Here is a 228,395-nt window from a genome sequence, read left to right on the forward strand (position 1 = left end):
GTGTCAGTGGAACTTTGGCAGCAGTGCGTGGAGCTTTTGCGCGATGAGCTGCCTGCCCAGCAATTCAACACCTGGATCCGTCCGCTACAGGTCGAAGCCGAAGGCGACGAGTTGCGTGTCTACGCACCCAATCGTTTTGTTCTCGACTGGGTCAACGAGAAATACCTGAGCCGCGTTCTCGAATTGCTCGATGAACATGGCAACGGGCTTGCTCCGGTGCTCTCCTTATTAATAGGCAGCAAACGTAGCTCGGCACCTCGTGCTGCGCCGAATGCACCGTTGGCAGCCAGTGCCTCCCAGGCTCAGGCCGCTGCGGCACCTGTTAATAACTCGCCAGCCCCGGTCGCCCAGACGCCTTCGAAATCCTCGTCGCAGAAAAACGCGCCTATAAATGAAGAGCCGTCCCGCGACAGCTTTGACCCAATGGCCGGCGCCAGCTCACAACAGGCCCCGGTTCGTGCCGAACAGCGCACCGTCCAGGTAGAGGGTGCGCTCAAGCACACCAGCTATCTGAACCGCACGTTCACCTTTGAGAACTTTGTCGAAGGTAAATCCAACCAGCTGGCCCGCGCGGCTGCCTGGCAGGTCGCCGACAATCCCAAGCACGGTTACAACCCGCTCTTCCTTTATGGTGGCGTTGGCTTGGGTAAAACTCACTTGATGCACGCCGTGGGTAACCACCTATTAAAGAAGAACCCGAATGCCAAGGTCGTGTACCTGCACTCGGAGCGCTTCGTGGCCGATATGGTCAAGGCGTTGCAGCTCAACGCCATCAACGAGTTCAAGCGGTTCTACCGTTCCGTTGATGCCTTGCTGATCGATGACATTCAATTCTTCGCCCGCAAGGAACGTTCCCAGGAAGAGTTTTTCCACACGTTCAACGCGTTGCTCGAAGGTGGCCAGCAGGTCATCCTGACCAGTGACCGTTATCCGAAGGAAATCGAAGGCCTGGAAGAGCGCCTGAAGTCGCGCTTCGGCTGGGGCCTGACCGTAGCGGTAGAACCGCCGGAGCTTGAAACCCGCGTCGCGATCCTGATGAAAAAGGCCGACCAGGCCAAAGTCGACCTGCCGCACGACGCCGCGTTCTTTATCGCCCAGCGCATTCGCTCCAACGTGCGTGAACTGGAAGGCGCACTCAAGCGGGTCATCGCTCACTCGCACTTCATGGGTCGTGACATCACCATCGAGCTGATTCGCGAATCCCTGAAAGACCTGCTGGCGTTGCAAGACAAGCTGGTGAGTGTGGATAACATCCAGCGCACCGTGGCCGAGTATTACAAGATCAAGATTTCCGACCTGCTGTCCAAGCGCCGTTCGCGCTCGGTAGCACGTCCCCGCCAGGTAGCGATGGCGCTCTCCAAAGAGCTGACCAACCACAGCCTGCCGGAAATTGGTGATGTGTTTGGCGGTCGCGACCACACCACGGTCTTGCACGCGTGCCGCAAGATCAACGAACTTAAGGAATCCGACGCGGATATTCGCGAGGACTACAAGAACCTGCTGCGTACACTGACTACTTGATGAACACCAGCGCAGCTTATTAAGGCAAGGGACTAGACCATGCATTTCACCATTCAACGCGAAGCCCTGTTGAAACCCCTGCAACTGGTCGCAGGCGTCGTCGAGCGCCGACAGACCTTGCCGGTGCTTTCCAACGTATTGCTGGTTGTCGAAGGCCAGCAATTGTCCTTGACCGGTACCGACCTGGAAGTCGAGCTGGTCGGTCGCGTCCAGCTCGAAGAGCCCGCCGAACCCGGCGAGATCACCGTGCCGGCGCGCAAGCTGATGGACATCTGCAAGAGCCTGCCCAACGACGCGCTGATCGACATCAAGGTTGATGAGCAAAAGCTGGTGGTCAAGGCCGGTCGCAGCCGTTTCACCCTGTCGACCTTGCCGGCCAACGACTTCCCGACCGTGGAAGAAGGCCCAGGCTCGCTGACCTGCAGCCTGGAACAAAGCCGACTGCGCCGCTTGATCGAGCGCACCAGTTTCGCCATGGCCCAGCAGGACGTGCGTTATTACCTTAACGGCATGCTGCTGGAAGTCTCCGAAGGCATCATCCGCGCCGTAGCCACCGACGGTCACCGACTGGCCATGTGCTCGATGAAGGCCGATATCGGTCAGCCGGATCGCCACCAGGTGATCGTGCCGCGTAAAGGTATTCTGGAACTCGCGCGCCTGCTGACCGAGCCGGATGGCAATGTCAGTATCGTGCTGGGCCAGCACCACATCCGCGCGACCACTGGCGAGTTCACCTTCACTTCCAAGCTGGTTGACGGCAAGTTCCCGGATTACGAGCGCGTTCTGCCAAAAGGCGGCGACAAGCTGGTGATCGGTGATCGTCAGGCCCTGCGTGAAGCGTTCAGCCGTACCGCTATTCTTTCCAACGAGAAATACCGTGGTATCCGCCTGCAATTGGCCAACGGCCAACTGAAAATCCAGGCGAATAACCCTGAGCAGGAAGAAGCGGAAGAAGAAGTGGGCGTCGACTACAACGGCGGCAACCTGGAAATCGGCTTCAACGTCAGCTACCTGTTGGACGTGCTGGGCGTGATGACCACTGAACAGGTTCGCCTGATTCTGTCTGACTCCAACAGCAGCGCCCTGGTACAAGAATCCGACAACGATGACTCGGCTTACGTTGTCATGCCGATGCGCCTGTAATCATGTTCAGCAGAAGCTAGATGTCCCTCAGTCGCGTCTCGGTCACCGCGGTGCGCAATTTGCACCCGGTGACCTTCTCCCCCTCCCCCCGCATCAATATCCTCCACGGCGCCAACGGCAGTGGCAAAACCAGCGTGCTGGAAGCCATTCACCTGCTGGGGCTCGCTCGTTCCTTTCGCAGTGCCCGCTTGTTGCCGGTGATTCAGTACGAGCAACTGGCGTGCACAGTATTTGGCCAAGTCGAATTGGCCGAAGGCGGTCATAGCAGCCTGGGGATTTCTCGTGATCGTCAGGGGGAGTTTCAAATCCGCATCGATGGGCAGAATGCTCGTAGTGCTGCGCAGCTGGCAGAAATCCTGCCGCTGCAACTGATCAACCCGGACAGCTTCCGCTTGCTGGAAGGCGCGCCAAAAATCCGCAGGCAATTCCTCGATTGGGGAGTGTTCCACGTGGAACCGCGTTTCATGGCCACTTGGCAGCGCCTGCAGAAGGCCCTGCGGCAGCGGAACTCATGGCTGCGGCATGGTACACTTGACGCCGCTTCGCAAGCTGCTTGGGACCGGGAACTGTGCCTGGCCAGCGCTGAAATAGATGAATACCGCCGCGCCTATATCAAAGCCTTGAAACCAGTCTTTGAGCAGACCTTGAGCGAGTTACTTGAACTCGAGGGGCTGACGTTGAGCTACTACCGTGGTTGGGACAAAGACCGGGAACTGAGTGCAGTGCTCGCGACGTCCTTGCAACGGGATCAGCAAATTGGTCACACCCAGGCCGGACCACAACGGGCTGATTTGCGCCTTAGATTGGGCGCACATAATGCTGCGGATATCTTGTCCCGCGGTCAGCAGAAGTTGGTGGTCTGCGCTTTGCGTATCGCCCAGGGGCATCTGGTTAGCCAGGCCCGGCGCGGGCAATGTATTTATCTGGTGGATGACTTGCCGTCCGAACTGGACGAGCAGCACCGCCGCGCGTTATGCCGCTTGTTGGAAGACTTACGCTGCCAGGTGTTTATCACCTGTGTAGACCACGAATTATTGAGGGAAGGCTGGCAGACGGAAACGCCAGTCGCTTTGTTCCACGTGGAACAAGGCCGTATCACCCAGACCCACGACCATCGGGAGTGAAGGCATGAGCGAAGAAAATACGAATACGTACGACTCGACCAGCATTAAAGTGCTTAAAGGTTTGGATGCCGTACGCAAACGTCCCGGTATGTACATCGGTGATACCGATGATGGCAGCGGTCTGCACCACATGGTGTTCGAGGTGGTCGATAACTCGATCGACGAAGCTTTGGCCGGTCACTGCGACGACATCAGCATCATCATCCACCCGGACGAATCCATCACCGTACGCGACAACGGTCGCGGCATTCCGGTAGATGTGCATAAAGAAGAAGGCGTTTCGGCGGCAGAGGTCATCATGACCGTGCTCCACGCCGGCGGTAAGTTCGACGATAACTCCTATAAAGTATCCGGCGGTTTGCACGGTGTAGGTGTTTCGGTAGTAAACGCCCTTTCCGAAGAGCTGATCCTGACTGTACGTCGTAGCGGCAAGATCTGGGAACAGACTTACGTTCATGGTGTTCCACAGGAACCGATGAAAATCGTCGGTGACAGCGAAAGCACTGGTACGCAGATTCACTTCAAGCCTTCGGCTGAAACCTTCAAGAACATCCACTTCAGCTGGGACATTCTGGCAAAGCGGATTCGTGAACTGTCTTTCCTGAACTCCGGTGTGGGTATCGTCCTCAAGGACGAACGCAGCGGCAAGGAAGAGCTGTTCAAGTACGAAGGCGGCCTGCGTGCGTTCGTTGAATACCTGAACACCAACAAGACCGCGGTCAATCAGGTGTTCCACTTCAACATCCAGCGTGAAGACGGCATCGGCGTAGAAATCGCCCTGCAGTGGAACGACAGCTTCAACGAGAACCTGTTGTGCTTCACCAACAACATTCCTCAGCGCGATGGCGGTACTCACCTGGTGGGTTTCCGTTCTGCACTGACGCGTAACCTGAACACCTACATCGAAGCGGAAGGCCTGGCGAAGAAACACAAAGTCGCCACCACCGGTGACGATGCCCGCGAAGGCCTGACCGCCATTATCTCGGTCAAGGTTCCGGATCCGAAGTTCAGCTCCCAGACCAAAGACAAGCTGGTGTCCTCCGAAGTGAAGACAGCGGTCGAACAGGAAATGGGCAAGTACTTCTCCGACTTCCTGCTGGAAAACCCGAACGAAGCCAAGCTGGTTGTCGGCAAGATGATCGACGCAGCACGGGCTCGTGAAGCGGCGCGTAAAGCCCGTGAGATGACCCGTCGTAAAGGTGCGCTGGATATCGCCGGCCTGCCGGGCAAACTGGCTGACTGCCAGGAGAAAGACCCTGCCCTCTCCGAACTGTACCTGGTGGAAGGTGACTCTGCTGGCGGTTCCGCCAAGCAGGGTCGCAACCGTCGCACCCAGGCCATCCTGCCGTTGAAGGGTAAGATCCTCAACGTCGAGAAGGCGCGTTTCGACAAGATGATTTCCTCGCAGGAAGTCGGCACCTTGATCACCGCCCTGGGCTGTGGCATCGGCCGCGATGAGTACAACATCGACAAGCTGCGCTATCACAACATCATCATCATGACCGATGCTGACGTTGACGGTTCGCACATCCGCACCCTGCTGCTGACGTTCTTCTTCCGTCAGTTGCCGGAGTTGATCGAGCGTGGCTACATCTACATCGCCCAGCCACCGTTGTACAAAGTGAAAAAAGGCAAGCAAGAGCAATACATCAAAGACGACGACGCCATGGAAGAGTACATGACGCAGTCGGCCCTGGAAGATGCGAGCCTGCACTTGAACGACGAAGCCCCGGGCATCTCCGGTGAAGCGTTGGAGCGCCTGGTAAACGACTTCCGCATGGTGATGAAGACCCTCAAGCGTTTGTCGCGCCTGTACCCTCAGGAGCTGACCGAGCACTTCATCTACCTGCCATCCGTCAGCCTGGAACAGTTGGGTGATCATGCTCACATGCAGGCTTGGTTGGCCCAGTACGAAGTCCGCCTGCGTACCGTTGAAAAATCCGGCCTGGTCTACAAAGCCAGCCTGCGTGAAGACCGTGAACGTAACGTCTGGCTGCCAGAGGTCGAACTGATTTCCCACGGCCTGTCGAACTACGTCACCTTCAACCGCGACTTCTTCGGCAGCAACGACTACAAGACGGTTGTTACCCTCGGCGCGCAACTGAGCACCCTGCTGGACGACGGTGCTTACATTCAGCGTGGCGAGCGCAAGAAAGCGGTCAAAGAGTTCAAGGAAGCCCTGGACTGGTTGATGGCGGAAAGCACCAAGCGCCATACCATTCAGCGATACAAAGGTCTGGGCGAAATGAACCCGGATCAGCTGTGGGAAACCACCATGGACCCAGCCCAGCGTCGCATGCTGCGCGTGACCATCGAAGACGCCATTGGCGCGGACCAGATCTTTAACACCCTGATGGGTGATGCGGTCGAGCCTCGTCGTGACTTCATCGAGAGCAATGCCCTGGCGGTTTCCAACCTGGACTTCTGATCAGGTTGCAGCGCAAAAACAAAAAAGGCCAACGCTTAGCGTTGGCCTTTTTTATGGGCTGGATATGAGCATTTTATAAATGCTCCACGTGGAACATCTCAGTCCTCGGAAGCCGCCGTCACACTCTCCAACCGATATCCGTACCCATAGATCGTCAGCAACTGCCAACCCCGATCCGCCGTCAGCCCGAGCTTATTCCGCAGCCGATAAATATGCGTATCCAGCGGCCGCGACGACACCATCTCCTCATGGGTCCAGAACCGTTCATACAGGTACTCTCGAGACAGCGGCCGCGCCAGGTTCTCAAACAGGCACCGCGCCAGGCGGTATTCGCGCTCCGTCAGGCTGATGGGTTTTCCCGCCCTGCTCACCGTGAGTTCAGCATCATCAAAGGTCAGGTCATTGAAGGTATGCACCTCACTGGCTGCAGACTTCTGCAACCCGTGGCGACGCAGAACGGCATTCACCCGAGCCTTAAGCTCATTGGGACGAAACGGCTTGCTGACGTAATCATCTGCACCACTGTTCAGCGCCTGGACGATATCGCTCTCGGCATCGCGGCTGGTAAGCATGATGGCGGCTGGCGGCGCTTCCATGTGCTCGCGGGTCCAGCGCAGCAATGCCAGGCCACTGAGGTCGGGCAGTTGCCAGTCAAGGATCAGCAAGTCGAAGGTCTCGCGGCGCAGTTGTCGCAGCAGGTCTTCTCCACGCTCGAAGCAGTGCAGGGTCCATGGCTGATCCGCAGCGCTGGGGATTTGTCGCAGTGTCTGTTCCACCCGCCGCAGTTCAGCAGGTTCGTCATCCAATATTGCGACACGCATGGCAGGGTCCTTTCTTATTGAAGAATGCGGGCATCGAATCTGAACAATTATGGCCAGATTCTCAGGCCCTCTGAATCTCTCGGTACGCTGATATCAAATGGCCGCAAGCCATTGGAAATCGTCAACACCCAAGCTGGGAAGATACCGGCTCGAGACCTTCAGGAAAAGGATCAATGGCAATCTGGTTTTATGCTGTTTCGAGACGTATGGCCGTTCTGGGGAAGGTTGATGTATGGGGAAGACTGGTATTGGTGGTGATGGTTGCTACGCTGGGCACGGAAACGGTCGGGGCCAATAAGCCGGCGATACCTATGCCGTTCGAGGAACGGCAGACTTTGAGTGAGCCCGGCAATGGCATGGGCTTCGCCCGTTCACCGTTTCAGCAACTCAGCGAACAGCAGCAGACCCAACGTTGGGTATTTTAAGTACCCGCAAATCTGAACAAATGTTGCGAATCGGTCCGATGCACCTATGTTGTAGGTAAATTCGCTCTCGCTGGATGACACACGGATTGGAGCGACGGAAGTGCTCCGACACAGGGACGTGTCATCTTCTGCAATGGATCTCACGCTCCCAGATATTTCGGCTATCGACTGGATACCTCATCGAGTATCGTAGACGGTACTCAAGGTCTTCCCGCTGCAAGACGCTGCCTGAAAGTGCTTTCTGATGACCCATTAGAACTAGAATCTTGATGAGCGCCATGACCTTTTTCCCTTGCCGATTCCGCTCTGCCGCTTCTACGCTGTTGAGTTCGGGCCTGATCGTTACGCTTGGCGTAGTGAGTCTTCCGGCCTTGGCACGCCCTGCCCCTCCCCGTGCACCCTATATCGACGACAACCGGATGTGCCGCGCGCAACCGCTTCCGGCAGTGGTGCAGCACCTCACGGGCGAAGCCTGGAAACTGGATGCCAAGGGTGTGTCCACGGCTCTGGAAGAAGGCATGTTCATCGATGAACAAGAAAGCGTGAAAACCTCATCGGGCGCATTTGTCAGCCTGTTGCTGGGGGACGGCTCGCGGATTGTCTTGCCCTCCAGCTCCCAGGTCCGATTGCATCTGGTCGAGGAGCAATCCATTCCCCAGGTGATTCTTGAAGAAGGTCAGGTCGAGGCTTACGTGATCAAGCGTGCCAGCGACTATGACCGTTTCCAGATCATGACCCCGGTGGGCGTTCTGGGGGTACGCGGCACGCATTTCCGTGTACGTAACGATGGCGAACAATCGCTGGTGGAAGTACTCAACGGGCAAGTGGCGGTCAATCGTGATGACGCTCCACCGAGCCCGCGCCCTATCAAGAAGAAGCCCATTACCGGTCCAGTCTCTGGTGAAGTAAAGGTTGGTGCGCGGCAGGGCCTGGCCTTCAAGAAACAAGGCGAACTCAAACCCGTGGAACTGCTTGATGCGCCACGGTTGGTCGGCCAGGACGGCCAAAAGGGCGATGCGCCTGTCTGGACCCTGTTCCTGCGGCCATTGGCCGGGGCCCAACGCTACCGGGCCCAGGTCGCGACCGATAAGGAGTTTCTGAACATCAAGCAGGAAAACTTCTCCGACAAGCCGCAAATGCGCTTCACTGGGCTGAAAGCATCGTTCTATCACGTTCGCTTGTCGGCATATGATGAACACGGGCTTGAGGGAGAAACCGGGGTTTATGACATTTTCTATTACCCACCCGCGAACCGCGTGCAGTAGTGCCCTGGACGCGAGCCGGTGAGGCTGTGGCACAGGGCTGAAAAGCGCCAACCGACTCAGGCTCAGCGGCTGTTCAATGGCCTGGTGCGCGAATGGCTGTGGGTCAGCCTGTTGCTATTACCCATCACGGCCTTCCTGTCCCTGAGCCCTGGCCTGGCCCTCAATAACCTGCTGTATGACAGCCTCCGCCGGCTGGCGCCTTTATCGGTGGATCCACGCATCCTGCTGGTAACGATCGACGACCGAAGTCTGAAGGAACTTGGCCAATGGCCGTGGTCCCGACGTGTGCATGCCGACCTGCTTGATCGGCTGAGCGCCGCCAAGCCTGCCGGCATCCTGTTTGATGTGATCTTCAGCGAGCCCGCCCGGGAGCCAGCCAATGACCTGCGCTTGGCCGAGGCTATGTGCAACGCTGGCAACGTCCTGTTGCCTTTGATTCGTGAAGGCTCGCCACGCTACGGCCAGCCTGTGGCGCAAATCCTGCCCGTGTTGCCCTTGCGTGATTGTGCCCGTAGCGTCGGCCATATCAACGTGGAAGCGGACAGCGACGGCATCGTTCGAAGCCTGTATTTGCGTGAAGGTCCACCCGGTAATTTGACACCGCAGTTAGCTTGGCTGGCGTTTGAACTGAGCGGCCAGCCATCCGGAATGCCAGGCGCACCTGGTCCGTCGGAAAGCTCCAGCTGGCAGCGGGAAAATGCCATTCGAATTCCTTTTATTGCCAGTCATGCTGGCTTTCCCAGCGTGCCGTATATCAGTGTCTTGCGCGGGGAGGTGCCATCCGAGTTGCTGCGCGACCGCTTGATCCTGATTGGCGCTACGGCACCGGGCATGGGCGACCGTTATGTCACGCCGCTTTCGGCCAGTGTCGGCACCACCCCGGGCGTGGAGATCCAGGCAAATATTCTCAATGGCTTGCTGCAAGGGCGCAGTATTGTCGATCTGCCCGTGTGGATGGCGACGCTACTGGCCACCGCGATGGTCGCGGTGCTGTTGGGCCTTCTGCTATTTCGCCCGCGTTATGCACTGTGGCTGACCCTCGGTTGCATGGGGGCTGCGCTTCTGGGTTCATGGGGCCTGTTGCGCCTGGGCCATTGGTGGTCGCCGGCAGCAAGTCTGATTGGCATGCTGCTCAGCTACCTGATCTGGAACTGGCGGCGCCTGAGCGTGATCCTGGCCTACTTTGGCTGGGAACTGGCACGCCTGGACAACGAACCCAAAGTGCTCCCGGAGCGCCGTCGAGCGCCCGCCAGCCAGGGTGATGTATTGCAGGGACGAATCTTCGCCCTCGAACAAGCGGTCAGCCGTACCCGGGACACTCGTCGCTTCATGGCCGATGGGCTGGAATGTTTGCCTGTAGCAACCTTGATTACCGATCCCAAGGGCAACGTCCTGCTGGCCAATCGAATTGCCCGCGATGTGTTCGGCAATGAATTGGTGGCCGAAAACCTCTTGGATCAGCTCGCCACATTAGGTTATCCACCGCTGCAGGACGGTGTTCGCCCTGCCCTGTCGACGCTGGAGATTGTCGAGTTCCGCGACACCCTTGACCGCAGCCTGCGCCTCGACCTGGCGCCGCTGCTGCCCGCAGACGGTGACGTGGCCCTGGGCTGGCTGCTGAGCCTCACAGACCTGAGCATTGAGCGTGATGCCCAGCAGCAACGGGAGACCCTGCTGCGCTTTCTGTCCCATGACTTGCGTGCGCCGCATTCGGCGATCCTGGCCCTGTTGGATGTTCAGGACACCGCCGCGCCGATATTTGCGCAGATCGAACAACAAGTCCGCCGTGCCCTGAACCTGACCGAATCATTCGTGCAGCTGGCGAAAGCCGAATCCGATGGCTACCAATTCCAGCCCAGCCTGTTCGCCATGTTGGTGCTCGACGCATTTGATCAAGTCGCAGTGCACGCCCAGTTGAAAGGCATTCGCCTGGTCCATCACCTGGATGAAGACGGCGAAGAAACGGTGTGGGCAGACCAATCGCTGCTGACCCGAGCCTTGTTCAACCTGTTGGAAAATGCGGTGAAATACAGCCCATCGGGCACCACCGTTACGTTAAGCCTGACCAGCCATGAAGACGCTTTGCAGTGCCGTATCAGCGACCAGGGGCGAGGAATCTCCCCGCAGGATTTGCCCGAACTCTTCGCTCAATACCGGCGCTTCGCCTCGGCTCAGGGCAGTGAAGGATTGGGGTTGGGGCTGACCATGGTCAAGGCCGTCGTGGATCGTCACGGTGGGAGAATTCGCTGCGAGAGCGAGGTGGATAAAGGTACGACCTTCATCCTTCAACTGCCATTGTGGCGAGACTGAATCGCGGCTTTTCACCTGTGCATAAAAAACCGGTCTCAAGGACCGGTTTTTTAATGCGGAAAAAACTTATGCACCTTTTCCGCCGTTTTATGAGCTTGGGAAATATGTAAGTAAATCAGCAGCCTATAAGCTAAAAAGCGCAATTCGCCAACAAACCGTACACAGGTTATCCACAGAAACTCAAATCACCGGCGTGTCGACCACAACCGGCTCCGGCGGCAACGAACCCATGGCTCTTTGTTGCGCTTCATTCCATGCCTGGGCACGGTCGTTCAGCGCTGCAATGGCACGTGGGCCTTCGCCCTCGGCATACATGGGCTCGCCAATGATTACAGTGATGGTGCCTTCACGCTTGGCCCAGCCGGTCTTTGGCCAGAACTTGCCGGCATTGTGGGCAACTGGCAGCACCGGCAGCCCGGCGTTCACCGCCAGGGCCGTACCGCCACGTGAGAACTTGCCCACAGTGCCGTAGGGCACGCGTGTGCCTTCAGGGAAGATCAGCACCCAAACCCCATCCTTCAACAGCTCATCGCCCTTCTTGGCCACATGCTTGAGTGCGGCCTTGGGGTTGTCGCGGTCGATGGCGATCGGTCGCAGCATGGCCATGGCCCAGCCGAAGAATGGTACGTACAGCAGCTCACGCTTGAGCACCTGGCTCAGGGGCGAGAAATACGCAGACAGGAAAAAGGTTTCCCAGGTGCTCTGGTGGTTCGACAGAATCACACAAGGCTGGTCCGGGACGTTTTCGGCGCCCCTGATCTCGAAACGAATGTTCAGGAACACCTTGGTCAACCACAGCGCGCAGTTGCACCAAAAGACGTTGATGAAACGATAGCGCGCCTTGAACGGCAGGAAAGGCGCGATAAAAAAGCTCAGGGTGCACCAGAGAAAAGAGCTGGTGCCCAACAGCAGGTAAAAGAAGAAGGTTCTGATGGCCTGCAAAATCGACATGGCGGCATTTACCGTTGCGGGACAACGCCCGCCTGTTAAAAGCGCGCTCCCGAACAGTCCTTGGTCAGGAAGTCAGAAGGGCTGCTAGTTGTTGATAAGTTCTGCGGCAACCGCCGCCAGATCGTCAAAAATCAAAGTACCTACCGGCAGGGTTTTAGCCTGGGTCTTTTCGCCTTTCCCGGTTTTTACCAAAACTGGCTGAGAGTCGACGGCTTTGGCGGCTTCCAGGTCACCGAGGCTGTCCCCGACAAACCATAGCCCAGCCAACGGCACGTTGTAATGTTCAGCAATAGTTTTAAGCATACCCGGTTTGGGCTTGCGGCAATCGCAGCCTTCATCCGGGCCGTGCGGGCAATACACCACCAGCCCTACTTCACCGCCCTGCTCGGCCACCAGCGTGCGCAGGCGCGCGTGCATGGCGTCGAGGGTGGCGATGTCGTAGTAGCCGCGGGCGATGCCGGACTGGTTGGTGGCGATGGCCACCGTCCAGCCCGCTTTGCTCAACTGCGCGATGGCCTCGATCGAGCCGGGCAGTGGAATCCATTCCGCCACCGATTTGATGTAAGCGTCGGAGTCGTAATTGATCACTCCGTCCCGATCGAGAATCAGCAGTTTCAACATGGTCAGCTCAGTACGGAAATGTCAGCGATATTGATGAACAGGCCGCGCAGGCGCGCCAGCATGGCGTAGCGGTTTTTCCGCACGCCCGCGTCTTCGGCATTGATCATCACCGCTTCGAAGAACGCATCCACCGGCTCACGCAATGTGGCCAGGCGCGCCAAGGCTTCGGCGTAGTTGCGTTCGGCGATCAGCGGCTTCACTGCATTTTCTGCCTTGGCGATGGCCGAGTTCAGCGAGAACTCCTTGGCATCGGCAAACAGGCCCGGGTCGACTTCGGCATTGCCGAGGTTGTCGGCCTTGCTCAGCAGGTTCGACACACGCTTGTTCACGGCGGCCAGGGCACCGGCTTCCGGCAGCTTGCGGAAGGCCTGTACGGCCTGCACACGCTGGTCGAAGTCCAGCGCCGAACCTGGTTGCAGGGCACGTACCGACAGGTACACCGAAACGTCCACGCCTTCGTCTTCGTAACGCGCACGCAGACGGTCGAACACGAATTCCAGCACTTGCTCGGCCAGGCCGGCTTGCTTGACCTTGGCACCGAACTGGCCAACCGCAAACACCACGGCCTGGGTCAGGTCGAGGTCGAGCTTCTTGTCGATCAGGATCCGCAGCACGCCCAGGGCCGCACGGCGCAGCGCATACGGGTCTTTGCTGCCGGTAGGCAACATGCCGATACCGAAGATACCGACGAGGGTATCCAGCTTGTCAGCGATGGCCACGGCCGCACCGGTGAGGGTGGTCGGCAGCTCGGCGCCGGCACCGCGCGGCATGTACTGCTCGTTCAGCGCGAGGGCGACGTCTTGCGGCTCGCCATCATTCAGGGCGTAGTAGTAACCGGCAACACCTTGCATCTCCGGGAACTCGCCGACCATCTCGGTGGCCAGGTCGCACTTGGACAGCAGGCCGGCACGCGCAGCCCAGGCAGCATCGCCACCAATGCGTGGCGCGATGTAGGCCGCCAGCTTGGAAACCCGCACGGCCTTGTCGTAGACGCTGCCGAGTTTTTCCTGGAACACCACGTTCTGCAGGCGCAGGTTGAAGTCTTCGAGCTTCTGCTTCTTGTCTTGCTTGAAGAAGAACTCGGCGTCAGTCAGGCGCGGGCGAACGACTTTTTCGTTACCGGCGATGATCTGCTGGGGGTCCTTGCTTTCGATGTTGGCCACGGTGATGAAGCGCGGCAGCAGCTTGCCGTCGACGTCCAGCAGGCAGAAATACTTCTGGTTGTCCTGCATGGTGGTGATCAGCGCTTCCTGCGGCACGTCGAGGAAACGCTCCTCGAACGAGCACACCAGCGGCACTGGCCATTCAACCAAAGCGGTCACTTCGTCCAGCAGGCTTGGCGGCACGATGGCGGTGCCTTCCTGCAGGCGGGCCAGCTCTTCGGTACGCTTGCTGATCAGCTCGCGGCGCTCATTGGCATCCGCCAGCACATAGGCTGCACGCAGGTCATTGAGGTAGTTGGCGGGCGCGGTGATGCGCACGGCTTCAGGATGGTGGAAGCGGTGGCCACGTGAATCACGGCCGGCCTTCTGGGCGAGGATGGTGCAGTCGATGACCTGGTCACCGAGCAGCATCACCAGCCATTGGGTCGGGCGCACGAACTCTTCCTTGCGGGCACCCCAGCGCATGCGCTTGGGGATCGGCAGGTCGTTCAGCGAGTCTTCAACGATGGTCGGCAACAGGCTGGCGGTCGGCTTGCCGGTAATGACCTGGCTGAAACGCAGCTTCGGGCCGCTCTGGTCGATCTCGCTCAGCTCGACGCCACACTTCTTGGCAAAACCAAGGGCGGCTTGAGTCGGGTTGCCTTCAGCATCGAAGGCGGCCTGGCGTGGCGGGCCGTCGAGGTTGATGCTGCGGTCCGGCTGCTGGGTTTCCAGTGCGGTGAGCAACACAGCCAGTCGGCGCGGCGCGGCGTAGACCTTTTTTGCGGCGAACTTCAGGCCAGCGGTTTGCAGGCCTTTTTCGATACCGGCCAGGAATGCGTCGGCCAGGGTATTCAGGGCCTTGGGTGGCAGCTCTTCGGTGCCCAGTTCAACCAGGAAATCTTGAGCACTCATTGTGCAGCCTCCAGCTTAGCCAACACTTCATCACGCAGGTCCGGGGTGGCCATCGGGAAGCCCAGCTTGGCGCGAGCCAACAGGTAGGCTTGGGCGACGGAACGCGCCAGGGTGCGTACACGCAGGATGTATTGCTGGCGCGCAGTTACCGAGATGGCACGACGGGCGTCCAGCAGGTTGAAGGTGTGGGATGCCTTCAGAACCATTTCATAGCTTGGCAACGGCAACGGCTGATCCAGTTCGATCAGGCGCTTGGCTTCGCTTTCATAGAAGTCGAACAGTTCGAACAGCTTCTCGACGTTGGCGTGCTCGAAGTTGTAGGTCGACTGCTCCACTTCGTTCTGGTGGAACACGTCGCCGTAGGTCACCTTGCCGAACGGGCCGTCAGCCCACACCAGGTCGTAGACCGAGTCCACGCCTTGCAGGTACATGGCCAGGCGCTCGAGACCGTAGGTGATCTCGCCGGTCACCGGGTAGCACTCGATGCCGCCGGCTTGCTGGAAGTAAGTGAACTGCGTCACTTCCATGCCGTTGAGCCAGACTTCCCAGCCCAGGCCCCAGGCGCCCAGGGTTGGCGATTCCCAGTTGTCTTCGACGAAACGGATGTCGTGGACCAGCGGGTCCAGGCCGACATGTTTCAACGAGCCCAGGTACAGCTCCTGGAAGTTGTCCGGGTTTGGCTTCAGAACCACCTGGAACTGGTAGTAGTGCTGCAGGCGGTTCGGGTTTTCGCCGTAGCGGCCGTCAGTCGGGCGACGACTGGGCTGCACATAAGCGGCGTTCCAGGTTTCCGGGCCGATGGCCCGCAGGAAGGTAGCGGTGTGGAAAGTGCCGGCGCCTACTTCCATATCGTAGGGCTGAAGTACCACACAACCTTGCTCGGCCCAGTATTGCTGGAGGGCGAGGATCAAGTCTTGGAAGGTACGCACGGCTGGCGTAGGCTGGCTCACGAAATTCACCTGTTACTTGGGCTGCGATTTAAAGAGCGGGAGTATACCCGATTCGGCCGCGCCACCATCCCCTGGAGCCTTATGCCACGCTGCTTTTGGTGTTCTGAAGATCCGCTGTACATGGCTTATCACGATCAGGAGTGGGGAACGCCGCTGCGCGATGCGCAGGGACTGTTCGAGTTGCTTTTGCTCGAAGGGTTCCAGGCGGGCCTGTCCTGGATCACCGTTTTACGCAAACGCGAGCATTATCGAAAGGTCTTGTTCGGCTTTGATGCGCAGCGTCTGGCCCAACTGAGCGATGCCGAGATCGAAGCGCTGATGCTCGATCCGGGCATCGTGCGTAACCGCCTGAAACTCAATGCCACCCGGCGCAATGCCGCCGCCTGGCTGGCGCTGCAGGACCCCGTGGAGTTTCTGTGGTCGTTTGTGGGCGGCGTGCCCAAGGTCAATCATTTCAAGGACCGCAGCCAGGTCCCGGCCATTACGCCGGAGGCTGAGGCCATGAGCAAAGCCTTGAAAAAAGCCGGCTTCACCTTCGTCGGGCCGACCATCTGCTACGCGTTCATGCAGGCCTCGGGCATGGTCATGGACCACACTCAGGACTGCGACCGTTACGCGGACCTCGCCAACGCCGGTTAGAATGGCGGCTTTGCGCACCACACACGATCAGGAGTGACCTGTGGAAAAGTTTAAAGGCGCCTTGCTGGTAGGCGCTCTTCGGTTGTTTGCCCTGCTGCCCTGGCGCGCGGTGCAAGCGGTCGGTTCGGCAATTGGCTGGATCATGTGGAAAACCCCCAACCGTTCCCGTGAGACGGTGCGGATCAACCTGTCCAAATGCTTCCCGGACATGGATCCGGCCGAGCGCGAGCGTCTCGTTGGACGCAGCCTGATGGACATCGGCAAGTCCCTGACCGAAAGCGCCTGCGCCTGGATCTGGCCGGCCCAGCGTTCCATCGACCTGGTGCGCGAGGTCGAAGGCCTGGAAGTGCTGCACGAAGCCCTGGCCTCGGGCAAAGGCGTGGTCGGCATCACCAGCCACCTGGGCAACTGGGAAGTGTTGAACCACTTCTATTGCAGCCAGTGCAAACCGATCATTTTCTACCGCCCGCCGAAGCTCAAGGCGGTGGATGACTTGCTGCGCAAACAGCGGGTGCAACTGGGTAACCGCGTGGCGGCGTCCACCAAGGAAGGCATCCTCAGTGTCATCAAGGAAGTGCGCAAAGGCGGCCAGGTGGGCATTCCTGCGGATCCGGAGCCGGCGGAATCGGCCGGGATCTTCGTGCCGTTCTTCGCCACCCAGGCGCTGACCAGCAAGTTCGTGCCGAACATGCTGGCGGGGCACAAGGCGGTCGGGGTGTTCCTGCATGCCCTGCGGCTGCCGGATGGCTCGGGCTACAAAGTGATCCTGGAAGCGGCGCCGGAAGACATGTACAGCACCGATACAGCCACTTCGTGTGCGGCGATGAGCAAGGTGGTGGAGCGCTATGTGGGGGCTTACCCGAGCCAGTACATGTGGAGCATGAAACGCTTCAAGAAACGCCCGCCGGGTGAGGCGCGGTGGTATTGATGTACGGCTGACTCAAGGTTGGCACAAAACAAAATGTGGGAGCGGGCTTGCTCGCGAAGGCGGTGTATCAGACACAAATTCGGTGACTGACACGACGCCTTCGCGAGCAAGCCCGCTCCCACATTGGGTTCTGCTTAAGCTTGGCGGTCGAGTTTCTTCAGGAATACGGTCATTTCCTTTTCGGCCTGCTTGTCGCCATGTGCCAGGGCCGCTTCAATACCCTTCTCCCAAGCTAACCGCGCTGCAGCGTTATCACCCTGCCCCAGCTGCGCCTTGCCCAACAGCTTCCACGCCGCCGAATACTTCGGATCGAACTCGACGCATTTCTGCAAATGCTCGGCCGCCTTGGCGTTGTCCTTCAGATCAAGATAACCCTTGCCCAAACCAAACCGCAGCAGTGAGTTATCCACACCCTTGGCGAGCATTTTTTCCAGGGATTCGAGCATGTCGGTCACTCCGTTTGATCAGAAAAAGCTCAGGCCCACGTGGAACAGCTTCTCCACATCGCGGATATGTTTTTTATCCACAAGGAACAGAATCACGTGGTCGCCCGTGGCGATCACCGTGTCGTCGTGGGCGATGATCACTTCTTCATCGCGAATGATTGCGCCGATGGTGGTGCCCGGCGGCAGGCCGATATCGCGGATCGCCTTGCCAATCACCTTGCTCGATTTTGAATCACCGTGGGCAATCGCCTCGATGGCTTCCGCCGCACCCCGGCGCAACGAGTGCACACTGACGATATCGCCGCGGCGCACGTGGGCCAGCAAGGTGCCGATGGTCGCCAGTTGCGGGCTGATGGCGATGTCGATATCGCCGCCCTGGATCAGGTCGACGTAGGCCGGGTTGTTGATGATGGTCATCACCTTCTTCGCCCCCAGCCGCTTGGCCAGCAACGACGACATGATGTTGGCTTCGTCATCGTTGGTCAGGGCCAGGAAGATGTCGGCGTCGGCGATGTTTTCTTCCAGCAGCAGATCACGATCCGAGGCGCTGCCCTGCAGGACCACGGTGCTGTCGAGGGTGTCGGACAAATACCGGCAGCGTGCCGGATTCATCTCGATGATCTTCACCTGGTAGCGGCTTTCGATGGCCTCGGCCAAGCGCTCACCGATCTGCCCGCCGCCGGCGATGACGATGCGTTTATAGGTCTCATCCAGACGGCGCATTTCGCTCATCACCGCGCGAATGTTCGCTTTGGCGGCGATGAAAAACACCTCGTCGTCAGCCTCGATCACCGTATCGCCCTGGGGCAGGATCGGCCGGTCGCGACGGAAGATCGCCGCCACCCGCGTCTCGACGTTGGGCATGTGCTCGCGCAGTTGGCGCAGTTGCTGGCCCACCAACGGCCCGCCGTAGTAGGCCTTGACCGCCACCAGCTGTGCCTTGCCTTCGGCGAAGTCGATCACCTGCAAGGCGCCCGGGTGTTCGATCAGGCGCTTGATGTAATGGGTCACCACCTGTTCCGGGCTGATCAGCACATCGACCGGGATCGCGTCGTTGTCGAACAGTCCGGCGCGGGTCAGGTAGGCCGCCTCACGCACTCGGGCGATCTTGGTCGGAGTGTGAAACAGGGTGTGGGCGACCTGGCAGGCGACCATGTTGGTCTCGTCACTGTTGGTGACCGCCACCAGCATGTCGGCATCGTCGGCACCGGCCTGGCGCAGCACTGTAGGAAACGAGGCGCGGCCCTGTACGGTACGGATGTCCAAACGGTCGCCCAAATCCCGCAGGCGCTCCGCGTCGGTGTCGACCACGGTGATGTCGTTGGCTTCGCTGGCCAAATGCTCGGCCAGCGTACCGCCAACCTGCCCTGCGCCGAGGATGATGATTTTCATCCGGTCACTCCCTTAAAACCATTCAGCCGCGAGCGGCGGCAATCTTGATCAGCTTGGCGTAATAGAACCCGTCGTGGCCGCCTTCCTGGGCCAGCAACTGGCGGCCATGAGGCTGCTTGATCCCGGCCTGGATGTCGAGGTCCAGTTCCCGTGCGCCGCTGGTGCGGGCAAGGAAGGCTTCGATGACGTCAGTGTTTTCGGTAGGCAGCGTCGAGCAGGTGGCGTACAGCAGGATGCCGCCTACTTCGAGGGTCGGCCACAACGCGTCCAGCAACTCGCCTTGCAGCACGGCCAGGGCGGCGATGTCGTCGGGTTGGCGGGTCAGCTTTATGTCCGGGTGGCGGCGGATCACGCCGGTGGCGGAGCACGGTGCGTCCAGCAGGATGCGCTGGAACGGCTTGCCGTTCCACCAGGTGGCGGTGTCGCGGCCGTCGGCGGCGATCAGCTCGGCGCTGAGGCCCAGGCGGGCGAGGTTTTCCCGCACACGCACCAGGCGCTTGGCTTCCAGGTCGACGGCGACGACACCGGCCAGGTCCGCTTGCACTTCCATGATGTGGCAGGTCTTGCCGCCGGGGGCGCAACAGGCGTCCAGTACGCGTTGGCCCGGGGCCAGGTCCAGCAGGTCGGCGGCCAGTTGAGCGGCTTCGTCCTGCACGCTGATCCAGCCTTCGGCGAACCCGGGCAGGTTACGTACATCGCCCGGTTCTGTAAGAACGATGCCGTCCTGGCTGTAGACGCAGGCCGTTGCCGCTACACCGGCTTCGCCAAGCAATGTGAGATAAGCGTCGCGGGTGTGATGACGGCGATTGACCCGCAGGATCATCGGCGGGTGCGCGTTGTTGGCCGCGCAGATGGCTTCCCACTGCTCGGGCCAGAACGCCTTCAAGGATTTTTGCAGCCAGCGCGGGTGGGCGGTGCGCACCACCGGGTCATGTTCCAGCTCGGCCAGCAGCGCTTCGCTTTCGCGCTGAGCGCGGCGCAGCACGGCGTTGAGCAGGGCCTTGGCCCAAGGCTTTTTCAGCTTGTCGGCGCAACCGACGGTTTCGCCGATTGCCGCGTGGGCCGGCACGCGGGTGTAGAGCAGTTGATACAGGCCCACCAGCAGCAGCGCCTCGACATCGGCGTCCGCCGCCTTGAACGGCTTTTGCAGCAGCTTGGCCGCCAGCGCCGATAAACGTGGCTGCCAGCGGGCGGTACCGAAGGCCAGGTCCTGGGTAAAGCCGCGATCGCGGTCTTCGACTTTATCCAGTTGGGTCGGCAACGAACTATTGAGGGAAGCCTTGCCGTTGAGCACGGCGGCCAGGGCCTTGGCGGCGGCCAGACGTGGGTTCATTGCGCGTCCACCGCTTGGCCGAGGACGATGCCAACGGCAAATTTCTCACGGCGGCTGTTGAACAAATCGCTGAAGTTCAGCGCCTTGCCGCCGGGCAATTGCAGACGGGTCAGACACAGCGCCTGTTCACCGCACGCTACCAACAGGCCGTCCTTGCTGGCGCCGATGATCTCGCCGGGGGCGCCCTTGCCTTCGGCCAGGGTGGCGGCCAGTACTTTCAAGGCCTCGCCATTGAGCGTGCTGTGGCAGATCGGCCACGGGTTGAAGGCACGCACCAGACGCTCCAGCTCAACGGCCGGGCGGCTCCAGTCGATGCGGGCTTCATCCTTGTTCAATTTGTGGGCGTAGGTGGCGAGGCTGTCGTCCTGCACTTCACCTTGCAGAGTGCCGGCAGCCAGGCCGGCGATGGCCTGGACGACAGCCGGCGGGCCCATTTCGGCGAGGCGATCATGCAGGCTGCCGCCGGTGTCTTGCCCGGTGATCGGAGTGGTGACTTTCAGCAGCATCGGCCCGGTGTCCAGGCCTGCTTCCATGCGCATCACGGTCACCCCGCTTTGCGCATCACCGGCTTCGACGGCACGCTGGATCGGTGCCGCGCCACGCCAGCGAGGCAGCAGCGAGGCGTGACTGTTGATGCAGCCCAGGCGCGGGATATCCAGCACAGCCTGGGGCAGGATCAAGCCGTAGGCCACCACCACCAGCAGGTCTGGCTTCAGCGCAGCCAGTTCGGCCTGGGCATCGGCGTTGCGCAGGGTCGGCGGCTGCAGCACCACAATGTTGTTTTCCAGTGCCAGCTGCTTGACCGGGCTGGGCATCAGTTTTTGCCCACGACCGGCCGGGCGATCGGGCTGGGTGTAGACCGCCACGATTTCATAAGGGCTGGCGAGCAGGGCCTTGAGGTGTTCAGCGGCGAATTCGGGGGTGCCGGCAAAAACGATGCGCAGTGGCTCGGTCATGGGAAACGTCTCACAAAAGAAAAAGGCTTGCCGGAGCAAGCCTTTGAAAGAAGGGAATCAAGCTTGCTGGCGATGCTTCTTTTCCAGCTTCTTCTTGATCCGGTCGCGTTTAAGCGTGGACAGGTAATCGACAAACAGCTTGCCGTTGAGGTGGTCGCACTCGTGTTGGATGCACACCGCCAGCAGGCCTTCGGCAATCATCTCGAACGGCTTGCCGTCACGGTCCAGGGCCTTGATCTTGACGCGCTGGGGACGGTCGACGTTCTCGTAGAAGTCGGGCACCGACAGGCAGCCTTCCTGGTACTGGCCCATCTCGTCGGTCAGGGTTTCGAACTCAGGGTTGATAAACACCAGGGGCTCGCTGCGGTCTTCGGACAGGTCCATGACCACGACGCGCTGATGCACGTCGACCTGGGTCGCGGCGAGGCCGATACCCGGGGCTTCATACATTGTTTCAAACATGTCATCGACCAACTGACGAACCTTGGCGTCCACTACGGCCACTGGCTTGGCGATGGTGCGCAGGCGTGAGTCCGGAAATTCGAGGATGTTCAAAATAGCCATAAGCGTAATTGCTGCACATGTGAGGTAAAGGCAAGTCGGCGCCGGGGATGGACCCTTGATGTGCCGGGATAAGTGCCGTGGGAAAACGTCCGAAAGCCGCGAAGGCCAAGGCGTTTCACGCGAATGCACATAATAAAGGAGATTCACCCCATGAGGAAATCGCTACTCGTCTTGCTGCTGTGGGCCCAGGCCGTTATTGCCCAGGTTCCCGAGAGCTATCCACAGGCCGGCCAACCGTTGCCGCTTCATACGCAGCAGGCCATCCAGCGCTTTTTACTGCACAACCGCATTCTCGATACCCCCCAGGAACTGGAGCACGCTCCCTATATTGTTGCAGCAGATGCCGGACGAGTATTGGGCGCCGATGGCGAACGTGTTTATGCGCGTGGGGCCCTGGACCCTGCCGTGCAAAGCTACGGGATCTTCCGCCGGGGCAAGGCTTATACCGACCCCGATAGCCAGGAATGGCTGGGCATCAACGCTGACGACATAGGCACCGCACGTTTTGTGACAGCGGGCGACGTCAGCACATTGGGTGTGCAGCGGGTGACCCAGGAGGTGCGTCCCGGGGATCGTTTGCTCAGCCAGCCTGCGCCCACGGACCTTGCCAGCCTGGTGGTTCAGTGGCCTGCCCGCGCCATTGCCGGGCACATCATCGACGTGCCCCGGGGCGTGACGCAGATCGGCGTGCTGGATGCGGTGACGTTGAACAAGGGCCGCCGTGACGGGCTGATGGAAGGTCATTTGCTGGCCGTGGTGAGAGCCGGTGAAACCGTTCGGGACAGAGTGACCGGCGTTCCGGTGAAGATGCCTGATGAGCCTGCCGGGACGCTGGTGGTGTTTCGCACCTACGAAAAGCTCAGCTACGGCCTGGTGCTCAGCGTGTCACGTTCGCTGACGGTAATGGACCGTTTTGAGGCGCCTGATCAAAGGCAATAATTAGGTTGCTAAATAAGTTACCAACAGAGTTATCCACAGTTTATTCCGATCAAGGACGATCAAATGTTACCGACGAATAACCGCGAAATTTCCCCGGCAGAGCTGGAAGCCCGACTACGCTTGCACAGGCTGCCGGAACTGGGTCCCAAAGGTTTTCAAAAGCTCATCGAGGCGTTTGGTTCTGCGTCAAAAGCCATCAGCGCACCGGCGAGTGCCTGGCGTTCATTGGGACTCAAGGTGGCCAGCGCCGACGCCCGGCGCAGCGAGGAAGTACGTGATGGTGCCAGTGCGGCCCTCGCCTGGCTGGAGCGTCCGGCCCAGCATTTGCTGATGTGGGACCAACCCGACTACCCGTCATTGCTCGCAGAATTGGATGACGCGCCCCCGCTATTATTCGTCGCCGGCAACCCGGCGATTCTGGAAAAACCGCAATTGGCGATGGTCGGCAGCCGTCGTGCCTCCAGGCCAGGAATGGACACCGCCGCCGCATTTTCCCGCAGCCTGGCGAGTGCCGGTTTTGTCATCACCAGTGGCCTTGCCCTGGGGATCGACGGCGCTGCTCACCAGGCGGCTTTGGATGTTGGTGGACATACAATTGGCGTGCTGGGCACCGGGCTCGAAAATTTTTATCCACAGCGCCATCGACGCTTGGCCGAGGCGATGATTGCCCAAGGCAGCGCCGTGGTTTCCGAGTTTCCGTTGGACGCCGCGCCCCAGGCCGGCAACTTCCCGCGCCGCAACCGTATTATCAGTGGCCTGTCGCTTGGGGTACTGGTGGTGGAGGCCAGCATGGCCAGCGGTTCGCTGATCACCGCGCGGCTGGCGGCGGAGCAAGGGCGCGAGGTATACGCCATCCCCGGCTCCATCCATCACCCCGGGGCCAAAGGCTGCCATCAACTGATCCGCGATGGCGCGGTGCTGGTGGAAACCATCGAGCACATTCTCGAAAACCTGCGTGGCTGGCAGGCCCTCTCCCGCCCGGCGCCGATTGCGGTCAATCATCCGCTGGTGGCGCTGTTGCACGCGGCGCCCCACACCAGTGAAGCCCTGGCGATTGCCAGTGGCAGGGCCTTGTCCGAGGTGCTGGCCAGCCTGACGGAGCTGGAACTGGAAGGCCGAGTGATCTGCGAAAGCGGGCGCTGGCTTGCGCGCGGCTAGGTTTTGTAACGAAGATCGGTAAACTGCGCAGAGCTTTAGTCCGGAGAGTGAGTAATGGTCAACAGGTGGCGTGTGCGAGAAGCCGCACGAGAAATTCGCGCAGGCGCAGTGATTGCCTATCCAACCGAGGCGGTCTGGGGCCTGGGCTGTGACCCTTGGAACGAAGAAGCGGTGGATCGGTTGCTGGCGATCAAGGGCCGGTCTGTGGATAAGGGGCTGATCCTGATTGCCGACAATATCCGTCAGTTCGATTTTCTCTTCGAAGACTTTCCCGATGAGTGGATGGACCGCATGGCCAGTACCTGGCCTGGCCCGAATACGTGGCTGGTGCCCCATCAGGACTTGCTGCCCGAGTGGATTACCGGGGTGCATGACACGGTGGCGTTGCGGGTGACTGATCATCCGCAAGTGCGGGATCTGTGCTCGCTGGTCGGGCCACTGATTTCCACCTCGGCCAATCCGCAGGGCCGCCCGGCGGCGCGCACGCGGATTCGTGTGGAGCAGTATTTCCGTGGGCAGGTGGATCTGGTGTTGGGCGGGAATCTGGGGGGGCGCAAGAACCCGAGTTTGATTCGGGATCTGGCGACGGGTGAGGTTGTGCGGCCTTCCTGAGACCGAGCCGCCTGCTTTCGCGAGCAAGCCCGCTCCCACATTTGTTCGCGTTCCAAAAGTTGGACTCGGTCAAATGTGGGAGCGGGCTTGCTCGCGAAGAGGCCCTCAAACCCGCTGAAAATCCAACGCCCTATGGCAGCAGAATGGTCGACCCAGTCGTCCGCCGCGCCGACAACTCAATTTGCGCCTTCGCCGCATCCCCCAACGAAAATCGTTGGTTAATATCAATCTGCAGCTTCCCGCTGATGATCATCGAAAACAGATCATCCGCCATCGCCTGCAGGTTTTCCGGGTTGTTGGCATAGGTCGCCAATGTCGGCCGGGTCACATACAGCGAGCCCTTGGCCGCCAGAATCCCCAGGTTGACCCCATCCACCGCCCCCGAAGCATTACCGAAACTCACCACCAGCCCGCGTGGCGCGACGCTGTCCAAGGATGTGAGCCAGGTGTCCTTGCCTACGCCGTCGTACACCACTGGGCACTTCTTGCCGTCAGTCAGTTCCAGCACGCGTTGTGCGACATTTTCCTTGCTGTAGTCGATGGTTTCCCAGGCGCCGAGGGATTTGGCCAGCGCCGCTTTTTCCGGCGAACTCACGGTACCGATCAGCTTCACGCCCAAGGCCTTGGCCCATTGGCAAGCCAGGGAGCCGACGCCACCGGCAGCGGCGTGGAACAGAATGGTTTCGCCGCCCTTCAACTCATAGGTCTGGCGCAACAGGTACTGCACCGTCAGGCCCTTGAGCATCGCGCCGGCGGCCTGTTCGAAGCTGATGTCGTCCGGCAGGTGCACCAGGTTGGCAGCCGGCAACACATGCAATTCGCTGTAGGCGCCCAGCGGGCCGCTGCCGTAGGCCACGCGATCGCCGACCTTGAATTGAGTGACTTCGCTGCCCACCGCATCAACCACGCCGGCACCTTCTGCGCCCAGGCCCGACGGCAAGGCCGGTGGTGCATACAGGCCGCTGCGGAAATAGGTGTCGATAAAGTTCAGGCCAATGGCCTTGTTCTGCACGCGAACCTGCTGCGGGCCGGGTTCGGCCGGGGTGTAGTCCACATACTCAAGCACTTCGGGTCCGCCATGGGCACGGAACTGGATACGTTTGGCCATCTGCACTCTCCTTAAGTCATTTCGCGTAGCCCCCTATCGGACTCCTAAGCTTGATCTTCGTCAACTGTGGCAGCAGTGGGTGCAGTGGTATCCTGTGCGCCCATTTGCCGCCGATGCCCAATGGCCTCGTGTAGCGTTGCCCGATTCAAGGTGATGTCATGACTACCCGCACCGAGGCTGTCAAAGCCTACCTGCTTGACCTGCAAGACCGCATTTGCAGCGCCCTGGAAACCTTCGAGACGGACACTCGCTTCATCGAAGACGCCTGGACCCGGCCTGCCGGCGGCGGCGGTCGCACCCGTGTGATCGAAAACGGTTCGGTAATCGAGAAAGGCGGCGTTAACTTTTCCCACGTGTTTGGCAGCGGCCTCCCACCGTCCGCCAGTGCCCATCGCCCGGAATTGGCCGGTCGCGGTTTTGAAGCCCTCGGCGTGTCGCTGGTGATCCACCCGCACAACCCGCATGTGCCGACTTCCCACGCCAATGTGCGTTTTTTCATCGCTGAAAAAGAAGGCGAAGAGCCTGTGTGGTGGTTTGGCGGCGGCTTCGACCTGACGCCCTACTACGGCAACGAAGAAGACTGCATCCACTGGCACCGCGTCGCCGAACAGGCCTGCGCGCCGTTTGGCCCGGACGTTTATTCGCGCTACAAGGCCTGGTGCGACACCTACTTCCACATCAAGCACCGCAACGAACCGCGTGGCATCGGCGGTTTGTTCTTCGATGATTTGAACGAGTGGGACTTCGACACCAGCTTCGCCTTCATGCGCGCCATCGGCGACGCCTACATTGACGCCTACCTGCCAATCGTCCAGCGCCGCAAGGCCATGGCCTATACCGAGCAGCAGCGCGAGTTCCAGGAATTCCGCCGTGGCCGCTACGTCGAGTTCAACCTGGTCTACGACCGTGGCACTTTGTTTGGCCTGCAATCGGGCGGGCGTACCGAGTCGATCCTGATGTCGCTGCCACCACAAGTGCGCTGGAGCTATGACTGGAAAGCCGCCCCCGACAGCGAAGAAGCGCGCCTAACCGACTACTTCCTGCAAGACCGCGACTGGCTGGGTGTGCTGCCCAAGGCGGCGGTCTGATGGATCGTTATGTCGTCTTCGGCAACCCCATCGGCCACAGCAAGTCGCCGCTGATTCACCGTCTGTTCGCCGAACAGACCGGCGAGCAACTGGACTACAGCACCTTGCTCGCGCCGTTGGAGGATTTCACCGGCTGTGCAAAAGCATTTTTCGCACAAGGCCGTGGCGCCAACGTCACCGTACCGTTCAAGGAAGAGGCCTATCGCCTGGCCAATACCCTGACCGAACGCGCCCAACGGGCTGGCGCGGTGAATACCCTGAGCAAGCTCGGCGATGGCAGCCTGTTGGGAGACAACACCGACGGCGCCGGCCTGGTGCGGGATTTGACGGTGAATGCCGGGTTCAGCCTGCAAGGCAAACGCATCCTGCTGCTGGGCGCCGGTGGTGCGGTGCGCGGCGCGTTGGAGCCATTGCTGGCTGAGCAGCCGGCTTCGCTGATCATTGCCAACCGCACCGTGGAAAAAGCCGAATTGCTCGCCGAGCTGTTCGACGACCTCGGCCCGGTGTCCGCCAGCGGTTTCGACTGGCTGCGTGAACCGGTGGACCTGATCATCAATGCCACGTCCGCCAGCCTGTCAGGCGATGTACCGCCGATTGCCGGCAGCCTGATCGAACCCGGAAAGACTTTTTGCTACGACATGATGTACGGCAAAGAGCCTACGGCTTTCTGCCGCTGGGCCAGTGAGCAGGGCGCGGCGGTGGCAATGGATGGCCTGGGGATGCTGGTGGAACAGGCCGCGGAAGCGTTCTTCCTGTGGCGCGGTGTGCGCCCGGATTCGGCGCCGGTGCTGGCTGAATTGCGTAGCCAACTGGCCTGACGCAATCCGAATGTGGGAGCGGGCTTGCTCGCGAATGCGGTGGATCAGTCGATACATACGGCGACTGTCACACCGCATTCGCGAGCAAGCCCGCTCCCACAGTTTCAACCGCATTCAGTCTTCGAAATGGATGGGGCATTGGTCGGCCCCTTCCAGTTTCCTCAACTCTTCCACCACCTGTGGCCGGGCCTTGCGCAACGCCAGGCTGCGCCCCACTCCATTCAATCGGCGCGCCTCCTGGTGCAGCATCTCCACCCCGGAATAGTCGATAAAGTTGATCTGCTGCGCCTCGATCACCACCCGCTGGCCGTGCAGGCTTTGCAGCCGCACCTGCAGGTAATGGCTGGCGCCGAAAAAGATCGACCCGCCGACCCGCAGCACATCGTCCTCTCCGTCACGCCATTGCTGGACCCGCGGCTGTGAGGTGCGCTTGAGGTAGAAAAACAGCGACGCCAGCACCCCGGCGTAAATGGCCGTTTGCAACTCCAGCAACAGCGTGGCGATGCAGGTCAGGCTCATCACCACGAACTCTGCGCGGCTGACCCGGAACAGCGCCCGAATACCGCGATGGTCGACCAACCCCCAGCAAATCAGCAGGATGCTGGCGGCCATGCTCGGGATCGGGATATGCGCGATCAATGCCGCACCGAACAGCGCGAACAACGCCACCCACAATGCGGAAAACACCCCCGCCAGCGGCGAACAGGCGCCTGCCTCATAACTCAGGCCCGACCGTGTGAAGGAACCCGCCGACAAGTACCCCGAGAAAAATCCACCGACGATGTTGGATAAACCCTGGGCGCGCACTTCCTGATTTGCATCGAGCAATTGTTGGGAGCGGGCCGACAGTGAGCGCGCAATCGACAGGCTGGTCACCAGCCCCAGCATGCCCACCGCCACGGCACTCGGCAGCAGGCGCAGGACCATGTCCAGATCCATCGGCAGCGGGCTGAACGGTGGCAGCTTGCCGACAAATGAACTGACCCGCGCCACCTCCCCGAACATCGCCGGCCACAACCACGGGATGAGGCTGCCCAGGGCCAGCGCGATCAACAGGGTTGGCCAGCGCGGTACCCAGAGTTTCAGCAGCACCCCCACCAGCAAGGTGCCGAGCCCGAGCACCAGTGAAGGACGATTCCACTCCCCGGCATGGTTGATCAGCGCCAGCAGACTGTTGATCGCCGTGGCCTGGCTGGGCAGGTCCAGCCCCAGCAGGTTGGGCAGTTGGCCCAGGGCGATCACCACCGCAGCGCCGAGGGTGAAGCCGAGCACCACTGAATGCGAGACGAAATTCACCAGGGCGCCGAAGCGCAGCATGCCCAACAGCCATTGGAAGACGCCGGCCAGGAATGTCAGCAACAGGATGAGTGTGATGTAGTCCTGGGAGCCGGGCACGGCCAACGGGCTGACGCTGGCGTAGAGCACGATAGAGATGGCTGCCGTGGGGCCGCAGATCAGGTGCCAGGAAGAGCCCCACAAGCAGGCGATCAATACCGGGATGATCGCGGCGTACAGGCCATACTCCGGTGGGAGACCGGCGATCAGCGCGTAGGCAATGGACTGGGGTAATGCCAGGACTGCACCGCTCAGGCCGACGACCGCGTCCCTTCCGACGCTGGCGCGGGTTTGGCGCGGGAGCCAGCTGAGGAAGGGAAAGAGTGTATGGCGGTTGGGCCAGGGCATTGGAAACTCGGTTGAAGAGGTTTGAATCAGAGTATCAGGCTCATGATGATCGTTCCCACGCTCTGCGTGGGAATGCCGTCTTGGACGCTCTGCGTCCGCTCTTGAGTCGTGAAGCGCAGCGTCACCGGATGCGTTCCCACGCAGAGCGTGGGAACGATCAGTGCATCAGAGTTTGGCTTTTACAGCGGCCAGTGCATCCTGGCCGTCCACGGTTTTAACCCCGTCCAGCCACTTGTCCAGCACCGCCGGGTTCGCCTTGATCCACGCCTTCGCCGCGTCCGCATTACTGACCTTCTTGTTCACCACCTCAGCCATGATGGCGTTCTCCATCTCCTGGGTGAAACTCAGGTTGGTCAGCAATTTCCCCACATTCGGGCACGCCTGTGCATAGCCCTTGCGGGTCAACGTATACACGCTGCCGGTGTCACCAAAGTACTTCTCCCCACCCTTGAGGTAATGCATCTTCAACTGCACGTTCATCGGGTGCGGCGTCCAGCCGAGGAAGGTCACGAACTTCTGCTTCTTCACCGCCCGGGACACTTCGGCCAGCATCGCCTGTTCACTGGACTCGATCAGCTTCCACTGGCCCAGGTCAAAGTCGTTCTTCTTGATGATTTCCTGCAACGAGAGATTCGCTGGCGCACCCGAACCGATGCCGTAGATCTTCTTGTCGAACTTGTCGGCAAACTTGTTCAGGTCGGCAAAGTCATGCACCCCGGCGTCCCAGACATAGTCCGGCACGGCCAGGGTGAACTCGGTACCGTCGAGGTTCTTCGCCAGTTGCACCACATCGCCATTGGCCACGAACTTGTCGTAGAAGCCTTGCTGCGCCGGCATCCAGTTACCCAGGAACACGTCCACCTGGCCGTCCTTGAGCCCGCCAAAGGTGATCGGCACCGCAAGGGTGTCGACCTTGGCCTTGTAGCCCATGCCGTTCAACAGGAAACCGGTAATGGCATTGGTGGCGGCGATATCGCTCCAGCCCGGATCGGCCATCTTCACGGTGTCGCAGCTGGTGTCCGCGTAGGCGCCGGCACTGCTCAATGCCAGCAGCGCAACGCTCAACACGGTGGATAACTTTTGCATGGCCTTCCCCTCAGTTTTATTGGTTTTGGCAGGGTTGTGGAAAACGTGCCTTGCGCTCCAGATCGTCGAGGTCGATGTGGTTGCGCATGTATTGCTGACTGGCGTCTACCAGTGGCTGGTGGTCCCAGCTCTTCAGCTTGCCCTGGGTCAGCGCCTCGAACACCAGGCGGCGACGGCGTTGGCTGGCGAGCACCTGCTGGTGGATCGCAGGGATGTCCCATTTGGCCCGCGCTTCATGCAAAAACGCCTCGAACAGTGGCCGGTGTTCCGGTGACTGGCTGAGGTCCTCCCGCTCGTGCGGGTCGTTGTGCACATCGAACAATAGGCAAGGATCGTCCTCGCTGTAGATGAACTTGTAGGCGCCACGGCGAATCATCATCAGCGGGCTGATGGTGCCCTCGGCCATGTACTCACCGAACACTTCGTCGTGCCCGCCCTGCCCTTGCAGGTGAGACACCAGCGAGCGGCCGTCCAGCGCCAGCCTCGGGTCCAGCTCGCCGCCGGCCAGTTCCACCAGGGTAGGCAGCAGGTCGGCGGTGGACACGGCGGCGGTCACCCGGCCGGCCGCAAACTGCCCCGGCGCGCTGATCAGCAGCGGCACGCGGGCGGCCATTTCAAACCAGTGCATTTTGTACCAGAGCCCGCGCTCGCCGAGCATGTCGCCGTGGTCGCCGGAGAAGATGATGATGGTGTCATCGGCCAGGCCCGTGTCTTCCAGGGTTTGCAGGAGCTTGCCGACGTTACTGTCAATGTAGCTGCACGCGCCGAAGTAGGCGCGGCGTGCATCGCGGATCTTGTTCAGCGGCAGCGGCTTGTCCCACAGGTCATAGACCTTGAGCAGGCGCTGGGAGTGAGGGTCGAGGTCAGCCTGTGGCGGTGTTGCAGGCAGCGGGATGTCGTTGTCGTCGTACAGGTCCCAGAACGGTTTGGGAATGGTGTAAGGGTCGTGTGGGTGAGTCATCGACACGGTCAGGCAGAACGGCTGGTCGCCATCCTCGCGGATATGGTCGAACAGGTACTGCTGGGCCTTGAACACCACCTCTTCGTCGAAATCCAGCTGGTTGGTGCGCACGCACGGCCCGGCCTGCAGCACCGACGCCATGTTGTGGTACCAGGAGGGGCGCACGTCCGGCTCATCCCAGTTCACGGCCCAGCCATAGTCGGCCGGGTAGATGTCACTGGTCAGGCGTTCTTCATAGCCGTGGAGCTGGTCGGGGCCGCAAAAATGCATCTTGCCCGACAGCGCGGTGCGGTAGCCAAGGCGACGCAGGTAGTGGGCATAGGTCGGCACGTCGGCGGGGAAATCAGCTGCGTTGTCGTAGGCGCCGATCTTGCTCGGCAACTGGCCACTCACCAGGGTAAAGCGCGATGGCGCACACAGCGGGCTGTTGCAATAGGCGGCATCGAACACCACACCCTCGGCGGCGAGACGGCTCAGGTTCGGCAGTTTGATAGGCGAAGGACCGTAGAACGGAAGCATCGGCGCGGCCATTTGATCGGCCATGATAAAAAGAATGTTCTTGCGCTTCATGGTTTCGCGGCATTCCATAGTCGATGTTTATGCGAATGAGCATGCAGGCCATGGAAATAGTGGTAAAGCCCATGAGAAGCAATGTCTAGGATAAGCCCAGCTTATGTATCAATCCCTCGGTCACCTGTCACTCGACTTGCTGCGTGCCTTTGAATCCGCAGCGCGCCAACGCAGCTTTACGGCAGCGGCGATGGAGTTGGGCACCACCCAGCCGGCCATCAGCCAGCAGATCAAGCGCCTGGAAGAACAGCTGAAGGTGCGCCTGTTTGATCGCATCTACCGTGGCATCGAGCTGACCGACGCGGGCGCCTTGTTATTCGAGCAGGTACAGGCCGGTTTGCAGAGCATCAACCAGGGCCTGAGCGCGATTGCCGAGCAGGACCAGCATGAAGTCCTGCAGGTGGCGACCGACTTTGCCTTCGCCGCGTATTGGCTGATGCCACGCCTGCATCGTTTCCATGAAGCCAACCCGCAGGTGGACGTGAGCCTGGTCACCAGCGAGCGTAACCACGCCACGTTGCGCAGCGATATCGACGTAGCGGTGCTGTTCGGTGACGGCCGCTTCAAACAGGGCGACAGCCTGTGGCTGTTCAACGAGGAAGTGTTCCCGGTGTGCAGCCCGCAGCTACTCCAGGACCGAGTCGCGCCACTGTCGGTGCAGAGCCTGCTGGAGTTCCCCTTGCTGCACCTGCGCCAGCAAAACAACAACCAGTGGTTCGACTGGAGCGGGGTGTTTCGCGAACTGGGCATCACCACCGCGCCCACCCCGGGCCAACTGCGTTTCGACAATTACACGCTGTTGATCCAGGCCGCGATCGCGGGCCAGGGCGTGGCCATCGGCTGGCGTCACCTTGTGGATAACCTGCTGGAGCAAAAATGGCTGTGCCGGCCGATTGGCGACACGGTGATCTCGCGCTTCGGCTATTACGTGGTGCTGCCCCAGCGCAAACGCCGCAGCCAGTTGATCGAGCGTTTCGTCGACTGGCTGATGACCGAACAGGCCAGCAGCGCACAATCGCTGACCGGTCTGGCCCTGCCGTCCATTGCGGTCTAGGATTTGTCGATCAATGAGCCCGGAGCCTGTCATGCAACGTATCAAGGGCTACCACGCCCATATCTATTTCGACGCCAACACCATCGACCAGGCGCGCAAACTCTGCGAAGACGCCGCGCAATTGTTTCCGCTGCGCATGGGCCGCGTGCATGAACGCCCGGTGGGCCCGCACCCGGACTGGAGCTGCCAGCTGGCATTCGAACCTGAATACATCGGCGTCGTGCTGCCTTGGCTGGCCCTCAACCGCAACGGCCTGGTGGTGTTCCTGCACCCGACCACCGGTGATGACCTCAAGGACCACACCGAACACGCGATCTGGATGGGGGCGATGCGCACGCTGGATCTGTCAATATTTTAAACTTTCAATTTCCCTATATATGGGACTGATATTTATATATTGAGACTTTGCCGGTCTTGGGTTTATATTCGCCTCATCCGCTCAGAACACTCAGGTGAAGCGATGCAGGCGCAATTGATCGCGCTCGATTGGGGAACCAGTTCCCTTCGTGCTTACAAGCTCGGCCCGGCAGGCGTCGTGATCGAACGGCGCACCTTGGCGTCGGGGATCATGCACCTGCCCACTGAAGCCCGGGAAATAGCCGGTGTTCGCTGCAGCAACGGGTTCGAGCTGGCATTCGACGCAGCCTGCGGTGACTGGCTCGACACCCAGCCCGACCTTCCCGTTATCGCCTGCGGCATGGTCGGCAGCGCCCAGGGCTGGAGCGAAGCGGCTTACCGCGACACCCCGGCCGACGTTTCTACCCTCGGCCAGGCGCTGCATGTGGTGCGCAGCCTGCGGGGCGCAGCGGTGCACATCGTGCCCGGTGTGATTCAACGCGGCGCGTTGCCCAATGTGATGCGCGGTGAAGAAACCCAGGTGCTCGGCGTGCTGCAAAGCCTGTCTGCCCATACCGGGCGCGATGTATTGATCGGCCTGCCGGGCAGCCATTCCAAGTGGGTGGAGGTGGTGGAAGGCTGCATCACTCACTTCGATACTTTCATGACCGGCGAGTTGTTCGCCGTGCTCAGTCAACACAGCATTCTGGGGCGCACCCAGCGCCCTTCCGAACAGTTCCAGGTGGCCGCTTTTGATCGCGGTGTTCAGGTTGCGCTGTCGGCAGACGGCCAAACGGGGCTGTTGTCGAACTTGTTCAGCGCACGCTCCCTGGGATTGACCGGCGAGCTGGCGCCTGACGAGCAACCGGACTATCTGTCCGGGCTGTTGATCGGCCACGAACTGACCGGCCTGCGCTCTCGCAAGCCCAACCAGCAGCGCGACATCGTCCTGGTCGGCACACCCCAACTCTGCACCCGCTACCAGCGTGCACTCCAACTCTGTGGCTTCCCCCACGTGACCCTGGCGCAGGAGGCTACCGAGCGTGGCCTTTGGCAGCTGGCCATGGCGGCGGGGCTGCTGCCTGCAACCTGACGAGAGGCCCGACATGCTCAAGCAAGCACTGACACACAACGGTTTGATCGCGATCCTGCGCGGCCTGCGACCGGAGGAGGCGCTGGCGATCGGCGAGGTGTTGTACACGGCGGGCTTCAGGGTGATCGAAGTGCCGCTGAACTCGCCGGATCCTTATTCCAGCATCCGCATCCTGCGGGACAGCCTGCCCGCCGATTGCCTGATCGGCGCCGGCACCGTGCTGACCCCGGAACAGGTCGATCAAGTCAAAGCCGCCGGCGGCCAGGTGATCGTCATGCCCCATAGCGATGCCAAGGTGCTGCGAGCCGCCAAGGCCGCGGGCCTGTATCTGTCGCCGGGTGTGGCCACGCCCACCGAAGCGTTTGCCGCGCTGGCCGAAGGCGCCGACGTGCTGAAGCTGTTCCCAGCCGAGCAAATGGGCCCGGCGGTGGTCAAGGCTTGGCTCGCGGTACTGCCCGCCGGCACCGTGCTGCTGCCGGTGGGCGGCATCACCCCGGACAACATGCAGGTATTTTTCGACGCGGGCGTCAAAGGCTTCGGCCTGGGCTCCGGGTTATTCAAGCCGGGCATGAGCGTCGCCCAAGTGGCGAGCAACGCCCAGGCCTACGTCGCCGCCTGGCATGCCTTGGGCTGATCAGCGTTCTCCATCTACAAGAGAGATAAGAAGATGAAAATCACCAAACTGACCACCTTCATCGTCCCGCCGCGCTGGTGCTTCCTCAAGGTTGAAACCGACCAGGGCGTGACTGGTTGGGGCGAGCCCGTTGTCGAGGGCCGCGCCCATACCGTGGCTGCCGCGGTCGAAGAATTGTCCGACTACTTGATCGGCAAGGACCCACGCAATATCGAAGACATCTGGACCGTGCTCTATCGCGGCGGTTTCTACCGTGGCGGCGCGATCCATATGAGCGCTCTCGCCGGTATCGACCAGGCGCTGTGGGACATCAAGGGCAAGGCCCTCGGCGTGTCGGTCAGCGACCTGCTGGGTGGCCAGGTGCGCGACAAGATCCGCGTGTATTCGTGGATCGGTGGCGACCGCCCGGCCGACACTGCCCGCGCCGCCAAGGAAGCCGTGGCCCGTGGTTTTACCGCGGTGAAAATGAACGGCACCGAAGAGCTGCAATTTCTCGACAGCTTCGAAAAAGTCGACCAGGCCCTGGCCAACGTCGCCGCCGTGCGGGATGCGGTCGGGCCGAACGTCGGCATCGGCGTCGACTTCCATGGCCGGGTGCACAAACCCATGGCCAAGGTGCTGATGAAGGAACTCGACCCCTACAAACTGATGTTTATCGAAGAACCGGTGCTCAGCGAAAACTACGAAGCGCTGAAAGAACTGGCGCCGCTCACCAGCACCCCGATTGCCCTCGGCGAGCGCCTGTTCTCGCGCTGGGACTTCAAGCGCGTGCTCAGCGAAGGCTACGTCGACATCATCCAGCCGGATGCTTCCCACGCCGGCGGTATCACCGAAACCCGCAAGATTGCCAACATGGCCGAAGCCTACGACGTGGCCCTTGCCCTGCACTGCCCGCTCGGCCCGATTGCCCTGGCAGCGTGCCTGCAGCTGGATGCGGTTTGCTACAACGCGTTCATCCAGGAACAGAGCCTGGGCATTCACTACAACGAGAGCAATGACCTGCTGGATTACGTGCGCGATCCGGGTGTTTTCGACTACGACCAGGGCTTTGTGAAAATCCCCAACGGGCCAGGCCTGGGCATCGAGATCAACGAGGAATACGTGATCGAACGCGCGGCCATCGGGCATCGCTGGCGCAATCCGATCTGGCGGCATGCCGACGGCAGCTTCGCGGAGTGGTAAACACCGCGAATTTGAGATGAAAACCCAATCAATGTGGGAGCGGGCTTGCTCGCGAAGGCGGAGTGTCAGTCAACACCTCCGCTGCTGGTAGACCGCTTTCGCGAGCAAGCCCGCTCCCACATTTGATTCGGTTTCGTCAGTAAGACCTGTCCTCAATAACCATAAGAAGAGGCAACCCCCATGCAATCCGAGTCCTTCACCGGGCAGGCTTCTTTAGTCACGCCCAGCCGAAAGCGTTTCTTCATCATGGTGCTGCTGTTCATCACCGTGGTGATCAACTACCTGGACCGCAGCAACCTGTCGATTGCCGCTCCGGCCCTGACCAGCGAGCTGGGGATCGACCCGGTGCATGTCGGGCTGATCTTCTCCGCGTTCGGCTGGACCTACGCGGCCATGCAGATTCCCGGCGGCTGGCTGGTGGACCGGGTGCCGCCGCGCATTCTCTACAGCGTCGCCCTGCTGCTGTGGTCGGTGGCCACGGTGATGCTCGGTTTCGCCGCCAGCTTCATCGCGCTGTTCGTATTGCGCATGGCGGTGGGCGCCCTGGAGGCCCCGGCCTACCCGATCAACAGCCGCGTGGTCACCACCTGGTTCCCCGAGCGTGAACGGGCCACGGCGATTGGTGTTTATACCTCCGGGCAGTTTGTCGGGCTGGCGTTTCTCACGCCGGTGTTGGCCTGGCTGCAACACACCTTTGGCTGGCACATGGTGTTTGTCGCCACCGGCGGCGTGGGCATTGTGTGGGCGTTGATCTGGTACGCGGTGTACCGCGAGCCACGGGATTTCAAAGGCGCGAATGCGGCGGAAATCGAGCTGATCCGCGAAGGCGGCGGGTTGGTGGACATCCAGGCGCAGGCGGCCAAGGCGCCGTTCAGCTGGGTCGACCTCGGCATCGTGTTGAGCAAGCGCAAGCTGTGGGGGATCTACCTGGGGCAGTTCTGCCTGAATTCCACGTTGTGGTTTTTCCTGACGTGGTTTCCGACCTACCTGGTGAAATATCGCGGCATGGACTTCATCAAGTCCGGCCTGCTGGCGTCGCTGCCGTTTCTGGCGGCGTTTGTCGGGGTGCTGTGTTCGGGGCTGTTTTCCGATTGGCTGATTCGCCGGGGAGCGTCCGTGGGGTTTGCGCGCAAGTTGCCGATCATTGGCGGGCTGTTGATTTCCACGGCGATCATCGGCGCCAACTTTGTTGATTCCACGGCGTGGGTGATTGCGTTTCTGGCGGTGGCGTTTTTCGGCAATGGCCTGGCGTCGATCACCTGGTCGCTGGTGTCGACCCTGGCGCCGGCAAGGCTGCTGGGGCTGACCGGAGGGGTGTTCAACTTCATCGGCAATCTGTCGGCGATTACCACGCCGATCGTGATTGGCTTTCTGGCGACCGGGGATTCGTTTGCGCCGGCGATTACGTACATCGCGGTGCTGGCGTTGTTGGGTGCGTTGTCCTACATCTTGCTGGTCGGCAAGGTCGAGCGTATCGAGATTTAGGCGACTGCTGCGGCGAGGGAGCTGGTGTGGCGAGGGAGCTTGCTCCCGCTGGAGTGCGCAGCGCTCCCAGGATTTTGGGGCCGCTGCGCAGCCCAGCGGGAGCAAGCTCCCTCGCCACACCAGCTCCCTCGCCACAGCAAGCTCCCTCACCACAAAAGCAGTGCGGCTCTAGTACAGCGCGCCATCCAGAATCTGATAGACGATGCTGGTGCCAACGGCGATCAATACGATGTCCCCACCCGAACGGCGCCATTCATAACCAGGGTATTGCGGCAGATGGCCCAGCGCCCGTGGGTCCAGACGCTCACCATAGTAGTTTGGCGGCAGGCGCTGGCCGCGCACCAGGTGGATGCCGGGAGGCGGCGGCGCGCCACGGCGGAAGTCGCCATGGTTGTCGCGGATGACCTGTCTCACTGGACCAAAGTCCTGAGGCGGCCCGCCACGGTGGTTGTCCTGCGGCCCGCGATGGTCATCGCCACGTTGATCGTGCTGGCCCTGTGGGCCACCACGGTCAGGTCCGCCACCCTGATCATAGGGCGCAGCTTGGACCAGGGCGCTGGCGCCAAGCACCAGCACGCCTACACCTGCAATCAAACGTTTGGGGATTTTCATGGGGCTGTTTCCTCAGTACTGCACGAACAAAAAAGGGATTTCGAACCGGGTTCGAAATCCCTTGGTCTTGTTAGCTTAGGTGCTGATTTGCCAGCATGATTCCTCTGTATCAGGAACTTTACCTACCGCTTACGAGCCGCTTACTTACGGGCGTTGCGTACACCTTCCGACAGCGCCGAGCACAGGGTCAATACACCGTCGATGGCCTGTTGATCATTGCTGGCGTTGGCGATGTGGTCGATCAGTGCCGACCCCACCACCACACCGTCTGCCAGGCGGGCGATTGCAGCGGCCTGCTCCGGGGTGCGGATGCCGAAACCGATGCTGATCGGCAGGTCGGTATGCCGACGCAGACGGGCCACGGCCTCTTCGACGTGTTCCAGGGTCGCGGCGCCTGCGCCGGTCACACCGGCCACCGAGACGTAGTACACAAACCCTGAGCTGCCGTTGAGCACGGTCGGCAGGCGCGCGTCGTCGGTGGTCGGCGTGGTCAGGCGGATAAAGTCGATACCGGCAGCCTGGGCCGGGTCGCACAGCTCGCCGTTATGTTCCGGCGGCATGTCGACCACGATCAGGCCGTCGACGCCGGCTTCTTTCGCATCGCTGATGAAGCGTGGCACGCCGTACATGTGGATCGGGTTGAAGTAGCCCATCAGCACCAGCGGCGTGTCGCTGTTGCCCTCGCGGAACTCGCGAACCATTTGCAGGGTTTTCGTGAGGTTCTGCTTGGCGGTCAGCGCGCGGATGTTGGCCAGTTGAATGGCCGGGCCGTCAGCCATCGGGTCAGTGAACGGCATGCCCAGTTCGATCACATCGGCGCCGGCCGCCGGCAAGCCCTTGAGGATCGCCAGCGAGGTGTCATAGCCCGGGTCGCCAGCGGTGACGAAGGTCACCAGGGCGGCGCGGTTTTGTTCTTTCAGTTGCGCAAAACGTGTTTGCAGGCGGCTCATTTAGTGTTTCTCCTGCTTGGACTGTTCCATGTGGTGCATCACGGTTTGCATGTCTTTGTCGCCACGGCCGGACAGGTTGACCACCATCAGGTGATCTTTCGGCAAGGTCGGCGCGCGCTTGAACACTTCGGCCAAGGCGTGGGCGCTTTCCAGTGCAGGAATAATCCCTTCCAGGCGGCAGCATTTGTGAAAGGCGTCGAGGGCTTCGTCGTCGGTCACCGAGGTGTACTGGACGCGACCGATGTCGTGCAACCAGGCGTGTTCAGGGCCGATGCCCGGGTAGTCGAGGCCCGCTGAGATCGAGTGGGCGTCGATGATCTGGCCATCGTCGTCCTGCAACAGGAAGGTACGGTTGCCGTGGAGCACACCCGGTACGCCGCCGTTGAGGCTGGCCGCGTGTTTGCCGGTCTCGATGCCGTAGCCGGCCGCTTCAACGCCGATGATCTCGACGCTGGTGTCATCCAGGAACGGATGGAACAGGCCCATGGCATTGGAACCGCCGCCGATGCACGCCACCAGGCTGTCGGGCAGACGGCCTTCCTGGGCCTGCAGTTGGGTACGGGTTTCCTTGCCGATCACGGCCTGGAAGTCGCGAACCATGGCTGGGTACGGGTGCGGACCGGCCACGGTGCCGATCAGGTAGAAGGTGCTGTCGACGTTGGTCACCCAGTCACGCAGGGCTTCGTTCATCGCGTCTTTCAGGGTGCCGGTGCCGGCGACCACCGGGATCACTTCAGCGCCCAGCAGCTTCATGCGAAATACGTTGGCCTGCTGGCGCTCGATGTCGGTGGTGCCCATGTAGATCACGCATTGCAGGCCGAAACGCGCGGCGACGGTGGCCGTGGCCACACCGTGCATGCCGGCGCCGGTCTCGGCGATGATGCGTTTTTTACCCATGCGCCGCGCCAGCAGGATCTGGCCGATGCAGTTGTTGATCTTGTGGGCGCCGGTGTGGTTCAGCTCTTCGCGCTTGAGGTAGATCTTGGCGCCACCGCAGAACTCGGTCAGGCGCTCGGCGAAGTACAGCGGGCTTGGGCGTCCGACGTAGTCGCGCTGGAAGTAGGCCAGTTCTTCGTTGAAGGCCGGATCGATCTTGGCCGCTTCGTATTCGCGGGCCAGATCAAGGATCAACGGCATCAGGGTTTCCGCCACGTAGCGGCCGCCGAACGAACCAAACAGGCCATTGGCATCCGGGCCGTTGCGTAAATCGGTCTGGGTCTGAGTCATGGGACGCTCCAGGTAGAAAATGTGTAAGAGGCAATGACGGTCACTCTACCCCTGACGCTTCCACGTGAAAACCGATAAGATCGCCACAACCTGTCAGGAAAACTCACAGATGAGCCGAGACCTCCCACCGCTGAATGCTTTGCGCGCTTTTGAGGCGACTGCGCGCCTGAACAGCGTTAGCCAGGCCGCTGAGCAACTGCATGTGACCCATGGTGCGGTCAGCCGGCAGCTCAAGGTGTTGGAAGAACACCTCGGCGTCAGCCTGTTCGCCAAGGACGGGCGCGGCCTCAAACTCACAGATGCCGGCATTCGTCTGCGGGATGCGAGTTTCGAGGCGTTCGAGCGACTGAGGGACACCTGCGCCGAGCTCACGCAAAGCAGTGCCGATGCGCCGTTTGTGCTCGGCTGCTCCGGCAGCCTGCTGGCGCGCTGGTTTATTCCGCGTCTGGGGCGCCTGAACGCCGAGTTGCCGGATTTGCGCCTGCATCTGTCGGCGGGTGAAGGCGATCTTGACCCACGCCGCCCCGGCCTGGACGCGCTGCTGGTGTTCGCCGAACCTCCATGGCCGGCGGATATGCAGGTGTACGAATTGGCCAGCGAACGCATCGGCCCGGTCATGAGCCCGCGTTTTGCCCATTACGAGCGATTGCGCCAGGCGCCTCCCGAGGCGCTGCTGAATGAGGCCCTGTTGCACACTACCTCACGCCCGCAAGCCTGGCCCAGCTGGGCGCAGCACCATGGGATCGACGCTGGCGCGTTGAAGTACGGTCAGGGGTTTGAGCATTTGTATTATTTGCTGGAGGCGGCGGTGGCCGGGCTGGGGGTAGCAATTGCGCCTGAGCCGCTGGTGGCAGAGGACCTGCGAGCGGGTCGCCTGGTTGCGCCGTGGGGTTTCAGTGAAACCCCGGCGCAACTGGCGTTGTGGCTACCCAAGCGCGCCGCAGATGGGCGCGCCGGGCAACTGGCGCAGTGGCTCAAGGCTGAGCTTGCGCGCCAAGACGTTTAGTCGCCGCGTTTGCACAGCAAGTAAGCCGCCAGCAGACCCAGCGCGCCGACGGCAACACCGGCGGTAGTCCATGGATGCTCTTGCGCGTAGTCCCGTGTTGCAACACCGGTTTCGCGGATTTTGACTTTGCTTTCTTCGTAGGCATCGCTGATCAGGTGGCGGGAATGCTTGAGGGCGTTCTCGGCATTGCTTTTCAGGGCCTTCAGGGTTTTGCGCGACTCGTCAGACGCATCGTCCTTGAGGCTTTCCAAAGATTTGAGCAGGCTCGAAATCTCGGCTTCCATGCTTTCCAATGACGCTTTGCGTAAAGAGGTGTTGGCCATGTGGGCTCTCCTGGAGTGATTGAGTGGCGTGTGTTGTTTCCGACTGCGGCGGTTTCAGAAAGTGCAGTAAATCTGAACTTTCACATCGCAATAGCCGCCAGAAGCAGTACGAGAATTCACTGCTAGTCTTGATTAACGACCCCAGGAGAAAAACTTATGAGTGATCATCACACCTACAAGAAAGTCGAACTGGTGGGCTCTTCCGCGACCAGCATCGAGGAGGCCATCAACAATGCCCTGGCTGAAGCCAGCAAGAGCATCAAGCACTTGGAGTGGTTTGAAGTGACCGAAACCCGTGGCCACATCAAGGACGGCAAGGCTGCGCATTTCCAGGTCACCCTCAAGGTGGGGTTCCGAATTGCCAGTAGTTGATTGAGCCGGTTGAACTTGCGCGCTGGCCGATTGCCATAAACTCCGCTACAACCTTTAGGCACGTCGACGTGACGAGCGGCGACGTGCTTCCTTTCGATCAACCCAAGGAAGTGACGGATGAAGAACTTTTTGTTGGCGGTAGGTTTGTTGAGCATTGCGGGCACGGCCCTGGCGGCGGGCAAGCCTTGTGAAGAGCTGAAAAGCGAGATTGCGGCGAAAATCGACGCTAAAGGCGCTTCGGGCTACTCCCTGGAAATCGTGGACAAAGGTGCTGCACCTAGTGACCACACGGTTGTCGGCAGCTGTGAAGCCGGTACCAAGGAAATCGCCTACAAGCGCGGGTGATCCCGTGTTACAGACGTAAAAAACCGACGCGAGTGCGTCGGTTTTTTTATGCCTGCGATCCCTCGCTCCGCGTGGGAATGAAGCCTGGGATGCTCTGCGTCCCGCCTCACTCCTGGATTCAGCCCTTCATGACCTGCGCCAGCAGCTCGTAGGAATGAATCCGGTCGGCATGCTCGTACAGGTCACAGGTGAAGATCAGCTCATCCGCGCCGGTCTGCTCCACCAGCACTTCCAGCTTGGCGCGGATCTTCTGCGGGCTGCCCACCATGGCCAGGCCGAGGAAACTGCCCACGGCGTCTTTCTCATGGGGCAGCCACAGGCCGTCCATGGTTTTGACCGGCGGGCGCTGCACCAGGCTTTGCCCACGCATCAGCGCGAGAATTCGCTGGTACACCGAGGTGGCCAGGTAGTCGGCTTGCTCATCGGTGTCGGCGGCCACCAGCGGGATGCCGAGCATCACATAGGGCTTGTCCAGCACGGCCGAAGGCTTGAAGTGGTTGCGATAGACGCGAATCGCTTCATGCATCAGGCGCGGTGCGAAATGTGAGGCAAAGGCGTAAGGCAAACCGCGCTCGCCTGCCAGCTGCGCACTGAACAGGCTGGAGCCCAATAGCCACACAGGGACGTTGGTGCCGGTGCCGGGTACGGCGATCACTCGTTGGTCCGGAGTGCGCGGGCCGAGGTAGGCCATCAGTTCTGCCACGTCTTCCGGGAAATCATCAGCGCTGCCGGAGCGTTCACGGCGCAGGGCGCGGGCGGTCATCTGGTCGGAGCCTGGTGCGCGGCCAAGGCCCAGGTCGATGCGGCCCGGGTACAGGCTTTCCAGGGTGCCGAACTGCTCGGCGATCACCAACGGTGCGTGGTTGGGCAGCATCACCCCACCGGAACCGACACGGATCGTCGAGGTGCCGCCGGCCAGGTAACCCAGCAATACCGAGGTCGCCGAGCTGGCGATGCCGTCCATATTGTGGTGTTCGGCGACCCAGAAACGGTTGTAGCCGAATTTTTCCACGTGCTGGGCCAGGTCCAGGGAATTGTGCAGCGACTGCGCCGGGCTGCCGTTGGCGCGCACGGGCACGAGGTCGAGGGTCGAGAACTTTACGTCGGACAGCGATTTCATAAGCCTGCTTCTCCAATGGGGGCGCAGGCTTCTTAGACGAACCAAAACCTGCCGCTTCATGTGCATGTCCTATGCAATGAGGGCATATACCCGAGATTCAATAGCGATGGTGAAATTTCCTACTTAATCGCTAGGTTTCTCCGACAAGATGAACTTTGCCGTGGCGTCTATCCTCAGAACCCTTACTGACGCAAAACCACCGTTCGAGGAGACCGCTATGAGTATTGTTAAAAAAGCATCCGCGCATTGGGAAGGCGACCTGAAGACTGGCCTGGGTTCCATTTCCACCGAAACCGGCGTTCTGCGTGAAGCGCCTTACGGCTTCAAGGCCCGTTTCGAAGGTGGCAAGGGCACCAACCCTGAAGAACTGATCGGCGCAGCCCATGCCGGTTGTTTCTCCATGGCGTTTTCCATGATTCTCGGCGATGCCGGGCTCAAGGCCGACAGCATCGACACCCAGGCCGAAGTGACCCTGGACCAAGTGGACGGTGGCTTTGCGATTACTGCCGTGCACCTGACCCTCAAGGCGAAGATCCCGGGCGCCAGCCAGGCGCAGTTCGATGAGCTGAGCAAAAAGGCCAAGGAAGGATGCCCCGTGTCCAAGGTACTGAATGCAACCATTACCCTGGATGGCACCCTCGTTAATTGATCGACCCTTGTAGGAGCGAGCTTGCTCGCGAAGCGCTCAAAGGCGCCGCGCTCTTCCAGGCGGCACGCGTTATCGTTGACGTTTTTCGCGAGCAAGCTCGCTCCTACACGTTCAGGTATGGTCGAATAGCCGATTGCAGACTCAGCGCACACCCGTGCGCGTGCATTCAGGGAGCTTCACACATGAAACGTATTGCCTTGGCGGTTATCTGCTGTGCACTGGCCACGTCGGCGCTGGCGGCGCCAAAAGATTGTGAAGAGCTCAGGAAGGAGATCGAGGTCAAAATCCAGGCGAATGCCGTTCCGTCCTACACCCTCGAAATCGTCACCAAGGAAGAAGCTGACAAGCACGACAGCGCCATGGTTGTCGGCAGCTGTGAGAATGGCACCAAAGCCATCGTCTACCAGAAGAACAACGACTGATCAGATGCAGTTGACGCTACGTTCTTCGGCCAGCAATTGACCCGCTTTGTTGTACAGCCGGATATTCGGGTTGTAGCCCAGTGAGCGCCCTTCCAGGCGATAGCGCTGGCCCGCCTCGAAACGGTCGTATTGCAGGGTCATGAAGCAGGTACGGTCAGTGGTTTGGCCAAACCCGCCGAAACTGCCGCCGGTAGGCACCTCGAAATCAAAACGTACCATCAGCTCATGGCTGCCAGGCGGCATTTGGAAGAAGCGCCCGTCGTTCAGGTTTTTCCCGTCCAGGCGTTGCGCCATTACCAGCTTGGCGCCGGGTGTCGGGGTAGCGAAGTCGACCCAGGCTTGGAGTGGATCAACCGGCGGTAGTGGCGTCGACGCACAGGCACTGAGAAAAATCGCGGCGACGGGAAGCAGTAGCTGACGCATGTTAAGCACTCAACTGTAGGAATGGTTTTTTGAACGGCTGCGTTCGGCAGCACGCTCCCTATGAGTATAAACACGCCACGCCATGGAAAAATTCCCCACAGGCGAGATAGTCTGGCGGGATGGTTATCGGCGAGAGGTTTTAATGGTCAGGCGTTTGCTTCCCGGCTTGATGCTGCTGTTGCTCAGTGGCTGTTCCAGCGTCAGTTATTACAGCCAACTGGCAGACGGCCAATGGCAATTGCTGCGTGCCCGGGAGCCGGTCTCCGCGGTCGTCGCCGACCCGTCCCGGCCACAGGTGCTGCGCGAGCACTTGGCGCAATCGCAGAAAGCCCGCACCTTCGCCAGCGAACACCTGCACCTGCCGGATAACCAGAGTTACCGGCTGTATGCCGATATCGGCCGTCCTTACGTGGTCTGGAACGTGTTCGCCACGCCTGAATTTTCCCTGTCCCCGCAAACCCACTGCTTCCCGATTGCCGGTTGCGTGGCCTATCGCGGCTACTACAACCAGGGCGCCGCACGCGGCCAGGCGGCTTTGTTGAAGCAGCAAGGGATGGATGTGTCGATTGGCGGCGTGGAGGCCTATTCCACCCTCGGCTGGTTCAACGACCCGATCATGAGTTCGATGATGAGCTGGGGGGACGAGCGCCTGGCCACGCTGATTTTTCATGAGCTGGCGCACCAGCGGTTTTATGTGAAGGACGACACCGAGTTCAACGAGTCGTACGCCACCTTCGTCGAGCAGGAAGGTACCCGGCAATGGCGCGCCGCCCAAGGCTTGCCGCCTGCCAGCGAGTCAGCGCTGAAACAGCGCGACCAGTTCACCCGGCTGGTGCTCGATACCCGCAAACGCCTGGAGCAGTTGTATGCGCAGCCGCTGACGGCAGATGCCATGCGCCAGGCCAAGGCCGCTGAATTCGAGCGCCTGCGCCGTGACTACCGGCACATGCGCGATAGCCAGTGGGGTGGCGACAAGCGTTATGACGCCTGGGTCAACCTGCCGATGAACAACGCAAGGTTGCTGCCGTTTGGGCTGTATGACCAGTGGGTGCCGGCGTTCGTCGCGTTGTTCCGGCAGGAAGGCGGGGATTGGCCGAAGTTCTTTGCGGCGGTGGAGAAGCTGGGCGGGTTGCCGGTGGATCAGCGCAAGGCGGCCCTGAGGGCGTTGGAGGGATCCGGGCAAGTGGTTGGCCGGTAGGGCCTCATCGCGGGCAAGCCCGGCTCCCACATTTGACTGAGTTGTCTTGGCCGACCGTGATCAAATGTGGGAGCTGGCTTGCCTGCGATAGCGCATTCAAGGCCGTTGCAAAAACGCCTGATGCATCTCGGCCAACGTTTCGAAATGCCAGGTCGGCGCCTCGGCACTCAGCTCTTCACGGCTGCCAAACCCATAACCCACCGCCGCCGAATCCAGCCCATTGCTGCGGGCCCCGATCAGGTCGTGCTTGCGGTCGCCAATCATCAAGGTGCTGGCCGGGTCCAGGCTTTCTTGCGCCATCAGGTGGGCGATCAACTCGACCTTGTTGGTGCGCGTGCCGTCCAGCTCGCTGCCGTAGATCATCTTGAAGTGCTTGGCGAAATCAAAATGCCGGGCGATTTCCCGGGCAAATACCCAAGGCTTGGACGTGGCTACATAAAGCTGGCGGCCCTGGCCATTCAATTCCTCAAGCAGCGGCATCACGCCGTCGAACACGCGGTTTTCGTACAGGCCGGTGACCTTGAAGCGCTCGCGGTAGAAATTCACCGCCTCCCAGGCCTTGGCTTCGTCGAAGCCATAAAACTGCATGAACGCTTGCAGCAGCGGCGGGCCGATAAAGTGCTCAAGTTTGGTCAGGTCCGGCTCATCGATCCCCAGTTTGGCGAGGGCGTACTGGATCGAGCGGGTGATGCCTTCGCGCGGGTCGGTGAGGGTGCCATCGAGGTCGAACAAAACGGTCTGGTAATGCATGGGTGTCCTTGTCATTGGTCGAAGCCTTCGGCCAGGTGCAGGTCTTTGAGCTTTACGTAGTTCGCGGCGCTGTAGGTGAAAAATGCCCGTTCCTTGTCAGTCAGCGGGCGGATTTGTTTAACCGGGCTGCCAACATACAAAAAACCGCTCTCAAGTTTCTTGCCCGGCGGCACCAGGCTGCCGGCGCCGATGATCACCTCGTCTTCCACCACGGCGCCGTCCATCACAATGCTGCCCATGCCGATCAGGATCCGGCTGCCTACCGTGCAGCCATGCAGCATGACCTTGTGGGCAATGGTCACCTCGTCGCCGATCAGCAGCGGGAAACCATCAGGATTGAAGGGGCCTGCGTGGGTAATGTGCAGCACGCAGCCGTCCTGCACGCTGGTGCGCGCACCGATGCGGATGCGGTGCATGTCGCCGCGAATCACCGTCAGCGGCCATACCGAGCTGTCGGTGCCGATTTCGACGTCGCCGATCACCACCGCCGATGCATCGACGAAAGCCCCGGCGGCCAGGGCCGGCGTGTGATTCTGGTAGGTGCGAAGGGTCACGATAGGCTCTCTCTCTTCTGCTGATAGCTGCGGTGGGCGTTGATTGTAATTAAGATGGCCCCATCTTTGTTCTTACATGTTTCTTCAGCCAAGGTGCCAACCGTGAGCGCGAACAACCCTCTTCTGCAGTCCTACGACCTGCCGCCGTTCTCGGCGATCCGTGCCGAGCACGTACAGCCGGCCATTGAACAGATCCTCGCCGACAACCGCGTCGCCATCGAAGGCATCCTGCAAAGCCAGGGTAAAAATCCGACCTGGGCCGGGCTGGTCCTGGCCATGGACGAACTCAATGACCGCCTGGGTGCCGCCTGGAGCCCGGTCAGCCACCTGAATGCCGTGTGCAACAGCGCCGAACTGCGGGAAGCCTACGAGGCGTGCCTGCCGGCACTGAGCGCCTACTCCACCGAGATGGGCCAGAACCGCGAGTTGTTCCAGGCCTTCGACGCCCTGGCCAACAGCCCGGAAGCCGCCGGCTTCGACGTGGCGCAAAAAACCATCCTGGAACACTCCCTGCGGGACTTCCGTCTGTCGGGTATCGATTTGCCGCCTGAGCAGCAAAAGCGTTATGCCGAAGTGCAGAGCAAGCTCTCCGAACTGGGCAGCAAGTTCTCCAACCAATTGCTCGATGCCACCCAGGCCTGGACCAAGCACGTCACTGACGAAGCAACCCTCGCCGGCCTGACCGATTCCTCCAAGGCGCAAATGGCTGCGGCTGCCCAGGCCAAGGGCCTCGACGGCTGGCTGATCACCCTGGAATTCCCGAGCTACTACGCGGTGATGACCTACGCCCACGACCGCGCCCTGCGTGAAAAAATCTACGCAGCCTACTGCACCCGCGCGTCGGACCAAGGCCCGAATGCCGGTCAGAATGATAATGGCCCGGTCATGGAACAGATCCTCGACCTGCGTCAGGAGCTGGCGCAACTGCTGGGCTTCGCCTCGTTCTCCGAGCTGAGCCTGGCCACCAAAATGGCCGAGTCCAGCGACCAGGTGCTGAGCTTCCTGCGGGACCTGGCCAAGCGCAGCAAGCCGTTTGCCACCCAGGACCTGCAACAGCTCAAGGCCTATGCCGCCGAACAAGGCTGCGCGGACCTGCAAAGCTGGGACAGCGGTTTCTACGGCGAAAAACTGCGTGAGCAGCGTTACAGCGTTTCCCAGGAAGCCCTGCGCGCCTACTTCCCGATCGACAAGGTACTCAGCGGCCTGTTCGCCATCGTGCAACGCCTGTATGGCATCGAGATCGCCGAGCAGAAAGGCTTCGACACCTGGCACCCGGATGTTCGCCTGTTCGAAATCAAGGAAAACGGCCAGCACGTCGGCCGCTTCTTTTTCGACCTGTACGCCCGCGCCAACAAGCGTGGGGGTGCCTGGATGGACGGCGCCCGTGACCGTCGCCGCACGGTTGATGGCGTGCTGCAAAGCCCGGTGGCCAACCTGGTGTGCAACTTCACCCCGGCCGACAGCGGCAAGCCTGCCCTGCTGACCCACAATGAAGTGACCACGCTGTTCCACGAATTCGGCCACGGCCTGCACCACCTGTTGACCCGTGTCGAGCACGCCGGCGTGTCCGGCATCAACGGCGTGGCCTGGGATGCGGTGGAGTTGCCGAGCCAGTTCATGGAAAACTGGTGCTGGGAGCCGGAAGGCCTGGCGCTGATTTCCGGTCACTATGAAACCGGTGAGCCGCTGCCTCAGGACCTGCTGGAAAAAATGCTCGCGGCGAAGAACTTCCAGTCCGGCCTGATGATGGTTCGCCAGTTGGAGTTCTCGCTGTTCGACTTCGAGCTGCACGCCACCCACGGCGATGGCCGCAGCGTGCTGCAGGTGCTGGAAGGTGTGCGTGATGAGGTGTCGGTGATGCGTCCGCCCGCCTACAACCGCTTCCCCAACAGCTTCGCGCATATCTTCGCTGGCGGTTACGCCGCGGGTTACTACAGCTACAAGTGGGCGGAAGTGCTGTCGGCCGATGCCTTCTCCAAGTTCGAAGAAGATGGCGTGCTCAATGCCGAGACTGGCCGGGCGTTCCGCGAGGCGATCCTGGCCCGTGGCGGTTCCCAGGCACCGATGGTGCTGTTCGTCGATTTCCGCGGACGGGCGCCGTCGATTGACGCACTCTTGCGCCACAGCGGCCTGAGTGAGGACGCGGCAGCATGAGTGAAGCACCTGTGAAAACCAAAAAACGCTTTATCGCCGGGGCAGTCTGCCCGGCGTGCAGCGAGCCGGACAAGTTGATGATGTGGAGCGAGGACGATGTTCCGCACCGCGAATGCGTGGCTTGCGGCTATTCCGACACGCTGAATGAACAAGGTCTGTCAGTGCCCAAGGAATTGGGTACGCGGGTCAATACGTCGGCGTTGAAAGCACCGGACCCCAAGGTGCAGGCGGTGCAGTTCTTCCCTAATCCGAAGCTGAAGAAAGACTGATCGTGAAGCGCTCCCTGGGTTGATGGCTCAGGGAGCGACCACCCAGGCGGTTTTTTCCTCGGCCGGGTCTTTGGCGTTGTCCGCGGTATTCAGCCAGCTTTTCATCGAGCACAGTGCAAAGGCGCTGGTGCTGCATTCGCCGTTGACCAGTGCGGTGCGTAACTTGTCGACATCGGCCCTCATCATGTAGCGAACACCGTCCTTGAAGCCGCTACTGGCGCCAAAGCCGCCCAAGGTCATTTCGTTCAGCGCGTCTTCCTTGCTCCATCCCTGAATCACCACCCGATACATCGCCGCCACCAGGCCAGTACGGTCGGAGCCGTGTTTGCAGTGCATCAGCACCGGGCCGTTGGCTTCGGCATCCTGAATCGCACGCAACGCTGCGAGCACATCGGCGTCATCGACATGGTTGGTGCGATAGGACAATTGCACCTGATTGATACCGGGTGATTTCAGCCAGTTGGCATCGGACTCGGGCAGAAAGTTGATCACCGTACCGATCTTGAGCTTTTCCAATACAGGGACAGCGCCGCTATCCGGCAGCGCGCTGCGATAGAGCGTGGGCGTCATTTGATACAGGTTGTATTGATTGCCCACCGGCTGGGCCCATTCCGATGAACGGATGGGCGTGAGCTCTTCGGCCTGGGACGGTGCGGTGGTGAACAACGCCATGAACACGAGGCTGAGGGCAGGCAGCAATTGATTCTTGAACATGCGCGATGTAACCGAATAGGGAAGGGGTTAATGGGGCCCAGATTCGCCTACAGGGGGTCAATGCCGTGTGAGGTACTCGTCAAAGAATCGTGAATAAGCCGGCTCCGGGCAGATTTTTTCGCGCTGAAACGATTTTCCCCAATCCTTAGCCTGCTATCCTTTGTAACTATTGATTGCTGCTGTGTTCTATCCCCTTGGGTCCTTTGGATCCCATTTACTGCCAAAACTATAAGTCGTTCCTCGAAGCGGCTGATAAATCCGTGACCACATGATGAGGTGCCACCATGTCTGATCAAGATCAAGACAACCCCCGGCGTGAGTTTTTACGCAAATCCTTGACCTTGATCCCCGTGGTCACTGTCGCCAGCACGGGCCTGGGCGGTTCGATGCTGATGGCGGTTCCCGAACCGGCTCAAGCCAGCCCGGAGAAGGCGCCCGTCAGCAGCAAGGCCTATGAGCCGAGCTATTTCACTGGCGAGGAATGGGCCTTTATCAACGCGGCCGTTGCGCGCCTGATCCCGGCGGACGACCAGGGCCCAGGCGCCCTGGAAGCCGGTGCGCCGGAATACATCGACCGTCAGATGAACACGCCGTACGCGGCGGGCGCCCTGTGGTTCATGCAAGGCCCGTTCAATGCCGACGCGCCGCCTGAAATGGGCTGGCAGAGCAAATTGGTGCCCAAGGAGATCTATCGCCTGGGCATTGCTGACACGGACGCCTGGTCGAAAGCGATGAACGGTAAGTTATTTGCCGAGCAAGACAGCGCTACCCAGGACAAATTGTTGCAGCGCCTGGAGGCCGGCGACGCGCAATTCGACAGCGTCCCGCCGAAGATTTTCTTCAATCTGTTGCTGCAAAACACCAAGGAAGGGTTCTTTTGCGACCCGGTCCACGGTGGCAACAAAGGCATGGTCGGCTGGACCATGATCGGCTTCCCCGGCGCCCGCGCCGATTTCATGGATTGGGTTGAACGCAACGAGCAATACCCCTTCCCGGCTGTTTCGATCCGTGGCGAGAGGGCGTAAACGTGGCGACCATCATGAAGAAAGTGGATGCAGTGATTGTCGGCTTTGGCTGGACCGGCGCGATCATGGCCAAGGAGCTGACGGAAGCAGGCCTCAACGTGGTAGCGCTGGAGCGCGGCCCGATGCAGGACACCTACCCGGACGGCAACTATCCCCAGGTCATCGACGAACTGACCTACAGCGTGCGTAAAAAGCTCTTCCAGGACATCTCCAAGGAAACCGTGACCATTCGCCATAGCGTGAATGACGTGGCGATGCCCAACCGCCAACTGGGCGCTTTCCTGCCTGGCAACGGTGTCGGCGGTGCAGGCCTGCACTGGTCCGGCGTGCACTTTCGGGTGGACCCGATCGAGTTGCGCATGCGCAGCCATTACGAAGAGCGCTACGGGAAAAACTTCATTCCCAAGGACATGACCATCCAGGATTTCGGCGTCAGCTATGAAGAGCTGGAACCATTCTTCGACTATGCCGAAAAAGTCTTCGGCACCTCCGGGCAAGCCTGGACGGTGAAGGGCCAGTTGGTGGGCGAAGGCAAGGGCGGCAACCCTTACGCACCGGATCGCTCCAATCACTTCCCGCTGGAATCGCAGAAGAACACCGTCTCTGCACAGCTGTTCCAGAAGGCCGCCACGGCCGTGGGGTACAAGCCCTACAACCTGCCTTCCGCGAATACATCGGGGCCGTACACCAACCCTTACGGCGCCCAGATGGGCCCGTGCAACTTCTGCGGCTTCTGCAGCGGTTATGTCTGCTACATGTATTCCAAGGCTTCGCCGAACGTGAACATCCTGCCGGCCTTGCGCCAGGAACCCAAGTTCGAACTGCGGCCCAACTCCCACGTGCTGAAGGTCAATCTCGACAGCACCAGGAGCAAGGCGACCGGCGTGACGTATGTCGACGCCCAGGGGCGGGAATGCGAGCAGCCGGCGGACCTGGTGATCCTCGGTTCCTTCCAGTTCAACAACGTGCGCCTGATGCTGCTGTCGGGCATCGGCAAACCCTACGACCCGATCTCCGGTGAGGGCGTGGTGGGCCGCAACTTCGCCTACCAGAACATGGCCACCATCAAGGCGTTCTTCGACAAGGACGTGCACACCAACAACTTTATCGGTGCCGGCGGCAATGGCGTGGCGGTCGATGACTTCAACGCCGACAACTTCGACCATGGGCCTCACGGCTTTGTGGGCGGCTCGCCGATGTGGGTCAACCAGGCGGGCAGCCGGCCGATTGCGGGCACCTCCAACCCGCCGGGCACGCCGGCCTGGGGCAGCGCGTGGAAGCGCGCCACGGCTGATTACTACACCCATCAGGTGTCGATGGATGCCCATGGCGCCCACCAATCCTACCGTGGCAACTACCTCGACCTGGACCCGGTTTACCGCGATGCCTACGGCCTGCCGCTGCTGCGCATGACCTTCGACTGGCAGGAAAACGACATCAAGATGAACCGCTTCATGGTCGAAAAAATGAGCAAGATCGCCGAAGCGATGAACCCCAAGGCGATTGCCTTGCTGGGCAAAAAGGTGGGCGAGCACTTCAACACCGCGTCCTACCAGACCACCCACCTCAACGGTGGCGCGATCATGGGCACCGACCCGAAAACCAGTGCCTTGAACCGCTACCTGCAGTGCTGGGACGTACACAACGTGTTTGTCCCGGGCGCTTCCGCGTTCCCACAAGGCTTGGGCTACAACCCTACGGGCCTGGTGGCGGCGCTGACCTACTGGTCGGCGCGGGCAATTCGCGAGCAGTACCTGAAAAACCCCGGCCCACTGGTTCAGGCATAAGGAGCGATGACCATGAAAGCATTTGTTATCGCGTCCCTGGCTTTGTTCAGCAGCTGCTCGGTGAGTGCGGCTGAAACCGATCTGGTCAAACAGGGTGAATACCTGGCTCGCGCCGGTGACTGTGTGGCCTGCCACACCGCCAAGGGCGGCAAACCGTTCGCCGGTGGCCTGCCGATGGAAACCCCGATCGGCACCATCTACTCCACCAACATCACCCCGGACAAAACCGGCCTGGGCGACTACAGCTTCGAAGACTTCGACCAGGCCGTGCGCCATGGCGTCGCCAAGAACGGTAGTACGCTTTACCCGGCGATGCCCTACCCGTCTTACGCGCGGGTCAGCGAAAGCGACATGCAGGCGTTGTACGCGTACTTCATGAAGGGCGTGGAGCCGGTGGCGCAGGTGAACAAGGACAGCGACATTCCCTGGCCGTTGAGCATGCGCTGGCCGTTGGCCGGATGGCGCTGGATGTTTGCGCCCAAGGTCGAGGACTACCAGGCCCAGGCGGGCGCCGATCCGGTGATCAGCCGTGGCGCTTATCTGGTAGAGGGCCTTGGCCACTGCGGTGCCTGCCATACGCCACGGGCCCTGACTATGCAGGAAAAATCCCTGAGTGCGTCGGATGGCAGCGCTTTCCTGTCCGGCAGTGCGCCGCTGGAAGGCTGGATTGCCAAGAGCCTGCGGGGCGACCACAAGGACGGCCTGGGTAGCTGGAGCGAGGAGCAACTGGTGCAATTCCTCAAGACCGGGCGCAGTGATCGCAGCGCGGTGTTTGGCGGCATGAGCGACGTTGTGGTCCACAGCATGCAGTACATGTCGGAAGAGGATCTGACGGCTATCGCCCGTTACCTCAAGAGCTTGCCGGCGGTGGATCCCAAGGATCAGCCGCACCAGTACGACAAGCAGGTCGCCGACGCGCTGTGGAAGGGTGATGACAGCAAGCCGGGTGCCTCGGTGTACATCGACAACTGCGCGGCGTGCCACCGTACCGACGGCCACGGCTACACCCGCGTGTTCCCGGCGCTGGCGGGCAACCCGGTATTGCAGACGGCGGATGCGACGTCGCTGATCAACATCGTGTTGAACGGCGGCACGTTGCCGGCGACGCATACGGCACCTTCGACCTTCACCATGCCGGCGTTTGCCTGGCGGCTGTCGGATCAGGAAGTGGCGGATGTCGTCAGTTTCGTTCGGGACAGTTGGGGTAATAAGGGAGAGACTGTAAAGGCTTCGCAAGTGAAAGACTTGCGAAAAGATGCAGTAACTACCGAAGCTGATCAAACTTCAGAGAAGTAGTGTCAGTTGCCAGGTTTATAGTTTTATATATAAGCCTGGCAACTAGCCGATTAATTATCGAGGGGCGCAGCTTTTTACAAAGCTATTCGCCATGTTCAGGAAGATGGTCTTGTCCTGTTCATCGAAGTCGCCGTCGTTATCCAGGTCGGTGGTGGAGGAAGTGGTGTCGTAGTGCCCGTCCCTGTTGGAGGAAGAGGCATACATGGCGTAGGACAGTTTACCGTCGGTAAAGCGCTCCATTAATACTTCCGGGCTGTTATCTTTTTCAAAGTCTTCGCATGTAAAGCGTAGTTCATCCTGAGACATAAATATCCTGTAGGTGGTAATGAGTTAAGTTGTGATCATAGCGATGTGTTAATAACTTTATCCATGTCACATATGTCGCGATTTATTTCTTGTTTGGTTACATGTAGGAAGGTGTCATTCCGTTCGTGCGAAGGTCGATGCTAGACCGCGCCGCCCAGTGGTGCTGGTGAAAAGCGATCTTCTCGAATACTGTATATGGATACAGTTTATGAGGTCTGACTATGAATGTCCCTTTGCCGCCTCGCGGGCGCGGCACGGCCACCAACCTGCACAACCGTTTTGCGCCCACCGTCAGCGTGGCGGAAGACGACGGTTGGTATCAGGAAGTGCCACAGACCCAGGGCACCGAAGTCCGTATCGAAACCGCGAAAACCATCATTACCCGCAACAGCTCGCCGGATATCCCGTTTGACCGGGCGATCAACCCGTATCGCGGCTGCGAGCATGGTTGTATCTACTGCTATGCGCGGCCCAGTCACGCGTATTGGGACCTGTCGCCGGGGCTGGACTTCGAAACCAAGCTGATCGCCAAGACCAACGCCGCCGACGTGCTTGAGCAGCAACTGTCGAAACCGGGCTACACCTGCGCGCCGATCAACCTGGGCTCCAACACCGACCCGTACCAGCCCATCGAGCGCGAGTACAAGATCACCCGGCAAACCCTCGAAGTGCTGCTGCGCTACCGTCATCCGGTGACGATCATTACCAAGGGCTCGCTGATCCTGCGGGACCTCGACCTGCTGACCGAGTTGGCGCAGCAGCGGCTGGTGGCGGTGATGATCAGCCTCACCAGCCTGGACGATGAACTCAAGCGCATCCTCGAACCGCGCACGGCTGCGCCCAAGGCCCGGCTGCGGGCGATCCGGGTGATGCGTGAGGCGGGGATCCCGGTGGGCGTGCTGTGTTCGCCGATGATCCCGATGATCAACGACAGCGAGCTGGAAAGCCTGCTGGCCGAAGCTCATGCCGCGGGGGCACAGAGTGCGGCGTACATGATGCTGCGTTTGCCTTTGGAAGTGGCGCCGCTGTTTGAGGAATGGCTGTCGGCCCATTACCCGCAGCGCGCGGCCCATGTGATGAGCCTGGTGCGGCAGGTGCGCGGCGGTGAGGTCTACGACAGCCGCTTCGGTGTACGCATGCGTGGCGAAGGGCCGTTTGCCGATTTGCTGGCGCAACGTTTCGCCAAGGCGATCAAACGATTGGGGCTCAACCGGCGGGAAGGGTTTAATCTGGACTGCACGGCGTTTTGTCCGCCGGGCAGACAGATGGCTTTATTGTAAACTGCCGGATAAGCATACTTTTCTGTAGCAATAGTCGCGTTTTGATATCACTGAAAGCCCCGATCTAGAGCGGCTCATTCAGTTTGAGTTAAGTTTCGGCGGGTACCTTGTTCATCGAGTGACTAATGAGTCGGCGCTTCAGTTTGGGCGCCGGCCGCACTGGAAAACTCCCCTGCTCCAACCAAGAGGATGAATTATGAGTGACAAGGATAAACAGCCGTTGGCTGCGTCGGCTTCAGCCCCTCACGAGGCGGAATCCGCCGATGCAGCGCTGCAGCACATCGTTGAAGGCTTTTTGCATTTCCATAACGAGATCTTCCCCCAGCAGGAAGAGCTCTTCAAAAAACTCGCCACGGCCCAGAGCCCGCGGGCGATGTTCATTACCTGCGCCGACTCGCGCATCGTTCCCGAGCTGATCACCCATAGCTCCCCTGGGGATTTGTTCGTGACCCGTAACGTCGGTAACGTCGTGCCGCCTTATGGGCAGATGAACGGCGGTGTTTCAACGGCTATTGAGTACGCGGTACTGGCCCTTGGTGTGCAGCACATCATCATTTGCGGCCACTCCGACTGCGGCGCCATGCGCGCGGTGCTCAACCCCCAAAGCCTGGAAAAAATGCCCACGGTAAAGGCCTGGCTGCGCCACGCCGAGGTCGCCAAGACCATGGTCCAGGACAACTGCGATTGCGCCAACGAACACGAAAGCATGCACGTGCTGACCGAAGAAAACGTGATCGCCCAACTGCAGCACCTGCGCACTCATCCCTCCGTGGCCTCGCGCATGGCCAACGGGCATTTGTTTATCCATGGCTGGGTCTACGACATCGAGACCAGCGAAATCAGGGCCTACGATGCGGATCAGGCAGCGTTCCTGCCCTTGAACGGTACCCAGCCGATTCCATCCGCGACGCCTAAAGCGCGCTTCTAAAACAATCCCCTGTCGGGTAACGCGATGGCTGCCGTTCGAGCAGCCAGGCCTTGCCACGCCCGGCGAATGCCTCGGGAGAGTCATTATGCGTGCTGCTCAATTGAAAGCTGTGCTGCCACGGGAGCTGCTGGCTTCCGTGGTTGTGTTTCTGGTCGCCCTGCCGCTGTGCATGGGGATCGCCATCGCGTCCGGAATGCCTCCGGCCAAAGGCTTGATCACCGGGATCATCGGTGGCCTGGTGGTCGGTTGGCTGGCGGGGTCGCCGTTGCAAGTCAGCGGTCCGGCGGCAGGTTTGGCGGTGTTGGTGTTCGAACTGGTTCGCCAGCATGGCATGGCCATGCTCGGGCCGATCCTGTTGCTGGCGGGCTTCCTGCAATTGGTGGCCGGGCGTTTGCGCCTGGGCTGCTGGTTCCGCGTGACTGCGCCTGCAGTGGTGTACGGGATGCTGGCGGGGATCGGGGTGCTGATTGTCCTGTCGCAAGTACACGTGATGCTCGACGGTGTGCCAAAGCCCTCGGGGCTGGATAACCTTGCCGGCTTCCCTGCGGCACTGATCCAGGCGATCCCCACATTGGGCGGCGGGCTCGGCTGGCAGGCCGGTTTGCTCGGGCTGTCGACGATTATGGTGATGTGGCTGTGGGACAAGTTCCGCCCGCAAAAACTGCGCTTCGTCCCCGGCGCCCTGCTCGGCGTGGGTCTGGCGACAGCCACCAGCCTGGTGCTGGCGTTGCAGGTCAAGCGGGTGGAGGTGCCGGAAAACCTCGCGGATGCCATCGATTGGCTGCGCCCCAGCGACCTGCTGAACCTGGCGGATCCCAATCTGTTGATCGCCGCGTTCGCCGTGGCATTTATCGCCAGCGCTGAAACGCTGCTTTCGGCGGCGGCAGTCGACCGTATGCACAGTGGCCAGCGTTCCGACTTCGACAAGGAATTGTCGGCACAAGGCGTGGGCAACATGCTGTGTGGCCTGGTCGGCGCCCTGCCGATGACCGGTGTGATCGTGCGCAGTTCGGCCAACGTCCAGGCCGGCGCTACCACGCGTTTGTCGGCGATGTTCCACGGCTTGTGGCTGCTGGCGTTCGTGCTGTTGCTGTCCAGTGTGCTGCAAAGCATTCCGGTGGCAAGCCTGGCGGGTGTGCTGGTGTACACCGGGATCAAGCTCGTGGACATGAAGGCGTTTCGTGGCCTGGCGCGCTACGGGCGAATGCCGATGTTTACCTACGCGGCGACGGCGCTGGCGATCATCTTTACCGACCTGCTGACGGGTGTGTTGGTGGGCTTCGGGTTGACGCTGGTGAAGCTGGCGTTCAAGGCCTCACGCTTGAAGATAAGCCTGATCGACCTGCCGCAGGAGGGCGAGATGGAGCTGCGATTGACGGGGGCCGGGACCTTTCTCAAGGTGCCTGCATTGACCCAGGTGCTGTCGACGGTACCCGCCGGGACCACCTTGCATGTGCCGCTCAGTAACCTGAGTTATATCGACCACTCCTGCCTTGAGCTATTGGAGGAATGGGGTCGGGCCAATGCGGCCAAGGGCTCGAAGCTGATGATCGAGGCGCGGGGGTTGAAGCGCAGGTTGGAAGGACGGGTAAGAACGACGACCGGAATAGGCTCGGCGCCGTCTGTTGGCTGACGAAACCGGATCAAAATGTGGGAGCGGGCTTGCTCGCGAAGGCGCAGTGTCAGTCACTGAATGTGTTTCTGATACACCGCTTTCGCGAGCAAGCCCGCTCCCACATTGGATCTTTGCAAGCCGGCAAATCTAAGCTGGCTGGTCCAGCTCAAGACCCACGCCCAACTGCCGCGACAGGCACGGCCAGCGCTTCCAAGCCGCTTCCGTGTCCGGGCTCTTGAGCTTGTCGCGGTAGGCTTCGACCGACTCCAGCGCAAAACTCTCCTCGTTAAGCATCTCATCCACCGCGTGGTGCACCGCCTCATCCAGCTGATTGGCAAACGCCTCGCCGATCAATTGGTGGGCAATCACGTTCGCCACAGTGGTATCCAGCGGAATCAACGGCTGGCCGAAGTGCTTGATATACAGATCGTTGACCTCTTCCACCAGGCGATGCGCCAGGTAAGCCTCATCCAGCAAACCGTCCAGGCCTTCATGCCCGGCCAGGATCGCCGGCGGCTGCAGGAAGAAATGCTCGGCGATTTTCAGCACCGGTTTGATCTGGCTTTCAATACCGGCTTCGCGGGCGACATCGTTGGCCGCGTCCAGCAGATCGGGGACCTGGTCGATGTAGGCGCTTACAAAACGCGTCATCACGCCCTTGGCGTCGACGTCAGGCACGGAAATCGCCGGGTGCAGGTGCGGTAACTGAACTTCCAGCTGCTGAGCAAGCTGGCCAGTGCTGGATTCGTGTTGATGGGCACGGGAAATCTGCTCGCGCAATGCGGCGGTGTTCATGAAAGCTCCAGTGATGCAGGCGTAGGAAATAGGGAGAGCATAAGGTAGCTCGTTTATACGAGAGCCTAAGACGCATTTGTCATAATTATTTCATGGTTATGCGCTGGCGTTATATCAAATTGCCATCGTTCGTCGGATAACGCGCGCCACCGGTCCTGTTGTGTGGTCCGTTTCCTCATTTTCGTTCATTTGCCCGATCACATTGCGGGGTGGCGGTCGCTGTCTATACTCGATTTTGTACGCAATTAGCTGATGACGCCCGACTGCATGAGCAGGCAAGGCCTGGCGGTTGTAAGCAGTATGGAAGCCGCTCCCTTGGCCGCAGGTGCAAACCGGCGGGATAACAAGAATGATAAGGGGAACCCGCAATGACGCGACATCCACATGTTTGGATGGGCCTCCTGTTGTGGTCAGTATTCGGCCAGGCGCAAGCCGCCTGGACAACGAATATGGCGCCAGGGGCCACTGAAGTCAGTCACGCCGTGTTTGACCTGCACATGACCATTTTCTGGATTTGTGTGGCGATTGGCATCGTCGTGTTTGGCGCGATGTTCTGGTCGATGATCGTTCACCGGCGCTCCACGGGACAGGTGGCAGCCAAGTTCCACGAGAGTACGACGGTGGAGATTCTCTGGACCGTGGTGCCCTTGCTGATCCTGGTGGCGATGGCCATTCCGGCCACCAAGACGCTGATCAACATCTACGACAGCACTGAGTCGGATATCGATATCCAGGTCACCGGCTACCAGTGGAAGTGGCATTACAAATACCTGGGCCAGGATGTCGAGTTCTTCAGCAACCTGGCCACGCCCGCCGAGCAGATCCATAACCAGGCCGTCAAAGGCGAGCATTACCTGTTGGAAGTCGACCAGCCGCTGGTGCTGCCGGTGGGCGCCAAGGTGCGTTTCCTGGTGACCGCTGCAGACGTGATTCACTCCTGGTGGGTGCCGGCGTTTGCGGTGAAGCGTGATGCGATTCCCGGCTTCGTCAACGAGGCCTGGACCCGCATCGAAAAGCCCGGCATCTATCGCGGCCAGTGCGCTGAACTGTGCGGCAAGGACCACGGCTTCATGCCCATCGTGGTGGAGGTCAAATCCAAGGCCGACTACGACACCTGGCTCGGCGAGCGTAAGGAAGAGGCCGCCAAGCTCAAGGAGCTGACCTCCAAGGAATGGACCCTGGATGAGCTGGTGGCTCGTGGCGACAAGATCTACCACACCACCTGCGTCGCCTGTCACCAGGCCGAAGGCCAGGGCCTGCCGCCGATGTTCCCGGCGCTCAAGGGCTCACCTATTGCCACCGGGCCCAAGGAAGACCACCTGCACCGCGTGTACTTCGGCAAGCCCGGCACCGCCATGGCGGCGTTCGGCAAGCAACTGTCGGAAGTCGATATCGCGGCGGTCGTGACCTATGAACGTAACGCCTGGGGCAACAACAAAGGCGACATGGTCACGCCTAAAGACGTGCTGGCTCTGAAACAGGCGGAAAGCAAATGACTTCCTTCATTGCATATTCCCTGAACCGTCCCGCCCACTCGTTCGCAGGAGAAAGGCCATGAGCGCTGTGATCGATGACCACGGTCATGCCGGTGACCACGCTCACGGCCCCGCCAAGGGCCTGATGCGTTGGGTACTGACCACCAACCACAAAGACATCGGCACGATGTACCTGTGGTTCAGCTTCTGCATGTTCCTGCTTGGTGGCTCGTTTGCCATGGTGATCCGTGCCGAGCTGTTCCAGCCGGGTTTACAGATCGTCGAGCCGGCGTTCTTCAATCAGATGACCACCATGCACGGCCTGGTGATGGTGTTCGGTGCGGTGATGCCAGCGTTTGTCGGCCTGGCCAACTGGATGATCCCGTTGATGATCGGCGCGCCCGACATGGCCCTGCCGCGCATGAACAACTTCAGTTTCTGGCTGTTGCCGGCGGCGTTCCTGATGCTGGTTTCCACCCTGTTCATGCCCGGCGGCGGGCCGAACTTCGGCTGGACCTTCTACGCCCCGCTCTCCACCACTTACGCGCCGGAAAGCGTGACGTTCTTCATCTTCGCCATCCACTTGATGGGCATCAGTTCGATCATGGGCGCGATCAACGTCATCGCCACCATCCTCAACCTGCGCGCCCCCGGCATGACGTTGATGAAAATGCCGCTGTTCGTCTGGACCTGGCTGATCACCGCGTTCCTGCTGATCGCGGTGATGCCGGTACTGGCGGGCTGCGTGACCATGATGCTGATGGACATCCACTTCGGCACCAGCTTCTTCAGTGCCGCCGGTGGTGGTGACCCGGTGCTGTTCCAGCATGTGTTCTGGTTCTTCGGCCACCCCGAGGTGTACATCATGATCCTGCCGGCGTTCGGTGCCGTCAGCTCGATCATCCCGACCTTCTCGCGCAAGCCGCTGTTCGGCTACACCTCGATGGTGTACGCCACGGCGAGCATCGCGTTCCTGTCGTTCATCGTGTGGGCGCACCACATGTTCGTGGTGGGCATCCCGCTGGTGGGCGAGCTGTTCTTCATGTACGCCACGCTGCTGATCGCGGTGCCCACGGGCGTGAAAGTGTTCAACTGGGTCAGCACCATGTGGCAAGGCTCGCTGACCTTCGAGACGCCGATGCTGTTCGCGGTGGCCTTCGTGATTCTGTTCACCATCGGCGGTTTCTCCGGGCTGATGCTGGCCATCGCCCCGGCGGACTTCCAGTACCACGACACCTACTTCGTGGTGGCGCACTTCCATTACGTACTGGTGCCTGGGGCGATCTTCGGGATCTTCGCCTCGGCCTACTACTGGCTGCCGAAATGGACCGGCCACATGTACGACGAAACCCTGGGCAAGCTGCACTTCTGGCTGTCGTTCGTGGGGATGAACATGGCGTTCTTCCCGATGCACTTCGTAGGGCTTGCCGGCATGCCGCGTCGGGTGCCGGACTACAACCTGCAGTTCGCCGACTTCAACATGGTCTCCTCCATCGGTGCCTTCACCTTTGGCGCGACGCAGATCTTCTTCCTGTTCATCGTCATCAAGTGCATTCGTGGCGGCCCGCCTGCGCCGGCCAAGCCGTGGGATGGCGCCGAAGGGCTGGAGTGGAGCATTCCTTCGCCCGCGCCGTACCACACCTTCACCACGCCGCCGGAGGTCAAATGAACACCTCCCTATCCTGTGGGAGCTGGCTTGCCTGCGATGGCATCACTTCGGTGTACCTGAAAGACCGAGTTGCCAGCATCGCAGGCAAGCCAGCTCCCACAGAAAGGCCATTCACAGAACATTCATTCGCAGGTGGCCGCCATGCTTGAGTCCGTGCCTATCAAGCGCCTGGTCACGCGCCTGCTGATCCTGGTGGTGGCGATGTTCGCCTTCGGCTTTGCCCTGGTGCCGATCTACGACGTGATGTGCAAGGCGTTCGGCATCAATGGCAAGACCGCCGGGCAGTACGAAGGCGAGCAGGTGGTGGACCCGACGCGGCAGGTGCGGGTGCAGTTCCTGTCCACCAATGCCATCGATATGGTCTGGGAATTCCACTCCAAGGCCGACGAGGTGGTGGTCAATCCCGGCGCAGTCACCGAGATGCTGTTCGTGGCCTACAACCCCACCGACAAGGCGATGACCGCCCAGGCGGTGCCGAGCATTTCGCCGGCCGAGGCGGCGATGTACTTCCACAAGACCGAGTGTTTTTGCTTCACCCAGCAAGTGCTACAGCCAGGTCAGCGCATAGAGATGCCGGTGCGCTTCATTGTCGACCGCGACATGCCGAAGGATGTGAAGCATTTGACCCTGGCGTACACGCTGTTCGATATCACCGCGCGCCAACCGCCCGTGGCTGTCCATACCGGCGGCTAGGCGTTGCTTGCGGGCTCGATTAGGAGAACGAATACATGTCGACTCATGATACGTACTACGTACCAGCACAGAGCAAATGGCCAATAATTGCCACGCTGGGCATGCTGATTACGGTGGTCGGGCTGGCTACCTGGTTTAACGATTTGAAGGCCGCGCGCCCGGAATCCCACGGCCCGCTGATCTTTTTCGTCGGGGGCCTGCTGCTGGCCTACATGATGTTTGGCTGGTTCGGCGCGGTGATCAAGGAAAGCCGCGCCGGTTTGTACAGTTCACAGATGGACCGCTCCTTTCGCTGGGGCATGACCTGGTTCATCTTTTCCGAAGTGATGTTCTTCATCGCTTTTTTCGGTGCGCTGTTTTATGTGCGGCACATGTCGGCGCCGTGGTTGGCGGGCGAAGGCCACAAGGGCATCGCGCACATGCTGTGGCCGAACTTCGAATTCGCCTGGCCGCTGCTGAACAATCCGGACCCGAAAATGTTTCCGGCGCCCAAGGGCACCATCAGCCCCTGGGGCTTGCCGCTGATCAACACGATCTTGCTGGTCAGTTCCAGCGTGACCATCACCATCGCCCACCACGCCTTGCGCAAAGGCCATCGCGGCGCGCTGAAGATCTGGCTGGCGATCACCGTGTTGCTGGGTTGGGCGTTTCTCGGGTTTCAGGCCGAGGAATACATCCATGCCTATAAGGAGTTGGGCCTGACCCTGGGTTCTGGCGTGTACGGCGCGACCTTCTTCATGCTCACCGGCTTCCACGGTGCCCACGTGACCATCGGCACGATCATTTTGTTTGTGATGCTGATGCGCATCCTGAAGGGGCATTTCAACAACGAACACCAGTTCGGGTTCGAGGCGGCCAGTTGGTATTGGCACTTTGTGGACGTGGTGTGGATCGGGCTGTTTTTCTTCGTTTACGTGCTTTGAGGTGTTTCACCAGGGCGCATGAGATACCAGTTGGCCGCTGAAGAAACCCCAGGTGATCAACCCCAGGGTGATCACGGCCAGCACCACACGCACGGTCAAGGCAGTGACGAGGCGGTTGGAGTTGCCCTCGTCCTTGACCAGGAAGAACAAGCCACTGAACAGGCTCACGACGGTAGCAATCAGCATCAGGGCAATGGCTGCTTTGAGCATGGTGGGCTCCGGGGCTCTTTTTTGGAGGGGGCGAGCAATGAGATTCAGTATAGCCAGCGCAGCACCGACCTCTGCGGCAATGCCATGAAACCCTTCCGCCCCGGTATTGCGCCGACGCTGGTGGTACTCGTGCTGCTGCCGTTACTGGTATTTCTCGGCTTTTGGCAGCTGTCTCGCGGTCACGAAAAACAGGCGCTGCTGGACACTTACGCCGAGCGCCGCGCTGCCGAGCCCATGAGCAGTACGCAACTGCAGGCCACCGAAGATCCGGCGTTCCGTCGTGTGCATTTGCGCGGGCAGTTCGATGCCGAGCACAGCGTGTTGCTGGATAACCGCTTTCGCGACGGCAAGGTCGGTGTGGAGCTACTGCAACCTTTCCATGATCAGGCCAGCGGCGAGTGGCTGTTGCTCAATCGTGGCTGGCTGCCCTGGCCGGACCGCCGTGCACCGCCGGTTTTCACCACTCCCGAACAACTGTTGAATCTCGATGCCTGGGTCTATGTGGCGCCTGGCGAGACCTTCCAGTTGCATGCCGATCCGGCGGGCGCACAGTGGCCACGATTGTTGACCGCGCTGCATCCCGCAGCGCTGTGGACCGAGTTGGGCCGCAGCGGATTCGCCTATGAAGTGCGGGCTGAAGCGGGCCCTGGCACTTTCGAAACCAACTGGCCCGTGGTCGCCATGGGCCCGGAAAAACACCTGGGCTATGCCGTGCAGTGGTTCGCCATGGCGGTGGCGCTGTTCGGCCTTTACCTCTACCTCGGATGGCACAACACAAAAAAGGAGAAGCGCCATGGGAGCGGCCATGAATCCACTCAACATGTCTGACACGCCGGCAGCGCCCAATCGGCGCAAGGGCCGCTGGCAACTGATCCTGATCCTGCTGATGGTGGTCGGCCCGATGGTGCTCGCCACCTTTATGTACAAATTGCAGTTCTGGGTGCCGGACAGCCGCAGCTACCACGGCGAGATGATCGGCAATGGCCAGACCCGTGCCGACATTGGCGTGCAGGCTGACGAAGACCGCTGGCAACTGCTGGTCACCGCGCCCACCGCCTGCGCCGCCGACTGCCAGCAACTGGTGTACCTCGCACGCCAACTCCAGATCGGCCTGGGCCGTGATGCCTCCCGCGCCAGCCACGCCCTGGCCAGTGCGCAGCCGGTCAGCACCGCGTATGACGCCAAACTCAAGGCCGAATACCCGCAACTGCAACGCTATTCCCTGGACCTGTCGACCTTCAACAAAGACGCCGCCGCCCAAGGCAGCGGCGATGCCCAGCTGTGGATCGTCGACCCCCACGGCAACCTGGTGCTGCGCTACGACGCCCGGGTCAAGGGCAAGGACCTGCTCAACGACCTGCGCCTGCTGCTGAAACTGTCGAACATCGGATAAGGACACCGTCATGGCCAAACCTGGATTTCGCCTCGCGCTGTTTGCCACCCTGCTGGCCCTGATCGTGGTGCTGCTGGGCGCCTATACCCGCCTTACCCACGCGGGTCTCGGTTGCCCGGACTGGCCGGGTTGCTATGGCTTTATCAGCGTGCCAAAAAGCGAAGCCCAACTGGCCCATGCCGAACTGCATTACCCGGACACGCCGGTCGAGGCGGACAAGGGCTGGAACGAGATGACCCACCGTTACTTCGCCGGCACCCTCGGGCTGTTGATCGTGCTGCTGGCGGCGCGCGCGTGGACCCATCGGCATCATCCGGGCCAGCCGTTGAAGCTGCCGTTGTTCCTGTTGGCAGTGGTGTTCGCCCAGGCAGCGTTTGGCATGTGGACGGTGACGCTGAAGCTCTGGCCGCAAGTGGTCACCGGGCATTTATTGGGCGGGTTTGCGACGTTGAGCCTGCTGTTCTTGCTGACGCTGCGATTGTCCGGCGTATTGCCGGCGCTGATCGTGCCCAGGCGTTTGCAGTATTGGGCCACGGCCGGGCTGGTGCTGGTGATCGGCCAGATCGCGCTGGGTGGATGGGTCAGCTCCAACTACGCAGCCGTGGCGTGTATCGACCTGCCGACCTGTCACGGGCAATGGTGGCCGGCGGCGGATTTCGCCAATGGCTTTCACCTGACCCAGCATATCGGCCCCAATTACCTCGGCGGGCAACTGGACAGTGATGCGCGCACGGCGATTCACCTCACCCACCGGATTGGCGCGCTGCTGGTCACTGTCGTGTTGCTGGGCCTGGCCTGGCAGCTCAAGGTGGTCGGCATGACCCGCCTGGCCGGCCTGTTGCTGATCGCCCTGGCGGCGCAAATCTGCCTGGGCCTGAGCAACGTGTACTTCCACCTGCCGCTGCCGGTTGCGGTCGCGCATAACGCCGGCGGCGCGGCGTTGCTGCTGACGCTGGTGCTGGTCAATTACCACGCCCGCACCAGCCTGGTTCGGGTGCGACATCAGTTGCCGTTCGGCTGGCGCTTCAGCCCGCGTAAACACGTGTCGGGCCTCATAACCATTAAAGGAGAGATGCCATGGCGACCTTGATCAGCGAGCGTCACAGCCAGGCGATCTGGCGTGACTATCTGGAGCTGACCAAGCCAAAAGTGGTGGTGCTGATGCTCATCACCTCGCTGGTGGGCATGTTCCTCGCCACCCGCGCCGGGGTACCGTGGCCGGTGCTGATTTTCGGCAACCTGGGGATCGCGCTGTGTGCCGGCGGCGCGGCGGCGGTCAACCATGTGGTGGACCGGCGCATCGATGCGCTGATGGCGCGTACCCATAAGCGCCCGCTGGCGGAAGGGCGCGTATCGCCTGTGGCGGCGCTTGTTTTTGCGATGGTGCTGGCGGTGGCCGGGCTGGCGCTGTTGCTGGCGTTTACCAATCCGCTGGCCGCCTGGCTGACCCTGGCTTCACTGTTGGGCTACGCCGTGATCTACACCGGTTTTCTCAAGCGTGCGACGCCGCAGAACATCGTCATCGGTGGGCTGGCTGGCGCCGCGCCGCCGTTGCTGGGTTGGGTTGCCGTCACTGGCCACGTCAGCGCCGAGCCGTTGCTGCTGGTGCTGATCATCTTTGCCTGGACCCCGCCGCACTTCTGGGCCCTGGCGATTCACCGCAAGGAGGAATACGCCAAGGCCGACATCCCGATGCTGCCCGTGACTCACGGCGAGCACTACACCAAGGTGCATATCCTGCTCTACACCTTCGCCTTGCTGGCGGTCAGCCTGATGCCCTATGTCATCCACATGAGCGGCATGCTGTACCTGGTGTGCGCACTGGTTCTGGGCGGGCGCTTTCTGCAATGGGCCTGGGTGCTGTACCGTGGCAGTCGGCCGCACGCGGCGATCAACACCTTCAAGTACTCTATCGGGTACCTGTTCATGCTGTTTATCGCCCTGCTCGTAGACCATTACCTATTGTTGAACCTATGACTCGAACTCAAAAAACTGTCTTCATTCTGGTGGCCATTGTCGCGTTGATCATGGGCCTGACCGTCAACAAAGTACTGAGTGGCAAAGGCCAGGGCGACCCAACGGCCTTGATCGATGCGGGCATCATCCTGCTGCCGCAAAGCCGCCAGTTGCCACCGGTGACCATGACCAACCAGGACGGCCAGCCGGTGGTGGTCAACGAGCTGAAAGGCAAGTGGAGCGTGCTGTTCTTCGGCTACACCTTCTGCCCGGACATCTGTCCGACCACCCTCGCCCAGCTGCGGCAGATCAAGAGCGAGCTGCCCAAAGACGTTGTGGATAAGTTGCAGGTGATTTTGGTCAGCGTTGACCCGAACCGCGATACACCGGCGCAGCTCAAGCAGTACCTGGGCTACTTCGATCCACAGTTCGAGGGCTTGACCGGTGCGAATGTGGACGATGTGCAGAAGGTTTCGAATGCGGTGAGCATTCCGTTTATTCCGGCAGACACCAGCAAGCCCAACTACACCGTCGACCACAGCGGCAACCTTGCGCTGATCGGGCCGGATGGAACGCAACGCGGGTTTATCCGGGCGCCGTTGAACAACCAGAAGCTGGTAGCGCAGTTCCCGGGGTTGTTGCAGCGTAAATAAGCCTGCCGACCATTTTCTGAGCGACACAAATCAAATGTGGGAGCGGGCTTGCTCGCGAAGGCGGTGTGTCAGTCAACAGAAGATGTATCGACTGAACCACCGCCTTCGCGAGCAAGCCCGCTCCCACATTGGTTTGGATCGTTCCCACGCTCTGCGTGGGAATGCCGCACTGGACGCTCTGCGTCCGCTTTTTCGATCGGGGTTTCGGCCTTGGATCAGAACGCCGGCAGGATCGCGCCTTTGTACTTCTCAAGAATGAACGCTTTCACTTCCGGGGTGTGCAGGGCTGCTACCAGCTTCTTCACCGCGTTCGAATCCTTGTTGTCTTCGCGGGTCACCAGGATGTTCACGTAAGGCGAGTCGTTGCCTTCGATCACCAGTGCGTCCTTGGACGGGTCCAGCTTGGCTTCCAGGGCGTAGTTGGTGTTGATCAGCGCCAGGTCGACCTGGGTCAGCACGCGCGGCAGGGTGGCGGCTTCCAGTTCGCGGAATTTCAGGCCTTTCGGGTTTTCAGTGATGTCCTTGATGGTCGACAGGATGTTGGTCGGGTCCTTCAGGGTGATCAGGTTGTGCTTGGCCAGCAGCAACAGCGCACGGCCGCCGTTGGTGGCGTCGTTCGGGATCACGACGTTGGCGCCGCTTGGCAGGTCTTCCAGCTTCTTGTACTTGCTGGAGTAGGCGCCCAGAGGCTCCAGGTGCACAGCGCCAACGCTCACCAGGTGAGTGCCCTTGGCTTTGTTGAACTCATCCAGGTACGGCTGGTGCTGGAAGAAGTTGGCGTCCAGGCGCTTTTCGGCTACCTGTACGTTTGGCTGAACGTAGTCGGTGAAGACTTTGACCTGCAGGTCCACGCCTTCCTTGGCCAGAGCCGGCTTCACGAATTCGAGGATTTCAGCGTGCGGCACCGGGGACGCGGCCACGGTGAGGGTTTCGGCGGCGTGGGCGGAGAACGCGGCAACGGCGGCGAAAGCAACCAGTAGTTTTTTCATTCAACAAGCTCCTTGTTCGGGAATTGGCCGGCTTAACGCCGGCAATAGCCGTTATTTTCGAGAAAAGTGCACCACCAGCTTGTCGCCGACGGTTTGCAGAATTTGTACCAGGATCAGCAGCAGCACCACGGTGACCACCATCACGTCGGTCTGGAAGCGCTGATAACCGAAACGGATCGCCAGGTCACCCAGGCCACCGGCACCCACTACACCGGCCATGGCCGTGTAGGAAACCAGTGTAATCGCCGTCACCGTAATCGCCGCGAAGATGCCGGGGCGGGCTTCGGGCAGCAACGCGTTGGTAATGATCTGGCGAGTGGTCGCGCCCATGGCCTGGGTCGCTTCGATAATCCCGCGGTCCACTTCACGCAGCGCGGTTTCCACCAGGCGCGCAAAGAACGGCGTTGCACCCACCACCAGTGGCGGAATTGCACCGGCAACACCCAGCGAGGTGCCGGTGATCAGCACCGTGAACGGGATCATTACGATCAACAGGATAATGAACGGCAGCGAACGCAGGATGTTCACCACCAGCGACAACAGCGCATAAACATTCTTTTGTTCGAACAGCTGACGCGGGCTGCACAGGAACAGCAGCACGCCCAACGGCAAGCCCAGCAATACGGTGAACAGCAGCGAGCCGAACAGCATGGTCATGGTGTCGCCGGTGGCGAGCAGGATTTCCGACCAGTCGATGTTCGAGAAAAAGCTCAAGAGGATTTCCATTAGCGCAGCACCTCCATATGGACGTCTGCCGCGGTGAAGGCGGCGAAGGCGGCCTCCATGTCACCGCCGGTGACTGCGAGGGTCAGTTGCCCGTAGGGAATGTCTTTGATGCGGTCGATACGACCGGCGAGGATGCTGTAGTCCACACCCGTGTCGCGGGCGACGGTACCCAGCAGCGGCGCGTAGGTCGCTTCGCCCTGGAACGTCAGGCGCACGATGCGCCCCGGTACATGGGCGAAGTCATCACGCTGTTCGCCTTCGTCGACTTGCTCGGATTCCTGCACGAAGCGCTTGGTGGTCGGGTGCTTGGGGTGCAGGAATACGTCGGCGACGGTGCCTTGCTCGACGATCACGCCGGCGTCCATCACGGCCACGTGGTCGCACACGCGGCGGATCACGTCCATTTCATGAGTGATCAGCACGATAGTCAGCTTCAGCTCGCGGTTGATCTCGGCCAGCAGTTGCAGGACCGAGGCCGTGGTCTGCGGGTCGAGGGCGCTGGTGGCTTCGTCGCACAGCAGGATTTTCGGCTTGGTGGCCAGGGCGCGGGCGATGCCGACGCGCTGCTTCTGGCCGCCAGACAACTGCGCCGGGTACTTCTTGGCATGGTCGGACAGGCCGACCCGCGCCAGCAATTCGGCCACGCGCAGGTCGATTTCCTTGCGGGAAAGTTCGCCCGCGAGAGTCAGCGGCAGCGCCACGTTGTCGGCAACGGTCTTGGATGCCAGCAGGTTGAAGTGCTGGAAGATCATCCCGACCTGTTGCCGGAAACGGCGCAGGCCGTTGGCGTCGAGGGCGGTGACTTCTTCGTCATCGACCTTGATCTGGCCGCCGCTGGGTTGCTCCAGGCGGTTGATCAGACGCAGCAAAGTACTTTTTCCCGCACCGGAATGGCCGATCAGACCAAACACCTGGCCATTTTCGACGCGCAGGTTGGTGGGATGCAGCGCGGGGATATCCTTACCGGCGACCCGGTAGGTTTTATGGACGTTATGAAACTCGATCACGTAGCGAACCTTGTGGGGCGCATTAAAAAGGGATCAGCGGTTAGCCGGGCGCGCATTTTAGCCTGTCCGTATAGCGTTTCTTAGCATTTATTTCTCATCCGACCAGCGATTTGGCAATAACGCGATCAAAGGTCATAAAAAAGGAACGGTACAAAACCGTGTCAGTCACTACATAAGCAACTCGAAACTCCCAGGTGCCGTGCCTGGGGTTTTGCTCAAGAAGAGCCGGGGATCGCTCTGGCCTACGCAAACGAGGAGTTTTTGTCTGATGAGTACTAAAAAGCCAGTTACCCCGCCCAAGAGCGAACTTGCGGGCACCGACACTCTGGACCGTGGCAACACCAACGCCAAGCTGCAAAGCCTGGAAACATTCCGCTCCGACGCGACGGGCCAGGCGCTGCGCACCAACCAGGGCGTGAAGGTTTCCGATAACCAGAACAGCTTGAAGGTCGGCTCCCGTGGTCCTTCGCTGCTGGAAGACTTCATCATGCGTGAAAAAATCACGCACTTTGACCATGAGCGCATCCCGGAACGTATCGTTCATGCCCGGGGTACCGGTGCCCATGGTTATTTCCAGACCTATGAAAACCATTCGGCGCTGACCAAGGCCGGGTTCCTGCGTAACCCGGAACATAAAACCCCGGTATTTGCGCGCTTCTCCACGGTTCAGGGGCCTCGCGGTTCCGGCGATACCGTGCGTGACGTGCGTGGTTTTGCCGTGAAGTTCTTCACCGACGAAGGCAACTTCGACCTGGTGGGCAACAACATGCCGGTGTTTTTCATTCAGGATGCGATCAAGTTTCCTGACTTCGTGCATGCGGTAAAACCTGAGCCCCACAACGAGATTCCTACCGGCGGCTCGGCCCACGATACGTTCTGGGATTTTGTCTCGCTGCAGCCGGAGTCGGCGCACATGGTGATCTGGGCCATGTCTGACCGGGCGATCCCGAAAAGCCTGCGAACCATGCAGGGGTTTGGCGTGCACACCTTCCGCCTGGTGAACGCCGAGGGCAAATCCAACTTCGTCAAATTCCACTGGCGGCCTACCGTCGGCACCTGCTCCCTGGTGTGGGACGAGGCGCAGAAGCTGGCGGGCAAAGACACCGACTTCCACCGTCGTGACCTGTGGGAATCCATTGAAAGTGGCGATTACCCGGAGTGGGAATTGGGCGTGCAGATCATCGCCGAAGAGGACGAGCATAAGTTCGACTTCGATATTCTCGACCCGACCAAGCTGATCCCCGAAGAGCTGGTGCCGATCACGCCGTTGGGCAAGATGGTGCTCAACCGCAACCCGGACAACTACTTTGCCGAGACCGAGCAAGTGGCGTTCTGCCCGGGGCATATCGTGCCGGGTATCGACTTCTCCAATGACCCGCTGCTGCAAGGCCGTCTGTTTTCCTACACCGATACGCAGATCAGCCGACTCGGCGGGCCGAACTTTCACGAGTTGCCGATCAACCGTCCGGTAGCGCCGTTCCATAACGGCCAGCGCGATGCCATGCACCGCACCACCATCGACAAGGGCCGCGCGTCCTACGAGCCGAACTCGATTGATGGCGGCTGGCCGAAAGAAACTCCGCCTGCGGCGCAGGACGGTGGTTTTGAGACGTATCCGGAGCGCATTGATGCCCACAAGATCCGAGAGCGCAGCGAGTCGTTCGGTGATCACTTCTCCCAGGCGCGCTTGTTTTTCCGCAGCATGAGCAAGCACGAGCAGGAGCACATCATCGCCGCCTACAGTTTTGAACTGGGCAAGGTGGAGCGTGAGTTTATTCGCGCTCGCCAGGTGAACGAGATCCTCGCCAACATCGACTTGGAACTGGCCAAGCGTGTGGCGCAGAACCTGGGCTTGCCAGCACCGACTAAAGGTACGGTGCCAGAGCGCAAGACGTCTCCGGAACGCTCGCCAGCGTTGAGCCAGGCCAATTTGCTGTCGGGTGATATCAAGACCCGCAAGGTGGCGATTCTGGCGGCGAACGGTGTTGATGGTGCGGCGATTGATGCCTTGAAGAAGGCGCTTGAGGCTGCAGGTGCGCATGCGAAGTTGCTGGGGCCTACCTCGGCGCCGGTAACGACGGCGGATGGCAAGAGCCTGCCGGTGGATGCTTCCATGGAAGGCTTGCCTTCGGTGGCGTTGGATGCGGTGTTTGTGCCGGGTGGCGCCAAGTCGGTTCAGGCGTTGAGCGCTGATGGTGTGGCGTTGCATTACCTGCTGGAGGCGTACAAGCACTTGAAAGCGATTGCCCTGGCCGGTGAGGCGAAGCAGCTGCTGGATGTGCTGAAGCTTGAGGCGGATGCGGGCTTGATTGTGGGCGGCGATGCGAAGGCGTTTAAGGCGTTCTTTGCGGCGATTGCCCAGCATCGGGTCTGGGATCGGGAGCCGAAGGCTAAAGCTGTTCCGGCTTAAGGTATCGGTCGTTTGTTAGATCGCCTTCGCGAGCAAGCCCGCTCCCACATTCGACCGCATTCCAAAGTTGGAACTCGGTTAAATGTGGGAGCGGGCTTGCTCGCGAATGGCGTTATTCAGTCTTACGCGGAATCAGCACGACCTGCGCCGGAACCTTCTTCAGGATCTGCCGGTGAATCTTCAGGTCATACCCCGAATCGATGCGCTTCACCCGTTTGGTCAGCAACGTGGCCAGCCATGGGTAATCTTCGGTGCGCGGCGCCTGGATGCTCACATCGCACTGGTAATTCACCACATCGGTGGCGATCTCATCCAGTTGATGGCGCAGCGCCTCGATATCGGTGAGGTTCAGCGCAACCGTAGTGCTTGGCGCTGCCGGGTCGATGACCTTGGCCGGCGGCTTGGCTTCGGCGGCTTTCAGGGCGGCCTCGGCTTTGTCCAGCTCGACTTTACGGGCATGGGCGATCGCACTGTTGACGCCACCGGTCAGCGCCGGAGCCTTGGGCATCAATGCCCGTGCGCGGCTCAGGGCCGTCGCGGCAGCGTTGACATCACCCTTTTGCAGGACGATCTGGCTGCGCTGCAAATAGGCTTCGGCCAGTTGGCGCTGATAAGGCTCCAGCGCCGGGTCGTTGGGCGACTGGGCCTGCAAGGCGGCCAGCTCGTCTTCGGCGGTGGCCAGTTCACTGCTGGCGAGGTTTTGCTCCAGCTGTGCGATGGCCGCAGCACGTGCGTCCGGCGCCTGGGGGGCGGCGGGCGGGGTGCTTTGGCAGGCGCCCAGCAGCAAGGAAAATGCGGCAAGGAGCAGATAACGGGCGTTGAACAGCTTCATTCCTGCGACTCTCTAATTGCGCAAAAAGCGAGCAAGTCTACACCCCACGACGGGGCAGGACAAAACTCAGCAGAAACAGGGCGGCCGCCGTGACCACAATCGACGGCCCGGCCGGGGTGTCCTTGAACCAGGACAGCGCCAAGCCACCACACACCGCGAGCATCCCCAGAAGGCTGGCGCCGAGCGCCATTTGCTCCGGCGAGCGGGCGTGACGCTGGGCCGCAGCAGCCGGGATGATCAGCAGCGATGTGATCAACAATACGCCGACAATCTTCATCGCGACAGCGATCACCACTGCGATCAGCAGCATCAGGGTCATGCGCAGCGCCGCCACGGGCAAGCCTTCGACGGTGGCCAGTTCTTCGTGAACGGTGATCGCCAGCAGCGGGCGCCACAGCGTCACCAGCAGCACCAGCACTGCCGCGCTGCCACCTAGAATCCACGCCAGGTCGGTGGGGCTGATTGCCAGCAGGTCGCCGAACAGGTAGGCCATCAGGTCGATGCGCACTTCATGCATGAAGCTCAGCACCACCAGGCCCAGGGACAAGGTGCTTGGGGCCAGGATGCCCAGCAGGGTATCGGAGGCCAGCGGCTGACGCTGTTGCAGGGTCACCAGCAGCACAGCCAGCAGCAGGCAGCCGACGGTGACGGCAATGGTCGGGCTCACATCCAGCAGAAATCCCATGGCCACGCCCAGCAGCGCAGCGTGGGACAGGGTGTCGCCAAAATAGGCCATGCGCCGCCAGACCACGAACGAGCCCAGTGGGCCCGCCACCAGCGCCAGAGCCAAGCCTGCCAGCAGGGCGTAGAGCAGAAAATCAGCCATGCTTGCAGCTATCTCCATGAACGTGGGTGTGGGATGCGGTGGAGTCATCGACTACAGCGCCATGCAGGTCATGGGCGTGGTCGTGATGGTGGTGGTAGATCGCCAGGCTCTGGGCGTTCTTGCCGAACAGCTCGACAAAAGCCGGATCGCCGCTGACCTGTTCCGGGTGGCCGGAGCAGCACACGTGGCGATTGAGGCACACCACCTGGTCGGTGGTGCTCATCACCAGGTGCAGGTCGTGGGAGACCATCAGCACGCCGCAGCCATGGCGGTCCCGCAGGCGGGTGATCAGGCTGTACAGCTCGGCCTGGCCGGCGACGTCGACGCCCTGTACGGGTTCATCCAGTACCAGCAATTCCGGCTCGCGCAGCAGGGCGCGGGCCAGCAGCACGCGCTGCATTTCGCCGCCGGAGATGCTTTGCACCGGGCTGTCGATCACCTGTTCGGCGCCCACTTCCTTGAGGGCGGACTGTGCGCGGGCACGGTCGACACCGGGCACCAGGCGCAGGAAGCGCAGCACCGAGAGGGGCAAGGTCGGGTCCACATGCAGCTTCTGCGGCATGTAGCCAACTCGCAGCTTCGGCTTGCGCCACACGCTGCCGCTGTCGGGCTTGAGCAGGCCGAGTACGGCGCGCACCAGGGTGGTCTTGCCGGCACCGTTGGGGCCGATCAGCGTGACGATCTGACCTGGCTCGACGCTCAGGGCGATGTTGTCCAGCACGTTTTGCCCGGCGAACGTGACCCCGACCTGCTCCAGGCGGATTAACGCAGTGCTCATCAAGCCCCCTGGCAGCCCGAGCACACACCGACGACTTCGACGGTTTGCCCTTCGACCTTGAAGCCGACGTCGCCGGCGCTCTTGATGATACTGTCGCTGATGCTTTTTTGCTCAAGTTCGATGGCGGCGTGGCACTCGCGGCAAATCAGGAACTGGCCCTGGTGCGCGTGTTCCGGGTGGTTGCAGCCGACAAAGGCGTTGAGCGACGAGATGCGGTGCACCAGGCCGTTGTCCAGCAGGAAGTCCAGCGCGCGGTACACCGTGGGCGGCGCGGCGCGGCGGCCGTCCTGCTCGCTGAGCACGCCGAGGATGTCGTAGGCACCCAGCGGCTTGTGGCTTTGCCACACCAGCTCCAGCACCCGGCGACGCAGGGCGGTCAGGCGCAGGCCTTGGCGCGCGCACAAGGCGTCGGCCTCTGACAGTGCGCTGTGCACGCAGTGAGAGTGGTCATGGGGACGGCTGGCAAGCGGTGTTTTAGGCATGAGCGGCGACAGATATTTGTGAGAGACGTTATTATGTTACCTGTTCCTGCCTCCTTGAGTGGTCATCGTGTCCAGACTTTTTCCCGTTTTTGTCGTATTTGTCACCAGTTTGCTGCTTGCCGGTGCCGCTCAGGCGGAGGTTCGGGTGCTGACCAGCATCAAACCGTTACAACTGATTGCTGCTGCTGTGCAGGATGGCGTGGCGATTCCCGAGGTATTGCTGCCGCCGGGCGCTTCGCCGCATAACTATGCGTTGCGGCCTTCCGACGTACGGCGCGTGCAGTCGGTGGACCTGCTGTATTGGATCGGCCCGGACATGGAAAGCTTTCTGCCGCGTGTCTTGAAAGGCCGCAGCTTGCCGACGGTGGCGGTGCAGGACCTTCCGGGAATGAAACTGCGTCGGTTCGCCGAAGATAGCCACTCCCATGCTGAAGATGCCGACGAACATGATCATGACCATCGCCCGGGCAGCCTGGATGCGCATTTGTGGCTGTCGACGGTCAACGCCCGGGTGATTGCGAACCGCATGGCGGCGGATCTCAGCGCTGCCGACCCGGCGAACGCCGAGCGTTACCAGAGCAACGTGAAGGCCTTTGATGGCCGTATGGATGCACTGGACGCGCGCTTGAAGGCACGTATGGCGGACGTCGCCGGCAAGCCGTACTTCGTGTTCCATGAAGCCTTCGATTACTTCGAAGATGCCTACGGCCTCAAGCACACCGGAGTGTTCAGCGTGGCCGCAGAAGTGCAGCCGGGTGCCCAGCATGTGGCAGCGATGCGTACGCGTTTGCAGGAAGTGGGCAAGACTTGTGTGTTCAGCGAGCCGCCGTTGCGCCCGCGCCTTGCGGAAACGCTGGTGGCGGGTTTGCCGGTGAAGCTGGCGGAGCTGGATGCGTTGGGCGGCTACACGCCGGCCTCCGCCCAGGGGTATGAGCAGGTGCTGGAGAAGCTGGGGAATGACCTGGCTGGGTGCCTGGAGTCGCTCTGATAGACGCCGCATAACCACTGTGGGAGCGGGCTTGCTCGCGAATGCGGTGGATCAGTCAGCGCATCTGGTGACTGAAACTCCACATTCGCGAGCAAGCCCGCTCCCACATTTTGATCGCGTACGATCTTTACAGCGCGAACGGCAGCGGGGTCTTGACCTGCTGGCGTTGCGCCAGGCGCACCTGAAACTCGCGCGGGTCGTGAATCAGCACGTCCTGCCCGGCGAACGATTCAGCCGCAATCAGGCGTGACAGCCAGAACCGCACACAGGCCACACGCAGCATGGTCGGCCACAGCTCCGCTTCCTTGGCGGTAAACGGTCGCAAGCCCGCATAAGCCCCCAGCAACGCCCGTGCCCGTTGGCCGTCGATCACGCCGTCGGCGTCCGAGCACCAGTCGTTCAGGGCGATCGCCACGTCGTACAGCATCGGCCCCGAGCAGGCGTTGTAGAAGTCGATCAGCCCGGTCAGGTGCGTGCCTTCGAACATCGCGTTGTCGCGAAACAGGTCGGCGTGGATGTTTGCCCGGGGCAGCGCGAGGATCTGCGCCTTGTGCGCCTCGATCTCATCCAGCGCCGCTTGCAACAGGCCGCGTTGTTCCGCGTCGAGGTGCGAAATCAGTTGCGCGCCTTCGCTGAGCATCCAGTCCAGCCCGCGATCGGTCTTGCGTTCCAGCACCTTCTCGCCTTGGGTGGCCAGGTGCAGGTGGCCGAGCAATTCGCCCACTTGCACGCAATGCTGGGCGTTGGCGTCCTTGATGTGCTTGCCCGCCAGGCGCGGTTGCAGCAGCGCCGGTTTGCCCGCCAACTCGCGCAAGGCCACGCCGTCGGTGGTACGCAGGGCGTAAGGCACTGGCAAATCAGCGTCGTGGAGCACGTCCAGCAGTTCGATGAAGAACGGCATTTCCTGCACGGGGCCGCGCTCGACCAGGGTCAGGACAAATTCGCCCTGTTCCAGGCTGATGAAGAAATTGGTGTTTTCACTACCAGCGGCAATCCCCTGGAAATCAAGCAGGCGGCCGAGCCCGTAAGGGGCAAGAAAGGTTTCCAGCTCGGGCCGAGCCAGGGGGGTGAACACAGACATGGTTAAAACTGCCGTTACGGGCGCTGCGGGGAGCAGCGCCGATTAAAGTTAAGAAATCATTTCCATTCGAAGATCTTCCATGACGGGATCAGCATATCCGGCTGGTCAGAGCGGATGAAGTTCGCATCGGTTCCGTCCGCGCGCACCAGGAAGTAAGGCGGAAAGCCTTTCTGGGTCACCTTGATCGCGTACAGGAAACCATTCTGGCGGTATTCCTGGATGGTCTTGTCGCCTTCCGTGCGAATGGTGACTTCCGGGTCGCCCGAAGGGGCAGTATCTGCCGCCATGGCCACCATCGGAGTGAGTGCAATCAAGCCGGTCAACAACAGGCGATTTACTGTACGCATGATAACCTTGTCCCTTTGTCGTCATTGGTCCGGCTATTCTAGCGCCTGACCCGCCGAAAAGGTTGATCCTGCTCATGAGCCAAGCCCCCCTCGTCCTGGTGGACGGTTCTTCTTACCTGTACCGCGCCTTTCACGCGCTGCCGCCGCTCACCACTTCCAAAGGCCTGCCTACCGGCGCGGTCAAGGGCGTGTTGAACATGCTCAAAAGCCTGCGCAGGCAATACCCGAACAGTCCGTTCGCGGTGGTGTTCGACGCCAAGGGCGGGACATTTCGCGATGAGCTGTACGCCGAATACAAGGCCAACCGCGCGAGCATGCCCGATGACATGCGCGTGCAGATCGAGCCGCTGCACCAGAGCGTGATCGCCCTGGGCTTCCCGCTGCTGTGCGTCGAAGGCGTCGAAGCGGACGACGTGATCGGCACCCTGGCCCGCAGCAGCGCGGCCGCCGACCGTCCGGTGGTGATTTCCACCGGCGACAAGGACATGGCGCAACTGGTCGACGGGCACATTACCTTGGTCAACACCATGACCGGTAGCGCCATGGACGTTGAGGGCGTGAAGGAGAAATTCGGTGTCGCTCCCGAGCAGATCATCGATTACCTCGCGTTGATGGGCGATTCGTCCGACAACATCCCGGGCGTTCCGGGCATTGGTCCGAAGACGGCTTCCGGCCTGTTGGTAGGCGTCAACGGCGGCTTGAAGGAGCTCTACGAGCAGCTCGATATCGTGCCGACCTTGCCGATTCGTGGTGCCAAGACCCTGGTCGCCAAACTGGAAGAGCATAAGGCGAGTGCGTTCCTGTCCTACGAGCTGGCGACGATCAAGATCGACGTGCCGCTGGACGTGGGCCTGGATGATTTGCACCTGATCGAGCCGGATCGCGAGAAGCTGCTGGAGCTGTATACGCTGCTGGAGTTCAAGAGCTGGATTGACGAGATTCAACGCGATGCCAAGCGCGTCGAGTTGAGCGCTGCTCCTTCGGCCGCGGTCGCCGAGGAAGCGGTTGAGGTGGTCGCGCCGGTTTCTGTAGAGCCGGTGTACGAAACCATCCTCACCCAGGCTCAGTTTGATGCCTGGCTGAAGAAGCTCAACGACGCCAAGCTGTTCGCCTTCGATACCGAGACCACCGGGATCGACGCCCAGAAAGCGCAACTGGTGGGTGTGTCGTTTGCCGTGCAGGCCCATGAAGCAGCCTACATTCCGCTGACCCACTCCTACATCGGCGCGCCGGAACAGCTGGATCGGGACACCGTGCTGCTGGCCCTGAAGCCGTTGCTCGAAGACCCGGAAAAACTCAAGGTCGGCCAGCACGCCAAGTTCGACATGAATATCCTGGCCAACTGCGCCATCGGTGGTGACCCGGCACTCGGCATCACCGTGCGCGGCATTGCCTTCGACACCATGCTTGAATCCTATGTGCTGAACTCCGTGGCGACGCGCCACGACATGGACAGCCTGGCGAAGAAGTACCTGGACCACGACACCGTCAGCTTCCAGGACATCGCCGGCAAAGGCGCCAAGCAGCTGACCTTTGACCAGATTGCCCTGGAGCAAGCCGGCCCTTACGCGGCGGAAGACGCGGATGTGACCCTGCGTTTGCACCAGGAACTGCACAAGCAGCTTGCCGCTATTCCTTCCCTGGCCAGCGTATTGTCCGACATCGAGATGCCGCTGGTGCCCGTGCTGGCGCGCATTGAGCGTCAGGGCGCCCTGGTGGATGCCGCCTTGCTGGGCATCCAGAGCATCGAGCTGGGCAACAAGATGGTAGACCTCGAGCGCCAGGCGTATGAAATCGCCGGCGAGGAATTCAACCTGGGCTCGCCCAAGCAGTTGGGTGCGATTCTCTACGAGAAACTCGGGCTGCCGGTGTTGAAGAAGACCGGCAAGGGCCAGGCCTCGACGGCCGAGGAAGTCTTGGCCAAATTGGCTGAAGATGACTACCCACTGCCGAAAGTGCTGATGCAGTACCGCAGCATGAGCAAGTTGAAAAGCACCTACACCGACCGTTTGCCGGAGCAGATCAACTCGCGCACCGGTCGCGTGCACACGTCCTATCACCAGGCCGTAGCAGCAACCGGGCGCCTGTCCTCCAGCGATCCAAACCTGCAGAACATTCCGGTGCGTACCGCTGAAGGCCGGCGTATCCGCCAGGCATTTGTCGCGCCCAAGGGCTACAAGCTGCTGGCGGCGGACTACTCGCAGATCGAGCTGCGCATCATGGCGCATTTATCGAAGGACGAAGGCTTGCTGAATGCGTTCCGCGACGACCTGGACGTGCACACCGCCACGGCGGCCGAGGTGTTCAAGGTTGAGTTGGCTGAGGTCACGTCCAATCAGCGTCGCAGTGCCAAGGCGATCAACTTTGGCCTGATCTACGGCATGGGCGCGCAGAAGCTGGGCAAGGACATCGGCGTCGACACCAAGACCGCCAAGGCTTATATCGATGTGTACTTCGCCCGTTACCCGGGGGTGCGCGAGTACATGGAGCGCACCCGTGCCCAGGCGGCTGATCAGGGTTATGTGGAAACCCTGTTCGGGCGCCGCCTGTACCTGCCGGAGATCAATTCCAACAAGCCTCAGGAGCGTGCTGGCGCCGAGCGTACGGCAATCAACGCGCCGATGCAGGGCACTGCGGCCGATATCATCAAGAAGGCCATGGTCAAGGTCGACAACTGGCTGACGGACTCGGGCCTGGACGCCAAGGTCATCCTTCAAGTGCACGATGAATTGGTGCTGGAGGTACGTGAGGACCTGGTGGCTGAAGTCAGCGCGAGGATTCGTGAACACATGAGCGAGGCGGCAAAGCTGGATGTGCCGCTGGTGGTAGACGTCGGCGTGGGCGACAACTGGGACGAAGCGCACTAAACCTGGGGCCTGGGCCGCGGCATCATGCCGCGGCAGCGCTTTAGATCGGAAAACGCGGCGGGTTATTTCCAATAGTTTTTTGAACGTGCCGGAACTTAACCCGTGAATTGCTACTCAGAGTTACTGAATGGGTGGTGAAGCCCTTCAATGCTCCTATGTTGTGTTAAGTGTTGGCAGATATCTGGACCCCGCCCTAGCGGTCCGGAACTTGGACCCCGAACTTCCCCTCCCCATACGAAGTCCGGGGTTTTTTTTGCCCCGAGTTTTTACTCGGCGGCTTCCGAACCCTTGTCAGCCAGTTCCATCCAACCTGCCAATACAGTGTAGGCATCTTCCAGCCCCATGCGTTTTGGCGCCGAGAACAACTGGATAGTCACCGCATCACCCCAACCCTTACGGATTTCTGCCTGCACTTTGAGCAGGGTGTTTTTCGCTGCGCCGTAGGTCAATTTGTCGGCCTTGGTCAGCAGGACGTGCATCGGCATGCCGCTGGCGACGGCCCAATCGAGCATCAACAGGTCGAAGTCGGTCATTGGATGACGGATGTCCATCATCAGAATCAAACCCTTCAAACTCTCCCGGCCACCCAGATACGCTTCGAGGTGACGCTGCCAGTGCAGCTTCAGCGGGATAGGTACTTTTGCATAACCGTAGCCCGGCAGGTCGACCAGACGCCGATCATCGTCTAGCTTGAAGAAGTTGAGGAGCTGTGTGCGCCCCGGGGTTTTCGAGGTACGGGCCAGGCTGGCGTGGGTCAGGGTGTTCAGCGCGCTGGACTTGCCGGCGTTGGAGCGGCCGGCGAATGCGACTTCGAAGCCTTCGTCATCGGGGCATTGGTCGACTTTGGCGGCGCTGAGCATGAAGGTGGACTGTTGGCACAGGCCGAGGATGGGATTCTTGAGTTGCATGAGTTTTCCGATGTGGGCGGTGCCGGGAATAGGTGCGGCAAGCGGTGTCGTTTCCGTTTCAGTAGCGCCAGTATATAATGCCGCAGATTTTGTGTGTGCTTTGTCCCAGCGAAGGATGAAGTTCACGGGAGCGATAGACCTTTATTGCGCATTAGAACGCAAAACGCTCTCAAACCCTGAAAAGGTCGATGTATGACCAAGTGGCTGCTGGCCTTCGGTTTCTTGATGCCACTTTACAGTGCGCAGGCTACACAGGAACCGGAGGCTGTGTACAACCGCTTTTGCGGGGCCTGCCATGCCGGACAGCTGCCCAACGCCCCTGGACGGGGTGACCAGGCAGCCTGGAAGCCAAGATTGGCTCAAGGTATGGACACGCTGGTGCAACACGTGACCCAGGGTTTCAAGGCGATGCCGCCGCGTGGTTTGTGCATGGACTGCAGTACCGAGGATTACCATGCCGTCATTCAGTTGATGGTGAGTGAACCCGGTCCATAACTCTTTAACCCTTAGCCGTAGTTGGATTAGCTGATGAACAAACTGATCGTGAGTCTGCTGTTGACCCTGGGCATCACCGGTGTTGCCCATGCCGCAGGCGACGCCACTGCTGGCCAGGCGAAAGCCGCCGTATGTGGTGCTTGCCATGGACCGGACGGTAATAGCCCGGCGCCTAACTTTCCAAAACTGGCCGGCCAGGGTGAGCGTTACCTGACCAAGCAGATGCACGACATCAAGGATGGCAAGCGTACGGTCCTGGAAATGACCGGCTTGTTGACCAACCTCAGCGATCAGGACCTGGCGGATATCGCGGCGTATTTTGCCAGCCAGAAAGGCAGTGTGGGAGCTGCTGATCCGAAACTGGTGGCCCGCGGTGAAGAATTGTTCCGCGGCGGCAACCTGGAAAAAGGCATGCCTTCCTGCCTCGGCTGCCACTCGCCTAACGGCGCAGGCCTTGCTGCCGCTGGCTTCCCGCACTTGAGCGGCCAGCATGCCCAGTACATCGGCAAACAGCTGACAGACTTCCGCGAAGGCAATCGCACCAATGACGGCGATACCAAGATCATGCAGAGCATCGCCGCGAAACTCAGCAACAAGGACATCGAAGCCGTGTCCCAATACATCCAGGGCCTGCACTAAGTGCCCCGGCTACGTTAACGCTCGATTAATCCGTCGATGCAAGCATAAAAAGGGTGGCCCAGGCTGCCCTTTTTTGTGGCCGGTGCCGTTACACTAACGAACTCATGCCCGCGTAGACCTGTCACAACAAAGGTCGCGTGAGGCGACTTTATTTGTCCAGGAGTAAAGCATGCGTAATCTGATCCTCAGCGCCGCTCTCGTCACTGCCAGCCTTTTCGGCATGACCGCACAAGCTGCCGATAATGTGCCGCTTGAAGCCGGTAAAACCTACGTTGAGCTGGCCAATCCTGTGCCGGTTTCCGTACCGGGCAAGATCGAAGTGGTGGAGCTGTTCTGGTATGGCTGCCCGCATTGCTACGCTTTTGAGCCAGTCATCAATCCGTGGGTCGAGAAGCTGCCTGAGGACGTGAACTTCAAACGTATTCCTGCCCTGTTCGGCGGCCCATGGGACGCCCACGGCCAGCTGTTCATTACGCTGGACACCATGGGTGTAGAACACAAGGTTCACGCGGCTGTCTTCAATGCCATCCAGAAAGAAGGCAAGCGCCTTGTGAAGCCTGAAGACATGGCCGATTTCGTCGCCACCCAAGGCGTCGACAAAACCAAGTTCCTGGAGACATTCAACTCGTTCGCTGTGAAGGGCAAGATGGCCCAATACAAGGAACTGGCCCAGAAATACGGCGTGCAAGGCGTACCGACGCTGATCGTCAACGGCAAATACCGCTTTGACATCGGCAGTGCCGGCGGCGAAGAGCAGGCGCTGAACGTGGCCGACCAATTGATCGCCAAAGAGCGCGCAGCCAAGTAAGGGGCCCGTCATGCGTCGCTGGGGTACTGAACGTGTCGTTGGCCTGCATGACCCGAAGGTCAACGAACATCACCTGGAATCCACGGGCCTGCCGGCTGACAGTCGGTTGCGCCTGCTCAGTTTCAATATCCAGGTGGGTATCAGTACCGAGAAATACCGGCATTACCTGACCCGTGGCTGGCAGCACCTGCTGCCCCACAATGGGCGTGCCGGCAATCTGCAAAAGATCGGCGACCTGCTGGGTGACTTCGACCTGGTAGCCCTGCAGGAGGCCGATGGTGGCAGCCTGCGTTCCGGCTACATCAACCAGGTCGAGCACCTTGCCCAGCTCGGTGCCTTTCCCTACTGGTATCAACAACTCAATCGCAACCTCGGCAAACTCGGCCAGCACAGCAATGGTGTGCTCAGCCGTCTGAAACCGTGGGCGATCGAGGACCACCCGTTGCCTGGCCCGAAAGGCCGCGGTGCAATTCTCGTACGATTCGGCGAAGGGCCGGAAGCATTGGTCGTGGTGATGATGCACCTCGCGTTGGGGGCACGAACCCGCACCCTGCAGTTGGCCTACATCCGCGAGTTGATTGGCAACTACAAACACCAAGTGCTGATGGGGGACATGAACACCCACGCCAGCGACCTGCTACAGAATTCCCCGTTGCGCGACCTTGGGTTGCTGGCGCCGCAAGTCGAAGCCACCTTTCCCAGCTGGCGACCGCAACGTTGTCTTGATCACATCCTGCTCAGCCCGACCCTGACACTCGAAAGTGTGCAGGTACTGGCGCAGCCCATCTCCGATCACCTGCCCGTCGCGGTAGAGATTCGTCTGCCGGGTTCGCTCACGGCTGATGCATTGCCCGCGTTGAGCCCCGGCCCTCGCGGACCCCTTGCATGAGCGACGACGCCCAGCGTTGGAAAGAGAAATACCTTAAAAGCGTCGAGCAACAAGAAAAGCTCGAGCGTCGCTGGGCCGCCCGCCTCGACCTGCTGCGCCGAGGGCTGGTGCGCAGCACCCTGGCGGCAGAAGGGACCGACCGAGCGGTTGACCAATGCATGAAGGAAATGCGCGATGTGGTGCGCACCGACGACATGGACGCCGCCCTCGCTGCATTGCTGCCGCGCCTGGAAAAGGCCGTGCTGGATTCGGAGCAGCGCCGCGAAACCCGGGTTGACCAGATCGGCAGCGCGTTGACGGCCCTGGTCACTCAGTTGCAGAAACTGCCCTTGCCACGGGACGTGAGTCGCCCGCTGAAGGCTTTCGCCAAGCAGCTGGACGGTCGGGTTGGCCAGGCGCGGGAGATCCCGCTGTTGCTGAGTGAGCTGAGCGGCCTCCAGGGGCAGGCGTTGAGTAACCTGGAGCCGGAGGGCGAAACCAGCCGTTCGAGCCCGGGGCTGTTGCAGCGTCTGTTTGGCACCAAGGACGCAATCGACACGCCGGAGGTTGAAGCGCCCACGCCATCCCGCCCGGCTTCTCCGGCGCCTGCTGCGCCAAAGCCCAGCCCGGTGGGTGAAGTTGAAGCGCCGGCGCAATCGGCAGAACTGGCCCAGGCGCTGCGGGCTTTTGCACCGCAGCCGAAGGTCCCGGCCCCCATCGAGTCGCCCCCTGAGCCGGTATCGCCAGTAGAGGCTACCGACGCTGTCAGCGAAGCAGTGCCTGTTGTTCCGGCCGTCGCGGTCACAGCGCCTGTCGTCGAGGCACCCGCTACGATTATCGAAACGCCAGAACCCGAGCAACCGATCGAAGCGGAGGTTGAGCTCGAGAGTGCTCTTGCCGCCATGGTCGAGGTGCCAGAGGTGCAGGCCCGTGAGCCGGAGCGGACTGAGATCGGCAGTCTTTCCCTGCCCCCGGTCCTGGCCGATGAACCGCAAGAATCGCCCGAGCAGGCAGAGCTGAACCCAGACGAGCTGCAAGCGGATCAAGCCTACGCCCTGCCCGACACCCCCGAGCCGTCTTACAGTTCGGTGGCCAAGCACATCGAAGATACCCTGCTCGGCTTACTGGAAGACCTCTCGCTGCCCGAGCGCCATCGGCCCCAGGCCGAAGCCATGCGTGAACGCCTGGCCCACGGATTGAACTGGTACGAATTGCTGCCGATCCTCGATGACCTGGCGGTGTTGATGCTGGCGATCACCGACAGCGGCCAGCACGAGTTTGAAGCCTACCTCAAGCAACTCAACGACCGTCTCGAGGCGTTCCAGGGGCACCTGCAGGTCGCCAGTGACGGCCACGCCGACAGCCGCTCGGCAGCCAGGGAACTGGATACCCAGATCCGCGAACAAGTGGATGGTTTGCAAACCAGCATGCAGGACGCCGCGGACCTCGACAGCCTCAAGCACGTGCTGGAGAGCCATCTCGAAGGGTTGCTGGGCACCATGGATGAACACCGCCACCAGCGTGACCAGCGCGAACAGGAAGTGGCTGCACGGCTCAAGGGCCTGGCCGAACGGGTCGCCAATATGGAGCAAGAGGCTCAGGGCTACCGTGAACACCTTGAGGTTCAGCGGCAAAAAGCCCTGATCGATCCGCTCACCGCACTACCCAACCGCGCTGCCTGGAGCGAGCGTCTGGAGCAGGAGGTCAACGCCTGGCACCAGCGTGGAAATAACCTGTCACTGGCCATGCTGGACCTCGATCACTTCAAGCGCATCAACGACGGCTATGGTCATCTGGCGGGCGACAAGGTGCTGAAAATCATCGCCACGGTGCTTCGCAAACGCCTGCGGCCGAACGACTTCATCGCGCGTTTTGGCGGTGAAGAGTTTGTGCTGTTGATGCCCAACTCGTCGCTGTCCGATGCGTTGGCGGTGGGCGAAACCCTGCGTGCAGCCATCCAAGCCTGCCCGTTTCACTTCAAGGGCGAGCCGGTGACGATTACGGTGTCCATGGGCATGGCGCAGTTTCAGCCGGGAGAACGCAGTGACCTGGCGCTCAAGCGCGCTGACGAGGCGTTATATCGTGCCAAGGCGGCGGGGCGTAATCAGGTGCAGGCGGCCTGACCGGAAATGTTCCATTTTGTTTAAAACATCGCATTTGGCCGCCTGGCAGCAAACGGTACGTTACACTGTTGCATTATCGTCTTAAGCGTACTATTTGCTGCCATGAAACTTCTGTGTTCTGCCTTTCTGTTTCTCCTGCTCGCCGGTTGCGCGAGCGGCCCTCGCCTGGACACCAGTCATCCGTCGGTGAACCACGACAATCGTGTGCAGTTTGTCGTCGTGCACTACACCTCGGCGTCCCTTGAGCGCTCCCTGGCGCTGTTGACCCATGGCCAGGTCAGCAGTCATTACCTGATCGGTGATGACGCCTCGGCCACCATCTATAAGCTCGTGGATGAAAGCCAGCGCGCCTGGCATGCCGGAGAAAGTGAATGGATGGGCCGCACCTGGCTCAACTCCAGCTCCATCGGGATCGAGATCGTGAACCCGGGTTATCGGGATTTGCCGACGGGCCGCGTCTGGTATCCCTATTCCGAAGCGCAGGTGCAGTCACTGGTGGTGCTGCTCAAGGACATCAGCAAACGCAACGGCATCGACCCGCGAAACATCATCGGCCATAGCGACATTGCCCCGCTGCGCAAGCTGGACCCGGGGCCGTTGTTCCCCTGGAAGCGCCTGGCGGATGAAGGGCTGGGCATGTGGCCGGACGCCAAGGCGGTGGCCCGTTACCAGGTGCAGTACGCAGCCGATCTGCCGAGCATTACCTGGTTCCAGGAAGAGTTGGCGAAGCTGGGCTATCCGACGCCGCAGACGGGCGAGCTGGATGTGGCGACGCGGCATGTGGTGGCCGCGTTCCAGATGCATTTCCGGGCGTCGCTGTTTGATGGGACGCCGGATGCCGAAAGTGCTGCGATCCTGCGGGCGTTGAATCACCAATAACGGTTGGCGCGTTGGTCCTACAGGGGCAACGCCATGTAGAACTGCGTCCCCTGCCCCGGCCGCGAATACACCCCCATGCGGCCACCGTGCAATTGCACGATCTCCTTGCACAGCGCCAGGCCCAGCCCGGCGCCGCCTTTCTTGCGGCCTACCTGCACAAACGGTTCGAAGATTCGTCCCTGCTGGCCGTAGGCAATGCCTTCACCGTTGTCTTCAACGCTGACAATCACCCGTTCGCCATGGCGACGCGCCTGCAAGCGGATCTGCCCACCGTCGGCTGTGTGCCGCAGGGCATTGCCCAGCAAATTGTCGAGCACCCTTTCCAGCTGCGCTCGATCGGCATGCAACCTCGGTAGTGGTGATTGTTCCTCAACCAGCAGTTCGATGTTCTGTGCATTCGCCTGCTCCGCGAAGCGGGCGCGGGCATGTTCGAGCAGGTCGCTGATGTCACACGGGCCCAGGGTGAGTTTCTGCAAGCCATTCTGGTAGCGCGAGAAGTTGAGCAAGTCGTTGATCAACTGCATCAGGCGCTGCATTTCCTCGTTGACCGTATCCAGCAGGTCCGCTTCGCGCGACTCCGCAGGAAACTTCGCCCGTTCCCGGAACAAGCCGAAGGCCATGTGCATGCCCGTCACCGGCGTGCGTAATTCATGGGACGCGCGCAATACAAACTCACTGCGCACTCGTTCAAAGGCACGCTGTTCGGTAACGTCATGCAGCACCATCACCGCGCCCAGAATGTGCCCCTGGGTATGGCTGACCGGCGTCAGGCTGTACGTCAGCAGGCGCAGCTCACCCTCAACCTCTACTTCCAGGTCTTCAGGTGCGCGCTCCAGGTTGCCGCCGCGCAGTACCAGCTGCAGCTGTTCATCCAGTTCCGGGCGGCCCAGGGCGTCGCCAAGGCCTTGGCCCAGGCGATTCTCGTCCCAGCCGAGTTGACGTTGTGCCACCGGGTTAAGGTGTTCCAGGCGACCCTGGCGGTCGATCATCAGCAGGCCGTCGTCGATGCTGTCGAGCACCGCTTGCAGGCGTTGCTGCCCGGCGAGTAGCTCGTCGACATTGGTTGCCTGATGCTGGCGCAACGCCTCGGCCATGATGCCGAAGCGTCGGGTCAGCAGGTTCATTTCCGCTGCGGATGAAATGGGCAGCGTGACTTCGAAGTTGCCCTGGCCGATCTTGTCGGCGGCCTTGGCCAGCGCTTCGATCGGCCCGCCAAAGCGTCGGGCGATACCGTGGGCGGTAACGAAACCGATGATCAGCACCGCCAGCCCGACCAGGCCCAGCAGGCCGGCAATCAGCAGCGCACGTTCACGGGACTTGTGTTCGGTATCGTTGATGTTATCCAGGGCTTTCTTGTGCTCGGCGATCAGGCCGTTGCGCAGGATGTTGAAGCGTTTGGTCAGCTCGTCGTTGTTGCGCAGTTGCGGCGGAGCATTCTCCTTTTCATCGAACGCCTCGAGAAAGCTCAGGTAATTGGTCTTGGCCTGGGTAAAACCGCTGGTTACCGCGTCCTTTTGTTCGTGGTCGATACCTTGCTGCAACAGGGCGAAATAGCGTTGCTTGGAGTCTTCCAGCGCAGCGGTATTCGGCTGTTCATTGAGCATGATCATCAACTGGTCGCCGAGGGTCTGCCGAAGCTTGAGCCCCAGGTCCAATGTGATGAAGTTGCTACGAATCAACGATTCCTGGGTCTTGGCCATTTGCATGACGCTCACCAGCCCCAGCAGCAACCCCAACAGGGCGACGGTGATCAGCGCGGAAATACTCAGGAACAACCGAGTGCGCAGGGTCATCGCAAGCTTCATAGGCTACAGCTCACAGGTTGTATTGTTTGCGTTTGCGATACAGCGTCGACGCATCAATGCCAAGGGTTCGGGCCGCCTGGTCCAGGGTGTCGCTGGTGGCCAGCACGGCGCCGATATGCGCCTTTTCCAGTTCATCCAGGCTCAACGCCGCACCGATACGCGGGGCATTGTTAGTCGGCTGCTCGGCCATGCCGAGGTGGCTGATCTCAACTTTTTCCTGCGGGCAAATGATGCTGGCCCGCTCAACCACGTTGCGCAGCTCACGGATGTTCCCCGGCCAGCGGTAGTTGAGCAGTGCCTCACGGGCTTCATCGCTGAAGCCGCGCGCCGGCCGCGCATATTCCTTCACGAAGCGCGCCAGGAAGCGGTCGGCCAGGGTCAGGATGTCTTCGCTGCGTTCGCGCAGGGGCGGCAGGTGCAAGGTGATGACATTCAGGCGATACAGCAGGTCTTCGCGGAAACGGCCGTCGCGAACCATGTCTTCCAGGTTCAGGTTGGTAGCGGCGAGAATTCGCACATCGGCACGGCGCGTCACCGGGTCGCCGACGCGCTCGTATTCCTTGTCCTGGATAAAGCGCAGCAACTTGGGTTGTAAAGTAAGCGGAAAGTCGCCGATCTCGTCGAGAAACAAGGTGCCGCCATCGGCCTGGTTGACGCGGCCGAGGGTGCTTTCGCTGGCGCCGGTAAACGCACCACGGCTATGACCGAACAACTCGCTTTCCATCAGTTCCGCCGTCAGGGACGGGCAGTTGATGGTGACACAGGATTTTTTCGCGCGTTTGCTCCAACCGTGGATCGCCCGGGCCAGTTCACCTTTACCGGTGCCGGATTCGCCGAGAATCAGGATGTTGGCATCAGTGCCCGCCACCTGGCGTGCGGTTTCCAGCACCACCATCATCGCCGGGCTATGGGAGTCGAGGCCGTCCTTGGGCTGGCGCACTGCGCCTTCCAGGGCTTCCAGGCGTGCCGACAGCTGGCGCACTTCCAGCTGCTTGGCCGTGGCCAGGCGCAATTGGTCGGGGCTGCAAGGCTTTACCAGGTAGTCGGCCGCGCCGGCCTGGATCGCATCCACGGCGGTGTCGACGGCCGAGTGGGCCGTGACGATCACCACGCGCATCCACGGCGCCTGGATACGCATTTGCGCCAGTACGTCCAGACCGTTGTCTTCGCCCAGGCGCAGGTCCAGGAAGCACAGGTCAAACACCTGGCGTTGCAACAAGGCATCGGCCTGGGCGGCGCTGTTGGCGGTGGCTACGGTGTAGCCTTCATCTTCCAGGCAGTAACGGAAGGTGCGAAGGATCGCGGATTCGTCATCCACTAAAAGAATGCGGCCTTGAAGTTCCTTGGCTGATTCCATCTGTCCCGCGCTCCCTTAAGAATGAATGATGTTGTTTAGTCCCGGAATAATCGGGCAAGTTGCATGGTTTATTCTGATTGATTAAAGCCGTCACCGCGCAGCTATCTGCGCTTCTTCTTACAAAGACGCCCACAAGAGGCGTTTTTGTCTCCCTCTTGCCACTTCGGCAGTCGAACGTTGCCTTCCTATCCCTTGATCCGACCAGTGACCATCGTGCATTTCGCACGGCAAGGATAGGGGCATCGTGCAGGATGCTCGTGGTGTCAAAGCGCTTTTGTTTTTAACTGGTTGATTTTATTGGTTTTTATTTTGTTAAAAAACTGGCACGCAGGCTGCAATACAGCTCATACGAGTTTCATCTACGAATAATCAGAATGCGGGAGAGATACAGCATGACTCGCCAAAGCCTGACCCAACTGCGTGTATCGCCACTGCGCCTGCAACAGGGGCTGTTTGCCAGCCTGGCCCTGATGGTGACCTTGATTGGCGGTCAGCAATTGGCGCATTGGCAGCAGAGTCAGCAGCAAGTCGTGCAGTTTGAACGTCCGATGATGACCCAGACCCATTTCCGCTCCGTCGGCAGCACTGCCGCCGATGTGACAACCCCGCAATTGGCGGCGGTTGAACAGGACTCCACCCTCGGCGACCTGCCATCGCAGGAACGCTGGGTGTTCTAGGCAATACACGGTCCTCGAATCGAGCGACCGCAGGCACTACCGCTGTTACCCCTAAAAGAAGCGTAAGGAGAATCACCATGTTGAGTTGGGCAATCACATTTCTGATCATCGCCATTGTGGCTGCAGTCCTGGGCTTCGGTGGTATCGCGGGCACCGCCACGGGTATCGCCAAGATTCTGTTTGTGGTCTTCCTGGTGATGTTCATCGCTTCCTTCTTCTTTGGCCGTCGTGGTCGAGGCTAAGCATGTTCAACTCGTCCCTTAAAGCCCTGGCTGCCGCCCTGTTGTTGGGCGGCAGCGGCTTGGTGCTGGCTGCCAATGATGGCCAGTCCCGAGCCAACGAACTGCTGAGTGCGGACCCGCAGTACCGCGAGACTTGGCAGAGCGTGGTCAAGAAGGAAGAGCGTCTGCCTGAATGGGTGTTGAACCTGTCGGGCAGTGCTGAACAAATGAATGCCGTTGAGGAGGATGGCGACAAGTACTTGGTCGGGCCGCTCTGTGAAACCGCAGACACATGCCTGAACAAGCGCCTGATCGTCGCTTTCAGCTTCGACAAGGAAGATGCTTACGCGATGTTGGTAGAAGTCCCGGCGGGCTTGCCCGCGGACAAATCGCCAACGCGGCACGCCGACTACCGTTTTCTTGGCAAGCCGGACGAAGGCATGCAAAAGCTGCTGATGGAACAGCTCAAGAAAGATCCGAATTGGTACTAGGTTCGGTCTGACGACGCTGTCGTCTACCGGCTTAACGTCCATAGAAAGAAGCGCCGTGCTTCTTTCTGTTTGCATCGCCCGACAAGGGTGGTGCATGACCAAGGGGCCGGGTTGCTCTGATCGTTTGGATCGGCGTGACCTACGGGGACAGGGAGTGCCTGCGCAAGGGCCGGGTCAGGTGAAAAGCTGCGACGCAAGTTCCCAAGCCGATGGTTTGTGGAACTTGCGACGGGCTTGCGGCTCCTATGCCCGCTTCTGTCATGCCGCCCATAGCGGCAATTCTCCTTTTTGCGTCCGCCCAACCATTTCTTGGTGTTTCCGCGTGACCATCTATCGAGAAAGTTTGTCTTCTGCCAGACGAGTTTTTCGATGGTATGCGTAGGAATTTTCAGGGGTTTTCAACCGCGACCGTAGATTTTCAAAAAACCCTGCGCGAGCCTGAAATGGCCGGTTCGCGGCATTTATGCCTGCCGAAATGTCGTATTCGAACTGACCGTTCAGACAGAAAAACTCAAAAAAACTCATGCCGATTCGGCATAGGGTAGGCGTTTACGGCATTAGACGTCGCCTCCTTGCATCGGAATAGTTGCGCCTTTTTTCGCCTGCCAGTGAGCCATATCGGCCAACTGCGGTGACCTTCTACGGGGGCAGATGCACACACTTTTTCGCTCTCGAGCGTTCCAGCTGCTGGCGCATCTGCCTGAGTCCACTTGAAGTAAGGGTAATGACATGAAGAAGGCAAAGCTAAGCCTCGCCTGGCAGATCCTCATCGGTCTGGTGCTGGGGATTGCAATCGGTGCGGTGCTTAACCATTTCAGTGCTGAAAAGGCCTGGTGGATCAGCAACGTGTTGCAGCCCGCTGGCGATATCTTTATCCGCCTGATCAAGATGATCGTTATCCCGATCGTGATTTCGTCGCTGATTGTCGGAATCGCCGGTGTTGGCGATGCGAAAAAGCTCGGCCGGATCGGCGTTAAAACCATCCTTTACTTCGAAGTGGTCACCACCATTGCCATTGTGGTCGGCCTGTTGCTGGCCAACCTGTTCCATCCGGGTACCGGCATCGACATGAGTACCCTGGGTACCGTCGACATTTCCAAATACACGGCCACCGCCGCCGAGGTCCAGCACGAGCACGCGTTCATCGAGACGATCCTCAACCTGATCCCGTCGAACATCTTCGCCGCCGTGGCCCGTGGCGACATGCTGCCGATCATCTTCTTCTCGGTGTTGTTCGGCCTCGGCTTGTCGAGCCTCAAGCCTGAATTGCGCGAGCCCCTGGTGACCATGTTCCAGGGCGTGTCCGAGAGCATGTTCAAAGTCACCCACATGATCATGAAATACGCCCCGATCGGTGTATTTGCCCTGATCGCGGTGACCGTCGCCAACTTCGGCTTCGCCTCGCTGCTGCCGCTGGCCAAGCTGGTGATCCTGGTTTACGTCGCCATCCTGTTCTTTGCTTTTGTGGTGCTGGGCCTGATCGCCCGCCTGTTCGGCTTCTCGGTGATCAAGCTGATGCGCATCTTCAAGGATGAGCTGGTGCTGGCCTACTCCACTGCCAGCTCTGAAACCGTGCTGCCGCGTGTGATCGAGAAGATGGAAGCCTACGGCGCGCCAAAGGCGATCTGCAGCTTCGTGGTACCGACCGGCTACTCGTTCAATCTCGACGGTTCGACCCTGTACCAGAGCATCGCGGCGATCTTTATCGCCCAGCTGTATGGCATCGACCTGTCGATTGGCCAGCAACTGATGCTGGTGCTGACCCTGATGGTCACCTCCAAAGGCATCGCCGGCGTACCGGGTGTGTCGTTCGTGGTGCTGCTGGCGACCCTGGGCAGCGTGGGCATTCCGCTGGAAGGCCTGGCGTTCATCGCCGGTGTCGACCGCATCATGGACATGGCCCGTACCGCACTGAACGTGATCGGTAACGCCCTGGCCGTACTGGTCATCTCCCGTTGGGAAGGCATGTACGACGATGCCAAGGGCGAGCGCTACTGGAACTCCCTGCCGCACTGGCGCACCAAGCAAGCACTGCCGGCCGGCGAGACCACTCGCGGCTGACCGCCAGGACTGGCTTCTACACAAACCCCGGAAAATCCGGGGTTTGTCGTTTCTGCCAGCCCCGCTATCATTCGCCCCATCTTTCGGGGGATTCAACTGATGCTCAATGGCCTGTGGCTTGGCTTCTTTATCGTGGCGATGGTGTCTGCGCTGGCGCAATGGCTGATCGGCGGGAATGCCGGGATCTTTGCGGCCATGGTGGAAAGCATTTTCGCCATGGCCAAGCTGTCGGTCGAGGTGATGGTGTTGCTGTTCGGCACCCTGACCTTGTGGCTGGGCTTCCTGCGTATCGCCGAGAAAGCCGGGATCGTCGACTGGCTGGCCAAGGCCCTGGGGCCGCTGTTCCGGCGCCTGATGCCGGAAGTGCCTGCCGGTCATCCGGCCATCGGCTTGATCACGCTCAACTTCGCCGCCAACGGCCTGGGCCTCGATAACGCCGCTACGCCCATCGGCCTCAAGGCCATGAAGGCGCTGCAAGAGCTCAACCCTATCCCCAATACCGCCAGCAACGCGCAGATCCTGTTCCTGGTACTCAACGCGTCTTCCCTGACCCTGCTGCCGGTCACCATCTTCATGTACCGCGCCCAGCAAGGTGCGGCGGACCCGACGCTGGTGTTCCTGCCGATCCTGCTGTCCACCAGCGCCTCGACCCTGGTGGGCCTGTTGTCGGTGGCGGTGATGCAACGCCTGCGGCTGTGGGACCCGGTGGTGCTGGCGTATCTGATTCCGGGTGCGCTGGTACTGGGTGGCTTCATGGCCTTGCTGGCGACGCTCTCAGCCACGGCGCTGGCGGGCCTGTCGTCGATCCTCGGCAACCTCACGCTGTTCGGGCTGATCATGTTGTTCCTGGTGATCGGCGCGCTGCGCAAGGTGAAGGTCTACGAGGCGTTTGTCGAAGGTGCCAAAGAGGGCTTCGACGTTGCCAAGAACCTGCTGCCGTACCTGGTGGCGATGCTCTGTGCAGTGGGCGTGTTGCGGGCGTCCGGCGCGCTGGATTTCGGCCTGGAAGGCATTCGCCACGTAGTGGCCTGGACCGGCATGGACACGCGCTTTGTCGATGCGCTGCCGACCGCGATGGTCAAGCCGTTCTCCGGCAGTGCGGCGCGGGCGATGTTGATTGAGACCATGCAGACCCAGGGCGTGGACAGCTTCCCGGCGCTGGTGGCGGCGACGATTCAGGGCAGCACCGAGACCACGTTCTATGTGTTGGCGGTGTACTTTGGCTCGGTGGGAATCCAGCGGGCACGGCATGCGGTGGGGTGTGCGTTGTTGGCGGAGTTTGCTGGTGTGGTGGCGGCGATTGCGGTGTGCTACTGGTTCTTCGGCTAAGACCTGAATCCCTGTGGCGAGGGAGCTTGCTCCCGTTGGGCCGCGAAGCGGCCCCAGTCAGTTATCGCAGGTGTGTCAGTCAAAGCTCATTGACTGGTTTTGGGGCTGCTGCGCAGCCCAACGGGAGCAAGCTCCCTGGCCACAAAAGCGCGGCTTCCCAGGCCGACGGCCCAATCCACCAGCTGCCTGTTCAGCACATCCCCAGCCTGACCAAACCCGGCCACCACCGCCGGCACCTTGGTATCCCCCACCGGCTGCCTCACCTCGAACCGCTTGCTGGCAATAATCCGTTGATCACTGCCGCGCACCAACCGTGCGTCCAGCCGTATCACCACTTCAACTGCGCTGCCGCGATACTCACTCTGAAACGCCTGCAGCTGCCCGCCCAACTCAAAGTCCGCCTGCAGATTGGTCTCATCGGTACTGAGCAACGTCACCCGCCCATCCCGCTGGAACCCGTCCAGCAACCGGTTACGCAACAGCACCGGTGCCGGATCGCTCCAGCGGGAATTCGCATAGCTGCTGATCAGGTCGCCATTAGGCACCACGGCAATCCGCGGGCTATCGAGGAATTCGCTGGTCTGCGGCTTCGCCACCCGCAGCGACCAGGCCACCGGGCTGGCCTGCGTGGCGGCCTGCGCCGATGGCAACCGGTACACGTCCGAGGGATCCGCCTTCGGCAGGATGGAACACGCACTGACCAATACCAGCGCAACGGGGGCGATCATTTGGTACGCACGCTTCATGGCGTGAACTCCTTGTTCTTGTCGCTGCCCAGCAGGTAACCGCTGGGGTTGGCTTCCAGGCGGCGGGAAATGGCGCGCAACGAACCCAGGGTTTCCCGCAGCTCGCGCACTGCTGGCGCCAGTTCGTTGAGACCCTGCATGCCGCTGTTCAGGGAATCCTTGTTGTTGGTCAGCAAGGTGTCGATCGTGGCCGTGCTCTGTTGAAGGGACTGCATGGCCTTTTCAGCACTGCCGAAAACCTGCTTGCCCTGGTCGTTGAGCAAACCGTTGGCGTTGCGCATCAACGCGGTGGTTTGCTCCAGGGTGGCGCTGGCCTGTTTGCTCACCTGCATCAATTGCTGCATCACCACCTTGATGTCGCCGCGCTGATCGGCAATCGCGCCGGTGGTCTGTTGCAGGTTGTCCAGGGTATTGCTGAGGCGGTCGACGTTCTCCCGGGAGAACATGTGATTGGCGTTGTGCAGCAGCAAGTTGATGCTGGTCATCAGGTCGTTGCTGTTGTTCAGCAGTCGCGCGATCGGCGATGGCGATGCGATGATTTCCGGCAGGTTGCCGTCCTTGCCCTTGAGCTCAGGGCTTTGGGGCGTACCGCCGCTGAGCTGGATGATCGAGGTGCCGGTGATGCCGGTCAGGGCCAGCTTGGCCTGGGTGTCTTCCTTGATCGGCGTCTGCCCGGCCAGGCGGATGCGCGCCAGCACCCGGCGCGGGTCTTTCGGGTCGAGGCGCAGGCTGGTGACGTCGCCCACCTTGATCCCGCTGTACTGCACGGCACTGCCTTGGGACAGCCCACTGACCGCCTCGTTGAACACCACTTCGTAATCCTGGAATGCGCTGTCGACGCTGGACTTGGCCAGCCACAGGCCAAACAGCATGGCGCCGACCACGACGATCACGCTGAACAGACCGATCATCACATGATGGGCTCGGGTTTCCATGTCATACCTCGTTGAGCAGTTGAGCGGCATCCAATGCCGCGCGGCCCCGTGGGCCATGGAAGTATTCGTGAATCCAGGCGTCATCGGTTTCCGAGACGACATCGATGGCATCCGCCACCAGTACCTTTTTCTGCGCCAGCACCGCTACGCGGTCGGTGATGGTGTACAGCGTGTCGAGGTCGTGGGTGACCAGGAACACGCTCAGGCCCAGCGCATCGCGCAGGGTCAGGATCAGTTGATCGAAGGCGGCGGCGCCGATCGGGTCGAGGCCGGCGGTGGGTTCGTCGAGAAACAGGATGTCCGGGTCCAGCGCCAGGGCACGGGCCAGGGCCGCGCGCTTGATCATGCCGCCGGAGAGTGACGAGGGGTATTTGTCGGCGGCCGACAGCGGCAGCCCGGCCAACGCCAGCTTTACTGCCGCCAGGTGTTCGGCATCGGGACGGCTGAGGCCGGCATGCTCTATCAGTGGCAACGCAACGTTCTCGGTGACCGTCAGCGAGGAAAACAGCGCGCCCTTCTGGAACAGCACGCCGAAGCGCCGCTCCACCAGTGACCGCTCGTGTTCCGACAGGCTCGGCAAGTTCTGCCCGAACACCCGCACCTGGCCTTCGCTGGGCTGGCGCAAACCGATGATGCTGCGCAGCAGCACCGACTTGCCGCTGCCGGAGCCACCGACGACGGCGAGGATTTCACCCTTGTACAAGTCCAGGTCGAGGTTCTCGTGCACGCTTTGCGAACCAAAGCGGTTGCACAGCCCGCGGACTTCGATCACCGCCTCAGTGGGCGCACGGCGTAAACGACTCACCAGCCCATCTCCATGAAGAACAGTGCGGCGACCGCATCCAGCACGATCACCACGAAAATCGATTGCACCACACTGGAGGTGGTGTGGGCGCCGACGGACTCGGCGCTGCCGCTGACCTTGAAACCTTCGAGGCAGCCGATGGCCGCGATCAGGAACGCGAAGATCGGTGCCTTGACCATGCCGACGAGGAAGTGCTGCACGCCAATGTCCGATTGCAGCAGCGACAGGAACATTGCCGGCGAAATATCCAGGGCCACGGCACACACCACACCGCCGCCGATAATGCCCGAGAGCATTGCCAGGAACGTCAGCATCGGCAGCGCCACCAGCAATGCCAGTACGCGGGGCAGCACCAGCAACTCCATCGGGTCGAGGCCCAGGGTGCGGATCGCATCGATCTCTTCGTTGGCCTTCATCGAGCCGATCTGTGCGGTGAAGGCACTGGCGGTGCGGCCCGCCATCAGGATCGCGGTGAGCAACACGCCGAACTCCCGCAGGAAGGAGAACGCCACCAGGTCCACGGTGAAGATGCTCGCGCCAAAACTGGCCAGCACCGTGGCACCGAGAAACGCCACCACTGCGCCCACCAGGAAGGTCAGCAAGGCCACGATGGGGGCCGCATCGAGGCCGGTTTGTTCGATATGCGCAACCATGGGCGTCACGCGCCAGCGCTTGGGCCGGAAAACGCCACGGGCGAAGGTCTCGAGGATCAGGCCGATGAAGCCCAGGAGTTTCATGCCGTCTTGCCAGACGGTGTAGACCGCGCCGCCGATGCGTGCCAGCAACATGATGCCGGCGGCTTCTTCGGGTTCCTTGACCGGCACACAGAAGTCGTTCAGAGAGCGGTAGACGGTTTTCAGTAACGCGCGGTCGGCGGTCGAGAGGCTGCAGTCGGTCTGTTCGGCGGACTGTTCGATGCGCTCGGGGCCGAGCAATTCCACCAGCAGCGAGGCGCCGGCCGTGTCCAGGGCGCCGAGGCCGTTAAGGTCGATACGTGCGCCAGCGTCGTACTGGCCGTCGAGCTTTTCCGACAGCTTCTTCAGGTTGGCATAGTGGGCAAGCGTCCAATCCCCTGTAATCCTCAGCAATGGAGGCTGGGTGGACGTGTCCAGATGGGCTGCACCGGCCGTTGTGCTACTGGTCATAAGCTCCGAGCTTGTTTGGCTATTCCAGAATTCCTACGTAATAGCACGATCCTGCCTACTTTGGCGCGTCTGGCGTTGTAGCGCCCTGACCGGGGTCAGTCACCTTGAAGCGCAACACGCCGATCACTTGGCCATCTTCGGTCAGCACCCGTACCTGCCAGCGTCCTACCGAGTCGGGGGGGAAGTTCTGCTTGTGGGTCCAGGCCCGATAGCCTTCCTTGCGCCCACCATGGATGTCCAGGGCGATGCGGTCGACTTCCTTGCCGTTGAATTTCCACACATGGTAGATCCGCTCATCCAGGCCGCGCGGCGCGTTGATCGCGGTGTAGGCATACAGCCCGCTGCTGCGCAGTTGGGCGGCGCTGACTTCTTTCAGGTCATCGCCGGGCGTGCGGTCCTGCAATTGGGTGCTGATGGCCACTTCGGTCATCCACAGCGTAGCGGGCGGCACCCAAGTGCGCAGGAACCAGCCGGCGCAACCAATCGCTGCGGTAACCCCCAACAGCATCGCCCAGCCCTTGATGCTACGCAGCGGCAGGCTCACGGCCAGGCTCGGGATAGAGAGCGCCATCGCCACGCCGAGGGCCAGTTTGTAACTCTCGGCGGTGGTCAGGTGCAGGATGATCGGCAGCGCGGTCAGCAGGGCCGCAAACAGGGTCAGGGTGTGCAGTGCGAGAAACAGCGAGCGCTTGGGCGCCAGCCACTTGTAGTACAGCGGGTCGGTGATGGAGACCAACGCCGCCGCGCCCAGCAGGCCGGTAAAGATCGACTGGCCGCTGTTCCAGGTGGTGGTGACAAAAAAGAACGGCAGCACAAAAAACAGGCTTTCCTGATGGATCATCTGGGTGGCGTAGCGTAGCAGCGGTTCGGGGATTTCCCGTTTGAAGACTTTGCTGAACAGCTGGGTGAGGCTGTTTTCGAGCATCAGCCATAACCAGCTCACCAGCATGATGATCGCGATCCAGCTGGCCATGCCTTGCTGGCGATCCACCAGGATGAAGCTGCCCACACCCGAGATGAAACCGCCGAGTGCAATCACCCCTGGGTAGCGCTTCATCAGCTCGAGGATGCGCTGGATGGTGTGGGTCAGGATAGGCATTCGGCAGTTCACAGTCTTTGTAGGAAAAATCCCAGACAGAATAACGTTTTAGCCGTTTTCTCGGGGCCCGATTACGCAATCCCTTTGCGATAACGCCACACGCCTAGTAACACAATCGCAATCAGCCCCAGTGCGCCTGCGGCGATCCAGTTGAGGCTATCGTAGCTGAACAACGGTTTCTCGATGCGCCAGTAGCCGTTCTGCTTGAACAACTCGCGCATGGCCTGGTTGGCTTGCTCCAGGCTGACGGCCTTGATGCGCTTGGCCGGGTCGCTGAAATGCCCTTTGGCGTAGTCGCCCGAGGCACTCCAGTAATAGTCGGCCAACGCGCTGTTGCCTTGAACGGCCCACGCCTGGCGGGCAATGGCGGCTTGTTGCAGGCGGGCGAAGGTGGCCGGGTTGAGGCCGTCCTTGAGCAGTTGGGCCCTGAGGGTTTCCAGCACGTGCTCGGCTTCGGGCAGGTTGTCGCGTTCAAGGTCGGCGTTGAGGCTCATGAAGCCGACGCCGCCCAGCACTTCGCGCTCGCTCCATGGGCCATAGGACAAGCCGTGCTGCAAGCGCAATTGACGATACAGCGCCCAATCCAGGTAGTCCTTGAGCAGGTCGAAGGTTTCATCGTACTGGTCGTCCAGCACCGGCTCGGGGAATAACCAGTGCAGCTTGGCGTTGTCACCGACCCAGCCGTGGATCAGGTCGCGGCGGACGGCGGCGGCGTGTTGAATCTCCGGCAACGGGCGATGTTCGCTGGGGTCAACCGGATCCAGTGCGCCGTAAGTGCGTTCGAGATAGGCCGGCAGCAGCTTGTCGAGGTCGCCGACGATGATCAGGGTCATGTTGTTGGGGGCGTACCAGGCCTTGCGCAGCTTTTCCAACTGGTCGTGGGTCAGGTGCTCGACTTCGGCCCGCTCGGCGCATTTGAGCCCCAGTTCGACGGCAAGCTGACTGCTGGCCTTGTGGCCAAGGTCCTGGCGGTCCAGCAGCCGTTGCAGGTGTGAGTAATGGCCGCCGTCTTCGCGCTCCACCACCTGTTTGGCGGCATTGATGTTGGCGTCGGTCAGTTGGGTGCGGGTGATGATGGCCAGCAGCAGGTCGAGCACCTTGCGCTGGTTCTGCGCCGGAGCCTCGATGACGAAAGTGGTGTCGGCATTGCTGGTGTAGGCGTTCCAGTCGCCGCCGAGGGCTTGCATGCGTTCTTCCAGCTCACCTTCGCCGCCACCGTCGATCCCGCTGAACAGCAAATGCTCCAGCAGGTGCGGCAGTTCCTTGTCTTCACAACTGAAGTCATCCAGGCCCACACCCACCACCAGGCGAATTGCCACGTGGCCGCGTTCGGTGCCCGGCTTGAGCAGCAATTGCAGGCCGTTGGGCAGGGTGTAGCCCTCGACTTGCAGGCGGTCAAAGGCAAAGGTGTGTGCCGAACCCATGAGCAGGCAGGCGAATAGCAGGCGACGCATAACAGGCTTCCTGGCGAGTGAGGTCCATTGTTAACTGACTTCACTCGCCGTCGTACGTTCAGGGCGAATGGGTGATGTCGGCAATATCGTCCGCCGAGAGGGCGCCGGTGTCGGTGGTTTCCAGCACCACATAAGCGCTGCTGCAGAACAGCGAGTTGAGACGCTTCATGTCGGCAATCAGCTCCAGGTGCAAGGAACTGGTCTCCAGGCTCTGTACGATTTTACGTTGCAAGCGGCTGACGTGGGCGTGGGCCAGGCGACGCTCCTGGGCGCGGAAGCGGCGCTTTTCCCGCAGCAGTTGCCGGGCGCTTTCCGGGTCGCCACTGAGGAACACCGAGAGCCCCAGGCGCAGGTTGGCGATCAGTTGGGTTTGCAGGCCCGCGAGTTCCTCCAGGCCGACTTCGGAGAATGAGCGGCGCTGGGAGGTCTTTTGCTGCTGGACCTTGCGCAGCATGCGTTCGATCAGGTCGCCGGCCAGTTTCAGGTTGATCGACAGTTCGATGATCTCGGCCCAGCGTCGGCTGTCCTGTTCGCTGAGGTCTTCCCGGGGCATTTGCGCGAGGTAGAGCTTGATCGCGCTGTAGAGCGCCTCGACATCGTCGCTCAGGCTGCGCATTTCCTGGGTGATGGCGGTTTGCTTGCCGCGCAGCACCTCCAGCATCGAGGTCAGCATGTTGTCGATCAGGTCGCCCAGACGCAGGGTTTCGCGGGCGGCGTTGGCCAGTGCCAGGCTTGGGGTGGCGAGTGCTGCCAGGTCCAGGTGGCGCGGCTTGGCCAGGCCGTTGACCTCTTCGCGTTCCGGGAGCAACCAGGCGCACAAGCGGGACATCGGGCCGATGGTGGGCAGCAGGATCAGGCAGCGAATAACGTTATAGAGCAGGTGGAAGGTGATCACCATGCCTTGGGCGCTGTAGTCCAGGTTATCCATCCAGCCGACCAGCGGGTCGAGTACCGGGATGATCAGCAGCAAGCCGATCAGCTTGTACAGCAGGCTGCCCAGGGCCACCTGGCGCCCGGCGGCGTTCTGCATGCTGGTGCTGAGGAAGGCCAGCACGCCGCTGCCGATGTTGGCGCCGATCACCAGGCCGATGGCCACGTGCAGGCCGATCACGCCGGCACCGGCGAGGGTCGCGGTCAGCAGGACGGCGGCCAGGCTGGAGTAGGAAATCATCGCGAACAGTGCGCCGACCAGGGCATCGAGCAAGATGTCGCCGGTCAGCGAGGCGAACAGGACCTTGACGCCCTGCGCGTGGGTGATCGGGCCCGCGGCTTCGACGATCAGTTGCAGCGCAAGGATGATCAGCCCGAGGCCGATCCCGACACGGCCCATCTGCCCGGCGCGTGTCTGTTTGCGCGACAGGAAGAAAATCACCCCGAGGAAAATCAACAGCGGCGACAGCCACGACAGGTCAAAGGTCAGCACCCGGGCCATCAGCGCGGTACCGACATCGGCACCGAGCATGGTCGCCAGGGCGGGCATCAGGCCCATCAGGCCCTGGCCGACAAACGAAGTCACCAGCATCGCCGTGGCGTTGCTGCTTTGCACCATGGCCGTCACCAGGATGCCGGCGATAAACGCCAGCCAGCGCTTGGACATGTTCTGCCCGATGACCTGGCGCAAGTTGGAGCCGTAGACCCGCAGGATGCCGGTACGGACGATGTGCGTGCCCCAGATCAGCAGGGTTACCGCGGAAAGCAGATTGAGCAGGGTCAGCATGCTGGGCCCCCTGTGTTGAGTCGTGCTCCAATCGGAGCAAGTGAATAGTGCCGCGTGCCGTTCTACGTCTTGTACTTAAGCTGTAGTTGGCGAATGGGCTCGGCGCCAGCATCGCATAGCTAAAGTCGGGATTGAAACAAAACTGTCATGAAATCAGCTTTTTGCAGATGAAAAAAAGGGGCTCTAAAGCCCCTTTTTCAGCAGCGGGTCCAGGTTATTGACCCGGAATGTCCTTGCGCAGTTTCACAGGGTCCTGCTGTTTCTTCTTTTTCGCGATGGCGGTACGCATCTTGATGTTCACCGCTTCAACCGCCAGGGAGAACGCCATGGCGAAGTAAACGTAGCCTTTTGGCACGTGAACGTCGAAGGCTTCGGCGATCAGCACGGTACCTACCACCAGCAGGAACGACAGCGCCAGCATCTTCAGCGACGGGTGTTTGTCGATGAAATCGCTGATGGTGCCGGCGGCCAGCATCATCACCAGTACGGCGACGATGATCGCGGCCACCATCACCGGTACGTGGGAAACCATACCAACGGCGGTAATCACCGAGTCGAGGGAGAACACGATGTCGATGATCGCGATCTGGATGATGGTGTAGATGAACTTGCCACCGGCGCCCTTCGGCTCGTCGTGGGTTTCGTCTTCACCTTCCAGGGCGTGGTACATCTCCTGGGAGCTTTTCCACAGCAGGAACAGGCCACCGAAGAACAGGATCAGGTCGCGGCCGGAAATGCCTTGGCCGAACACCACGAACAGATCGTCGGTGAGGCGCATGACCCAAGTGATCGACAGCAGCAACAGGATCCGCGTGACCATCGCCAGCGCCAGGCCGAAGATCCGGGTACGCGCCTGCATGTGCTTGGGCATGCGGCTGACCAGGATCGAAATCATGATGATGTTATCGATGCCCAGGACGATCTCGAGGGCCGTCAGGGTGAAGAAGGCAATCCAGATTTCCGGATTGGTCAGCCATTCCATGTGTATTCCTTTGAGCGAGTGTTAGACCGCGCCAGCCTTAAGAGCCGGCGCAGTAAGTTGTACGATTATAGAGTGCTGAACAGCGGAAAAATCCCCATCAGCAAAGCGGCGACCATTATGCACAGGCACACCAGCACCGCCCACTTGAGGGTGAAGCGCTGGTGATCGCCAAATTCGATACCCGCCAGGGCTACCAGCAAGTAGGTCGATGGAACCAGTGGGCTCAACAAGTGCACAGGCTGGCCAACGATCGAGGCGCGGGCCATTTCCACGGCAGTGATGCCGTAGTGGCTGGCGGCTTCGGCCAGTACCGGCAGAACGCCGTAGTAGAAGGCATCGTTGGACATGAAGAAGGTAAACGGCATGCTCACCAGCGCGGTGATCACGGCCAGATAAGGCCCCAGCGCGTCAGGGATGACGGCCAGCAGGCTCTTGGACATGGCATCGACCATGCCGGTACCGGACAGGATGCCGGTGAAGATACCGGCGGCGAAGATCAGGCCGGTGACCGCCAGGACGCTGCCGGCATGGGCGGCGATCCGGTCTTTCTGCATCTGCAGGCACGGGTAGTTGACGATCATCGCGATACTGAAGGCCACCATGAACAGTACCGGCAGTGGCAACAGGCCGGCGATCAAGGTGCACATCAGGGCGAAGGTCAGTGCGCCGTTGAACCAGATCAGTTTCGGACGGCGGGCGTCCGGGTATTGCGAGACGCTGATTTCGCTGTGGTCGATTTCATCGCCTTGCAGGTGCAACTCGCCCAGGCGTGCCCGTTCGCGCTTGCCGTACATATAGGCAATCACCAGGATGGCGACGACGCCGGCGGCCATGGCTGGAATCATCGGTACGAAAATATCCGATGGGTCCACGTGCAATGCACTGGCGGCGCGGGCGGTCGGGCCACCCCATGGGGTCATGTTCATCACCCCACCGGTGAGGATGATCAGGCCGGCCATGATCCGCGGGCTCATGCCGATGCGCTGGTACAGCGGCAGCATGGCGGCCACGCAGATCATGTAGGTGGTGGCGCCGTCTCCGTCCAGTGATACCACCAGGGCCAGCACGGCGGTGCCGACCGAGACCTTCAGCGGGTCGCCCTTGACCAGCTTGAGGATCTTGCGCACGGCCGGGTCGAACAGGCCGGAGTCGATCATCAAGGCGAAATAGAGGATGGCAAACATCAGCATTACGCCGGTCGGCGCAAGCTTGGTGATGCCCGCGAGCATCATCGGGCCGATCTGCGGGGCAAAGCCGCCGAACAGCGCGAACAGGATCGGTACGATGATCAGGGCGATCAGCGCAGACAGGCGCTTGGTCATGATCAGGAACATGAACGTGATGACCATGGCAAAGCCAAGGAAAGTCAGCATAGGAATACTCCAGGCGTAGCGCGGCTAGGGAATGGCGAACCGGTTGGGTCAGCGCAGAACGAAAGGCACGAGGCGTACGGGTGGAGTCGGGGCAAACAGGCGGGTACGAGCGGACATCGGGAATCACCATTGTTGTTGTTAACAACCGGTCTGTTGCCGGTAGTGGTGGGCGATCCTAGTCCCGGAAGCTTTCAGCCAGCTTTCGCTTGAGAAACGGGCTACGTTGAATGGACGACTGGTCCTGTGTGAAATAAGGATGTGGGAGACAGAGCATGCATGAGCAACACCAAGGCGGCTGCCATTGCGGGCGGGTGCGTTATCAGTTCAGCGGGGCGTTGGTGGATATTGCCCACTGCCACTGTTCGATTTGCCGACGGGTCAGCGGCGGCTTGGTGACGACCTGGATCACCCTGCCCCGTTCCGCGTTCGCCTGGGTGGCGGGAACGCCGGCGCAGTACGAATCTTCGCCGACATGCGTGCGGTATTTCTGTTCTAACTGTGGGGCGCATTTGGCGCTGGTAACGCAACTGAGTGCCGAGAGTATCGATGTGACCATCGCAACCCTGGATCACCCGGAGCTGGCCCCGGCAGATCGGCACATCTGGGTAGAGAGCCGATTGCCGTGGTTACACCTGGATGAGCAACTACCGGAAGAAGCCGGAGAAGCGCTCTAGGGCAGTTCGAACCCGCCGGAGGCCTTGTGCAGTGCGCGCAAGTGCTCGCCTAGCTGCTTGAGGTTGGCTTCACATGCGGCAATCTCCGCCGCGCGGGCCGGTTCCAGCAGCGCCCTCACCTCTTTGTCCAGATCGCCGGTCAGCGACTGCAACTGCTTCTGGCGCGCGGCGCTCTCTGATTCCAGGCGTTTGGATTCTGTTGGTTGTGGCAAGCCGTAACCGCTGGTGCCCAGCAGCTCTGCCGGGCGACTGAGGAAGCCACTGTTGGCGAGGATCTGCTGCAACGTCGCGTTGGCCTTTTCCATGCCGCCGTTCTTCAGCTCGCGGGCGCCAAGGTAGCGTTGCTTGACTTCATCCTGGGCCAGCATGAGCTGCTTGCGGAAGCTCGCCTGTTCCAGCAGCAACAAGGCGGCGCTGGCGCGCAGGTCGGCTTCGGCGAACCATGGGCGGCGCTCTTCGGCACTCAGTGACAACCAATCCTCCACTTCAGCCTGTTTGATCGGCAGGCGCTTTTTCAACACCTCGAACATCGCCTGGTAGCGCTCGCGGAAGGAGTCGAAGTGATAGCCGAGGCGCAGCGCGCGTTTTTTGTCGTCCAGTACACTGGTATCGGCCAGGCCTCGGCCCTTGAGGACTTCCAGCAGGCCATTGGGCGTGATGTTGTCCAGGCCGGTCAGCTGCGGGTTGGCGCTGCCGCTGCGTAACAGTTTCAGGCTCTCGACTGCGCAGTTGTTGGAGATGAAGAAGTAGTTGCCGTCGTAGCTCCAGTGCATTTCGGCGGCGTGTTCGACGGTATCGTTGATCTCCTGGCGCGTGAGCTTCAACGGCACCGACGCCAGGCCGCGCAGCTCGGTCTTGGTGTACTCGTCAATGACCTGAGACAGCGGCAGCACGAACAGCCGCGACGGGTATTTGCCGATCAGGCCGTCCCAGCTCGACAGTTGTACGTCACCGACAAACGCGCGGTAGGACAACACCAGGTGCTGGTCCAGGTCCAGGCGGCAGTCCGGGCCCCGTGGCCGGCCGGGGGCGCAGATCACCAGGCGCAGCATGCTGTGGCCCCAGCGACTCACGAGGTTCTGGTTGGCTTCGGCCAGCAGGTAGTCGATTTCGTAGACCCGCTCGGGGTCGACCTGGCCCAGTGGAGTCTTGGCGAAGTCGTTGCCGGCGTTGAGGAAGGCGTAGGTTTTGGCACAGGTGTCCTTGGCGGGCGGCGCCCAGCCAAAGTGTTCCTTGTAATAGCGGTACAGCGAAGGCCGGCGGCAGGCATAGCTCGGGTCGAGGAGGAAGTACTCCATGTTGACGGCGACGAATTCCAGCGGGCTGGTGGTTTCGTAGATGTCCGGGCTGCGGGCGACCTGATGGTTGTTCTGTTCACGTTCGCCGCGACGGCCGACGTATTGCGGCCACCCGGCGAGGTCCAGCAGGCGTGGGTCATCGCTGAGGGTAAAGCGGCGGTCGTTCTGGCCCCGGCATTGATCGGGCAGGCCGATCAGGCCGGTGATGTTGTTCTGGCGGCTGCAACGCTGGATCAGCTTGCGGTCGGCGCTGGACCACAGGCGGGCACGGTCATAGATGTGGGTCAGTTCATGCAGCACGGTGGCGAGCATTTCCCGGCGCACGGTGCCGTGGGGGCGATTGGTTTTTTGCGTCGCGGCACTGCCGTCGGTAAGGCTTTCCAGCAAGTTGCTGTTGAGGTCCAGTTCGGACACCAGCGAAGCCTGGCCGTAGGCGTTCTCGGGCATCTTGTCGGTCCAGCCGACGTCGATGGTCCGGTCCAGTTGCTCGATGAAGCGCGGCGGCAACGCCTGCATCGCTTCATCCAGCAATGCCTGGCTCGCCTGCTGCTGGGCCGGGCTCAAGCCATCGGTCTTGAGCCGCAGTTGCAGGGCGGCCTGAGCCGCGCTGGCGCCCAGCAGCAAGGTGCCGGCCAGTAGCCAGGCGGCAATGCGCCTCACAGAGAGAGGATAGCTTCGGCGAGGACCTGGTCGCTGGCGTCGCGGGCTTCCGGCACGCGGGTTCGCAGGGTGTCGAAGGCGGCTTCCAGTTGAGCGCCACGAATCTCGCCATTGCTGGCGACGAAACTGGCGGCATCGTCGTGGGCTTCGCGTACGACTTTGGAGTCGCGGATGGACGTGGTGGTGTCCGAGGTGAAATCGATGGTACGGGCCGAGGCTCGGACGATGATGTTACTGGTGGCCTTCAGGGTTTGTGCCTGGGCAACACCGGCCAACAACAGCAGGCCGAGAGCGGCGGCGATCAGCGGGCTACGCATGGAATGACTCCGAAATACAAAGATGATTATTGGACGAGAATTGCTTGCGCCAGTTCAAGGTCACTGGCGTTAAGTTTTGGCTGGGTATGGCGCAGATAATCCAGCGCTGATTCCAGTCGGGCTCCCCGCCATTGGCCGTCAGTGGCAATGAAAGCGGCAGCGTCATCCTGGGCGGCCAGTATCAGTTTATGGTCGAACGGTGCGGAGGTCACTTTGCTGGTGGCATACGCACTGACAACGAGGCTCTGGGTGGAAAGGTCAAAGGCCGGAGCTTGCGTGGACCAGCAGGTGCAAAACACTACGGGAGCGATCAACAGGCGGTATGAAAAAGCCATGGGACTCGACAACTGAAAACGAGCGCCAAGGCTAGCGCAATGCCCGGGCGAGAGCCAGCGCGGAGGGTTCGGGGAGCGCCTGGCGCCCCCTTTATCCCACCTGCGGTCAGATGGCCAGGATCGCCTGGGCCAGCTGCGCGTCAGTCGCAGTATTCAGTTGTGGAGCCTGTTGGCGGATCTGGGCCAGGGCGCTTTCCAGTTTTACGCCACGGATGGCGCCTTCGCTGGCAACGAAGCTGGCGGCGTCGTCACGGGCGGCACGTACGACCTTGTTGTCACGCAGGGAGGAAGTGGCATCGGAGGTGGCGTCTGAGGTGGCTTTCAGTGCGCCGACGATCGAATCCGTGGTCACGATCAGGCTGGAGGCGTTGGCATTGGCAGCCAGGGCCAGCAGGGCTGCAGCGCTCAGCAGGTGAAGACGGGACATGGGGTGACTCCTGTAAATGAACGAAAGGGTGGCACAAAGCTACTGCTTGAGCAGCGAGACCATGGGCATCAGACGCCCGTTCTACAGGGTTCGCCACGTGGTAGCCGGATATTAGCCGCCGCTTATCTGTTCGGATAGCTTCCTGCGGTGATTACTCGCGCCAGAACGATTTGGCCAGCTCAGATGCCCGGTCGCCGTGACTGATACCCGCATCGGACAATTCCCGCGGATCCAGTTGAGCCAGCAGCCTGCGTGTGCGGGCCCGTTGCCCCCAGCAGACGAGTGCTGCAGCGGTGCGCTTGAGTAGCGGTATCAACCGAGGGTGTTGCTGGTTTTTGGTATTCATGACGCGCGCCTTTCATGAGGTCCTGGAACACCATCTTGGGCTGGAGGGTGCTACCGGTACAGATACACGCGGGTTAAATTGTACTGCTTAATTGTTATGTTTTTTAAACTGTATCGGTCTGTAGAAAGCCGACTGTTTTCGCCATTGAAAATCCAAACCCCATAAACAACAAAACCCGCCGCCGGTTACCCGGGGCGGGTTCTGCTTTAACAATTCGGAGTGCTGGCGGTGGACCCGGTGGGTCAGGGCCAGCGGACGCTAATTAGCGCCAGAACGGCTTGCTCAGCTCTTCGTAGCGTTGTGCTTCGCTGATACCGGCGTCAGCCAGCAGACGCGAATCCAGACGAGCCAGTTGATGGCGGCTGGAGATGCGGCGCTGCCACAACATCAGGTTGGCGAGAACGCGCAGAGGCAGGGAAGCCTGGGTGTTTACAGCTTTTTCTTCGAAGAACAGATCGGAACTGAGTGTACGTTCCATGATGACATCCTTCCGCTTGTGGCGGGATTAGGTAGTGGTTTAACTGGTGCCAATGATCCTCCTCCCGCGCAAGACTCTCTAGATACAGTTCACCTGTATTGTGAGGGGCCAGTTAACTGTTTATAGGGGCTGTACTGTACGAAATTGGGGCAACTGTACCTGTCGGCACTTTTATGGTGCGTTTTAGGCGTTTATGGAGTTCGAGGTAGGATATTTCAGTAGGAAATGACCGGTACAGCAGTACAGTTTTTTATAAAAGTTGGGCTCGGAAGCTCGGGCTGATGAAACTGTGTTTGCATCAGCCCGAATCTGTATCAATCACGCCTTCAGCATATTCCCGGTTTCTTCCAGGTTGATGTGCCAACTCAGTGCTTCTCGCAGGATATGCGGGGTGTGCCCGCCCAGCACACAGGCTTGGGTGAAGTAGGTGTTCAGGGCATCGCGGTACGCCGGGTGCACACAGTTGTCGATGATGACCCGAGCCCGCTCCCGCGGCGCCAGGCCCCGCAGGTCCGCCAGGCCGACCTCGGTCACGAGGATGTCGACGTCATGCTCGGTATGGTCCACATGGCTGACCATTGGCACCACGCTGGAAATCGCGCCGGCCTTGGCAATCGACTTGGTGACAAAGATCGCCAGGTGCGCGTTGCGCGCAAAGTCGCCCGAGCCGCCAATTCCGTTCATCATCCGGGTGCCGCAGACGTGGGTGGAGTTGACGTTGCCATAGATGTCGAACTCCAGCGCGGTGTTAATGCCGATGATGCCCAGGCGCCGCACCACTTCCGGGTGATTGGAGATTTCCTGGGGCCGCAGCACCAATTTGTCTTTGTAGCGCTCCAGGTTGCCGAACACGTCGGCGTTGCGCCGTTCCGACAATGTGATCGAACTGCCTGAGGCAAAGCTCAGCTTGCCTGCGTCGATCAGGTCGAATGTGGAATCCTGGAGGACTTCCGAATACATCGTCAGGTCTTCGAAGGGCGACTCGATCAAACCGCACATCACCGCATTGGCAATGTTGCCGATGCCTGCCTGCAGCGGGCCGAGCTTGTTGGTCATGCGTCCGGCGTCGACTTCTTCTTTAAGGAAGTTGATCAGGTGATTGGCGATCGACTGGGTGTCGCTGTCGGGCGGCGTCACGGTGGAGGCCGAATCCGCCTGATTGGTGATGACGATCGCGACGATCTTTTCCGGCGGAATCGGAATCGCGGTGCTGCCGATACGGTCGTCCACGGCCACCAGCGGAATTGGCGTGCGGGTCGGGCGATAGCTCGGGATATAGATGTCGTGCAGGCCTTCCAGGTTCGGGTTATGCGCCATGTTGATCTCGACGATCACCTGCTTGGCGAAAATCGCGAAACTGGCAGAGTTGCCCACGGAAGTGGTTGGCACAATGTGGCCTTGCTCGGTGATCGCTACGGCTTCGATCACCGCGATGTCCGGTAGCTTGAGCTGATTGTTGCGCAGCTGCTCGACGGTTTCCGACAAATGCTGGTCGATAAACATCACCTCGCCGGCGTTGATCGCCTTGCGCAGGGTGCTATCTACCTGGAATGGCATGCGTCGCGACAGTACACCGGCTTCGGTCAGTTGCTTGTCCAGGTCGTTGCCCAGGCTGGCGCCGGTCATCAGGGTAATTTTCAGCGGTGATGTCTTGGCGCGTTCGGCCAAGGCGTGGGGCACGGCCTTGGCTTCACCGGCGCGGGTGAAGCCGCTCATGCCGACGGTCATGCCGTCCTGGATCAGTGCGGCAGCGTCAGCCGCGCTCATGACCTTGTTCAACAACGAAGGCAAGCGGATACGATCACGGTACATGGATTGTTATCTCGGGCTACGGAAGCAAGATGCGCAGTCTAGTGATTTCAAAAAATTTCGTCCCGCTACCATGGTCGAATGCCAGGCAGCGATTTAGAGCCTTTTGTCGGTTTTTACCGGCAATAAAAAACCCCAGCCTACTAAAGGCCAGGGTTTTGGGTATTGCGCTGGCGCAGTGTTTATTCGACGGCCTTGACCATGTCTTCGATGACCTTCTTGGCGTCGCCGAAGACCATCATGGTCTTGTCCAGGTAGAACAGTTCGTTGTCCAGGCCGGCATAGCCGCTGGCCATCGAGCGCTTGTTGACGATGATGGTCTTGGCCTTGAACGCTTCGAGGATCGGCATGCCCGCGATGGGCGACTTGGGATCGTTCTTGGCGGCCGGGTTGACCACGTCGTTGGCGCCTAGCACCAGCACCACGTCGGCCTGGCCGAACTCGGAGTTGATGTCTTCCATCTCGAACACCTGGTCGTAAGGCACTTCTGCCTCGGCCAGCAATACGTTCATGTGACCAGGCATACGGCCTGCAACCGGGTGGATCGCGTACTTCACGGTCACGCCGCGGTGGGTCAGCTTCTCGGTCAGCTCTTTCAGCGCATGTTGTGCCCGTGCCACCGCCAGGCCGTAGCCCGGTACGATGATTACGGTATCGGCGTTGGTCAGCAGGAAGGTTGCATCGTCAGCCGAGCCGGATTTCACCGGGCGCGCTTCTTTCGAGCCGGCCGGGCCGGCGGCGTCTGCCGTGTTGCCGAAACCGCCGAGCAGTACATTAAAGAAGGAGCGGTTCATCGCCTTGCACATGATGTACGACAGGATCGCACCGCTTGAACCCACCAGCGAACCGGCGATGATCAGCATCGAGTTGTTCAGCGAGAAGCCGATCCCCGCCGCAGCCCAGCCGGAGTAGCTGTTGAGCATCGAGACGACCACCGGCATGTCGGCGCCGCCAATCGGGATAATGATCAGCACGCCCAGCACGAACGCCAGGGCCAGCATCAATGCGAAGGCGCTGAGGTTGCCGGTGAACATGAAGGCCAGGCCCAGGCCCAGCGTCAACAGCCCCAGCACCAGGTTCAGCTTGTGCTGACCGCCGAACTGTACTGGTGCGCCCTGAAACAGGCGGAACTTGTACTTACCCGACAGCTTGCCGAAGGCGATGACCGAGCCGGAGAACGTAATTGCACCGATGGCTGCACCGAGGAACAACTCCAGGCGGTTACCGGCGGGGATCGAATCCCCCAGGTGTTTCACGATACCCAGCGACTGTGGTTCCACGACTGCGGCGATGGCGATAAACACTGCAGCCAGGCCGATCATGCTGTGCATGAACGCCACCAGCTCCGGCATCTTGGTCATTTCCACGCGCTTGGCCATGATCGAGCCGGCGGTGCCGCCGACCAGCAGGCCAACGATGACGTAGCCAATTCCGGCAGTGGCCAGCTCGGCGCCGAGCTTATAGATGAGGCCCACGGTGGTGAGCACTGCCAGCGCCATGCCGAGCATGCCGAACAGGTTGCCGCGCCGGGACGTCGTCGGGTGTGACAGGCCTTTAAGGGCCTGGATAAAGCAGATCGACGCGATCAGGTAGAGCGTCGTGACCAGATTCATGCTCATGACGATGGCGCCTCTTCTTTTGCTTTCGGGGCTTTCTTCTTGAACATCTCAAGCATCCTGCGGGTAACCAGGAAGCCACCGAACACGTTGACCGCCGCGAGGGCTACGGCCAGGGTGCCCATGGTCTTGCCCAGTGGTGTCACGGTGAGTGCGGCTGCCAGCATGGCGCCGACGATCACGATCGCCGAAATTGCGTTGGTCACGGCCATCAGCGGGGTGTGCAGGGCCGGGGTGACGTTCCAGACCACGTGATAACCGACATAAATCGCCAGCACGAAGATGATCAGGTTGTAGATACCGGGGGAAATAAGCTCTTCCATCGTCTGAATCCCTGCTTAGGCGTTTTTGCGGATGACTTGGCCGTCGCGGCACATCAGGCACGCGGCGACGATGTCGTCTTCGAGGTTGATTTCAAACTGCCCTTCCTTGGTGAAGACCAGCTTCAGGAAGTCCAGCAGGTTGCGTGCGTACAGCGCCGAGGCATCGGCGGCGACGGCGCCGGCCAGGTTGGTCGGGCCGCAGATGGTCACACCGTTTTCCACGACCACCTGGTCTGCCACGGTCAGCGGGCAGTTGCCGCCCTGGGCTGCGGCGAGGTCGATGACCACCGAGCCTGGCTTCATCTGAGCGACGGTCTCGGCGCTGAGCAGGGTCGGTGCCTTGCGGCCCGGAATCAGTGCGGTGGTGATGACGATGTCGGCTTGCTTGGCACGTTCATGCACGGCCAGGGCCTGGCGCTGCATCCAGCTTGTTGGCATTGGGCGCGCGTAACCGCCCACGCCAACCGCGCATTCACGTTCTTCATCAGTTTCGTATGGCACGTCGACGAACTTGGCGCCCAGGGATTCGATCTGTTCCTTTACCGCCGGACGCACGTCGGACGCTTCGATGACCGCACCCAGGCGTTTCGCGGTAGCGATCGCCTGCAGCCCTGCTACACCAGCTCCAAGAATCAGCACGCGAGCGGCTTTCACCGTACCGGCGGCGGTCATCAGCATTGGCATGAAGCGTGGGTAGTGATGGGCGGCGAGCAGTACAGCCTTGTAGCCGGCAATGTTTGCCTGGGAAGAAAGCACATCCAGGCTCTGCGCGCGGGAGGTGCGCGGCGCGGCCTCAAGGGCAAAGGCCGTGATGCCATGCTCGGCCAGTCGGGTGATGGTTTCGTTGCTGAACGGATTGAGCATGCCCACCAGCACTGCACCGCTTTTGATCAGCGTCAGTTCGCTGTCATTGGGGGCGACTACCTTGAGGATCAGCTCGGCGCCGAATGCATCACTGGCGTTGCCAATGGTTGCGCCTGCCGCTTCATAGGCACTGTCGACGACACTGGCATTGATGCCTGCCCCGCTTTGCACAGTGACCTTGTGGCCCTGGCCGATCAGCTTCTTGATGGTTTCCGGGGTGGCAGCCACCCGCGTTTCACCGGTCTGGGTTTCGAGAGGAACACCAATGTGCACGTCAAATCTCCTGCATGATCTTTTTGCTTTGATTTTTGTAAAAGGCCAGTGCGCCACGACAGGCGAATCTGGGCGGCCGATCAGCACGATCCCGCTGAAATACAGCGGGGCGCGGCATTTTGCAGGCGAACTTTACGGCCTTCAAGAGATTATGACGGGTGACGAAAAATTAACTACAAGTCACCCCGTGACCGATTGTCGCAATGGATAGATTAAAGTCGTTTAAATACAGGAGATTAAAGAGTTTTTACCGAAATATCAGCGCATCTCCATCGCCGACGTGAATGCTTGGGCATCGCTGCAATTTTATGGCTACAGGCCAATACCTACATGGCTTAAAGGCCATTTCAGGGTCAAAAGATGCGGTCTTCTAAATTGCGACATATATATACATATGTAGGTATTTTATTTTGTTGACTACAAAGTTAATAAATTGACGAAGACCCTTTAGATATTGGGGTTGTAACGATGCGACTGATCAATCAGCCAGTCTCTGAACGCATGCAGAGAAGCTGATTCGACCTTTCTCTCGGGAATCATCAGGTAGTAAGCCTTTGAGCTCGCCAGTACCTGAGGGCTGGCAATCACCAAGTGCCCATCGCTCAGTTCCCTTTGAATAAGGAACGGCGGTATCAGTGCAATGCCCATATCGTGCATGGCTGCCTGGGACAACATGGAGAATAGCTCGTAACGCGGGCCTGTCATGTCGCGGGGTATGTCCAGCTGTTGCGCGTTGAACCACTGGCGCCAGGCATAGGGTCGAGTGGTTTGTTGCAGCAGGGGCAGTTCGGCGATTTCGTGTGCAGTGAAGTGCGTGCGACCGTCCAGCAAGCGCGGGCTGCATACCGGGAGCGGGTTTTCTCCCATCAGTTTGTGGGATTCGGTACCGGACCAGTCGGCATCGCCAAAGTAGATTGCCGCGTCGAATTCGGTATCGGCGAACAGGAAAGGCCGTGTGCGGTTGGTCAGGTTGACGGTGACTTCGGGATGCTGGTGCTGAAAGTCCTTGAGGCGTGGGATCAGCCATTGGGTGCCGAACGTCGGGACCACCGCCAGTTCAATAACGTTGGTGCCCTGCTGTCCCATGATCGAAAGGGTGTCGCGTTCCACGGCGTCAAGTTGCGTAGCCACCCGGCGACTGTAGGAAAGCCCTGCTTCTGTCAGTTTCACGCCCCGGCGCGAGCGTCGAAACAGCTCGACACTTAAAAACTCCTCAAGACTGGCGATTTGTCGGCAGATTGCGCCCTGGGTGATCGAAAGCTCCTGTGCCGCCTTGGTAAAGCTCTCGTGGCGGGCTGCAGCCTCGAAACTGACCAGCGCCGTGGTGCTGGGAATTTTTCTGCGCATGTACCGTGACCTCACAAGTAAAGAGCATCTATGCCGCTTTTGAATGTTACGGAGTGAGAAATTAGCACAAGGCTATGCAAAATCCTCGTTTGCCCTCCTCGCCTGCCCGGCCTAGGCTCCATGCACGACTTTTGATTTACTTCGCGAGGACTCACTCATGGGCGGTAAGGCAAGCTTCAACTGGATCGATCCACTGCTGCTGGATTCACAGCTCACCGAAGAAGAACGCATGGTGCGCGACAGTGCCGAACAGTTCGCCCAGGACAAGCTGGCGCCCCGTGTTCTCGAAGCCTTCCGCCATGAAAAGACTGACCCTGCGATCTTCCGCGAAATGGGTGAGACCGGCCTGCTGGGGGCGATGATTCCAGAGCAGTACGGTGGCAGTGGATTGAACTACGTCAGCTATGGCCTGATCGCTCGTGAAGTAGAGCGTGTGGACTCTGGCTACCGTTCGATGATGAGTGTGCAGTCCTCACTGGTGATGGTGCCTATCAATGAATTCGGTACCGAAGCGCAAAAGCAGAAATACCTGCCGAAGCTGGCCTCTGGTGAATGGATTGGCTGCTTTGGCCTGACCGAGCCTAACCATGGTTCCGACCCGGGCGCGATGATTACCCGCGCGCGCAAAGTGGATGGCGGCTACAGCCTCACTGGCAGCAAGATGTGGATTACCAACAGCCCGATTGCGGATGTGTTCGTGGTGTGGGGCAAGGACGATGCGGGCGACATTCGCGGCTTCGTGCTGGAAAAGGGTTGGAAAGGCCTGAGTGCTCCGGCGATCCATGGCAAGGTCGGATTACGCGCCTCGATCACCGGTGAAATCGTCATGGATAACGTGTTTGTTCCTGAAGAGAACATCTTCCCGGATGTGCGTGGCCTGAAAGGACCGTTCACTTGCCTTAACTCGGCACGCTACGGGATCTCGTGGGGTGCCTTGGGGGCCGCGGAGTTCTGCTGGCATACCGCGCGTCAGTACACCCTTGATCGCCAGCAGTTCGGGCGGCCTTTGGCGGCTACTCAACTGATCCAGAAGAAGCTCGCAGACATGCAGACTGAAATCACCCTGGCGCTGCAAGGATGCCTGCGGTTGGGTCGTATGAAGGATGAGGGCACTGCGGCTGTGGAAATCACCTCGATCATGAAGCGTAACTCGTGTGGCAAGTCGCTCGACATTGCCCGGATGGCGCGTGACATGCTCGGTGGTAACGGCATCTCGGATGAGTTCGGCATTGCCCGCCACCTGGTCAACCTTGAAGTGGTGAATACCTATGAGGGTACTCACGACGTGCATGCATTGATCCTGGGGCGAGCGCAAACCGGTATTCAGGCGTTCTATTAATAGGAGAACGACCATGGGCGCGCTTTCGCACCTGCGGGTACTGGATTTGTCGCGAGTGCTGGCGGGCCCTTGGGCCGGGCAGATACTTGCAGACCTTGGCGCTGAAGTGATCAAGGTCGAGCGGCCCGGGAATGGCGACGACACTCGTGCCTGGGGGCCACCCTTCCTCAAGGATGCGTATGGGGAAAACACCACTGAGGCGGCGTATTACCTGTCTGCCAATCGCAACAAGGAATCGGTGACGATCGACTTCACGCGGCCGGAGGGCCAGAAGCTGGTGCGTGACCTGGCGGCGAAGTCCGACATTCTGATCGAGAACTTCAAGGTAGGCGGCTTGGCGGCCTATGGGTTGGACTATGAGTCGCTCAAGGAGATCAATCCGGAGTTGATCTACTGCTCGATTACCGGGTTTGGTCAAACCGGGCCCTATGCGACGCGGGCGGGCTACGACTTCATGATCCAGGGGCTTGGCGGGCTGATGAGCCTGACTGGCCGCCCGGAGGGTGAAGACGGCGCCGGACCGGTTAAGGTTGGCGTGGCGCTGACGGATATTCTTACGGGGCTTTACTCGACAGTTGCGATCCTGGCGGCCATGGCTCACCGGGATCATGATGGTGGCGGCCAGCATATCGATATGGCGTTGCTGGATGTGCAGGTGGCTTGTCTGGCTAATCAGGCGATGAACTACCTGACGACGGGCGTCTCTCCAAAGCGCCTGGGTAACGCTCATCCGAATATCGTTCCCTATCAGGATTTTCCTACGGCGGATGGCGACTTCATTCTTACTGTGGGTAATGATGGGCAGTTCCGCAAATTTGCCGAAGTGGCTGGGCAGCCCCAGTGGGCGGATGATCCTAGGTTTGCAACTAATAAGCTGCGAGTGGCCAACAGGGCGGTGCTGATTCCGTTGATCCGTCAGGCTACCGTGTTCAAGAGCACGGCTGAATGGGTAGCTCAGCTGGAGCGAGTAGGTGTGCCTTGCGGCCCGATCAATGACCTGGCGCAGGTGTTTGCCGATCCTCAGGTAAAAGCGCGCGGGTTGGCGATGCAGTTGCCTCATGCGTTGGCTGGTACTGTGCCCCAGGTGGCAAGTCCTATGCGCCTGTCCAAGACGCCTGTTGAATACCGCAGCGCACCTCCGCTGTTGGGTGAGCATACCTATCAGGTGCTGCAGCAAGTGCTGGGTTTGACGCCAGCGAATGTGTCGGCTTTGAGGGAGGCCGGGGTCATCTGAAGCTTCTCTTCTATATAGAGGGTTGTTGAGGCTCTCTATATAGAGGGAAGTTGGTCGGTTTTTAGCCAGAAATGCCTATTTGATAGAAAAGCTGAATTAAGGGTTGACGGCAGATTCTGGAAGTCTATAATTCGCCCCACTTCCGGCGCAGTCGAAACGGAAAACTCCTTGGTAAACAAAGAGTTATGTAGGTTTCGACAGCGAGCTGCTTCAGATCATCGAAGTCCAGAAGGAGTTAGTAAGGCAGTGTTGTTTGGCCCTATTAACGGTTCGATCTTCTCGGTCGAAAGCGGAGAAAAAGAGGTGTTGACAGCAGCGTGTAACGCTGTAGAATTCGCCTCCCGCTAACGAGAGATCGGAAGCGCAAGTGGTTGAAGTTACAAAGGAAACTTTGAAAACTTCTGAAAATAATCACTTGACAGCAAATGAGGCTGCTGTAGAATGCGCGCCTCGGTTGAGACGAAAGATCTTAACCAACCGCTCTTTAACAACTGAATCAAGCAATTCGTGTGGGTGCTTGTGGAGTCAGACTGATAGTCAACAAGATTATCAGCATCACAAGTTACTCCGCGAGAAATCAAAGATGTAACCAACGATTGCTGAGCCAAGTTTAGGGTTTCTTAAAAACCCAAAGATGTTTGAACTGAAGAGTTTGATCATGGCTCAGATTGAACGCTGGCGGCAGGCCTAACACATGCAAGTCGAGCGGTAGAGAGAAGCTTGCTTCTCTTGAGAGCGGCGGACGGGTGAGTAATGCCTAGGAATCTGCCTGGTAGTGGGGGATAACGTCCGGAAACGGACGCTAATACCGCATACGTCCTACGGGGGAAAGCAGGGGACCTTCGGGCCTTGCGCTATCAGATGAGCCTAGGTCGGATTAGCTAGTTGGTGGGGTAATGGCTCACCAAGGCGACGATCCGTAACTGGTCTGAGAGGATGATCAGTCACACTGGAACTGAGACACGGTCCAGACTCCTACGGGAGGCAGCAGTGGGGAATATTGGACAATGGGCGAAAGCCTGATCCAGCCATGCCGCGTGTGTGAAGAAGGTCTTCGGATTGTAAAGCACTTTAAGTTGGGAGGAAGGGCAGTAAATTAATACTTTGCTGTTTTGACGTTACCGACAGAATAAGCACCGGCTAACTCTGTGCCAGCAGCCGCGGTAATACAGAGGGTGCAAGCGTTAATCGGAATTACTGGGCGTAAAGCGCGCGTAGGTGGTTCGTTAAGTTGGATGTGAAATCCCCGGGCTCAACCTGGGAACTGCATTCAAAACTGACGAGCTAGAGTATGGTAGAGGGTGGTGGAATTTCCTGTGTAGCGGTGAAATGCGTAGATATAGGAAGGAACACCAGTGGCGAAGGCGACCACCTGGACTGATACTGACACTGAGGTGCGAAAGCGTGGGGAGCAAACAGGATTAGATACCCTGGTAGTCCACGCCGTAAACGATGTCAACTAGCCGTTGGGAGCCTTGAGCTCTTAGTGGCGCAGCTAACGCATTAAGTTGACCGCCTGGGGAGTACGGCCGCAAGGTTAAAACTCAAATGAATTGACGGGGGCCCGCACAAGCGGTGGAGCATGTGGTTTAATTCGAAGCAACGCGAAGAACCTTACCAGGCCTTGACATCCAATGAACTTTCTAGAGATAGATTGGTGCCTTCGGGAACATTGAGACAGGTGCTGCATGGCTGTCGTCAGCTCGTGTCGTGAGATGTTGGGTTAAGTCCCGTAACGAGCGCAACCCTTGTCCTTAGTTACCAGCACGTAATGGTGGGCACTCTAAGGAGACTGCCGGTGACAAACCGGAGGAAGGTGGGGATGACGTCAAGTCATCATGGCCCTTACGGCCTGGGCTACACACGTGCTACAATGGTCGGTACAGAGGGTTGCCAAGCCGCGAGGTGGAGCTAATCCCAGAAAACCGATCGTAGTCCGGATCGCAGTCTGCAACTCGACTGCGTGAAGTCGGAATCGCTAGTAATCGCGAATCAGAATGTCGCGGTGAATACGTTCCCGGGCCTTGTACACACCGCCCGTCACACCATGGGAGTGGGTTGCACCAGAAGTAGCTAGTCTAACCTTCGGGGGGACGGTTACCACGGTGTGATTCATGACTGGGGTGAAGTCGTAACAAGGTAGCCGTAGGGGAACCTGCGGCTGGATCACCTCCTTAATCGACGACATCAGCTGCTCCATAAGTTCCCACACGAATTGCTTGATTCATTGAAGAAGACGATAGAAGCAGCTTTAAGCTCCAAGCTGATAGCTCTTAGCTAATCAGTTACGCGCTCGAAATTGGGTCTGTAGCTCAGTTGGTTAGAGCGCACCCCTGATAAGGGTGAGGTCGGCAGTTCGAATCTGCCCAGACCCACCAATTTTGTTATGGGGCCATAGCTCAGCTGGGAGAGCGCCTGCCTTGCACGCAGGAGGTCAACGGTTCGATCCCGTTTGGCTCCACCATTAACTGTTTCTACTGTTAGAGTTTAGAAATGAATATTCGCCAATGAATATTGATTTCTAGTCTTTGATTAGATCGTTCTTTAAAAATTTGGGTATGTGATAGAAAGATAGACTGAACGTTACTTTCACTGGTAACGGATCAGGCTAAGGTAAAATTTGTAAGTAATTGCGAATTTTCGGCGAATGTCGTCTTCACAGTATAACCAGATTGCTTGGGGTTATATGGTCAAGTGAAGAAGCGCATACGGTGGATGCCTTGGCAGTCAGAGGCGATGAAAGACGTGGTAGCCTGCGAAAAGCTTCGGGGAGTCGGCAAACAGACTTTGATCCGGAGATGTCTGAATGGGGGAACCCAGCCATCATAAGATGGTTACCTTACACTGAATACATAGGTGTATGGAGCGAACCAGGGGAACTGAAACATCTAAGTACCCTGAGGAAAAGAAATCAACCGAGATTCCCTTAGTAGTGGCGAGCGAACGGGGACTAGCCCTTAAGTGGCTTTGAGATTAGCGGAACGCTCTGGAAAGTGCGGCCATAGTGGGTGATAGCCCTGTACGCGAAAATCTCTTAGTCATGAAATCGAGTAGGACGGAGCACGAGAAACTTTGTCTGAATATGGGGGGACCATCCTCCAAGGCTAAATACTACTGACTGACCGATAGTGAACTAGTACCGTGAGGGAAAGGCGAAAAGAACCCCGGAGAGGGGAGTGAAATAGATCCTGAAACCGTATGCGTACAAGCAGTGGGAGCAGACTTTGTTCTGTGACTGCGTACCTTTTGTATAATGGGTCAGCGACTTATTTTCAGTGGCGAGCTTAACCGAATAGGGGAGGCGTAGCGAAAGCGAGTCTTAATAGGGCGTCTAGTCGCTGGGAATAGACCCGAAACCGGGCGATCTATCCATGGGCAGGTTGAAGGTTGGGTAACACTAACTGGAGGACCGAACCGACTACCGTTGAAAAGTTAGCGGATGACCTGTGGATCGGAGTGAAAGGCTAATCAAGCTCGGAGATAGCTGGTTCTCCTCGAAAGCTATTTAGGTAGCGCCTCATGTATCACTGTAGGGGGTAGAGCACTGTTTCGGCTAGGGGGTCATCCCGACTTACCAAACCGATGCAAACTCCGAATACCTACAAGTGCCGAGCATGGGAGACACACGGCGGGTGCTAACGTCCGTCGTGAAAAGGGAAACAACCCAGACCGTCAGCTAAGGTCCCAAAGTTATGGTTAAGTGGGAAACGATGTGGGAAGGCTTAGACAGCTAGGAGGTTGGCTTAGAAGCAGCCACCCTTTAAAGAAAGCGTAATAGCTCACTAGTCGAGTCGGCCTGCGCGGAAGATGTAACGGGGCTCAAACCATACACCGAAGCTACGGGTATCACCTTCGGGTGATGCGGTAGAGGAGCGTTCTGTAAGCCTGTGAAGGTGAGTTGAGAAGCTTGCTGGAGGTATCAGAAGTGCGAATGCTGACATGAGTAACGATAATGGGTGTGAAAAACACCCACGCCGAAAGACCAAGGTTTCCTGCGCAACGTTAATCGACGCAGGGTTAGTCGGTCCCTAAGGCGAGGCTGAAAAGCGTAGTCGATGGAAAACAGGTTAATATTCCTGTACTTCTGGTTATTGCGATGGAGGGACGGAGAAGGCTAGGCCAGCTTGGCGTTGGTTGTCCAAGTTTAAGGTGGTAGGCTGGAATCTTAGGTAAATCCGGGATTCTAAGGCCGAGAGCTGATGACGAGTCATCTTTTAGATGACGAAGTGGTTGATGCCATGCTTCCAAGAAAAGCTTCTAAGCTTCAGGTAACCAGGAACCGTACCCCAAACCGACACAGGTGGTTGGGTAGAGAATACCAAGGCGCTTGAGAGAACTCGGGTGAAGGAACTAGGCAAAATGGCACCGTAACTTCGGGAGAAGGTGCGCCGGTGAGGGTGAAGGACTTGCTCCGTAAGCTCATGCCGGTCGAAGATACCAGGCCGCTGCGACTGTTTATTAAAAACACAGCACTCTGCAAACACGAAAGTGGACGTATAGGGTGTGACGCCTGCCCGGTGCCGGAAGGTTAATTGATGGGGTTAGCTAACGCGAAGCTCTTGATCGAAGCCCCGGTAAACGGCGGCCGTAACTATAACGGTCCTAAGGTAGCGAAATTCCTTGTCGGGTAAGTTCCGACCTGCACGAATGGCGTAACGATGGCGGCGCTGTCTCCACCCGAGACTCAGTGAAATTGAAATCGCTGTGAAGATGCAGTGTATCCGCGGCTAGACGGAAAGACCCCGTGAACCTTTACTATAGCTTTGCACTGGACTTTGAATTTGCTTGTGTAGGATAGGTGGGAGGCTTTGAAGCGTGGACGCCAGTTCGCGTGGAGCCAACCTTGAAATACCACCCTGGCAACTTTGAGGTTCTAACTCAGGTCCGTTATCCGGATCGAGGACAGTGTATGGTGGGTAGTTTGACTGGGGCGGTCTCCTCCTAAAGAGTAACGGAGGAGTACGAAGGTGCGCTCAGACCGGTCGGAAATCGGTCGTAGAGTATAAAGGCAAAAGCGCGCTTGACTGCGAGACAGACACGTCGAGCAGGTACGAAAGTAGGTCTTAGTGATCCGGTGGTTCTGTATGGAAGGGCCATCGCTCAACGGATAAAAGGTACTCCGGGGATAACAGGCTGATACCGCCCAAGAGTTCATATCGACGGCGGTGTTTGGCACCTCGATGTCGGCTCATCACATCCTGGGGCTGAAGCCGGTCCCAAGGGTATGGCTGTTCGCCATTTAAAGTGGTACGCGAGCTGGGTTTAGAACGTCGTGAGACAGTTCGGTCCCTATCTGCCGTGGACGTTTGAGATTTGAGAGGGGCTGCTCCTAGTACGAGAGGACCGGAGTGGACGAACCTCTGGTGTTCCGGTTGTCACGCCAGTGGCATTGCCGGGTAGCTATGTTCGGAATAGATAACCGCTGAAAGCATCTAAGCGGGAAACTAGCCTCAAGATGAGATCTCACTGGAACCTTGAGTTCCCTGAAGGGCCGTCGAAGACTACGACGTTGATAGGTTGGGTGTGTAAGCGCTGTGAGGCGTTGAGCTAACCAATACTAATTGCCCGTGAGGCTTGACCATATAACACCCAAGCAATTTGCGTCGAAGAGACCAAATTGCGGTGTGTGAAGACGAAACGAACCGAAAGTTCGAGATCTTGCAAAACACCGAAAGCTATCACATACCCAATTTGCTGAAGCGAGGCCAAATGGCCACGACTCAGTACCCGAATTTCTTGACGACCATAGAGCATTGGAACCACCTGATCCCATCCCGAACTCAGCAGTGAAACGATGCATCGCCGATGGTAGTGTGGGGTTTCCCCATGTGAGAGTAGGTCATCGTCAAGATTAAATTCCAGAACCCCTGATTGCTTATGCAGTCAGGGGTTTTGTTTATGTAGAAGTCCATGATTTTCACCGGCACGTTGCGAACGCAACGGTCTGGTACACAGAATTTCTTGACGACCATAGAGCATTGGAACCACCTGATCCCATCCCGAACTCAGCAGTGAAACGATGCATCGCCGATGGTAGTGTGGGGTTTCCCCATGTGAGAGTAGGTCATCGTCAAGATTGAATTCCGAAACCCCTGTCTGCTAGCGCAGACAGGGGTTTTGTCGTTTAAGGGCTGGGCAAACAACTAGAACCGGCTCACCCTTTGCGTGCCTTACTGCTTCGCCTGGCCATTAACTTGTGCCACCATATATAGATCCCGGTAGCAGACAACATCGCGATCACAGCTCCCAGCAGCGCAATCAGCACCTGACCCATCACCCCGATGATCCTGCCCCCATGGATCGGCAGTTGCAGCCGATAAAAGCGCTCTCCCAACGTACCTTGCCCTGCTATTTCCTGCCCCAGTAAACGCCCATCCGTCCCGTGGAAAAACAACCAGGATTTCCCATGGGCCTCGGTATCATGTTGTCCAAAACCCGCCCCATAAAAGTTGTACTCAAAGCTGTAGTAAAGCTCTCCAATCGCCGCCGTCAGTCCCAGCCGCTTGCCTTCCTCCAGCGCCCGCTCATAGGCCTGTTGATAACTCAGTTGTGTCACGCCCAATTGCTCGGCGGGTAACCCGCCACGGGCCTCATAGACGCTAGGCTCAACCGGTGAGAACAGCGAGACAGCAGGCTTGAACACCTGGCTCGGCAAATTCATCGCGACGCTGCTGACTGCAATCGGCAGCAACAACAGCCAAAGCCATAACCCGCCTGCACGATGCAGGTCGAAGTTCAGCCGGTAAGCGTGGCCGCCCTTGATCTTCCACGCCGTGGACCACTTCTTCCAGAACGGTTTACCTCTCGGCAGGGTCAGCCACAGCGCGATAAAACAATCGAACACCCATGCGATCGCCACCAGTCCCATCAGCCACAAACCCCAATTACCCGGCAGTGTCAGGTTGTAGTGAAATTCCAGAATGAACGGAATGAAGTTCTCGCGCTGAAAGCAGCAAGCCCCCCAAACACGCCGGCCCATTTCTTCGCCGCTGACCGGATCCAGGTAAAAGACCTGGTTGGGCTCCTCAAAGGGTTTGCCCGTCGCCGGATCGTTTCTCGCAACTGCCGCCAGCATCGCGGTATGACCGGCCTCTTGTGGATACTCCATGTACCAGACTTGCAGTTTGGGATGCTGCCCCTGCAACGTGTCCACCAGTTCACCTGGCGGCAATGCCGAACCTTTGGCCGTTGCTCCATAAAAGCCGGGATTGAGCCATTCATCCAACTCATGGTTAAACGCCAGAAGGCTGCCCGTGAGTCCCGCCATCATCAGAAACAACGCCGTTGCCAACCCGATGTAGCGATGAAGTAAAACCAGCAATGCGCGCATAAAAATTTCCTGCAAAGACGACAAAGCCAGCGCCTGGAATCAGGAACTGGCTTTGTATGAATCGAGAGGGATCAGAACTGGTAGCTCACCGTCGCACTGACGTTGCGCTCTTCACCCAGGTAGCAGAAGTTCAAACTGGCACACGACGCCACGTACGACTCGTTCGTCAGGTTGTTGGCATTCAGGCGTACATCCACACCTTTCAGTCCAACCTTGCCAAGGTCATAACCCATCGAGGCATCAAACAGCGTGTAGGCGGGCACCTTCATGGTGTTCTCCGCATCTGCCCAGCTGTAGCCGACATAACGAACACCACCACCGAGTCGCAGGCCATCCAGTGCGCCGCTATCGAACTTGTAGTCTGCCCATACCGACGCCATATGACGCGGCGCCTGCGTCGGCGAGTTCCCCTTGTTCTCGATCACGTTGTCCGCAGTACTCAGCGTGCTGACCATCGACTTCGAATACTCGATATCGGTGAAGGTATAGCTGCCCAACAATTTGAGATGGTCGGTCAACTGCATATGCGCCTCCAGCTCCAGGCCCTGGGAGCGCACAGCGCCGACCGCGCGATAGAAGTTTTCCTGCGGCAGTTTGGTCGCCAGGTTTTCCTGGTCGATGCGGAACAGCGAGGCCGTGAACAAATTGTCGGTACCCGGCGGCTGATACTTCAAGCCGACTTCCCACTGGGTGCCGTCGGTAGGTGCAAGGGGATTGCCGGCACTGTCCGAATAGGAGTTCGGGTTGAAGGATTCGGAATAGCTGACGTAGGGCGCGAGACCGTTATCAAACAGGTAGAGCGCTCCGGCCCGGCCGGTCAGTTTGGTACGTTTATCACTGATCTCTGTGCCCAGCGGTCGTCCCGCTTCGGCAATGCGATTTTCATCGGAGGTCTCAACCCAGTCCTGACGCAGCCCGAGGGAGAACCGCCACTTGTCCATCTCAATCAGGTCTTGCAGGTAAACGCCGGTCTGCTCGAGCCGGCGCAGATAACTGGTTGGGCTGTAATAGCTGATCTCGGAATTGCCATACACCGGGTTGAACGCATTGATTGGCGCAAGAGAGCCGCTGCTCCAGTCCACGACGGTTTTGCGCCGCTGATAGTCCGCCCCCATCAACACCGTATGCTTGGTCGCGCCGGTAAAAAATTCAGCCTGCAGCATGTTGTCGATGATGAACGCATGCAGCTTTTCGTCACCGCCTGAGTAATAGCGATTCAACTCATTACTGGTGGGCGTAGTCCAGCCATAGGCATACACCTGGTCCAGCCGGACCTTGGAGTCCAGATACCGAAAGTTCTGCCGCGCCGTGAAAACATCATTGAAGCGATGCTCGAACTGATAGCCGAACGACTGTTGATCACGCTTGTACCCATCAATGCCCGGCTCGCCTTCGAAGAAGTGATTGGAGATCCGCTGGCCGTTGCGCTGATGCAGCGCGCCATCTGCCGGCATGCCTCCGTGGTAGCCACCGTCGGGGTCATGCTGCAGGTAAGCCTGGAGTGTGAGGGACGTGTCATCGGTAAAGTCGATGCTCAAGGTGGGTGCCAGCGCGTAGCGTTTTTCCTTGGCATGGTCGAATTGCGTGTCGGACTTGTCTGCAAGCCCGGTCAGTCGGTAAGCAATGCGCTTGTCGTCATCCACCGGGCCGCTGAAGTCGAAACCCATGCCTCGCTGCCCTTGGGAACCTATCGTGGCCTGGACCTGATGGTATGGCTCAAACAATGGCTTCTTGCTGGTCAACGCCACCAGCCCACCCGGCGAGCTGCGCCCGTAGAGCACCGATGACGGTCCTTTGAGGATATCTACGCGCTCGAGGAAATACGGGTCCACCTGCATGGTGCTGTAGGTTCCGCTGTCACCCATGGATTTCAAACCGTCTAGGTAGATGTTATCCACCGAACCGTCGTTGAAACCACGCATCGCCACATAGTCATAGCGGTGAGTGGCGCCATAAGGGTTGGTCAGCACGCCAGGGGTGTAACGCATGGCCTGGGCAACGGTTTGCGAGCCTTGGTCGTCCATCTGCTCGCGGGTCACCACTGAAACCGTCTGAGACGTTTCCAGCAGCGCGGTACTGGTCTTGGTGGCGATCTGGCTGTGGGTCGCGTTGTAGCCTTCCATGCTGCCCAGGGCATTACCCAGGGCGAAGCCTTTGATGTCGGTGGTCGGCAAGGTCAGCGCCTCGCTCTCGGGCTGGACCTGCAACACGAAACTCACGTCGTCCTGCGCCTGCGCCTGCAAGCCTGAGCCGTTGAGCAATTGGCTCAGGCCCTGTTCGGCCGAGTACTCCCCGTGCAGCCCGGGAGACTGTCGGCCCTGAGTCTGCGCAGGCGTGCTGGAAAGGGTGATGCCTGCCTGACGGGCAAACTGATTGAGCACATCGCTCAGCGCGCCTGCCGGGATGTCATAGCGCTGGCTGATACGTTCGACCCCGCTATCAGCCGCGACACCGGCCACTGGCAGCAAGCCGATGCTCATCGTGGTCGACAGCAATGCTGCGCGTACGGCTTTGCCGAGCAAAGGGTAGGAAGAGGGAGAGTTGCTGAAAAAACGCACAGTCATTATCGAGATCCGTAGAGGTCGCTGAAGGCAGATTGAATTGCTTACTGTCTAAGCCGGACTCACGGAAAAAAGCCGCCAAAAATAAATCAGGCACGCCAAAAATAATCAGGCCTGACGCTCCAGGCTCACCCACCAGCGGGTGCGATAGCGCAGGCGCACAGGCAGCGTCTGCGGAAGGATCGCCAATAGTTTCTCGGTGTCCTCCAGGCGAAAAACACCAGACAAGCGCAAATCTGCGATATCGCTCGAGCAGCCCAGATAACCATGGCGATAGCGCCCCACCTCCGCCAGGAAATCGGCAAGACGCATGTTGCGGGTGACGATCAATCCGTCGGCCCAGGCCCCTGTATCCATATCCGAAGGCGGTGCCAGAGCGGCCGCATTCTGACGCACCAGGTAGCTTTCTCCTGCATGCACTTGAGTGAAAAGCCCGTCGGCGGTATGCGGTGAATGAATCGCCACGTTGCCTGACGCGACGCTCAGGCGTGTGCAATCGCTGTCCTGGCGCACCACAAATCGCCCGTCGATACCTTCGAACAAACCATGGCGGGTGCGAACCAGCAGGGGGGCGGTCGCCGCGGCGCCGCAGGTCACCAGGATTTCCCCACGCACCAATGTGATCAAGCGTTGTTGCGGGTTGAAGTCGAGGTCCACTGCGCTATCGGTATTGAGCTGCAGGCGCGTGCCATCCGGTAGTTGCACGCTACGGCGTTCGCCAGTGGTGGTAGCCAGGTCAGAGGTCCAACGCTGCCAGCCGGTGAGGTCTCGGCTGACCCAGGCCGCCGAACCCATCAACAGCACGCCGGACAATACCTTCAATGCCTGCCGGCGCCCAAGGCGCTGGGCACTGTTCTCCAGCGCCACATGGGCCCCGGGAATCGCCGCCAACTGGCTGCTTAATTCATGCTGCAGTGCCTGCACGCGTTGCCAGGCCAACTCGTGTTCATGATGAGCCTCGCGCCAGTGCTCGCACTGCGCCTTCAGGCGGACATTGGCGCGATTGTTACGCAGACGCAGCATCCAACTGATGGCCTGCTTGACCACCTGCGGGTCGATTCCTGCGCGCGCGGTGTTATCCATCGAGGTCATGCCTCATACCGCAGCACATAACAGTGATAAAGCGCCTCGGCGACATAGCGCTCCACCGAACGCAGTGATACATCCATCTGCTGCGCAATCTGCTTGTAAGTCAGGCCGTCGCATTGAGCCAGTAGAAACGCCTTGCGTACCTTGGGCTTGAGTCCGTCCAGAAGCCGGGCGATGGACTCCAGCAATTCCAGAATCAACGCACGTTCTTCAGCACTCGGCGCCAAGGCTTCGGGCAAATGCGCGATGGACTCCAGGTAGGCGCGCTCGATTTCTTCGCGACGCCAATGATCGATCACCAGGCCCCGCGCGATAGTGCGCAGGAAAGCGCGAGGGGCCTTGAGTTCGAAACGTTCGGTTTTTTGCAGCAGCCGCACGAACGTGTCCTGGGCCAGGTCCGCCGCATCCGCTGCGTTACCCAGACGGCTGCGCAGCCAAGTGTTCAGCCAGCCATGATGGTTGCTGTAAAGCGTCTGTACTGCGTACTCGGATGAGGGCATTCACACGGCCTGGCAAAGCGTCACAAATGATAATTAGTCGCATTGTCGACAAGCCTGAAAAATTTTGCAACTCCTGACGTTAGAGCGCTACCACTGGTCGGTTTCTGACATTAAAAGCAGATGCTTCTCACAAATTCCTAAGATTTATCCTGCCTTGGCCGAAAGCCTGACGAGCCATGCGTGCACCGAAATAGAGCAGTCGCAGAGTCTGCCTATACCGTTACATGGAATGTTGCATCCGGCACGCTCACCCCCTTTTGGCAAAAAGAAGTCAATGAAATGAATCTCAAGTTCAGTCATAAAATTCTGTTGGCCGCGTCAGGCGTAGTGGTTCTGGCCTTCGCGTTATTCACGTTCTACAACGACTACTTGCAGCGCAATACCATCCGGCAAAACCTGGAGTCGTCCATTCAGCAATCCGGTGAACTCACCGCCAGCAGCGTGCAGAACTGGCTCAGCGGGCGGGTGCTGGTACTGGAAAGCCTCGCGCAAAACGTGGCCCATCAAGGCAGCTCTGCCGATCTTCCGGGGTTGGTCGACCAGTCGGCATTTACCTCCAACTTCCAGTTCACCTACGTCGGTTCCACCAACGGCGTGTTCACCCAGCGTCCCGACGCCAAAATGCCCGATGGCTACGATCCGCGTCAGCGTCCCTGGTACAAGCAAGCTGTCGCAGCCGACAAGACCATGCTTACACCGCCCTACATGGCTGCGGTAGGCGGGCTGATCGTGACCATCGCGATGCCGGTGAAAAAGAATGGCGAACTGCTTGGCGTGGTCGGCGGTGACCTGAGCCTGCAAACCCTGGTGAAGATCATCAACTCGGTGGATTTCGGCGGCATCGGCCATGCATTCCTGGTCAGCGGTGATGGCCAGGTGATCGTCAGCCCGGATCAGGACCAGGTGATGAAGAACCTCAAGGACATCTACCCGGGCACCAACGTGCGCATCGAGAAGCTCAGCCAGGAAGTGGTCTTGAATGGCCAGGAACGGATTTTGTCCTTCACCCCGATCAGCGGGTTGCCGAATGCCGACTGGTACATCGGCCTGTCGATCGACAAAGACAAAGCCTACGCACCGCTGGGTAAGTTCCGTACCTCGGCATTGATCGCCATGTTCATTGCGGTTGCCGCCATTGCCGTGTTCCTGAGCGTCCTGATCCAGGTCTTGATGCGCCCGCTGACCACCATGGGCCGCGCCATGCAGGACATCGCTCAGGGCGAGGGTGACCTGACCCGCCGCCTGACAGTGGAAAGCAAAGACGAGTTCGGTGACTTGGGCAGTGCCTTCAACCAATTCGTCGAGCGTATTCACGCGTCGATTTCCGAAGTTTCCTCGGCGACGCGCCAGGTGCACGACCTGTCCCAGCGAGTAATGGCCTCGTCCAACGCGTCGATCATCGGTTCCGACGAACAAAGCGCGCGCACCAACAGCGTGGCCGCAGCGATCAACGAACTGGGGGCCGCCACGCAGGAAATCGCGCGCAACGCCGCTGATGCTTCGCAACACGCCAGCGGTGCCAGTGAGCAGGCCGATGATGGGCGCAAGGTGGTTGAGAAAACCATCCTGGCGATGTCGGAGCTTTCGCAAAAAATCAGCCTGTCCTGCACGCAGATTGAAACCCTGAACGCCAGCACCGACAACATCGGCCACATCCTGGACGTGATCAAAGGCATCTCCCAGCAAACCAACCTGTTGGCCCTCAACGCCGCGATTGAAGCGGCACGTGCCGGTGAGGCCGGGCGTGGGTTTGCCGTGGTGGCGGATGAAGTACGCAACCTGGCGCACCGCACCCAGGAGTCGGCAGAAGAGATCCACAAAATGATCACCTCGTTGCAGATTGGCTCGCGTGAGGCCGTGACCACGATGAACGCCAGCCAGACCTCGAGTGAAGAAAGCGTCGAGGTCGCCAACCAGGCCGGTGAACGCCTGGTCAGCGTGACGCAGCGGATCGTCGAGATCGACGGGATGAACCAGTCGGTAGCGGCCGCCACCGAGGAACAGACCGCCGTGGTGGAAACCCTCAACGTCGACATCAACCAGATCAACCTGCTGAACCAGCAGGGCGTGGCCAACCTCAACGAAACCTTGAAGGATTGCGACGCCTTGTCTCAACAGGCCAACCGCCTGAAGCAGTTGGTCGACAGTTTCAAAATCTGATCGATGAACACACAGGAGCGAGCCTGCTCGCTCCTGTCTCCTTTAGCCAAACATCGCTCGCACATTCGCCAGCGCACCGTCGGCGAATGCCTGCACAAACGGCTCAAATCCCTCCGCGCCAGGTTCAACCGGCTCGGCGATGATCGTCCAGGTCACCCGTGAGGATCCTGCTCCCAACGGTTCGACATCCATGGCGGCCCACAACCGTGCTACGCCCAAGGTGTTGTAGATGGTGGTCCAGGTCATGCGCATGGCCTGCTCGTCGCGGCTGTTGAGTTGCTCCACCACCAGGTGTCCATCGTGGAAGAACTTCTTGCGCAGCGATCCCGCGCCCGCACCAGTGATTTCGATGTGGGACAAGGCGGGGATGAATCGATCAAATCCGCCAAAGTCACCGACCACCGCCCACGCACCGGCGGCATCACAGGCAACCACAACTGAGGACACCACAGGTTTGGCGCAAGGGTTGCGAATCAACGTATCGGGTTTCATAAGGTCTTCCTTCAATTGAGAGCCTGGTCACAGGAAACCGGTGCTGCGCAGGTACTCGCAGCCCTTGCGTAACAGCGCCGGATTTTTTTCGGGGTAGCGCCCGCCCATCTGCTCGACGCCGCGTCGTGCGTTGTCATGGCGGATCATCGAGGTATCGCCGATGTCCTCGCCCACCCCGTTGAGGTAGAAGCCCAGTACGCCGAACAGCGCATTGCGGCTGTCCACTGTGTGCAGGTGACGTTGCCAGTGAGCCACGCTCACCAGCTCGAATGCGTGGCCTGCCTGGCGAAAGGCGTCGACGTAGGTTTCCCAGCTCAGGGGCTGCGGGTTATGCAGGTTGAACACCGTCCCTCCAGCACGGCAGCGGCTGCTGTGGAACGCAATAAACCGGGCGAGAAAGTCCACCGGCATCAGGTCGAAATTCAACTCAAGGTGCGGCACCAGGCCCAGTTGGAGTGAACCTTTGAGCATCAACATCAGGCGATTCTTCTGTGGCTCGCAGACTCCGCTGCGGCTGTTGAAGCTGATGTTCCCCGGGCGATGGATATTGACCCAGGCACCTTGCGCTGCGGCGCGTCCCAGCAAGCGTTCGGCAACCCATTTGGACAGGTTGTAGCCATTCTGGATGTAGAGCGGCGGGGTGGCCGCGGCGGGGTTTTCGAGTACCTGGCCATGTGCGTCGATACTGCTGGCGGCCGACAGCGTCGAGATAAAATTGAAGACCTTCTTGCACCGGGTTTCACACAGGCGCAGGCATTCCAGCACCGGTTCGACGTTGTCCTTGGCCAGGGTGGCGTAATCCATCACATGATTGACGTGGGCGGCGTTGTGCACCAACACGCCGAACTCCCCGGCGAGGTAGTCATACACCTCACTCGACAGGCCAAGACGCGGCTGGCTGATGTCGGCGGCATACACCTGCACCCGGCTCAGGTCCAGGTGTTCCAGACGGTACTCTCGCAGGGCCTCGGCAAACCTCGCGGTCGCCGAATGTCCGGGTCGTTCGCGCACCAGGCACGCCACTTCAAGTGCACCCTCGGCCAACAGTGCCTCGACGATATGCACCCCGAGAAAACTGTTGGCCCCGGTCACGATCACCCGGCGACGTTCGCCCGCCTGTTCAGCCGGCAATGTCTGCACATGCAGCTCACGCAGCGCATCCTGGGTTGCCTGGCCGGTCGGTGCTTCGGGTGGTGCGTCGTCCCCCATCAGCGTAGCGAGGGTACGAACCGTGGGGGTTTCAAAAAACCGACTTAGGGATAGGCTGCGCCCGAACTGCTCGCGGATACGCAGCAGCATCGTCGACAGCAGGATGGAATGGCCGCCAAGATTGAAGAAGCTCTCGTCGGCCGACAGCTGCGTGACCGGCATGCCCAGCAACTCGCTCCACAGGTTGAGCAACTGCACTTGCATGGGCGTGTGCGGTTCGCCGTGAATGATGGCCGGCAGCGTTGGAGTCGGTAACGCCAGCAATGCCTGGCGGTCGACCTTTCCGTTGGGGGTGCACGGCATGCTCGCAAGTTCCGTGCACAGGGTTGGGCGCAAATAGTCCGGCAGTGTTTGCCGGGCATGCTGCGTCAGTGCAGGCAGGGCGTCTTGTGTTTCGGGCTGAGCAACAAAAGCCAGGATTCGCCGCTCACGGTCAATCACCACCGCCACTTGGCGAAACAGCTGACTGCTGCGCAGGCAATGTTCGATCTCTTGCGGTTCGACCCGGAACCCACGGATCTTCACCTGCTGATCCCGGCGCCCGACCAACTCGATGCCGGCAGCGGTCCACTTCGCCAGGTCGCCTGTGCGGTAGGCCCGCAAGGTCTGGCCGTCGGGCAACTCCAGGGGGACGAAATGCTCGGCGGTCTGACGCGGCTGGTTGAGGTAACCCAGGCTGACGCCGGGACCGGCGATGTACAGTTCGCCCAACACCTGCTCATCCACCGGTTGCAGGTGCTCGTCGAGGATCAGTACCTGGCTGTTGGCGATGGGCGTGCCGAGGTTGCGATTGCTGTCGCCCGGCTGCAACGTGTGGCTGGTCACCAGCACGGTGGCTTCGGTGGGCCCGTAGAAATTGTGCAGGCGGCACTGGCCTGCCAACTGCTCGATGACATAGGGCTCGCACACGTCGCCTCCGGTCATCAGGTGCGCCAGGCCCAGGGGTTGATCCAGCGGCAGGATGCTCAGCAGCGCCGGCGGCAGGAAGGCGTGGGTGACGCGCTGTTGTCGGATCAACTCCACCAGTTGCTGCGGGTCGCGTCGCTGGTCTTCACTGGGCACGATCAGCTCGGCGCCCGCGATCAGGCTCGGGAAGATATCGATCAGGGACGAGTCAAAACTCAAGGGCGAAAACTGCAAGACCCGGCTGTGTTCGCTCAGCTGCACATGACCCCCGAACCAGGCGCTGAAATGGGCCAGGTTGTGCTGGCTGAGCAGCACGCCCTTGGGGTGGCCGGTAGTGCCCGAGGTGTGGAGCACCATGCAAGGGTCGTCCATGGCGGGGCGCTGGCGCATTGGCAGCGAGGTGTCGGGAGTGTCGACGGCACTCACATCCAATGCACAAAACCCGTCCCGCAGTGGATGCTTGCCATCATCCAGCAGCACCGAGACGCCGGCGTTTTCCAGCATCGCTTGCTGGCGTTGCAGCGGGTGGCCCGGCTCCAGGGGCAGGTACACCGCACCGCAGGCGAGTACCGCGAGAATGCTGGCGTACAGCTCCAGGGATTTGTCCAGGCAGACGCCGATTACCGGCGGTGTGTCGTGGGGCCCAAGCAGAGGTCTCAGACGGTGCTGGATAGCCAGGCTCTGGCGATGCAACTGTCGGTAAGTCAGCCCGCTGCCGGCAATGTTCAACGCTGGCCGGTCGGCGAAGGTTTGCAGACTGTTTTCCAATCGTTCGATCAGGGGTACCTGGGCTTGCTGCTGCAGAGCCAAATCGGCCGTCAGGTTAAAACGATGCAGGTACGCCAGGGATGCGAGCGCTTGCAGGCCGTGTTCCGGATCATCAGAGGCGACGGCCGCCTGCGAGAAATAGCCCGGGTCCCGGGAGAACCCACTCACCTGTTGGGCTACCCACTCCACCAGGCTGCGTACTGCGTGTTGACGCAGCCGTTGACCATTGCCACAGGCTTCTCCGGCAACCTCCAGGGTTGTCAGGAGTCGCCGTGAATGGGCGTAACACCTGAGCTGCAGGGCCGGCAATCCACAGTCGGTCAACGCTCCCATACCCACGCGCAGGCTCATCAAGGCTGTGCACGTCACGCCGGGCGGAACCTCCTCGCTACCGTCATCAATCAGCAGGTCTACTAGGTGGGTGACATCCTGTGCTCGCACCACCCCATGACCGTATTGCGCCAATGTCTCACCCAGTTCATTCAGCGCCGCGCTGAAGCCCGCCAGCCCAATCTTCAGGTGCCTCATGGGTGCCCTCCTGGCGCCGCAAGAAAGGCATCCAGCGCCCCAACCACACTCGGCGTTTGCAGCAGGCCGCTGTGGTTCAGGAAGCCCATGATATTGCCGATCAACGGGTGCTGGCGGGTAATGGGAAAGCCCATCGCCTGCACTTCAGTGCGCAGCGCAGAGCGCGTGCCGTCACTGACATCCAGGTGCTCGATCAAGTGCAGGTCGAAGTTTTTCTGCAGGTCGTGGGTCAGGTAATGCTGGAGAAAAACCGGCAGGATCCGGGCGATACAGTCGCGGTCCGCGGCGTCTGCAGACTGCCAATAAATACGCACCAGGCGCGTCCAGAAAAGCGCGTGGCGGCCCTCGTCAAACAAGTGGTCGGCCATCAACCCACGGATGGACTGCTTGACACTGTCGTCCTTGGAAAACGCTGCCACGTCATGGGTCACGGTGTTCTCGGCGATGGCCACGGCAATCAGTTCCACGGCATCGCGCAGGTGTTCGGGCGCCAGCGCCAGTGCGGCAGGCAAGGCGCGGCTCAGCTCGATTTGCGCGGGTAGTTCAAGGGGTGGGATCCCGGTCATCTCGATGGTCTGTTGCATGAAATCGAGGGCGACGAGGGCGTGGTAATCCTCGTCCACCACCACGGTCATGGCGTCGTAGCGACAGGCAAGCGGGAAGGGCACCGAAAAGCGATTCTTGGCGATGCTGCGTGCGGTCTTGTCGACGATCTCGGTTTCAAAGATCACCACGTCGTTGATGAACTTGTAGAACGTCTGCAGCAAGACAAAATCACGGCACTGCGGGCATCGGTCGATAAAGGTCGCGCTCAGCACCAGAGGCTGTCGGCTCAGGGGATAGATCAGTTTCTGATCGTTTTCCAGCCGCCGCCGCGGGCGTGTGCGGATGGTCGCGCGGCGCTCCCAGTCGTCGGCAAATGAGCGGTAGTCGGCAGGGTTCATGCGCTCATCTCCGGCAGGCACCTATGCAACCCATCCCATAAGGCCAGGCGGCTTTCCACGGCGCCGAGGGCGCAACTGTCGGCTTGCTGCTCGCGGCTTGGGTCGCCGAGGGTAAGGCGTTGCAGCAATTGCGTTGCCGCCGGGCCATGCTCCTGGGCGTCGATCTCCATGTGGCGCTTGAGGTAGTAGCAGAAGGTGGGCGCCTGGCGATGGAGCACCTCGCACTCCTCCAGGATGCGCTTGAACATCGCCGGGATGACGCTCTCGCGCCCGTGGAGAAAGGCAGCCGCCACGCAGTGCGTCGGTGCGTCCAGGGCAACCTGCAGGGTACTTTTGACGAACCGGGCCACGGACGGGTGGATATCGATTTTTTGCAGGGCCGTTTCTGCATCGTTGCCGTCACGCTGCAGGCTGACGAACCGCTCGATGTTCGCCGTGCTCGCGCCGACTTCACGCATGGCTTCCAGGTACAACTCGAAGTGGCTGCCGTGCCCATGGCCGGGATACGCGTCCGACTCTTCGCCCAATACGATCTCATTGATCAGGCGAGCCGCTTGCGGGTCCGTTGGCGGTAACCAGGGCAGGCGCATACCGGTGAGGTCATGTTGCAGGCGTTTGGTGAGTGTCATGAAGTCCCACACGGCGAATACGTGGTTTTCCATAAAGTACTGCAACTTTGGAAGGGTATTTATATGTTTGAATATTGGATGGATATGTAACTTCTGCTTTTTTTGTTTAAGCAGGTGTGAGTGCTGGAACATGTTGATGCCTATAAGTCGTGTCTCTTCCCTGATAAAAGCGTTGTGCTTTAGCGACAAATAAACATTGGTTTTCACGGATGCGCGGGTGCCTTGATAACAGGCAGCCCTGTACGAGGCTGACACTGTTACTGGCAAGCAGCATGCTGTGACAAAATACCAAGGCTTTATTTAAAGGAACGCCACGCGCAGTGACGCACCGAGCATGGATTCACGCTGTCGATTGGGAGAATTGGAGTGTTGGTAATAATCTGATTAAGTATTCAGGTGTTTTTAGTTTTATAAGTTTTTCGAGTTGGAATATTGCGGTAGTTGGATCGCTCTGCGGAGTGTGTGAAGTTTTCTTTGGGCTTAATGGTTTAACGGGAGTAATGGTGGTGCACTGGCCTCCGTCGGCCAGCGTCACTTTGCAGCGCTTTGTGGTCGAGGGAGGCGTTTCAGTTCCACGCGGAATTTACAGCGCAGCGTTCTGTTCAGTCTCTTCAAGAGTTTTGAGGTAACCCGTAATCACCTCCATGCCGCGGGTAAGGTGGTTACGCAGGGTCAGGATGCTTTCGTCGACCTTCTTTTGCGCCACGAGGTCGAGCAGTTCGCGGTGATCTTCCTGGGACGTCTTGCCCAGGCCCATGGCCTCGAGGTTGAAGCGCAGGAAACGTTCCTCTTCGTTCAAGCCGTGTTCAACCAGCTTGAGCAACCGCTGATTGCCCGCCTTGCCATAAAGCGCCATGTGGAACAGGCGGTTGAGGCGGCCGATTTCGGTGTAGTCGCTTTCCCGTTCCAGCGCGTCGATAAAGGCGCCAGCCTGGGCGATGTCATCGGGCGTGAGCAGGGGAATCGACAAGCGCAGCGCTTCGGATTCGAGGAGTATGCGCAGGGCGTAGGTTTCCGCCGAGTGGTCCTCGATCAGTGGCGCCACCACCGCGCCTTTGTGGGTGACCACATGCAGCAGCGATTGGGCTTCCAGTTGACGCAATGCCTCGCGCACCGGCATCCGGCTGACCCCGAACAAGCTGGCCAGCTCCTGTTGACGCATGGCGGTGCCACAGGGCAAGCGGCCATCCAGGATGGCGTTGCGCAATGTTTCTTCAATCACGGAGCGGGCGAGATGGGCGGGGATAGGCCCGCTGATCTGGATGCTGCTCAAAGGGTTCGGCTTCTGCGTCACGACTACGCTATCCTCCTTTTCAAGGTGAGGTGGCTAATTGGATCCAATGCACACTAGAGATTGTCCACAAGCTTGTCAAACGGGCAAGGTTTCGGCTTGTAAGCGACTCAACAGCGTGTTCTTCGGGCCCACAGCTCCCATTTGTCAGGTCTTACAGGCTAAAGGTCCGTCGTGCACATTTTATTCCCGGGAGTCGGGCCAACAGCGGTATTGCTGCATATCGATATTCACTAACGGTATTTAAAATGCGGTTCTTATGACTATAAAGTCACTCTCCTGACTGCACGGGAGTGAACTCATGTCTGCCACCTCTACTGTTCCAACAGCGACCGACACCACACAAACCTTCGAGATCCGTCCATTTCCCGGCAGCGTCGGCGCCGAAATCATAGGCCTGGACCTGGCCCGCCCGGTCAGCGACCAGGACTTCGCACGCATTCACCGCGCGCATCTGGACCATCACGTCGTGGTCTTCCGCGACCAACGTATCACCCCCGAGCAACAGATCGCCTTCAGCCGCCGTTTCGGCGTGCTGCAAATCCATGTGCTCAAACAATTCCTGCTGGCCAACCACCCGGAAATCCTGATCGTCTCCAACATCATCGAAAACGGCCAATCCATCGGCCTGGGAGACGCCGGCAAGTTCTGGCACTCGGACCTCTCCTATAAGGAGCTACCGAGCCTGGGCTCGATGCTCCATGCCCAGGAGCTGCCGTCCGAGGGTGGCGACACGTTGTTCGCCGACATGCATAAAGCCTGGGACAACCTGCCCGAGTCCCTGCGAAAGGCCGTTGAAGGCCGCAGCGCCGCGCACTCCTACACCGCACGCTACAGCGAAACCAAATTCGAAGGCAATTGGCGCCCGACCCTCACGCCCGAGCAACTCGCTCAAGTGGCGGAAGTGGTACACCCGATTGTGCGCACCCACCCGGAAAACGGCCGCAAGGCGCTGTTCGTCAGCGAGGGCTTCACCACCCGTATCGTCGGCCTGCCTGAGGATGAAAGCCGCGACCTGCTGGCCCAGCTGTACGCCCACAGCGTGCTGCCGGAAAACATCTACCGCCATCAGTGGCAGCCCCACGACATGGTGTTCTGGGACAACCGCTCGCTGATCCACCTGGCGGCCGGCTGCCCCAGCCACCTGCGGCGCAAGCTGTACCGCACCACCATCCAGGGCGACGCGCCTTTCTGACCCGGAGCATGACCATGTCCAAGAAAACCCCATTTGCGCGCCTGGCCGCGACGGTCGGCCTGGGCGTCAGCCTGCTGGCCGGCAGTCTTGTGGCGCCTGCCGCCGCCCAGGCCGAAGGCGAAATTCGCATCGCCGAGCAGTTTGGCATCGTCTACCTGTTGCTCAACGTGGTGCGCGACCAGAACCTGATCGAAAAATACGGCAAGCAGGAAGGCATCGACATCAAGGTCGACTGGACGCAACTGTCCGGCGGCGCAGCCGTCAATGATGCGCTGCTCTCCGGTTCCATCGACATCGCCGGGGCCGGCGTTGGCCCGCTGCTGACTATCTGGGACCGCACCCACGGCAAGCAGAACGTGAAAGCCGTCGCCTCCCTGGGCAACTTCCCCTACTACCTGGTGAGCAACAATCCCAAGGTCAAGACCATTGCCGACTTCACCGAAAAAGACCGCATTGCCGTACCGGCAGTGGGCGTTTCCGTGCAGTCGCGTTTCCTGCAATACGCTGCCGCCAAGCAATGGGGCGACAAGGAATTCAATCGCCTCGACAAGTACACCGTTGCCGTCCCGCACCCGGATGCCACGGCTGCGCTGATTGCCGGTGGCACCGAGCTGACCGGGCACTTCTCCAACCCGCCGTTCCAGGAGCAGGCCCTGACCAACCCGAACGTGCATGTGGTGCTCAACTCCTATGACATCCTCGGGCCTAACTCGCCGACCGTGCTGTTCGCCACCGAGAAATTCCGCAACGACAACCCGAAAACCTACAAGGCGTTCGTCGAGGCACTGACCGAAGCGGCGCAGTTCGCCCAGAACGACAAAGGTGCCGCAGCCGATACCTACATCCGCGTGACCAAGGCCAAGATCGACCGCGCCGAGCTGCTGAAAATCATCGAAAACCCGCAGTTCGAATTCAGCGTCACACCGAAAAACACCTACCCGCTGGCGGAATTCCTCTACCGCGTCGGCGCGATCAAAAACAAACCCGAATCGTGGAAGGACTACTTCTTCCAGGACGCCAAGCCGCTGCAAGGGAGCTGACATGAACGCGCCCTTGCAAGGCCACACGGCCAGCAACCCGACCACCACCGAAGCACTGCTTTCGGTGGATAAAGTCAGCCTTGAATACCGCACGCCCGAACGGGTGGTGCGGGCCACTCACCAGGTCAGCTTCGCGATCGATCCGGCAGACCGCTTTGTATTGCTGGGGCCTTCGGGCTGCGGCAAATCCACACTGTTGAAATCCATCGCCGGCTTTATCAAGCCGTGTGAGGGCGAGATCCGTCTGCTCGGGCAAAAAGTCGAGCAGCCAGGGCCGGACCGTATCGTGGTGTTCCAGGAGTTCGACCAACTGCCACCGTGGAAAACCGTCAAGCAGAACGTCATGTTCCCGCTGCTGGCGTCCAAAACCCTCAAGCGTCGCGAGGCCGAAGAGCGGGCGCTGTACTACCTGGAAAAAGTCGGCCTTACGGCCTTTGCCGATGCCTACCCGCACACCCTGTCCGGCGGCATGAAAGCCCGCGTGGCAATCGCCCGGGCGTTGGCCATGCAGCCGAAAATCCTGCTGATGGATGAACCCTTCGCCGCCCTCGACGCCCTGACCCGGCGCAAGATGCAGGAAGAACTATTGCTGCTCTGGGAAGAGGTGCGTTTCACCCTGCTGTTCGTCACCCACTCCATCGAGGAAGCGCTGGTGGTGGGCAACCGCATCCTGTTGCTGTCGCCGCACCCGGGGCGGGTGCGGGCGGAAATCCACAGCCATCAATACGACCTGCACAGCCTCGGCGGTGTGGAGTTCCAGGCTTCGGCGCGGCGCATTCATCGGCTGTTGTTTGATGAAGCGCCCGAGGTGGAAACCGAACTGGGTTTCGCCGATATCCGCATCGCTTATTGAAGGGTTTGCACCATGCGCCAGGAATACGAAATCACTCTCGAACCGTTGCCCGGTGTACGCGTAGAGCGCGAGTTGCCGTGGCGCCAGCGCCTGTGGCAACAAGGCTGGCTGCGTAAAAGCCTGATCCTGATCGTGCTTGCGATCCTCTGGGAAGCGGCTGCCCGTTATCAGAACAATGACCTGCTGCTGCCGAGCTTCCTGCAGACACTGAGCGCGTTCTACGACGGCATGGCCAGTGGCGAGTTGTTGAGCAAGGTCAGCATCTCGCTGGTGGTGCTGATCAAGGGTTACCTGATCGGCATTGTGCTGGCGTTTGCCCTGACCACGCTTGCGGTGTCGACCCAACTGGGGCGTGACCTGCTGAGCACCCTGACCTCGATGTTCAACCCGTTGCCGGCGATTGCCCTGCTGCCGCTGGCGCTGTTGTGGTTTGGCCTGGGGCAGAACAGCCTGATCTTCGTGCTGGTGCATTCAGTGTTGTGGGCGCTGGCGCTCAACACCTATTCAGGGTTCCTCGGCGTCTCCGAAACCCTGCGCATGGCCGGTCGAAATTATGGCCTCAAGGGTATGCGCTTCGTGTTGTTCATCCTGATCCCGGCTGCGCTGCCGTCGATTCTCGCCGGGTTGAAAATCGGTTGGGCGTTCGCCTGGCGCACGCTGATCGCCGCCGAGTTGGTGTTCGGTGCTACCAGCGGCAAAGGCGGTTTGGGTTGGTACATCTTCCAGAACCGCAACGAGCTGTACACCGACAAAGTGTTTGCCGGCCTGGCGGTGGTGATCCTGATCGGGCTGCTGGTGGAGAACCTGGTGTTCGACACCCTGGAGCGGGTCACCGTGAAGCGCTGGGGCATGCAACGCTGACTGAAACACCAACCCTGTGGCGAGGGAGCAAGCTCCCTCGCCACAGTCTGCTACGATTGCGCCAAGTTCACTCCCAACCCATCACGAGTGCTTGGCATGCAATTACCGGACATGAACCTGCTGGTCGCCCTCGACGCCTTGCTCGACGAGGGCAGTGTGGTAGGCGCCGCGCGGCGGATGAACCTGAGCCCGGCCGCCATGAGTCGCACCCTCACGCGCATCCGCGAGGCAGTGGGCGATCCGATCCTGGTGCGCGCCGGTCGCGGCCTGGTACCGACGCCCAAGGCCCTGGAGCTACAAGGCCAGGTGCGCAGCGTGGTGGAGCAGGCAGCGCTGCTGTTCCGCTCGGCGGACGAAGTGGACCTGCGCACCCTGCGCCGGCGCTTCAGCGTGCGGGCCAATGACTTTTTTGTCGGAGTGTATGGCGGTCGGCTGTTCGACACCATGGAACGCATGGCACCGCTGTGCGAACTGCGCTTCGTGCCGGAAGGCGACACCGATGACGAGGCCCTGCGTGAAGGCCGTCTCGACCTGCGGGTGGGCAACACCATGCCGATCACTCCGGAAGTGAAGGTGCAGAACCTGTTCACCACCACCTTCGTCGGCCTGGCACGGGAAGGGCACCCGTTGTTCGATGGAGAAATCACCGCCGAACGGTTTGCCAGCTATTCGCATATCAGCATCTCCCGCCGCGGCATTGCCCGGGGGCCCATCGACACCGCCCTGAACGCCCAGGGCCTGGAACGCCGAGTCGCGATGATCGCCCCGGGGTTTCACGGCGCGATGTTCATGCTGCCGGACTCCGACCTGATCCTGCCGGTGCCCAAGGAAGCGCTCTACAGCGCCAATCGCCTGAAGCTGCCGTTGCGAGCCTTCACCCTGCCAATTTCCCTGCCGACCCTGGTGCTGACCCAAGCCTGGCACCCGCGTTTCGACAAGGACCCGGCCCATAGATGGCTGCGCGAGACCATGCGTGAATGCTGCGAGGCGACGTGGAAGGAAGCGCAGCCCACGTGAGTCGCAAGTGAGCTCGGCTAATGTGGGAGATGGATTGCCTGCGATGCGGGCGACACGGTTTTTCAGGCATAGCGAGGTGATGCCATCGCGGGCAAGCCCGGCTCCCACAGAGATCGCCTACATTTTGATCATTGCGTCTGGTGCACTTATAAGCTTCCGATAAGTCACTTTTTGTCATGTCTAAGCCTTATTAAACTGCTCGGGTATTTCCTATTCCGAGTTGTAGTTCATGACGTCCCTCGCTGCTCCCGCACCCCTGGCCGCAGCCAAACCGACCGCCATTACCCCGCCCGTTTTCGGCCCGCGCATCATCATCGGCCTGGTGGGCGTATTGCTTGCGGTACTGGTGTCCGGCCTCAACGAGATGGTGACCAAAGTCGCTCTCGCCGATATTCGTGGTGCGATGTACATCGGCTTCGACGAAGGCACCTGGCTGGTGGCTGCCTACACCGCCACCTCTGTCTCGGCGATGGCCTTTGCACCCTGGTGTTCGGTGACGTTCTCTCTGCGCCGTTTCACTCTCTGCGCCATCGGCCTGTTCACCGTGCTTGGCGTGCTGTGCCCGTTCGCACCGAACTACGAAAGCCTGCTGATCCTGCGCACCGTGCAAGGCCTGGCCGGTGGCGCCTTGCCGCCGATGCTGATGACCGTGGCCCTGCGGTTCCTGCCGGCCAACGTCAAGCTGTACGGCCTGGCCGGCTATGCCCTCACGGCCACTTTCGGCCCTAGCCTCGGCACACCGCTGGCGGCCATGTGGACCGAATACGTCGGCTGGCAATGGGCGTTCTGGCAGATTGTCGGGCCGTGCCTGCTGGCCATGGCGGCCGTGGCCTACGGCTTGCCCCAGGACCCGCTGCGCCTGGAGCGCTTCAAGCAGTTCAACTGGCGTGGTCTGCTGCTGGGGTTCCCGGCGATCTGCATGCTGGTGATCGGCCTGTTGCAGGGCAATCGGCTGGACTGGTTCGAGTCGCCGCTGATTACCTCATTGTTGATCGGCGGCCTGGTGTTGCTGGTGCTGTTCATGATCAACGAGTGGTCGCACCCGATGCCGTTTTTCAAGTTGCAGATGCTTGGGCTACGCAACCTGTCGTTCGCGCTGATTGTGCTCGCCGGGGTGCTGATCGTGCTGCTGGCGGTGACCATCATTCCGTCCAGCTACCTGGCCCAGGTCCAAGGCTACCGCCCGCTGCAAACTGCACCGGTGATGCTGATCATGGCGCTGCCGCAGTTGATCGCACTGCCGTTGGTGGCGGCGTTGTGCAACTTGCGCTGGGTCGATTGCCGCTGGGTATTGGGCATTGGCTTGAGCATGTTGATCCTGTCCTGCGTGGGCGGGGCGCAACTCACGTCGGCATGGATTCGCGATGATTTCTACGTGCTGCAACTGCTGCAGATCTTCGGGCAACCGATGGCGGTGTTGCCGCTGCTGATGCTCTCCACCGGCAGCATCACGCCCCAGGACGGGCCTTTCGCCTCGGCGTGGTTCAACACCGTCAAAGGCCTGGCCGCCGTGGTCGCCACCGGCGTGCTCGATGCCCTGACCACACACCGCCTGCATTTCCACTCGACCATGCTGGTGGACAGCCTGGGCAACTCGCCCCTGGCCGACAGCGATGCCGCCGGCCTTGCCCATCGGCTGCACGAGCAGGCCGTGGTGCTCACCTCTTCGGATCTCTACTACGTCATGGCCGGTGTCGCGGCGGCGTTGATCCTGCTGATTTTCTGGATGCCGACGCGGATTTATCCGCCCCGCGCGCCGACTTGATTGCTCACTGAGCCAAAGGGATTGTTATGAAACGCAAAGACAAAATCGCTGTAACCGTCATCACCGTGTTTGCCGTCGGTGTGCTGGTTTACCTGCTGGCGCCGGGTGTGTTCGGCAGCAAACGCCAGAGCACCAACGACGCCTTCGTCGCCGCTGACTACACCCTGGTGGCGCCGCGTGTGGCCGGCTTCATCAAGGAAGTGCTGGTGGAAGACAACCAGCGGGTCAAGGCCGGGCAGTTGCTGGCGCTGATCGATGACCGTGACTTCCGCGCCGCTGCCCAGGCGGCCGATGCCGATACGCTGGTGGCCCAGGCGCAGCTGAAAAATGCCACGGCAACCCTGGAGCGCCAAAGCTCGGTGATCGCCCAGGCCCAGGCGACTGTGGCGGCGGATCGCGCCGAAGTGGCGTTTGCCGAACACGAACTGAACCGCTACAACCACCTCGCGGGTGTAGGCGCCGGCACCGTACAGAACGCCCAGCAAGCCAAGACGCGTATTGACCAGGCCACCGCGCGCCTGGCGAATGCCACGGCGGTGCTGGCCGCTGAACGCAAGCAGGTGGAAATCCTCAGCGCCCAGCGTGATGCGGCAGAGGGCGGCCTGAAACGTGCCCAGGCCGCACTGGAAATGGCCAGCTATCAGCTGTCGTACACCCGCATCGTCGCGCCGGTGGACGGCATGGTCGGCGAGCGCGCGGTGCGGGTCGGCGCCTATGTGACGCCGGGCAGCAAGATCCTCGCCGTGGTACCGCTGGCCGAGGCCTACGTGGTGGCCAACTTCCAGGAGACCCAGTTGTCCCACATGCACGCTGGCCAAACGGTGGACGTGAAGGTCGACAGCCTCGACGGCGAAGTGCTCAAGGGCCACCTCGAAAGCCTGGCGCCAGCTACCGGCGTGACATTTGCCTCGGTCAAACCCGACAACGCCACCGGCAACTTCACCAAGGTGGTGCAGCGTATTCCGGTAAAAATCATCCTGGAGCCCGGCCAGGCGTTGACCGAGCGCCTGCGGGTCGGCATGTCGGTGGAAGCCAGCGTCGACACCCACGCCGCCGCCCAGCAACGTGAGGTGGCGCAGCAATGAGACGCCTTGCCTGGTTAACCTTGAGCCTGCTCACCCTGAGTGCCTGCACCGTCGGCCCGGACTTCCAGCGCCCGCAGAATCCCGTCGGCCAATGGACCGAGCCCCATGGCCGACAAGCCGCCAGCCAAGCGGTCAACGACCCGCTGGAAGAGCGCTGGTGGGAAGTGTTCCACGACGCGCAGCTCACCGCGCTTACCCGTCGCGCGCTGACCGATAACCTCGACCTGAAACTCGCCAGCAGCCGCCTGCAACAAAGCCGCGCGGCGCGCCAGGTGATTACCGCCGAGCGCTACCCGACCGTCAACGCCACCGGCGATTACCTGCGTCAGCGCAACAGCGCCGATGGCTTGAGCGATGCCTCGGGCAAGAACGGCCGCTCGGCGTTCAACCAGTGGGACATGGGTTTCTCCGCCGCCTGGGAACTGGACTTCTGGGGCCGCGTAAAACGCGAAACCGAAGCCGCCGACGCCACCCTGCAAGTCGCCGAAAACGACCGCCGCGCGGTGCTGTTGTCGGTGCTGGCGGAAACCGCCCAGGACTACATCCAACTGCGCGGCGTGCAAAACACCCGCGCCGTCACCGAGCAAAACCTCGAGGTGGCGCGCCACAGCCTGAAGCTCTCGCAACTGCGCCTGGCCGACGGTGTCGCCACTGACCTGGACGTAGCCGAAGCCGCTGCTCAAGTGGCCGCCATCGAGGCGCGCCTGCCGGATTTGCAGCAACGCCAGGACCAGTTGATCAACGCCCTGAGCCTGCTGATGGGCGAACCGCCACAAGCCTTGTACGCCGAGCTGTCCAAGGACGCTGCGGTGCCGCAAACCCAACGCCAGGTCGCCATCGGCCTGCCGTCGCAACTGGCCGAGCGCCGCCCGGATATCCGCCAGGCCGAAGCTCGCTTGCATGCGGCCACCGCCTCCATTGGTGTGGCCAAGGGCGACTTCTACCCGCGCATCACCCTGTCCGGCAGCGTGGGCTCCCAGGCGTTGCAACTGGCGGATTTCGGCTCGTGGAGTTCGCGTGCATTCGCCTTCGGCCCGCAACTGAGCTTGCCGATTTTCAACGGTGGCCGGTTGCAAGGCATGCTCGATCTGCGCGAAGCCCAGCAACAGGAAGCGGCCCTGGCCTACCAGCAGACCGTGCTGCGGGCCTGGCATGAAATCGATGATCAACTGACCCGCTACAACGCCAGCCAGCTGCGGCGCGACAGCCTCGCCGAAGCCGTGCGGCAGAACCAGATCGCCCTTGCCACGGCGCAGCATCAATACGTCGAAGGCGTGGTGGATTTCGTTAACGTACTGACCGTGCAAAGTGCGTTGCTGGCGACCCAGGAGCAGTGGGTGGAAAGCTCCACCGGCGTGTCCCTCGCCATGGTCGGGTTGTACAAGGCATTGGGTGGGGGCTGGGAGTCGGTGTATCCGGAACAGACGGCAGGGCGTTAATACCAGTGCCCACAGTCCAGGGACTGTGGGCATTCAAGGATTCTGCAAAAACACCACATACCCTCGAAACCACTCACTGTCCTTCAAATACCCCGGCTCCTCCCACTCTCCACCCTGAATCAACCCAATCTTGAACGGCACCCCCAACCGGTTCATCCGTGGCAGATAGGCCGCGTAGTCCGGAATGCTGTGGCGCCCCTGGTAGGTCTGCACCACCACTTCATCAATCACGCCCTTGAGTTGTGTGATGGCGGCCGGGTCGGCGTTGCTGCTCCAGTCCATCAGCCCGGTGATGCTCAGGCGTAGGTCCTTGGGCAAGCGTTGGCGCAGGTCGCGCAGGAAATCCGCGTATTCGTCGAGGTATTGCGTGCGCGCATCGAAGTCGATCTGGATGCCCACCACCGGGTTGCCCGCATCCCGCCAGCGTTGCACCTGGCCGAGCATCTGGCTGTACACCGACTCGGGCCAGTGCAGGGTGTGGGCGCGGTACACCACCCAGATTTCACCCTGGGTGATGCGCGGCACACTCATGCCCTGGGCGATGAATTGCACGCCACGCCGGGGCGCGCGGCGGGTCGAGTTGATCTGGCCCTGGAGGATGTACAGGGTTTTCGCCTGCTTGAGCACCGGCTGCGGCGCGACGCCGCTCCACAGCCAGAACGCGTCATGGTCGCGGGCGTCCACCGCGCCGAAGGCCGGGCTTGCCAGCAGGAGCAGGGCCAGCCAGAAACGCTTCACGGCTTACCAGTAGTACTGCAGCGACTTGCCCCACTGGGTGTCGGCGAACCCGGTTTTCAACTGGCGGAACCAGCCTTTGCGCACGTTCTTGTCGACGTCTTCGCCACCGCAACTGTTGTAGCCCGAAGGTCCGTAGCAGTTGATGGCACGAAACAGCGCGTAGGCCTTGTCGTTTCGCGGTGCCTTGGGATTGCCGATCACCCGCTTGTAGCCCTCCAGTCGCGAGAAGGTTTCACCCTTGAAGGGCGAGGCAGTGCTGCCCAGGCTGCCGGCGGAGCGCGCTTGTTCCAGGGGCATGCCGTCCAGGCCGTTACGCAGGACGAATTCCCCCAGGCAGTTCAGGCCCTGCGGGTTTTTCGGATCGGCCTGCAAGGTGCTGGCGATTTGCGCGATGCTCGGGCAGGTGTAGCCGGACTCGGCCTTGTCACCGTTCCACTGGAACAGTCTCAACGACTGGCCGCCGCTGTAGACGTAGCCCAGGCTGGTGCCGAGCTTGTCATCGGGAACCGAGGCGGGCAGTTGCTTGAGGTCCTCGGCAAAGGTCTCGAACTGGCCGCGCAGCAGGTCTTTATAGAGCAGCGTGAATTGTGCGGTCTGGCGCTCTACCGGGTCTTCGGCATGGGCAAGCTGTTGGCGCAGCAGGTCGGGACCGGCGACGTTGCGCAGCAGGATATAGCGCACCTGCTTGGCACTGATCGGCGAATCGGCGGCGAATACCTTGGCCAGCTGGCCGCTGCGTTCGTAGTTCATCGCCAATGCCAGCTCCAGCTGGTCACGTTGCAACGGTTGCTTGGTCAGCGGCAGCAGTTGCAGCCACAGCGCTTCGGCGGCTTTCCAGTCTTCCTTGGCTTCCAGCGCGAGGCCACGCAGGGTCTGTTGGCTGAAAGCGAAGTAGTCGAGATTCGACGGCACGTCTTGCGGCAGCAGCTTCAAGGTACGGTCGGGCTGATGCTCGACGTTCAGGGCAAACGCCGCCTGCACGTAGGCATACAGCGCGGGCTCCTGCGCGAACACCGCTTTTTGTGCATCGAGCGCTTCACGCGTGAGCTTCGGCGGCTCGCCGGCACGCATCCACATCAGGTCGTTGAGGGCCAGGATCAGCGGGTTGCCCACAGGTGCCGTGGTGCTGGTCAGCAGCTTGGTGTCGGCTTCCTGCACCAGTTCATCCAGCGACACGTTGCGCTGGGCATCGGTGGCCTGGGTCAGTTGCCAGGCAAAGTCGTCCGCCAGTTTGTCGGGGTTGGGCGCCAGCCAGTGCACCCGGCGCAACAGGCCACGGGCGGAGGCGGCGTATTCGCCCTGTGGATAAGTTTTCAGGTAGTCGTTGAAAGCGCTTTCGGCCCGTTGCAGGGCAGACTTATCCACATGCTCAAGCGACGGTGTGCCGTATTCATCGAAGGCATTTTGCTGGGCGTCGTTCAGCGCGGTGCGGGCGGTCATGTACAGCGCTGTTTCCTTCAGCCAGGGCAGCGAGCTGCTCGTCAGCCCGGCAAAACCTTTTTGCGCATCGCTGAAGCGTCCGCTGTAAAAGTCCCCGGCGGCTTTCAGGTAGGTGAGCAATGCCTGGCCGTCTGCCGATTTGATTTGGTCGGCCTCGCCTGCCGCTACGCCGTCCGAGGAACAACTGCCGAGCATCTGCAGCCGCAGCTTGGCCAGTAACTGGCGCTCGGCCTGCGGTACATCGGCCTTCACCACCTGGCTGATAAACGCGGCGGCACTGTCATCGGCGTTGCTGCGGCAGCGGCTGCCTTCGCCGGAAAGGAAGGCTTCACCGGCGGTCTTGGCGTCGTCGCGCTTGATGCCCAGCGGGCTGAGCAGTGCATCCAGTTCGGCGGTGCGCGAGTCGTCGGGTTTGTTGTCGGGCTCATCCGCAGCCGGCATAAGCCGATACACCGGAAAGGGCACCGGGCCAAATCCTTCGGACACGTCCTGCTCGCCCAAGGCATTCGGCGCCAGCGGCATGACGTTTTTGTCCGCCAGCAACAGCCGCAGGTTGACCCGGCTGTCATTGCCGGGGCTCAGGAAGGGCAGGTTGCTGCACACGTCCAGGCTGTTGCGCGACACCCGCCAATCCGGGTAGCAAGAGTCATCGCCGCTGGCGTGGGCCTGGAAGGGAAGGGTGGCGAGCAATGCCAGTGCCAGGGGTGACAGAAGACCGATGCGCATGAAATGTCCTTGATCCTGAATCCATGGAAGGCAGCAATCATAGCGTGATCCGATGAAAGCGTCGGAGACGTCCTGCGCAAAATTCAGATTTGTCCGATTGGCGGATGGTTGGTCAAATCCATGCAAAACAGCGGGCGAATCAAGGCCTTTTGACCTAGAGTGGCGGGTGTTCGCGCAAGCGCAGGTTCAGTAGTGGGTGAGGAAGTAGAGGTGCGACGCTCTGTGGCGGAACAAGACAACAAGGCCGGGGCATTGCCCGTGCTCAATCCTGGCCTTTGGGAGAATGCCGGCTGGCTGGCTCGGTTGTGGTGGGTACCGCTGGTGGCGTTGGCCATGGCCATGCGTTTCTATGGCCTGACCGCCTCCGCCATCTGGGGCGATGAAGGTTCAAGCCTGCTGCTCGCCGAGTATTCCCTGGAAGACCTGTGGTTTCACGCCGCACATGACGTTCATCCGCCGCTGTATTTCTTCATGCTGCGCGGCTGGATCGAGGTGTTCGGCGACAGCATTTTCTCCCTGCGCAGCATGAGTGCGATCCCCGGTGTGGTCGCAGTCGGCCTGGGAATCTGGCTGACACGACTGATCGCGACCCGTCGCGCGGCGGTGCTGGCCGGGATTCTGTTGGCGTTGCTGCCCACGGCAGTGCGCTACAGCCAGGAAGTGCGGATGTATTCGCTGCTGGGCGTGTGGCTGCTGGCCGCCACCCTGGCCTTGGTGTATTGGGTCCGCCAGCCTGAGCGCAAGCGCTATCTGGTGGCCTATGCGCTGTTGATGACGGCAGCCTTCTACACCCACTATTTCACCGCGTTGTGCGTACTGGTGCATTGGTCATGGCTGCTGTTGCTGCGCCAGCCACGGGCCGGCGGCCTGCGCCTGGTCACGCGCGCGGGCTGGTGGTTGGCCAACATTGCCATTGTGTTGCTGTACTTGCCCTGGCTCCCGAATCTGCTGGGCCTGGTGCAGCACACCGAAGAACTCAAGGTGGGCGGTGATATTGGCTGGGAAGACCCGGTCAACCTGTATTCCGTGCCGTCGATGGTGTGGCAGTTCCTCATTCAGGACCCGGGCGACCACTTGTGGCGACCGCTCTTTGTGGTGTTTCCGTTATTGCTGATGGCGCTGGTCGGTGTGACTGCCTGGCGCGATCAAAGCCGCTTTCGCTTTGGCTGGCTGCTGGGGCTTTTTTTCATGCTGCCAGTGCTGCTGGTCTATGGGGTTTCGTTTATTTCCCCGGTGTTTATCGAGCGTTATCTCACCGCCTACGCGATGAGTTTGCCGATCATCGTGGCGTTGGCCGTCGACCGTCTGTCGCCGCGCCTGCCGCTCGCAGCGGCGGCAGTCTTCGTGTTGTTTGTCGGGGTCGAGCTGGTGGGCGTGAAAACCAACTCCACCGTCGATGAGCATGATCAATTCAACGTGGTGGTGGAGTTCGTCAATCGCAACTACCAGGAAGATGACCGCATCGTCATCAGCGACATGCTGTGGTACCTGCCCTACGTCTATTACGACGAGACCGACGCCCAGTTGCAGCTTTTCACACCGCCGACCGCCGCCGGCAAGTCCACCCGGCCTAATGCCTATGGTTTTGGCACCCTGGTGGACCAGGATGGCGGGCGCATCTACCTTGATCGCTTGTCGGCGTTACCCGCCGAGATCCAGCGTGTATGGCTGATCAGCGCCGCGGAGCCGCCGGATGAGTTTGCCCCGTTGCCGGCCGGATGGCGTCAGCTCAGCCAGCAGGACGGCGGCGGCGCGCGGGCCCGGCTGTTCGTGCTGTGTAACGCGCCAGCGGGCGTGCACCGTGAGGGCTGCGATTAATCCGCGCAACACCTGAGAGGTTTATGTTCGCCTGGGGGGCTAGACTCAGGTGAACCCTCTCTCCAGGAACGCCTCATGGAATCCCCAGTCCACAACTTGCCATCGTTGTTCAAACAGCTCGGTTTGCCCGATGACCCGGTCAGCATCGAGCGGTTCATCGCGGTCCACTCTCCACTCAAGCCCGAATTGCATCTGGCGGAAGCGTTTTTCTGGACGCCGGCTCAGCGGGCGTTTTTGCGTGAAGAGATTCTGGAGGACGCGGATTGGGCGGAGGTGGTGGATGAGTTGAATTTGCGATTGAGAGAGGGGCGAGGAGTCTAGGCCGTCAAGAGGCGGTTGCTTTCTCTGGTGGCCATTGGCGAGCGGTGTGCGCAAGCGCCACGATCCCTACTACGTCGGGCTCAAGTTGGTAAGCAAGGCGGTAGCTTGGATGAGGAATGACTTCGCGTGTGCCTGTGATCCTGCCGAGTGGGCCGGTTTCTGGGTGTTTTGCCAACCCCAGCACTGCACTGCTGAAGCGTCGATCCATATCGGCTGCGGCTTGTGGGTTTTTTTCAAATAAAAAGTCCCAGATATCCCTACGGTCCTGCGCCGCTTCCGGCGTCCAGGCAACCCTCATTCCTGATTATCTACGTGAGCACGTTTCGCAGAAAACTCAGCTTCCAAATCCTCATTGGAAATCTCTCTGCCTGCCTGTATCGAGGCGCGAGAGGCGTCTACTTTACGCTGCAAGAACGCGTCGTACTCCCGTGATTCCTGCTGGGCCTGGACAAACTGACGCATCATATCTCGCACGATTTGCGATGCAGGACGGTGGGTAGCCTCGCACTCGGCCATGAATTGGTCGCGTAGTTCCGACTCAAGCTTCAAGGTGAAAACGGCTAGTTTTGACATAAGTGAATGCTCTAGATTGGTATGTACGAAGTATATACAACGTGCATACCTGACGACGCATGTGAGCTGAGTGAGGCGACTGACGGTTGCTGACGGCGAAACACCTTTCCCCAAACCAGCTTTACTTAGCCCACGGGCCATCCTCCCATCCGCAAATTTGTATCAAAACTTGACTGCATTGGATCCATCGACCATATTGATAGTTAGCAAACTAACTGTATGCGAATAATCCAGTGTCCCAGACCCTCGAACAACTCCAGATGAACATCAGCAGCAGCATGGTGGTAGGTGCCAGGACCTGGCGCAAAATCTGCCAGACCACGCTCGTCAGCTATGGCATCTCCGAAGCCTGCGCTGTGCCGCTGCTGATGATCGGCCGCCTCGGCGACGGTGTGCACCAGGTGAAGGTAGCCCAGGCCGCCGGGATGGAAAGCCCGTCCCTGGTGCGCCTGTTGGATCAGCTGTGCAGTTCCGGCTATGTGTGCCGCACCGAAGACATCCACGACCGCCGCGCCAAGGCCTTGAGCCTCACCGCGCGTGGCCGCGAGCTGGTGCAGGCAGTGGAACAGCAACTGGTGCGCCTGCGCCGCGAGGTGCTGGCGACAATCGACCCCGATGACCTGGAAGCTGCTTTGCGTGTACTGCGGGCCTTCGAAGGTGCCAATCAACATCCCATGGTTGTGAGTTCTTGAACGGATTTTTTACCGGCATGCCGCCGGCCAGGGATTGGTTCTACGGCGTAAGGACATTCGCCGCTTCAATGATCGCGTTGTACATCGCCATGCTGATGCAAATGCCGCGTCCGTATTGGGCGATGGCCACGGTGTATATCGTTTCCAGCCCGTTTGTCGGCCCTACCAGTTCCAAGGCGCTGTACCGGGCGGTCGGTACCTTCATGGGCGCCGCCGCTGCGGTGTTTTTTGTGCCGATGTTTGTGCAGACGCCTTACCTGCTGGTGGTGGTGATCGCGCTGTGGACCGGGATTCTGCTGTTCCTGTCCCTGCACCTGCGCACCGCCAACAGCTATGCGCTGATGCTGGCCGGCTACACCTTGCCGCTGATCGCCCTGCCGGTGGTGGATAACCCGCTGGCGGTGTGGGATGTGGCCGAAGCGCGGACCGAAGAGATCTTCCTTGGCATCGCCGTGGCGGCGGTGGTGGGGGCGATGTTCTGGCCGCGACGCCTGGCGCCGGTGTTCGATGACTCGGTGAGCAAGTGGTTTGCCGACGCCCAGGTCTACAGCCAGCGCTTCCTCAGCCGCAACGTGCAACCCGAGGAAATCAGCACCCTGCGCGGCGGCATGGTCGCTACCTTCAACACCCTGGAATTGATGATCGGCCAACTGCCCCACGAGGGCTCCCGGCCGCAAACGGTGCGCAATACAAAGGAGCTGCGCGGGCGGATGATCCACCTGCTGCCGGTGATCGACGCACTGGACGACGCCGTGTACGCCCTGGAACACCGCGCGCCGGAATTGCTCGAGCGCTTCACGCCGCTGCTGACCGCCGCCAACGAGTGGCTGGCCAGCACGCAAAAGGATGCGCCCCTCGAACGCTGGCGTGTCCTGCGCGACCAGATCGAAGCCCTGCAACCCGATGCCGACGCCCTGGATGACCGCCATCAGTTGCTGTTCTCCAACGCCCTGTATCGCCTGGGCGAGTGGGTGGATCTGTGGCAAGACTGCCGCAGCCTGCAAGCCGCCATCCAGTGCGAAAGCCAGGACAGCTGGCGCGCAGTTTACCGCCACTGGCGCCTGGGCCGGCTGACGCCATTCCTCGACCGTGGCCTGATGTTCTACTCGGCGTTTTCCACCGTCACCGCGATCATCGTCGCCTCGGTGTTGTGGATCCTGCTGGGCTGGACCGACGGTGGCAGCGCGGTGATCCTCGCGGCGGTGGCCTGCAGCTTCTTCGCCTCCATGGACGACCCGGCGCCGCAGATCTACCGGTTCTTTTTCTGGACCGCGATGTCGGTGCTGTTCGCCAGCCTCTACCTGTTTCTGGTGCTGCCCAACCTGCACGATTTCCCGATGCTGGTGCTGGCGTTTTCGGTGCCCTTTATCTGCATCGGTACACTGACGGTACAGCCGCGTTTCTACCTCGGCATGCTGCTGACGCTGGTCAACACCTCGTCGTTCATCAGCATCCAGGGTGCCTACGACGCGGACTTCCTGGCCTTTGCCAACTCCAACCTGGCGGGCCCGGTGGGCCTGTTGTTCGCCTTTGTCTGGACCCTGATTGCCCGGCCGTTCGGCGCTGAGCTTGCGGCCAAGCGCCTGACCCGTTTCAGCTGGCGCGACATCGTCACCCTGACCGAGCCTGCGACCCTGGCCGAACACCGCAAGATGGGCGTGCAAATGCTCGACCGCCTGATGCAACACCTGCCGCGCCTGGCCATGACCGGCCAGGACACCGGCATCGCCCTGCGGGAAGTGCGGGTGGCGCTGAACCTGCTGGACCTGCTGGCGTACTCGCCGCGCATCCTCGGGGTGCCGCGGGTGTTGTTGAACCAGGTGGTGGAAGGCGTCGGCGGTTACTTCAAGGCCTGCCTCAAGGCCGGTGAACGTCTGCCGGCCCCCAGCGGTCTGCTGATGACCCTCGACCGTACCCGCCGCGCCCTCAACGGCCAGGGCCTGCAAGGCGAGGACGAAACCCGCCTGCATTTGTTGCACGCCCTCAGCGGCTTGCGCCTGGCGCTGTTGCCCGGCGTGGAATTTCTTGGCGGCACAGAGATGGAAGCGCCGTTACCCGATGGAGCGCCTTTATGATCGGTGATCTGGATATCAGCGGGGTGTTCCTGCCCACGTTGCTGGTGCTGATGGGCATTACGTATGTGTTGTACCTGGTGGTGCACGGGCTGTTGACCCGCGTCCACTTCTATCGCCTGGTCTGGCACCGGGCATTGTTCAATGTGGGTCTCTACGCTCTGTTGCTGGGCGCAGTGGATTCACTCAGTCGATACCTCATGACATGAAAAAACCTTTTTTGACCATTGGCCGTGTAGTCCTGACGTTACTGGTGGTGACCTTCGCCTGCGTCGTGGTGTGGCGCATGGTGATGTACTACATGTTCGCGCCGTGGACCCGTGACGGCCACATCCGTGCCGACATCGTGCAGATCGCCCCGGACGTGTCCGGGCTGATCCAGCAAGTGGACGTGCGCGACAACCAGTTGGTGGTGCGCGGCCAGGTGCTGTTCTCCGTCGACCAGGACCGTTTCAAGCTGGCCCTGCGCCAGGCCCAGGCCGCCGTGGCCGACCGTCAGGAAACCCTGGCCCAGGCCGTGCGCGAGAACAAGCGTAACCGTGGCCTCGGCAACCTGGTGGCCAGCGAGCAACTGGAAGAAAGCCAGTCCCGCGTCGCCCGTGCCCAATCGGCCCTGGCCGAGTCGCAAGTGGCGGTGGATGCCGCGCAACTCAACCTGGACCGCTCGGTGATCCGCAGCCCCGTGGACGGCTACATCAACGACCGTGCGCCGCGTAACCAGGAGTTCGTGACCGCCGGGCGTCCGGTGTTGTCGGTGGTGGACAGCAACTCCTTCCACATCGACGGCTACTTTGAAGAGACCAAGCTCGACGGCATTCACGTCGGCCAGAGCGTCGACATCCGCGTGATCGGCGACAACGCTCGTCTGCGCGGGCATGTGCAGAGCATCGTCGCCGGTATCGAAGACCGTGACCGCACCAGCGGCTCCAACCTGCTACCGAACGTCAACCCGGCGTTCAGCTGGGTGCGCCTGGCCCAGCGGATTCCGGTGCGCATTGCGTTTGACGATGTGCCGGCAGACTTCCGCATGATTGCCGGGCGCACCGCCACCGTGTCGATCATCGACGACCAACCCAAGTCGGAGAACAAGCCATGAAACGGCTTTTAGCAACCGCCGGGCTGGGGTTGTTGCTGTCGGCCTGCCAAGTGGTGGGGCCCGATTACAAACTGCCGGACAAGGCGGCCGTGAACCGCGGTGACCTTCAGGGCCAGTTGGCCGGGGAGGGCAGCAATGTGGTGTCGGCGCCGGTACCGGCGGACTGGTGGAAGCTCTACCAGGACCCGCGCCTGGATAAGCTGGTGGAGCAGGCCATGGCCTCCAACACCGACCTGCGGGTGGCTGCGGCCAACTTGCAGCGCTCGCGCTATCAGGTGCAGCAAGCCGAATCGGCCGGCGGCTGGAGTGCCGGCGCCAAGGCCGAAGCCCAGCGCCTGCAAGAATCGGGTGAGGCCTATTTGCTGACGGAAAAAGTCCCGGTGGCGAATATCGGCAGCGCCAGTATCAGCACCTCCTATCAATTCGATTTGTTCGGCACCTTGCAGCGCGGCATTGAAAGCTCCCAGGCCACTGCCGATGCGGCCCAGGCGGCGTCCGATATCGCCCGTATCACCCTGGTGGCGGACGTGGTGCGCTCCTACACCCAGGTGTGTGCGGCCAACGAAGAGCTGGCGATCGCCAACGAGTCCCTCGACCTGCAAGCCCAGAGCACGCACCTGACCCAGCGCCTGCGGGATGCCGGGCGCGGTGATGAAACCCAGGTCACCCGTTCGCAAACCCAATACAAATCCTTGCGCGCCGAAATGCCGCGCTATGAAGCACTGCGCCAGGCCGGGCTGTTCCGCCTGTCGATGTTGCTGGCCAGGCCGCTGGATCAACTGCCGGCCGGCACTGCCCAATGCGCCGAACTGCCGCACATCGCGCAACTGCTGCCGGTGGGCGATGGCGCCACGCTGCTCAAGCGTCGCCCTGACGTGCGCCAGGCCGAACGCCAACTGGCGGCGGCCACCGCGCGCATCGGTGTGGCCACCGGCGCGCTGTACCCGGACATCAGTATCGGCGCCACCGTGGGCACCGTCGGCATCCTGGATGACCTCGGCACGCCGGCCACCAACCGTTGGGGCTTTGGCCCGCTGATCAGCTGGACGCTGCCGACCAACGGCGCCCGCGCCCGCATCCACGAAGCCGAAGCCGCGACCCAGGGCGCCCTGGCGCACTTCGACGGGGTGGTGCTCAACGCTATCCGTGAAACCCAGACGGGCCTGGCGCAATACACCGCGCAACTGCAACGCCGCGATGCCCTGGCGGATGCCGGCGCGTCGGCCAAAGAGGCGGCGGAGCAGACGCACCGGTTCTTCCAGGCCGGCCGCGCGTCGTTCCTGGCCGACCTGCAAGCCACCCGCACCTACACCGACGTGCGGGCGCAACTGGCCGCGGCGAACACCCAGGTTGCCATGAGCCAGATCGATTTGTTCCTGGCCCTGGGCGGCGGCTGGGAAAGTGGACGAACGCAAGCCACACAAGCCAGCAAACCCTGAGCTGATTGCTATGCTTTGACAGGCGGACTTACGTGATGGTCCGCTGGTCACTGCTCGCGTTTGCTCATGGGGATTCCAATAATGAAAAACCCTTATGCTCCCGCTTTCTGGTGCGTGTTCTTCGCACTGGTGTTGCTATCGGCGACTTACTTCTACGGCATCATGCTGGCCCATCAAATCGACAAGGCCATGGTGTTCCTCGACAGCGCCAGCGCGCTGATCGCGGTGCTGTCCATCGGCGTGGTGGCCTGGGCCTCCTACCAGGGCCAGCGAATCAAGCGAAGACTGCTCGAACAAGGCAAGACCCGCGTGGCGATCTGGGATACCAAGGTTGCCCTGCGCCGGGTCGAGACGGTGTTCGACCGCTACTTCTGGGGCAGCTACTGGCAGCCGGGGCGCACCTTCCAGGAAGTCATGGGCGAACTGACCGGCACACCGCTGGAAAAAAGCCTCGAAGCCCTGAAAAAACAATGTGTGATGCTTGATCGGCAAGTCGCCGACGGACGGCATTGGCTGAATAACGCCCGGGAATTATCCGATGTGGCCACTGCGATGGCGCGAGAGCGTTACCAGCTGGATTTTTATGATCCCAAGTCGGATACGCCGGGCAATGCGGTGATTCACCGTGAGTTTGAGGTGCTGGTGTATACGTGGACGGCGCGCCTGAAAAGCTTCGACCATCAACTCGATGAGATCGAAACCGAGTATTCCTGAAATCTGTGGTGTCTGTACTGACGCCTTCGCGAGCAAGCCCGCTCCCACATTCGATCGAGTTCCATCTTTGGAATGCAGTCGAATGTGGGAGCGGGCTTGCTCGCGAAGGCACTTTACCGTTCAGCGCTGAAGTCTGCGCCTATTGAAAAATTGGGCTGCATACGCCAGCCAATGCTAATCTTCCCCGGATTTCGGCGGGCTTGAGCCGACACCCTTCGGGGTTCAGGGAAGACAGCCCACTTCACAGGATTTGATCAGGTCACTACATGAATAAGCCAGCAGTCGTTCTCTTGGGTATCGTCGTCGCCATTGGTGCAATCAGCGCAGGCGGTGCCTGGTACACCGGCAAGCAACTGGAGCCGGTGCTGCAAACCGCCATCCAGGACGCCAACAAGGAACTGCAGACCTCCATGGCCGGTGTCGACGGCACTGTGACCCTCGAACTGGTCTCCCTCGACCGTCAGCTGTTCAGCAGCACCGCCCACTATCGCCTCAAGGCCCAGGGCGCGGTGTTCGGCGAAAATCATCAGGACACCGAACTGCTGTTCGTCGACCATATCGAACACGGCCCGTTGCCGTTCTCGCGCCTGGTGTCGCTGAAGTGGCTGCCGGTCATGGCCACCAGTCACTACGAACTCGAGAAAAACCCCACCACCGAAAAATGGTTCGCTGCCAGCAAGGACGTGTCGCCCCTCAAAGGCGTGGCCAACATCGGTTATGACCGCTCGGTGACCGGCAACGTTGAACTGCTGCCCCTGGAACTCAAGGACGACAAGTCGGCCGTGAGCTTCTCCGGCGCCAACCTCGACTTCGACTCCACCGCCGAAGGCAAGAAGGTCAAGGCCAGCGGCTACATGGACAGCCTCAAGGTCTCGGTCATCGATGCCAACAACGCCAAGCTGGATGCGGAGCTGAGCGGCCTGACCATCGCCAGCAACCTGGAAAAAACCACCTTCGGTTTCTACACCGGGCAAAACACCGTCGAGCTGACCAACACCAAGGTCACCTTCGGCCCGCAGCAAGCAGTGCTGACTCTCAAGAACTTTGAGCAGAAAGACAGCAGCGAAACCAAGGACAACAACCTGGCCGGCCGCGTCGACTACAAGATCGACGAGATCGGTTACCAGGGCAAGCCAGTGGGTTCGGCGGCCATGGCCGTCAGCATGAAGAACGTCGACATCCCGTCGATGCTGGTACTGACCAAGCTCTACCAGGAAAAAGTACAGCCGGCCCAGGCCGCTGCCGCTGCTGGCCAGCCCGTGCCTGAGTTGCAACTGACCGAAGCCGAGCAGACCCTGGCCCAGGCCAACGTCGACCAACTGCTGGCTGCCAAGCCGCAAGTGGCGGTAGAAAACCTGTCGCTGAAAACCACCAATGGCGAGAGCCGCTTCAACCTGGTGGCGGACTTCGCCAAGCCGTCGAGCATGGACCTGCCGCCGGTTGAACTGGGCAAGCAAATCGTTGCGCTGCTGGACGCCAACCTGACCCTGTCCAAGCCGATGATCCAGGACGTTGCCGGCCTGCAGGCGCAGATCGGTGGTGTGACCGACCCGAAAGCCATCGAGCAGCAATCCCAGATGGCCAGCGAGATGATCAGCGGCATGGCCGTGGGTACTCAACTGGCGACCCTGGTGGGTACCGATATCGTGTCCAAGCTGCACTACGCCAACAATGAAGTGACCTTCAACGGCCAGAAAATGACCGTCGAGCAATTCATTGGTTTTGTGCTGGGCAAGTTCGGCGCGGTCAGCGGCGCTCAATAAGATTCGGCTCAAAGTGATGTAGGCCAATTCTGAACAATTGTTCTGAATTGGCCTTTTTTGTACCCCCCTCAAGGATATTGCGCCCCGGGAAAGCTTGGCCGCGTCATCAGATGCCGGCCGCCTGGAGTGTCGTGCAGGTGAACTTATCGCTACAGCTTTCCCTGGTGAGGAAGCTGACGACATGTCGCGTAATATTCATCCGTTTATCCGCCTGGCCCTGTGCAGCCAACTGCTCTGGCCCGTCGTGGCATCGGCCGATGCGGCCTATGATTCGCTGATCAACCAGGCCCGCAGTGGCAACTATGGTCCGGCCCTCAACCTGTTGCGCCAAATGCCCGCCGAGCGCCAGACGCCGGGGCAGGTCAGCGATCACCTGTTGATTGCCAGCTGGGCGCGCCAGGACGCCGAGGTGCTGACGGTCTACGAGGCCCAGGGCCGCTCACGCACCCTCACCACCCAGGCGCTGGCCACCGTCGCCCGCACCTATCGCAACCAGCAGCGTTGGGAACCGGCGATTGCCGTGTATCGCCAGGCGTTGCTGCGCGAGCCGAATAACCCGGACTTGCAACTCGGCCTGGCCCTGACCCAGGCGGACGCCGGCCAGACCGCTGAAGCGATGCAGCGCACCCGCGCCCTGGTGGCCGCCAAGCCCGACGACGCCGACCGCCGCATGGCCCTGGGTTACGCACTGACCCGTGCCGGCTCTACCTATGACGCGCTGTTCGAATTCGACCAGGCGTTCATGCGTGCCGGCAACAAACCTGAAGTCGTCCGCGAATACATCGTCGCCCTGCAACGTGCGCGCCTGCCGGAACCGGCCCTGCGCCTCGCTGCCCGGCGCCCTGGCCTGTTGGACCCGGTCACCCAACGCCGCCTCGAAGGCGACCTGGCCGCCGAGCGCGTGCGCATGGCCGAGTTCGCGACCCGCAGTGAAAAAGAGCGCTACGTCATCGCCGACCGTGCCCTCAAGGATTACGACCAACTGCTCACCACCTGGACACCGGATGCCAACGCCCATGACGACGTGGTGCGCTGGCGCATCGACCGTCTGGGCGCGCTGAAAGCCCGGGCGCGCACCGCCGAGGTGATCCGCGACTACGAAGTGCTGAAGGGCGAAGGCGTGCAACTGCCGACCTACGCCCTGCGCTGGGTCGCTGCCGCCTACCTCGACCAGCGCCAGCCGGAAAAGGCCGCGCCGCTGTATCGCCAGGCCCTGGCGGCAAGCGATGCGGACGCCGGCGATCACGTCGAAGACAGCACCGCGCTGTTCTACGCCCTGCTCGAAAACGATCAAGTGGTGGAAGCTCGCGAAGTCGCCGACAACCTGGCGAGCACCCAGAAACCCCGGGTCGAGCTCAAGGGCTTGCCCATCGGCAACCCCAACGACGCCTGGATGGACGCCCAACAATTGGCCGCCCAGGCCGGCACCTATGGCGCCGACCTGCCCGCCAGCGAAAAAGGCCTGGAAGCCCTGGTGCAACAGGCCCCGGGCAATATCGGCCTGCGCCTGGCCCAGGCCGATATGTACCGTGCCCGCGACTGGCCACGGCGCGCCGAAAACACCCTCAAGGAAACCGAAGCCCAGGCCCCGCGCGACATCGGCCTGGAGGTTTCCCAAGGCCACACTGCCCTCGATCTGCAGGAATGGCGTCAGCTCGATGCACTCACCGATGACGTGGTCGACCGCGCCCCGGACAACCGCCAGGTACAGCGCCTCAGCCGCCTGCGGGATGTGCACGACATGGCCGAATTGCGCGTCGAGGCCTACACCGGCAAAAGCAACGGCGGCGGCGATAACGGCGCGGGCGCGGTGTCCGGCAGCCGCGATTTCGGCATCGAAACCTTGCTCTACAGCCCGCCCATCGATGAAGACTGGCGCGTGTTTGGCGGGGCCGGCTACGCCACCGCCGATTTCGAAGAAGGCACCGGCCAACACCGTTGGCAGCGCCTCGGTGTAGAGCGGCGCACCCGCGACATGACCCTCGAAGCCGAGGTCTCCAACCACTCCTACGGCTTTGGCGACAAGCAGGGCGCACGCATCGCGATTGCCCGCGACATCAATGACCAATGGCAGTACGGCGGCAGTCTCGATTACCTCTCCGCGAGCACCCCGCTGCGGGCACTGAATGCCGACATTACTGCCAACGGCGGCAGCGGGTTTATCCGCTGGCGCGCCAACGAAAGCCGCGAATGGAAACTGGCCCTGAGCCCGTCCCACTTCAGCGACGGCAACAACCGCCTTGAAGCGCTGCTCACCGGTCGCCAGGGCGTGTACAGCTCGCCGGGGGTGCAAGTCGACCTGGGCCTGGAAGTCGGCACCAGCCGCAACACCAAGGAAGACACGCCGTACTTCAACCCGCGCTCGGACTTCAGCGTGCTGCCCACGGCCACCGTCAACCACGTGCTCTACCACCGCTACGAAACCCAGTGGAGCCAGCAGTTCCAGGTGGGGGCGGGCACCTACAGCCAGCGCGACTACGGTACCGGCGGCGTTGCACTGGTGGGCTACGGCCAGCGGTTTCGCTGGAACGACGTGCTCGAAACCGGCGCCAACCTCAGCTGGATCAGCCGACCTTATGACGGTGAGCGCGAAAGCGACCTGCGCCTGATCGTCGACCTCACCTACCGCTTCTAGAAGAGTCCGATCATGCCCGTCTTGTCCCGTTGCCTGTTGGCCCTGGGGTTAATGCTGAGCAGCGCTTGCGCCCAGCAACCCGCACCTTTCACTCCACCCGCCGAGCGGCTCAAGCCTGCCAGCGAAGCGGCGTGGCCGAAGAACCATTTCCTCGGTATCGCCTACCACGACATCGAGGACCGCGACCCCGATCAGGCCGTCGTGGCCGTGCGCACCGAACGTTTGATCGAGCAGTTGGCGTGGCTGCGGGAAAACGGCTACCAGCCCGTCACCGTCGACCAGATTTTGGCGGCCCGCAACGGCGGCCCGGAGTTGCCGGCGAAGGCGATCATGCTCAGTTTCGATGACGGCTACGCGAGCTTCTACACCCGTGTGATGCCGATCCTGCGCAGCTACAACTGGCACGCGCTGCTGGCGCCGGTGGGTTCGTGGGTGGATACGCCGCTGAACCAGCCGGTGGATTTCGCCGGTACACCTCGGCCGCGTTCGGACTTCCTGACCTGGCAGCAGGTGCGCGAAATCGCCCAGTCCGGCCTGGTGGAAATCGCCGCGCACACCGACGCCAACCACAAGGGCGTGCTGGCCAACCCACAAGGCAACCTGCAACCGGCCGCCACCACCCGACGCTTTGACCCGGCGACCCATCGCTACGAAACCGAAGCCCAGTTCCAGGCGCGGATGCGCACCGACGTGACGGCGATCTCCAACAAGATCCGCGCCGTCACCGGCAAGGCGCCGCGCGTGTGGGTGTGGCCTTACGGCGCTGCCGATGGCACCTCGCTGGCGGTGGTGGGCGAGCAGGGTTACCAGATGGCCCTGACCCTGGAAGACGGTCTCGACAGCCTCGGCAACCTGATGAGCAGCCCGCGCTTCCTGGTGGCCTCCGACCCGGACGGCGAACACTACGCCAACGCCATCGTCGCGACCCAGACTGAAGCCCCGCTGCGGGTGCTGCATGTGGACCTGGACAACGTCTACGACCCGGACCCGGAACAGCAGGTGCGCAACCTCGACAAACTGATCCAGCGTGTGGTCGACATGGGTGCCAGCACCGTGTTCCTGCAGGCTTTCGCCGACCCCAAGGGCGATGGCCTGGTGCGTTCGCTGTACTTCCCCAACCGCCATTTGCCGGTGCGCGCCGACCTGTTCAACCGCGTCACCTGGCAACTGCGCACCCGGGCCCACGTGAACGTATTTGCCTGGATGCCGGTGCTCAGTTTCGCCCTCGATTCGAAGCTGCCCCGCGTTACCCGTTGGGACCCGCAAACCGGCAAGGTCGCCATCGACCCGGACCAGTACCAGCGCCTGTCGCCGTTCGATCCGAAAGTGCGGCAGGTCATCGGTGAGATCTACGAAGACCTGGCGCGCACCAGTGCCATCGACGGCGTGCTGTTCCACGACGACGCGGTGCTGTCGGACTTCGAAGACGCCAGCCCGCTGGCGCTCAAGGCCTACGCCGCCAATGGCCTGCCGGACACCATCGAAGCCCTGCGCGCCGACCCTGCGGTGATGCACCGCTGGACGCGTTTCAAGAGCCGCTACCTGATCGACTTCACCCATGAGCTGACGGCCAAGGTCCGCAAGCTGCGCGGCCCGCAGGTGCAGACTGCACGCAATATCTTCGCCGAACCGATGCTCAACCCGGGCAGCGAAGCCTGGTTCGCGCAGAACCTCGACGACTTCCTCACCAGCTACGACTGGACTGCGCCGATGGCCATGCCGCTGATGGAAGGCCAGGACCTCAAGGGCTCCAACGCCTGGCTGGAAAAGCTCGTGGCCACCGTCAAGGCCCGCCCCGGCGCGCTGCAACGCACAGTCTTCGAGTTGCAAGCCAAGGACTGGCGTACCTCGGCCGCCCCCGATCTGGACGGTGCACAAATGGCCGAGTGGATGGGCGTGCTCAAGCGTCAGGGCGTGACCAGTTTTGGCTACTACCCCGACAACTTCCTGGAGAATTCGCCGGATCTGAAAACCGTGCGTCCGGCCCTTTCCAACCAGTGGAATCCTTGACTCATGTTCGACAGAATCCTCGCGCTTATCGTCTTGTCATTGGTATTGGGTGTGCCCCTTGGGCTGATCTTTTTGGTCACCGGGCAGTTCCTGATGGACTTCGTCTTCTTCTATCCGCTGTTCATGTCCGGCTTGTGGATCGCTGGCGGCCTGTACTTCTGGCTGCACTGGGAGCGCCACTGGCCGTGGGCGGATGACACACCGGCGCCGGTACTCGCCGGCGAGCCACTGATCTCGATCCTGATCCCTTGCTACAACGAAGGCGACAACGCCGCCGAGACCATCGGTGCCGCGTTGGCCCAGCAATACCGTAACATCGAAGTGATCGCGATCAACGACGGCTCCAGCGACAACACCGCCGCCGTGCTCGATGCGCTGGCGCTGAAAGAGCCGCGCCTGCGGGTGCTGCACCTGGCGCAAAACCAGGGCAAGGCTGTGGCCTTGCGCATGGGCGCAGTGGCGGCGCGCAGCGAATACCTGGTGTGCATCGACGGCGATGCGTTGCTCTCGCCGAACACCGCGGCGTACCTGGTGGCGCCGATGCTCGACAACCCGCGCCTGGGGGCCGTCACTGGCAACCCGCGGATTCGCACGCGCTCCACCTTGATCGGCCGGGTGCAGGTGGGCGAGTTCTCTTCGATCATCGGCTTGATCAAGCGCACCCAGCGGGTCTTCGGGCGGATCTTCACCGTCTCCGGCGTGGTGGTGGCGTTTCGGCGGGCGGCCCTGGACCGGGTCGACTACTGGAGCACCGACATGATCACCGAAGACATCGACGTGAGCTGGAAGCTGCAACTGGACCACTGGAGCATCTTCTACGAGCCCCGCGCGCTGTGCTGGATCCTGATGCCGGAAACCCTCGGCGGCCTGTGGAAGCAACGCCTGCGCTGGGCCCAGGGCGGCGCTGAAGTGCTGTTCAAAAATATTCGTGGCATCTGGCAATGGCGCCATCGCTACCTGTGGCCGCTGCTGTTCGAATACTGCCTGTCCACCGGTTGGGCCTTCACCTTTTTGCTCTCGGTGATTTTCTGGGCCGTGGGCAAGGTGGTGACGCTGCCCGCCGCCATCGCCGTCGACTCGCTGATGCCGCCGGCCTTCACCGGCCTGCTGCTGGCGGTGGTGTGCCTGGTGCAGTTCGCGGTGAGCATCATGATCGACCGGCGCTATGAAAAGGGCCTGTGGAAAACCCTGTTCTGGACCGTCTGGTACCCGTTGGTGTTCTGGCTGGTGAGCCTGTTCACCACCCTGGTCAGCTTCCCCAAAGTGTTGTTCCGCCAACACCAGAAACGCGCGCGCTGGGTCAGCCCGGATCGCGGGATCAAAGCCCCCACTACGGATGTGCAGCCATGAACCTGATCCGAACCCAACAGCGCCCGGTGATGTGGGCCATCGACGTATTCCTGACCCTGCTGGCCTGGGCCGGGCTGATTATCCTGCTGGTGCGCGGGCTGGTGCCGATGCTCGACAGCCACGGCGGCCCGCGGATCGATGCGCCGATTTTCGCGGCGCTGGATACCTTGCAGATCTACCTGTGGATTGCCGTCTTCAACGCGATGGTACTGATCAGTTGGGCACGCTACCAGCAGCGACGTGGCAAGCACTTTGCCCAGCGGCGCTCGGCGGCCAAGGCCTTGAGCGACCAGCATTTGAGCGACAGCTTCAGCCTGGGGGAAGGTGACCTGGAGCAACTGCGCCGCCCGGGTGTGCTGGTGATTCATAACGACCACGAAGGGGGTGTGCAGGAAGTGACAGCCCATGTGTCCCGGCATGTGGAGCGGCCAGGGTTGAAGTTGGTGGCGGGGCAGGAGCGGACCAAGGAGATTGGTTAACCGGGATATCGAAAAATGGGATCCAATTCACAAAATAACCGCGAACTTTTCTCATCTTTTGGCTACTAACCAGTCTTGATACCGCATTGATGGCCAAGTAATGGCAATTGTAAGCGCCACCATTGGAGGTGTATCAAAACTGTTACCGCTTGTCGGAATAAAAATTCCAATTGCAAGCAATTAAACGTTGCATGATTTATTTATTGTTAATAATCAGCAACTTATATGCCTGTTAAACATAACTTCCCACTAAGCCAGAATCTTGGCCCACCGGAAGTTCGATGTTAGTTTGCCGGCCCCCGCTTTTTCGACGGATCGAACATGTCTTTATTATTGCCACGGACTCGGCTGCTGCTGGGCGTTTGCCTGCTGACTTGCTTCGCACTCAATAGTGCGACGGCTGCGCCCACGCCTGGCGATCAGGACCTGATCCGCGACCGGCAAAACCGTCTGCTGGAAGAACAGCGCCGGCGCCTTGAAGACCTCAAGGAACTGCCCGGCAAAGAAGCCAAGCCCGAAGCGCCTGCCACCCCGGCCGACACCCGTTGCTTCCCGATCAAAGACATCGAACTCAAGGGTGCCGACAGCCTGCCTGCACCGGACCGCGAGCGCCTGCTCAAGCCGTATATCGGCCAGTGCCTGGGCGTCTCCCAGCTCAACCAAGTGCTCAAGTCGATCACCGACTACTACATCGACAAAGGCATGGTTACCAGCCGTGCTTACTTGCCGCAGCAGGACCTTTCCACCGGCCACCTCCAGGTGTTGGTGGTGGAAGGCAAGCTCGAAGGCTTGAAGGGCGCCGACGGCAGCAACCTGTCCCCGCGCGAGCTGGCCATGGCCTTCCCCGGCAAGGTCGGCGAGCAGCTCAACCTGCGGGAAATCGAGCAGTTGGTGGACCAGTTGAATCGCTTGCCGTCCAAGCAGGCGCAAATGGAACTGACCCCCGGCAGCCAGGTGGGCGGCAGTGAAGTGCAGGTCAAGAACGTCCCGCAAAAGCCCTGGCGCGCCAGCCTGTCGCGCAACAACGACGGGCAGAAAAGCACCGGCGAACAGCAGTGGGGCGCCGGCCTTGAGTGGGACAGCCCGCTGGGCCTGGCCGACCAGTTGGTGTTGCGCGGCGGCCACGATGCCGTCAGCGACCACCAGAAAACCTCGAAAAACAGCATGCTGTATTACAACGTGCCGTGGGGCTGGTGGAACTTCAGCTACACCTACAGCGAGAGTGATTACCGCACTTACGGCGTGACCGACGACTACAAATTCAAGCAGAACGGCGACAACGAAAACCATCAACTGCGCGCCGAGCGCGTGATCCATCGCGACGACGTCAGCAAGACCTCGGTCAACGTCGGCCTGGCCCATTTGCGCACCAACAACTACATCAACGACGCTCACCTCGAAACCAGCAGCAACCGCCTCAGCGAGCTGCAACTGGGCATCAACCACGGCCGCCGCATCGGCAATGCCTTCGTCAACCTCGACTTGGGCATGCAGAACGGCATCGGCGCCTTCGATGCCCAAGCTGAAAACGAGCGCGATCAGTACGGCAATCGCCTGCCCAACGCGCGCTACCGCAAATACACCGCCACCGTCAGCTACTTGCAGCCGTTCACGCTATGGGGTGAGTCGTTCAGTTTCTCCAGCCTGGCCACCGGCCAACGCAGTGAAGACATTCTGTTCAGCCCCCAACGCATGAGCCTCGGCGGCTCGGCCTCGGTGCGCGGTTTCAAAGACCAGCAGCTCACCGGCGACAGCGGCGGCTACTGGCGCAACGACGTGCGCTGGGCGCGCCCGGTGACCTGGGACTGGATGCGCCCGGCCTTTGCCGAATACGGCGCCAGCGTCGGCTACGACCAGGGTGTGATCAGCAATGGCCGCTACAACGACAACGTGCATGGCCGGGTCTCGAGCAACTCGTTGGAGCTGTTCGCCCGTGGCAAATACGTCAGCACCAGCGTGACCTTTGCCCATTCCCTGGAACGCCCGGCAGTGATGAGCGAGCGCGAAGCGCCGATCTACTTCCGCATGGATTTCTTCCTGTAATTCAACGCCCCGTTACATCGAGAATATGACAATGGATGTTCGCCACTTTGCCTTCCTGGCCCGCCAACCTTCTGCTGCGCTGAAACCGCGAGACTCGTTCTTCGGCCTGCCCAAGCGCGGTTTGGTGCTGATCCTGGCCAACGCGCTGTTCTGGCAGCCGCTGCTGGCCCAGGCCGAAGGCATTGTGGTCAGCGCGCCGGGCACCACCGTCGGCCAGGCCGGCAATGGCGTACCGGTGGTGAACATCGCCACCCCCAATGGCAGTGGCTTGTCCCATAACCAATTCAAGGACTACAACGTCGGCCCCAACGGCGTGATCCTCAACAACGCCAACGGCCCCATGACGAACACCCAGCTGGGTGGCTACATCGTCGGCAACCCCAACCTCAAGGGCGGCGCGGCCAGCGTCATCCTCAACGAAGTCAACGGCGGCAGCCCCAGCCAGTTGCGCGGCTACACCGAAGTGGCGGGCCAGTCGGCCAAGGTCATCGTCGCCAACCCGTACGGCGTCACGTGCAGCGGTTGCGGCTTTATCAACACCCCCAACGTGACCCTCACCACCGGCAAACCGGTGCTCGACGCCAGCGGCCAGTTGCAGCGCTACCAGGTTGACGGCGGCGCCGTGACCATTGACGGCGAAGGCTTGAATGCCAGCAACGTCGACCGCTTCGAAATCATCACCCGCTCGGCCAAGATCAATGCGCAGATCAACGCACGAGAATTGACCGTCATTGCCGGGCGTAACGACGTCGATGCCAAAAGCCTGAAAGCCACCGCGCGCGCCGATGACGGCAGCGCAAAGCCCGAGCTGGCCATCGATTCCTCGGCATTGGGCGGCATGTACGCCGGTGCGATCAAACTGGTGGGCACCGAGGCCGGCGTAGGGGTGAAACTCGACGGTACGCTGGCCGCCAGTGGCGGCGATATCCAGCTGGATGCCAACGGGCGCCTGAGCATGGCGCAGACGGCGACCACCGGTAACCTCAAGGTCACCGCGCAGAACGTGAACCTGACCGACAAGGTCTACGCCGCCGGCAATGTGCAGGTGAGCAGTGCTGAAGAACTGGTCAACCAGAAGAGCCTGGCCGCTGGCCAACGCATCGAACTCAACGCCACCACCGTCACCAACCCGGGCATCATCGAAGCAGGCGTGCAGGCCGATAACAGCCGCAATGCTACCGGCGATGTGGTGGTGAATACGCAAACCCTGAACACCAGCGGCAACGTCCTGGCCAGCCGCTCGCTGAGCGCCACGGCCACCCGGGAACTGAACAACCAGGGCGCAGTGATCCAGGGTAAAACCGTCACGCTGAACAGTGCCAGACTGACCAACCAGGGCGCCACCGCGCGGGTGTATGGCGAGCAAGCGCTGGCGATCAACGCGCCGGCCATCGTCAACCTCGGCGGGCTGATTCGCTTCGGTGCCGATCAGGCGGCAACGCTGCAAACCGATTCGCTGGATAACCGCCAGGGCCATATCCAGGTCGCGGGCGGCAGCTTGACGCTCAACAGCGGCACGCTGAATAACACCGGCGGGCAGATTGTCGCGGGCAACCTCGGTGTAACAGCGGACACAATCAACAACCAGAACGGTTTCCTGGTTGCCGACGCCGTGACGGTCAACGCCGCCCGCCTCGACAACAGTGCCAAGGGCTTGATCAGTGCCGAGAAAGGCGCGCTCAACCTCACCGTCACCAACACCTTCAACAACAGCCAGGGTCATGCCCAGGCTGGCACTGACTTGAACCTGCGCGCCGGTGACGTCGCCAACCAGGACGGCAAGCTGGTGGGTGGTCAACTCACCGCTACCCTCGGCAGCCTCAGCAACAACGACGCAGGTGTACTCAGCGCGGATGCCGGCAAGTTGACCTTGACCGTCGCCCAACAGTTGAACAACGCCAAAGGTCACTTGCAGGCCGCCCAGGGCGACATCGAACTGCACGCCGCGAGCCTGGATAACCAGGGCGGCGCCATCATCGGCAAGCAGTTGCTGCTGGATGCGCGAAGCGGGCAGATCGACAACCGCGCCGGGCGTATCGTCGGTGACCAACTGGACGTCCGCGCCGGCAGCCTCGACAACCGCAGTGCCGGGTTGCTGGCCGGTGGTGTGCCGGGTGTGAGCGTGGTGCTGAACGACCAATTGCTCAACACCCAGGGCCGTATTCAAAGTGAGGGTGACCTGCTGCTGACCGGCAAGCGCCTGGGCAACAGCGCCGGGATCCTGCTCGGCAAGGCCCTCACTGTCACCGCGCAAGACCTCGACAACAGCAGCAAGGGCGCGCTGGTCAGCAATGACGGCGACATCACCCTCAACATCAGCAACCTGCTGACCAACACCAACGGCGTGATCGACGCCGCCGAACGCAGTGTGCTGGTCAAGGCCTTGACCACCCTCGACAACCAGGGCGGCACCTTGCGGGGCAAGCGCCTGGATATCGCGGCGCAAACCCTCGACAACGACCAGGGCCAACTCCTGGCCGGCAATCAGGGCGTGAGCTACCGCGGCCAGGACCTGAGCAATCGCCAGGGCATGATCCTCAGCGGTGGTGCGGCGGTCGACCTGACGCTGGGCACCTTGAACAACCAGGGCGGCACCGTGCAAGGCGACAGCTTGACGGTGACAGCCGACAGCGTCGACAACAGCCAAGACGGTACCAAGGCCGGCGCGTTGACCGCCTTGAAGAGCGACCTGCAACTGACGGTCGAGGCCTTGACCAACCGGGGCGGCAAACTGTTCGGCAAGGAGCACGTCACCGTCTCCGGCGCCACCCTGGACAACAGCGCCAACGGCCAGATCAGCGGCAATCAGCTCAGCCTGACCTCGCGTACCCAACTGACCAACCAAGGCGGCCTGATTGAGTCCAACCAGGGCCTGACCTTCAATGGCGGCAACCTCGACAACAGCGCGGGCGGCCAACTGCGGGCGATGGAAGGCGCCAGCAGCACGCTGACGGTCACCGACCAACTGAATAACCAGAACGGCATTCTTGAATTCGGCAGCCAGGCCTTCAGCCTCAGCGCCGGGCATCTGAATAACCAGGCCGGGCAACTGCAGCATGCTGGCACCGGCGTGTTCAGCCTCAATACCAGCAGCCTCAGCGGCAGCCAGGGCAGCATCAATGGCCTGGGCACCGCCGACTGGTCGTTCGGCCGGGTCGATGGCCTCGGCCGTGTGCAACTCAATGAAGCCTTGCACTACACCAGCACCCAGGGCCTGAGCCTCAAGGCCGGCGACCGCCTGGCCAGCGCCAAGGGTCTGACCCTGGATATCGCCAGCCTGGATAACGCGGGCGAGTTGCTCAGCGACGGTGACCTGAGTGTCAACCTGACCGGCGACATGACCAACAGTGGCCGCCTTTCGGCCCAGCAAAAACTGAGCGTGGTCGCCAACAACCTCAGCCAGAACGGCGGGCGTTTGGCCGGCGGCACCACCACCCGCATCACCCTGGGCGGTACGCTGGATAACCTCGGCTACCTCACCGCACGCCAGCAACTCGACATTGCCGCCGCACACATCAACAACCGCGGCACCCTCGGTTCACAAGGCAACGTCAACCTCAGCGCCAGCAATGGCATCAGCAATAGCGCGGACACGCTGCTGTTCAGCGGCGGCGATCTGACCCTGCGCGGGAACAGCTTCAGCAACCTGTACGGCGACGTCTACAGCAAGGGCAACCTGAGTTTCGCGGCGCTCGATGGCGGCATGGCGGCGGGCTTCAGCAACCTTTCCGGTACGGTTGAAAGCGAAGGCAATATCGGCATCAGTGCGCGGAATGTGGAAAACGCCAAGGCTGAATTCGAGTTGGGCCAGACCATCACCACCGGCAGCCTCAATTGGCAGTGCGGCCAGCACTGCGGCGGGCACGACTCGTTCAAGCGCGGTCAAATCACCATCAACCAGACCTACCTTGAATCCGCGATCAAGGACTCGGCCTCTGCGCGCCTGGTGGCGGGCAAAGACCTGCTGATCCAGGGCGACAACGTCCAGAACCGCTATAGCCTGCTGGCGGCGAATGGCAACCTGAGCATCACCGCCAACGACCTGCTCAACCAGGGCGCCGCGACTCGCACCGGGCAGAACACCATCGTCATCGGCACCCCGCAGCGCATCGACACCGATGAGTGGGACCGGATGGAATACATCGACGTACCCGCCTTCAACGCAGCAGTGGCAGCGGGTAATTTCGATGAAGCACGCTTTGAGGTGCTCAAGGCCCGGTCGAGCGACTGGCGTTTCTCCGAGCAAAGCAACGTCACCACCTGGACCGACAACGGCGGCCCAGGCTACACCGCGACGATACAGGCCGGTGGCGCGGTCAACCTCAACGTTGCGCGCACCCTGCAAAATGGCACGTTGCACACCAACACCCTGGAGCAACTGACCGGCACCCTCGGTGACGACCAGACCGGCATCCCCGTCGGCGGCATCAACATCAACCTGAGCAAGCACGTCAACGACGCCACCGCCCAGGCGCCGAGCAGCGTATTGCCGGTGACCAGCATCGCGCCCGACGGCCGCTACGTACCCGTGGACTACACCGGCGAGTCCTTCACCCCGGTCGACCCCACCACCGCGCCCGGCTTCCAGTTGCCCAAGGGCGACTACGGCCTGTTCATCAAAAACGCCGACCCCACCAGTCACTACCTGATCGAGACCAACCCGAACCTCACCACTGTGGCGGGCTTCTTCAGCTCCGACTACATGCTCGGCAAGCTCGGCTACAGCCCCGACAACGCCTGGCGTCGCCTGGGTGACGGGCAATACGAGTCACGGCTGATCCGCGATGCGGTGCTGGCGCAAACCGGGCAACGCTTCCTCGCCGGTGGCCTGACCAGCGACTACGACCAGTTCCGCTACCTGATGGACAACGCCCTGGCCAGCAAGGACGCCTTGCGCCTGAGCGTCGGCGTATCCCTCACTGACCAGCAAGTCGGCGCCCTGACCCACGACATCGTGTGGATGGAAAACCGCGTGGTCGACGGCCAGACCGTGCTCGTGCCGGTGCTCTACCTGGCCCAGGCCGACTCCCGCAACGTGCGCGGCAACAGCCTGATCCAGGGCCGCGACCTCAACCTGATGACCGGCGGCGACCTGATCAACGTCGGCACCCTGCGCGCCAGCAACAACCTCTCAGTGGCCAGCAGCGGCAGCCTCTACACCGGCGGCCTGATCGAGGCCGGCAACAACCTCAGCCTGCTGGCCCAGGACAGCATCCGCAATTCCATGGCTGGCGAGATACGCGGCACCCAGGTCAGCCTCACCACCCTGAAGGGCGACATCACCAACGACAACACCGCCATCCAGGTGCGCCAGGGTGCCGGCATGCGCACCCTCACCGACAGCAGCGCCGGCACCATCACCGCCCGCGAAAACCTGGCCATCGACGCTGGCCGCGACCTCACCAACCACGGTGCACTCACCGCCGGCGGCGATGCCGACCTGAAAGCCGGGCGCGACCTCAACCTGATCGCCGTCAGCGACACCAGCGAGATCCACGCCTTCAGCGACGGCGGGCACAAATCCAGCATCACCACCGACGTGAAAAACCAAGCGGCCACGGTCACGGCCGGTGGCAACCTGAGCATGGTGGCGGGGCAAGACGTCAACATCATCGGCAGCAACGCCACCGCGGGTAAGGACCTGAACATTCAGGCCGGGCGCGATTTCAACGTGGCGTCTGTCAGCGATGTGCACAACGTCGAAGGCAAGGAAAAAGACGGCAAGAAACGCATTAAGACCGCGGATGAGCAGACCACGCAGTTAGCCAGTGTGCTGACGGCGGGCAGGGACTTTACGAGCCAGGCCGGGCGCGACACCACGCTGGTGGCGAGCAAGATCAGTGCGGGGAATGAGGCTTATCTGTATAGCGGGGATAAGTTGAATTTGCTGGCGGCGCAGAACAGTACTCATACGTTGTATGACATGAAGGAGAACGGTGGCTGGGGCGCGAAGAAAGAGCAGCGAGACGAAGTAACCCGCACCACGAACGTTGGGACCGAGATCAAGACTGGCGGCAACCTCACGTTGATCAGCGAAGGTGACCAGCGTTACCAGGTCGCGAAGCTTGATAGTGGTAATGACATCATTCTTAACAGTGGCGGGGCCATCGTCTTTGAAGGCGTCAAAGACCTTCATGACGAGAGCCATACCAAGAGCAAGGGTGACCTCGCTTGGTTCAGCGCCAAAGGTAAAGGCAACACTGACGAAACGCTGCGCCAGAGTGAAATGATCGCTCAAGGGCAGGTCGTTATCAAAGCTGTCGACGGATTGAAGATTGATGTCAGGCAGATCGATCAGCAAACCGTTAGTCAGACCATCGATACCATGGTCAAAGCCGATCCGAATCTGGCTTGGCTCAAGGATGCTGAAAAGCGCGGTGACGTGGACTGGCGCCAAGTCAAAGAGATCCACGATAGCTTCAAATACAGTAACTCCGGTTTAGGTGCGGGCTCGCAGATTGTAATAGCAATTCTGATGGCCGCATTTGTCGGGCCGTTGGCAATGACTGCGGCTGCAGGTGCTGGAGCAGGCGTCGCTGTCGCGGCAGGTGCGGGAGCCGTAGCGGCAGGCGCTGCGACCAATGCGACGGTTAGTGTCGTTAATAATCGTGGCAACTTAGGGGCGGTGTTCAAGGATGTCACCTCTTCGGATGCTTTGAAGGGGTATACGATTTCCGGTGTGACCGCTGGATTGACCGCAGCTTATTTTGATGGCTGGACCGGAACTCATACTGATCAGGCGACTAAGCAAATAACGGGGCCACAGCTCAACACATGGACTGGTGTAGGGCAGTTTGCCGCGAACCAGACATTGCAAGGCGGTACTTCAACGCTGTTGAGTAAAGCATTGGGGCAGGGCGGCAGTGGGAGTGAGGCGCTGAAAACTGCGCTATTCAATACCCTGGCAGCGGCCAGCTTCAATGCCGTCGGCGACTACACGAAAAAGTGGAACATCGAAAACGGTTCAATTCCCAAGATCGCGATTCATGCGATGGTCGGTGGCCTCTTGGCCGAAGCAACGGGTGGAGATTTCCGTACAGGCGCATTGGCAGCCGGCGCCAATGAGGCACTGGTCGTACAGCTTAACGACATCGTGAAGGGCGACAAGACATTGTTGTCCATGAGTTCTCAACTGGTCGGTGTTTTAGCTGCGGCCACACAAAAAGATGCAGATGCTAGCAAATTGGAGAAGGGTGGCTGGGTGGCGAAAAATGCCACGCAGTACAACCACCAGCTTCACAAGTCTCAAGCCGATGCGTTGGATGAACAGCGACGGTTCCATCCGGAAAAGGCTGATCGTTTGAATGCGGCGGCCTGCGCTTTGGTTAGTTGCGCAGAGTCGATCCCGACCAACGATGAAACCTATAAGGACTTCAAGGCACTTCAGGATCGCGGCGCCACTTTTAGTGAGGAGATCGCGTTACTTGAGGCGACCGGCCAGTTTGGTGGCCGTAGTTGGCAGGATTGGAGCGACGATACGCTCAATGCTCACGGCAAGGCGGTGCAGGTCGTTGGAGCAAGCAAAGACACTGCCCTTGGCCTAGTCGGAGGGGCTACTGCATATACCGGGATGGTGATGTCGTCACCCGCATGTGTTGGCGTTGTTACCTGTGCCTTACCCATCGGCTTAGGAGCGCTTGGCACCACCTCGATGGTGGGGGCATGGGATTCTGCTAGCCGGATTACGGCGGATTTTAAATCCAATGAGCCCGACCGAGTGCTAGCTTCTTTCTTTCCGGAAACCTTTCCAGGAGAGTCGAGCGTAACGTCTGACCTGGCATGGAGCACGGCGAAATCCGCAGCTCAGGCGGCTCTGTTTGGCGGCGCGAGTAAATACTTTAATGGTAAGTTAGCTGGAGAGCTTGCCAGTGGTGCAAAAGGGCTAGGTTCTGCTGGTACGGGCACGACGGCGGGTAGTAATGTTGCAAGTACGACGCCTAAAGTTGATGTTTTTTGGAATAAAACAACAGTTCTAGATAGGACTGTTTATCAACGTAACGACCTCTTTGACCCAGAGGCCCTATCGACCTGGAGAGTACGAGGTAAAACTGTTGAAGGCTCAAACCTTGAGAGGATGGCCTCGGGTCGAGCACCAATTGGGTATGATGGGAAATCAGTTGAGTTACATCATCTCTCGCAAACTGAAGTTAATGGATTCGCTGGTACTCGTGGTTCACTTGCAGAGGTTGGTTCTGTTTTCCATAGCCAGAATAGCAGTGTTCTTCATGTCCCATCCAATGCCGCTCAAAGCTTTAGGTATACTCGTTACAAAGACTCTGCAGAATACAGAAACCCTACGACTGACTATGTTTCAGTTCCTACGGATTTGAATGCAAAAACATTGACAAAGCAGGCTAAAGAGTTTAACTCTTATCAGTCGGATTATTGGAAGTTGCGGGCTCGGAGCGGGGAGTAATTAGGCGTGGATTATTCGAGAATAATTAATCTTATTAAAGAGTCGGATTACGTTGAGTTTGCTGATTATGGTGACGGGATTGCTGATGAGTGGATTTATAAAGCTGAAGCTCGTCTTGGGTTGAAGTTGCCTGATAGCTATAAATGGTGGCTGAAGTGTTATTCTGGCGGGGAAATATCTGGGGAGGAGATTTATAGTATCTACGAAATGGATTTTGATAGTGTAAGGGGGGGGGATATCGTTTATATGTCAATCGTTAACGGTCGAAATGGGTTGTGTGGGAAGGAGAGGCTATTTATCTGCGAACCGCCGGGTGCAGGGGAATCATTTTATTTTGCCACGGACGATGGTCTTAATGATGGAGAGTATCCTGTTTATAGGCTTGAACTTTCTGATCAAACTTCTAGTTTGTATGCGAAAAACTTTATCGATTTCTTAGAAAAAAGAATAATGTCTTTCAGTTGAATAACGATTCTGCGTTTAAAAAATGGTTGAGAAAGGCTCGGTGCAAAAGCGACAGGAGAATTAGCTAGTTCTGGTGGGAAACCCACTGTTGAGTTATTTGGTGGGAAGAATGCTCAAACTCCTGGTGCTATAAACGTGGATGTCCGAGCAGATATTCAGTCTGGTATTCGAGCGGACGCAACGAAACTTCCTTTCAAGGATAGTTCGGTGGGAGAGATTGTTGCTAGTAACCCATTCATTCCCAAGAGTGCAGGTGGTACTAACTCAATGATGGATTTTCTTCCGGAAGCTACTCGCGTGGTTGAGCCTGGTGGAAAGATATTTGTCAACGCAAATGCTGCGAACCCTTACGGAAAAATACCAAGTGCGTAAAGGGGACGGATTTATTTAAATATTTAAAAATCCAGATGAGTTGATTAAATAAATCCGTCCCCTTTGACCCAATGTGGTGAGTTTGAAAACGATTGATACCCGAGGTAAAGGGTGGTCTTATGACATGAGAACCCATATGGACACCTTGCAAAGTTCAAAAATTACCGTGGATGGCGTACCGGCAACGAAAATTTTGGACATCCGAGTTCAACCGGGCGGAATGGCTGACGCGAGCAAGCTTATAGAGTATGGAAAGCAACGTAATATTACTGTGATTATTAAAGAGTTCGGTGGCTAATCATATGGCTGAAATTGAAATTGTCTTTAGCGAGAGGCTACATGATGGCGCTTCAGTTGTATGGGGGCGGCTAATACAACAGCTCAAAAACTTTAATGAGGATACCGTCATTGATGGCTTTACCGGCAAGAAAATAGGGTTGGCGGACGTTTCGAATTACTTGGAGAAAAACAAGTGTCAGAGTTTTTTTATTGAGCTGGCAAACGGTTCTGTCGAGTTTTCGTATGTGGCAGATAAAGCGTTTTATCGGCTTGATATGAAACACCTGGCGAATTCGATTGAAGTTGCACAGACCTTGATTGAAGCTTTAATCGATGAGCCCGGCTTTGTTCAGGCTCGAATTTACGACGCCGAGTATGATCGATGGCAAAATGCCGAGAGTCTTACGCTCTTTGAAGTTGAGCGCGTCGAACACGCTCATCTGCCCAAGAAAAGTAATGGGCTGCCTTTTCCGCTGACCCAAGAGGTCGTAGATATATCAAAAAATCCTGGGCGTTGGGTTTTAAGAAACGGCTACATTGAGGCGGTTGGCGCTTTCATGTGGGTAAGCAAATCCTTGCTTCAGTTAGTGGGTGTCGACGAAAAGAAGTTAATGGATATCGACTGCTTTGCAGTAGAAGATTTGGGCGGCGTTTTGAAGATTGCTGCCTATAATCAGTGCTTCACTGCAGCCGTAGGGGCTCAGGCAGAGAGGCAGGACTTGCTGAGAGAAGTTTTGTTTAACGCGTGAATTAGAGCGAGAATCGGGCGCGGGAAATAGGGTTCAGGCCACGGTTTTCTAATTAAAGTATTAATAGTGGTCTGACCCCCTATTTCTCGGTCGATGATATAACAGCGTAAAGGGGGCGGATTTATTTAAATATTAAAAATTTCTTATGAGTTAATTAAATAAATCCGTCCCCTTTAACCAAATGCAAGTGGTATCTGTAATAAGTGTAGTGCAGGTTTGACGGGTAATAGTGACCTGAATGGGGTGGTTAAACAATTCAGTCAGCGCTATCCTACTCTTCTGCTAAGAGTTACCGCTGAGGGAGGGGCAGCAATGCCAAATCGTCTAACAGTCCTAGTTAAAGATGGGAGAATAGTTAATGGACAATGAAGAAGCGCTTAAAGTCATTGACAGTATGATGTGGGTAAAGAAAGCCTCAATTTTCCTTCTGTTGCTTGATTATGCTCTACGTAACCTTGACTCGGCGAGTGATACGCAAAAAAAATGTCAGGAGGCAGTTGATAAGTGTTGGCGATGGTTGTCTGATCGAGGGCTCAGTGCTGATGAATTAGCATATTATCTAGACTCCGATGATATGCAGAGCGGACCGCTGGCAGAAGGAAATTTTGCATCTGAAAGCGTAGAACAAAATAGTTTAATTTTAATATTGTTGGTGATCGGTTTTTTTGCCAATAAGGCCTATAAGATTGTAGGGCTACAAGAGCAAATGTCTGAGCCGGTATGTGAGGCGGACGAGAGCTCTGCTGTATATATTGTTGCTTATATTGAACGGATAGGCTTGTCTGATAAGTTGAGTGTTTATCTATCTGCACACGTTTTGGAAAATAGGGGGCAATCCACGTTTTAATGCTGGCAGAGTTGCTCTTTAACGTAAAGGGCAAGGATTTATTTAGGACGTAAAAGTGACGGATTTGTTTAAATATTAGATTTAAAAACTCCAGCTAGGTCAATTAAATAAATCCGTCCCCTTTGCACAGAGTGAGTATAAAAAATGGAAAACTTGGAACTCTCCGAGTTAAAATTTCCGAGTATGAGAGAGGAGCTGGTTTCCTATCTGGCAGGTTTGTCGGACTCAGATTACCAGTTCCGTGCCTGGGTAGAACGTTCATCGCCGAATTTAGCTTATGATGAACTTGATTACACAATACATTTTTTATATGACGATACAGGGCTCGCTGAAAATGCATACACTTGGATAGGGCTAGTTTTGAAAAATGATCAGGAAGCTAGAGCCATCGAGGACGTGGTTCAAGCTATTGACGCGCTTTTTGATAAGTATGGTCCTGATCTTTCTGATAAAGAGTATTTGGAAAAAGAAGAGTGGGCACGCATAGTGTGCGTTTCTAAAGATGCTTTAAAAGTTTTGCTTCATGGTAAGTGAGGTTGTTTAACCGAGTTAAAGGGGCGGCACCCAGGCCGCCCGGCTTTTACTCAGGATGGATCGGTATTGAGTCTGCGACTGATGACATCCAGCAAATCACACCCATCGCGCAGCGGAATCGCCAGCAATTGGGCGAAGTCTTGAAGCACCACAGCATCGCTGCTGAGTTGGTCGCGGAAGGCCAGGTTTTCCAGCAGTTGGGTGACGGCGCGAATCCGGTACACGGCGGCGTCGTGGAGGACATCGAGGGGCGCATGGGTGTCGATAAGCAGGGCGGGGACGGTGCAGTCGTGGCCCGTGAGGGGCATGTATCGATTCATTGTCAGTACTCTGTTGGTGGATTAAGCCACCACTCATTCGTCGCCAAACGAATGGGTGGCGGCCGTACGCAGGTTGGCGAACCGGCAACAGAGAAAACCGGCAGACCCGAAGGTCTCCCGCGCACAGCCGCCATATCATGCACAGCTTTGCGGGTGCAAAAACACCTGCATAGAAGCGGGATGCTTTTGCGCTCTGTTGTCAGGTCGCCAAACCTGAATCGCCATGTGGGCGACGGCCCGGACTATAAGCCCGCACCCAAACCCACGCAAGGCAGCAAAGTACTGGCCCACTCCCAATGCCTCATGTCTTCACCCCCATTGCCGACACCCTGGCGATGATTAAACGCATCCACCCACCACCAACATTAAAGGACTGATGTGAAAAACCTTCTCCTGATTCTCCTCTCCACCCTCATCCTCGGCGGCTGCGTCAGCCAGCCCCTCACGCCCGAGCATCGTGCGCAGGTCAAGACGGTCAAAGTGCTGCCCGTAAAGTGGGAAAAGAACATGGTCTACATGGGCCGTGAACAAGCCTGGGGTGCGGCCCTGGGCGCCGGGCTTGGCGCGGGCGTCGGCATGGCCAGCGGCGCGTCCAAGTTGGGCACGGCGGCCTTGAGCGGCGCGGGGTTTGCCGCCGGCATGAAGGCGGGGCAACTGGCCGAGATGTCGACGCCGGCGGCGATCCTCACGGTGATGGACGCCGAAAATATCGACTTGGGTGTGTTGCTCAAGCAGGCCTTCATTGATGCCTTGGGTAAGACGTCATCGCTCAAAGTGGTGGGTGACGACGAGCCGGCCGATGCGCAGATTCAACTGACGGTAGGCGAGTGGGGCTTTCGCCTGACCCAGGGTTTCAGCAGCGTGGTCTACCCGACGCTCACCGTGGTGGCGCGCATGGACCGTGGCGACGAGATGCTCTGGCGCACGGTGGAGTCGATCACGCCGTTCAATGGCCAGAATGTCTACGGCTACACGCCGCTCACATATCGCACTGATCCTGAGGCGTTGCGCCGCGCGTTGACGGGTATCACGCAGATCTCCGGGAGTTATTTGGTGAAGGAGCTCAAGTAGACCAGCGAGAGGTCGCCGCGTGGCTTGCGGTGGCTGATCCTGACGCGAGCAGTTTGATAGAACCCGCCGAGCACCTTGAACATTTTGTATATCCCATTGTCTTTACCCCGCCCACCCGCAACCGGTCGGGCTGCATGGACTGCAGCGTTTTCAAATGACATTAAGGATTAATGTGAACCTCGCCCCCCAAGCCTCTTTTCTGTCACCGCCCGCTGTGGTGCACAGGCGCGCGCCTGCGTTTCAGGAAGGCACCCTGGGGGAATGCATTCGGATCAATTGATCCCTCGCTTAGCACACCTACTGCCGCCGGGCCTATTGGCGGCTTTTAATGTAGTTCATGGAGTTTGAAATGAAGCGTAAGCAGTTCCAGAAAAGCCTGTTGGCACTCATGGTCGGCGCAATCAGTACGCAAGCGCTGGCGGTGGAATTCGACTTGGGGCAGGGCAAGAACATTTGGGTCGGCGAGACCTTTAATGAGTCATTGATTATCAACGGGACGTTCTCCGAAGTAGTGGTGCCGACCACCACCAACCCTGCCGGACTGGGTGTGGCCAACACCACTATCCAGGGTTCGTTGATCAACCGTGCCGACATCACTCTGGATTCCCAGGGCGCCGCCATCCGTGCGATTGCCCTGGATCCGCTGTTCTGGTCGGGCCCGCAGAACCTGAGCCCGGGAACTGTCACCGGGGACGTGGTCCAGGCGGGCAACATTCTTATGAAAAATGGGGGTTACGAGGGCCTTGAGATCGGCGCGACGACCATCGGTGGAAGTGTCATCAACTCTGGCACCATCCGTTCCACGCTGCCCCTGACGCCGCCGGCTTCACCTTCCTACGTGGATGGCGGCGAAGGCATTTACCTGCATGGCACCACCATCGCCGGCGACGTCTCGAACACCGGTGTGATCGACATGAAAGGTGATTACGCCATCGGCCTGATCCTCGACCGCCAGAACAATCTGGGTACCACCGTCGGCGGCAAAATCCTCAACGCCGGCACGCTCAAGGCGACGGGCGAGGGCGCCTGGGGCATCGAGGTGGAAACCGACACCAACCCTCTGCGCATCGAAAACAGCGGCCTGCTTTCTGCCAACGGCAATGACGCCAAGACGGTGATGTTTCTAAACGGTACGGTCGACTACATCCTCAACACCGGCACCGTCGAGGCCACGGGCACCAACGCCAATGCCTTCGAGTTTGCCGGGGCAACCTTTGCCCAGAACAGCGCGACCGGCGCGCGCGGCATCGTTAACCGCGGCACGATCAGCGCCGATGGTACAGCCATTCATGTAGATGCCACGGACCAGACCTCGGCGTTCGAGATCAACCAGCAAGCCGGCGAAATCCGCAGTAACGCCGGCATCGCCATCGACGCGGCAAACCTGGCCACCTTGAACTGGACGGGCGGCAAGATCATCGGCGACGTGCTCAACGTCAACGCCGTGAATATCGCCGGCCAGGCCGATTTCACCGGCAGCCGCATCATCGCGCCGGTATCGGTCAACTCGGGCTCGCTGAACCTGTCGGCGCCCGGTACTGCGATCACTGGCAACCTCAACGTTGCTAGCGGCGCAGGTATTGATATGCACCTGGCCGACAGCGTAGTGCCGACCACGCCGTACCTGACTGTCAACGGTGCAGCGAATTTCGCCCAGGCTTCGAAGCTGACCGTGAGCGCCAAGCCGGGCGACTTCGCCAGCACCAACAACGGCACTCAGTACACCCTGTTGCAAGCCACCAGCGTGCAAGACAATGGCCTGTCTGTGGCCAGCTCGTCCTCTCTGCTGAACGTGCTGAGCTACTCGGCCGACGCGCAAACGGTCAAGGCCGTAGTGGCGGTTAAAGACAACCAGCAAGTGCAGCAGGAGCTCGCCGCGGTGGGCGCCGGCGCTGCGTCAACGACGGCGGTGAACACCTTTAAAAACGACGTACTGAGCGGACTCAATCAGAACGACCCAGTGTTCCAAACCCTGGCTGACGCCGGCACAGCACAGCAGCTTGCTCAGGTCAGCGAACAACTCAAGCCGGACGTCAATCGCGGCGCCCTGGACGTGGCGTTGTCGGGCCAGACCGTGGTCAACGGCGCGATCTTCAACCGCCTCACCGACCAGCGCGAAAGCCATCAAACCGGCGGCGTGTGGGTGCAGGGCCTGAGCAGCAACATGGACCAGGACGGGCGTGGCGGCAACAACGGCTACTCGGCCAACAGCAGCGGCATGGCCGTGGGTGTGGACGGGCGCTTGAACGACACCACCACGTTGGGCGTGGCGTACAGCTACCTTAACTCCAACATCCATTCCGACCTCGGCAACAAGACCGATGTGGAGGGCCATGCGCTGTCGCTGTACGGCAACTGGTCGCTGCAAAACTGGTTTGTCGACGGCAGCCTCAGCTATGGCCATAACGACAACGACAGCAAACGCCATATCGCCGGCACCACAGCCAAGGGCAGTTACGACAGCAATGTGCTGTCTGCCAGTGTGATCGGCGGCTACAGCTTCAAGCCGTCGCAGGCCGTGGTGATCGAGCCGCGCGTGGCAGCGCGTTACGCCAACGTGCGCATGGACGGTTTCAACGAGAAGGGCTCCTCGGCCGCGCTGAGCACCCAGTCGCAACGCTATGAAGTGGGCGAGCTGGGCGCTGGTGTGCGCTTGGCGGGCAACTTGCCCATGGGTGCCGGTAGCTTGCAGCCGGAAGCAACCTTGATGGCGTATCACGACCTGATGGGTGATCGCGTCGCACAAACCTCCAGCTATGTGCTCGGCGGTTCTGCGTTCACCGTCACCGGCGCTTCGGTGGCGCGTGACAGCTATGAAGCCAGTGTCGGCGTGAACTACCAGGTGTCGGACTTTACCGTGGGTGCCAGCTACACCCGCCAGGCCCGCAGTGGTTTTGATGCCGATGGGGTCATGCTCAAGGCGCGGTACGCGTTTTAAGTATTACGGCCGATAGAAAACGGCATCGGGCTGCGGTTCTCCCACGTAGCCCGAGCCAGACTTTTAAATGTGCTCAAGGAAGTAACCCATGAAAAAGACCTCACTCTTAATCCTCGCCCTGGTCTTGGCCGGCTGCCACTCCACTGCCAGGAACTCCTCGCCAAGCCTGCTGACGGACGGCGTCCAGTTGCAGCAGAAAAAGGTCGAGGTGGACGCCGAACACGCCAAGGTCATCATGAAGGCAACCGGTTTTACCTATCCGGTGCAGTTCTCCGTACGCCGTAGTTCCGATGCAGACCAGCGACCGGAAATCCTCGGGACGGTGGTGGATTCCGGCCGTGGCAAGGTATTCGGCTGGATCGCCAAGATGAACGAAGTGGGCAACAGCGCCGTCGCCAAACGCTTCCCGCAGTTGGAAGTGCAGGCTGACCCGGGGCAGCCCTTTGAAGTGATCGGCGAGTCACGGGTCTACAACGCCAACTATGTCGGCCTCGTCAAAACCTATGTGTATGAGTGCGGCCCCATGAGTTCGACCTTCAAGCCTGAGAAGCAAAAGGTTTACCTGGTGGAATTCGTGATTATCGGGAAGGGCTGTGAGCAGCATGTGTATGACGTAACTGCGCCTAATGAGCGTGTCCCGGTGGCGACTGTGGCGGCGACAGGAAATATTCCGTCGCTCTAAGTTGCTTTAACCCGAATCGCCAGCCCCTTGCGTCTGACCTTGTGAACGGATCATTCATTCACGAGGTTCAGCCCATGTCCCGTCCTCTTCTGCTGTTGCGTCCTGCCGCCCAAGGCTTCACCGTGACCCTGCTGGTGGCGCTTGCCGGGTGTGGGCTCTCTTCATCCCGTGACGTGGCCAAGCCCGCTGAGTCGGCGCCTGTCGTGGAGGTGCAAAGTGAGCCCGCCAGCGTCCAGGGGGCCATGGTCAAGCGGATGGTTGCGCCTGCACCGATGGCGTCGCGATTGGTCATGAACGACTCGATCGCCATGCAATACCAGACCGAGCCTCGGGAGCACTATCAGAACCTCCCGGACAACCCGATTCGCAGCGTTGCCGAAACACCGGTCTCCACCTTCAGCGTCGATGTCGACACCGGCAGCTATGCCAACGTACGACGTTTCCTTAATCAAGGCAGCCTGCCGCCCGAAGGTGCTGTGCGACTTGAGGAGATGGTCAATTACTTCCCTTATGACTACGCCTTGCCCACCGACGGCTCGCCCTTTGGCGTGACCACTGAAGTAGCACCGTCACCCTGGAACCCCCACACCCGACTGTTGCGCATCGGCATCAAGGCCTCGGACCGCGCGGTGGCAGACCTGGCACCGGCCAACCTGGTGTTCCTGGTGGACGTATCCGGCTCGATGAATCGCCGCGAAGGCCTGCCTCTGGTCAAGAGCACCCTGAAATTGCTGGTGGACCAACTGCGCGACCAGGACCGCGTCTCGCTGGTGGTCTACGCCGGCGAATCGCGGGTGGTGCTCAAGCCCACCTCGGGCCGGGACAAAACCAAAATCCGCAACGCCATCGACCAACTCACCGCCGGTGGCTCCACCGCAGGCGCGTCGGGGATCGAAATGGCCTACCAAATGGCCCGCGAAGGGTTTATCGACAAAGGCATCAACCGCATCCTGCTGGCCACCGACGGTGACTTCAACGTAGGCGTGAGCGACTTCGACAGCCTCAAGCAATTGGCGGTCGACCAGCGCAAAAGCGGCGTGTCCCTGACCACCCTCGGCTTCGGTGTGGATAACTACAACGAACACCTGATGGAACAACTGGCCGATGCCGGTGATGGCAACTACGCCTATATCGACAACCTGCGCGAAGCCCGCAAAGTGCTGGTGGACCAGCTCAGCTCGACCCTCGCTGTGGTGGCCCGGGATGTGAAGCTGCAAGTGGAATTCAATCCGGCGCAGGTCAGCGAATACCGATTGCTCGGCTATGAAAACCGCGCCCTGAAGCGTGAGGATTTCAACAACGACAAGGTCGACGCCGGAGAAATCGGTGCCGGGCACACGGTGACCGCGTTGTATGAAATTGTCCCGAAGGGTGAACAGGGCTGGCTGGAGCCACTGCGCTACGCATCGGCAACCAAGGCTGACGGTAAAACTGATGAGTTGGCGATGTTGCGGGTACGCTACAAACCAGCGGAAGGCGGCGATAGCCGACTGATCGAACACCCGATCAGCAACCAGCACAGCGGCAAACCCAGCGACGACCTGCGCTTCTCTGCTGCCGTGGCCGCCTTCGCCCAGCAACTCAAGGGTGATGGCCGCTACACTGGCAGCATGAGTTTCAAGGACACGGCCGCACTGGCCCGCTCCGCTCGGGGCGACGACCCTTTTGGTTTGCGCGGCGAGTTTGTGCAACTGGTCGAATTGGCCCAGAGCCTCCAGGCCCCGGCCAAACACTGATCCACCTCAAAGGAGTGCGCCACCTGATGGATTCACCCAGCGACGAAGCCCTGCTGTCCCGCTACCGCAGCGGCGACGGTGCAGCGTTCGAGGCCCTGTATGCGCGGCATCGACAGGGCCTGTACCGTTTTCTGGTGTCCTTGAGCAACAAGGCCGAACTGGCCGAGGAAGTGTTCCAGGACACCTGGCTCAGCCTGATCCGCAGCACCAGCGAGCCACAGGGCCGGGCGAGCTTTCGCACCTGGCTGTTCCAGATTGCCCGCAACCGCCTGATCGACCACTGGCGCAAGCACGGCATCCACAACCCGCTGCACGACAGCTACGATGAGCAGCTTCACGGCCAGCCCGACGACAGCGCCGGGCCTGAGCAACTGCTGAGCCTGAGCCGCGACCAGGCGCGCCTGGACAGCGCACTGCAAGACTTGTCCGAAGACCAGCGCGAAGTGTTCCTGCTGCGCCTGCATGGCGAGCTGGAAGTGCCACAAATCGCCGCGCTCACCGGCGCCCCACTGGAAACGGTCAAAAGCCGCTTGCGTTACGCCCAGCAGAAACTGCGCCGACTGCTGGCCGAGGAGGTACCCGCATGACTGACCCCCGACATACCCAGGACTCGAACGACGAGCTGCTGATCGAGCATTTCCGTCAACACACCAGCGGCGAGCCGCCGGCTTCCCTGGACGCCTTCATCCTGGCCACCGCCCACCGTGAAGCACCGGTGCGGCAACCCGGCCTGTGGCAGCGTTGGTTACAGGCCTGCCAACGGCCGCGCTGGCAGATGGCGTTTGCCACCGTCGCGGGTGTGGCCCTGATGATTGGTTTGGTCACGCGCTCGCCGGTGCCGCAGCCGGAGTTATCCACAGGCACTTACGCGGCCGCCCCGCAGGAACTGGCTCGTCCAGCCCCGGCAGCCGCGCCGATGGCTCGATTCTCCGTGGCTCCGCAGGCCGATAGCGCACCGCAGGTGCAGGCAGAAGTCGCGGGTTCGCTGGCGGATGAGCCGGTGGCGAAGATGAGCAAGCGCTCGGCTGTTGTGCTGCCGCCATTGGAGCAAGGGCTGCAGGAAATCCTGCGGTTGCGGCAGGCGGGAGAGGCGAAGGCGGCGGATGAGAAGCTGCTGGAGTTGCATAAGCGCTTTCCCAAGGAAGACTTGCCGGCGCGGTTGGAGGCGTTGCAGAAACCCTGAATCGACGCCCACAAAAAAGCCCCAGGCCTTTCGACCTGGGGCTTTTTCATCTGTATCTGGTGCACCCGGCGGGATTCGAACCCACGACCCCTGCCTTCGGAGGGCAGTACTCTATCCAGCTGAGCTACGGATGCTTGTGCGGGCGACATCATACCCATGTCGACCTTGGGCGTCCATGCCGCTTTTCGCCCGGCCACCGGTAGGAATACGCGCCGCTGACGCCCTGTGCCGGGCATCTCGGCGCAATACGGTGGAACTCGCCCGAAACACGCTGATCAGAAAAATCGAGCAAATGCGCCGTTTTCGTTCTTTTTTTCGAACAGACTATTGCCCTGCACCCCCATTGATCCTAGGATTCGTTTGAGATTTCAAACGCTCCTGCCTGGGTGCTGAACCGCACATTTGTCCTTTCGTGCGCTATTTACGTGCTTGCGCCCAGTGAATGATTTCCCTGACGGCAGCCCTCAAGGCGCCTTTCAACAACTCTAATTCGCTCCGCGCGTGCGCGGTGCTGTTAAGGAAAGCCGACATGCAGCTCAAAGACACCCAGTTGTTCCGCCAGCAAGCCTTCATTGATGGCGCTTGGGTCGATGCGGACAACGGTCAAACGATCAAGGTCAACAACCCCGCTACCGGCGAAATCCTCGGTACCGTGCCAAAAATGGGCGCCGCCGAAACCCGTCGCGCCATTGAAGCAGCTGACAAGGCCCTGCCGGCCTGGCGTGCACTCACCGCCAAGGACCGCGCCAACAAGCTGCGCCGCTGGTTCGAGCTGATCATCGAGAACCAGGATGACCTGGCTCGCCTGATGACCCTGGAACAAGGCAAGCCGCTGGCCGAAGCCAAGGGCGAAATCGTTTACGCCGCTTCGTTCATCGAGTGGTTCGCCGAAGAAGCCAAGCGAGTCTACGGTGATGTGATTCCCGGCCACCAGCCGGACAAGCGCCTGATCGTGATCAAGCAACCAATCGGCGTTACCGCTGCCATCACCCCGTGGAACTTCCCGGCCGCGATGATCACCCGTAAAGCCGGCCCGGCCCTGGCTGCCGGTTGCACCATGGTGCTCAAGCCTGCGTCGCAAACCCCGTTCTCCGCGTTCGCCCTGGCTGAACTGGCCCAGCGTGCCGGGATTCCGAAAGGTGTGTTCAGCGTGGTCTCCGGCAGCGCCGGCGATATCGGCAGCGAGCTGACCAGCAACCCGATCGTGCGTAAGTTGTCCTTCACCGGCTCCACCGAAATCGGTCGCCAGCTGATGGCCGAATGCGCCAAGGACATCAAGAAGGTTTCCCTGGAACTGGGCGGCAACGCGCCGTTCATCGTGTTCGACGACGCAGACCTGGATAAGGCCGTCGAAGGCGCGATCATTTCCAAGTACCGCAACAACGGCCAGACCTGCGTCTGCGCCAACCGTCTGTACATCCAGGATTCGGTGTACGACGCGTTCGCCGAGAAACTGAAAGTGGCAGTGGCCAAGCTGAAGATCGGCAATGGTCTGGAAGAGGGCACCACCACCGGCCCGCTGATCGACGAGAAGGCCGTGGCCAAGGTTCAGGAGCACATCGCTGATGCCCTGAGCAAAGGCGCGACCCTGTTGGCTGGCGGCAAGGTGATGGAAGGCAACTTCTTCGAGCCGACCATCCTGGTCAACGTGCCGAAAGATGCTGCCGTGGCCAAGGAAGAAACCTTCGGCCCACTGGCGCCGCTGTTCCGCTTCAAAGACGAAGCTGAAGTGATCGCGATGTCCAACGACACCGAATTCGGCCTGGCTTCCTACTTCTATGCCCGCGACCTGGGCCGTGTGTTCCGTGTGGCTGAAGCCCTGGAATACGGCATGGTCGGCGTCAACACCGGGTTGATCTCCAACGAAGTGGCGCCGTTCGGCGGCATCAAGGCTTCGGGCCTGGGCCGTGAAGGCTCCAAGTACGGGATCGAGGACTACCTGGAAATCAAATACCTCTGCCTGGGCATCTAAGCCCGGCAAGGCATTGTTGCAAACGCAAAGGGCACGAGAGCGCTGTCCCTTTGCGTGTTTCACCCGTTATTCGTAGTGGCCGGGAAAGCTGTGGCAGTCGATCATCGCATGCTGCCGTAGTTGCCTCCCCGCCACGTATTCCTTGGACCACGCCACCCGATGAGTGGCGAATGAGGACTTTATGAGCAAGACCAACGCATCCCTGATGAAACGCCGCGAAGCCGCTGTACCACGCGGTGTTGGCCAGATTCACCCGATCTTCGCCGAGTCGGCGAAGAACGCCACCGTGACCGACGTTGAAGGTCGCGAGTTCATCGACTTCGCCGGTGGTATCGCCGTGCTGAACACCGGCCACGTGCACCCGAAAATCATCGCCGCCGTGACCGAACAGCTGAACAAGCTGACTCACACCTGCTTCCAGGTACTGGCTTACGAACCGTACGTTGAGCTGTGCGAAAAAGTTAACGCCAAGGTCCCGGGTGATTTCGCCAAGAAAACCCTGCTGGTCACCACCGGTTCCGAAGCGGTAGAGAACGCCGTGAAGATCGCCCGTGCCGCCACTGGCCGTGCCGGCGTGATCGCGTTCACCGGCGCCTACCACGGTCGCACCATGATGACCCTGGGCCTCACCGGCAAAGTCGTGCCGTACTCGGCCGGCATGGGCCTGATGCCAGGCGGCGTGTTCCGCGCGCTGTTCCCGAACGAACTGCACGGTGTGAGCGATGACGACTCCATCGCCAGCATCGAACGCATCTTCAAGAACGATGCCGAGCCGCGTGATATCGCTGCCATCATCATCGAGCCGGTGCAGGGCGAAGGCGGTTTCTACGTCGCGCCTAAATCCTTCATGAAGCGCCTGCGCGAACTGTGCGACAAGCACGGCATCCTGCTGATCGCCGACGAAGTGCAAACCGGTGCCGGCCGTACCGGTACTTTCTTCGCCATGGAACAGATGGGCGTTGCCGCCGACCTGACCACCTTCGCCAAATCCATCGCAGGCGGCTTCCCGCTGGCCGGTGTGTGCGGCAAGGCTGAATACATGGACGCCATTGCTCCGGGCGGCCTGGGCGGCACCTACGCTGGTAGCCCGATCGCTTGCGCCGCGGCCCTGGCCGTGATGGAAGTGTTCGAAGAAGAGCACCTGCTGGACCGCTGCAAGGCTGTGGGCGAGCGCCTGGTGACCGGTCTGAAAGCTATCCAGGCCAAGTACCCGGTGATCGGTGAAGTGCGTGCCCTGGGCGCGATGATTGCGGTCGAGCTGTTCGAAGATGGCGACAGCCACAAGCCGAACGCCGCTGCTGTCGCTTCCGTGGTGGCCAAGGCGCGTGACAAGGGCTTGATCCTGCTGTCCTGCGGCACCTACGGCAACGTGTTGCGCGTGCTGGTTCCGCTGACTTCGCCGGACGAGCAGTTGGACAAAGGCCTGGCGATCATCGAAGAGTGCTTCTCCGAGTTGTGATCAAAAGTTGACCTGATCGACAAAAAACCCGCTTAGGCGGGTTTTTTTGTGCCCGATGAACGGTATTCAGCCGTTGTTCATTGTACGCAGGCGGCTCCTTTGTCTAAGGTGCTGGTATTGCCGATGGAGCGTGCTGGATGACTGCTGTTGATTTACCGGCTGTACCCCGTGTGTTGATTGCCGAGGCCGACCCTTGGTCCCGAGATCTGCTCAAGCAGGTGTTGCTGAATGTGCGCTGTGACGCACGGCTGGATGTGTGTGCCGATGGCCAGCGGGCCACCGAGTTGCTGCGTGACAAACCCTATGACCTGATCATTGCCGATTGGGAGCTGCCCGGCGTCGATGGCCTGAGCCTGCTGCGCAGTGTGCGCCTGCAACGGCGTACGCCGCTGTTGCCGTTTATCCTGCTGAGTACCCGCAACGACAGCGCCAGTGTGCGCGAAGCCTTGCCGCTGGCACCGACCGCGTACCTGACCAAACCCCTGAACATGGAAAGCCTGACCCAGCGCCTGCAGGACTTGCTGCTGAACGAAGGTGAGACGGTGTATTGCGAAGTCCCGGCCCTGGCGCCGGGCATGACCTTGCCGGTGTTTCTGGAGCGCCGCCGGGAAGCCTCAGACGGCGCGCCGCTGCGGGTCGACGTGCAGGCTGCGGTGCAACATAGCCTGGAGCCGGAGGGCCTGGACCTCAAGCGCCTGGAAGAGCAGGTGCGCATGGACCCTCAGATTACTGCCGTGTTGATCGCCGCCGCCAACAGCGCCGGCCATCACGGTTCGCCGGTACAGACCCTGGGCATGGCCCTGCACAAGCTGGCGGCGGGGCAGAGCATGAACCTGATCCTGGGGCTCGCCCTCAAGCACAACGTGGTACTGAGCGACCCGAGCCTTGTGGATTACGCCGAGCGTCATTGGCAGCTGTCCCAGCGTACCGCCGACTACGCCCGCAGCCTGGCGCGCATGCTCGACCTGGATCACGAGCGCTGCTACAGCGCCGGGATCCTCCATCGCCTTGGCGACCTGGCCTTGCTGCGGTGCCTGCAAGACTGGCTGCTGGGCGGTGGCGAACTGGATGATGAAGCGATTGGCGAGTCCCTCTACACCTTCGGTGCGGCCTATGGCTCGGCACTGCGCACACGCTGGCGCCTGCCGCTGGAGTTGCGCCAGTTGATCGCGGCGATTTATTCGCTGGAGGGCGGGGTGTATTCCCGCGAAGCGCTGGTGATGAACCTGGCGGCGCAACTGGCGCGGCTGACCGAGCATGAAGGCGTCGAGGCATTGGCGAAAGGCAAGACGGCACGCTTGCTCAAGGTGGGTTTGCCGGAATTGACGCGTATGCGCAAAACCTAGCAGGCGATGCGTGCCAGTGTGGGAGCTGGCTTGCCTGCGATAGCATCATCCCGGTACAACCGACATACCGAGGTGCCTGCATCGCGGGCAAGCCCGGCTCCCACAGGTCATCGTGTAGCATCAGCCGGGGAGCACGCGGTTTTTGCCCTGGCGCTTGGCCTCGTACATGGCCGCGTCAGCGCGGGCAAACAGGCTGTCCACGTTGGCGTCCTCGGCGGTCAGGCTGGCCAGGCCCTGGCTGACGGTGACCGCAAAGCTCTCACCGTCGTGGCTGAAGCTAAGCTGCGCAATCTCGTGCCCCAGGCGTTCGGCCACCTGCATTGCCATCTCCGGGGCACAACCGGGCAGTATGGCGGCGAACTCTTCGCCGCCAATACGCCCGAACAGGTCGCCACGGCGCAGAACTCCCCGACCGCTCTCGGCGATACGCTGCAACACCTGATCGCCTTCCAGGTGGCCGTAGGTGTCGTTCACCACCTTGAAGTCATCGATGTCCAGCAACAGGAACGCCAGGGGCGTGCCTTGCAGGCAGGCGCGTTCAAACTCGTGGTGGGCGCACTCGAAGAAATGCCGGCGGTTGCTGCTGCGGGTCAGTACATCGGTGGTGGCCAGACGGTGCAGCTCGAGCTCCAGCTGCTTCTTTTCGGTGATGTCTTCGGCTATGCCTACCACGATCACCGGCTGGCCGGGCTCGGCCTGCTGGTTGATGTAACACTTGTCGCTGAGCCAGCGGATCTGCCCGTCGGCGGTGATGATGCGGTACTCGCGGTCTTCCACGGCGCCGCTGTGCAGCACCTGGGCCAGGCTGTGCTCGGCGTAGTCGAGGTCTTCGGGGTGGATGCTGTTGCGCCATTCCCGATAGTCGGTCAGCAACATGCCCGCCGTACGTCCGAAAACCCGCTCATAGGCCGGGCTGACGTACAGCACGCGGCGAGTGTCCCACTCGATTGCCCAGAGCACGGCATTCACACTGACCAACAGCGAACTCAGCAGTTGCTCGCGTTCACTCAGCCGTTCCACTTCGCCCTGGGCATGCATCAGGGCCAGCAACGTAGCGGCGGCTGCCGGTCGTGGCTGTTCGAGGACGGGGGTGTCGGTGAAGGTCTTTTCGTGGACCATCGGCACAACTCTCTCTGGGCAGGCCGCGGGGTTGGGCAGCGGTCACAACAAGGGCCGCCGGGATGGCGAAGTGTTGATTGAGAGGGGGAATTTGCTGCGAAGTTCCGTTATCAGCGCCGATTAGAGGCGACCAAGAAATGGCGCCAGAAACATGTAGGAGCGAGTTTGTTGGGGGGAGGGGCTTGCTGTGGGGAAGGAGCTGCTATGGGGAAGGAGCTTGTTGTGGCGAGGGAGCTTGCTCCCGCTGGGCTGCGTAGCGGCCCCAAAATCTTGGGAGCGCTGCGCACTCCAGCGGGAGCAAGCTCCCTCGCCACAGAAGCTCCCCTGCCACAAAAAATCGGCTCGCTACAGCCGTATCAGGCCGCGGCAGGCCGCAGCGAATAGGTCTTCAGCTGATGGGCAAAGTCCCGCAGGGATTGAATCCCGCTCGCCTCGGCCTCGTGCACCCATTCCTTGATCGCCGCCAGCATGTCGTGGCCGTTGGTGCTGGTTTTCAGCCAGATCTGTTGCAGCGCCAGGCGCTTCTCGTAGATCACTTTCAAAGCCTGGCTGTGTTCCAGCATGCTCTGGATGCGCACATGGTGGCGGTCATCCAGCAGGCTGGTCTCCCGCGACAGCAGGCGCTTGGCGCGATGGAATTGGTGGCGCACCGAGTGATCGACCTTTTCCAGTTCCTGCTTGACCAGCGGGCCAATCACCAACTTGCGGTACTGGGCCATGATCTGGAAGCGGTTGTTGAGGATCGCCATCGCGGTGTCCATGTCCAGGCTGCCCTTGCCTTCGACCCGGTGGGCGATCGGCGCGACCCGTTGCACCTTGGCCAGGCGCAGGAAGCTGAACACTTTGATCCAGGCCCAGCCCAGGTCGAACTCCCACTTCTTCACCGACAGCTTGGCGGAGTTGGGGTAGGTGTGGTGGTTGTTATGCAGTTCTTCGCCACCCACGATGATGCCCCAGGGAATCAGGTTGGTCGCCGCATCGCGGCATTCGAAGTTGCGGTAGCCGATGGCATGACCCAGGCCGTTGATTACGCCGGCAGCCCAGAACGGGATCCACATCATCTGGATGGCCCAGATGGTGATGCCGATGGTGCCGAACAGCAGCAGGTCGATCACGCCCATGATCGCCACGCCCAGCAGCGGGTACGGGGTGTAGAGCTTGCGCTCGATCCAGTCTTCCGGGCAGTTCTTGCCGTAGATGCGCAGGGTCTCGGGGTTCTCGGCTTCGGCGCGATACAGCTCGGCGCCTTTGCGCAGCACGGTGGACAGGCCCTTGATCACCGGGCTGTGGGGATCGTCGACGGTTTCGCACTTGGCGTGGTGTTTGCGGTGGATAGCGGTCCACTCGCGGGTGTTCTGCGCCGTGGTGAGCCACAGCCAGAAGCGGAAGAAGTGTTTCAGGCCAGCATTGAGCTCCAGGGAGCGGTGGGCTGAATAGCGGTGCAGATAGACCGTGACCCCGACAATGGTCACGTGGGTCATCAACAGAGTGACTGCCACCAGTTGCCAGGCCGACAAGTCAAGAAAACCGTTGTACCACATAGGCTGTATGGCCCTCAGATAAAGAAAAAACCAGCTTGCGCATTATCACTAAGCCTACAGATAAAACCAGCCGCCCTTTCAGATAGGAGTGACTGGATGTTTCTTATTCTATAATCCGTAACCTTTGTAGGGCGAATCTGGTTTTTTAGTAAGGATTACTGAACATATGCTGTTTTCATACCGAGGTGCCCTGCGTGCCGGGCTGATGTACCTGCTGGTTTCGATTGTGTGGATTCAGCTCAGCCATCAGGTATTGATCAACTTTATCGATGAACCCGTGGAGCTGGGCCGCTGGCTTCAGATACGCGGTTACCTGTGGGTCAGCCTCAGTGCCCTGGCGATCTACCTGCTCTGCGCACACTTTGCCCGGGCCAACCTGATCCAGCAGCCACTGAAGGAAAACCGCGAGCGCCTGCGCCAGGCCGCCGCCGTGTTCGATTGCACCCGCGAAGGGGTGCTGGTCACCGATGCCCAGGGGCTGATTGTTCACGTCAACCGGGCCTTTATCGAAATCACCGGCTACCAGTGCGAAGACGTGCTGGGGCACCAGCCGAGCCTGTTCAAGTCCGGGCGCCACTCGGCCAGTTTCTACCAGGCGATGTTCGAGACGCTGGAACGTGAAGGTGAATGGAGCGGTGAAATCTGGAACCGCCGTAAAAGCGGCGAAATCTACCCACAGTGGCAGACCATCCGGGTGATCCGTGATGAGCAGGGCCATATCAGCCACTACGTCGCGGTGTTCTCCGATATCAGCGCCATCAAGCACTCCGAGAGCGAGTTGGCGCACCTGGCCCATCACGACCCGCTGACCGACCTGCCCAACCGCCTGCTGTTCACCGATCGTGCCGAACAGGCCCTGGCCTCCGCGCAGATCCATAAACGTGGCTGCGCCTTGCTGCTGCTCGACCTCGACCATTTCAAGATCATCAACGACAGCCTCGGCCATAACGTCGGCGACCAGTTGCTCAAGGCCGTCGGCGAGCGCCTGCAAGGCCTGTTCGGCCCCGGCGTGACCCTGGCGCGCCTGGGCGGTGACGAGTTCGCGGTGCTGGCGGAAAGTTGTCCGCAGGTGGGCCAGGCCGCCGCCCTGGCGCAACGTATTCTCGACGCGATGAAAGAACCGGTCATCTTCGACGGCCATCAACTGTTTATCAGCGTGAGCATCGGGATCAGCCTGTTCCCCAGCGACGCGCTGAGCGCCGAGCAACTGCTGCGCAACGCCGACTCCGCGTTGTTCAAGGCCAAGAGCGCCGGCCGCGAAGGCTATGCCTTGTACACCGAAGAGCTTACCGCCCACGCCCAGCACCGCGTGGAAATGGCCGGTGAACTGCGTCGCGCCCTGGATCAGCAGGAGCTGCGGGTTTACTACCAGCCAGTGCACGACCTGCAAGACAGCCGAATGATCGGCGTCGAAGCCCTGGTGCGCTGGCAGCACCCGGAGCGCGGGCTGGTGCCGCCGGGGGAATTCATCCCGATTGCCGAGCGCACCGGGCTGATTGCCGACATAGACGCCTGGGTCATGGACCAGGCCTGCCGCCAGATGTGCCAGTGGCTGGCAGACGGTGCACCGTTGACGTTTCTCGCGGTGAATGTGTCCAGCCGCCTGTTTGCCCGGCGGGAGCTGTATGAGCAAGTGGCCAAGGTGCTGCACGACACGGGGCTGGATCCGGCGCTTTTAGAGCTGGAAGTCACCGAAAGCGCGGTGATGGAGGACCCGGAAGTCGCCCTTGAGCAAATGCATCGCCTGCGTGAGCTCGGCTTACGCCTGGCTATCGACGACTTTGGCACCGGTTATTCATCGCTGCTGCGGCTCAAGCGCTTGCCGGTGCAGAAGCTCAAGATCGACCAGGGTTTTGTCGCCGGGTTGCCATGGGATGAGGACGATGCGGCGATCGTGCGGGTAGTGATCGCGTTGGCGCAGAGCATGGGCATGCAGGTGCATGCCGAAGGTATCGAGCAGGTTGAGCAGGCGCGGTTTCTATTGGACCAGCGCTGTGACCTTGGCCAGGGGTACTGGTTTGGCCGGCCGATGCCGGCCAGTGAGCTGGATTGGGCGAGGGCGCCGACCATTCGTTAACCACCGCCTGTCCTGATTTCAAACAGGGCCAAAATGTGGGAGCGGGCTTGCTCGCGAAGGCGGTGGGTCAGTCAGCAAATCTGTCACTGACCCACCGCTTTCGCGAGCAAGCCCGCTCCCACATTTGGATCTCCACACGGCTTTATTTCACGGGTCGTCCCGCAAAACCCCTCGCAACCCCTCGTCCCACCAGAAAATTCTTTCTGGTTATATAAACATTCTTAAATAGTATTTTTAAGAATATCCGCGCTTATCTACTATCGCCCTCACGCCGCAAGCAGTGCCGCCACTGCGAGGCACTTCTCATTTCAGGAGCACGACCATGAGCGCATCTCTACGTAGCGTTGACGGCCAGGACGAAGCAGCCATTTTGCGCGAGATCCAGAGCGCCCTGCGCGATCTGCGGTTTGGCGCGGTGGAAATCACTGTGCACAACGCCCAGGTAGTACAAATCGAACGCAAAGAGAAATTCCGTTTGCAGAACCCGGGCAACAAACCGAGCTGAGCAACACCGGCGATTCGATTGCAAGACCCGCAACTATAAGAAAAAAGCCAACACCCAAGAATTTCAGGAGCCTTCTATGTCGTCGATTCGCCGTTATGCCCTGGCAGCACTGGCCAGTGCCGTGTTTGCCGGTTCCGCTGTTGCCAAGGATTACGAACTGCTCAACGTGTCTTACGACCCCACCCGCGAGCTCTACCAGGACTACAACGCTGAATTCACCAGCTTCTGGAAGCAGTCGCACCCGGGTGACAACGTCAAGATCCAGCAATCCCACGGTGGTTCGGGCAAGCAGGGCCGCGCGGTAATCGACGGCCTGCGCGCCGACGTCGTGACCCTGGCCCTGGCCGGCGACATCGACGAAATCGCAAAACTGGGCAAGACCCTGCCGGAAAACTGGCAAACCCGCCTGCCGGACGCCAGCACCCCGTACACCTCGACCATCGTGTTCCTGGTACGCAAGGGCAACCCTAAAGGCATCAAGGATTGGGGCGACCTGATCAAGAAAGACGTGTCGGTGATCACCCCGAACCCGAAAACCTCCGGCGGCGCCCGCTGGAACTTCCTAGCCGCCTGGGCCTACGGCCTGAAAGCCGGTGGCAGCGAAGCCAAGGCCCAGGAATACGTGAAAGAGCTGTTCAAGCACGTGCCGATCCTCGACACCGGCGCGCGCGGTTCGACCATCACCTTCGTCAACAACGGTCAGGGTGACGTGTTGCTGGCCTGGGAAAACGAAGCCTTCCTGGCCCTGAAGGAAGACGGCGGCGCCGACAAGTTCGACATCGTTGTACCTTCGCTGTCGATCCTCGCCGAGCCGCCAGTGGCCGTGGTCGACAAGAACGCTGAGAAAAAGGGCAATACCGAGATCGCCACCGAGTACCTCAAGCACCTGTACAGCCCGGCTGGCCAGGAGATTGCGGCGAAGAACTTCTACCGCCCACGCGATGAGAAAGTCGCCGCCAAATACGCCCAGCAGTTCCCGAAACTGGACCTGGTGACTATCGACAAAGACTTCGGCGGCTGGAAAACTGCCCAACCGAAATTCTTCAATGACGGTGGCGTGTTCGACCAGATCTACTCGGCGCAGTAAGCAAAATCAAACTGTAGGAGCCAGCTTTCTGTGGGAGCCGGGCTTGCCCGCGATAGCATCACCTCGGTGTAACTGATACACCGAGGTGCCGGCATCGCAGGCAAGCCAGCTCCCACAGAAGCTCGCTCCTACAGTGGTATCTACCCGCTAACCAAGGACTCTTATGTCGCGTCGTATCTCCCCCGTCATACCCGGCTTCGGGCTGACGCTGGGCTACACCGTGGTGTACCTCAGCCTGATCGTACTCATCCCCCTTGCGGCGATGTTTGTACATGCCGCTCAACTCACCTGGGATCAGTTCTGGAACATCATCTCCGCACCGCGTGTGCTGGCGGCGTTGAAACTGAGCTTCGGCACTGCGTTGTATGCCGCGATCATCAACGGCGTGATCGGTACCCTGCTGGCATGGGTACTGGTGCGCTACACCTTCCCCGGGCGCAAGATCATCGATGCGATGATCGACTTGCCGTTCGCCCTGCCCACCGCCGTCGCCGGTATTGCACTCACCGCGCTGTACACGCCCACCGGGCTGGTAGGCCAGTTCGCCGCCGACCTGGGCTTCAAGATCGCCTATACCCCCCTGGGCATCACTCTCGCGCTGACCTTCGTCACGCTGCCATTCGTGGTGCGTACCGTGCAGCCGGTGTTGGCCGATATCCCCCGGGAAATCGAAGAAGCCGCCGCCTGTCTCGGCGCCAAGCCCCTGCAAGTGTTCCGCTACATCCTGGTACCGGCGCTGCTGCCGGCCTGGTTGACCGGCTTCGCCTTGGCGTTTGCACGAGGTGTCGGTGAGTACGGTTCGGTGATCTTCATCGCCGGCAACATGCCGATGAAAACCGAGATCCTGCCGTTGCTGATCATGGTCAAGCTCGACCAATACGACTACCACGGCGCCACGTCCATCGGTGTGCTGATGCTGGTGGTTTCCTTTGTCCTGCTGCTGCTGATCAACTTGCTGCAGCGGCGCATCGAACACCCATAAGGAGGCGCGGAACATGTCCCAATCGTCTATTTCCGCCGCGTCCTCGGCCAACGCTGCCCGTCGTGGCAGTGCGGTGTCCCGACGCATCCTGATCAGCCTTGGCTGGCTGGTGTTCTTCCTGTTTTTGTTGCTGCCGCTGTTTATCGTGGTGTCCCAGGGCCTGAAGAATGGCCTGGGTGCGTTCTTCACCGCGATCCTTGAGCCGGACGCGCTGTCGGCATTGAAACTCACGGTGATCGCCGTGGTGATTTCGGTACCGCTCAACGTGGTGTTCGGCGTCAGCGCCGCCTGGTGCGTGAGCAAGTACTCGTTCCGTGGCAAAAGTATCCTGGTGACCCTGATCGACCTGCCGTTCTCGGTATCGCCGGTGATCGCCGGCCTGGTCTACGTGTTGATGTTCGGCGCCCAGGGCTTCTTTGGCCCGTGGCTGCAAGACCATGACATCCAGATCGTGTTCGCCTTGCCGGGCATCGTGCTGGCGACCATCTTTGTCACCGTGCCGTTCGTGGCCCGTGAGCTGATCCCGCTGATGCAGGAGCAGGGCACCCAGGAAGAAGAGGCCGCGCGCCTGCTGGGCGCCAACGGCTGGCAGATGTTCTGGCATGTCACCGTGCCGAACATCAAGTGGGGCCTGATCTACGGCGTGGTGCTGTGTACCGCGCGGGCCATGGGTGAGTTCGGTGCGGTGTCGGTGGTGTCCGGCCACATTCGCGGCGTGACCAACACCTTGCCGCTGCACGTCGAGATCCTCTACAACGAATACAACCACGTCGCCGCGTTTGCCGTCGCGAGCCTGTTGCTGATCCTGGCGCTCTTAATCCTGCTGCTCAAGCAGTGGAGCGAGAACCGTATCAACCGCCTGCGCAAAAGTGCTGGTGAGGAATAAGTCATGTCGATCGAAGTCCGTAATGTCAGCAAGAATTTCAACGCCTTCAAGGCCCTGAACAGCATCAATCTGGACATCCAGAGTGGCGAGCTGGTGGCGTTGCTGGGCCCGTCCGGCTGCGGCAAGACTACCCTGCTGCGGATCATCGCCGGTCTCGAAACCCCGGATGCCGGCAACATCGTGTTCCATGGTGAAGACGTCTCCGGCCACGACGTGCGTGATCGCAACGTCGGCTTTGTGTTCCAGCACTACGCGCTGTTCCGCCACATGACCGTGTTCGACAACGTCGCGTTCGGCCTGCGCATGAAACCGAAAAACCAGCGCCCCACCGAAAGCCAGATCGCGGTAAAAGTCCACGAGCTGCTGAACATGGTGCAGCTCGATTGGCTGTCGGATCGCTACCCGGAACAACTCTCCGGCGGCCAGCGCCAGCGTATCGCCCTGGCGCGCGCCCTGGCGGTAGAGCCGAAAGTGCTGCTGCTGGATGAACCCTTCGGCGCCCTCGATGCCAAGGTCCGTAAAGAACTGCGCCGCTGGCTGGCGCGCCTGCACGAAGACATCAACCTGACCTCGGTGTTCGTGACCCACGACCAGGAAGAAGCCATGGAAGTGGCGGACCGCATCGTGGTGATGAACAAGGGCGTGATCGAGCAGATTGGCTCACCGGGCGAAGTCTACGAAAACCCGGCCAGTGATTTTGTTTATCACTTCCTCGGCGACTCCAACCGCCTGCATTTGGGTGAAGACAAGCACGTGCTGTTCCGCCCGCATGAAGTGTCGCTGTCGCGCCATGAACTGGAAGACCACCACGCGGCTGAAGTGCGTGATATTCGCCCGCTTGGCGCGACCACCCGGGTGACCCTGAAGGTCGAAGGCCAGAGCGAACTGATCGAAGCCGAAGTGGTAAAAGACCACGACAGCCTGACCGGCCTGGCGCGGGGCGAGACGTTGTTCTTCAAGCCCAAGGTCTGGCAAAAAGCCTAAGAACACTGCAAAACCCCTGTGGGAGCTGGCTTGCCTGCGATAGCATCACCTCGGTATGCCTGAGACACCGAGGTGCCAGCATCGCAGGCAAGCCAGCTCCCACATTTAGCTTGTGTTGCTTGTCAGGCCGTGGCGTTCTTGTGCCGCACGGCCACCGGCCCCGAGCGCTCTTCAATCTGCCGCTTCAGCTCATGCCGCAGCCCCACCAGAAACGCCAACTCCGCCACCACAAACAACGGCCCCACGATCAACCCGGACACGTCATCGACAAACGCCGGCTTGCGCCCCTCGTAGTAATGCCCCACAAACTGGATCACCCAGCCCACCACGAACATGCCGATGCCACTGCTCAGCCACACCAGCGTGCTTTGCGCCGCCAGCACATGCCCGGCCCACACCGACAGGCCCATCAACACCGTCATCAGTACGCCGAGCGCCAGTTCCAGGCGCAGGTAGAACCATGCCGAAAGCAGCGCCACTACCACCGCGGGCGACAGCCACAGCCCGGCCACCGTCCATTCGGGGCGTGACAGCAGCACGGCCACGGCCACCACGATCAGCGGGATGCCGATAAAGTGGCTGGCGATATTGCGCGGATCGCGGTGGTAGGCCGCGTATTGACTGAGATGGTCGACGAGGCTTTTCATTGTTGTTCCTCCTGTAGGATGTTTGATCATGCCCTGTAGGCCCGCGACACACTGTCAACTGGCCGACAATCTTCGGAGTTCGCATGGATGTAGAGAAATGGCACCCACGGCTGGCCACCGGTCACTGGTACAGCCATCTGCCTGCTGATCTACAGAATAGCTTGCTGGCCAGCGCCCGGTTGCGGCAGCTGACGGCGGGGCAATACCTGTTCAAGCGCGGCGATCCGCCGTGTGGGTTGTATGCGGTGCTGGAGGGCTCCCTGCGTATCAGCGCGGTGAACGAGCAGGGCAAGGAGGCAGTGTTGAGCCTGGCGGAGTTGCCATACTGGTTCGGCGAAATCTCATTGTTCGACGGGTTGCCCCGCACCCACGATGCTTGCGCCGTCGGGCCTTGTACGTTGTTGCAGGTGCCGCAGCCGGCGTTGCTGCACATTCTTGAACAGACTCCGCGTTACTGGCGCGACATGGCCCTGTTGATGAGCCAGAAGCTGCGCCTGACCTTTATCAATATCGAGCAATTGAGCCTGATGCCGGCGTCGGTGCGGGTGGCGCACCGCCTGCTGATGATCGCCGAGGGCTATGGCGACATCGAGCAGGCCCGGCAGGTGCTGCAACTGCCCCAGGAAGACCTGGCCGCGATGCTGAGCCTGTCGCGCCAGACCACCAATGCGTTGCTCAAGGACCTGCAAGGCCAGGGCATCGTGCGCCTGGGCTATGGCGAGATCGAAATCCTCGACCCGCAACGTTTGCGCGAGGCGGCGCATGCCTGAGGGTGGTAGCCTGCGTTCACGATTATTTGAGGTGTGTTATGCGCGTCCTGCTAGTGGAACACGAGTCAGAGGCGGCCGAGGCGATGGGCCGCAGTCTTGAAGAGGCCAGCTACACGGTGGAGGTGGCGGCCAATGGCATGGCGGCCCTGCGCTTTGTGGAAAGCACCGAATACGACCTGGTGATCCTGGATGTGATGCTGCCGGGGCTGAATGCCTGGAAGCTGCAGCAGGCGATCCGGTTGAAGGGTGAGACGCCGATGTTGTTTTTGACCACGCCGGACGGGATTGAAGATCGGCTGCGTGGGCTGGAATTGCATGAGGATGATTATTTGCTCAAGCCGTTTGAAGCCCGGGCGTTGGTGGCGCGGGTGAAGAAAGTGTTGCGGCGGGATCGCGGGCGCTGACTGCCACTGGCTTTTGGGGTGTTTGATCGACCGCTTTCGCGAGCAAGCCCGCTCCCACATTTGACCGAGTACATCCATTGGAATGCGGTCAAATGTGGGAGCGGGCTTGCTCGCGAAGAGGCCCTCACAGCCGCCGCAACTCCAGCTACCTCAACCCATCCCGAAACTGCCCCGGCGTCATCCCGGTCCAGCGCTTGAACGCCCGGTTGAAGCTGCTGGTATCGGCAAACCCCAGCAAATGACTGATCTCCGCCAGCGAACACTCGGGGTCCCGCAGATGCAGCAGCGCGAGGTTCTCCCGGCATTCGTTCAGCAGCGCATCAAACCGGCAGCCCTCATCCGCCAGATGCCGCTGCAAGCTGCGCAAACTCAAATGCAACGCCTGGGCGATGCGCTCGGCACTCGGCTCACCGTCAGGCAACTGCGCCTCAATGGCCGAACGCACCTTGCGTTCCCAGGTCAGCGGCCGCAGTTGCGCCAGGGTGCGCTTGAGCACGGTTTCATTGTGCTCGGCCAACTCGGGGTTGGCATCGTCCAGGTGGCTGTCAAAGTCCCGGGCCGCAAATTCCAGACGGTCTTCCTCGGCGGCAAAAAACACCGGCGCGCGAAATACCGTGTGCCACGGCTTGGGATCAGCCGGCTCGGGCCGCCGCAGGTACACCGCCAGCGGCGCGTACTCCCGGCCCAGGCGATTGCGGCAGGTGCGCACGTAAATCGCGGCGAACGCATCAATCGCCTCAAACGCGGGTGCGGGTGTACCGGCGGGCTGTTGCAGGCGAAAGCGGTAACGTTCGCCCTCCCGGCTAAGCTCCAGGCTCAGTGCGTCGCTGACCACCTGGTGATAGCGCACGATCCGCTCGAACACTTCCCGCAGGCTGCCGCTGGCCACCAGCGCATAACCCAGCGCGTGAAAGGTGGTGGGGCTGACAAACCGCGACACCCGCAAGCCAATCGCCGGGTCGCCGCTGGCCTGTACCGCCAGTTCCCACAGGCGCGTGGTGGCCGATAGCGGGTAGCGCGCGTTCGGATCTTCCATCAACTGCGGGTCGAGCCCGGCCTGGGCGCACAGCGCGGCGCTGTCGAGGCCCAGGGCGTCGAGCTGCTTGCGCAGGGCGCGGGTCCAGCTGGCGAGAGAGGTGGGTTCGGTCATGTTGATTGGCGCTTGCGGTCAACAGGTTGGCGTGTGGGGCTAGCGTCCCGCCAGATCGCATAGGGCAGGATGTACGCATCAATAAGACAGAGGATGGAAGCATGGACGGTACTTCTGCAAGCCCCCGGCAGATGAACGCACAACAGCGTTCAGCGCATATTCGTGAAGTGGTGCTGGCCGAGGGGCTGTTATTGCGCCAGCGCCACCCCTGGCTGCTGCATCAGGATGCGTTGGGCGCGGGCATCCTGGCCTTTGCCCTGGTGGGCATGCTGGGTTCGGCGGCGCTGTATATCACCGGGCACATGGCGTGGTGGGTGTGCCTGCTGCTCAACGCATTCCTCGCGTCATTGACCCACGAACTGGAACACGACCTGATCCACAGCATGTACTTTCGCAAGCAGCGCCTGCCCCACAACCTGATGATGGGCCTGGTGTGGCTGGCGCGGCCCAGCACCATCAACCCTTGGGTACGGCGCCATATCCACCTCAATCACCACAAGGTTTCCGGCAGCGAAACCGACATCGAAGAGCGCGCGATCACCAACGGTGAACCGTGGGGCCTGGCACGTTTGCTGATGGTCGGCGACAACATCATGTCGGCACTGATCCGGGTGCTGCGCGCACCGTCCTGGAAGCACAAGCTGGGCATTCTCAAGCGCACGGCGCTGGTCTACGCACCGCTGGCGCTGCTGCATTGGGGCGCGTGGTATGTGTTCCTCGGCTTCCATGCCGCGAATGGCATCGCCAGCCTGCTGGGCGCGCCAATCGACTGGTCAGCCAACACCCTGGCAGTGATGCACATCATCGACATCGCCGCCGTGGTGATCATCGGGCCCAACGTGCTGCGCACCTTCTGCCTGCATTTTGTCAGCTCCAACATGCACTACTACGGTGACATCGAGCCGGGCAACGTGATCCAGCAAACCCAGGTGCTCAACCCATGGTGGTTGTGGCCGTTGCAGGCGTTCTGCTTCAATTTCGGCAGCACCCACGGGATTCATCACTTTGTGGTCAAGGAGCCGTTCTACATCCGCCAGATGACGGTGAAAACGGCGCACAAGGTGATGGCGGAGATGGGCGTGCGCTTCAACGATTTTGGCACGTTTGCCCGGGCCAATCGGTTTGCGCGCCAGGAGGGACGGCTGAGCGAACTCAACCCGGTGGAAAGGACAGCGAGCTGAGCAAGCGTCCCGGTCACCCTGGGGTGACCGGGTGCGATTTACTGAATGGCCTGGTAGAAGTTCACCTGTGCTTCATCCAGGTACGCGAGGATTTTCGCCGGCAGGCGCTCGGTGGGTTTCGCCGGGCCGAAGGCTTTGTAGAGCGTTTCGAAATGCGCGTGCAGGTCCGCGACGCTTTCCCACTGTTCGTTGAGAAAAAACCGGTTGGGGTTCTCTTCATCCTTATGCCATTGATAGACCACGGCCTTGTCGTGCTGGTGGGTGAGCTTTTGTGAAACGGCCGCTACATCACGATAGAACTCGGCCTGTTTGCCTTCTTTGATGGTGCCGCTGAAAACCAGGTAGAGCATGTTGGAATCCTCGGTTTGGGGAGATTGCAGAACATCTGCATCGCCAAACTAGCCTCAGTGAGCAGGCCCTTGTAGCCAGCCTGCCGCGAATTCAGAATTCGTAAAAGGCCTCGGAATCGAACGGCCGTCTTTGTCCGGTCAGGCCCATGCGTTGCAACACCAGCGCTACCACCGCAGCGGTAACCCGATGGAACGACAAGTCTGTCACCCCTAGTCGAACGACGCGTGGACCGCTCGCGAGATTTGTTCTGCCTGCAGTTTGGTGAGTCACCGTCATGATTTTTTCCCTATGCTAAAAATCGCCCTGGAACTCGGCGATCATGAACTCGACGAAAGCCCGAGCCTTGGATGAGATCAACCGCGCGCTGGGGTAGATCGCCCAGATATCCCGGGTTTGCTCCAGGACACAGGACGGCATGATTTCCACCAATGCGCCGCTTTCCAGTGAGGGCCTGACGTTCCACTGTGAAACAGAGACGATGCCGAGCCCACCCTCCGCGGCAAGCCGTGCGCTTTCGCCGCAATTGACTCTGAGCGAACCACTGATTGCCGTGACTTTGTGTGACCGGGCACCCACGAAACGCCAATGGTCCTCGTCGCCCAGCAGGATGCAGGAATGATTGACCAGCTCCGCAGGTGAAGTCGGTTCGCCATGCGCCTGAAGGTAGGCGGGTGCCGCACACAGGATGCGTCGGTCGCAGCCGAGCTTGCGCGCCACCAGGGATGAGTCCTTCAGGGCGGCGATGCGGATTGCCACATCAATCCCGATCTCGGTCAGGTCCTGCATTTGATCGGACAGTATCAGGTCGATCTTCAGCTTCGGGTTGGCGTGCAGGAACCGGGTAATGGCCGGCATCATGCACATCCGCGCGAAGGACCCGGGGGCGGATACTCTTAACACCCGCTTGGCCACGTCCTTGCCTTTCACCGCGACCAGATAGGCCTCGTCCACGGCTGCCAGCACCCGGATTGCATGGGGCAGAAACAGCGCACCGTCTTCGGTCAGGCTGACCTGGCGAGTGGTGCGATGCAGCAGGCGCATGCCCAGGTATTCTTCAAGCTTCGCCAGTTTGTGGCTGGCCACCGAGGGCGCGAGTCCCAGCTCCCTGCCGGCTGCGGTGATATTGCCCAGCTCTGTTGATCGCATGAACAGGTTCAACGCATCAATATTCATGCTTCGGCGCCGCTAGTGTGTGGGCGCCGGCGCGGCATCGATCTTCACGCGCAGCAGGCTGTAGGGTTTCTGGCGCAAGTCTTTGCCTGCGTGAAAGATGCTTTGGCGGTGCAGCTGATTGGCGATGAAGTACAGGTAGCCATCAGGACCGATTGACAGTGTGTCGGGCCAAAGCACACGCGGATCATGGACGATGGTCTGCCATTGCCCGTTCGCCAGCCGTTTGCGCACGCTGTTGTTTTCGTAGTCGCCGGCATACACGGCCCCCGAAGCGTCGGCTTCAAGCCCGTCCGAGGCGCCTTTTTCCCCGAGGTCTTTGACCGCCATTTCGAGCCGTGCTTCGCTGACTGTCTCGTCACGCAGCAGTGCCGTGGGGATGGCGTACAGGTGCCGACTCGACAGCGGGCAGAAATACAAGGTCTGCCCATCAGCCGACAGGGCGATGCCGTCCGAAGCCACGGCAAAAGGCTGGGTGCCGCCTTTGGCATCCCGCACTTTCAGGACCTGGCCTTCGACCGTGGGTACGAAGTTCGGGTCGACCGAGGTCGAGGGTGCACCACTGAGCCGGCGTATGGCCGTGCCACTGGCGATGTCCATGACGATGATCGCGCCCGGGCCGGTAAGTGAAGAGTCGGTGATATAGATCACGCCTTGGTCACCCACGCGAAAATCAAAGCGCATGTCGTTGACGTAGGTGCCGGGCAGCATGACGTTTTTCGGGAATACGAGGGTCTTGACCACCTTGTTGGTGGCGAGCTCAACTGCGACGAGCTTGGCACCACCTGGCTGTGGAGGCGAGAAGCCAGGCGCCGCGGTGTCCAGTATCCAGAGGCGTCCGCGCCCGTCGGCCACCACGCTTTGTACGCTGATAAACCCTTTGGCCGGGTCTTTGGGGTTGGCCTGGTTTATCGCCTGGTCAGGGTAGGGTACGACTTTGCCGTCGCGCAATTCTGCGACGGTAAACGGCACCTCGTCGCCCCAGCGAGGAAAGTTGACAAAGATGCGTCCGGTCTCGGTAACGCTCACGCCGGTGGGCATGGCATCGTGGAAGGCGTGCACCTGCTCGATGGCGCCAACGCTCTGATCGGCGGGCAGGTTCGCCGGCATGGAAGCCTGGGCGGCGGTGCCGGTGAGGGCCGCTGCCAAGGCAAGGGCAGTCCAACTGATTGGGTATTTCAAGTACATGGCAGGGCTCCAGGTTTTTCTGTTCTGGAGCCAATGGTGTCGGTTCCCGGCAGGCGAAAAAACCCGCTGATTGCCGATAACAGTTTCATTGAAATCAAGAGAATGGGCTGTCGCGCGCAAGCCTGGTTTTTTAATTGCGGGCGAGCAAGCTTGCTTCAGCAGAGGGGGTATCCACGGTGATCAGGGTTTCGATCATCGCCTTCGCCGCCGGCGACAAGCGAAACCCGGTACGGCTGATGATCCCGCAGCGGTTGTTCAAACTGTCGAGGCTGTGAGGCACGTTGCGCCAGTGCAACACCGTCAGTGCGCCACGGGCAAAGTCTTCGGCAAACGCATCCTCGGCACCCAGGCCAATCGCGTTGGACTGGTGCACGATGGCTGCCAGCGCCGCAAACTGCTCCAGTTCGATAGCGGGAGAAAAGTCGACACGCCCGCTCAGGTTGGCCAGTAGCTTGCGTACCCCGGGAGCGATCAGCGGTGTGGCCAGCGGGTAGTCAAACAAGTCGTTGGTCGAGAGGCTGTCCTTGGCCAGTAACGGGTGCCCGGCGCGGCAGAAAAATACATTGCGCCGGGGTGTCAGGGCCTGGGTCTGGAAATTCGGATCGGCCTCGAAGTGGCGCACATCGGCGATGAAGAATTCGATCTCTTCGCGACTCAAACTGCGTCCGAGTTTTTCCCAGTTATCCACATGCAAACCGCTGCGTACTCGTGGATGAGCGCCGACAAACCGTGCGATCGCTCCAGGCACCAGGTTCACCGCCGCCACGGCATCGCAGCCAAAGCGCAATTCGCCGGCGTCGAGCTTGGTCATGCGGGTGACTTCGTGGCTCAGCCGCGCCGCCCCCTGAACGAGCGACAAGGCATGTTGCAACACCACCTGGCCCTCGGGAGTGGGGCGCAGGTCTTTGTGGGCGCGGTCCACCAGCACACAGCCAAACTCCTGTTCCAGGCTTTGGATGCTGCGGCTGAACGCCGGCTGGGTAATGCCCATGGCGTCGGCGGCGCGCACAAAACTGCGGTACTCGTTCAGAGCAATGAAGTAGCGCAGTTGGCGAAGGTCCATGGAGTTTTCCGGCGTCCTGAAGGAAACCGCGATTCTAATCGCCTCGCTTATTCCGCAAAAGAATGTTCATTGTTTTATCTAGATTCAAATTGCATATCCATAGAGCCTGTGCGGTAGGTGGCCGGGCTGAACACCCGGGTGAGTATCAGCATCGCCACCACCGTCAGCGTCAGCACCATCCACGCGCTTACGAAACTGCCAGTCAATTCCCGCAGCCAGCCGGTCAGCCACGGTGATACGGCGTTGATCAAAAAGCCCACGCCCTGGACGAACGCCGCCAGTTGGCCGGCCTCCCGAGGGTCGCGGCGGTGATCCAGGGTCAGCAACAGGCTCAGGGCGAAACACGCTCCCAGGCCGAAACCGATCAACGCCACCCACAGGTGGGGGAACTCCAGCGGCGCCGTCAGCAGGCCGATATAGCCCACGGTCTGGGCCAGCAGGCTGATGCTCAGTAACGGTCGACGATCAATGCCACGTTGCGCCAGTGCGGGCATCAACAGCGCGGCGATTACCTGGAAGATCGTCATGAACGCCAGCAGCGAACCACTGGGCAGTACGCCCCAACCCAACTGCTGATAGTAGGCCGGCAGCCACGCGACCATGCTCATGTAGCCGCAATTCACCAGGCCGAAATACAGCGCCAGCAACCACGCCCGACGGTTGCGCAGGCCCTGGAACGGCGCCGTCACCTGCGGGTTTTTCGCCGCACCCAATGGCAGCCACGCCCACAACAATAGTGCGCCCAGGGCCGGTAGCAGCCAGATCCCGAGCCCCGCCTGCCACTGCTGGAAATGCCCCGCCACCAACGGGCTGAGCAGGGCGGCCAAGCCACCGCCGCCCATCAGCGAAGCCGAGTAAACCCCCATCGCCAACGGCACGCGCTGGTGAAACTGGCGCTTGATCATCGCCGGCACCAGCGCCTGGATCAGCGCCACACCCGCACCGCCGAACAATGCCGTGGCCAGCAGCGCCGGCGCCTGGCCAAACAGCCAGCGCGCGAGGCACGCCAACAGAATCATCATCAAGCCCAGGGCGATTCCGCGACGCTCCCCCAGCTTCGCCTCCAGGCGCACCCCCACCAACGCCACCAGGCCCATGCAGATCACCGGCAGGCTGGTGAGCAGGGCGCTGCTCTGGAAACTCAGGCCGGTGGCCAGGCGGATTTCCCCCAGCAACGGGCTGATGGAACTGAGGATGGGCCGCAGGTTCAGGCCGAGCACCACCAGCAAACCCCAACCGGCGAGCTTGCCGGCCAACGAATTATTCAGCGTCATGCAGGGCCTGCCACTCGCGGTAAAGGGCTTGCATCGCTGCCTGCGGCAGGTGCTGCACGGGCAATTTTTGCTCCGCCAGCGGCAGCGCCAGTTGCTGGTAGATCGCTGCTGTGGACAAACCAAAGGGCGCCGCCACGTCGTTGCTGGCAGCGAACACCACGCGGGATATGCCGCACAGGTGCATCGCACTCAGGCACATCGGGCAGGGCTGGCCGCTGGCGTAGATCACACAACCGTCGAGGCGCGGGCCGAGTTGTTGGCTGGCGGCACGGATGGCGAGCATCTCGGCGTGGGCGGTGGGGTCCTGGCTCAAGTGGATTTCGTTGACCGCCTCCACCAGCACCTCGCCGTTGCGCACCAGCACGGCACCAAACGGGCGGCCACCGGCGGCTACGTTGGCTTTGGCCAGTTGCACGGCGTGATGCAGATGCTGTTGATCGTCAGTCATGGAAAACCCCTCGTGCGCAATGAGGCGTGAAGTATGGGCAGCCGCAGGGGTATTCTGAAATTAAATATAACCATGCCAATCAGTGGCAAATGGAATGGTGAGCCCATGTTCGATCCTGTGTTGTTGCGCAGCTTTGTTGCCGTCGTCGATTGCGGCAATTTCACCCGCGCGGCCGAGCGGCTGCACTTGACCCAGTCCACGGTCAGCCAACAGATCCGCCGCCTGGAAGATGCACTGGGTAGCCAGGTGCTCGACCGGGATCAGCGCCGCGTGGTGGCCACGGTGGAGGGCGAGCGCTTGCTGGCGTATGCGCGGCGCATCCTGGCGCTGCACGAAGAGGCGGCCGACGTGCTGATCAATCAGCAGAGTGATGGCGTGTTGCGCCTGGCGGTGCCCGAGGACTTTGCGGCCGAGCGCCTGATGCCGTTGCTGTCGGCGTTTGTGCAGGCTTATCCCCGGGTGCGCCTGGAGGTCACCAGCGGCTTGGGGCCGGAATTGTTGCGGGATTATCGCGGCGGTGAATTCGACGTGCTGCTGGTCAAGCAAATGGGTGACAGCGATGACTGCCTGGTGTCCTGGCCGGAGCCGTTGTGTTGGGTCGACAGCCGCAGTTCGCCGTCCCTGGGACGTGATCCGCTGCCGTTGGTGGCGTTTCCCGCCGGCGGCCTGTACCGCAATGAAATGCTGCATCACCTGGAGGTGGGCGGCTGGCGCTGGCGCATCGGTTATTCCAGCGCCAGCCTGGCCAGCGTGTGTTCGGCGGTGGCGGCGGGGCTGGGGATCAGCCTGTTGCCGGTGCGGGTGGTGCAGCCCGGGCACGTGGTGTTGGGCGCGGACAGCGGTTTGCCTGCGGTGCAGGGCGTGCGGCTGGCGCTGTATGGCCGTAACGGCCTTGGTGCGGCCGGGCAGGCGTTGCTACGCCAATTGCAGGATTTGTGTGCCGGTAATCCACGCTGAGCCATGCCTTCAGTGAATATTTTGTATGCCTCAAAAGCATTGAGATTTTCCCCCTCGGCGCCAGGCCGCGCAGGACGTGGCTTCGGCGTATCCGGATGTTTCGGTTATTCAATTTAGATCTATCTATAACTTTAAAGATTACTTTAAGAGATAAGCGTCTGCCCCCGATGATTCAGCCCTCGACGGCCGCCAAGGCAGGCCCGTCGGTTTTTTTGCTTAAGACCGCAGGGGAGTTAATCAATGGGCAATGTCCAGACCGCCGCCAGTGCACAAGAGGCGCAGTGGCGCCACGCACCGGGTGGTGAGTTGGTCGACCTTGGCCGGCCGCATCGCGCGCCGTTGGGGCAGTTGCGTACGCAGAAAACCCCGAAGGGTGTGTTGAGTCGGCGTGAAGCGATCCTGTTGGGGATTCTCGCGCTGGCCTTGCATGGCGCGGTGATCTATTGGGTCAGCCAGAAGCCAACCCCGGTGCTGCCGATTGTGCCGCCGGAAATCCCGCCGATGACGATCGAATTTTCCCAGCCGGCTCCGCCGGTTGTGGAGCCGCCGCCGCCTGTACCGCCACCGCCGCCGCCACCGGTTGTCGAGCCACCGCCGCCGGTGGTTGATGAATTGGCCGCCAAGCCGGCGCCGAAAAAGATTCCGAAACCCAAGCCGGTGCCAAAGCCTGTGCCCAAGCCCGCACCGAAACCGGTAGCCGAGCAGCCGCCCGCGCCGCCTGTACCCGCGCCACCGGCTCCAGCACCGCCGGCACCGCCTGCGCCCGCGCCGGTCACACCGGCCTCGGCCAACGCCGCGTACCTGAAGAACCCGGCGCCGGAATACCCGTCACTGGCCCAGCGCCGGGGTTGGGAAGGCACGGTGCTGTTGCGGGTGCATGTATTGGCCACCGGCAAGCCGGGTGAGATCCAGATTCAGAAAAGCAGTGGTCGCCAGCAACTCGACGAAGCCGCACTGGCTGCCGTGAAGCGCTGGAGTTTTGTACCGGCCAAGCAGGGTGATGTGGCTCAGGACGGCTGGGTCAGCGTACCGATCGATTTCAAGATTCATTAATTATTGGGAGGCGGTGTGTTGGACACATCGCGACCTGCACAGAGGGAAAACATCATGGCATTAGCATCTCCAACTGAATCCATCGAAAGCGCGGTGATCTGGCTGCTGGTGGTCTTTTCGGTCGCTACCTGGGGCCTGGCCCTGCTCAAGGGCGTCCAGTTCGGCCGCCTCAAGTCCCAGGATCGCAAGTTCCACAAACAGTTCTGGGCGGCATCCAGTCTGGACTCGGCCGCTGAGTTGGCCGAAACCAAACCCGGCGCCGCCGCTCGTGTGGCCCAGGCTGGTTACGCCGCGATCCAGGTGGGTGAGGCGCCACACGCTGCTGACCTGAGCCAGGCGATCAACCATCAGGACCGTCTTGAACGCGCTTTGCGCCAACAGATCGTGCGTGAGCGCCGCTCCCTGGAAACCGGCCTGGCCGTGGTTGCGAGTATCGGCAGCACCTCGCCGTTTATCGGCCTGTTCGGCACTGTGTGGGGGATCATGGAAGCCCTGAAAGGCATCAGCGCCGCCGGTTCCGCCAGCCTCGAAACCGTGGCCGGGCCGATCGGTGCGGCACTGGTTGCCACGGGTGTGGGTATTGCCGTCGCGGTGCCGGCGGTGCTGGTCTACAACTACTTCCTGCGTCGCCTGAAGCTCACGGCTGCTGACCTGGACGACTTCGCCCACGACTTCTACAGCCTGGCGCAGAAGAACTCCTTCCGCGTGCTGCTGCACCCGACGCTGAGCAAGGCCGGTGCCCAGGGTGGCGCGCAAAAAGTGAAGGAGGCGTCCTGAGATGGCCTTCTCCACGCAAGACAGTGATGAGGTGCTGAGCGAGATCAACGTTACGCCGCTGGTGGACGTGATGCTGGTGCTGCTGGTGGTGTTTATCGTCACGGCGCCGTTGTTGACCAATGCGATTCCGATCAACTTGCCCAAGACCGAGGCCGTGGCCCCGGTGGAGCAGAAGGACCCGCTGGTGGTGAGCATTGATGCGGCCGGCAAACTGTTTATCAACAAGGATGAAATCCAGCCGGATTTGCTGGAGTTCAACTTGCAGTCGGCCAAGGCCAAGGACCCGGATGTGCGGGTGCAACTGCAGGCTGATGATGGAGTGAACTATGGCGAAGTGGCGCGAGCCATGGCGTCGATCGAGCGGGCGGGGATTACCAAGCTGTCGGTGATTACTGCACGTTAGTTTCAAATGCCTCGACAATTTTTTTGGCCGTCTCCTTGGCAGGGTGCGGCCTTTTTTTTGGGCTGTGGTTTTGGGGGGCTGGGTACATATCCATTATTTAGGTAACGGCGGCTTATGGTTCCGCTCTTACAGCGGGTCACTTTTGGCAAACGCCCCAAAAGTAACCAAAAGGTCTTTGCCCCACCACTCGGTGCCTCGCCTAGGCTCGGCATGCCCGCACTCCGGCCCGGTTCCGCGGGCCGCCGCGACAGGCCATCCATGGCCCGGCGCGGCTAAACCGGCGTCCTGCCGGTTTACCCGCTCCGGGCCAAGGATGGCCCATCGCGGCGGCCCACGGTCCAAAGCCGGAGTGAGGGCACACCGAGCCTAGGCGAGGTGCCGAGTGGTGGGGCAAGAGCGTTTTGCTTACTTTTGCGCTCTTCAAAAGTGAGCCGCTGTAAGAGCGGAACCAATAGCGGCCATAACCGAAGAAACGGATATGTACCCCCATCCCCCTAAACCCCCATCACTCTCAACAAGCATTTTGGTTATTAATAAATAGCTTCTTATTCCTTAACGAATATATACCCCGTGCCTATACTGACCCACAACGTTAAACGCTGCAGGAGGGCACACCCATGCACAGCGAGTCGATTCGTTATCTGATCGTGCCGGGCTGGCAAGGATCGCCAGAAGATCATTGGCAAAGTCATTGGCAGAACAGCCTGCCCAACAGCGCGCGCGTGGAGCAGGCCGACTGGCTCACCCCACGCCGCGAAGACTGGGTGGCCGCCCTGGCCGAAGCCATCGCCGCCGACAGCACCCCGGTGATTCTGATCGCCCACAGCCTGGGCTGCATCACCGTCGCCCATTGGGCGGCCACCGCACCGGTGCAATTCCTGCGTCAGGTACGCGGCGCCCTGCTGGTGGCCCCGGCCGATGTCGAACGCCCTGCCTGCGCACCCGCCCTGCGTAACTTTGCGCCAATCCCCAGCCACCTGTTGCCCTTCCCAAGCCAGGTCGTCAGCTCCGACAACGACAGCGCCGTCAGCGCCACCCGCGCCCTGGAACTGGCACGTAACTGGGGCGCCGAAGCGGGAATTCTCGCGGGCGCCGGGCACATCAACGTGAAGTCCGGCCATCAACGCTGGGAACAGGGTTTCGCCTACCTCTATCGCCTGCAAAATCGCCTGGAACATCACTCCCGGCGCCGTGCATAAAATTTTTTAAACGCCCCTTCCCCTTCGTGGATGGGGCGGGAGCCTGCCATGAGCCTGCATGAAACCTTCGGTCAGCCCCTGCTGACCTTCCCCGACGCCGAAAAAAGCCCCCTGAGCATTCGTGCCAAGGCACTGGTGTTTGTCGACCCGCGTTCGCGGCAACTGCGTGAAGACCTCGAAAACCTCGCCCCCCGTGCCTTGCCCGTGTTGATCCGCGGCGAAACCGGCAGCGGCAAGGAGTTGCTCGCCCGGCATATCCACCGTGGCAGCGACCGCACCGGCCTGTTTGTCTCGGTGAATTGCGGCGCCATCAGCCCGACATACGCCGACGCCGAACTGTTCGGCTACGCCGCAGGCAGCCACAGCGGCGCAGCCAGCAGCCGCGCCGGCTGGTTTGGCTCAGCCAACGGCGGCACGTTGTACCTGGATGAAATCGGCGACTTGCCGCTGCCAATCCAGGTCAAGCTGCTGGCGGCGCTGGAAAACCACGAAGTCACTCGCGTCGGCGCCCATCAGCCAAGCCCGGTGGATGTGCGGCTAGTGGCGGCCACCAGCATCGACCTCGCCCAGGCCGTGGCGGCCGGCAAGTTTCATGAGCGCCTGTTCCACTACCTCAGCGAAGGCCAACTGGAGCTGCCCGCACTGCGCGAGCGGGTGGGCGACATCCTGTCACTGGCCGAATATTTCCTCGGCATCTACAGCCAGCGCCTCGACCTGCCGGTGCCGCTGATCAGCGACGAAGCCCAGCGCGTGCTGGAGCATCACAGCTGGCCGGGCAACACCCGGGAGTTGGAGAACGTGATTCACTTTGCCTTGCTGGTCAGCAGTGGCGACGAGATTTTGCCTGAGCATTTGAACCTGCCCGTGGCGGGTTCACCTGTGGAGCAGGTGCGGCGAATTCTTGGCCACGCCAGCGCCGCCGAGGTTGAAGCCCTGAAAAGCTATCTGAAAGAACACGCTGTTTTGTAGAAGCCCGGCTTGCCGGCGATGGCGTCCTCAGGAGCATCGCAAGGCTCAAGACCGCCATCGCCGGCAAGACGGGCTCCTGCATGAGCAAAATGGAATATCAAAGTGAATAAAAAGTATTGTTCTGGAATAAAAAACCTCGGTATTGTCCGCTCCACGCCGCGATAGCACTTCGCTGGCATCCACTAAAAAAGCGGCCGTCCCAGACGACCCGGATTTTCGATAAGGACACTGCATGAAAAAGGTTCTGTTGTTTACCGCACTGGCGGCTGCCCTGACCGCAAGCTTCGCCCAGGCCAACGAGAAACTGGTGGTAGCCGCTACCCCGATCCCGCACGCCGAGATCCTTGAGCTGGTCAAGCCGACCCTGGCCAAAGAAGGCGTGGACCTGGAAATCAAAGTCTTCACCGACTACGTACAACCGAACGTACAGGTGGCCGAGAAGCGTCTGGACGCCAACTACTTCCAGACCCTGCCGTACCTGGAAAACTTCAACAAGGGTAAAGGCACCAACCTGGTCACCGTAGTGGGTGTGCACGTTGAACCCTTCGGCGGCTACTCGAAAAAGATCAAAAACATCTCTGAGCTCAAAGATGGCGCCACCGTGGCCATCCCGAACGAAGGCAGCAACTCCGGCCGTGCCCTGCTGCTGCTGCAAAAGGCTGGCGTGATCACCCTGAAAGACCCGACCAACGCCCTGGCCACGCCGAAAGACATCGCCAGCAACCCGAAACACCTGAAATTCAAAGAGCTGGAATCGGCGCTGCTGCCACGCGTCCTGGACCAGGTTGACCTGGACCTGATCAACACCAACTACGCCCTGGAAGCCGGCCTGAACCCGGCCAAGGACGCGTTGATCATCGAAGACGCCAAGTCGCCGTACGTGAACTTCCTGGTTGCCCGCCCGGACAACAAGGACAGCGACGCGATCCAGAAGCTGGCCAAAGCCCTGACCAGCCCTGAAGTGAAAGCTTTCATCGAGAAGAAATACAACGGTGCGGTCGTGCCGGCGTTCTGATCGAACCCAAAAACCTCCTTCAAGGTTTAAACGCCGACGGCTTCTACAGCGTCGGCGTTTTTTATGGCTGGAACACAATCGAAATGTGGGAGCGGGCTTGCTCGCGAATGCGGTGGGTCAGCCAACACATCTGCTGACTGATACACCGCATTCGCGAGCAAGCCCGCTCCCACATTTGGGACTGTGTCAGCTCAGATATTTCGACTGTTAATGGCCCTGCGTAGCGCCACCAGCCACTTCACCAGTTCCTGCGGATCAATCGGTTTTGCCTCGTTCATCGCTCATTCCCTCGCCTGTTGGTTAGCCGTCAGTCTGGCCACGCGCTGCCTATCCCTGAAGTGCAGCTCCGATAAAAAGACCCTTCCTACTTCCCCGGGAACAGTAGCTGTCATCCATCTGCACCGCGAATCCGCAGGTTATCTATTTGGGTGATATCAATATGCTATTTCGGTATTTAAATTTTGCTTTTTATACCTTTAAAGTCGGCGCTACCCGGCGTTACCCACGCTGGACCGGACCGCACCAACGCCGCTTTACCCCTGCGGCGTCAGGGATTTCAGATGACCTTCGATTACGCATTTATCCTCAGCACGCTGCCGGCGTTTCTCAAGGCCGTGGGCGTTACCCTGCAAGTCGGCCTGATCGCCATTGGCACCTCCATGCTGGTGGCCTTGATCAACGCCGCGCTGCTGGTGTTTCGCACGCCCTACGTGTGGCGCCTGGTGGCGCTGTACGTGGAGTTGGCGCGCAACACACCGCTGCTGATCCAACTGTTTTTCGTCTACTTCGCGTTGCCGGCCCTGGGGCTGAATATCTCCGGGTTCTGGGCGGCAATCATCACCATGACCTTTCTCGGCGGCGCCTACCTCACGGAAGTGTTGCGCGCCGGTGTCGAGGCGGTGCCGCTGGCACAGATCGAATCGGGCAAGTCCATCGGGCTGTCCCACTGGCAACTGCTGCGCCATGTGATCCTGCCCCAGGCCGGGATCCTCAGCCTGCCGGCGCTGTTTGCGAACTTTATTTTCCTGCTCAAGGAAACCACGATCGTGTCGGCGGTGGCGGTGCCGGAGATTCTCTACACCACCAAAAGCTATATCGCCCTCTACTACAAAACCTACGAAATGCTCGCGGTGCTCACGTTGATCTGCGTGCTGTTATTCCTGCCGCTGTCGCTGCTGCTCAGCCGCCTTGAAAGGAGGCTCCAGCATGGCCAGTTCGGGTCTTGAATTACTCTGGGTGTCCTTGCCGCAACTGGGCAAGGGCGCGGCGCAAACCCTGTCGATCTCGTTCTTGAGCATCGCCTTCAGCACCGTCGGCGGCGTGGTGTATGGCGTACTGCGCACGTTGAATTCGAAAGCGATCAACCTGGTGCTGCGGATTTACCTGGAGCTGTTCCGTGCCATTCCGGTGTTGGTGTGGTTGTACTTGCTGTTCTTCGGCCTGCCGATTTTCTTTGGCCTGAGCATTCCGAGCTTCTGGTGCGCCGTGCTGGTGTTGTCGCTGTGGGGTGCCAGTGAAGTCGGCGAAGTGGTGCGCGGTGCGTTGCATTCGTTGCCCCGTGGCCAGCGTGAAGCCGGCCTGTCGATTGGCCTGTCGGACCCGCAACTGTACGGTTACGTGCTGTTGCCCCAGGCCCTGAAACGCATGACCCCGCCGACCATCAACGTCTACACCCGCATTATCAAGACCAGCTCCCTGGCGGTGCTGATCGGTGTGGTGGATGTGATCAAGGTCGGCCAGCAAATCATCGAGCGCACCTACGAGTCGGTATTGATCTACGGCGCGCTGTTCCTGTTTTTCTTCTTTATCTGCTACCCGTTGTCGGCCGCCTCCAAGGTGCTGGAACGGCGCTGGGCCCAAGCATGAGCGCATTGATCGAGTTCCAGGGTTTCAACAAGTTTTTCGGCGACCAGCAGGTGCTCGACGGCATCGACCTGAGTGTGCAAAGCGGCGAAGTGGTGGTGATCCTCGGCCCCAGCGGTTGCGGCAAAAGCACCTTGCTGCGGTGCCTCAATGGCCTGGAAGTGGCCCACAGCGGCAGCCTGCGTTTTGCCGGCAAGGAGCTGCTGGACAAGGCCACCGACTGGCGCCAGGTGCGCCAGGACGTGGGCATGGTGTTCCAGAGTTATCACCTGTTCCCGCACATGAGCGTGCTCGACAACCTCCTGCTCGGCCCGCTGAAAGTGCAAAAACGCGAGCCCCGCGAAGCCCGGGCCCAGGCTGAAAAACTGCTGGAACGGGTGGGCCTCTCCGACAAACGCGACGCCTACCCGCGCCAGCTGTCGGGCGGCCAGCAGCAACGTATCGCCATCGTCCGCTCGTTGTGCATGAACCCGCAGGTCATGCTGTTTGACGAAGTCACCGCCGCCCTCGACCCGGAAATGGTCAAGGAAGTACTGGAAGTGATCCAGGGCCTGGCCCGGGACGGCATGACGCTGCTGATCGTCACCCATGAAATGGCCTTCGCCCGCGCCGTCGCCGACCGCGTGGTGTTCATGGAGGCCGGCCGCATCCTCGAACAAAACACCCCCGAGGCATTCTTTACGAACCCGCAAACCGCACGCGCGCAGCAGTTCCTGGAGAAGTTCTCCTTCGTTTCAACACTGCCCAAAAGAACCAAGGAACTGGAGCTGTCATGAAAACTGCCAAGTTGTTATTCCCCCTGTTCGGCCTCGCTTTGCTGGCCGGCTGCAATAAGTCCGAAGAGCCCGCCAAGACGGCTGCCGCTGCCACCCCGGCACCCGCTGCGGTGAGCTACATCGACAAGATCAAGGCGCGGGACAAGCTGATCGTCGGCGTATTCACCGACAAGCCGCCGTTTGGTTTCGTGGATGAGTCCGGCCGCTATGTCGGCTTCGATACCGACATCGGCCGCCGTTTCGCCAAGGACCTGCTGGGCGACGAGAACAAGGTTGAATTCGTCGCCGTGGAACCGGCGAGCCGCATTCCGTTCCTGCAAAGCGACAAGGTCGACCTGATCCTCGCCAACATGACGGTGACGCCGGAGCGCAAGGAAGCGGTGGACTTCACCAACCCGAACCTGAAAGTCGCGGTGCAGGCCCTGGTGCCGCAGGACAGCTCGGTGAAGAGCCTGGACGACCTGGCGACCCGCACCACCATCGTCACCACCGGCACTACCGCGGATATCTGGCTGACCAAGAACCACCCGGACTGGAAACTGCTGAAGTTCGAGAAAAATTCCGAGTCGCTGCAAGCGTTGTCGGCGGGCCGTGGTGATGCCTATGCCCAGGACAACCTGGTGTTGTTCAGCTGGGCCAAGCAGAACCCGGGCTACCGTGTGCTGGAGCAGAAACTGGGGGATGAAGCGCCGATTGCGCCGGCGGTGAAGAAGGGCAACATCGAATTGCGGGATTGGGTGAATGCCGAGCTGGCGAAGTTGGGCGAAGAGAAGTATTTGCTCAAGCTGTATGACCAGTATGTTCGCAAGGAACTGAGCGATGACACCAAGCCGGAAAGCGTGATTGTTGAAGGCGGGAAGTGGCAGGGTTGACCCGTCAATGATCGTTCCCACGCTCCGCGTGGGAATGCCGCCTTGGACGCTCCGCGTCTGCTGCTGGGACGCGGAGCGTCCCGTGATGCGTTCCCACGCAGAGCGTGGGAACGATCATCAGCTGGGCCAATGCCACGCCGGCTCATCCAGCACCCGCTGCCCCACCACCTGCGTCTGCCCCATCACCTTCTCCAGCACGATCGAATTACACCCTTCATCCTGCTGCAACGCCGCAATCAAGCGGCTGGCATGGGACACCACCCACACCTGACACTGCTGCGACACCTGAATGATCAGCCGCGCCAACGCCGGCAAAAGATCCGGGTGCAAGCTGGTTTCCGGTTCGTTCAATACCATCATCGTCGGTGGCCTCGGCGTCAGCAGCGCCGCCACCAGCAGCAAGTAGCGCAAGGTCCCGTCCGACAGCTCCGCCGCCGATAACGGCCGCAGCAACCCTTCCTGATAAAACTCGATGGCAAAACGGCCGCCCTGCAACGGCTCGATATTCAACCGCGCGCCGGGAAACGCATCGCTGATCGCCCGCTGCAAGGCGTCCGGGTCGCCAATCTCGCGGATGGTCTGCAACGCCGCCGCCAAGTCCCGCCCATCGTGATGCAGCACCGGCGTACGCGTGCCCAGTTGCGGCTGGCGCACCGGGGCGTCGACGTCGCTGCGAAAATGGTCATAAAAGCGCCAGCCGCGAATGCTTTCGCGCAGCAGCAATACCTCCGGCGAACCCCGCAGGCTGCCGACCTGATCGAACAGGCTGTGGTAGTTCGGCGTGTGCTGGGCCAGTACATCCCAGGCGCGGCCATCGCGGGCACGTACCATCGGGCCGGAGCGCTGCACCAGCAGGCTCGCCGGACGGTACACGTGGCCGGCCCAGATGCATTCTTTCTTGATCTCCGGGTCCAGGGAAAAATAGGACAAGGTTTTCTCGGGCAACCCCAGGGAAATCGCATAGCTGAAATCCTCTGCGGCAAACCCCAGGCGCAGCCGCTTGGCGCCCTGGCGCACGATGGGCTCCACCGCCACTTCACCACTGAGCATGCGCCGACTGATGCTTTCCGGCCCGGCCCAGAAGGTTGAATCCAGCCCACCCTCGCGGGCCAGTGCGTTGATCACGCCGCCCTGGGCCGTCTCCGCCAGCAGCCGCAGGGCGCGGTACAGGTTGGACTTGCCGCTGCCATTGGGGCCGGTAATCAGGTTCAACCGATCCAGCGGCACCACCAATTTGTTGATCGAGCGGTAATTGGCCACCGCGAGGGTCTTGAGCATGAGAAAAATTATCGGTTTGGGAACCCCTGGAGTATGGGATTCTCCATGCAGATAAGGAACCCTGTTCTAAGCTCACAGTCGCATAGACACTGGCACGTCGGCATCACGCAAAAGGAGCCTGCATGGGCGGTCCCAAACTCACATTTATCCTCGGCCTTGGCCTGCTGGCGCTGCTGAGCGGTTGCGGCCAGGAAAAAGCCGAACCCAAGGAACATTCCCGGGTGTTTGTGCAGACGGTGAAGTCCACCGACTTTGCCGCCGCCGTGACCTTGACCGGCGATATCCAGGCCCGGGTGCAGACCGATCTGTCGTTCCGCGTCGGCGGCAAGATCATCCAGCGCATGGTGGATGTCGGCGACCGCGTCAGCGCCAAGCAGGTGCTGGCCAAGCTCGATCCGAAAGATTTGCAGACCAATGTCGACTCCGCCCAGGCCCAGGTGGTTGCCGAGCAGGCGCGGGTCAAGCAGACCGCCGCCGCGTTTGTGCGCCAGGAAAAACTCCTGCCCAAGGGCTACACCAGCCGCAGTGAATACGACTCTGCCCAGGCCGCGTTGCGCAGCAGCCAGAGCGCGCTGACCGCCGCCCAGGCGCAGTTGGCCAATGCGCGCGAGCAGTTGGGCTACACCTCGCTGGTCGCCGACGCGCCGGGCATCATCACCGCCCGCCAGGCCGAGGTGGGCCAGGTGGTGCAGGCCACCGTGCCGATTTTCAGCCTGGCCCGGGATGGCGAGCGCGACGCGGTGTTCAACGTCTATGAATCGCTGCTGGTGGAGCCGCCGCCGGACAAACCGATTACCGTCAGCCTGCTGGAAAATCCGCAGATCACCGCCGTGGGCAAGGTGCGCGAAGTCACCCCGGCCGTTGCCGCCAATACCGGCACGGTGCAAGTCAAAATCGCCCTCGACGCACTGCCCAAGGGCATGCAACTGGGCTCGGTGGTCAGCGCCACGGCCAACGGGCCGGCCAAGGCCAGCATCGAATTGCCGTGGGCAGCCTTGACCAAAGACATCAGCGCGCCTGCTGTCTGGCTGGTGGACGACGACGGCAAGGCGCAACTGCACAAGGTCACGGTCGCGCGTTATCTCACCGGCAAGGTGATCATCAGCGACGGCCTCAAGGGCGGCGAAAAAGTCGTGGTGGCCGGCGGGCAATTGCTGCATCCCGGCATGATCGTGGAAATCGCCCAGCCGCCGGATCAGGCCCAGGCCCAGGGAGTGCAGCCATGAAGCAGTTGACGTGTGTGCTCGCCGCCAGCCTTCTGTTAATGGCGTGTTCCAAGGAAGAACCGGCGCCGGAACCGGTGCGCCCGGTGCTGTCGATTGAAGTGAAAGCCGAGGACCAGGAAAACCTCGGCCGCTTCGCCGGCACGATCCAGGCCCGCTACGAAAGCAATCTCGGTTTCCGTGTGCCAGGCCGTATCGCCCGGCGCGCGGTCGACGTGGGCGCTGAAGTGCAGCAGGGCGCGTTGCTCGCCGTGCTCGACCCCACCGATCAACAGAACCAGTTGCGCGCCGCCCAGGGCGACCTGGCCCGGGTCCAGGCACAGTGGATCAACGCCCAGGCCAATGCCCGTCGCCAGCAGGAATTGTTCAACCGTGGCGTCGGCGCCCAGGCCCAGCTGGACATCGCCCAGACCGACCTGAAAACCACCCAGGCTTCCCTGGATCAGGCCAGGGCCTCGGTCAACCAGGCCAAGGACCAGCTCAACTACGCCGAACTGCGCACCGACCATGCAGGCATCGTCACCGCCTGGAATGCCGAGGCCGGCCAGGTGGTCAGCGCCGGGCAGCAAGTGGTGACCCTGGCACGACCGGACATCAAGGAAGCTGTCATCGACTTGCCCGCCGGCCTCGCCGAGCGCCTGCCGCCGGATGTGGTGTTCCTGGTCGCCGGGCAAATGGACCCGAACATCAGCACGACTGCCACCGTGCGCGAGATCGAACCCCAGGCCCAAAGCGCCACGCGCACCCGTCGCGCCCGCCTGACCCTGGCGGAAACACCGCCCGCGTTCCGCCTTGGCACCGCCATCAGCGTGACCCTGAGTTCAGCCATCGCGCCGCGTATCGAACTGCCCCTCAGCGCTTTGCAGGAAGCCGACGGCAA

204 protein-coding genes, 3 tRNA genes and 4 rRNA genes (1 of these 211 running past the window's edge) are annotated in these 228,395 nt (G+C 60.5%); 127 read left to right on the forward strand and 84 right to left on the reverse strand.

Annotation, left to right across the window (positions count from 1 at the left end; all coding sequences use genetic code 11):
- The 4 genes from dnaA to gyrB are packed head-to-tail and all read left to right on the forward strand — an operon-like array spanning window position 1 to window position 6,216.
- The gene (gene dnaA / locus C0058_RS00005) at window positions 1-1,521 is read left to right on the forward strand and encodes a chromosomal replication initiator protein DnaA (protein WP_032868695.1); all 1,521 of its coding nucleotides are present in this window, start codon (window positions 1-3) and stop codon (window positions 1,519-1,521) included.
- Between the two features lie 39 nt (window positions 1,522-1,560).
- Window positions 1,561-2,664 (forward strand): DNA polymerase III subunit beta, encoded by a 1,104-nt coding sequence (dnaN, locus tag C0058_RS00010; protein ID WP_003213582.1) that lies wholly within the window; start codon window positions 1,561-1,563, stop codon window positions 2,662-2,664.
- A gap of 20 nt (window positions 2,665-2,684) precedes the next feature.
- Window positions 2,685-3,788, forward strand: a complete 1,104-nt coding sequence (recF, locus tag C0058_RS00015; protein ID WP_003213585.1) for a DNA replication/repair protein RecF — start codon at window positions 2,685-2,687, stop codon at window positions 3,786-3,788.
- Window positions 3,789-3,792: 4 nt separating this feature from the next.
- On the forward strand, window positions 3,793-6,216 hold the full coding sequence (gene gyrB / locus C0058_RS00020) for a DNA topoisomerase (ATP-hydrolyzing) subunit B (protein ID WP_003213587.1): 2,424 nt from the start codon (window positions 3,793-3,795) through the stop codon (window positions 6,214-6,216).
- 98 nt (window positions 6,217-6,314) lie between these two features.
- Here the strand turns inward: gyrB and C0058_RS00025 are convergent, their stop codons facing one another.
- A complete protein-coding gene (locus C0058_RS00025; protein ID WP_003213588.1) occupies window positions 6,315-7,037 on the reverse strand; it encodes a response regulator transcription factor in 723 nt (240 codons plus the stop codon).
- Between the two features lie 173 nt (window positions 7,038-7,210).
- Between C0058_RS00025 and C0058_RS00030 the strand changes: the two genes are divergently transcribed.
- From C0058_RS00030 to C0058_RS00040, 3 genes are all read left to right on the forward strand, one after another.
- Window positions 7,211-7,462, forward strand: a complete 252-nt coding sequence (locus tag C0058_RS00030; protein ID WP_003213590.1) for a hypothetical protein — start codon at window positions 7,211-7,213, stop codon at window positions 7,460-7,462.
- A 269-nt stretch (window positions 7,463-7,731) separates the two neighbouring features.
- Window positions 7,732-8,727 (forward strand): FecR domain-containing protein, encoded by a 996-nt coding sequence (locus C0058_RS00035; protein ID WP_250884777.1) that lies wholly within the window; start codon window positions 7,732-7,734, stop codon window positions 8,725-8,727.
- Window positions 8,728-8,745: 18 nt separating this feature from the next.
- On the forward strand, window positions 8,746-11,037 hold the full coding sequence (locus C0058_RS00040; protein WP_102367806.1) for a CHASE2 domain-containing protein: 2,292 nt from the start codon (window positions 8,746-8,748) through the stop codon (window positions 11,035-11,037).
- Between the two features lie 180 nt (window positions 11,038-11,217).
- Here C0058_RS00040 and C0058_RS00045 read toward each other — a convergent pair whose 3' ends face one another.
- From C0058_RS00045 to glyQ, 4 genes are all read right to left on the reverse strand, one after another.
- Window positions 11,218-11,988, reverse strand: a complete 771-nt coding sequence (locus tag C0058_RS00045) for a 1-acyl-sn-glycerol-3-phosphate acyltransferase (RefSeq protein ID WP_102367807.1) — start codon at window positions 11,986-11,988, stop codon at window positions 11,218-11,220.
- Between the two features lie 84 nt (window positions 11,989-12,072).
- Window positions 12,073-12,609: a D-glycero-beta-D-manno-heptose 1,7-bisphosphate 7-phosphatase gene (gene gmhB / locus C0058_RS00050; protein ID WP_166742131.1), complete on the reverse strand. Its 537-nt coding sequence runs from the start codon at window positions 12,607-12,609 to the stop codon at window positions 12,073-12,075.
- Between the two features lie 2 nt (window positions 12,610-12,611).
- Window positions 12,612-14,666, reverse strand: a complete 2,055-nt coding sequence (gene glyS, locus C0058_RS00055) for a glycine--tRNA ligase subunit beta (RefSeq protein ID WP_003213599.1) — start codon at window positions 14,664-14,666, stop codon at window positions 12,612-12,614.
- Complete coding sequence (gene glyQ, locus C0058_RS00060) at window positions 14,663-15,616, reverse strand: glycine--tRNA ligase subunit alpha (protein WP_003213601.1); 954 nt, start codon at window positions 15,614-15,616, stop codon at window positions 14,663-14,665. Before glyQ ends, glyS begins: the two co-directional genes overlap by 4 nt.
- A gap of 81 nt (window positions 15,617-15,697) precedes the next feature.
- Between glyQ and C0058_RS00065 the strand changes: the two genes are divergently transcribed.
- Together C0058_RS00065 and C0058_RS00070 are read left to right on the forward strand one after the other, a co-directional pair.
- Complete coding sequence (locus C0058_RS00065) at window positions 15,698-16,255, forward strand: DNA-3-methyladenine glycosylase I (protein ID WP_087694571.1); 558 nt, start codon at window positions 15,698-15,700, stop codon at window positions 16,253-16,255.
- A 40-nt stretch (window positions 16,256-16,295) separates the two neighbouring features.
- A complete protein-coding gene (locus C0058_RS00070; RefSeq protein ID WP_003213605.1) occupies window positions 16,296-17,183 on the forward strand; it encodes a lysophospholipid acyltransferase in 888 nt (295 codons plus the stop codon).
- A gap of 134 nt (window positions 17,184-17,317) precedes the next feature.
- Here C0058_RS00070 and C0058_RS00075 read toward each other — a convergent pair whose 3' ends face one another.
- From C0058_RS00075 to def, 5 genes are read right to left on the reverse strand one after another with little or no spacing between them, the layout of a single operon-like run.
- Entirely contained in the window at window positions 17,318-17,629 is a 312-nt protein-coding gene (locus tag C0058_RS00075; RefSeq protein ID WP_003213608.1) for a lipopolysaccharide assembly protein LapB, read from the reverse strand.
- Between the two features lie 18 nt (window positions 17,630-17,647).
- Complete coding sequence (trkA, locus tag C0058_RS00080) at window positions 17,648-19,021, reverse strand: Trk system potassium transporter TrkA (RefSeq protein WP_003213611.1); 1,374 nt, start codon at window positions 19,019-19,021, stop codon at window positions 17,648-17,650.
- 22 nt (window positions 19,022-19,043) lie between these two features.
- Complete coding sequence (gene rsmB, locus C0058_RS00085) at window positions 19,044-20,354, reverse strand: 16S rRNA (cytosine(967)-C(5))-methyltransferase RsmB (protein WP_102367808.1); 1,311 nt, start codon at window positions 20,352-20,354, stop codon at window positions 19,044-19,046.
- Window positions 20,351-21,310: a methionyl-tRNA formyltransferase gene (gene fmt / locus C0058_RS00090; RefSeq protein ID WP_003213615.1), complete on the reverse strand. Its 960-nt coding sequence runs from the start codon at window positions 21,308-21,310 to the stop codon at window positions 20,351-20,353. The genes rsmB and fmt overlap by 4 nt, the downstream gene beginning before the upstream one ends.
- A 57-nt stretch (window positions 21,311-21,367) precedes the next feature.
- Window positions 21,368-21,874 carry a peptide deformylase gene (gene def, locus C0058_RS00095; protein WP_003213617.1) on the reverse strand — a complete coding sequence of 169 codons (507 nt, stop codon included), beginning with the start codon at window positions 21,872-21,874 and terminating at the stop codon, window positions 21,368-21,370.
- A 150-nt stretch (window positions 21,875-22,024) separates the two neighbouring features.
- Between def and C0058_RS00100 the strand changes: the two genes are divergently transcribed.
- From C0058_RS00100 to C0058_RS00110, 3 genes are all read left to right on the forward strand, one after another.
- Complete coding sequence (locus C0058_RS00100) at window positions 22,025-22,813, forward strand: peptidoglycan-binding protein (RefSeq protein ID WP_102367809.1); 789 nt, start codon at window positions 22,025-22,027, stop codon at window positions 22,811-22,813.
- Between the two features lie 63 nt (window positions 22,814-22,876).
- Window positions 22,877-23,971 (forward strand): DNA-processing protein DprA, encoded by a 1,095-nt coding sequence (gene dprA, locus C0058_RS00105; protein ID WP_102367810.1) that lies wholly within the window; start codon window positions 22,877-22,879, stop codon window positions 23,969-23,971.
- Window positions 23,972-24,025: 54 nt separating this feature from the next.
- On the forward strand, window positions 24,026-24,583 hold the full coding sequence (locus C0058_RS00110; protein WP_003213622.1) for an L-threonylcarbamoyladenylate synthase: 558 nt from the start codon (window positions 24,026-24,028) through the stop codon (window positions 24,581-24,583).
- 130 nt (window positions 24,584-24,713) lie between these two features.
- Here C0058_RS00110 and C0058_RS00115 read toward each other — a convergent pair whose 3' ends face one another.
- Entirely contained in the window at window positions 24,714-25,691 is a 978-nt protein-coding gene (locus C0058_RS00115; RefSeq protein WP_076013283.1) for an NADPH:quinone reductase, read from the reverse strand.
- Between the two features lie 158 nt (window positions 25,692-25,849).
- Here C0058_RS00115 and hemF point away from each other — a divergent pair, with 158 nt between their 5' ends.
- Both hemF and aroE read left to right on the forward strand, forming a co-directional pair.
- Entirely contained in the window at window positions 25,850-26,779 is a 930-nt protein-coding gene (gene hemF / locus C0058_RS00120) for an oxygen-dependent coproporphyrinogen oxidase (RefSeq protein WP_003213625.1), read from the forward strand.
- A complete protein-coding gene (aroE, locus tag C0058_RS00125) occupies window positions 26,779-27,597 on the forward strand; it encodes a shikimate dehydrogenase (protein ID WP_102367811.1) in 819 nt (272 codons plus the stop codon). The genes hemF and aroE overlap by 1 nt, the downstream gene beginning before the upstream one ends.
- Before the next feature lie 114 nt (window positions 27,598-27,711).
- Here the strand turns inward: aroE and C0058_RS00130 are convergent, their stop codons facing one another.
- From C0058_RS00130 to betC, 3 genes are all read right to left on the reverse strand, one after another.
- On the reverse strand, window positions 27,712-29,280 hold the full coding sequence (locus C0058_RS00130) for a SulP family inorganic anion transporter (RefSeq protein WP_102367812.1): 1,569 nt from the start codon (window positions 29,278-29,280) through the stop codon (window positions 27,712-27,714).
- Between the two features lie 165 nt (window positions 29,281-29,445).
- Entirely contained in the window at window positions 29,446-30,366 is a 921-nt protein-coding gene (gene choX / locus C0058_RS00135) for a choline ABC transporter substrate-binding protein (RefSeq protein ID WP_008439569.1), read from the reverse strand.
- 16 nt (window positions 30,367-30,382) lie between these two features.
- Window positions 30,383-31,897, reverse strand: a complete 1,515-nt coding sequence (gene betC, locus C0058_RS00140; protein WP_008439571.1) for a choline-sulfatase — start codon at window positions 31,895-31,897, stop codon at window positions 30,383-30,385.
- Between the two features lie 103 nt (window positions 31,898-32,000).
- On the opposite strand from betC, the gene C0058_RS00145 reads away from it, so the two are divergent.
- The 6 genes from C0058_RS00145 (at window position 32,001) to C0058_RS00170 (ending at window position 37,681) form a co-directional block, all read left to right on the forward strand.
- Window positions 32,001-32,951 carry a LysR family transcriptional regulator gene (locus tag C0058_RS00145; RefSeq protein WP_102367813.1) on the forward strand — a complete coding sequence of 317 codons (951 nt, stop codon included), beginning with the start codon at window positions 32,001-32,003 and terminating at the stop codon, window positions 32,949-32,951.
- Between the two features lie 31 nt (window positions 32,952-32,982).
- Entirely contained in the window at window positions 32,983-33,309 is a 327-nt protein-coding gene (locus C0058_RS00150) for a DOPA 4,5-dioxygenase family protein (protein WP_003213639.1), read from the forward strand.
- A 102-nt stretch (window positions 33,310-33,411) separates the two neighbouring features.
- A complete protein-coding gene (locus tag C0058_RS00155; protein ID WP_102367814.1) occupies window positions 33,412-34,380 on the forward strand; it encodes a 2-dehydro-3-deoxygalactonokinase in 969 nt (322 codons plus the stop codon).
- Between the two features lie 13 nt (window positions 34,381-34,393).
- On the forward strand, window positions 34,394-35,014 hold the full coding sequence (locus tag C0058_RS00160; protein ID WP_003213643.1) for a 2-dehydro-3-deoxy-6-phosphogalactonate aldolase: 621 nt from the start codon (window positions 34,394-34,396) through the stop codon (window positions 35,012-35,014).
- Between the two features lie 33 nt (window positions 35,015-35,047).
- Entirely contained in the window at window positions 35,048-36,196 is a 1,149-nt protein-coding gene (gene dgoD, locus C0058_RS00165) for a galactonate dehydratase (RefSeq protein WP_003213645.1), read from the forward strand.
- A gap of 180 nt (window positions 36,197-36,376) precedes the next feature.
- Window positions 36,377-37,681, forward strand: a complete 1,305-nt coding sequence (locus tag C0058_RS00170; RefSeq protein WP_003213647.1) for an MFS transporter — start codon at window positions 36,377-36,379, stop codon at window positions 37,679-37,681.
- A gap of 168 nt (window positions 37,682-37,849) precedes the next feature.
- Here the strand turns inward: C0058_RS00170 and C0058_RS00175 are convergent, their stop codons facing one another.
- The 3 genes from C0058_RS00175 to trpB form a co-directional block, all read right to left on the reverse strand.
- Window positions 37,850-38,293 carry an anti-virulence regulator CigR family protein gene (locus C0058_RS00175; RefSeq protein ID WP_003214903.1) on the reverse strand — a complete coding sequence of 148 codons (444 nt, stop codon included), beginning with the start codon at window positions 38,291-38,293 and terminating at the stop codon, window positions 37,850-37,852.
- Between the two features lie 140 nt (window positions 38,294-38,433).
- Window positions 38,434-39,243 (reverse strand): tryptophan synthase subunit alpha, encoded by an 810-nt coding sequence (gene trpA / locus C0058_RS00180; protein ID WP_102367815.1) that lies wholly within the window; start codon window positions 39,241-39,243, stop codon window positions 38,434-38,436.
- Entirely contained in the window at window positions 39,244-40,470 is a 1,227-nt protein-coding gene (gene trpB, locus C0058_RS00185) for a tryptophan synthase subunit beta (protein WP_003214899.1), read from the reverse strand. It lies immediately after the preceding gene.
- Window positions 40,471-40,579: 109 nt separating this feature from the next.
- Between trpB and C0058_RS00190 the strand changes: the two genes are divergently transcribed.
- Window positions 40,580-41,476, forward strand: a complete 897-nt coding sequence (locus tag C0058_RS00190; protein WP_102367816.1) for a LysR family transcriptional regulator — start codon at window positions 40,580-40,582, stop codon at window positions 41,474-41,476.
- Here C0058_RS00190 and C0058_RS00195 read toward each other — a convergent pair.
- Entirely contained in the window at window positions 41,473-41,799 is a 327-nt protein-coding gene (locus C0058_RS00195; protein WP_003170746.1) for a YqjD family protein, read from the reverse strand. The two genes, C0058_RS00190 and C0058_RS00195, sit on opposite strands and share 4 nt — an antisense overlap.
- A 156-nt stretch (window positions 41,800-41,955) precedes the next feature.
- On the opposite strand from C0058_RS00195, the gene C0058_RS00200 reads away from it, so the two are divergent.
- Together C0058_RS00200 and C0058_RS00205 are read left to right on the forward strand one after the other, a co-directional pair.
- Window positions 41,956-42,171 (forward strand): dodecin, encoded by a 216-nt coding sequence (locus tag C0058_RS00200; protein WP_008439585.1) that lies wholly within the window; start codon window positions 41,956-41,958, stop codon window positions 42,169-42,171.
- 117 nt (window positions 42,172-42,288) lie between these two features.
- Window positions 42,289-42,516, forward strand: a complete 228-nt coding sequence (locus C0058_RS00205) for a DUF1161 domain-containing protein (protein ID WP_003214893.1) — start codon at window positions 42,289-42,291, stop codon at window positions 42,514-42,516.
- 118 nt (window positions 42,517-42,634) lie between these two features.
- Here C0058_RS00205 and C0058_RS00210 read toward each other — a convergent pair whose 3' ends face one another.
- Window positions 42,635-43,636, reverse strand: a complete 1,002-nt coding sequence (locus C0058_RS00210) for an LLM class flavin-dependent oxidoreductase (protein WP_102367817.1) — start codon at window positions 43,634-43,636, stop codon at window positions 42,635-42,637.
- Window positions 43,637-43,853: 217 nt separating this feature from the next.
- Between C0058_RS00210 and C0058_RS00215 the strand changes: the two genes are divergently transcribed.
- Window positions 43,854-44,285, forward strand: a complete 432-nt coding sequence (locus C0058_RS00215) for an OsmC family protein (RefSeq protein WP_003214889.1) — start codon at window positions 43,854-43,856, stop codon at window positions 44,283-44,285.
- Window positions 44,286-44,467: 182 nt separating this feature from the next.
- A complete protein-coding gene (locus C0058_RS00220; RefSeq protein WP_003214887.1) occupies window positions 44,468-44,707 on the forward strand; it encodes a DUF1161 domain-containing protein in 240 nt (79 codons plus the stop codon).
- Here the strand turns inward: C0058_RS00220 and C0058_RS00225 are convergent, their stop codons facing one another.
- A complete protein-coding gene (locus C0058_RS00225) occupies window positions 44,708-45,130 on the reverse strand; it encodes a hypothetical protein (protein ID WP_102367818.1) in 423 nt (140 codons plus the stop codon).
- Between the two features lie 142 nt (window positions 45,131-45,272).
- Here C0058_RS00225 and C0058_RS00230 point away from each other — a divergent pair, with 142 nt between their 5' ends.
- Window positions 45,273-46,328: an aminopeptidase gene (locus C0058_RS00230; protein ID WP_102367819.1), complete on the forward strand. Its 1,056-nt coding sequence runs from the start codon at window positions 45,273-45,275 to the stop codon at window positions 46,326-46,328.
- Window positions 46,329-46,424: 96 nt separating this feature from the next.
- Here C0058_RS00230 and C0058_RS00235 read toward each other — a convergent pair whose 3' ends face one another.
- Window positions 46,425-47,078 (reverse strand): HAD family hydrolase, encoded by a 654-nt coding sequence (locus C0058_RS00235; protein WP_102367820.1) that lies wholly within the window; start codon window positions 47,076-47,078, stop codon window positions 46,425-46,427.
- A gap of 11 nt (window positions 47,079-47,089) precedes the next feature.
- Window positions 47,090-47,632 carry a gamma carbonic anhydrase family protein gene (locus C0058_RS00240; RefSeq protein ID WP_102367821.1) on the reverse strand — a complete coding sequence of 181 codons (543 nt, stop codon included), beginning with the start codon at window positions 47,630-47,632 and terminating at the stop codon, window positions 47,090-47,092.
- A gap of 54 nt (window positions 47,633-47,686) precedes the next feature.
- Between C0058_RS00240 and prlC the strand changes: the two genes are divergently transcribed.
- Window positions 47,687-49,786, forward strand: a complete 2,100-nt coding sequence (gene prlC / locus C0058_RS00245; protein ID WP_174717768.1) for an oligopeptidase A — start codon at window positions 47,687-47,689, stop codon at window positions 49,784-49,786.
- Window positions 49,783-50,055: a YheV family putative zinc ribbon protein gene (locus C0058_RS00250; protein ID WP_003214872.1), complete on the forward strand. Its 273-nt coding sequence runs from the start codon at window positions 49,783-49,785 to the stop codon at window positions 50,053-50,055. Before prlC ends, C0058_RS00250 begins: the two co-directional genes overlap by 4 nt.
- 27 nt (window positions 50,056-50,082) lie before the next feature.
- Here the strand turns inward: C0058_RS00250 and C0058_RS00255 are convergent, their stop codons facing one another.
- Window positions 50,083-50,769, reverse strand: a complete 687-nt coding sequence (locus C0058_RS00255) for a dual specificity protein phosphatase family protein (protein ID WP_102367823.1) — start codon at window positions 50,767-50,769, stop codon at window positions 50,083-50,085.
- A gap of 284 nt (window positions 50,770-51,053) precedes the next feature.
- Here C0058_RS00255 and C0058_RS00260 point away from each other — a divergent pair, with 284 nt between their 5' ends.
- Genes C0058_RS00260 through C0058_RS00270 form a run of 3 tightly spaced genes read left to right on the forward strand, consistent with a single transcriptional unit; the run spans window position 51,054 to window position 54,877 of the window.
- A complete protein-coding gene (locus C0058_RS00260) occupies window positions 51,054-51,794 on the forward strand; it encodes a gluconate 2-dehydrogenase subunit 3 family protein (RefSeq protein ID WP_102367824.1) in 741 nt (246 codons plus the stop codon).
- Window positions 51,795-51,796: 2 nt separating this feature from the next.
- On the forward strand, window positions 51,797-53,581 hold the full coding sequence (locus C0058_RS00265; RefSeq protein ID WP_003214867.1) for a GMC family oxidoreductase: 1,785 nt from the start codon (window positions 51,797-51,799) through the stop codon (window positions 53,579-53,581).
- A 12-nt stretch (window positions 53,582-53,593) separates the two neighbouring features.
- Entirely contained in the window at window positions 53,594-54,877 is a 1,284-nt protein-coding gene (locus C0058_RS00270) for a cytochrome c (RefSeq protein WP_102367825.1), read from the forward strand.
- Window positions 54,878-54,931: 54 nt separating this feature from the next.
- Here the strand turns inward: C0058_RS00270 and C0058_RS00275 are convergent, their stop codons facing one another.
- The gene (locus C0058_RS00275) at window positions 54,932-55,183 is read right to left on the reverse strand and encodes a hypothetical protein (protein ID WP_102367826.1); all 252 of its coding nucleotides are present in this window, start codon (window positions 55,181-55,183) and stop codon (window positions 54,932-54,934) included.
- 221 nt (window positions 55,184-55,404) lie between these two features.
- On the opposite strand from C0058_RS00275, the gene C0058_RS00280 reads away from it, so the two are divergent.
- The 3 genes from C0058_RS00280 to C0058_RS00290 all read left to right on the forward strand — a co-directional run bounded on the left by C0058_RS00280 (window position 55,405) and on the right by C0058_RS00290 (window position 59,024).
- Entirely contained in the window at window positions 55,405-56,463 is a 1,059-nt protein-coding gene (locus C0058_RS00280) for a PA0069 family radical SAM protein (RefSeq protein ID WP_102367827.1), read from the forward strand.
- A 196-nt stretch (window positions 56,464-56,659) separates the two neighbouring features.
- Entirely contained in the window at window positions 56,660-57,391 is a 732-nt protein-coding gene (locus C0058_RS00285; protein WP_003214859.1) for a carbonic anhydrase, read from the forward strand.
- A gap of 85 nt (window positions 57,392-57,476) precedes the next feature.
- A complete protein-coding gene (locus tag C0058_RS00290; RefSeq protein ID WP_102367828.1) occupies window positions 57,477-59,024 on the forward strand; it encodes a SulP family inorganic anion transporter in 1,548 nt (515 codons plus the stop codon).
- A gap of 129 nt (window positions 59,025-59,153) precedes the next feature.
- Here C0058_RS00290 and C0058_RS00295 read toward each other — a convergent pair whose 3' ends face one another.
- Complete coding sequence (locus C0058_RS00295) at window positions 59,154-59,801, reverse strand: hypothetical protein (protein WP_003214855.1); 648 nt, start codon at window positions 59,799-59,801, stop codon at window positions 59,154-59,156.
- Between the two features lie 368 nt (window positions 59,802-60,169).
- Between C0058_RS00295 and coxB the strand changes: the two genes are divergently transcribed.
- The 4 genes from coxB to C0058_RS00315 all read left to right on the forward strand — a co-directional run bounded on the left by coxB (window position 60,170) and on the right by C0058_RS00315 (window position 64,561).
- Window positions 60,170-61,297, forward strand: coding sequence for a cytochrome c oxidase subunit II (gene coxB, locus C0058_RS00300; RefSeq protein ID WP_003214854.1), 1,128 nt, complete (start codon window positions 60,170-60,172; stop codon window positions 61,295-61,297).
- A 58-nt stretch (window positions 61,298-61,355) separates the two neighbouring features.
- A complete protein-coding gene (gene ctaD / locus C0058_RS00305) occupies window positions 61,356-62,945 on the forward strand; it encodes a cytochrome c oxidase subunit I (protein WP_003214853.1) in 1,590 nt (529 codons plus the stop codon).
- 141 nt (window positions 62,946-63,086) lie between these two features.
- Window positions 63,087-63,638 (forward strand): cytochrome c oxidase assembly protein, encoded by a 552-nt coding sequence (locus tag C0058_RS00310; protein WP_102367829.1) that lies wholly within the window; start codon window positions 63,087-63,089, stop codon window positions 63,636-63,638.
- Window positions 63,639-63,673: 35 nt separating this feature from the next.
- Entirely contained in the window at window positions 63,674-64,561 is an 888-nt protein-coding gene (locus C0058_RS00315; protein WP_102367830.1) for a cytochrome c oxidase subunit 3, read from the forward strand.
- Between the two features lie 6 nt (window positions 64,562-64,567).
- Here the strand turns inward: C0058_RS00315 and C0058_RS00320 are convergent, their stop codons facing one another.
- Window positions 64,568-64,771 (reverse strand): twin transmembrane helix small protein, encoded by a 204-nt coding sequence (locus C0058_RS00320; RefSeq protein WP_010168612.1) that lies wholly within the window; start codon window positions 64,769-64,771, stop codon window positions 64,568-64,570.
- An 84-nt stretch (window positions 64,772-64,855) separates the two neighbouring features.
- On the opposite strand from C0058_RS00320, the gene C0058_RS00325 reads away from it, so the two are divergent.
- The 5 genes from C0058_RS00325 to C0058_RS00345 are packed head-to-tail and all read left to right on the forward strand — an operon-like array spanning window position 64,856 to window position 68,773.
- Window positions 64,856-65,599, forward strand: coding sequence for an SURF1 family protein (locus tag C0058_RS00325; RefSeq protein ID WP_102370206.1), 744 nt, complete (start codon window positions 64,856-64,858; stop codon window positions 65,597-65,599).
- Window positions 65,565-66,164 carry a hypothetical protein gene (locus C0058_RS00330; protein ID WP_023659276.1) on the forward strand — a complete coding sequence of 200 codons (600 nt, stop codon included), beginning with the start codon at window positions 65,565-65,567 and terminating at the stop codon, window positions 66,162-66,164. The genes C0058_RS00325 and C0058_RS00330 overlap by 35 nt, the downstream gene beginning before the upstream one ends.
- Before the next feature lie 10 nt (window positions 66,165-66,174).
- Window positions 66,175-67,254: a heme A synthase gene (locus tag C0058_RS00335; RefSeq protein ID WP_102367831.1), complete on the forward strand. Its 1,080-nt coding sequence runs from the start codon at window positions 66,175-66,177 to the stop codon at window positions 67,252-67,254.
- Entirely contained in the window at window positions 67,242-68,141 is a 900-nt protein-coding gene (gene cyoE, locus C0058_RS00340) for a heme o synthase (RefSeq protein WP_003214839.1), read from the forward strand. The genes C0058_RS00335 and cyoE overlap by 13 nt, the downstream gene beginning before the upstream one ends.
- Window positions 68,138-68,773, forward strand: coding sequence for an SCO family protein (locus tag C0058_RS00345; protein WP_003214837.1), 636 nt, complete (start codon window positions 68,138-68,140; stop codon window positions 68,771-68,773). The genes cyoE and C0058_RS00345 overlap by 4 nt, the downstream gene beginning before the upstream one ends.
- A 215-nt stretch (window positions 68,774-68,988) precedes the next feature.
- Here C0058_RS00345 and C0058_RS00355 read toward each other — a convergent pair whose 3' ends face one another.
- From C0058_RS00355 to C0058_RS00365, 3 genes are read right to left on the reverse strand one after another with little or no spacing between them, the layout of a single operon-like run.
- On the reverse strand, window positions 68,989-69,762 hold the full coding sequence (locus C0058_RS00355) for a MetQ/NlpA family ABC transporter substrate-binding protein (protein WP_102367833.1): 774 nt from the start codon (window positions 69,760-69,762) through the stop codon (window positions 68,989-68,991).
- 51 nt (window positions 69,763-69,813) lie between these two features.
- Window positions 69,814-70,488, reverse strand: coding sequence for a methionine ABC transporter permease (locus tag C0058_RS00360; protein WP_003214831.1), 675 nt, complete (start codon window positions 70,486-70,488; stop codon window positions 69,814-69,816).
- On the reverse strand, window positions 70,488-71,495 hold the full coding sequence (locus tag C0058_RS00365) for a methionine ABC transporter ATP-binding protein (protein ID WP_003214829.1): 1,008 nt from the start codon (window positions 71,493-71,495) through the stop codon (window positions 70,488-70,490). The genes C0058_RS00360 and C0058_RS00365 overlap by 1 nt, the downstream gene beginning before the upstream one ends.
- Before the next feature lie 268 nt (window positions 71,496-71,763).
- Between C0058_RS00365 and katE the strand changes: the two genes are divergently transcribed.
- Complete coding sequence (gene katE, locus C0058_RS00370; RefSeq protein WP_102367834.1) at window positions 71,764-73,905, forward strand: catalase HPII; 2,142 nt, start codon at window positions 71,764-71,766, stop codon at window positions 73,903-73,905.
- 112 nt (window positions 73,906-74,017) lie between these two features.
- Here the strand turns inward: katE and C0058_RS00375 are convergent, their stop codons facing one another.
- Genes C0058_RS00375 through C0058_RS00390 form a run of 4 tightly spaced genes read right to left on the reverse strand, consistent with a single transcriptional unit; the run spans window position 74,018 to window position 76,823 of the window.
- On the reverse strand, window positions 74,018-74,737 hold the full coding sequence (locus C0058_RS00375; protein WP_003214825.1) for a PA5502 family lipoprotein: 720 nt from the start codon (window positions 74,735-74,737) through the stop codon (window positions 74,018-74,020).
- Between the two features lie 37 nt (window positions 74,738-74,774).
- A complete protein-coding gene (gene znuB / locus C0058_RS00380; RefSeq protein WP_003214823.1) occupies window positions 74,775-75,563 on the reverse strand; it encodes a zinc ABC transporter permease subunit ZnuB in 789 nt (262 codons plus the stop codon).
- A complete protein-coding gene (znuC, locus tag C0058_RS00385; RefSeq protein ID WP_003214821.1) occupies window positions 75,556-76,341 on the reverse strand; it encodes a zinc ABC transporter ATP-binding protein ZnuC in 786 nt (261 codons plus the stop codon). Before znuC ends, znuB begins: the two co-directional genes overlap by 8 nt.
- Entirely contained in the window at window positions 76,341-76,823 is a 483-nt protein-coding gene (locus C0058_RS00390) for a Fur family transcriptional regulator (protein ID WP_003214819.1), read from the reverse strand. Before C0058_RS00390 ends, znuC begins: the two co-directional genes overlap by 1 nt.
- Before the next feature lie 58 nt (window positions 76,824-76,881).
- Between C0058_RS00390 and C0058_RS00395 the strand changes: the two genes are divergently transcribed.
- Complete coding sequence (locus C0058_RS00395; RefSeq protein ID WP_008439631.1) at window positions 76,882-77,811, forward strand: zinc ABC transporter substrate-binding protein; 930 nt, start codon at window positions 76,882-76,884, stop codon at window positions 77,809-77,811.
- Between the two features lie 127 nt (window positions 77,812-77,938).
- On the opposite strand, the gene C0058_RS00400 is transcribed toward C0058_RS00395, so the two are convergent.
- Both C0058_RS00400 and C0058_RS00405 read right to left on the reverse strand, forming a co-directional pair.
- A complete protein-coding gene (locus tag C0058_RS00400; RefSeq protein ID WP_102367835.1) occupies window positions 77,939-78,892 on the reverse strand; it encodes a homoserine kinase in 954 nt (317 codons plus the stop codon).
- Between the two features lie 56 nt (window positions 78,893-78,948).
- Window positions 78,949-79,239, reverse strand: coding sequence for a DUF2782 domain-containing protein (locus C0058_RS00405; protein ID WP_003214814.1), 291 nt, complete (start codon window positions 79,237-79,239; stop codon window positions 78,949-78,951).
- 74 nt (window positions 79,240-79,313) lie between these two features.
- On the opposite strand from C0058_RS00405, the gene polA reads away from it, so the two are divergent.
- The gene (gene polA / locus C0058_RS00410; RefSeq protein ID WP_102367836.1) at window positions 79,314-82,106 is read left to right on the forward strand and encodes a DNA polymerase I; all 2,793 of its coding nucleotides are present in this window, start codon (window positions 79,314-79,316) and stop codon (window positions 82,104-82,106) included.
- A gap of 266 nt (window positions 82,107-82,372) precedes the next feature.
- Here the strand turns inward: polA and yihA are convergent, their stop codons facing one another.
- Window positions 82,373-83,014, reverse strand: coding sequence for a ribosome biogenesis GTP-binding protein YihA/YsxC (yihA, locus tag C0058_RS00415; RefSeq protein WP_003214811.1), 642 nt, complete (start codon window positions 83,012-83,014; stop codon window positions 82,373-82,375).
- A gap of 192 nt (window positions 83,015-83,206) precedes the next feature.
- On the opposite strand from yihA, the gene C0058_RS00420 reads away from it, so the two are divergent.
- From C0058_RS00420 to C0058_RS00445, 6 genes are all read left to right on the forward strand, one after another.
- A complete protein-coding gene (locus C0058_RS00420; protein ID WP_003214809.1) occupies window positions 83,207-83,509 on the forward strand; it encodes a cytochrome c5 family protein in 303 nt (100 codons plus the stop codon).
- A gap of 33 nt (window positions 83,510-83,542) precedes the next feature.
- A complete protein-coding gene (locus C0058_RS00425) occupies window positions 83,543-84,148 on the forward strand; it encodes a cytochrome c4 (RefSeq protein ID WP_003214807.1) in 606 nt (201 codons plus the stop codon).
- A 169-nt stretch (window positions 84,149-84,317) separates the two neighbouring features.
- Window positions 84,318-84,956, forward strand: a complete 639-nt coding sequence (locus C0058_RS00430) for a thiol:disulfide interchange protein DsbA/DsbL (protein ID WP_087694548.1) — start codon at window positions 84,318-84,320, stop codon at window positions 84,954-84,956.
- 10 nt (window positions 84,957-84,966) lie between these two features.
- Complete coding sequence (locus tag C0058_RS00435; protein ID WP_003214803.1) at window positions 84,967-85,845, forward strand: endonuclease/exonuclease/phosphatase family protein; 879 nt, start codon at window positions 84,967-84,969, stop codon at window positions 85,843-85,845.
- Window positions 85,842-87,947: a GGDEF domain-containing protein gene (locus C0058_RS00440; protein ID WP_102367837.1), complete on the forward strand. Its 2,106-nt coding sequence runs from the start codon at window positions 85,842-85,844 to the stop codon at window positions 87,945-87,947. Before C0058_RS00435 ends, C0058_RS00440 begins: the two co-directional genes overlap by 4 nt.
- Before the next feature lie 102 nt (window positions 87,948-88,049).
- Window positions 88,050-88,826, forward strand: a complete 777-nt coding sequence (locus C0058_RS00445) for an N-acetylmuramoyl-L-alanine amidase (protein WP_003214798.1) — start codon at window positions 88,050-88,052, stop codon at window positions 88,824-88,826.
- Window positions 88,827-88,843: 17 nt separating this feature from the next.
- Here C0058_RS00445 and C0058_RS00450 read toward each other — a convergent pair whose 3' ends face one another.
- Window positions 88,844-90,631 carry a KinB sensor domain-containing domain gene (locus C0058_RS00450; protein WP_008439641.1) on the reverse strand — a complete coding sequence of 596 codons (1,788 nt, stop codon included), beginning with the start codon at window positions 90,629-90,631 and terminating at the stop codon, window positions 88,844-88,846.
- A gap of 10 nt (window positions 90,632-90,641) precedes the next feature.
- Window positions 90,642-91,988, reverse strand: a complete 1,347-nt coding sequence (gene algB, locus C0058_RS00455; RefSeq protein ID WP_003214793.1) for a sigma-54-dependent response regulator transcription factor AlgB — start codon at window positions 91,986-91,988, stop codon at window positions 90,642-90,644.
- A 392-nt stretch (window positions 91,989-92,380) separates the two neighbouring features.
- Here algB and C0058_RS00460 point away from each other — a divergent pair, with 392 nt between their 5' ends.
- The 5 genes from C0058_RS00460 (at window position 92,381) to C0058_RS00480 (ending at window position 96,767) form a co-directional block, all read left to right on the forward strand.
- Complete coding sequence (locus C0058_RS00460; protein ID WP_087694545.1) at window positions 92,381-92,665, forward strand: hypothetical protein; 285 nt, start codon at window positions 92,381-92,383, stop codon at window positions 92,663-92,665.
- A 77-nt stretch (window positions 92,666-92,742) separates the two neighbouring features.
- Window positions 92,743-92,907 carry a DUF1328 domain-containing protein gene (locus C0058_RS00465; protein ID WP_003170804.1) on the forward strand — a complete coding sequence of 55 codons (165 nt, stop codon included), beginning with the start codon at window positions 92,743-92,745 and terminating at the stop codon, window positions 92,905-92,907.
- Window positions 92,908-92,909: 2 nt separating this feature from the next.
- Window positions 92,910-93,377, forward strand: a complete 468-nt coding sequence (locus C0058_RS00470; RefSeq protein WP_003214789.1) for an inhibitor of vertebrate lysozyme family protein — start codon at window positions 92,910-92,912, stop codon at window positions 93,375-93,377.
- Window positions 93,378-94,106: 729 nt separating this feature from the next.
- Window positions 94,107-95,438, forward strand: coding sequence for a glutamate/aspartate:proton symporter GltP (gltP, locus tag C0058_RS00475; RefSeq protein WP_003214787.1), 1,332 nt, complete (start codon window positions 94,107-94,109; stop codon window positions 95,436-95,438).
- A gap of 99 nt (window positions 95,439-95,537) precedes the next feature.
- Window positions 95,538-96,767: a nucleoside recognition domain-containing protein gene (locus C0058_RS00480; protein WP_102367838.1), complete on the forward strand. Its 1,230-nt coding sequence runs from the start codon at window positions 95,538-95,540 to the stop codon at window positions 96,765-96,767.
- 86 nt (window positions 96,768-96,853) lie between these two features.
- Here the strand turns inward: C0058_RS00480 and C0058_RS00485 are convergent, their stop codons facing one another.
- The 9 genes from C0058_RS00485 to C0058_RS00525 form a co-directional block, all read right to left on the reverse strand.
- A complete protein-coding gene (locus C0058_RS00485; RefSeq protein ID WP_008439645.1) occupies window positions 96,854-97,513 on the reverse strand; it encodes an ABC-type transport auxiliary lipoprotein family protein in 660 nt (219 codons plus the stop codon).
- Window positions 97,510-98,448: an MlaD family protein gene (locus tag C0058_RS00490; protein ID WP_008439646.1), complete on the reverse strand. Its 939-nt coding sequence runs from the start codon at window positions 98,446-98,448 to the stop codon at window positions 97,510-97,512. Before C0058_RS00490 ends, C0058_RS00485 begins: the two co-directional genes overlap by 4 nt.
- A 1-nt stretch (window position 98,449) precedes the next feature.
- Window positions 98,450-99,253 (reverse strand): ABC transporter ATP-binding protein, encoded by an 804-nt coding sequence (locus C0058_RS00495; protein WP_003214778.1) that lies wholly within the window; start codon window positions 99,251-99,253, stop codon window positions 98,450-98,452.
- Window positions 99,250-100,398 carry an ABC transporter permease gene (locus C0058_RS00500; protein WP_032899919.1) on the reverse strand — a complete coding sequence of 383 codons (1,149 nt, stop codon included), beginning with the start codon at window positions 100,396-100,398 and terminating at the stop codon, window positions 99,250-99,252. The genes C0058_RS00495 and C0058_RS00500 overlap by 4 nt, the downstream gene beginning before the upstream one ends.
- A gap of 55 nt (window positions 100,399-100,453) precedes the next feature.
- The gene (locus C0058_RS00505; protein ID WP_003214774.1) at window positions 100,454-101,497 is read right to left on the reverse strand and encodes a DUF5924 family protein; all 1,044 of its coding nucleotides are present in this window, start codon (window positions 101,495-101,497) and stop codon (window positions 100,454-100,456) included.
- A gap of 71 nt (window positions 101,498-101,568) precedes the next feature.
- Entirely contained in the window at window positions 101,569-102,951 is a 1,383-nt protein-coding gene (locus C0058_RS00510) for a pitrilysin family protein (RefSeq protein ID WP_102367839.1), read from the reverse strand.
- 58 nt (window positions 102,952-103,009) lie between these two features.
- A complete protein-coding gene (locus C0058_RS00515; protein ID WP_102367840.1) occupies window positions 103,010-104,668 on the reverse strand; it encodes a Na/Pi cotransporter family protein in 1,659 nt (552 codons plus the stop codon).
- A 214-nt stretch (window positions 104,669-104,882) separates the two neighbouring features.
- Window positions 104,883-105,650: a TerC family protein gene (locus tag C0058_RS00520; protein WP_003214768.1), complete on the reverse strand. Its 768-nt coding sequence runs from the start codon at window positions 105,648-105,650 to the stop codon at window positions 104,883-104,885.
- 65 nt (window positions 105,651-105,715) lie between these two features.
- The gene (locus C0058_RS00525) at window positions 105,716-107,023 is read right to left on the reverse strand and encodes a CitMHS family transporter (protein ID WP_102367841.1); all 1,308 of its coding nucleotides are present in this window, start codon (window positions 107,021-107,023) and stop codon (window positions 105,716-105,718) included.
- A 272-nt stretch (window positions 107,024-107,295) separates the two neighbouring features.
- On the opposite strand from C0058_RS00525, the gene C0058_RS00530 reads away from it, so the two are divergent.
- Window positions 107,296-107,697: a GFA family protein gene (locus C0058_RS00530; protein ID WP_008439652.1), complete on the forward strand. Its 402-nt coding sequence runs from the start codon at window positions 107,296-107,298 to the stop codon at window positions 107,695-107,697.
- Here C0058_RS00530 and C0058_RS00535 read toward each other — a convergent pair.
- From C0058_RS00535 to C0058_RS00585, 11 genes are all read right to left on the reverse strand, one after another.
- Window positions 107,694-109,655 carry a DUF4105 domain-containing protein gene (locus tag C0058_RS00535; RefSeq protein WP_003214762.1) on the reverse strand — a complete coding sequence of 654 codons (1,962 nt, stop codon included), beginning with the start codon at window positions 109,653-109,655 and terminating at the stop codon, window positions 107,694-107,696. The genes C0058_RS00530 and C0058_RS00535 overlap by 4 nt on opposite strands.
- Complete coding sequence (locus C0058_RS00540) at window positions 109,652-109,972, reverse strand: DUF2388 domain-containing protein (protein ID WP_003214760.1); 321 nt, start codon at window positions 109,970-109,972, stop codon at window positions 109,652-109,654. Before C0058_RS00540 ends, C0058_RS00535 begins: the two co-directional genes overlap by 4 nt.
- Window positions 109,973-109,998: 26 nt before the next feature.
- On the reverse strand, window positions 109,999-110,307 hold the full coding sequence (locus C0058_RS00545) for a DUF2388 domain-containing protein (RefSeq protein ID WP_008439654.1): 309 nt from the start codon (window positions 110,305-110,307) through the stop codon (window positions 109,999-110,001).
- A gap of 106 nt (window positions 110,308-110,413) precedes the next feature.
- On the reverse strand, window positions 110,414-110,734 hold the full coding sequence (locus C0058_RS00550; protein WP_008439660.1) for a DUF2388 domain-containing protein: 321 nt from the start codon (window positions 110,732-110,734) through the stop codon (window positions 110,414-110,416).
- A 151-nt stretch (window positions 110,735-110,885) separates the two neighbouring features.
- Window positions 110,886-111,080 carry a DUF1127 domain-containing protein gene (locus tag C0058_RS00555; protein WP_102367842.1) on the reverse strand — a complete coding sequence of 65 codons (195 nt, stop codon included), beginning with the start codon at window positions 111,078-111,080 and terminating at the stop codon, window positions 110,886-110,888.
- A 262-nt stretch (window positions 111,081-111,342) separates the two neighbouring features.
- A complete protein-coding gene (locus C0058_RS00560) occupies window positions 111,343-111,558 on the reverse strand; it encodes a DUF1127 domain-containing protein (protein ID WP_003214752.1) in 216 nt (71 codons plus the stop codon).
- A 318-nt stretch (window positions 111,559-111,876) separates the two neighbouring features.
- The gene (locus tag C0058_RS00565) at window positions 111,877-113,370 is read right to left on the reverse strand and encodes an acetyl-CoA hydrolase/transferase family protein (protein WP_102367843.1); all 1,494 of its coding nucleotides are present in this window, start codon (window positions 113,368-113,370) and stop codon (window positions 111,877-111,879) included.
- A 179-nt stretch (window positions 113,371-113,549) separates the two neighbouring features.
- A complete protein-coding gene (locus C0058_RS00570) occupies window positions 113,550-114,986 on the reverse strand; it encodes an NAD(P)(+) transhydrogenase (Re/Si-specific) subunit beta (RefSeq protein WP_003214748.1) in 1,437 nt (478 codons plus the stop codon).
- Complete coding sequence (locus C0058_RS00575) at window positions 114,983-115,306, reverse strand: NAD(P) transhydrogenase subunit alpha (protein WP_008439664.1); 324 nt, start codon at window positions 115,304-115,306, stop codon at window positions 114,983-114,985. Before C0058_RS00575 ends, C0058_RS00570 begins: the two co-directional genes overlap by 4 nt.
- A gap of 15 nt (window positions 115,307-115,321) precedes the next feature.
- Window positions 115,322-116,443: a Re/Si-specific NAD(P)(+) transhydrogenase subunit alpha gene (locus C0058_RS00580; RefSeq protein ID WP_003214747.1), complete on the reverse strand. Its 1,122-nt coding sequence runs from the start codon at window positions 116,441-116,443 to the stop codon at window positions 115,322-115,324.
- A gap of 447 nt (window positions 116,444-116,890) precedes the next feature.
- Window positions 116,891-117,790 (reverse strand): LysR family transcriptional regulator, encoded by a 900-nt coding sequence (locus tag C0058_RS00585; protein WP_168197498.1) that lies wholly within the window; start codon window positions 117,788-117,790, stop codon window positions 116,891-116,893.
- A 157-nt stretch (window positions 117,791-117,947) separates the two neighbouring features.
- Here C0058_RS00585 and C0058_RS00590 point away from each other — a divergent pair, with 157 nt between their 5' ends.
- The 8 genes from C0058_RS00590 to rrf (C0058_RS00630) all read left to right on the forward strand — a co-directional run bounded on the left by C0058_RS00590 (window position 117,948) and on the right by rrf (C0058_RS00630) (window position 126,439).
- A complete protein-coding gene (locus C0058_RS00590) occupies window positions 117,948-119,129 on the forward strand; it encodes an acyl-CoA dehydrogenase (RefSeq protein WP_010168706.1) in 1,182 nt (393 codons plus the stop codon).
- 13 nt (window positions 119,130-119,142) lie between these two features.
- Window positions 119,143-120,363: a CaiB/BaiF CoA-transferase family protein gene (locus C0058_RS00595; RefSeq protein WP_102367845.1), complete on the forward strand. Its 1,221-nt coding sequence runs from the start codon at window positions 119,143-119,145 to the stop codon at window positions 120,361-120,363.
- A 640-nt stretch (window positions 120,364-121,003) separates the two neighbouring features.
- Window positions 121,004-122,540 (forward strand): 16S ribosomal RNA (locus C0058_RS00605).
- A gap of 124 nt (window positions 122,541-122,664) precedes the next feature.
- Window positions 122,665-122,741: transfer RNA gene (locus C0058_RS00610), tRNA-Ile, on the forward strand.
- 10 nt (window positions 122,742-122,751) lie between these two features.
- Window positions 122,752-122,827: transfer RNA gene (locus C0058_RS00615), tRNA-Ala, on the forward strand.
- A gap of 224 nt (window positions 122,828-123,051) precedes the next feature.
- A 23S ribosomal RNA gene (locus C0058_RS00620) occupies window positions 123,052-125,945 on the forward strand.
- 153 nt (window positions 125,946-126,098) lie between these two features.
- Window positions 126,099-126,214 (forward strand): 5S ribosomal RNA (gene rrf / locus C0058_RS00625).
- Between the two features lie 109 nt (window positions 126,215-126,323).
- Window positions 126,324-126,439 (forward strand): 5S ribosomal RNA (gene rrf / locus C0058_RS00630).
- The 16S, 23S and 5S rRNA genes sit together here with 2 tRNA genes alongside, the layout of an rRNA operon.
- Window positions 126,440-126,517: 78 nt before the next feature.
- Here rrf (C0058_RS00630) and C0058_RS00635 read toward each other — a convergent pair.
- The 4 genes from C0058_RS00635 to C0058_RS00650 all read right to left on the reverse strand — a co-directional run bounded on the left by C0058_RS00635 (window position 126,518) and on the right by C0058_RS00650 (window position 131,843).
- Window positions 126,518-127,693, reverse strand: a complete 1,176-nt coding sequence (locus tag C0058_RS00635; RefSeq protein ID WP_102367846.1) for a PepSY domain-containing protein — start codon at window positions 127,691-127,693, stop codon at window positions 126,518-126,520.
- 71 nt (window positions 127,694-127,764) lie between these two features.
- On the reverse strand, window positions 127,765-130,257 hold the full coding sequence (locus tag C0058_RS00640) for a TonB-dependent siderophore receptor (protein ID WP_102367847.1): 2,493 nt from the start codon (window positions 130,255-130,257) through the stop codon (window positions 127,765-127,767).
- Between the two features lie 105 nt (window positions 130,258-130,362).
- Window positions 130,363-131,346, reverse strand: coding sequence for a FecR domain-containing protein (locus C0058_RS00645; RefSeq protein WP_003218246.1), 984 nt, complete (start codon window positions 131,344-131,346; stop codon window positions 130,363-130,365).
- Window positions 131,343-131,843: a sigma-70 family RNA polymerase sigma factor gene (locus C0058_RS00650; RefSeq protein WP_102367848.1), complete on the reverse strand. Its 501-nt coding sequence runs from the start codon at window positions 131,841-131,843 to the stop codon at window positions 131,343-131,345. The genes C0058_RS00645 and C0058_RS00650 overlap by 4 nt, the downstream gene beginning before the upstream one ends.
- 279 nt (window positions 131,844-132,122) lie before the next feature.
- Here C0058_RS00650 and C0058_RS00655 point away from each other — a divergent pair, with 279 nt between their 5' ends.
- Window positions 132,123-134,003: a methyl-accepting chemotaxis protein gene (locus C0058_RS00655; RefSeq protein ID WP_003218243.1), complete on the forward strand. Its 1,881-nt coding sequence runs from the start codon at window positions 132,123-132,125 to the stop codon at window positions 134,001-134,003.
- 42 nt (window positions 134,004-134,045) lie between these two features.
- Here C0058_RS00655 and C0058_RS00660 read toward each other — a convergent pair whose 3' ends face one another.
- From C0058_RS00660 to C0058_RS00680, 5 genes are all read right to left on the reverse strand, one after another.
- The gene (locus tag C0058_RS00660) at window positions 134,046-134,495 is read right to left on the reverse strand and encodes an SRPBCC family protein (protein ID WP_008433617.1); all 450 of its coding nucleotides are present in this window, start codon (window positions 134,493-134,495) and stop codon (window positions 134,046-134,048) included.
- Window positions 134,496-134,522: 27 nt separating this feature from the next.
- On the reverse strand, window positions 134,523-137,906 hold the full coding sequence (locus C0058_RS00665; RefSeq protein ID WP_102367849.1) for an amino acid adenylation domain-containing protein: 3,384 nt from the start codon (window positions 137,904-137,906) through the stop codon (window positions 134,523-134,525).
- Window positions 137,903-138,850 (reverse strand): diiron oxygenase, encoded by a 948-nt coding sequence (locus C0058_RS00670; protein WP_102367850.1) that lies wholly within the window; start codon window positions 138,848-138,850, stop codon window positions 137,903-137,905. Before C0058_RS00670 ends, C0058_RS00665 begins: the two co-directional genes overlap by 4 nt.
- Window positions 138,847-139,611: a DUF3050 domain-containing protein gene (locus tag C0058_RS00675; protein ID WP_102367851.1), complete on the reverse strand. Its 765-nt coding sequence runs from the start codon at window positions 139,609-139,611 to the stop codon at window positions 138,847-138,849. Before C0058_RS00675 ends, C0058_RS00670 begins: the two co-directional genes overlap by 4 nt.
- A gap of 451 nt (window positions 139,612-140,062) precedes the next feature.
- Window positions 140,063-140,773 carry a GntR family transcriptional regulator gene (locus C0058_RS00680; RefSeq protein WP_008433627.1) on the reverse strand — a complete coding sequence of 237 codons (711 nt, stop codon included), beginning with the start codon at window positions 140,771-140,773 and terminating at the stop codon, window positions 140,063-140,065.
- 298 nt (window positions 140,774-141,071) lie between these two features.
- Between C0058_RS00680 and C0058_RS00685 the strand changes: the two genes are divergently transcribed.
- The 8 genes from C0058_RS00685 to C0058_RS00720 all read left to right on the forward strand — a co-directional run bounded on the left by C0058_RS00685 (window position 141,072) and on the right by C0058_RS00720 (window position 150,025).
- Window positions 141,072-141,965, forward strand: coding sequence for a TauD/TfdA family dioxygenase (locus C0058_RS00685; protein ID WP_003218232.1), 894 nt, complete (start codon window positions 141,072-141,074; stop codon window positions 141,963-141,965).
- 14 nt (window positions 141,966-141,979) lie between these two features.
- Window positions 141,980-143,005: an ABC transporter substrate-binding protein gene (locus tag C0058_RS00690; protein WP_003218229.1), complete on the forward strand. Its 1,026-nt coding sequence runs from the start codon at window positions 141,980-141,982 to the stop codon at window positions 143,003-143,005.
- A 1-nt stretch (window position 143,006) separates the two neighbouring features.
- Window positions 143,007-143,858 (forward strand): ABC transporter ATP-binding protein, encoded by an 852-nt coding sequence (locus C0058_RS00695; RefSeq protein ID WP_008433632.1) that lies wholly within the window; start codon window positions 143,007-143,009, stop codon window positions 143,856-143,858.
- A gap of 12 nt (window positions 143,859-143,870) precedes the next feature.
- The gene (locus tag C0058_RS00700; protein WP_003218225.1) at window positions 143,871-144,719 is read left to right on the forward strand and encodes an ABC transporter permease; all 849 of its coding nucleotides are present in this window, start codon (window positions 143,871-143,873) and stop codon (window positions 144,717-144,719) included.
- A 96-nt stretch (window positions 144,720-144,815) separates the two neighbouring features.
- The gene (locus C0058_RS00705) at window positions 144,816-145,736 is read left to right on the forward strand and encodes a LysR family transcriptional regulator (RefSeq protein WP_003218223.1); all 921 of its coding nucleotides are present in this window, start codon (window positions 144,816-144,818) and stop codon (window positions 145,734-145,736) included.
- Window positions 145,737-145,965: 229 nt separating this feature from the next.
- Window positions 145,966-147,501, forward strand: a complete 1,536-nt coding sequence (locus C0058_RS00710) for an MFS transporter (RefSeq protein WP_102367852.1) — start codon at window positions 145,966-145,968, stop codon at window positions 147,499-147,501.
- A 26-nt stretch (window positions 147,502-147,527) separates the two neighbouring features.
- Entirely contained in the window at window positions 147,528-148,586 is a 1,059-nt protein-coding gene (locus C0058_RS00715) for an HlyD family secretion protein (protein ID WP_003218219.1), read from the forward strand.
- A complete protein-coding gene (locus tag C0058_RS00720; RefSeq protein WP_102367853.1) occupies window positions 148,583-150,025 on the forward strand; it encodes an efflux transporter outer membrane subunit in 1,443 nt (480 codons plus the stop codon). The genes C0058_RS00715 and C0058_RS00720 overlap by 4 nt, the downstream gene beginning before the upstream one ends.
- A 33-nt stretch (window positions 150,026-150,058) precedes the next feature.
- Here C0058_RS00720 and C0058_RS00725 read toward each other — a convergent pair whose 3' ends face one another.
- Window positions 150,059-150,763 (reverse strand): DUF3142 domain-containing protein, encoded by a 705-nt coding sequence (locus C0058_RS00725; RefSeq protein ID WP_102367854.1) that lies wholly within the window; start codon window positions 150,761-150,763, stop codon window positions 150,059-150,061.
- Window positions 150,764-150,766: 3 nt separating this feature from the next.
- Complete coding sequence (locus C0058_RS00730; RefSeq protein WP_102367855.1) at window positions 150,767-152,929, reverse strand: outer membrane assembly lipoprotein YfiO; 2,163 nt, start codon at window positions 152,927-152,929, stop codon at window positions 150,767-150,769.
- A gap of 222 nt (window positions 152,930-153,151) precedes the next feature.
- On the opposite strand from C0058_RS00730, the gene C0058_RS00735 reads away from it, so the two are divergent.
- Together C0058_RS00735 and C0058_RS00740 are read left to right on the forward strand one after the other, a co-directional pair.
- Window positions 153,152-154,747 (forward strand): glycosyltransferase family 39 protein, encoded by a 1,596-nt coding sequence (locus C0058_RS00735; RefSeq protein WP_102367856.1) that lies wholly within the window; start codon window positions 153,152-153,154, stop codon window positions 154,745-154,747.
- A gap of 75 nt (window positions 154,748-154,822) precedes the next feature.
- The gene (locus C0058_RS00740; protein ID WP_003218203.1) at window positions 154,823-155,068 is read left to right on the forward strand and encodes a DUF2789 domain-containing protein; all 246 of its coding nucleotides are present in this window, start codon (window positions 154,823-154,825) and stop codon (window positions 155,066-155,068) included.
- Window positions 155,069-155,072: 4 nt separating this feature from the next.
- Here C0058_RS00740 and C0058_RS00745 read toward each other — a convergent pair whose 3' ends face one another.
- Together C0058_RS00745 and C0058_RS00750 are read right to left on the reverse strand one after the other, a co-directional pair.
- A complete protein-coding gene (locus tag C0058_RS00745; RefSeq protein WP_102367857.1) occupies window positions 155,073-155,366 on the reverse strand; it encodes a type II toxin-antitoxin system RelE/ParE family toxin in 294 nt (97 codons plus the stop codon).
- Window positions 155,363-155,641: a hypothetical protein gene (locus C0058_RS00750; protein WP_003218199.1), complete on the reverse strand. Its 279-nt coding sequence runs from the start codon at window positions 155,639-155,641 to the stop codon at window positions 155,363-155,365. The genes C0058_RS00745 and C0058_RS00750 overlap by 4 nt, the downstream gene beginning before the upstream one ends.
- 260 nt (window positions 155,642-155,901) lie before the next feature.
- On the opposite strand from C0058_RS00750, the gene C0058_RS00755 reads away from it, so the two are divergent.
- The 19 genes from C0058_RS00755 (at window position 155,902) to C0058_RS00840 (ending at window position 183,596) form a co-directional block, all read left to right on the forward strand.
- On the forward strand, window positions 155,902-156,333 hold the full coding sequence (locus tag C0058_RS00755; RefSeq protein ID WP_008433651.1) for a MarR family winged helix-turn-helix transcriptional regulator: 432 nt from the start codon (window positions 155,902-155,904) through the stop codon (window positions 156,331-156,333).
- Window positions 156,330-158,408, forward strand: a complete 2,079-nt coding sequence (locus C0058_RS00760; protein WP_102367858.1) for an FUSC family protein — start codon at window positions 156,330-156,332, stop codon at window positions 158,406-158,408. Before C0058_RS00755 ends, C0058_RS00760 begins: the two co-directional genes overlap by 4 nt.
- Window positions 158,405-158,614 (forward strand): DUF1656 domain-containing protein, encoded by a 210-nt coding sequence (locus C0058_RS00765; protein WP_003218193.1) that lies wholly within the window; start codon window positions 158,405-158,407, stop codon window positions 158,612-158,614. The genes C0058_RS00760 and C0058_RS00765 overlap by 4 nt, the downstream gene beginning before the upstream one ends.
- A complete protein-coding gene (locus C0058_RS00770; protein ID WP_003218191.1) occupies window positions 158,611-159,501 on the forward strand; it encodes an efflux RND transporter periplasmic adaptor subunit in 891 nt (296 codons plus the stop codon). The genes C0058_RS00765 and C0058_RS00770 overlap by 4 nt, the downstream gene beginning before the upstream one ends.
- Window positions 159,498-160,940: an efflux transporter outer membrane subunit gene (locus C0058_RS00775; RefSeq protein WP_008433656.1), complete on the forward strand. Its 1,443-nt coding sequence runs from the start codon at window positions 159,498-159,500 to the stop codon at window positions 160,938-160,940. Before C0058_RS00770 ends, C0058_RS00775 begins: the two co-directional genes overlap by 4 nt.
- A gap of 81 nt (window positions 160,941-161,021) precedes the next feature.
- Window positions 161,022-161,654, forward strand: a complete 633-nt coding sequence (locus C0058_RS00780) for a hypothetical protein (protein WP_003218188.1) — start codon at window positions 161,022-161,024, stop codon at window positions 161,652-161,654.
- A 266-nt stretch (window positions 161,655-161,920) separates the two neighbouring features.
- A complete protein-coding gene (locus tag C0058_RS00785) occupies window positions 161,921-163,417 on the forward strand; it encodes a YdgA family protein (protein WP_023659325.1) in 1,497 nt (498 codons plus the stop codon).
- 181 nt (window positions 163,418-163,598) lie between these two features.
- Window positions 163,599-166,052 carry a poly-beta-1,6 N-acetyl-D-glucosamine export porin PgaA gene (gene pgaA, locus C0058_RS00790; protein ID WP_102367859.1) on the forward strand — a complete coding sequence of 818 codons (2,454 nt, stop codon included), beginning with the start codon at window positions 163,599-163,601 and terminating at the stop codon, window positions 166,050-166,052.
- A gap of 12 nt (window positions 166,053-166,064) precedes the next feature.
- The gene (pgaB, locus tag C0058_RS00795; RefSeq protein WP_102367860.1) at window positions 166,065-168,062 is read left to right on the forward strand and encodes a poly-beta-1,6-N-acetyl-D-glucosamine N-deacetylase PgaB; all 1,998 of its coding nucleotides are present in this window, start codon (window positions 166,065-166,067) and stop codon (window positions 168,060-168,062) included.
- Between the two features lie 3 nt (window positions 168,063-168,065).
- On the forward strand, window positions 168,066-169,412 hold the full coding sequence (pgaC, locus tag C0058_RS00800; RefSeq protein WP_003218180.1) for a poly-beta-1,6-N-acetyl-D-glucosamine synthase: 1,347 nt from the start codon (window positions 168,066-168,068) through the stop codon (window positions 169,410-169,412).
- On the forward strand, window positions 169,409-169,891 hold the full coding sequence (pgaD, locus tag C0058_RS00805) for a poly-beta-1,6-N-acetyl-D-glucosamine biosynthesis protein PgaD (RefSeq protein WP_102367861.1): 483 nt from the start codon (window positions 169,409-169,411) through the stop codon (window positions 169,889-169,891). The genes pgaC and pgaD overlap by 4 nt, the downstream gene beginning before the upstream one ends.
- 321 nt (window positions 169,892-170,212) lie before the next feature.
- Window positions 170,213-171,934 carry a ShlB/FhaC/HecB family hemolysin secretion/activation protein gene (locus C0058_RS00810; RefSeq protein WP_102367862.1) on the forward strand — a complete coding sequence of 574 codons (1,722 nt, stop codon included), beginning with the start codon at window positions 170,213-170,215 and terminating at the stop codon, window positions 171,932-171,934.
- Window positions 171,935-171,965: 31 nt separating this feature from the next.
- A complete protein-coding gene (locus C0058_RS00815) occupies window positions 171,966-180,350 on the forward strand; it encodes a DUF637 domain-containing protein (protein WP_102367863.1) in 8,385 nt (2,794 codons plus the stop codon).
- A gap of 6 nt (window positions 180,351-180,356) precedes the next feature.
- Window positions 180,357-180,815 carry an SMI1/KNR4 family protein gene (locus C0058_RS00820; protein ID WP_008433668.1) on the forward strand — a complete coding sequence of 153 codons (459 nt, stop codon included), beginning with the start codon at window positions 180,357-180,359 and terminating at the stop codon, window positions 180,813-180,815.
- A gap of 135 nt (window positions 180,816-180,950) precedes the next feature.
- Window positions 180,951-181,187: a methyltransferase domain-containing protein gene (locus C0058_RS00825; RefSeq protein WP_256579544.1), complete on the forward strand. Its 237-nt coding sequence runs from the start codon at window positions 180,951-180,953 to the stop codon at window positions 181,185-181,187.
- A 136-nt stretch (window positions 181,188-181,323) separates the two neighbouring features.
- Window positions 181,324-181,485: a hypothetical protein gene (locus C0058_RS32515; RefSeq protein ID WP_008433669.1), complete on the forward strand. Its 162-nt coding sequence runs from the start codon at window positions 181,324-181,326 to the stop codon at window positions 181,483-181,485.
- A gap of 4 nt (window positions 181,486-181,489) precedes the next feature.
- Complete coding sequence (locus C0058_RS00830; protein WP_008433670.1) at window positions 181,490-182,215, forward strand: hypothetical protein; 726 nt, start codon at window positions 181,490-181,492, stop codon at window positions 182,213-182,215.
- 358 nt (window positions 182,216-182,573) lie between these two features.
- Window positions 182,574-183,062: an Imm6 family immunity protein gene (locus tag C0058_RS00835; RefSeq protein WP_008433671.1), complete on the forward strand. Its 489-nt coding sequence runs from the start codon at window positions 182,574-182,576 to the stop codon at window positions 183,060-183,062.
- 144 nt (window positions 183,063-183,206) lie between these two features.
- Window positions 183,207-183,596 carry a hypothetical protein gene (locus C0058_RS00840; RefSeq protein WP_008433672.1) on the forward strand — a complete coding sequence of 130 codons (390 nt, stop codon included), beginning with the start codon at window positions 183,207-183,209 and terminating at the stop codon, window positions 183,594-183,596.
- 50 nt (window positions 183,597-183,646) lie between these two features.
- On the opposite strand, the gene C0058_RS00845 is transcribed toward C0058_RS00840, so the two are convergent.
- Window positions 183,647-183,904 carry a hypothetical protein gene (locus C0058_RS00845; RefSeq protein WP_008433674.1) on the reverse strand — a complete coding sequence of 86 codons (258 nt, stop codon included), beginning with the start codon at window positions 183,902-183,904 and terminating at the stop codon, window positions 183,647-183,649.
- A 390-nt stretch (window positions 183,905-184,294) separates the two neighbouring features.
- Here C0058_RS00845 and C0058_RS00850 point away from each other — a divergent pair, with 390 nt between their 5' ends.
- The 6 genes from C0058_RS00850 to C0058_RS00875 all read left to right on the forward strand — a co-directional run bounded on the left by C0058_RS00850 (window position 184,295) and on the right by C0058_RS00875 (window position 191,526).
- Complete coding sequence (locus tag C0058_RS00850) at window positions 184,295-184,987, forward strand: hypothetical protein (RefSeq protein ID WP_102367864.1); 693 nt, start codon at window positions 184,295-184,297, stop codon at window positions 184,985-184,987.
- A gap of 349 nt (window positions 184,988-185,336) precedes the next feature.
- Window positions 185,337-187,925, forward strand: a complete 2,589-nt coding sequence (locus C0058_RS00855) for an autotransporter outer membrane beta-barrel domain-containing protein (RefSeq protein ID WP_102367865.1) — start codon at window positions 185,337-185,339, stop codon at window positions 187,923-187,925.
- Window positions 187,926-188,013: 88 nt separating this feature from the next.
- Entirely contained in the window at window positions 188,014-188,607 is a 594-nt protein-coding gene (locus C0058_RS00860; RefSeq protein WP_008433680.1) for a hypothetical protein, read from the forward strand.
- A gap of 74 nt (window positions 188,608-188,681) precedes the next feature.
- Complete coding sequence (locus C0058_RS00865; protein ID WP_102367866.1) at window positions 188,682-190,343, forward strand: VWA domain-containing protein; 1,662 nt, start codon at window positions 188,682-188,684, stop codon at window positions 190,341-190,343.
- A 26-nt stretch (window positions 190,344-190,369) separates the two neighbouring features.
- Complete coding sequence (locus C0058_RS00870) at window positions 190,370-190,930, forward strand: RNA polymerase sigma factor (RefSeq protein WP_102367867.1); 561 nt, start codon at window positions 190,370-190,372, stop codon at window positions 190,928-190,930.
- Entirely contained in the window at window positions 190,927-191,526 is a 600-nt protein-coding gene (locus C0058_RS00875; protein ID WP_102367868.1) for a hypothetical protein, read from the forward strand. Before C0058_RS00870 ends, C0058_RS00875 begins: the two co-directional genes overlap by 4 nt.
- Before the next feature lie 57 nt (window positions 191,527-191,583).
- On the opposite strand, the gene C0058_RS00880 is transcribed toward C0058_RS00875, so the two are convergent.
- Window positions 191,584-191,660, reverse strand: a tRNA-Arg gene (locus C0058_RS00880).
- Between the two features lie 395 nt (window positions 191,661-192,055).
- Here C0058_RS00880 and gabD point away from each other — a divergent pair.
- From gabD to C0058_RS00895, 3 genes are all read left to right on the forward strand, one after another.
- Window positions 192,056-193,498 (forward strand): NADP-dependent succinate-semialdehyde dehydrogenase, encoded by a 1,443-nt coding sequence (gene gabD / locus C0058_RS00885; protein WP_003218155.1) that lies wholly within the window; start codon window positions 192,056-192,058, stop codon window positions 193,496-193,498.
- A gap of 181 nt (window positions 193,499-193,679) precedes the next feature.
- The gene (gabT, locus tag C0058_RS00890) at window positions 193,680-194,957 is read left to right on the forward strand and encodes a 4-aminobutyrate--2-oxoglutarate transaminase (RefSeq protein ID WP_003218153.1); all 1,278 of its coding nucleotides are present in this window, start codon (window positions 193,680-193,682) and stop codon (window positions 194,955-194,957) included.
- Window positions 194,958-195,094: 137 nt separating this feature from the next.
- Window positions 195,095-196,303: an HDOD domain-containing protein gene (locus tag C0058_RS00895; RefSeq protein ID WP_003218151.1), complete on the forward strand. Its 1,209-nt coding sequence runs from the start codon at window positions 195,095-195,097 to the stop codon at window positions 196,301-196,303.
- 120 nt (window positions 196,304-196,423) lie between these two features.
- Here C0058_RS00895 and C0058_RS00900 read toward each other — a convergent pair whose 3' ends face one another.
- Window positions 196,424-197,422, reverse strand: a complete 999-nt coding sequence (locus tag C0058_RS00900; RefSeq protein ID WP_102367869.1) for a sensor domain-containing diguanylate cyclase — start codon at window positions 197,420-197,422, stop codon at window positions 196,424-196,426.
- A 356-nt stretch (window positions 197,423-197,778) separates the two neighbouring features.
- Window positions 197,779-198,963 (reverse strand): delta-9 fatty acid desaturase DesA, encoded by a 1,185-nt coding sequence (gene desA, locus C0058_RS00905; protein ID WP_087693634.1) that lies wholly within the window; start codon window positions 198,961-198,963, stop codon window positions 197,779-197,781.
- Between the two features lie 166 nt (window positions 198,964-199,129).
- Here desA and dibA point away from each other — a divergent pair, with 166 nt between their 5' ends.
- The 6 genes from dibA to C0058_RS00935 all read left to right on the forward strand — a co-directional run bounded on the left by dibA (window position 199,130) and on the right by C0058_RS00935 (window position 205,484).
- The gene (gene dibA, locus C0058_RS00910; RefSeq protein ID WP_102367870.1) at window positions 199,130-201,040 is read left to right on the forward strand and encodes a phosphodiesterase DibA; all 1,911 of its coding nucleotides are present in this window, start codon (window positions 199,130-199,132) and stop codon (window positions 201,038-201,040) included.
- 322 nt (window positions 201,041-201,362) lie between these two features.
- Window positions 201,363-201,545: a sulfur starvation response protein OscA gene (oscA, locus tag C0058_RS00915; RefSeq protein ID WP_003170956.1), complete on the forward strand. Its 183-nt coding sequence runs from the start codon at window positions 201,363-201,365 to the stop codon at window positions 201,543-201,545.
- Window positions 201,546-201,621: 76 nt separating this feature from the next.
- Window positions 201,622-202,632, forward strand: coding sequence for a sulfate ABC transporter substrate-binding protein (locus C0058_RS00920; RefSeq protein ID WP_003218143.1), 1,011 nt, complete (start codon window positions 201,622-201,624; stop codon window positions 202,630-202,632).
- 163 nt (window positions 202,633-202,795) lie between these two features.
- On the forward strand, window positions 202,796-203,614 hold the full coding sequence (gene cysT / locus C0058_RS00925; RefSeq protein WP_003218141.1) for a sulfate ABC transporter permease subunit CysT: 819 nt from the start codon (window positions 202,796-202,798) through the stop codon (window positions 203,612-203,614).
- Window positions 203,615-203,627: 13 nt separating this feature from the next.
- Entirely contained in the window at window positions 203,628-204,500 is an 873-nt protein-coding gene (cysW, locus tag C0058_RS00930; protein ID WP_102367871.1) for a sulfate ABC transporter permease subunit CysW, read from the forward strand.
- A gap of 3 nt (window positions 204,501-204,503) precedes the next feature.
- Window positions 204,504-205,484: a sulfate/molybdate ABC transporter ATP-binding protein gene (locus C0058_RS00935; protein ID WP_003218138.1), complete on the forward strand. Its 981-nt coding sequence runs from the start codon at window positions 204,504-204,506 to the stop codon at window positions 205,482-205,484.
- 122 nt (window positions 205,485-205,606) lie between these two features.
- Here the strand turns inward: C0058_RS00935 and C0058_RS00940 are convergent, their stop codons facing one another.
- Window positions 205,607-206,131: a DUF962 domain-containing protein gene (locus C0058_RS00940; protein WP_102367872.1), complete on the reverse strand. Its 525-nt coding sequence runs from the start codon at window positions 206,129-206,131 to the stop codon at window positions 205,607-205,609.
- A gap of 83 nt (window positions 206,132-206,214) precedes the next feature.
- Between C0058_RS00940 and C0058_RS00945 the strand changes: the two genes are divergently transcribed.
- The gene (locus C0058_RS00945; RefSeq protein ID WP_003218134.1) at window positions 206,215-206,901 is read left to right on the forward strand and encodes a Crp/Fnr family transcriptional regulator; all 687 of its coding nucleotides are present in this window, start codon (window positions 206,215-206,217) and stop codon (window positions 206,899-206,901) included.
- Window positions 206,902-206,939: 38 nt separating this feature from the next.
- Complete coding sequence (locus C0058_RS00950; protein ID WP_003218132.1) at window positions 206,940-207,305, forward strand: response regulator; 366 nt, start codon at window positions 206,940-206,942, stop codon at window positions 207,303-207,305.
- A gap of 145 nt (window positions 207,306-207,450) precedes the next feature.
- On the opposite strand, the gene C0058_RS00960 is transcribed toward C0058_RS00950, so the two are convergent.
- Complete coding sequence (locus tag C0058_RS00960; RefSeq protein WP_003218131.1) at window positions 207,451-208,455, reverse strand: AraC family transcriptional regulator; 1,005 nt, start codon at window positions 208,453-208,455, stop codon at window positions 207,451-207,453.
- A 101-nt stretch (window positions 208,456-208,556) separates the two neighbouring features.
- On the opposite strand from C0058_RS00960, the gene C0058_RS00965 reads away from it, so the two are divergent.
- Window positions 208,557-209,636, forward strand: coding sequence for a fatty acid desaturase (locus C0058_RS00965; protein WP_102367874.1), 1,080 nt, complete (start codon window positions 208,557-208,559; stop codon window positions 209,634-209,636).
- A gap of 38 nt (window positions 209,637-209,674) precedes the next feature.
- Here C0058_RS00965 and C0058_RS00970 read toward each other — a convergent pair whose 3' ends face one another.
- The 6 genes from C0058_RS00970 to C0058_RS01000 all read right to left on the reverse strand — a co-directional run bounded on the left by C0058_RS00970 (window position 209,675) and on the right by C0058_RS01000 (window position 215,130).
- The gene (locus C0058_RS00970) at window positions 209,675-209,986 is read right to left on the reverse strand and encodes a putative quinol monooxygenase (protein WP_003218128.1); all 312 of its coding nucleotides are present in this window, start codon (window positions 209,984-209,986) and stop codon (window positions 209,675-209,677) included.
- A gap of 292 nt (window positions 209,987-210,278) precedes the next feature.
- Entirely contained in the window at window positions 210,279-211,160 is an 882-nt protein-coding gene (locus tag C0058_RS00980) for a LysR family transcriptional regulator (RefSeq protein ID WP_102367876.1), read from the reverse strand.
- A 12-nt stretch (window positions 211,161-211,172) separates the two neighbouring features.
- Window positions 211,173-212,345, reverse strand: coding sequence for an L-dopachrome tautomerase-related protein (locus tag C0058_RS00985; protein WP_003218125.1), 1,173 nt, complete (start codon window positions 212,343-212,345; stop codon window positions 211,173-211,175).
- A 130-nt stretch (window positions 212,346-212,475) separates the two neighbouring features.
- Complete coding sequence (locus tag C0058_RS00990; protein ID WP_003218124.1) at window positions 212,476-213,408, reverse strand: LysR family transcriptional regulator; 933 nt, start codon at window positions 213,406-213,408, stop codon at window positions 212,476-212,478.
- 74 nt (window positions 213,409-213,482) lie between these two features.
- Complete coding sequence (locus C0058_RS00995) at window positions 213,483-214,682, reverse strand: CynX/NimT family MFS transporter (RefSeq protein WP_102367877.1); 1,200 nt, start codon at window positions 214,680-214,682, stop codon at window positions 213,483-213,485.
- Window positions 214,669-215,130, reverse strand: a complete 462-nt coding sequence (locus C0058_RS01000) for a nucleoside deaminase (protein ID WP_087693642.1) — start codon at window positions 215,128-215,130, stop codon at window positions 214,669-214,671. Before C0058_RS01000 ends, C0058_RS00995 begins: the two co-directional genes overlap by 14 nt.
- A gap of 105 nt (window positions 215,131-215,235) precedes the next feature.
- Between C0058_RS01000 and C0058_RS01005 the strand changes: the two genes are divergently transcribed.
- The 11 genes from C0058_RS01005 (at window position 215,236) to C0058_RS01065 (ending at window position 225,014) form a co-directional block, all read left to right on the forward strand.
- A complete protein-coding gene (locus C0058_RS01005; RefSeq protein WP_008433713.1) occupies window positions 215,236-216,087 on the forward strand; it encodes a LysR family transcriptional regulator in 852 nt (283 codons plus the stop codon).
- A 240-nt stretch (window positions 216,088-216,327) separates the two neighbouring features.
- On the forward strand, window positions 216,328-217,140 hold the full coding sequence (locus tag C0058_RS01010) for an energy transducer TonB (protein ID WP_003218120.1): 813 nt from the start codon (window positions 216,328-216,330) through the stop codon (window positions 217,138-217,140).
- A gap of 51 nt (window positions 217,141-217,191) precedes the next feature.
- Entirely contained in the window at window positions 217,192-217,917 is a 726-nt protein-coding gene (locus C0058_RS01015) for a MotA/TolQ/ExbB proton channel family protein (protein ID WP_085984637.1), read from the forward strand.
- Window position 217,918: 1 nt separating this feature from the next.
- Complete coding sequence (locus tag C0058_RS01020) at window positions 217,919-218,320, forward strand: biopolymer transporter ExbD (protein WP_003218118.1); 402 nt, start codon at window positions 217,919-217,921, stop codon at window positions 218,318-218,320.
- Between the two features lie 617 nt (window positions 218,321-218,937).
- The gene (locus C0058_RS01030; RefSeq protein WP_003211820.1) at window positions 218,938-219,519 is read left to right on the forward strand and encodes an alpha/beta hydrolase; all 582 of its coding nucleotides are present in this window, start codon (window positions 218,938-218,940) and stop codon (window positions 219,517-219,519) included.
- A 48-nt stretch (window positions 219,520-219,567) separates the two neighbouring features.
- Window positions 219,568-220,488, forward strand: coding sequence for a sigma 54-interacting transcriptional regulator (locus tag C0058_RS01035; RefSeq protein WP_003211821.1), 921 nt, complete (start codon window positions 219,568-219,570; stop codon window positions 220,486-220,488).
- A gap of 232 nt (window positions 220,489-220,720) precedes the next feature.
- Window positions 220,721-221,503 carry a MetQ/NlpA family ABC transporter substrate-binding protein gene (locus C0058_RS01045; protein WP_003211822.1) on the forward strand — a complete coding sequence of 261 codons (783 nt, stop codon included), beginning with the start codon at window positions 220,721-220,723 and terminating at the stop codon, window positions 221,501-221,503.
- Window positions 221,504-222,063: 560 nt separating this feature from the next.
- A complete protein-coding gene (locus C0058_RS01050; protein WP_003211825.1) occupies window positions 222,064-222,729 on the forward strand; it encodes an amino acid ABC transporter permease in 666 nt (221 codons plus the stop codon).
- Window positions 222,710-223,369 (forward strand): amino acid ABC transporter permease, encoded by a 660-nt coding sequence (locus C0058_RS01055; RefSeq protein ID WP_008435829.1) that lies wholly within the window; start codon window positions 222,710-222,712, stop codon window positions 223,367-223,369. Before C0058_RS01050 ends, C0058_RS01055 begins: the two co-directional genes overlap by 20 nt.
- The gene (locus C0058_RS01060; protein ID WP_003211829.1) at window positions 223,366-224,142 is read left to right on the forward strand and encodes an amino acid ABC transporter ATP-binding protein; all 777 of its coding nucleotides are present in this window, start codon (window positions 223,366-223,368) and stop codon (window positions 224,140-224,142) included. Before C0058_RS01055 ends, C0058_RS01060 begins: the two co-directional genes overlap by 4 nt.
- Window positions 224,139-225,014 (forward strand): transporter substrate-binding domain-containing protein, encoded by an 876-nt coding sequence (locus C0058_RS01065; RefSeq protein WP_008435828.1) that lies wholly within the window; start codon window positions 224,139-224,141, stop codon window positions 225,012-225,014. Before C0058_RS01060 ends, C0058_RS01065 begins: the two co-directional genes overlap by 4 nt.
- Window positions 225,015-225,131: 117 nt before the next feature.
- Here the strand turns inward: C0058_RS01065 and C0058_RS01070 are convergent, their stop codons facing one another.
- On the reverse strand, window positions 225,132-226,292 hold the full coding sequence (locus C0058_RS01070) for an AAA family ATPase (protein WP_102367880.1): 1,161 nt from the start codon (window positions 226,290-226,292) through the stop codon (window positions 225,132-225,134).
- A 122-nt stretch (window positions 226,293-226,414) separates the two neighbouring features.
- Between C0058_RS01070 and C0058_RS01075 the strand changes: the two genes are divergently transcribed.
- Both C0058_RS01075 and C0058_RS01080 read left to right on the forward strand, forming a co-directional pair.
- Window positions 226,415-227,518 (forward strand): efflux RND transporter periplasmic adaptor subunit, encoded by a 1,104-nt coding sequence (locus C0058_RS01075; protein ID WP_003211832.1) that lies wholly within the window; start codon window positions 226,415-226,417, stop codon window positions 227,516-227,518.
- A protein-coding gene (locus tag C0058_RS01080; protein ID WP_102367881.1) for an efflux RND transporter periplasmic adaptor subunit crosses the window boundary here: on the forward strand, window positions 227,515-228,395 show its 5' portion. 190 nt of this gene lie beyond the right edge of the window; only the first 881 of its 1,071 coding nucleotides appear in the window; the start codon lies at window positions 227,515-227,517; its stop codon lies beyond the right edge, outside the window. Before C0058_RS01075 ends, C0058_RS01080 begins: the two co-directional genes overlap by 4 nt.

The sequence above is a fragment of the Pseudomonas sp. NC02 genome (assembly GCF_002874965.1).
Taxonomy (GTDB): Bacteria; Pseudomonadota; Gammaproteobacteria; order Pseudomonadales; family Pseudomonadaceae; genus Aquipseudomonas.

Excerpts from the sequence above, each read along its gene's own strand:
- dnaN (WP_003213582.1), top strand. The coding sequence starts at position 1,561 with ATGCATTTCACCATTCAACGCGAAGCCCTGTTGAAACCCCTGCAACTG.
- recF (WP_003213585.1), top strand. The coding sequence starts at position 2,685 with ATGTCCCTCAGTCGCGTCTCGGTCACCGCGGTGCGCAATTTGCACCCG.
- gyrB (WP_003213587.1), top strand. The coding sequence starts at position 3,793 with ATGAGCGAAGAAAATACGAATACGTACGACTCGACCAGCATTAAAGTG.
- C0058_RS00025 (WP_003213588.1), bottom strand. The coding sequence starts at position 7,037 with ATGCGTGTCGCAATATTGGATGACGAACCTGCTGAACTGCGGCGGGTG.
- C0058_RS00030 (WP_003213590.1), top strand. The coding sequence starts at position 7,211 with ATGGCAATCTGGTTTTATGCTGTTTCGAGACGTATGGCCGTTCTGGGG.
- C0058_RS00035 (WP_250884777.1), top strand. The coding sequence starts at position 7,732 with ATGAGCGCCATGACCTTTTTCCCTTGCCGATTCCGCTCTGCCGCTTCT.
- C0058_RS00045 (WP_102367807.1), bottom strand. The coding sequence starts at position 11,988 with ATGTCGATTTTGCAGGCCATCAGAACCTTCTTCTTTTACCTGCTGTTG.
- gmhB (WP_166742131.1), bottom strand. The coding sequence starts at position 12,609 with ATGTTGAAACTGCTGATTCTCGATCGGGACGGAGTGATCAATTACGAC.
- glyS (WP_003213599.1), bottom strand. The coding sequence starts at position 14,666 with ATGAGTGCTCAAGATTTCCTGGTTGAACTGGGCACCGAAGAGCTGCCA.
- C0058_RS00065 (WP_087694571.1), top strand. The coding sequence starts at position 15,698 with ATGCCACGCTGCTTTTGGTGTTCTGAAGATCCGCTGTACATGGCTTAT.
- C0058_RS00075 (WP_003213608.1), bottom strand. The coding sequence starts at position 17,629 with ATGCTCGAATCCCTGGAAAAAATGCTCGCCAAGGGTGTGGATAACTCA.
- trkA (WP_003213611.1), bottom strand. The coding sequence starts at position 19,021 with ATGAAAATCATCATCCTCGGCGCAGGGCAGGTTGGCGGTACGCTGGCC.
- rsmB (WP_102367808.1), bottom strand. The coding sequence starts at position 20,354 with ATGAACCCACGTCTGGCCGCCGCCAAGGCCCTGGCCGCCGTGCTCAAC.
- fmt (WP_003213615.1), bottom strand. The coding sequence starts at position 21,310 with ATGACCGAGCCACTGCGCATCGTTTTTGCCGGCACCCCCGAATTCGCC.
- def (WP_003213617.1), bottom strand. The coding sequence starts at position 21,874 with ATGGCTATTTTGAACATCCTCGAATTTCCGGACTCACGCCTGCGCACC.
- C0058_RS00100 (WP_102367809.1), top strand. The coding sequence starts at position 22,025 with ATGAGGAAATCGCTACTCGTCTTGCTGCTGTGGGCCCAGGCCGTTATT.
- dprA (WP_102367810.1), top strand. The coding sequence starts at position 22,877 with ATGTTACCGACGAATAACCGCGAAATTTCCCCGGCAGAGCTGGAAGCC.
- C0058_RS00110 (WP_003213622.1), top strand. The coding sequence starts at position 24,026 with ATGGTCAACAGGTGGCGTGTGCGAGAAGCCGCACGAGAAATTCGCGCA.
- C0058_RS00115 (WP_076013283.1), bottom strand. The coding sequence starts at position 25,691 with ATGGCCAAACGTATCCAGTTCCGTGCCCATGGCGGACCCGAAGTGCTT.
- hemF (WP_003213625.1), top strand. The coding sequence starts at position 25,850 with ATGACTACCCGCACCGAGGCTGTCAAAGCCTACCTGCTTGACCTGCAA.
- aroE (WP_102367811.1), top strand. The coding sequence starts at position 26,779 with ATGGATCGTTATGTCGTCTTCGGCAACCCCATCGGCCACAGCAAGTCG.
- C0058_RS00130 (WP_102367812.1), bottom strand. The coding sequence starts at position 29,280 with ATGCCCTGGCCCAACCGCCATACACTCTTTCCCTTCCTCAGCTGGCTC.
- choX (WP_008439569.1), bottom strand. The coding sequence starts at position 30,366 with ATGCAAAAGTTATCCACCGTGTTGAGCGTTGCGCTGCTGGCATTGAGC.
- betC (WP_008439571.1), bottom strand. The coding sequence starts at position 31,897 with ATGAAGCGCAAGAACATTCTTTTTATCATGGCCGATCAAATGGCCGCG.
- C0058_RS00145 (WP_102367813.1), top strand. The coding sequence starts at position 32,001 with ATGTATCAATCCCTCGGTCACCTGTCACTCGACTTGCTGCGTGCCTTT.
- C0058_RS00150 (WP_003213639.1), top strand. The coding sequence starts at position 32,983 with ATGCAACGTATCAAGGGCTACCACGCCCATATCTATTTCGACGCCAAC.
- C0058_RS00155 (WP_102367814.1), top strand. The coding sequence starts at position 33,412 with ATGCAGGCGCAATTGATCGCGCTCGATTGGGGAACCAGTTCCCTTCGT.
- C0058_RS00160 (WP_003213643.1), top strand. The coding sequence starts at position 34,394 with ATGCTCAAGCAAGCACTGACACACAACGGTTTGATCGCGATCCTGCGC.
- dgoD (WP_003213645.1), top strand. The coding sequence starts at position 35,048 with ATGAAAATCACCAAACTGACCACCTTCATCGTCCCGCCGCGCTGGTGC.
- C0058_RS00170 (WP_003213647.1), top strand. The coding sequence starts at position 36,377 with ATGCAATCCGAGTCCTTCACCGGGCAGGCTTCTTTAGTCACGCCCAGC.
- C0058_RS00175 (WP_003214903.1), bottom strand. The coding sequence starts at position 38,293 with ATGAAAATCCCCAAACGTTTGATTGCAGGTGTAGGCGTGCTGGTGCTT.
- trpA (WP_102367815.1), bottom strand. The coding sequence starts at position 39,243 with ATGAGCCGCCTGCAAACACGTTTTGCGCAACTGAAAGAACAAAACCGC.
- trpB (WP_003214899.1), bottom strand. The coding sequence starts at position 40,470 with ATGACTCAGACCCAGACCGATTTACGCAACGGCCCGGATGCCAATGGC.
- C0058_RS00190 (WP_102367816.1), top strand. The coding sequence starts at position 40,580 with ATGAGCCGAGACCTCCCACCGCTGAATGCTTTGCGCGCTTTTGAGGCG.
- C0058_RS00195 (WP_003170746.1), bottom strand. The coding sequence starts at position 41,799 with ATGGCCAACACCTCTTTACGCAAAGCGTCATTGGAAAGCATGGAAGCC.
- C0058_RS00200 (WP_008439585.1), top strand. The coding sequence starts at position 41,956 with ATGAGTGATCATCACACCTACAAGAAAGTCGAACTGGTGGGCTCTTCC.
- C0058_RS00205 (WP_003214893.1), top strand. The coding sequence starts at position 42,289 with ATGAAGAACTTTTTGTTGGCGGTAGGTTTGTTGAGCATTGCGGGCACG.
- C0058_RS00210 (WP_102367817.1), bottom strand. The coding sequence starts at position 43,636 with ATGAAATCGCTGTCCGACGTAAAGTTCTCGACCCTCGACCTCGTGCCC.
- C0058_RS00215 (WP_003214889.1), top strand. The coding sequence starts at position 43,854 with ATGAGTATTGTTAAAAAAGCATCCGCGCATTGGGAAGGCGACCTGAAG.
- C0058_RS00220 (WP_003214887.1), top strand. The coding sequence starts at position 44,468 with ATGAAACGTATTGCCTTGGCGGTTATCTGCTGTGCACTGGCCACGTCG.
- C0058_RS00225 (WP_102367818.1), bottom strand. The coding sequence starts at position 45,130 with ATGCGTCAGCTACTGCTTCCCGTCGCCGCGATTTTTCTCAGTGCCTGT.
- C0058_RS00230 (WP_102367819.1), top strand. The coding sequence starts at position 45,273 with ATGGTCAGGCGTTTGCTTCCCGGCTTGATGCTGCTGTTGCTCAGTGGC.
- C0058_RS00235 (WP_102367820.1), bottom strand. The coding sequence starts at position 47,078 with ATGCATTACCAGACCGTTTTGTTCGACCTCGATGGCACCCTCACCGAC.
- prlC (WP_174717768.1), top strand. The coding sequence starts at position 47,687 with ATGGCCCCATCTTTGTTCTTACATGTTTCTTCAGCCAAGGTGCCAACC.
- C0058_RS00250 (WP_003214872.1), top strand. The coding sequence starts at position 49,783 with ATGAGTGAAGCACCTGTGAAAACCAAAAAACGCTTTATCGCCGGGGCA.
- C0058_RS00255 (WP_102367823.1), bottom strand. The coding sequence starts at position 50,769 with ATGTTCAAGAATCAATTGCTGCCTGCCCTCAGCCTCGTGTTCATGGCG.
- C0058_RS00260 (WP_102367824.1), top strand. The coding sequence starts at position 51,054 with ATGTCTGATCAAGATCAAGACAACCCCCGGCGTGAGTTTTTACGCAAA.
- C0058_RS00270 (WP_102367825.1), top strand. The coding sequence starts at position 53,594 with ATGAAAGCATTTGTTATCGCGTCCCTGGCTTTGTTCAGCAGCTGCTCG.
- C0058_RS00275 (WP_102367826.1), bottom strand. The coding sequence starts at position 55,183 with ATGTCTCAGGATGAACTACGCTTTACATGCGAAGACTTTGAAAAAGAT.
- C0058_RS00280 (WP_102367827.1), top strand. The coding sequence starts at position 55,405 with ATGAATGTCCCTTTGCCGCCTCGCGGGCGCGGCACGGCCACCAACCTG.
- C0058_RS00285 (WP_003214859.1), top strand. The coding sequence starts at position 56,660 with ATGAGTGACAAGGATAAACAGCCGTTGGCTGCGTCGGCTTCAGCCCCT.
- C0058_RS00290 (WP_102367828.1), top strand. The coding sequence starts at position 57,477 with ATGCGTGCTGCTCAATTGAAAGCTGTGCTGCCACGGGAGCTGCTGGCT.
- C0058_RS00295 (WP_003214855.1), bottom strand. The coding sequence starts at position 59,801 with ATGAACACCGCCGCATTGCGCGAGCAGATTTCCCGTGCCCATCAACAC.
- coxB (WP_003214854.1), top strand. The coding sequence starts at position 60,170 with ATGACGCGACATCCACATGTTTGGATGGGCCTCCTGTTGTGGTCAGTA.
- ctaD (WP_003214853.1), top strand. The coding sequence starts at position 61,356 with ATGAGCGCTGTGATCGATGACCACGGTCATGCCGGTGACCACGCTCAC.
- C0058_RS00310 (WP_102367829.1), top strand. The coding sequence starts at position 63,087 with ATGCTTGAGTCCGTGCCTATCAAGCGCCTGGTCACGCGCCTGCTGATC.
- C0058_RS00315 (WP_102367830.1), top strand. The coding sequence starts at position 63,674 with ATGTCGACTCATGATACGTACTACGTACCAGCACAGAGCAAATGGCCA.
- C0058_RS00320 (WP_010168612.1), bottom strand. The coding sequence starts at position 64,771 with ATGCTCAAAGCAGCCATTGCCCTGATGCTGATTGCTACCGTCGTGAGC.
- C0058_RS00325 (WP_102370206.1), top strand. The coding sequence starts at position 64,856 with ATGAAACCCTTCCGCCCCGGTATTGCGCCGACGCTGGTGGTACTCGTG.
- C0058_RS00330 (WP_023659276.1), top strand. The coding sequence starts at position 65,565 with ATGGGAGCGGCCATGAATCCACTCAACATGTCTGACACGCCGGCAGCG.
- C0058_RS00335 (WP_102367831.1), top strand. The coding sequence starts at position 66,175 with ATGGCCAAACCTGGATTTCGCCTCGCGCTGTTTGCCACCCTGCTGGCC.
- cyoE (WP_003214839.1), top strand. The coding sequence starts at position 67,242 with ATGGCGACCTTGATCAGCGAGCGTCACAGCCAGGCGATCTGGCGTGAC.
- C0058_RS00345 (WP_003214837.1), top strand. The coding sequence starts at position 68,138 with ATGACTCGAACTCAAAAAACTGTCTTCATTCTGGTGGCCATTGTCGCG.
- C0058_RS00355 (WP_102367833.1), bottom strand. The coding sequence starts at position 69,762 with ATGAAAAAACTACTGGTTGCTTTCGCCGCCGTTGCCGCGTTCTCCGCC.
- C0058_RS00360 (WP_003214831.1), bottom strand. The coding sequence starts at position 70,488 with ATGGAAATCCTCTTGAGCTTTTTCTCGAACATCGACTGGTCGGAAATC.
- katE (WP_102367834.1), top strand. The coding sequence starts at position 71,764 with ATGAGTACTAAAAAGCCAGTTACCCCGCCCAAGAGCGAACTTGCGGGC.
- C0058_RS00375 (WP_003214825.1), bottom strand. The coding sequence starts at position 74,737 with ATGAAGCTGTTCAACGCCCGTTATCTGCTCCTTGCCGCATTTTCCTTG.
- znuB (WP_003214823.1), bottom strand. The coding sequence starts at position 75,563 with ATGGCTGATTTTCTGCTCTACGCCCTGCTGGCAGGCTTGGCTCTGGCG.
- znuC (WP_003214821.1), bottom strand. The coding sequence starts at position 76,341 with ATGAGCACTGCGTTAATCCGCCTGGAGCAGGTCGGGGTCACGTTCGCC.
- C0058_RS00390 (WP_003214819.1), bottom strand. The coding sequence starts at position 76,823 with ATGCCTAAAACACCGCTTGCCAGCCGTCCCCATGACCACTCTCACTGC.
- C0058_RS00400 (WP_102367835.1), bottom strand. The coding sequence starts at position 78,892 with ATGTCTGTGTTCACCCCCCTGGCTCGGCCCGAGCTGGAAACCTTTCTT.
- C0058_RS00405 (WP_003214814.1), bottom strand. The coding sequence starts at position 79,239 with ATGCGTACAGTAAATCGCCTGTTGTTGACCGGCTTGATTGCACTCACT.
- polA (WP_102367836.1), top strand. The coding sequence starts at position 79,314 with ATGAGCCAAGCCCCCCTCGTCCTGGTGGACGGTTCTTCTTACCTGTAC.
- yihA (WP_003214811.1), bottom strand. The coding sequence starts at position 83,014 with ATGCAACTCAAGAATCCCATCCTCGGCCTGTGCCAACAGTCCACCTTC.
- C0058_RS00420 (WP_003214809.1), top strand. The coding sequence starts at position 83,207 with ATGACCAAGTGGCTGCTGGCCTTCGGTTTCTTGATGCCACTTTACAGT.
- C0058_RS00425 (WP_003214807.1), top strand. The coding sequence starts at position 83,543 with ATGAACAAACTGATCGTGAGTCTGCTGTTGACCCTGGGCATCACCGGT.
- C0058_RS00430 (WP_087694548.1), top strand. The coding sequence starts at position 84,318 with ATGCGTAATCTGATCCTCAGCGCCGCTCTCGTCACTGCCAGCCTTTTC.
- C0058_RS00435 (WP_003214803.1), top strand. The coding sequence starts at position 84,967 with ATGCGTCGCTGGGGTACTGAACGTGTCGTTGGCCTGCATGACCCGAAG.
- C0058_RS00440 (WP_102367837.1), top strand. The coding sequence starts at position 85,842 with ATGAGCGACGACGCCCAGCGTTGGAAAGAGAAATACCTTAAAAGCGTC.
- C0058_RS00445 (WP_003214798.1), top strand. The coding sequence starts at position 88,050 with ATGAAACTTCTGTGTTCTGCCTTTCTGTTTCTCCTGCTCGCCGGTTGC.
- C0058_RS00450 (WP_008439641.1), bottom strand. The coding sequence starts at position 90,631 with ATGAAGCTTGCGATGACCCTGCGCACTCGGTTGTTCCTGAGTATTTCC.
- algB (WP_003214793.1), bottom strand. The coding sequence starts at position 91,988 with ATGGAATCAGCCAAGGAACTTCAAGGCCGCATTCTTTTAGTGGATGAC.
- C0058_RS00460 (WP_087694545.1), top strand. The coding sequence starts at position 92,381 with ATGACTCGCCAAAGCCTGACCCAACTGCGTGTATCGCCACTGCGCCTG.
- C0058_RS00465 (WP_003170804.1), top strand. The coding sequence starts at position 92,743 with ATGTTGAGTTGGGCAATCACATTTCTGATCATCGCCATTGTGGCTGCA.
- C0058_RS00470 (WP_003214789.1), top strand. The coding sequence starts at position 92,910 with ATGTTCAACTCGTCCCTTAAAGCCCTGGCTGCCGCCCTGTTGTTGGGC.
- gltP (WP_003214787.1), top strand. The coding sequence starts at position 94,107 with ATGAAGAAGGCAAAGCTAAGCCTCGCCTGGCAGATCCTCATCGGTCTG.
- C0058_RS00480 (WP_102367838.1), top strand. The coding sequence starts at position 95,538 with ATGCTCAATGGCCTGTGGCTTGGCTTCTTTATCGTGGCGATGGTGTCT.
- C0058_RS00485 (WP_008439645.1), bottom strand. The coding sequence starts at position 97,513 with ATGAAGCGTGCGTACCAAATGATCGCCCCCGTTGCGCTGGTATTGGTC.
- C0058_RS00490 (WP_008439646.1), bottom strand. The coding sequence starts at position 98,448 with ATGGAAACCCGAGCCCATCATGTGATGATCGGTCTGTTCAGCGTGATC.
- C0058_RS00500 (WP_032899919.1), bottom strand. The coding sequence starts at position 100,398 with ATGACCAGTAGCACAACGGCCGGTGCAGCCCATCTGGACACGTCCACC.
- C0058_RS00505 (WP_003214774.1), bottom strand. The coding sequence starts at position 101,497 with ATGCCTATCCTGACCCACACCATCCAGCGCATCCTCGAGCTGATGAAG.
- C0058_RS00510 (WP_102367839.1), bottom strand. The coding sequence starts at position 102,951 with ATGCGTCGCCTGCTATTCGCCTGCCTGCTCATGGGTTCGGCACACACC.
- C0058_RS00515 (WP_102367840.1), bottom strand. The coding sequence starts at position 104,668 with ATGCTGACCCTGCTCAATCTGCTTTCCGCGGTAACCCTGCTGATCTGG.
- C0058_RS00520 (WP_003214768.1), bottom strand. The coding sequence starts at position 105,650 with ATGGAATGGCTGACCAATCCGGAAATCTGGATTGCCTTCTTCACCCTG.
- C0058_RS00525 (WP_102367841.1), bottom strand. The coding sequence starts at position 107,023 with ATGCTGACTTTCCTTGGCTTTGCCATGGTCATCACGTTCATGTTCCTG.
- C0058_RS00530 (WP_008439652.1), top strand. The coding sequence starts at position 107,296 with ATGCATGAGCAACACCAAGGCGGCTGCCATTGCGGGCGGGTGCGTTAT.
- C0058_RS00540 (WP_003214760.1), bottom strand. The coding sequence starts at position 109,972 with ATGCGTAGCCCGCTGATCGCCGCCGCTCTCGGCCTGCTGTTGTTGGCC.
- C0058_RS00545 (WP_008439654.1), bottom strand. The coding sequence starts at position 110,307 with ATGGCTTTTTCATACCGCCTGTTGATCGCTCCCGTAGTGTTTTGCACC.
- C0058_RS00550 (WP_008439660.1), bottom strand. The coding sequence starts at position 110,734 with ATGTCCCGTCTTCACCTGCTGAGCGCTGCAGCCCTGCTGGCCCTGGCT.
- C0058_RS00555 (WP_102367842.1), bottom strand. The coding sequence starts at position 111,080 with ATGAATACCAAAAACCAGCAACACCCTCGGTTGATACCGCTACTCAAG.
- C0058_RS00560 (WP_003214752.1), bottom strand. The coding sequence starts at position 111,558 with ATGGAACGTACACTCAGTTCCGATCTGTTCTTCGAAGAAAAAGCTGTA.
- C0058_RS00565 (WP_102367843.1), bottom strand. The coding sequence starts at position 113,370 with ATGTACCGTGATCGTATCCGCTTGCCTTCGTTGTTGAACAAGGTCATG.
- C0058_RS00570 (WP_003214748.1), bottom strand. The coding sequence starts at position 114,986 with ATGAGCATGAATCTGGTCACGACGCTCTACCTGATCGCGTCGATCTGC.
- C0058_RS00575 (WP_008439664.1), bottom strand. The coding sequence starts at position 115,306 with ATGGAAGAGCTTATTTCCCCCGGTATCTACAACCTGATCATCTTCGTG.
- C0058_RS00585 (WP_168197498.1), bottom strand. The coding sequence starts at position 117,790 with ATGCGCAGAAAAATTCCCAGCACCACGGCGCTGGTCAGTTTCGAGGCT.
- C0058_RS00590 (WP_010168706.1), top strand. The coding sequence starts at position 117,948 with ATGGGCGGTAAGGCAAGCTTCAACTGGATCGATCCACTGCTGCTGGAT.
- C0058_RS00595 (WP_102367845.1), top strand. The coding sequence starts at position 119,143 with ATGGGCGCGCTTTCGCACCTGCGGGTACTGGATTTGTCGCGAGTGCTG.
- C0058_RS00635 (WP_102367846.1), bottom strand. The coding sequence starts at position 127,693 with ATGCGCGCATTGCTGGTTTTACTTCATCGCTACATCGGGTTGGCAACG.
- C0058_RS00640 (WP_102367847.1), bottom strand. The coding sequence starts at position 130,257 with ATGACTGTGCGTTTTTTCAGCAACTCTCCCTCTTCCTACCCTTTGCTC.
- C0058_RS00645 (WP_003218246.1), bottom strand. The coding sequence starts at position 131,346 with ATGACCTCGATGGATAACACCGCGCGCGCAGGAATCGACCCGCAGGTG.
- C0058_RS00650 (WP_102367848.1), bottom strand. The coding sequence starts at position 131,843 with ATGCCCTCATCCGAGTACGCAGTACAGACGCTTTACAGCAACCATCAT.
- C0058_RS00655 (WP_003218243.1), top strand. The coding sequence starts at position 132,123 with ATGAATCTCAAGTTCAGTCATAAAATTCTGTTGGCCGCGTCAGGCGTA.
- C0058_RS00660 (WP_008433617.1), bottom strand. The coding sequence starts at position 134,495 with ATGAAACCCGATACGTTGATTCGCAACCCTTGCGCCAAACCTGTGGTG.
- C0058_RS00665 (WP_102367849.1), bottom strand. The coding sequence starts at position 137,906 with ATGAGGCACCTGAAGATTGGGCTGGCGGGCTTCAGCGCGGCGCTGAAT.
- C0058_RS00670 (WP_102367850.1), bottom strand. The coding sequence starts at position 138,850 with ATGAACCCTGCCGACTACCGCTCATTTGCCGACGACTGGGAGCGCCGC.
- C0058_RS00675 (WP_102367851.1), bottom strand. The coding sequence starts at position 139,611 with ATGTTCCAGCACTCACACCTGCTTAAACAAAAAAAGCAGAAGTTACAT.
- C0058_RS00685 (WP_003218232.1), top strand. The coding sequence starts at position 141,072 with ATGTCTGCCACCTCTACTGTTCCAACAGCGACCGACACCACACAAACC.
- C0058_RS00690 (WP_003218229.1), top strand. The coding sequence starts at position 141,980 with ATGTCCAAGAAAACCCCATTTGCGCGCCTGGCCGCGACGGTCGGCCTG.
- C0058_RS00695 (WP_008433632.1), top strand. The coding sequence starts at position 143,007 with ATGAACGCGCCCTTGCAAGGCCACACGGCCAGCAACCCGACCACCACC.
- C0058_RS00700 (WP_003218225.1), top strand. The coding sequence starts at position 143,871 with ATGCGCCAGGAATACGAAATCACTCTCGAACCGTTGCCCGGTGTACGC.
- C0058_RS00705 (WP_003218223.1), top strand. The coding sequence starts at position 144,816 with ATGCAATTACCGGACATGAACCTGCTGGTCGCCCTCGACGCCTTGCTC.
- C0058_RS00710 (WP_102367852.1), top strand. The coding sequence starts at position 145,966 with ATGACGTCCCTCGCTGCTCCCGCACCCCTGGCCGCAGCCAAACCGACC.
- C0058_RS00715 (WP_003218219.1), top strand. The coding sequence starts at position 147,528 with ATGAAACGCAAAGACAAAATCGCTGTAACCGTCATCACCGTGTTTGCC.
- C0058_RS00720 (WP_102367853.1), top strand. The coding sequence starts at position 148,583 with ATGAGACGCCTTGCCTGGTTAACCTTGAGCCTGCTCACCCTGAGTGCC.
- C0058_RS00730 (WP_102367855.1), bottom strand. The coding sequence starts at position 152,929 with ATGCGCATCGGTCTTCTGTCACCCCTGGCACTGGCATTGCTCGCCACC.
- C0058_RS00740 (WP_003218203.1), top strand. The coding sequence starts at position 154,823 with ATGGAATCCCCAGTCCACAACTTGCCATCGTTGTTCAAACAGCTCGGT.
- C0058_RS00745 (WP_102367857.1), bottom strand. The coding sequence starts at position 155,366 with ATGAGGGTTGCCTGGACGCCGGAAGCGGCGCAGGACCGTAGGGATATC.
- C0058_RS00750 (WP_003218199.1), bottom strand. The coding sequence starts at position 155,641 with ATGTCAAAACTAGCCGTTTTCACCTTGAAGCTTGAGTCGGAACTACGC.
- C0058_RS00755 (WP_008433651.1), top strand. The coding sequence starts at position 155,902 with ATGAACATCAGCAGCAGCATGGTGGTAGGTGCCAGGACCTGGCGCAAA.
- C0058_RS00765 (WP_003218193.1), top strand. The coding sequence starts at position 158,405 with ATGATCGGTGATCTGGATATCAGCGGGGTGTTCCTGCCCACGTTGCTG.
- C0058_RS00770 (WP_003218191.1), top strand. The coding sequence starts at position 158,611 with ATGAAAAAACCTTTTTTGACCATTGGCCGTGTAGTCCTGACGTTACTG.
- C0058_RS00775 (WP_008433656.1), top strand. The coding sequence starts at position 159,498 with ATGAAACGGCTTTTAGCAACCGCCGGGCTGGGGTTGTTGCTGTCGGCC.
- C0058_RS00780 (WP_003218188.1), top strand. The coding sequence starts at position 161,022 with ATGAAAAACCCTTATGCTCCCGCTTTCTGGTGCGTGTTCTTCGCACTG.
- C0058_RS00785 (WP_023659325.1), top strand. The coding sequence starts at position 161,921 with ATGAATAAGCCAGCAGTCGTTCTCTTGGGTATCGTCGTCGCCATTGGT.
- pgaA (WP_102367859.1), top strand. The coding sequence starts at position 163,599 with ATGTCGCGTAATATTCATCCGTTTATCCGCCTGGCCCTGTGCAGCCAA.
- pgaB (WP_102367860.1), top strand. The coding sequence starts at position 166,065 with ATGCCCGTCTTGTCCCGTTGCCTGTTGGCCCTGGGGTTAATGCTGAGC.
- pgaC (WP_003218180.1), top strand. The coding sequence starts at position 168,066 with ATGTTCGACAGAATCCTCGCGCTTATCGTCTTGTCATTGGTATTGGGT.
- pgaD (WP_102367861.1), top strand. The coding sequence starts at position 169,409 with ATGAACCTGATCCGAACCCAACAGCGCCCGGTGATGTGGGCCATCGAC.
- C0058_RS00810 (WP_102367862.1), top strand. The coding sequence starts at position 170,213 with ATGTCTTTATTATTGCCACGGACTCGGCTGCTGCTGGGCGTTTGCCTG.
- C0058_RS00815 (WP_102367863.1), top strand. The coding sequence starts at position 171,966 with ATGGATGTTCGCCACTTTGCCTTCCTGGCCCGCCAACCTTCTGCTGCG.
- C0058_RS32515 (WP_008433669.1), top strand. The coding sequence starts at position 181,324 with ATGGACACCTTGCAAAGTTCAAAAATTACCGTGGATGGCGTACCGGCA.
- C0058_RS00830 (WP_008433670.1), top strand. The coding sequence starts at position 181,490 with ATGGCTGAAATTGAAATTGTCTTTAGCGAGAGGCTACATGATGGCGCT.
- C0058_RS00835 (WP_008433671.1), top strand. The coding sequence starts at position 182,574 with ATGGACAATGAAGAAGCGCTTAAAGTCATTGACAGTATGATGTGGGTA.
- C0058_RS00840 (WP_008433672.1), top strand. The coding sequence starts at position 183,207 with ATGGAAAACTTGGAACTCTCCGAGTTAAAATTTCCGAGTATGAGAGAG.
- C0058_RS00845 (WP_008433674.1), bottom strand. The coding sequence starts at position 183,904 with ATGCCCCTCACGGGCCACGACTGCACCGTCCCCGCCCTGCTTATCGAC.
- C0058_RS00855 (WP_102367865.1), top strand. The coding sequence starts at position 185,337 with ATGAAGCGTAAGCAGTTCCAGAAAAGCCTGTTGGCACTCATGGTCGGC.
- C0058_RS00860 (WP_008433680.1), top strand. The coding sequence starts at position 188,014 with ATGAAAAAGACCTCACTCTTAATCCTCGCCCTGGTCTTGGCCGGCTGC.
- C0058_RS00865 (WP_102367866.1), top strand. The coding sequence starts at position 188,682 with ATGTCCCGTCCTCTTCTGCTGTTGCGTCCTGCCGCCCAAGGCTTCACC.
- C0058_RS00870 (WP_102367867.1), top strand. The coding sequence starts at position 190,370 with ATGGATTCACCCAGCGACGAAGCCCTGCTGTCCCGCTACCGCAGCGGC.
- C0058_RS00875 (WP_102367868.1), top strand. The coding sequence starts at position 190,927 with ATGACTGACCCCCGACATACCCAGGACTCGAACGACGAGCTGCTGATC.
- gabD (WP_003218155.1), top strand. The coding sequence starts at position 192,056 with ATGCAGCTCAAAGACACCCAGTTGTTCCGCCAGCAAGCCTTCATTGAT.
- gabT (WP_003218153.1), top strand. The coding sequence starts at position 193,680 with ATGAGCAAGACCAACGCATCCCTGATGAAACGCCGCGAAGCCGCTGTA.
- C0058_RS00895 (WP_003218151.1), top strand. The coding sequence starts at position 195,095 with ATGACTGCTGTTGATTTACCGGCTGTACCCCGTGTGTTGATTGCCGAG.
- C0058_RS00900 (WP_102367869.1), bottom strand. The coding sequence starts at position 197,422 with ATGGTCCACGAAAAGACCTTCACCGACACCCCCGTCCTCGAACAGCCA.
- desA (WP_087693634.1), bottom strand. The coding sequence starts at position 198,963 with ATGTGGTACAACGGTTTTCTTGACTTGTCGGCCTGGCAACTGGTGGCA.
- dibA (WP_102367870.1), top strand. The coding sequence starts at position 199,130 with ATGCTGTTTTCATACCGAGGTGCCCTGCGTGCCGGGCTGATGTACCTG.
- oscA (WP_003170956.1), top strand. The coding sequence starts at position 201,363 with ATGAGCGCATCTCTACGTAGCGTTGACGGCCAGGACGAAGCAGCCATT.
- C0058_RS00920 (WP_003218143.1), top strand. The coding sequence starts at position 201,622 with ATGTCGTCGATTCGCCGTTATGCCCTGGCAGCACTGGCCAGTGCCGTG.
- cysT (WP_003218141.1), top strand. The coding sequence starts at position 202,796 with ATGTCGCGTCGTATCTCCCCCGTCATACCCGGCTTCGGGCTGACGCTG.
- cysW (WP_102367871.1), top strand. The coding sequence starts at position 203,628 with ATGTCCCAATCGTCTATTTCCGCCGCGTCCTCGGCCAACGCTGCCCGT.
- C0058_RS00935 (WP_003218138.1), top strand. The coding sequence starts at position 204,504 with ATGTCGATCGAAGTCCGTAATGTCAGCAAGAATTTCAACGCCTTCAAG.
- C0058_RS00940 (WP_102367872.1), bottom strand. The coding sequence starts at position 206,131 with ATGAAAAGCCTCGTCGACCATCTCAGTCAATACGCGGCCTACCACCGC.
- C0058_RS00945 (WP_003218134.1), top strand. The coding sequence starts at position 206,215 with ATGGATGTAGAGAAATGGCACCCACGGCTGGCCACCGGTCACTGGTAC.
- C0058_RS00950 (WP_003218132.1), top strand. The coding sequence starts at position 206,940 with ATGCGCGTCCTGCTAGTGGAACACGAGTCAGAGGCGGCCGAGGCGATG.
- C0058_RS00960 (WP_003218131.1), bottom strand. The coding sequence starts at position 208,455 with ATGACCGAACCCACCTCTCTCGCCAGCTGGACCCGCGCCCTGCGCAAG.
- C0058_RS00965 (WP_102367874.1), top strand. The coding sequence starts at position 208,557 with ATGGACGGTACTTCTGCAAGCCCCCGGCAGATGAACGCACAACAGCGT.
- C0058_RS00970 (WP_003218128.1), bottom strand. The coding sequence starts at position 209,986 with ATGCTCTACCTGGTTTTCAGCGGCACCATCAAAGAAGGCAAACAGGCC.
- C0058_RS00980 (WP_102367876.1), bottom strand. The coding sequence starts at position 211,160 with ATGAATATTGATGCGTTGAACCTGTTCATGCGATCAACAGAGCTGGGC.
- C0058_RS00985 (WP_003218125.1), bottom strand. The coding sequence starts at position 212,345 with ATGTACTTGAAATACCCAATCAGTTGGACTGCCCTTGCCTTGGCAGCG.
- C0058_RS00990 (WP_003218124.1), bottom strand. The coding sequence starts at position 213,408 with ATGGACCTTCGCCAACTGCGCTACTTCATTGCTCTGAACGAGTACCGC.
- C0058_RS00995 (WP_102367877.1), bottom strand. The coding sequence starts at position 214,682 with ATGACGCTGAATAATTCGTTGGCCGGCAAGCTCGCCGGTTGGGGTTTG.
- C0058_RS01000 (WP_087693642.1), bottom strand. The coding sequence starts at position 215,130 with ATGACTGACGATCAACAGCATCTGCATCACGCCGTGCAACTGGCCAAA.
- C0058_RS01005 (WP_008433713.1), top strand. The coding sequence starts at position 215,236 with ATGTTCGATCCTGTGTTGTTGCGCAGCTTTGTTGCCGTCGTCGATTGC.
- C0058_RS01010 (WP_003218120.1), top strand. The coding sequence starts at position 216,328 with ATGGGCAATGTCCAGACCGCCGCCAGTGCACAAGAGGCGCAGTGGCGC.
- C0058_RS01020 (WP_003218118.1), top strand. The coding sequence starts at position 217,919 with ATGGCCTTCTCCACGCAAGACAGTGATGAGGTGCTGAGCGAGATCAAC.
- C0058_RS01030 (WP_003211820.1), top strand. The coding sequence starts at position 218,938 with ATGCACAGCGAGTCGATTCGTTATCTGATCGTGCCGGGCTGGCAAGGA.
- C0058_RS01035 (WP_003211821.1), top strand. The coding sequence starts at position 219,568 with ATGAGCCTGCATGAAACCTTCGGTCAGCCCCTGCTGACCTTCCCCGAC.
- C0058_RS01045 (WP_003211822.1), top strand. The coding sequence starts at position 220,721 with ATGAAAAAGGTTCTGTTGTTTACCGCACTGGCGGCTGCCCTGACCGCA.
- C0058_RS01050 (WP_003211825.1), top strand. The coding sequence starts at position 222,064 with ATGACCTTCGATTACGCATTTATCCTCAGCACGCTGCCGGCGTTTCTC.
- C0058_RS01055 (WP_008435829.1), top strand. The coding sequence starts at position 222,710 with ATGGCCAGTTCGGGTCTTGAATTACTCTGGGTGTCCTTGCCGCAACTG.
- C0058_RS01060 (WP_003211829.1), top strand. The coding sequence starts at position 223,366 with ATGAGCGCATTGATCGAGTTCCAGGGTTTCAACAAGTTTTTCGGCGAC.
- C0058_RS01065 (WP_008435828.1), top strand. The coding sequence starts at position 224,139 with ATGAAAACTGCCAAGTTGTTATTCCCCCTGTTCGGCCTCGCTTTGCTG.
- C0058_RS01070 (WP_102367880.1), bottom strand. The coding sequence starts at position 226,292 with ATGCTCAAGACCCTCGCGGTGGCCAATTACCGCTCGATCAACAAATTG.
- C0058_RS01075 (WP_003211832.1), top strand. The coding sequence starts at position 226,415 with ATGGGCGGTCCCAAACTCACATTTATCCTCGGCCTTGGCCTGCTGGCG.